We start from the raw sequence: 221,811 nt of genomic DNA, 5'->3' as shown, positions 1-221,811 counted from the left end.
CCAGTGCCAAGAAACGCCTGCTCGGCGTCAACCCGCAGACCATCGAACGCTACGGCCTGACCAGCGAAGCAGTGGCCTGGGAGATGGCCCTGGGCGCCCTGAAAGACAGCGATGCAACGGTCGCCATTGCCTGCACCGGTGTCGCCGGGCCAGAGCCGCAGGATGCCATCGCGCCTGGGACCCTGTGTTTCGCCTGGGCATTCACCGGTGAACCGCTGGCCGTGTTCACGCGTACCCAGCGCTTTTTCGGCGAGCGGGCAGATGTCATGCGCCAGGGCGCGCTGTATGGCTTGTCGCACCTGGCCCATTACCACCAGCGCTGGTTGCGCGGCGAACGCGCCTGAGGGCTACACGCATGAGCGACGACGAGCTGCGTTCAAGGCATCACCCGGTCGAGGAAGACATGCGCATGCAGCAGCGTGTGTGGCGCTTCGAACGGGTGGGCTGGTACATGCTTGTAGTGATCGTGCTGCTGGCCCTGGCCGGGCTGTTTGGCAACGGCCCGCTCAGTGACGCCCAGGTGGCCAGTGATGATGGCCGCGTGCGGGTCGACTATCAGCGGCTCAGCCGCAGCGGCACCACCGACAACCTGCGCATCACCGTGCGTGGTACACCGGGTGAACCGGTACAAGTGGTGCTCGGCGGCAGCCTGCTGCGCGAAGCCAGCATCGAAACGATGCAGCCGCAGCCGCAACTGTCGCGTTCCCATGGCCAGTCGCTGCTGTTGCAGCTCGGCACCAGCCACGACGGCATGGCCACCCTGTACCTGACCTTGCGCAGCGAACATGTCGGCAGGCTCGAAGGTGTGGTCAGGGCCGGGCAGGACAGCACCGTGCAGTTCGCCACCTTCCTCTACCCCTAGGAGTTCGACGACATGGACTCGATCCTGCGCGCCACAGCCATGTACATCGCCCTGATGCTGCTGTTTCGCGTGGCCGGCAGGCGCTCGCTGGCCGACCTGACCACCTTCGACTTCGTCTTGCTGCTGATTATCGGCGAGGCCACCCAACAGGCATTGCTGGGCGAGGATTTCTCCTTCATCAACGCCATGCTGGTGATTGCCACGCTGATCGTGCTGGATGTCGGCCTGTCACTGGCCAAGCTCAATTCCAGGCGCCTGGCACGCTTGCTCGACGGCCACGCCACGCTGGTAGTGGAACAGGGACGCTTCCTCCATCAGCGCATGCGCCGGGCACGCCTGACCGAAGACGACATCCTCGAATCGGCCCGCGACAGCCAAGGCCTCGAACGCGTCGAGCAGATCAAGTTCGCCATCGTCGAACGCAACGGCAAGATCTCGATCATCCCCCAGGAGTGAGCACCGCGTGCGGTTGCAGCACATACTCCAGCAGGCTGGCGGCACAGGCGCTGATCCCCTCCAGCAGCACCATCTCGAAACCGTGGGTGTTCTCGGTGGGGATGGCGATGCAGCCGGCACGGGCATCGGTCCCGGTGCTGAGCACTGCGCTGGCGTCCGAGGCGAAATCCACCAGCAGCGCTGGCTGCGGCGTGTACCCTGCCCTGCGCGTGGCCGCCATCAGGGCCCGCACCACGCTGCGGCTGTAATAGCCCTTCTGGTCGCCGGTATTGATGATCGGGTCGGCTGACAGGCGGGTGCCGTATTCATCCAGCACCGGCCCCACCTCCACCGCAATCGTCGTGTCGCCTGGCAGCCTGGCGGCAGCGTACATGGCACCGGCGTTGGACTCTTCTTCATGGCTGGTCAGCACGAACCAGACATCCTGGCGCAGTTCGCTGCGCCGCTGTTGCAGCAGGTGCGCGCAATGAATCACCGCCGCCAGCGGTGCGCGGTCATCGAGAAAATGCGCGGCAATGCAGTCCTCGACCTGGTACGGCTGGCGCCAATGCTGGCTCAGTACCACCCGCGTGCCCGGACGCACACCGGCCTGCTCGAGTGCCTGTGGGGTCATGCGGGTAACGACATACACATCCTTCCACTGCACGGCGCCGGACAACACATCCCGCCCGCTGCCGGACTGCCCGCTGTTGTGCATCGAACCATAGGACAGCACACCCCGGAGCAGCTGATGGTCAGCCATGATGTCGACCGGGCACACGCCAAAACTGATCGGCTGCGCGCCACCAAGCGCCAGCACCTCGAGGTTGCCATCCGGGCGGACTTTCTTGACGATCATGGCAATTTCATCAAGATGGGCCATCACCCGTATCGCCGCAGCAGGGTCGGCAGGGGCCACTGCGCGAATGACGCCGATCAGGTTGCCGGCACTATCGCCGTGCACCTCCTCGCAGCAAGCGGCCAGTGCCCGCTGCGCTACAATCCGGACCTCATCTTCCTGGCCACCGGGGCCACGCGCCAGCAACAAGCTATTGAGTAACGGCAGAATCTCCACGAACCTTCCCCTTGATCAAGGGCCGCTGGTGCGGCCCTGATTTCCCACTTTTGACAGCCGGCAAAGCGCTTCACGCTTCCCCGGAAGACCCACTCGAGAACTTCTTCACGTCTATGGGCGGCGCGACGAACTCAGGCCCCTGGCCCGACGCGCGCCAGCGCACATTGGCCAGCCCGTAACGCTCGGCCATCGGCCGGCTGACCTTCTTGATCTTGTGCTGGCCAAACCTGGGGATGATCCCCACGCCGGCATCGCAACTTGCCCAGTGCCAGGCTTCGGCATTGTCCATGCGTTCCTGGCGGATGATGAACGTGCGAAATTCCCCATGAAGCTCGTACTCGATCACAAACAACTGCGGTCCTGCCATTGGACTCTCCTCCATCGATTCAGGCTAATTGAGCCCGCGCCCGGCAAAAAGATTCATTTATTCTGACTTGCTGGTCATCACCCGCCCGTGCCGCGGCCGACCGGTGCGTTTATCAACCGCTTTGAACCTTGCGCCCAGCGCTTCACTCCATCGAAGGCAACCGTGATTTTTCCGAGCCCGAAGAGGTGATTCATGAACGCAATCGATCTGTTGGTCCAGGACCATGAGTTGGTGAAGAAGCTGCTGGAGGAGCTGTCCTCCACTACCGAGCGTGCAGTGAAAAAACGCACCGAGCTGCTCGAACGCATCAAGCAGGAGGTGACCATCCACACTGCCCTCGAAGAGGAAATCCTCTACCCGGCGATCAAGCAGGCCGGTGGCAAGGAAGAGGCGAAGATGTACTACGAGGCCAAGGAAGAGCATCGTGCCGTCGATTCCCTGGTGCTGCCGGACCTGCTGCAGACCGACACCGGCACCCTTGAGTTCGCCGGCCGGGTCAAGGTCATGAAGGAGCTGCTGGAGCACCATATCGAGGAAGAGGAAAGCGAGCTGTTCCCGACTGCCCGCAAGCTGCTGGGTAACCAGGCGCTGGAAGAGATGGGCCAGGCCATGCAAGCCCAGAAGAAACTGCTCAAGGGCGAGCTGAACGCCGCCTGACAACCGCCTGCGCGCCCCGCCGGGCGCGCAGGCGCGCCGTGGAAGCGTGTGATGGAAGATTGGATCGACTTGTTGCAATGGCCCGCCATGGCCCTGACGGTGCTGGCCGCCTGGTGCATTGGCTCGCGCCGCCCTGGCCGGCGCAAGCTGGGTTTCTGCTGTTTCATTGCCAGCAACCTGCTGTGGGCGATCTGGGGTTGGCAGGCCCAGGCCTGGGCCCTGATCATCCTGCAGGTTTGCCTGTGCGCGATGAACCTGCGGGGGTGGAAAAAGAACACCGCAATGGAAGCGGGCTGAGCGCCTGGCTATCAGCTCTGCCTCGCTCAGCGCAGATAACGCTGCAGCCTCAAGGCATCCCCCAGTGCAGCGCCGGAGGCGGTGTTGTCGAAGATGCACCAGCTCGGCACGCCAGCGGCGCGGCTGCGCTGCAACTGCTCGGCCAGGCGTTTTAGGTAGTCGTCGGCATAGGCGCTGTGATAGATGCGTGGTTCGCCATGCAGGCGCCAGTAGACCAGGCCCGGCCAGCCGGCTGGCTGGGCGTCGCTGGCGAAGCGTGCAGGGCTGGCGGCGACCTGGGCGATGTGCAGATCGACCAGCATCGACTGTGCGCCTTGCCAGCTGGCGTGCCTGGGTTCCAGCGCCACCGGCCCGGCATAGCGGGCGCGCAAATCGGCAAAGAATTGCCAGGCAGTTTCGCGGGTGTAGTCCAGCGAAGGGGGCAATTGCACCAGCAGGCAGCCGAGCTGCTCGCCCAGCTGGCCGCACTGGGCGAGGAACGCTTCCAACGCTGGCACGGCCCCGCGCAGCCGCTGTTCGTGGGTGATGCGCTTCGGCAGCTTCACGGCAAAACGAAAATCCGCCGAAACGGACGCAGCCCAGCGGGCATAGGTACCAGGCCGATGCGGCCGGTAGAACGAGCTGTTGATCTCGACTGCGTTCAAGCCCGTGGCGTAGCGCTGCAGGTGGCTGCCAGGGGCTGGAAACTCATCAGCATACTGGCGAGGCAGGCTCCAACCTGCGCAACCCAGATGAATCATCGCGTCGACTCCCTGAATCGTCCCCCCGTGACGGGGTCCTTCAATGGAACACTCCAGCGGGTACGACGTTCCATTGGCGACATCCAGTTGAACAGCTTGCGCGCCAGGGCGACCTAAGCCAGGTAACCAACCTGCAAGGAGCCACGCCATGATCGACCCCAACCACCCCGATCCGTATGTCGACGAGGTACCGCACAACCCCGGCGAACCTGTACCCAAGCCGGAGCCGGAACAACAGGCGCCCGACTGGCCGGAGGGCCAGGTGCCACCCGAGGAACAGTCCGACGGTTGAGCCTCAGCCACCGAGCGACTCGGCGCTGAACGCCCGGCGCTCGGCCGCTACCCGCCGGGCGCGCCCTACACCCCACACCAGCGCCCGGCTCATGGTTTCGCCGGGGCGCCGGGCATAGGCGCGTTCGTATAGCGCCGTGCCATCGGCCAGATATACGCCAATGAACAGCTGGGTTGCCCCGGTACGTGACAGGCGCGTCTGTACCTCCAGGCGGGTGTCGTCGTCGAGGGTTTCCTCGTGGACCTGATGGTGCAGGATCGGATCGCACCAGCTGCGGTACGTCTCGCCTCTCTTCTTCATGGGGCAGCCCTCGTGGTTGGTGTCTTCCATAGATCGTCGGGTTCCGCTGCCCAGTGCAAAAACAATCCGAACCATCAGACAGCCGGCCAAGCTGGACCAACGTCGCACACCGCCAACCACCGCTCGTCGCCTATGCGCAGATTCCATACAACCTTCCCCCGCCTGCCCTTCTTCTAACTCAACAAGCCTGAACATTCGGTAACACAATACGGGACAAACACATGGCAAAGGCATATACGGAAGCCGCCAGGCTGCTCGGCCTGCTGGTGCTCGGGGGCATCGCGCTGCAGTTGTCGGGTTGCGACATGGTGCTGTTCAACCCCAAGGGCCAGGTCGGCCTGGAGCAGCGCAACCTGATCATCCTCGCCACGCTGCTGATGCTGATCGTGGTCCTCCCGGTGATGGTCATGGCATTGGTGTTCTCGGTGCATTACCGGGCCTCCAACGTCAAAGCGCGGTATACACCGGAGTGGAGCCACTCGCGCGCTATCGAGCTGGTGGTCTGGGGCGTGCCGCTGCTCATCATCATCGTCCTCGGTATCGTTACCTGGCGCTCCACCCACGCGCTGGACCCCTACCGCCCGCTGCAGTCCGACGCCCGCCCGATCAAGGTGCAGGTGATCGCCACCGACTGGAAGTGGCTGTTCGTCTATCCCGAACTGGGCATTGCCTCGGTCAACGAACTGGCCATGCCGGTGGACACGCCGGTGGACTTCCGAGTGACCTCGGACGGGGCCATCACCTCGTTCTTCATCCCCGCCCTGGGCGGGCAGATCTACGCCATGGCCGGCATGCAGACGCAGCTGCACCTGATCGCCAACCATGCCGGCAGCTATACCGGCATCGCCGCCAACTACAACGGTCCCGGTTTTTCCGACATGCACTTCAAGGCCCTCGCCCTCGACCCGGCCGGCTTCGACGCCTGGGTGGCCAAGGTGCGTGGTTCGCAGCGCCGCCTCGACCAGGCCAGCTACACGCAGTTGGCCAAGCCCAGTGTCGCCCACCCGGTGGAGCACTACGCCACGGTCGACACGCAATTGTTCCAGTCGCTGATCGACAAGTACCAGGGCGTCAAGCGCTCGCGCGAGGTCGAGCGACGCCTGAGCGACCCACAAGGTGATGCGCCACAACCCGGCAAGGAGTAACGCACATGTTCGGAAAACTGACCTGGGATGCCATCCCTCTCGGCGAGCCCATCATCATGTACACCCTGGCGGTGGTCGGGCTGATCGGCATCGGCGGCGTGGGGGCGATCAGCTACAAGCGCAAGTGGACGTACCTGTGGCGGGAATGGTTTACCTCGGTGGACCACAAGCGCATCGGCGTGATGTACATCGTGGTCGCCCTGGTGATGCTGCTGCGCGGTTTCGCCGACGCGCTGATGATGCGCACCCAGCAGGCCATGGCCGCCGACGGTTCGCCGGGCTACCTGCCGCCGGAGCACTACGACCAGATCTTCACCGCCCACGGGGTGATCATGATCTTCTTCATGGCCATGCCGTTCGTGGTCGGCCTGATGAACATCGTGGTGCCGTTGCAGATCGGTGCGCGCGACGTGGCCTATCCGTTCCTCAACGCGGTCAGCTTCTGGCTGTTCGTTGCCGGTGCCCTGCTGGTCAACATTTCCCTCGGTGTCGGCGAGTTCGCCCGCACCGGCTGGGTCGCCTACCCGCCATTGTCCGGCATCGGCTACAGCCCGGGCGTCGGCGTGGACTACTACATCTGGTCGCTACAGATATCCGGCATCGGCACCTTGCTCACGGGCCTGAATTTCTTCGTCACCATCCTCAAGATGCGCACCACCGGCATGACCCTGTTCCGCATGCCGGTGTTCACCTGGACCGTGCTGTGCACCTCGATCCTGATCCTGGCGGCCTTCCCCATCCTCACCGCGACGCTGTTCATGCTCAGCCTGGACCGCTACCTGGGCATGCACTTCTTCACCAACGAGCTGGGCGGCAACCCGATGATGTACATCAACCTCATCTGGGCCTGGGGCCACCCGGAGGTGTACATCCTGATCCTGCCGGCCTTCGGCATCTTCTCCGAAGTGGCATCGACCTTCTCGCGCAAGCGCCTGTTCGGCTACTACTCGCTGGTGTGGGCGACCATCGTCATCACCGTGCTGTCGTTCATCGTCTGGGTGCACCACTTCTTCACCATGGGCGCCGGGCCCAACGTCAACGCGTTCTTCGGCATCATGACCATGATCATTGCCGTGCCGACCGGGGTGAAGATCTTCACCTGGCTGTTCACCATGTACCGTGGGCGGGTGCGCTTCGAGACACCGATGCTGTGGACCGTGGGCTTCATCGTCACCTTCAGCATCGGTGGCATGACCGGGGTACTGCTGGCGGTACCAGGTGCGGACTTCCTGCTGCACAACAGCCTGTTCCTGATCGCGCACTTCCATAACGTGATCATTGGCGGTGCGGTGTTCGGCTACCTGTGCGGCCTCACCTACTGGTTCCCCAAGGCCTTCGGCTTCAAGCTCTACGACCCGCTGGGCCGCGCGGCGTTCTGGTGCTGGCTGGTCGGCTTCTACTGCGCCTTCATGCCGTCCTACTTCCTTGGCTTCATGGGCATGACCCGGCGCCTGAACCACTTCGACGTGCCGGAATGGCGGCCGTTGCTGCTCCTGGAGATGCTCGGCGTGCTGATCATCCTGTGCGGCGTGGCCTGCCAGGTCATGCAACTGGTGGTGAGTATCCGCAAGCGCCACGAAAACCGCGACCACACCGGCGACCCGTGGGACGGCCGGACCCTGGAATGGGCCACCGCCTCGCCGCCGCCGTTCTACAACTTTGCCGAGCAACCCGTGGTACATGGCATCGATGCCTATTGGGGGATGAAGGAGAAAGGCGTGAAAACCCTGGTGGAGGCGGACTTCCGCAAGATCCACATGCCTTGCAACACCAGCCTCGGCGTGGTGCTTGGGGCACTCTCGACGGTGATGGGCTTTGCCCTGGTCTGGCACATCTGGTGGCTGGTGATCGCCAGCCTGCTGGCCACGGTGGCGACGCTGGTGGTGCGCAGCTATGACCAGCACACCGAATACTACGTGTCGGCCGAGGAAGTCGAGCGCGTGGAAACCGAACGGCGGCAACTGCTGGCGGAGGCCTGAACCATGTCCCATATCGTGCTGAACGAAACTGCCCACCAGCAGGAGCAAGGCTACGAGGATGCCGGTTCCCTGAGCCTGTTCGGCTTCTGGATCTACCTGATGACCGACTGCATCCTGTTCGCCACGCTGTTCGCCACCTATGCCGTGCTGGGCCAGGCGGTGGCCGGCGGGCCGAGCGCGGCGGACATCTTCGAGCTGCCGTATGTACTGGTCGAAACCTTCCTGCTGCTGTTCAGCAGCATCAGCTACGGCTACGCCATGCTGGCCAACCACCGCAAGGACAAACGCCGGGTGCTGCAGTGGCTGGGGGTGACCTTCCTGCTCGGCCTGGGCTTCATCGCCATGGAGCTCAACGAATTCCACCACCTGATTGCCGAAGGTGCCGGCCCGCAGCGCAGCGCGTTCCTCACCGGCTTCTTCACCCTGGTCGGCACCCATGGCCTGCATGTGCTGGTCGGCCTGGTGTGGATGGCCTTGCTGATGATCCAGGTGCAGCAGCGCGGCCTGTGCTGCGTCAATTCCACACGCCTGAGCTGCCTGAGCCTGTTCTGGCACTTCCTCGACATCGTGTGGGTGTGCGTGTTTACCGTCGTCTACCTGTTCGGGGTGATCTGATGTCCAGTGAAAGCCAGGTCCACAGCAGTGCCGGTGCCAGCCAGAGCAGCCACCAATCCTACAACGTGGGTTTCCTGCTGGCCGCCATCCTCACCCTCGTGCCCTTCGGGCTGGCCATGTACCCGAGCCTGCCACGCCACCTGACGTTCCTGCTGGTGCTGGTCTGCGCGGTGGTGCAGATCCTCGTGCACATGCTGTTCTTCCTGCACCTGACCACCGCACGGGAGCAGCGCTGGAGCCTGGTGGCGCTGGTGTTCACGGTGGTGATCATCGTGCTGCTGGTGGGGCTGTCGTTGTGGATCATGTACTACGTGCACGCCAACATGCTGGGTCTGTAGGCCCGGCCCCTGTCACCCGACCCTGACGGAAGGAGGCAAGCCCTCATGAGTGACCGCATCATCGCACTGTTCGCCGAAACCACGCTGTTCGGCATATCCATCCTCAACCTGTTGCTGGCATTGGCCGTTGCCATCCTCACCTTCCTGGTCGCGCGGGCGGCCATCAGCTTCGTGCTGCGCCGGGTCCGGCGCTGGTCCGAACATGACGGCGTACTCAGCCAGGTGCTGGCCAAGGTGCTCGCGGGCACCAGCAATTTCCTCTTGCTGCTCGCCTCGTTGCTGGTCGGCCTGAGCATGCTCGACCTGCCCGAGCGTTGGCTGACACGGGTCGGCAGCCTGTGGTTCGTGGTCGCGGCGTTGCAGATCGGGTTGTGGGCCAACCGTGCCATTGGCCTGGGCCTGAGCCGCTACTTCGCACGCCATGGCAACAGTGGCTTGAACCAGGGCAGCGCGCTGGCCACCCTGTCGGCCTGGGGCGCGCGGGTATTGCTGTGGTCCGTGGTGCTGCTGGCGATGCTGTCCAACCTCGGCGTCAATATCACCGCCTTCGTCGCCAGCCTGGGCGTGGGTGGCATCGCCGTCGCGCTGGCGGTGCAGAACATCCTCGGCGACCTGTTCGCCTCGTTGTCGATCGCCGTGGACAAGCCCTTCGAAGTGGGCGACTTCATCGTCATCGGCCCGCTGGCCGGAACGGTGGAACACGTCGGGCTGAAAACCACGCGCATCCGCAGCCTGGGTGGCGAACAGATCGTGATGGCCAACGCCAGCATGATCAGCAGCACCATCCAGAACTACAAACGCCTGCAGGAGCGGCGCATCGTGTTCGAGTTCGGCCTGTCGTACGACACGCCCACCGAGGCGGTGAAGAAGGCGCCGGCGATCGTCGAAGAAGCGATCAAGGCGCAGGACCAGGTGCGCTTCGATCGCGCCCACCTGCGTGGCTTCGGCAAGGAGGCGCTGGAGTTCGAATGCGTGTACATCGTCAAGGACCCGGGCTACAACCTGTACATGGACATTCAGCAGGCCATCAACTTCCGTCTGCTCGAGCGCTTCTCGAACATCGGCGCCAAGTTTGCCGTACCGGTGCGCGCGATCAAGGTCACTGCCCTGCCAGAGGAAACCCGCGCTCAGGAGCAAGGCCGCGGGAGCCTGGGTATCCGCGGAGCATGAAGGGGCGTCCTGCCCCGTTCATGCCGCGTGAGGTTCAGGGCTGCTGATAATGGCCCGGCGAGGTGCCGGGCTGATGATCGTGTTCCAGGCGCTGCACCTGCACATCGGTGAAAGACGTTGCCTCGGTACGGTGAAGGCCCTGCAGGTAGTCGCGTGCAACCTCTCTGCTCAGGTCCTCTTCGTCGCTGCGCAACTCACAGGTGCCCGGTTGATTGTCGAGAATGTAGCTGATCAGGTACAGGTACTTGGCCATCGAATAAGCTCCCACTTGGCTGGATGTAAACGGACGACGCACTGGGTTGATCCAGCTATGGGTGATTCCGTTCAACAGCGATGACGGCTGGCCGCAGAACATTCATTGCGGTGCAGGAAGGCACCGGCTGTGCCGGTGATCGCGGCTGAAGCCGCTCCTACAGGTACGGCGTCAGCCCGAAGCCGGCGCGGCTCACACACGTAGGAGCGGATTTATCCGCGAAGCAGGCGACGCGCTGGCTGGCACCGGCTGTGCCGGTGTTCGCGGCTGAAGCCGCTCCTACCGGTACCGCGCAAGCCCGAATCCGGCGCGGTTCACCATGTAGGAGCGGATTTATCCGCGATGCAGGCGCCGCGGTAAATGCCACCGGCCATGCCCGCTGCCACGTGGATTGCCCAGGCCTTTAGCTCCACAGCTCCTGCTGCCATCCGTCGAGTGGTTCGACCGTTCCAGCCCTTGCGGGCCTCACAACAGTACCTATCACTGGAACGGAGAGGTACTTGAAATGGCAACGGTACAAGACAACCTGCTGGACTGGCTGCGCGACGCCCATGCCATGGAGCAACAGGCCGAAAGCATGCTCAAGGGCCAGGCCGAACGCCTCGAGCACTACCCGCAGCTCAAGGGCCGTATCGTGCAGCACATCGAAGAAACCCAGGGCCAGCAACGCCTGCTGCTGGAATGCATCGAGCGGCTGGGTGGCAGCACATCCACCCTCAAGGACCTGGCCGGCAAACTCATGGCGTTCGGCCAGGCTGTCGGCGGCATGGTCATGAGTGATGAAGTGGTCAAGGGCGCGATGTCTGGCTACGTGTTCGAGAACATGGAGATCGCCTCGTACACGGTACTGATCGAAGCGGCCGAGGCGGCTGGCGACAGCGCCACGGCCGAGGCGTGCAGGTCAATCCTGAAAGAAGAGGAAGCCATGGCCCAGTGGCTGAAGGAGCACCTGCCAGAAATCACCCGGGCGTTCCTGGCTCGCTCCGCTGACCCGGATGCCGAAGCCAAACGCTAGGAAGGGCCCGCAGCGGATCGCATGATCCGTTGCGGGGTTTCACTACAGCGGCTCGTCGCCGTTGACTTTGCCCAGCTCTGCCCCGGTCAGGGGCTGCAACTCGGGGTTGGACAGGGTTCTGGCCTTCATCGCTTCGGCCGCAGCCGCCGACTGCTCGTCGAGCTGCACTGTCGCCATGCCGTCGCCACCGTCTACCGCCGGTTCGGGCTGGTCGACATAGATCCAATCCTGGCCCTCGTTCCATGAGCCACGCATCTCGCCGCCGTGGGACATGTTGAAATAGGTGCGGTTGACTTCCAGGTCGCCCGGCAGCTTGCCTTGCGGGAAGTTCGGCTGGATCGAGTGCAAGGCTTTTTCGAACGACAGCTGGTGAGCGATTTCACGGCTCATCAGGAACCCCAGCGCATCCTTGATACCCGGGTCGTCGGTGACGTTGATCAAGCGTTCATAGACGATCTTCGCCCTGGCCTCTGCGGCAATATTGGAACGCAGGTCCGCCGTCGGCTCGCCGATGGTGTCGATGTAGGCTGCGGTCCAGGGTATGCCACCGGAGTTCACCAGCGCTGCACCACCGCCATACAACAGGCTGGTGATATGCGAATCGTTGCCGGCCCCGGTCAACGACCGGTACAACTCGCCTTCGGCTTCCACCCCTTCGGCCAGGCGCCCCTTGGCACCCTTGTTCAGCATCACCACGATCGAGCCGATGATCTCCAGGTGGCTCAGCTCTTCGGTGGCAATGTCGAACAGCATGTCCTTGCGCCCCGGGTCATCCTCGGTCACCGCCTGGGTGAAGTAGCGCATCGCTGCAGCCAGTTCGCCCTGCGGGCCGCCGAACTGTTCCAGCAGCAGGTTCGCCAGCCCCGGGTTGGGCTGCGCGACGCGAACCGTATACTGCAGTCGCTTGTTGTGCATGAACATTGGCAAATCCTCATCAGCGTGCCGAGGCGGCCTGGCCGCCTCGGTCGGTTCAACGGTGATCAGCGGTTGTCATCGCTGTTGCGGCCGCCGCCGTGGCTGTGCTGGCCGCCTTTACGGCCGGCCTCGGAGGCCTTCTCGCGGTCGTTGGCAAAGTTGCCACCGGAAGCCTGCCCACCCTTCTGGCCTGCCTCGGAGGCGCGTTCAGGATCGTTCTTGAAGTTGCCACCGGACATCTGCCCGCCTTTATGGCCGGCCTCCGCAGCACGTTCAGGATCGTTCTTGAAATTGCCGCCCGACATCTGCCCGCCCTTGTGCCCGGCTTCAGCGGCGCGTTCAGGATCGTTCTTGAAGTTGCCGCCCGATGCCTGACCGCCCTTGTGGCCGGCCTCCGATGCCTTCTCGCGATCGTTGGCGAAGTTGCCGGGGTTGGTGTTGGCGCTGCCGCCCTGGTTGCTGCGTTTGTCGTCGTTGCTAGCCATGATCATTCACCTCATGTGGTTAACACAGGTTGGTCTGTGTTCACTAATGACCGAAGGCAAACGCTGCGGGCTGAAAGTGATTTCGCTATCGCTGACGAAATGCTTTAAGCACTTGGGCACAAGATATTCGGGCTAACAAACCCCCGACGCGGTATTGCTTGGGGTTTGCATCCGCGGCGCCAATTGCTGGCAAGCGGCCTTGTGTTGCACAAGGCCGCCCAAGGTTTCAAGCCTGGCCGATGCGGCAGACCGCTTCGATGGCTTCGACCAGCTCGTCGTACTGCACCGGCTTGGTCAGCCGACGATCGAACAGCGCCGCCTCGTCTGCCCGCTTGGCCTGGTTGGTGCCGTAACCGCTCAGCGCGATCGTCGGGGTGAGACGGTGCTGTTTTTTCTCGCGCAAGGCGCTGACGAACTCATGCCCGTCCATTTCCGGCATGCCGATATCCGTCAGGATCACATCGAAACGTTTCTCGGCGGCCTCCTGCAGCGCCTGGCGTGGGTCGAGGTAGCTGCTGACCAGTGCGTCTTCCATTTCCAGCAGCATGCGCATCACGTCGACCACTTCCGGCGAATCATCCACCAGCAGCACTCGCAACCCTTTCAACCGGCCATCACCATCCTCGGAGGGGTCGGCTGGTGGTAACTCGGGCTGAGCCTGGTTCGACAGCGGCAACTCGACGCTGAAGGTCGAGCCATGCCCCAACCCGGCCGACCGGGCGACCACGGTACCGCCGTGGGCTTCGACCAACTGCCTGACCAAGGCCAGGCCGATACCCAGGCCATCGCGGCGGTGGCTGGCATGTTTGGCCTGTTTGAACAGGTCGAAGATGCTGGACAGGTCGGCAGCCGACAACCCCGGCCCATTGTCGCTCACGTCCAGCCGCGCGCAGTTTTCCGTGCGGCTCAGCATCACCCGCACGCGGGCTCTCTCGCCACTGAACTTCAGGGCATTGTTGAGCAGGTTCCACACCACCTGCTCGATCCGCGTCGGGTCACCATCGACCACCAGCGAGGTGCCCGGTTGGGGCAGCTCGAGGGTGATACGTGCCGACGGGTACTCCTCCGCAGCGATGGCATGGATCGACTTGACCAGGCCGACCAGGTCCAGCAACTGCTTCTTCAGTTTCAACTTGCCGGTGCGCAGGCGGGCCGTGTCGAGCAGGTCGTCGATGATGCGCGCCTGGCTGGTCACCGCGTCGTTGATGGTAGCGATGGCCTTGCTCGCCTGGACCGTGTTGCGTACCGCCGGTAGCCGACGAAGAATCTCGGCGTTGAGCTGAATCAGGTTGAGCGGATGCTTCAGTTCATGCGACATCACCGCAAAGAACTCGTCCTTGAGCATGCTGTCGCTCTGCGTCTCGGCCAGCTGTTTGCTTTGCTCGTCCTGCAGGCGCTTGTGCCCGGTGAGGTCGCGGGCAATCTTGACGAAGCCTGCGGTCTCGCCGCGCAACCGGGCTGTTTCGCCACTGCAATAGAAGCGGCTGCCGTCCTGGCGCACGTGCCAACGCTCGTCCTCCGCCCGGCCATGCTCCTGCGCGCGGCGCAATTCTGCTTCGGGCACGTCGGCGGCCTGGTCCTCGGCAGTGAACAGCACACTGAAGTGGCTGCCGACAATCTCCTCGGGGGTGTAGCCGAAAATATACTCGGCGCCCCGGTTCCAGTCGCAGACAAGGCCGTTGCCATCGAGGATGATGATGGCGAAATCCTGCGTACTTTCCGCCACCAGGCGCATGCGTTCCTGGCCCAGGCGCAGGTCTTCTTCCGCTTCACGGCGCTTGGTGATGTCGATGAAGGTCAGCACCGTGCCGTCGATATGGTCTTCGCTGGAGCGGTAAGGCAGCAGCCGGGCAATGTACCAGCGCTGGTCGCTGCTGCTGACCTCGCGCTCCATCATGGTCAGCGACTCGTAGACGGCAGTGGCATCATCGGCCAGTTGCGGGTAGTCGAGCCGGTGCGTGATGTCCAGCAGCGAACGGCCAGTGTCCACCGGCAGCATGCTGAAAATATCCTTGGCCCGGGGGGTGAACCAACGGATGTGCATGTTGCGGTCGACGAACACCGTGGCGATATCGGTGGAGGCGATCAGGTTGGCCAGGTAATCGTTGATCTTGTCGGTTTCCTCGACCTTGCTCTTGAGTTCGTAGTTGACCGTCAGCAGCTCTTCGTTGATCGACTGCAATTCTTCCTTGCTGGTTTCCAGCTCTTCGGTGGCGGAACGCAGCTCTTCGTTGATTGCCTGCATCTCTTCGTTCGAAGCCTTCAGCTCTTCGCTGGAAACCTCCGACTGCTCGATGGTTTCCTGCAGGTGCAACTTGGTGCGCTGCAGCTCGCTTTCGAGGCTGGCCATCACTTTGTTCTCGGTCAGCTGGTCGAACTCCAGCATCTGCTCGCCGATACTCACCGGCGCCGCATTGAAGACAATGGTGCAGACTTCCTGAGCGGTTACATCGTCCTTGTAGGGCCGTGCGGCGATGTCGAGCCAGTAGTCGGCATCGCCCTCACTGAAGCGTACCTTGCGCGACAGGGTAGCCTTGCCGCTCTGCTGCGCCTGGAACAGCGTGGTGCGCAACTCGAGCCGCAACTCGGGCATGATCAGCACCATCACGTTGCGCGCGACTTCGCCAGTCACGTAGCGCAGGAAACGCCCTGCCCCTTCGTTCATGTGCAGGATGTCGCCATTGCTGTCGACAATCATGCTGGGCGGCATCTGCTGGGCCATGGCCCGGTTATGGATGTCGGCGTAGGAAAACTTGCGCTGCACCTGTACCAGCGGCGCGGGCATTGCCAGGCTGGACAGGGTGAACCCGCCCCTGGGCATGGTCGGGGCGCGGCGGTTCACGCTGGCGCCGACCTTGGCGCGGAAGATGCGGTTACGCTTGTCTACCGGGGTGAACAGTTCAGGGCAGGCATCGGCGGATTCCGACGAACCCATGAACAGATAGCCACCAGGCCGCAGCGCAAAGTGGAACATCTGCAGCATCTCCTTCTGGATATCGCGGTCCAGGTAGATGAGCAGGTTGCGGCAGACAATCAGGTCGATCTGCGAGAATGGCGGGTCGGACAGCAGGCTGTGCTTGGCGAACAAGACCTTTTCACGAACTTCCTTGCGCACCCGGTAATGCTCGTTTTCCTTGACGAAATACTGCCGCAGGCGCATCGGCGGCACGTCGGTGACGATGGCTTCCGAATACAGCCCGGCGCGGCCAACGGCAATCGCGCGCTCATCGATGTCGGTGGCAAACACCTGCAGCTTCAGCGGGTGGGATTCGAGCTTCTGGTGTTCCGCGCTCAGGATCGCCAGGCTGTAGGCCTCTTCGCCGGTCGAGCAGCCAGCGGACCAGATGCGCACCTCTTCACGGTTGTCATCCTCGTCCCTGGCGCTGAGCAGCGAACCCAGCACATGGCGTTCGAGGGCTTCGAAGGCCTCGCGGTCGCGGAAGAAGTTGGTAACTCCGATCAGCATGTCGCCAAGCAGCTTCTTGGCTTCATCCGGGGTTTCTTCCAGGTAACGCAGGTAGCTGGGTAGATCCGGCTGGGTCGTCACTTGCAGCCTGCGCTCGATGCGGCGCAACACGGTTGCACGCTTGTAATGCTTGAAATCGTGCCCGGTGCGGTTACGCAAGGTGCGCAGGATGTCCTGAATGACCCGCTCGGCGTCCTCGCGTGCATGTTCCTCGGTCTGTGCAGACACCTTCAGGTCATGCGGAGCGGGCAATTTGATGGTTTGCGTGTTACGCCACAACTCCAGCAGTTTGTGCGGTATTTCTGCCACCGGCAATACCGCATCGACCATACCGGTGGCGATTGCCGCCAGCGGCATGCCGTCGAACTCGGCATCGTCCGGGCTCTGCACGATGGTGATGCCGCCCTGCTCCTTGATCCGCGACAGGCCCACCGCACCGTCACTGCCGGTGCCGGAAAGCACCAGGCAGAAACTGTATTCCTTGTGCACGTCCGCCAGGTCGCGGAAGAACAGGTCGATGGCAATATGCTTGCCCAATGGCCGGGTCGACGGCACCACTTTCAGGTAGCCATCATTCATTGCCAATTGACTGGCGGGCGATATCACGTAGACATGATTCGGCTCGATGCGCGAGGTGCCCGTTACCTGAATGACCGGCATGGCAGTGGAGGCCTGCAGGATCTTGTCCGCCACGCTTTCGTGGTCTGGCGACAGATGCAGGACGATGACGAACGACATGTCGCTGTTTGCCGGCATGTGTTCGAAAAATACTTTCAGGGCGGCAAGCCCGCCAGCAGAGGCACCGATACCTACTACCGGGAAATTGAGATGACTTGGCACAATCCCGTCCCGCTCAGGCTTGGAGCTGGGAGAAGGTTTGATCGTCCTTTTCATTGTTTGCACTCGTATTCGATGAAACCCTGGCGAGACAGTGTGTTCTCGTGAGACTGGCGCAGGAGAGTAAAGCGTCAATGATAACAAGTATTGATCTGCCGGGCGGTCATAGGTGGCGGATTCGCACATTCGCGATATATGGCAGATAGAACGGGGCTAGTTGCGCTTTAAGTTCTACAGAAATTCAATTTTGTAAGTTAATAGGCGCTTGCGCCGTCCTTGCGCACCGGCAAGGAGGCCACGGCAGCGGCCGCGCCAGGGTCCGCAGGCGCCCTCGCTAGCGCAGGGGCGTGCAAGCTGGAGCAGCTATGTTTGCCGGCGCCGCGTGCCCAGTTCGATCCAGGTTGGCGCATGGTCGCTGGCCTTGGCTTCGTTACGCACCCAGGCATCGACGCCTGCCCGCTTCAGGTAGGGCGCCATGTCAGGGTTGAGCAACAAATGGTCGATACGAAGGCCGGCGTTGCGTGCCCAGTGGTTGCGGAAATAATCCCAGAATGTATAGATACGTTCGTCGGGGTAGAGATGGCGGATCGCATCGACCCAGCCCTGCCCAAGCAACCGGGCGAAGCACGCCCGAGACTCGGGTTGCAGCAAGGCATCCTTCAACCAGGAGCGCGGGTTGTAGATATCCATGTCGGTGGGTACCACATTGAAATCACCCGCCATCACCGTCGGGTGGCCGCTGCCGTACAAACCCTGCGCGTGCTGGATCAGGCATTCGAACCAACGCAGTTTGTAGTCGAATTTCGGCCCCGGTTGCGGGTTGCCGTTCGGCAGGTAGAGGCATGCCACCAGCACGCCATGCACTGCCGCTTCCAGATAGCGGCTTTGCGTATCGTCCTCCATGCCTGGCAGGCCACGACGCACCTCCAGCGGTTCGCTGCCCCGCGCCAGGATGGCCACGCCGTTCCACGACGGCTGGCCCTGGTAGACACAACCATAACCCGCCGCTTCGAGTGCCTGGCGGGGAAATTGCTGATCCGCCGCCTTGAGTTCCTGCAGGCAGGCGATGTCCGGCTGCTCCCGTTCCAGCCAGGCCAGCAAGGCCGGCAGGCGGCTGCGAATGCCATTGATGTTGAACGTGGCGATCTTCAGCGCTTTCATGCGTCAGGGTCGCTGACATGGGCCTGCACGGCGTCTTCCAGGGCATGCACATGGGCATCGTCGGCCAGTGCCTTGAGGGCCAGCCAGTCGTCCCAGTCAATGGTGCCGTCGTCGCGCAGGGCTTCAGCGGTGCGCACCAGCTCGTGGTGGTAGGCGTCCGGTGACTCGCGCCGGTAACTGATGTCGTCGTACTGGGCATACCAGGCCGCAAGCTCGGGGATGCTGCGTTCAATGCTCATCAAGAAGCCCTCACTGTACCCTTTGCATGTAAGAGCGCCGTGGTCGTGCGACGTTCAACTTCAACGCGGCAGACCGTGCGTCCCGGGCCTGCGGAAAAAAACAACTTCCCGACCGTTGCCAGGGTCCCAAGCTACAGGCGCACCTGGAGACGAGATCATGAAATTCGCCCAATTCTGCCAATGGTTGTCCAACCACGCCGGACGACCTCAGACCTTCCTCATCGCCTTGCTGCTCATCGTGATATGGGGCCTCACCGGGCCGTGGTTCCATTACAACGATACCTGGCAGCTGATCATCAACACCTCCACCACCATTATCACCTTCCTGATGGTGTTCCTGATCCAGAACACCCAGAACCGCGACAACGACATCATTCACGTCAAGCTGGACGAGCTGATCCGTGCGACCAAGCATACCGAGATGTCGGTCCTCGACCTGGAAGACATGGACAGCAAGAAGCTGCAGGCGCTACGCAAGGAATACCGCGCCCTGGCTGAAGGCGGGCAAACCGCAGGCGGCCCCCCCGGCGCAGAGCAGCAGGAACAGCCGGAGCAACGAATGGACGACCAGCAACCCTAGGCTGCGGGCGACACAGGTGAAACTTTCCCGAGCTGTGCCAAGTCCAGACCCCTATCGATGACAGCCCAGGAGAACAGCATGACTGGCACGGTAGGCGACTTTCTGGTGGAACGCTTGTACCAATGGGGCGTAAGGCGCATCTTCGGTTACCCAGGCGATGGCATCAATGGCGTGTTCGGCGCACTGGCCAGGGCCAATGGCAAGATCCAGTTCATCCAGGCTCGGCACGAGGAGATGGCCGCATTCATGGCCAGCGCGCATGCCAAGTTCACCGGCGAGCTGGGCGTGTGCATGGCCACCTCCGGCCCCGGCGCTTCGCACCTGCTGACCGGCCTGTACGACGCGCGCATGGACCACCAGCCGGTGCTGGCCATCGTTGGCCAGCAGGCGCGTGCGGCACTGGGCGGGCACTACCAGCAGGAGCTGGACCTGTTGTCGATGTTCAAGGACGTGGCCGGTGCCTTCGTCCAGCAGGCCTCGACGCCCGGGCAAGTACGCCATCTGCTCGACCGCGCGGTACGTACCGCCGTCGGCGAACGCCGGGTCACCGCCATCATCCTGCCCAACGACCTGCAGGACCTGCCCTATCACGAACCGCCCAAGGCACACGGCACTGTGCATTCCGGCATCGGCTACAGCAGGCCCAGGGTGCTGCCCTTCGAGGCAGACCTGCAGCGCGCGGCCGAGGTGCTCAATGCCGGGCGCAAGGTGGCGATGCTGGTCGGCGCCGGGGCCCTGCAGGCAAGCGAGCAGGTCATGGCGGTAGCCGAGAAGCTCGGTGCAGGGGTGGCCAAGGCGCTGCTGGGCAAGGCCGTGCTACCCGACGAGCTGCCGTGGGTCACCGGCGCCATCGGCCTGCTCGGCACCGAACCCAGCTACCAGCTGATGAACGAATGCGACACCCTGCTGATGATCGGTTCCGGCTTCCCCTATTCCGAATTCCTGCCGCGGGAAGGCCAGGCCCGCGGCGTACAGATCGACCTGCAGCCGGACATGCTCAGCTTGCGCTACCCGATGGAGGTGAACCTGGTTGGCGATGCCGGTGAAACCCTGGCTGCGTTGTTGCCGCTGCTTGAGCACAAACGCGAACGGGGCTGGCGCGACAGGATCGAAAGCTGGCGTGCGCAGTGGGACAAGACCCTGGCCAAACGCGCCCAGGCCACAGCCGAGCCGCTCAACCCGCAGCGCGTGGTGTACGAGCTCTCCCCGCGCCTGCCGGACCAGGCCATTGTCACCAGTGATTCCGGTTCCTGTGCCAACTGGTTCGCCCGCGACCTGCAGATTCGCCGGGGCATGCAATGTTCGCTGTCCGGTGGCCTGGCCAGCATGGGCGCTGCCGTGCCCTACGCTATCGCTGCCAAGCTCGCCCACCCGCAGCGCTGCGTGGTGGGGCTGGTCGGTGACGGCGCGATGCAGATGAACAACCTGGCCGAGCTGATTACCGTGGCGAAGTACTGGCAGCAATGGCAGAACCCGCAGTGGATCTGCGCGGTATTCAACAACGAAGACCTCAACCAGGTTACCTGGGAACAACGGGTCATGGAGGGCGACCCGAAGTTCGAGGCCTCACAGTCGATACCTGATGTGCCCTATCACCTGTTCGCCCTGTCCATTGGCCTGCTGGGCATCTATGTGGATCGCGAGGAGGACATCATCCCCGCCTGGGAGCGGGCGTTGGCGGCTGACCGGCCGGTGTTGATCGAGTTCAAGACCGACCCGAACGTGCCACCGCTACCGCCGCACATCAAGCTGGAGCAGGCGAAGAAATTCGCCAGCAGCTTGCTCAAGGGCGACCCTGACCAGGCTGGCGTCATCCTGCAGACGGCCAGGCAAGTCCTCAGTTCGGTATTGCCTGGCAAGAAATGAGCAACCGGGTAGCTGCACGTGATCCCGCTCCTACAAGTAAAGCGCCGGCTTCGCGTTGACGCTGCACCGGTAGGAGCGGCTTCAGCCGCGATCACCGGCACAGCCGGTGCCAGCCACCGCGCCGCCTGCATCGCGGATAAATCCGCTCCTACATGCACTACGCCGGCTCCGCGTTGACGCTGCACCGGTAGGAGCGGCTTCAGCCGCGATCACCGGCACAGCCGGTGCCAGCCAACCGCTTCGCTAGTGAATGACCAGCAATGCCTAGCCCAGCAGCTGGCTCAATACTGCACGCAGTTTTCCCGGCTTGACCGGTTTGTTCAGCAGCGGCGCACCGAGCTTGTGCAACGAGCGTCGGCACTGATCGCTGCGGTCAGCGGTGATGATCACCGCCGGAATGGCGCTGCCGAAATGCTCGCGCAAGTGCCTGACCACCTCGCAGCCAACCACACCGTGGTCCAGGTGAAAATCTGCCAGGATCAATTCCGGTGCCTGCCCTTGCAAGGCCAGCAATGCTCCGGCCTGGTCGGTTGCCGTCACCACTTCGCAGCCCCACTGCCCAAGCAATGCGCCCATGCTCTCGAGAATGCTCACCTCATTGTCCACGACCAGCAGCCGCCGGCCCGGCAATGGGTTGCCGGTGCCAGGCTGCGGTACGGCCGGGTGGACCGGCAGCGGTACCGCTTGGCCAAGCGGTACTTCGATGCTGAACACCGAGCCACGCCCCGGCCACGAACGCACCTCGACCCGATAACCAAGGATCTTGGCGATCCGCTCGACGATGGCCAGCCCCAGGCCCACGCCCTTGCGATCGGCGGCACGGCCCACGTCCAGCTGGTTGAATTCAAGGAAGATCGCCTGCAGCCGATCCTGGGCGATACCCCGCCCGGTGTCCCACACCTCCAGGCGCAAATGCCTGCCACGGCGCCTGGCCCCCAGCAGGATCCGGCCTTCATCGGTATAGCGGCAAGCATTGCTGAGAAAATTGCGCAGGATGCGCGTCATCAACCGCAGGTCGGTGCTGATGGCATAGTCGCCAATGCGGGCACGCAGTTTCAGGCCTGCCGCGTCAGCCACCGTGCGAAACTCCGACACCAGCGGCCCGAACAGTTCGTCGAGACGATACGACGCCACGTCCGGCTTGACCGCTGCCTGGTCAAGCCGGGAGATGTCCAACAGGTCGGTCAGCAGGTCCTCAGCGCCCTCCAGGGCTTGATGGGTGCGTTCCACCAGCACTTTTTCCGCTTCCGGCAACGGCCGTTCGCGCAAGGTCGAAATCAGCAGCCGGGCAGCATTCAGCGGCTGCAGCAGGTCATGGCTGGCAGCGGCGAGGTATTTGTCCTTGCTGCGGTTGGCGGTTTCCGCAGCGTCGCGGGCATCGCGCAGGGCGCGGGCGATCTGTTTGCGCTCGGCGATCTGCTGTTGCAGGTTACGGTTGGCCTCCAACAGTTCGTCGGTGCGCGCAGCCACTCGTTGCTCAAGCTCGTCGTTGAGTTGCTGCAAGCGCTGCTGGGCCAACTTGCGTTCGGTGATGTCGGCGACAAACCCTTCCACCAGGCCCTCATGGCCAGGCTTGAGCAGCAGGTTCATCAGCACATCGATATGGCTGCCATCCTTGCGGCGCAAGCGGGTTTCATAACCGTGCAGGCTGCGTTCACGGGCCAGGGTCGCGGTGATGGCGTGCAGCTCGTCGGCCTCGACGAACAGGTCGCTGGCAAAATCGGTCAGGCACTGCAGCAACGCTTGCGGGTTGTCGTAACCGAGCATGCGCGCCAACGCCGGGTTGGCCGCGCGCATGCCGTCCTGCAGGCTGGCCTGGAAAATCCCGTGCACGGCATTCTCGAACAACCACTTGTAGCGGTTGCGTTCGGCCTCCAGCTCGTCCAGGCGGGCCGCCAGCTCCGGGTAATGGCTCTTGCGTGCCGAGTGGTCGCCCAGCCCCAGCAGCCCGGCCAGGGCCCGCTGCTGGTCGTCAGAGGGCCTCGCCATAAACCACCTCGACATCACGCTGGCTTGACGCACGCGGGTTGGTCAGGATGCACGGGTCATCCATGGCATGTTGCGACAGGAACGGGATATCGGCCGTGCGCACCCCATGCAGGCCCAAGGTCTCATGGAAGCCGATCGCGCGTTTCAGGGCGATCAGGTGTTCCACCAGGCGCGCGCAGATCTGCCGATGGTTGAGGCCGCGGCAGTCGATGCCCAGCACTTCGGCAATCACCTTGAAACGCTCCGGCGCCGAGCTGTAGTTGAACGCCACCACATGCTCTACCAGCACCGCGTTGCACAAGCCATGCGGCAGGTCGAGGAACCCGCCCAGGCTGTGCGACATGGCGTGGACCGCGCCGAGGATGGCATTGGAAAACGCCAGCCCCGCCTGCATGCTGCCCAGCATGATCTTCTCGCGCAGGGCAATATCGCCAGGGTTGGCGATCATCTGCACCAGGTTGCCGTTGATCAGGCGCATGGCTTCCAGCGCATGGGGGTCGGTCAGTGGGCCGTGGCCGGTGGAAACAAACGCTTCGATGGCATGCACCAACGCGTCGATGCCGGTGCAGGCCGACAGGAACGGGTCCATGCTCAGGGTGGTTTGCGGGTCGATCAGCGACACGTCCGGGACCACCGCCTTGCTGACGATGGAGAACTTCATGCGCTCCTGCTGGTTGGAAATGATCACGAACTGCGACACGTCGGCCGAGGTTCCAGCCGTGGTCGGGATCAGGATCAGCGGCGGGCTGGGCACGCGGATCATGTCCACGCCTTCGAACTCGAGGATGCTGCGCCCGTGGGCGACCACGATGCCGATGGCCTTGCCGCAGTCCATCGGGCTGCCGCCACCGACCGCGACAATCACGTCACAGTGGTTCTGCCGATAGATCTCGGCGCCGAGCATCACTTCCTCGACCCGTGGGTTGGGTGATACGCCGCTGTACAGGCAGTAGTCGATGCCCTGCGCCTGCAGGCTGGCCTCGACGTCGGCGACCCAACCGGCGGCGATCACACCCGGGTCGCTGACCACCAGGACCTTGCGCGCGCCGAAGGTCTTGGCGTAATTGGCCACGTTATGCCGGCAACCGGCACCGAAAATGATTTCAGGCGAAACGAACTTGCGAAGCGGGCTGAAACTCTGGCTCATCGGAAAGCCTGTTCTTATTGTTCTGGAAGGTAACCGCCAGCGTAAAGCATCCCGTGGCGAAAGCAACCAGACCAAAGCCTGGCCACGGCTCATTCGACCCAGCACTTGGCGCGGGCCACCTCCAGGAACGCCAGCACATCCTCGTCGAGCCCGGTCACCCCGGGGAAACGCTGCGCCAGCCGGGCGATGACTGCCGCCACGCTACGCTGGCCGTCCAGCAGTTCGAGCACCCAGCCGGCACTGGCGTTGAGCTCGATGACGCCCCCCGCATGCAGCAACAGCGGGCACGCCAGCTGCGGCTCCCAGCGCAGGCGGAAGCCGCGGGCCAGGGCCAGGGTCTGCTCGGGATCGATCAATTCCATAGGGGCTTGGTACACAAGGTCCGGCCATCGCGACGATGGCCGGCCAGGCATCAACGATTGGCGAAGTACATCGTTACTTCGAAACCAATGCGCAGGTCGGTGTAGGCGGGTTTAGTCCACATGGGGCGGTCCTCTTGTTATGCCGGGCGATTCCGGTAGAGGCATTAATGCATGCGCGGCGCCAGGGCCGAATGCTACTTTGGAACGAGCTTGCGAGGTGCGTTGGTAGGAGGATCGGTTGCGCGATAGTTGTAGGAGCGGCCTTGTGTCGCGAAAGGGGCTGCAAAGCAGCCCCAGGAATACAGCATGAACGCGCAAATCGCCGGGGCTGCTGCGCAGCCCTTTCGCGACACAAGGCCGCTCCTGCAGTCGACCGCGTCAACCGACCCGATGTTAGAAGAAGCCCAGCGGATTGATGTCGTAGCTCACCAGCAGGTTCTTGGTCTGCTGGTAGTGGTCGAGCATCATCTTGTGGGTTTCACGGCCCACACCAGACTTCTTGTAGCCACCGAACGCGGCATGCGCCGGGTACAAGTGGTAGCAGTTGGTCCATACCCGCCCCGCCTTGATCCCACGGCCCATGCGGTAGGCACGGTTGATGTCGCGGGTCCACAGGCCTGCACCCAGGCCGAATTCGCTGTCGTTGGCGATCGCCAGGGCCTCGGCCTCATCCTTGAAGGTGGTCACGCCCACCACCGGGCCGAAGATCTCCTCCTGGAACACGCGCATCTTGTTGTGGCCCTTGAGCAGGGTCGGCTGGATGTAGTAACCGCTGGCCAGGTCGCCGGTGAGCCGCTCGGCAGCACCACCGGTGAGCAGCTGGGCACCCTCCTCGCGGGCAATCTCCAGGTAGGAAAGGATCTTGTCGTACTGCTGCTCCGAAGCCTGGGCACCGACCATGGTGGTGGTGTCCAGCGGGTTGCCGCGGGTGATCTTGGCGATCTTCTTCATCACTTCGGCCATGAACGGCTCGTAGATCGATTCCTGGATCAACGCCCGCGACGGGCAGGTACACACTTCGCCCTGGTTGAAGAACGCCAGCACCAGGCCTTCGGCCGCCTTCTCGATGAACGCCGGCTCGGCCTGCATGATGTCTGCGAAGAAAATGTTCGGCGACTTGCCGCCCAGCTCGACGGTAGAGGGAATGATGTTCTCGGCGGCACATTTCATGATGTGCGAGCCCACCGGGGTGGAACCGGTGAAGGCGATCTTGGCGATGCGCTTGCTGGTGGCCAGGGCCTCGCCGGCTTCCCGGCCGAAGCCCTGGACGATGTTCAGCACGCCGGCAGGCAGCAGGTCGGCGATCAGCTCGGCGAACACGGTGATCGACAGCGGCGTCTGCTCCGCCGGCTTGAGCACTACGCAGTTGCCGGCGGCCAGGGCCGGGGCGAGTTTCCAGGCAGCCATCAGCAGCGGGAAGTTCCACGGGATGATCTGCCCGACCACGCCCAGCGGCTCATGCATGTGGTAGGCCACGGTGCCTTCGTTGATTTCCGCAGCACCGCCCTCCTGGGCGCGGATGCAACCGGCGAAATAGCGGAAGTGGTCGGCCGCCAGCGGCACGTCGGCATTGAGGGTTTCGCGTACCGCCTTGCCGTTGTCCCAGGTTTCGGTAACGGCCAGCACTTCCAGATGCTGTTCGATACGGTCGGCAATCTTCAGCAGCACCAGGGCCCGCTCCTGCACCGAGGTCTTGCCCCAGGCGTCGGCAGCGGCATGGGCGGCGTCCAGCGCGCGCTCGATGTCCTCGGCGCCAGAGCGCGGGAACTCGGCAATCGGCTGGCCATTGACCGGCGAGCTGTTGGTGAAGTACTGGCCACCCAGAGGCGGCACGAACTCACCATTGATGAAGTTGCCGTAGCGTGGCTTGAAGGACACGATGGCGCCAGGGGTTCCGGGTTGTGCGTAGATCATGCTGAGCCTCTGTGGTCGATGCCTGTCCGGCGACAGGCGATGAACCGATGGTAAAAAGCCCCGCCTGCCGGGCGAATGCATCGTTGGCAGCGGGGCTCTCGTCATTTGGTAGTAGGGCCGCTTGCCGCCGGTTGGCTGGCGGCAAGCGGCAAGTCATGGCGTCAGCGCTTGGCGCTGGCGGTTTGCAGCTGCTTGGGCAACTTGAAGGTCCAGAGCATGCCGCCCTGGTTGAAGTCCTTGACCCGCTTGGCCACTTCGCCGCCCCACAGCGGCACCGCGCCGCCCCAGCCGGAAACCACCGAAACGTACTGCTCGCCGTCCATCTCCCAGGTGATCGGCGAACCGAGCACGCCGGAACCGGTCTGGAACTCCCAGACCTTGTCACCGGTCTTGGCGTTGAACGCCTGCAGGAAGCCTTCCGGCGTGCCGGTGAACACCAGGTTGCCCTTGGTGGTCAGTACCCCGCCCCACAGCGGTGCGTAGTTCTTGTGGCGCCATACTTCCTTGCCGCTGACCGGGTCGATGGCACGCAGCACGCCGATGTAGTCTTCGTTGAGCGGCTTGATGGTGAAGCCGGCACCGAGGAACGCCGCGCCCTTCTTGTAGGCGATGCCTTCGTTCCAGATATCCATGCCCCACTCGTTGGACGGCACATAGAACAGCCCGGTGTCCTTGTTGTAGGCCATCGGCATCCAGTTCTTGGCGCCGAGGAAGGCCGGGGCGACGAACACCGAGCTACCCTTGGCTTCGCTGCCCGGTGCCCCTGGACGGCTGGCCTCGTTGTAGATCGGCCGGCCATCCTTGTCCAGGCCGCTGGCCCAGGTGATCTTGTCGACGAACGGGAAGCCGCGGATGAACTTGCCGTTGGTGCGGTCCAGGACGTAGAAGAAGCCGTTGCGGTCGGCAGTGGCGGCCGCCTTGATCTCCTTGCCGCCGGCCTTGTAGTTGAACGAGATCAGCTCGTTGACGCCGTCGAAGTCCCAGCCGTCATGCGGCGTGCTCTGGAAGTGCCACTTGATGGTGCCATCGTCCGGGTTCAGGGCCAGGCGCGACGAGGAGTACAGGTTGTCGCCCGGGCGCAGGTGCGAGTTCCACGGCGCCGGGTTGCCGGTACCGAACAGGATCAGGTTGGTTTCCGGGTCGTAGTAGCCGCCCAGCCAAGGTGCTGCACCGCCGGTCTTCCACAGGTCGCCAGGCCAGGTCTTGCCTGCCTCACCGCCGGAAATGCCGTTCTCGATCGCCTTGCCGTCCTTGTAGACGTAGCCCATGTGCCCTTCCACGGTCGGGCGCATCCACAGCAGTTCGCCGTTTTCCGGGTTGTAGGCCTGGATCTTGCCCACCACGCCGAACTCGCCACCGGCAACCCCGGTGATCAGCTTGCCGTTGACGATCATGGGCGCCGCGCTGATCGAGTAGCCTTCCTTGTGGTCGGCCACTTTCTTGCTCCACACCACCTTGCCGGTGTCCTTGTTCAGGGCTACCAGCTTGGCATCCAGGGTGCCGAAGAACACCAGGTCACCGTACAGCGCCACGCCCCGGTTGATCACGTCGCAGCACGGGCGGATGTCATCGGGCAGGCGCGCATCGTATTGCCACAGTTTCTTGCCGGTGCGGGCGTCCACGGCGAACACCCGCGAGTAGGAACCGGTCAGGTACATCACCCCGTCCTTGACCAGCGGCTGGGCCTGCTGGCCACGCTGTTTCTCACCGCCGAAGGAGAACGCCCAGACCGGCCGCAGGTCCTTGACGTTGTTGCTGTTGAGCAGGTCCAGCGGGCTGTAGCGCTGGCCCTGCACACCCAGGCCGTTGGTGACGATCTGCTGCGGGTTCTTCGGGTCCTGGAGGATTTCTTCATTGCTGACAGCAGCGTGGGCCGCGCTGGCAAGCAGCATGGCGCTGAGCACCAGGCTCACGGCGAACACGGGACGACGTGGGGATCGGGTCATGACGGCTACCTTTGGTTTTTTTGTTGTGCCCGGGAAATTTTCCCGGTGTGCCGAGAATTCTTGGTCGCTGCCTGCTTGCCAACAATTGCCCGCAGTGCGGAGTTTTCTAGTTCCTTGGTATGGGCCTGGCCGCCACGGCCTGCGCCTTTGTAGGAGCGGCCTTGCGTCGCGATGGGCGGCGCAGCGGCCCCGGCGATTCTGCCAGAAGCACACATCCTGGGGCCGCTGCGCAGCCCATCGCGACGCAAGGCCGCTCCTACAAGGGCGCGTCAGTCCCTGGCGTCGATGCGCCGCAACTGTTGGCGCTCGTAGCGCGGATACAGGTGGCTGACACTGCGGATCAACTCGTAACGGGTCAGGCTGATACCGGCAAAGCGCTGCGGGATCGGGCTGCGGATCATCTCGGCCATGTCATCGCCACGCGCCGCGCCGGCACGCATCAGGCCATCCAGCCAGCCCAGGTAGTCACGCATCTGGGCAAACGGCCGGGCATCGCTGGCCACCGGGCCATGGCCAGGTACCAACTGTTTCCAGGGCAGCGCCTGCAGGGTATCCAGGTCTTTCAGCCAGACCTCCAGGCCCGGGCTGTTGGGCGTGGTCAGCGCCCGTTGGTAGAACACCAGGTCGCCGGCAAACAGCACGCCGGTCGTTTCATCCAGAATCGCCAGGTCGGCACCGGTATGCCCGCCTAGCGCCAGCAGCCGCAGGCGGTGCCCGCCCACTTCATGCATACCTGCCTCCAGCACCCGGGTTGGCAGCACCACCTCGGTGCCGCGCATCCAGTCGCCGACCAGGCGATACATGTTTTCGGCCATCGCCTCGCCCTGCTGGCGCAGCAGCTCGGCGGTGCCGGCCAGCGCGCCGATCGGCACATCGGCAAAGGCCTGGTTGCCCAGCACATGGTCGGGGTGATGGTGGGTCAACAACACTTCGACCACCGGTTTGTCGGTGGTGGCGGCAATCGCCTGGCGCAGCGCTTCGCCGTAGCGCTTGGACGGCCCGCTGTCGATCACCACCACCCCGCTGTCAGTGACAATGAATGCGCTGTTGACGATGTTGCCGCCGTTGTCCTTGGCGAAATTGGCGGTGCTGCCCTCCAGCAGCCAGGTGCCCTCGGCGATCTGCCGAGGTTCGAGGCGGTAGGCCAGGTCAGCCTGGGCTGGCAGGCCCAGACACAGCAGCAGAAGCAGGATCCAACGCATGACGGGCGCCTCGGGTCGGTAAGTGAAGCCAGGCGACGCGCTCAAGGCAGCGCGGCCTCGAACTGGTTGCCGCTGTTGTCCTGCAACAGCAGCCGGGTCGGCCCGGGACCGAGGATATCGAAGCCCAGGTTGGGGTTTTCGCTGACTGCCGGATACAGCACGAGGCTGGCCAGGCGCTGGCCGTCCGCGCTTTGCAGCTCGGCATGGTTGAGGAAGAATTCCGGAATGCCGCTGACCAGGCCATTGTCCATCGGGTGGGCCACCTGCAGGCGCAAGCGGCTGCTGTCGCCGCGCGGGTAGCGCCCGCCCAGCACTTCGCCCAGGTGCTCCTCCCAACCGGGCTGGGTGCGGACCACACTGGGCGCGGTACAACCGCCGCCAGCGGCATCGATCAGGGTCGAGCCGACGTGCCACAGGCCGTCGCGCGTCAGCACCGCGGCGCGCAGCGGCGTGGCCTGTTCGATACGGATGCGGATCGACAACCAGGGCAGTACGCGCTCGCCGGGCTCGAAGTCGACAATCCGCGGCAGCGGGTTGAGCTCGGCCCAGGCCAGGATCCGTACCACCTCGCCGCTGAATGCCCGCGCGTCGATCTCCAGCGGCACCTGGCGTGCGTCCTCGGCAAAGGGTGGTGCCAGCAGCTTGACCCGGTCATCGAAGACGAACGCTGCCTGGCCCAGCAACTGCTTGTGGTAGAAGTCCCACATCACCGACGGCACCGGGTCCGATGCGGCATGCGGTTCGCCGGCCTGGGCTGCCCAAGGCAGCCAGCAGGCCAGCAACAAGGTCGCTCGCCAGTTCATAACCAACTCCTGTTGATCAACACAACACCTACTGGCTGCGACAAGGCCCCTGTGGGAGCCTAGCCAATGCGAACCCGCAAGTTACTGATACATCTCCGGCACCTCGTAGCGCAGGCCGTAACTGGCATAGATCGCTTGCATCCGCCCATCACGGATCAGCGCCTCGAGCGCCTCCTCCACCGCATAGGCCAGCTGGCGGTTGCTCTCGTGCACTGCCATGCCGATGTCCCAGGCCTGCTTGCCAAGGTTCGGGTAGGCGTTTTCCGCCAGGGCCAGTTGCGGGTCGACGGCCTGGTGCAATTGCCAGTCGACCTCGCCGCGCATGGCCATCACCGCGTCCACCTGGCCAGCCTGCATGGCGCCGAAGGCCTGCTGCACGTTGGGGTAATGGTGCGTCCTGGCACTGAGCATGCCGTTGAACACCGAGGTCAGGTAGAACGACGGCACGCTGTCCACCTCGACCCCGATGGGGTGCTGCTGGAACACCGCGACACTGGCCACCGAGGCCAGGCGGCGGCGATCGTAGGCCACCTGCCAGCGCTCCTGCTGATAGGGGCCGAACATCACCACCTGGGCGTTTTCCAGTTCGCCGATGTCGTTGCGTCGCTGCGCGTAGGCGTTGTCGTAAGGCACCCGCATCATCAGGTCGGCCAGCTGCTGGTTGCGCAGCGGGCTGCCGCGCCAGATGTAATCGCGCAGGTCGTCGTCAAGCTTTTCCCCGGGCGGCGCCCAGATCAGCTGCAGGCGTACCCCCAGCGCGCTGGCCAGGGCCTGCGCCAGCTCCACGTCGACCCCGCGCGGCTGGCCGTGGTCCGTGAAGCTGTAGGGAGCAAAATCCTGGTACACCGCCACCTTCAGTTCGCCGGCGGCGATGATCGCGTCGTAGTTGCGTACCTGCGCCTGGGCTGCCGCGCAGCACAGCAGCAGGCCAGTCAACAGCACCGCCAACAGGCGCATGGCCGTCACTCCTCGACGTGCACGCTGTCCAGGTAGGTGCGTACCGCCCACAGGGCTTCCTGGCTCAGGTAGTCGGCCATCTTCGGCATGTATACCCGGCCGTCGCGAACCGCGCCGTGGCGTACCCGCTCGACGAACCACTCGTCACCCGCCTCACCGGCATCGAGCATGCGCAGGTCCGGGGCGATACCGCCAGACTTGGCTTCCAGGCCATGGCAGGCGGCGCAGTTCTGGTTGTAGGCCGAGGCGCCAATTTCCACCGCCTTGTCGTGCTCGGGGGACTCGCGATACGGGTTGACCGCTGCCCAGCCGTCGCCGTCGACGGCCACACCGGCATCCTTGATCGGGGTCAGGCCCTTGGTTTCCACAGCCTGGGGCACCACATTGCCATGGGCCCAGACGGTACCGGTCAGTACAGCGCCGGCCAGCAGGCCTGCAGCAAGCAAGACGTTTCGTTGTGTTGTCATTGTTATGCCCTCACCTTTGCACGCATGGCCTCAACCACAGAGGCCGTGCCGCCATCTTAGGAACAGCCCGTACAGCGCCGTATCCTGCTTTGGTGGCCGGGCCTTAATCCCTTGGTAGTAGGGCCTGTGGCGAAGGGCCAAAAGAGGGGCCTTACGGGAACTTTTCCCGGCCAGCGCGGGAAGTTTTCCGTATCCCGCGACAACCGCCCCAGCTCACCCTGTGCAGGCCAAAACTCCACAGGGAACTGCAACCATGACAACAACAACGCTACCTGCCCTTTCCCCGTTGTGCCTGAGCCTGCGGGCCGTGCTGCTGGCCGGCAGCCTGGCCCTGGGCACGGTGGCCACGGCGGCGCCTGCCAGCAACAACGTCACCTGGGAAGACATCGCCAACGATCACCTGACCACCCAGGACGTGCTGCAATACGGCATGGGCACCAACGCCCAGCGCTGGAGCCCGCTGGCCCAGGTCAATGACCAGAACGTGTTCAAGCTGACCCCGGCGTGGTCGTTCTCCTTCGGCGACGAGAAGCAACGCGGCCAGGAGTCCCAGGCCATCGTCAGCGACGGCGTGGTCTACGTCACCGGGTCCTATTCGCGGGTATTCGCCCTCGATGCCCGCACCGGCAAGCGCCTGTGGACCTACAACCACCGCCTGCCGGAGAACATCCGCCCGTGCTGCGACGTGGTCAACCGCGGCGCGGCGATCTACGGCGACAAGATCTACTTCGGCACCCTCGATGCACGCGTGATCGCCCTCGACAAGCGCACCGGCAAAGTGGTTTGGAACAAGAAGTTCGGCGACCACAGCGCCGGCTACACCATGACCGGCGCCCCGGTGCTGATCAAGGACAAGACCAGCGGCAAGGTGTTGCTGATCCACGGCAGCTCGGGTGACGAGTTCGGCGTGGTTGGCCAGCTATTCGCGCGCGACCCGGATACCGGCGAGGAAGTGTGGATGCGGCCATTCGTCGAAGGCCATATGGGCCGCCTGAACGGCAAGGACAGCACCCCCACCGGCAACGTCAAGGCACCGTCCTGGCCGGATGACCCGACTAGCGAAACCGGCAAGGTCGAAGCCTGGAGCCACGGCGGCGGCGCCCCTTGGCAAAGCGCCAGTTTCGACCCCGAGAGCAACACCATCATCGTCGGTGCCGGCAACCCGGGCCCATGGAATACCTGGGCACGCACCGCGAAGGACGGCAACCCGCATGACTACGACAGCCTGTATACCTCCGGCCAGGTCGGCGTCGACCCGAGCACCGGTGAGGTGAAATGGTTCTACCAGCACACCCCCAACGATGCCTGGGACTTTTCCGGCAACAACGAGCTGGTGCTGTTCGACTACAAGAACAAGGACGGCAAGCTGGTCAAGGCCACCGGCCATGCCGACCGCAACGGCTTCTTCTATGTGGTCGACCGCAGCAACGGCAAGCTGCAGAACGCCTTCCCCTTCGTCGACAACATCACCTGGGCCAGCCATATCGACCTGAACACCGGGCGCCCGGTGGAAAACCCCGGCCAGCGCCCGCCCAAGCCGCTGCCGGGCGAAAGCAAAGGCAAGCCGGTGGAAGTCTCGCCGCCGTTCCTCGGTGGCAAGAACTGGAACCCCATGGCCTACAGCCAGGATACCGGCCTGTTCTATATCCCCGGCAACCAATGGAAAGAGGAATACTGGACCGAGGAAGTGAACTACAAGAAAGGCTCTGCCTACCTGGGCATGGGCTTCCGCATCAAGCGCATGTATGACGACCACGTCGGCACGTTGCGCGCGATGGACCCGAGCACCGGCAAGCTGGTGTGGGAGCACAAGGAACCGCTGCCACTGTGGGCCGGCGTGCTGGCGACCAAGGGCAACCTGGTGTTCACCGGTACCGGTGACGGCTTCTTCAAGGCGTTCGACGCCAAGACCGGCAAGGAGCTGTGGAAGTTCCAGACCGGCAGCGGCATCGTCTCGCCGCCAATCACCTGGGAACAGGACGGCGAGCAGTACATCGGCGTGACCGTGGGCTACGGCGGCGCGGTACCGCTGTGGGGTGGCGACATGGCCGAGCTGACCAAGCCGGTGGCCCAGGGCGGCTCGTTCTGGGTGTTCAAGATCCCCAGCTGGGACAACAAGACTGCACAACGCTGACCCACGGCGGGGAGCGGGCCTGCGCCCCTCCCCGTACTGTCACCTTCCTGCCGGGACCTTTGCCATGAACTACCTGCCATTGGCGTTGCTGTTGGTACTTTCCCCTACCCTGGCCATGAACGCCGACGACGCTGAAAGCGATACCCCCTTGACCATCAACGGCTGCCGGATCGCCGAAGCCAGCCAGTGCCCGGGGGCTGACCTGCGTGGCGCCAACCTGGCCAACCAGGACTTGCGCAAGATGAACCTGGCCGGCGCCGACCTGCGCGGTGCCGACCTGCGTCACGCCCGGCTGGACCTGGCCAACCTGGAACAGGCCCGCCTGCAGGGCGCCAACCTGACCCGCGCCAGCCTGCAGCAAAGCAACCTGCGCCTGGCCGACCTGAGCGACAGCAAGCTGGTGGCGATCCAGGGCTGGGGCTTGTTCGCCCAAGGGGCGCAGTTCGCCAAGGCCGACCTTGGCGCGGCCTACCTGGAATTCGCCAGGTTGTCCGGGGCGAAGATGCACCAGGCCAACCTGCGGGCCGCGGACCTGGAGATGGCCTGGTTGAGCAAGGCTGATTTGCAAGGGGCGAACCTGGGCGATGCCAACCTGCAGGAGGCCAAGTTCGGCCAGAGCAACCTGGAGGGCGCCGACTTGCGTGGGGCGCGGCAGCATTACGGGAATTTCCAGGATGCCAACATGCAGGGGTGCAAGGGTTGCCCAGAGACCTGGGACAAATGAGCGATGGGTCCGGCGTGACAGGTTCAGCGCCTGCGAGACCGAGCGCCGCCCGCGCGGCGCATCGCGGATAAATCCGCTCCTACATTTGTTTCGGGCCAGTAACGCCTGTGACAGGCGCGCGCGGCCGCCTGGTTCATACGACGCGATATCACCGCATGCACCAACCCCCCTGTAGGAGCGGATTTATCCGCGCCGCGCCGCGCGGGCGGCGCTCGGCCTCACAGGCGCTGCATCTACCAGGCCGAACCTCACCCCGCCACCCGCACCACCCCCAAGTCGATCCCCAAATGCACCAGTTCAGCATGCGAGCTGACCTGCAGCTTGCTCTTGAGCAAGGTCAGGTGGTTGGACACGGTCTTGGCACTGATGCACAGCTGCTCGGCGATCACCCGCACCGGTGTACCCTTGGCCAGCATCACGAAGATCTCCAGCTCACGCTGGGTCATGCACTGCAAGCGTGGGTCACAGGCCCCCTGGGGCGAGGTGCAGGCCAGCTGGGTGGCCAAGGGTTGCTCGATATAGGCCTGCCCGGCCAACACCCGCTGCACCGCCTCGATCAGCACCTCGGGCGCCGAGTTCTTGGTCAGGTAACCCGAGGCCCCGGCGTCCAGCGCCTGGCGCACCAGCGGCAGTTCATCGTGCATGCTGAAGAACAGCACGCGCAGTTGCGGCAAGCGCTGGCGCAGGCGTCGGGTGGTTTCCAGGCCGCTGATACCGGGCAGGCCGAAGTCCATGATCACCAGGTTGGGCACCTGCTCCTGCACCCGCGCCAGCGCCTCCTCGCCGCTGGCCGCTTCGCGCACCTGCACCGTCGGCAGCACCGCCCGCAGCAGGCTGGCATAGCCCTGGCGGACCACGGCGTGGTCATCGACCAATACGATATTCATGGCACCTCCATGGCAATGTCCAGGGCCAGCGCCCAGCCGGCACCGGGGCGGCTGAGGATGCGCAATTCGCCACCGAGGCTGCGGGCGCGCTCGGCCATCGAGTGCAGGCCGACCCCCGGGCGCAGCGGCTGTGGCGCCCCGCAACCGTTATCGCGAACCAGCAGGCGCAAGCCCTTGGCGCTGCGTTGCAGGCGCACCCGCACCTGGCTGGCCGCGGCGTGTCGGGCGACGTTGGTCAACGCCTCCTGCAACAGGCGATACAGGTGCGTGCGGCTCGCCCCAGGCAACGCTGGCAGGCGCGCGCCGACCCGCAGGCGGCAATCGATGCCCTGGCTGGCCTGCCATTGGCTCACCAGCAGGGCAAACGCCTCAGCCAGCGGCATGTGCTGCAGCGCCAGCGGATACAAGTCATGCACCAACGCGCGAAAGCCCTGCTGCAGGCGCTGGCAATCGAGCTCCAGGGTGCGGGTGGTCTGCGCCACCGCTGCCGGCTGGTCGGCCACCATGCGCAGCAGGCACAGCTGGGCACGGATACCTGCCAGGTATTGCCCGAGGTCGTCGTGCAGGGTTTGCGCCAGCTGGGTGCGTTCGCGCTCCTGCACGGCCAATAGCGCCTGGGTCAGCTGGGCATTGTCGGTGCGGGCCTGTTCCAGCGATGCAGCCATGTGGTTGAAATGCCTGGCCAGCTGGCGTGCCTCCGGCAGGCCGGCTTCGCGCAGGCGCGCGCTCAACTGCCCACCGGAGACCTGGCGCAGGGCCTGCAGCAGCTCGTCCAGCAAACCCATGCCGCGGCGCACGGCCCAGCGGATGGTCAGCAAGCTCAGCAACAGCGCCAGGCCGCACAGGCCCACCAACTGTTGCAGCGAGTCGCGGACTTCGTCGATTTCATCCCGCGCATCCACGGCAATCGCTACCCGGCGACCATCACTCAGCTGCAGCAACCGGGTAGCGTGGTGGCGCTCGCCAAGCAGGTGGCGGCCAAGCCAGGCATCCACGCCGCGCTCCTGCGACAGCGGCAGCGCTTCATCCGCCGCCAGCCAGTGCACCCGCACATGGCGCAGGCTCTGGGTCAAACGTGGCTGCAGATGGGCCGGGTCGCGCTCGGCGGTATCGCCGAGGTACGCCACCACCGCTTCGGCCGATTGCAACTCGCGCTCGACATCGGCCACCGCCTGGTGCAACAGCACCCCGGCACAGGCCAGCATTACCAGCAGGAAAAACACCGTGACGCAAAGGTTGATCCGCCACAGGGCCGACAGGTCAAGCAGGCGCATGCGCGGTTTTCCTCAGTGTGGCGAGATTGCGGCCCATCGTAAGACCGGGGCCAGCGTGGCGAATTACTACCTTGGTACCGGCCGGGCGCTACTTTCTGCATATTTCCCCGTCGTGGTGGGCTTCCTATGCTGGCGCCATCTGCCGTGGAGTCGCTTTATGCGCCAGCCTGCCCACCTTGCCCTGACCTGCCTGCTGGCCCTCGCCGCCACCCTGTCTACAGCCCTGGCGCCCGCTGCCCGGGGCCAGGCTGCCGAGCCCTTGCAGGTACGCATCGGCTACCTGGGCTATCGCCCCGACCCTGGCCCGCTGCTGTCCAATGTCATCCCCGAGCCCGGCGATGGCGGGCTGCAAGGCGCCAGGCTGGCGATTGTCGACAGCAACAGCAGCGGCCGCTTCCTGCAGCAGCAATTCCACTTGAGCGAGGCCAGCGTCGACAGCCCCGAAGCCCTGCTGCAGGCCGCCAAGGCCCAGCATGAACAAGGCCTGCGGCTGTTCGTGGTCAATGCCCCGGCTGCCAGCCTGCGGGCCTTGTCTGCCGCATTGCCTGACAGCCTGCTGTTCAACGCCGGCAGCCCGGACGACAGCCTGCGCAGCAGCCAGTGCCTGGGCAATGTGCTGCACAGCCTGCCCGGCCGCGCCATGCTGGCCGATGCCCTGGCGCAATTCCTGGTGCTGCGCAAATGGCAGCGGGCCTTGCTGATCGTCGGCCAGACCGATGACGACCGCGCCTATGCCGCCGCCCTGCGGCGTGCCGCGAAGCGCTTCGGCCTGCAGCTGGTGGCGGAAAAACCCTGGACCTTCGACAACGACCAGCGCCGCAGCGCCCAGGCCGACATGCCGCTGTTCACGCAAACGGCCGAGTACGATGTGGTGCTGGTGGCCGACGAACGCGGCGATTTCGGCGAATACCTGCCCTACCAGACCTGGTACCCACGCCCGGTTGCCGGGACCCAGGGCCTGACCCCCACCGGTTGGCACAAGACCGTGGAAACCTTCGGCGCGGCGCAGTTGCAAAAGCGCTTCGAGGCCCAGGCCGGGCGCTGGATGAACGACCGCGACTTCGCCGCCTGGATGGCCGTGCGCAGTGTCGCCAGCGCCGTCAGCAAACTGCGCCAGGCCGAGCCGCACACCGTGCAGCAGCTGCTGCTCAGCGAGCAGTTGCCGCTGGACGGTTTCAAGGGCCGCAAGCTCAGCTATCGCCCATGGAACGGCGAGCTGCGCCAGCCGATCCCGCTGGTGCAGCCACGGGCGCTGGTCAGCACTTCGCCGCAGGAAGGTTTCCTGCACCCATTCAACGAAATGGACAGCCTGGGCTACGACAAGCCCGAGGTCAGCTGTAGCTACCCCTGAGCCGATAACCACAACAAAAAAGGATGTCGCCATGCCTCGCCGCCTGTTCCACCGGGCCCTGCTTTACCCCAGCCTGCTGTCGGGTGCCCTGGCGCTTGCCAGCGGCCAGGCCATGGCCGCCACCGCCTGGGTGTCCAACGAGAAGGACAACAGCCTCAGCCTGATCGACCTGCAAACCCTGGAAGTCACCGAGACCCTGCCGGTAGGCCAGCGCCCGCGCGGCCTGCTGCTGTCCCACGACCACAAGCTGCTGTACATCTGCGCCAGCGATTCGGACCGGGTGCAGGTGATGGACGTGGCCACCCGCAAGATCATCAAGGAGCTGCCCTCCGGCAAGGACCCCGAGCAGTTCGCCCTGCACCCCAACGACCGCTGGCTGTACGTGTCCAACGAGGACGATGCGCTGGTAACCGTGATCGACACCCAGACCGACAAGGTGCTCGGGCAGATCGATGTCGGTATCGAGCCTGAAGGCATGGCCGTGAGCCCGGATGGCAAGTGGGCGGTCAACACCAGCGAAACCACCAACATGCTGCACTGGATCGACACCAGCACCCAGACCCTGGCCGAAAGCACCCCGGTCGACCAGCGGCCACGCTTTGTCGAGTTCAGCCAGGACGGCACGCGGCTGTGGGCCTCGGCAGAAATCGGCGGCACCGTGACCATTCTCGACGTGGCCACGCGCCAGGTGCTGAAGACCCTGAATTTCCAGATCAAGGGCGTGCACCCGGACAAGGTCCAGCCGGTGGGGATCAAGCTCAGCGCCGATGGCAAGTACGCCTTCGTCGCCCTGGGCCCCGCCAACCATGTGGCGGTGGTCGATGCCAAGACCTTCGAGGTGCTCGACTACCTGCTGGTGGGGCGACGGGTATGGCAACTGGCGTTCACCCCGGACCAGAGCCAGTTATTGGCCACCAACGGCGTCAGCGGTGACGTGTCGGTGATCGATGCGAAAAACCTCAAGGTGCTCAAGTCGGTGAAGGTCGGCCGCTACCCCTGGGGCGTGGTGGTGACGCCATGAATACGCTGGAAGTCAGTGACGTGAGCTTTGCCTACGGCCAGCGCCAGGCACTCAGGCAGGTCGCGTTCAGCCTGGCGCCCGGGCGCTTCGCCGCGCTGCTGGGCCCGAACGGTGCCGGCAAGTCGACCTTGATCGCCCTGCTCACGCGGCTTTACGACCTGCAGCAGGGCGACATCCGCGTGTGCGGCTGTTCCCTGCGCAATGCCGCACGCCCGGCCTTGCGCCAGTTGGGCGTGGTGTTCCAGCAAAGCACCCTGGACCTGGACCTGAGTGTCGAACAGAACCTGCGCTACCACGCCGCGCTGCATGGCCTGTCGCGGCGCCAGGGCAACCTGCGGGTGGAGGCCGAACTGGCCCGCCAGGGCCTCGATGAGCGCCGCCGCGAGCCAGTCCGGGCATTGAACATCGGCCATCGACGCCGAGTCGAGATTGCCCGTGCGCTGCTGCATGAGCCGCGCCTGCTGTTGCTCGACGAAGCCAGCGTCGGCCTCGACCCGGCCAGCCGCCTGGCGCTCAACCAGCACCTGCGGCTGCTGTGCCGCGAACAACGCCTCAGCGTGTTGTGGACCACCCACCTGCTGGACGAAGTGCAACCCAGCGATGACCTGCTGATCCTGCATCAGGGGCGCCTGGTGGCCAGCGGCACGGCCGCCGCGCTGAGCCAGGCGCACGGCGGCGACCTCGACCACGCCTTCGCCCGCCTGACCAGCGCGCCTTCAGGAGTGAAAGCCCAATGAACGCCTACTGGCAATGCTTCAACGGCATTCTGCTGCGCGAATGCCTGCGCTTTGTCTTGCAGCGCACACGCTTTCTCAGCGCCCTGGTGCGCCCGCTGTTGTGGCTGCTGGTGTTCGCCGCCGGGTTTCGCGCGGCCCTGGGCATTGCGATCATCGAACCCTACGACACCTATATCCCCTACGAGGTGTACATCATCCCCGGCCTGGCCTGCATGATCCTGTTGTTCAACGGCATGCAGGGCTCGCTGTCGATGGTCTATGACCGCGAGATGGGCAGCATGCGCGTGCTGCTGACCAGCCCGTTGCCACGGCCGTTCCTGCTTGGCAGCAAGCTGTTGGCCACCTCGTTGATTTCCTTGCTGCAGGTGTACGCCTTCCTGGCCATTGCCTGGCTGTACGGCGTGCAACCACCGGCCGCTGGCCTGCTGCTGGCGTTACCGGCGCTGTTGTTGGTGGCACTGATGCTCAGCGCCCTGGGGCTGTTGCTGTCGAACGCGATCCGCCAGCTGGAGAACTTTGCTGGGGTGATGAATTTCGTGATTTTCCCGCTGTTCTTCCTGTCTTCGGCGCTGTACCCGCTGTGGAAGATGCAGGAGGCCAGCCAGTGGTTGTACTGGCTATGTGCAGTCAACCCGTTCACCCATGCGGTGGAACTGGTGCGCTTTGCGCTGTACGAGCGACTGAACCTGCTGGCACTGGCGGTGTGCCTGGGCTTGACCGCGCTGTTCAGCCTGCTGGCGATCCTCACCTTCAACCCCCAGCACGCGGCCCTGCGCAAGCCTCGCTGATCTACCCCGCATGGGAACGCGCTTTTGTAGGAGCGGCCTTGTGTCGCGATCGGGCTGCAGCGCAGCCCCGGCGGTATCTGCGGCGCAGCTGCAATCGTGGGGCTGCGCTGCAGCCCGATCGCGACACGAGGCCGCTCCTACAGGGGTGCATCCATCCGAAAATCGGCGCAACCCTCAACGCGCCAGGCCATCTACTACTTTAGTACTGCCTTTGCTATCTGATCGTCGCATTCACAATGCACCGCCGCTGGCATGTAATGGGCCTATAACAAAAAGGATAACCCCCATGCCACGTGCCCTGCCCCGGCTGCCGCGCCCCTTGCTGGTGGCCTTTTCGCTGAGTTTGTCGCTGGGCATCGCCCAGGCCGGCACGGAACCGTTGTTTTCCGCCGACGGTTATCGCACCAGCATCTACCGCAGCCCGACCCCGCAGCAGGTCGACGGCGCCCAGGTGATCGACACCGCCACGCTGCAAGGGCTGCTGAAGCAGACCCCTGCCCCGGTCCTGATCGACGTCTATCGGCGCCAATGGCTGCAAGGCCGCTTCATCGAAGACCAACCGCACAGCAACATCCCCGGCAGCCGCTGGCTGGCCAACACCGGCGACGGCGAGCTGAGCGCGGCCTGGCAAGGCTACTTCGCCCGCCACCTGCAAGACGCCACCGCCGGGCGCAGGCAGCAACCGCTGGTGTTCTACTGCCGCTCGGATTGCTGGCTGAGCTGGAACGCGGTAAAACGCGCGAAGGCCTTGGGCTATAACAACCTGTACTGGTATCGCGACGGCCTGGACGCTTGGCAGCAGGCCAATCTGCCACTCGCCCCCGCGCAACCGGAACCCTTCCCCTGAATTCGCTTGGCGAATGCGTGCCCCGCTCCATCCCATAAAAACGAGGTGAAAAGGCCATGTACAAAATTCTGATTGCCGACGATCACCCGCTGTTTCGCGAAGCTATCCACAATGTCATCAGCGACGGGTTCCAGGGCAGCGAAGTCATGGAAACTGCCGACCTGGACAGTGCCCTGGCGCTGACCCGCGAGCACGATGACCTCGACCTGATCCTGCTCGACCTGAACATGCCTGGCATGCACGGCCTCAACGGCCTGATCACCCTGCGCAACGAGGCCCCCACCACACCGGTGGTGATCGTCTCGGCCGAGCAGGAAAAGCAGATCGTGCTGCAGGCCATCACCTACGGTGCGGTGGGGTTCATCACCAAGTCGTCGCCACGCTCGCAGATGATCGACGCCATCGAGCAGATCCTCAACGGCAATGTCTACCTGCCGCCGGATATCATCCGCGCCCAGAAAAGCAGCACCAGCCGGCGCCTGAACGATACCCCGAGCTTCCCGCCGGAAATGCTCCAGGCGCTGACCCGCAAGCAACTGCTGGTGCTCGAACGCATGACCAAGGGCGAGTCGAACAAACAGATCGCCTACACCCTGGACATCGCCGAAACCACGGTCAAGGCCCACGTTTCGGCGATCCTGCGCAAACTCAACGTGCACAACCGGGTGCAGGCCATCCTCAGCGCCGGCGATATCGACTTCGGCGATTACCTGCGCCGCTGAGCGGGGCTATGCGCGCGGCGCTGGCTGGCTGCTGGCAAGCAGGTGGCTCATCGCCGTTTTCAGCTTCATTGGCCGCACCGGCTTGTGCATCAGGGTGTGGCCGAGCTCGCGGATCTGTTGCTTGAGCTCGTTGCTGTAGTTGGCGGTGATCATCAACGCCGGTAGCGGCTGGGTGCGGCGGGCGTTGATCCGCGCCACCGCATCGACACCATTGCAGTCGTTGTCCAGGTGGTAGTCGGCAATCAGCAGGTCGGCTTCGGCGTGGTAGTTGTCCACCTGGCGCGCCAGGTCCTCTTCCGACAAGGCGGTGACCACGCGGCAGCCCCAGCCCTCCAGCAGCGTGCGCATGCCGGCGCAAATCGCGGCATCGTTATCCAGCACCCACACCCGCGCGCCGCGCAGGCGTTCCAGCATCGGTTCGCTGATCGCCAGGCTTGGCTGGGCCTTGGGCGCAGTGCTGCTCAGTGGTACCTCCACGGCAAACACCGAGCCTTTGCCCAGCCAGGAACGCACCCGGATGCGGTGGCCGAGGATCCCGGCGATCTTCTCCACGATCGCCAGGCCCAGGCCCAGGCCGCGGTCCTGTTGCGGGCGCTGCACATCGCCGCGCCGAAACTCCTGGAACATTTCCTCCAGGTGCTCCTCGGCAATGCCGATGCCGCTGTCCCACACCTCGATGCGCAGGCCGCCGCGCAGGCGCCGGCAGCCCAGCACCACACGCCCACGCGGGGTATAGCGAATGGCGTTGCTGAGCAGGTTGCGCAGGATCCGCGCCAGCAGCTGGATATCACTGCGCACCACGGCCGAACAGCCGACGAAATGCAGCTCCAGCCCTTCGCTGCGGGCCACCTGGGCATACTCGGCGGCAAGGTTGTCCATCAGTTCGCCAAGGGCGAAGGGTGCGACGTCGGCCTTGATCACCCCGGCATCGAGCTTGGAAATATCCACCAGGGTGCCTAGCAGGTTCTCCACATCCTCCAGCGAATTGCTGACGTTGCGTACCAGCTGGGTGCTGTCTTGCGGTTCGCGGCTTTCGAGCAGCGCACTGGTGAACAGCCGCGCCGCGTTCAACGGTTGCAGCAGGTCATGGCTGACCGCCGCGAGGAACTTGGTCTTCGACAGGTTGGCCTGTTCGGCCTCGCGCTTGGCCTCGCGCAGGCGCGCTTCGGCGCGGCTGCGCTCCTCGATCTCGCGCAACAGTTGCTCATTGAGGCTGGTCAGCTCTGCCGTGCGTTCGCGTACCCGTTGTTCGAGGTGCTGGTAGGCCTGGTGCAGCGCCTGCGCTGTATTGCGCCGCTCGGTGATGTCACGGATCAGCACGAAGATGCCGGCGACCTCGCCATTGGCCAGGCGGTTCGGGACATAGGAACGCAGCATGTAGCGCTCCTGCCCGCTGCTGTTGGTTTCAGCGAATTCGAAGGTGACGCTCTCGCCGGCCAGCGCACGTGCCACGTAGGCTTCCAGGCGCTGGTAATGCTGTTCGCTGTGGGCCTCGCGCAGGCGCTGGCCGAGCATCACGCCAGGGGGCCAGCAGTACCATTCTTCGTAGACCTTGTTGGTGAATTCGTAGACCAGGTCGGCGTTGAGGTAGGCGATCAACGCCGGGACATTGTCGGTAATCAGGCGGATCTGGTGCTGGTGGGCAGTCTCGGCCCGCTGCCGGGCTTCGCTGAGCAGGCGGTTGACGGCCTTGAGCTCGGCCATTGCCTGGTTCAGGGCATCGGTGCGTTCGCGCACCTGCTCGGCCAGCACCACCGAGTGCTGAAACGCCGCGTAAGGGTCGTTGCCACGCGTCACACCGGACTCGACGCGCTCGATCAGGGCGCCGTTGATACGCTGCAGCTTATGGTTTTCATGTCGCAGCCGGGTGATTTCCAGCTGCAGGTCAGCGATTGACGGGAGGCCGGTTGCGGGCAATGGCGACGCCGGTGAAGGTCTGGTTGATGTGCATGCCATTGAACTGTTCTCCGTAGGTGTTGAAGCCGATCACCCGCTGCTCGCGCAGGAACGCGCCGATCGGCTCCAGGCCGTGTTGGCCTTCCAGTTCCAGCCGCCGCAGAAAGCAATCGCAACCGATGGTCAGCAACAGTGGGCCGAGATGCTGCTGCAAGCCGTCGAACAGCTGCTGCAGGTTGGGCAACAACGGCCCGGGGGTCATGGCGGTGAGCACGATGCCGTTCTCCACCGCACAGTAGAAGCTCAGGCTCTGGTCCGGGTGCACTTGCTGGATCGCCCGCACGTAATACTGGTCATGGATACGCACGGCCAGCGGGTGGGCGGCGAATACCTGGTGGTCGAGGTCGGCCACCGGCACGCCGATGTGCCGGGCGTACTCCTCGGCGGCCGGCTCGGCATTCAGTTCGAAGACCCGGCGCAAGGCACTGTCGGCACCGGTGACCACCAGCTTTTCCTGGCGTGGCAGGATGTGGTGGGTGGTGAACACCTCGAAGTCGAGCCAGGTATTGACCAGCACCACCACCGCCGCGCCGTTATGGAACGCGCCGCCGAAGTACACGTGGGTGCGGGTCAGGTAATTGTCGTCGCCGGCCGAACCGCCAAAATGCGGAATATCCCCGAGGGCGGCGCTGAGCGCCGCCAGCACCATCTCCTCGCGGCTGGACAGGCCGTCGAGCAGGGTCAGGGCAAAGCTGTGGCCCTTGATCGGCGCCAAGGTGTTGCTGCGGCAGGTGCCGACCAGGCGCTCGACCATTTGCTGGGCATCGATCAGGCTGAAGTGCTCCATCTCGTCGATCAGCTCGGTGGCGATGGAGAAATGCCGATGATCGAAGCCCACCGCCGTGATGCAGTTACGGCCGTAGCCCAGCGGGGTGATCTCGCCGGCGCTGGTGCAACCGACCAGGCGGATGCCGCCAAAGCCCTGCTCCAGGGCTTCGCCCAGGACCTGCAGGTCGTATTCGGCGGAGCAGAAGAACAGCACGAAGCCCAGGTGCGGGTGCAGCAGCTGCGCCGCCAGCTCCTCGGCCGCCAGCCGGGCGTCGGTAGCCTGGGACATGGCGCTGACCACACCGTCGTTGTGAGCCTGCTGCATCCTGGTCTCCGGCGCGGGTTGGCTGAGCAAAGAGTGTACGAAGGCGATCATTGGCGACGAATGCTACTTGGGTAGCGGGTGGGCAGTTCCATGGATGTAAAACGCCCCGTCAGTCGGGGCCGCCTTGCCGCCCATCGCCGGCAAGCCGGCTCCCGCACCGACTGCATCGGCCGCAAGTCCTGTGCAGTAGCTGCGAGCTGGCTTGCCGCGATGGGCTGCGCAGCAGCCCCCGGCCACGGTGCGATGCGCACACCGCAGCTGGAGACTGGGCCATTACCAGGTCAACACCGCCCCCACTGCGAAGGTATCGGTGTCTTCGTCCTGCGCACTGGTTTCATGCCCATCGATGGAAAACTGGTTGTATTCGGCAACCAGCTTGAGGTTGTCATTGATGTCGTGGAACAGCGCGATGCCACGGGTTTCATAATCCGCACCACTGTCGACCGCGCCGTTGCCATCGTCCTTGGTCTTGCCATAGGACAGCGCCACGCGGTTCTTGCCGAACTTGTACGAGCCCTGCAGCAGGTAGCCGTCACTGTCGACATTGCGCAGGGTCGGTTCGCCAGCGTTGTTGGTGAAGAACGGGTTGATGCCCTTGGCCTGGAACCCCGAACCGGTCAGCGACAGCCCGCCCATCTTCGCCTGCACGCCATAGCCGACACCTTTGGAGGTGACCGACTGCACCGCCGGGTCGGTGTTGTCGGAGGTCTGGTAGCTGCCGTTGAGCCAGCTGTAGATCTGCGCCCCGCCCAGGTCGAACTGGTAGGTGATCTCGCTTTCGGTGCGCGGGTTTTCCTGGTAGGCCTTGCCGGTCGGGCTGCTGTCGTTGGTGTCCACCGGGTCCATGATGCCGACTGCCACTCGCAGGCCGTCCATCACCGGGGTGCGGTAGGTGATCTGCGAGGTGGGGAACGGGTATGGGTAGCCGCTGCCGATGTTGCCGAACGATACCCCGCCGCCGTCCACCAGGCCCAGGGTATCGCTGACCTGGCCATAACCGGCCAGCAGTTCGTCGAGCAGGATGTTGGAGCGGGCGAACAGGCCGAAATCCTTGCCGATCAGCACCTCGCCCCATTCCGGGTTGGCCACGGTGCCGTAGAACTGGCGCACGTCGATGGCGGTGTCGGTGCCGTTGGTTTCGCTGTCGTTGATGGTCACCCAGAACGAGGCGCGCGCGCCGAGCTTGAGGTCATCCACCTGCTTGCCCATGTTGAAGCCCAGGTAGTTGGGCAGGAAGCCCATCTTCACCCGCGACTGGCGGCGGTCGTACTGCTCACCCTCGCGATCGACATCGCTGTTGACGTAGAAGGCGTTGATATAGCCGTCGGTGGAAAACGTCGTCTGGTCCTTGTCGTACAGCATGATCTCGGCCTCGGCGACACTGCTCAGGCAAAGGCTCGACAGGCTGACGGTGACAGCCGCCAGCAAACGGGGGGACAGATTCTTATTGTTGTACATGGCGCGCTCCGAAACGGGGACGGGATGTCGGAGGCGATTATCAGAAGCGGGCAAAGGGCCAGAAACGCTGCTTTGGAGCGGGCTGGCGGGTGCTTTGGGCCGGCGTGTGGGGTGCGACCATTCGGGCCCGCTACCGGGTTGGGCCGGGAGGCGAGACTTAGGGTTTAGGCATTAATGGCAGGCAGGTACCACTACAAAAAGCCCGCCTTCGACCTGACGCCGTACCTGTAGGCGGCTTCAGCCGCGATCACCGGCACCGCCGGTGCCAACCACCGCGTCGCCTGCTTCGCGGATAAATCCGCTCCTACGCACTGAGGGTGCGCAGTTCACACACGGCTTCGACCTGACGCCGTACCTGTAGGAGCGGCTTCAGCCGCGATCACCGACACGGCCGGTGCCAACCACCGCGTCGCCCACCTCACAATCCGAGCGCAATCGCGTCGTTTCGCGAAGCCAGCGCTTGCGGGCGCAGCCGCACCGGCATCTCATAGCGGTGCGGTTGCTGCCAGGCCAGCTGGGCCTGTACATCGACAGCCGCGTCCTTGACCTTCTGCGCCCACTGTTCATCCTGCGGGCACACCACCAGCACACGGAAACCGTGGTCGACACCTTCCAGCCGCACCCCCTCGGAATCATCCACATGCAGATCGATGTCGAAAGCCGACGGCAGCTTCGAAGGTGCATGGCCCAGCCCGTTCCTGGCCAGGGCATGCTGGTGGCGGTCACTGTTGACCACGCCGTCGACGCGGATGCCGTAGAGCATCAGCCAACGGCGAATGTACGACGGTGTGCGCCCCGACGAGGTGTAGATCCAGATGCTGCAGCCCTGGCGGCGCAGGTCGCGGATCAGCGCGCGCGTGCCACTGCGCAGGGGTTCGCCCAACCAGCGGTGGACAAAGGCCGGCAGCTTGCTGTGTTCGGCGGCGGCGTGGTCAGCCTGGCAGGCGAGCGTGTCGTCGATGTCGAACGAAATGCGCACCTTTGGCCGGTTGAATCGGCGCTCGACGGCCTGCCAGCCACGCTGCAGCAGTGAAGACCCGTGCATCAGTGGCACCTCTCGCAGGCAGGCACAGGCATGCCGCCCAGGAAGAACTGGCCCGGTTCAGGCGCCTTCGCTTCGAGGAAGGCGGCGTATTTCTTCTTGATCTTGGGTAGTTCGTACAAGGCCTTGACACCGTGTTTGGCGGAATTGCGGATGACCGAGGATGGGTTGAAGTAGCCCTCGGCGTTGTCCAGCGACAGCACGAAGGGCGGCAGCCCGGCGCGCATCAGCAGGTAGCTGACGATCAGCGACCCGGTGCGGTTGTTGCCTTCGATGAACAGCTGCGGCTTGCTGAGGATGCGCACGTAGACACCGGCGGCCCGCTTCCAGATCGAGTCACTGCGGTATGCCCAGTACCAGTTGTACAAATCCTTGATGCCGCCTTCGACGTTGTTGAAGAAGCGCGCCTCGGTCGCGGCAAGATGCGCGGCGAACTCCAGGCGGCGGGCCGGATCGCTGCCGCACAGCACGGTGGCATTGATCTCCAGCATCAGGTTCAACTGCTGCAGGTCGAAAAGGTCGATGCCACGTGCGACATAGTCATCAATCAGGGCATAGCCCTCGACCACATTCAGCAGCACCTCGTCGGTGAACGGGTCGCGCGGTTCGGTGAATCGCTCGCTGAGTTCGGCAAAACGGGCCTGCACCTCACGCAGTGCGCGCTCTACCGCTGACAGATCAAGACGACGCTTCGCTGGCATTGGAAACCCCGGGTAACACTTCAACGGAAGACGACGCGACCAGGGCTCAACTGAACTTGCCGCTGATGTAGTCGGCGGTCAGTTGCTCGCGCGGGTTCTGGAAGATCTGCGTGGTCGGGCCCATTTCAACCAGGTAGCCGGTGCGGGTGCCCTGGGAAATGTCCACCGAAAAGAACGCGGTTTCATCAGCCACACGGATCGCCTGCTGCATGTTGTGGGTGACCAGCGCGATGGTGTAGTCCTTCTTTAGTTCCACCATCAGTTCTTCCACCCGGCGGGTGGCGATGGGGTCGAGCGCCGAACACGGCTCGTCCAGCAGCAGCACTTCCGGCTCGGTGGCGATGGCGCGGGCGATGCACAGGCGCTGCTGCTGGCCGCCGGACAGCGACAGGCCGCTGACCTTGAGCTTGTCCTTGACTTCGTCCCACAACGCAGCGCCCTGCAGGGCATGCTTGACGCGGTCGCCGATGTCGCCCTTGTAGCGGTTCAGGCGCAGGCCGAAGGCGACGTTGTCGAAGATGCTCATCGAGAACGGGTTGGGCTGCTGGAACACCATGCCGATGTAACGGCGCACCACGACCGGGTCGACCCCCTTGCCATAGACATCCTGGCCGAGGAAGTGCACGTGGCCTTCGAAGCGGAAGCCCTTGACCAGGTCGTTCATGCGGTTGAGGCTGCGCAGCACGGTACTCTTGCCGCAGCCGGACGGGCCGATGAAGCCGGTGATCTGGTTCTTGCGGATCGGTACGTGGCTGTCGCGCACGGCCATGAAATTGCCGTAGAAGATCTTGTCCAGCTTGCAATCCATGACGATGGGGGCTTCGCTGACCACGGGAGCGGCTTTTTGCGCAGTGGATACGTTCAAGGTCGAATGCTCCCTTTCTCAGTACTTGGGCTTGCCGAAAACTCGGCTCAGAATGTTGATTACCAGCACGATCATCACCAGTACCAGCGAGGCCGCCCAGGCGAGCTCGAGCTGGTTGTCGAATGGCATGCCGGAGAAGTTGTAGATCAGCACGGCCAGCGAGGCTGTCGGGTTCATCACGGCCAGGTCGCCGTCATGCAGGATCCAGTAGTTGCTGAACAACGCGGTGAACAACAGCGGCGCCGTTTCGCCAGCGGCACGCGCCACGGCCAGCATGACGCCGGTGAGAATGGCCGGCAGGCCGGTGGGCAGGACGATTTTCCAGATCACCTGGGCCCGGGTGCAGCCCATGCCATAGGCGGCATCCTTCATGATCTTGGGCACCATCTTCATCGACTCTTCCGCAGTCAGCACGACGATGGGCAGCATCAGTACCGCCAGGGCCACGCCGCCTGCCGGCGCCGAGTAGGTGCCGGTGGTCATCACCACCAGGGCGTAGGCGAACACCCCGGCCAGGATCGATGGCAGGCCGGTGAGCATCCTGGCGGCGAAGCGCGCAGCATTGGCCAGCTTGCTGTCCGGGCCGAGTTCAGCCAGGAACACCGCGGCCAGAATACCGACCGGCACGGCGATGGCCGCAGCAATACCGACCATGACGAAGGTGCCGACCATGGCGTTGCCGAAGCCCCCGCCCATCTCGAAGCCGGTGGGCGGCAGCTCGGTGAACACCTCCAGGTTGAGGCGTGCACCACCGCGGGTGATCAGCATGTACAGCACCGAAACCAGCGGCACACTGGCCACCAGCGCCGCGCACCAGGCCAGCGTGGTCAGCACCAGGCTGCGCAGGGAACGGCCTTCCAGCTTGCGCTGCAGGCTGGGCAGAGCCTTGGTCGGGGAAGTCAGGTCGGTCATCATTTGTTACCCCGCTGCGCGTAGAGCATGATCATCGAGCCGAGTACGTTCACCAGCAGGGTGATGAACATCAGTACCAGCGCGGCGTACATCAGTACCTCGACCTCGTTCGGGCCGGCCTCCGGGAAGTTCAGGGCCAGCAGCGCGGCCAGGGTGTTGGCCGGGGCGAACAAGGACACGGAAATGGTATTGGCATTGCCCACCAGCATCGCCAGGGCCATGGTTTCGCCCAGCGCCCGGCCGAGGCCGAGCACCAGCGAACCGAAGATGCCGGTGGCCGCGGACGGCACCATGACCTTGAGGATCGCCTCCCAGTGGGTGGCGCCCAGGCCGTAGGCCGCCTGCTTGGTTTTCATCGGCACGCTGGTCAGCGCATCCTGCGAAACGGCGGCGATGGTCGGCAGAATCATGATGGCCAGCACCAGCGCGGCAGGCAGGAGCCCGGGCCCGCTCAGGGACGTGCCAAAAAACGGAATCCAGCCCAGTTCGCTGTTCAGCCAGGCGGTCAGCGGGCGGATGGCCGGGATCACCACGTAGATGCCCCACAGGCCGTAGACGACGCTGGGGATGGCAGCGAGCAACTCGACAATGGTGCGAAAGACTGCCGCCAGCTTGGCCGGCAGGAAGTCCTGGGTGAGGAAAATGGCCATGCTGATGCCGAAGAAACCGGCGATCAACAGGGCGATCAGGGCGCTGTACAGCGTGCCCCAGATTGCCGGCAGAATGCCGTACTTGCCTTGGTTGACGTCCCAGACGCTGCCGAACAACACATCGAAACCGTGCTTCTCGATACCTGGCAGGGCCTTGCGGCCCACTTCGTAGACCAGCGCGAAGACCAGCGCCAGGACCAGTACCACACCGATGCGTGCCAGCGCACGGAAGGTGCGATCCACCAGGAAGTCTTTCGCAGACGGCGGCTGGCATGCGGAGTGGGGGTTATCCGGGATGGCGAAAGGTGAGTTCATGGGCAAGTTCCGGGACAGGGGGCAAACACCCCCGGCATGGCCACAGGACCGCACCGGGAGCGCCCGAGGGCATTACTGGATGTTGGCGGATGCTTTGCGAACCTGGTCGACCACCGATTGCGGCAGCGGGATGTAGCCCATCGAATCGGCAATCTTCTGCCCTTCGGTCAGGCTGTACTCGACCATGTCGCGCATGGCCTTGGCCTTGGCCGGGTTGCCGTTGTCCTTGCGGAAGATCATCCAGGTGTACGAGGTGATCGGGTAGGACTTGGCACCGTCCGGGTCAGGCAGCCAGGCCACCAGGTTTTCCGGCATGTTCACCGCAGCCAGCGCCTCGGCACCGCTTTCGGCGTTCGGTACCACGTATTGGCCGGCCTTGTTCTGCAGCTGGGCGAAGTCGACCTTGGCCAGCTTGGCGAAGCCGTATTCGATGTAGCCGATGGCACCTGGGGTCTGGCGCACGGTGGCGGTTACCCCGTCGTTCTTCGGCGACTTGATGAACTTGTCGCTGGCAGGCCAGTTGACGGTGTTGCCCTCGCCCAGCGCTTGCTTGAAGTCAGCGTTGATCGCCGACAGGTGCTTGGTGAAGACCGCCGTGGTACCGCTGGAGTCGGCACGCACGACCACGGTAATCGGGGTGGCTGGCAGCTTCAGGTCGGGGTTGGCCGCGACGATCTGCGGGTCGTTCCACTGGGTGATCTTGCCGAGGAAGATGTTCGAGTAGACGTCGCGCGGCAGCTTCAGCCCTTTCGGGTTGCCCGGCAGGTTGTACGCCAGGACGATTTCACCGGCGGTCATTGGCAGCAACTGCACACCCTCGCCGACCTTGGCGATCTCTTCAGCCTTCATGGCCGAGTCGCTGGCGGCAAAATCGACAGTCTTGTTCAGAAAATCCTGAACACCCGCCCCGCTCCCCTTGGACTGGTAATCAACGGTGACGCCGTCGGTTTCCTTGCTGAAGGCCTTGAACCAGGTCAGGTAGATCGGTGCAGGGAAGCTGGCGCCAGACCCGGTCAGGCGTACGTTCTCTGCAGCGAAGGCGGCCGAAGTGGCGCAGACAGAAACGGCAACGGCAAGTGCAGCAGACTTCATCAGGCGTATCATCGAAAAGCGCTCCGTGTGATGGCCGGCACACTTTGCAGCAGCAATGTTACAGCTTTGTGACCGATGAATGGCATGCCGCGGGATAGAGCCGCCCGGCCGCGCCATCACGGCGCACCCCGGCTCTCGGAGGCGACGACGCATGCAAAAGCGTCTGGCCCAACGTTAACGGCCTGACATGTCGATTGCATGACCATGCGAATGGCCCTGGCGCCCGTCCGTCGCCAGCGCGGCACCCGTGCACCGGTTACCGGCCGAACAGTGGGTAACCCACTGGAAAAGGAGATTCACCATGCAACCGACAACACTTCGATCGCTGCTGCTCGCCCTGTGCCTGGGCACCGGCGCGCCCCTGGCGCTGGCCGCCACCGACATCATCGACCAGCCCGCCCCGGGCAGCCAGCCCCACGATAATGGCCACATGAACGGCCAAGGGGGAGCGAGCGGCTCGGGCACCCCGGCGGACGGCATGGGTACGGGCACGGGCGGCACGGATGACAATGGCACCGACAGCACCGGCGGCGATGGCACCACCGAGGGTTCGGGTAGCGGTAGCGGCACGGGTACCGGTTCCGGCAGTGGCAGCGGGGCCGGAAGCGGCAGCAGCGGTTCGGGCGGCGCGGGTGGCAGTGGCGCAGGTTCGGGAAGCTGAGGCACTGGGTACCTGGCGTGACGACACCTTCCGACGCTGGCTCGGCGCAGGTGCGCCTGCATAGCACCGACATCCCCGCCCGCCTCGACCGGCTGCCCTGGACGCGTTTTCATACGCTGCTGGTGCTGGCGCTGGGTATCACCTGGCTGCTCGATGGCCTTGAAGTCACCTTGGCTGGTTCGCTGTCAGGGGCCCTCAAGGACAGCCCGGCCCTGGCCATGAGCACCACCGACATCGGCCTGGCCGGCGCAGCCTACGTCGCCGGCGCAGTGTCTGGCGCGTTGTTGTTCGGTTGGTTGACCGACCGCCTGGGGCGACGCAGGCTGTTCTTCATCACCTTGTGCCTGTACATCGGCGCCACGGCGGCCACGGCATTTTCCTGGAACCTGTGGAGCTTCCTGGTGTTCCGTTTCCTCACGGGTGCCGGGATCGGCGGCGAGTACACCGCGATCAACTCGACCATCCAGGAATTTACCCCGGCGCGTTACCGCGGCTGGGTCGACCTGACCATCAACGGCACCTTCTGGATCGGCGCGGCGTTGGGCGCGGTGGGTGCGGTGGTGCTGCTCGACCCGGCCGTGGCAGGTGGCGAGCTGGGCTGGCGCCTGTGCTTTGGCATTGGCGCAGGGCTCGGCCTGGTCATCCTGCTGATGCGCCTGTGGATACCGGAAAGCCCGCGCTGGCTGATGATTCACAACCAGCCGGAGGCAGCCGAACGCATCGTTGCCGGCATCGAACGCCATTACCGGCAACGCGGCATTGCCCTACCGCCGTTGCAGGGGCCTGCACTGCGCTTGCGCGGGCGTGACCATACGCCGCTGCGCGAAGTCTTCCACAGCCTGTTCATCCTGCATCGGCGCCGGGCGCTGGTAGGCCTGACCTTGCTCACCGCCCAGGCCTTCTTCTATAACGCGATCTTCTTCACCTACGCGTTGGTGCTCACCGACTTCTATGGCGTGCCGTCGGCACAGGTGGGCTGGTACGTGTTGCCCTTCGCCCTGGGCAACTTCTGCGGGCCATTGCTGCTCGGCCGGCTGTTCGACCTGGTAGGCCGACGCATCATGATCAGCGTGACCTATCTGGTGTCCGGCCTGCTGTTGGCGGCCAGCGGTTACCTGTTCCAGCAACAGCTGCTCGATGTGCTGCAGCAGACCCTTGCCTGGATGGTGATTTTCTTCTTCGCCTCGGCTGCGGCCAGCTCAGCCTACCTGACGGTGGCAGAAACCTTCCCGTTGGAGATCCGTGCACTGGCCATTGCCGTGTTCTATGCCTTTGGCACAGGCCTCGGCGGCCTCATCGGGCCCACCCTGTTCGGCGCGTTGATCGCATCGGGTGAGCGCCTGAACGTGCTGTATGGCTACCTGCTCGGCGCGGCGCTGATGGTCATCGCCGCGCTCACCCAGGCGGTGTGGGGCGTGGCAGCCGAGCGCCGTCCGCTCGAGCACGTGGCCAGGCCGCTGTCGCAGGTCAGCGACACCTGACCCAAGCCGGCCGGGCCAGGGCACCGCTCGTCCATTGCCCGGCACTCTGCGCTTGCACAGGGTTCAACCGTGCAAGCCCACAGCAGGAGTGAAGACCATGCCACGCGGCGACAAGGACAAATACACCGACAAGCAGAAGCGCAAGGCCGAACATATAGAGGAAAGCTACGAACACAAAGGCGTGCCCAAGGATGAAGCCGAAGCCCGTGCCTGGGCCACGGTCAACAAACAATCCGGAGGTGGCGAGAAGAAAGACGGCTCCGGCAGCAAGACCTCTTCTGCCGAGAAGAAAACCGCGCGCGCGGATTCGGCCAAACGCGCCGCCAAGTCACGTCAGGGCCATTCGCGCAGCTCGGGCGCCTCACTGCAAACCCAGACCAAGCAAAGCCTGATGAAGGAAGCGCGCAGCAAAGACATCAAGGGGCGCTCCAGCATGACCAAGGCCCAGTTGGTGGAAGCGCTGCGCAAGCACGCTTGAGGCACATCGAGACAAGGGGCGGCGGCCACCGTGCCGCCGGGGTCAACACTTGGCGCGCCCCGGTGGCAGCGGGGATTGCCAGCAGCATCCAGCGCGGTTCAGCCCATGGCCCCCAGGCCATTGCCGGCGATAGGCGTGGCATCGGCATCCGGACACCGGTTGCGGCATTCACATTCGAATTCAGCCTGTGCGCGAGTCGGCAGGTTCAGGCTCAGGCGAACCTTGTCTTGCGTGTCGTAGAGGTCGTAACCCTCCCCCAGGGCGGCAGGAAAGCCAAGCCGGCGAGGATAGGTCTCTTTCTTGAGTGGCACAGCGGGAACCACAACGAAGCGCGTCTGCATGATCATCCCCTTTCGGCAACACCTTAGTATTAGTATGGCTATGTGAAAGCATCAAGCTGGCTCATGCAAAAAATTGCCAGGCGCAGTGCTGAAGCCCTGTGCCGTACTCCTTTGATGTAAATCAAGCCGCCCAGCGGGGTTCGCGCGACGATGACTGCACGCACGGCTTTGGACAAGGAGCCCCACATGAGCCCGCTGAAACACATACTGGTAGCCACCGACCTGTCGCCCTCTGCCCGCAACGCGGCAGAGCGCGCGGCATACCTGAGCAAGGCGCACCAGGCGCCACTGGACCTGCTGTACGTTGCCAACCCGGCTCCCTTCGAGCGCCTGAAGCAGCTGGCTGCACCGGATGACGGCCTGTTGAAGCGCGTGCTGGATACCGCTGGCGAGAAAATTCGCGCATTGGCCGCGATGCTGTTCCAGCGCTACGACATTGGCGCCGGTGTGGAAGTCGCCAGTGGCTCGGTCACCGCCGAGATCACCCGCGTGGTGCAGGACAAACGCAGCGACCTGCTGGTATGCGGAGCGAAGGGCCAAAGCCTGGCACGCCGCCTGCTGCTGGGCTCGACGGTACAGAAAATGCTCGACCGCATGCCCTGCCCCGTGCTGGTGGTCAAGCAGGCACCGCGCGATACCTATCGCACCTTGCTGGTGCCGGTGGATTTTTCCTCGGCGTCGCTGCGCAGCCTCGAACTGGCCAGAACCATTGCGCCGCAGGCCGAGATCGTTCTGCTGCATGTGTACCAGGCCCCCTTCGAAAGCAGCATGCGCTTCACCAGCATCGATCACGACACCCTCAAGCACTATCGCAATGTCATCCGCCAGGATGCCCAGCAGCAACTCGCGGCCTTGAGCGCACTCGCCGGGCTGGCCGAAGCCCGGCAGATCGTGCTGCACGGGGACCCGGCGTGGCGCATTGCCGAACAGGAACAGGCGCTGGAATGCGACCTGATCGTGGTTGGTAAACAGGGGCAAGGCGCACTGGAAGAACTGTTGATCGGCAGCGTCACCCAGCAGGTGCTGAACGAGTCCCAATGTGATGTACTGGTCGCGCCGTAACCTGCCGTGAGGTGGAGGACAGCCGTCCTCCATTTCGGCGGGCGGTAGCCTGCCGCTTTATACCCCAGGCCAACAACGGGTGCTGCGCGCAAGGCGTTGCATCGATCGCATTGATGATTACTATCGAGCGACGCGCCTGTTGGCCTGGCAAAACCGCCCCGTACAATCGCTTTCAGATTCTTCCCCGCTCCTAGCGCCTGCTTCAGGCGACATCTCCCTTCCGGAATCCAAGACCATGGAAAATTCCAGCCAGGCTCCTCGTGGCCTGCCCGAACATGCGCAACAAAGTGTCAAACAACAGTGGCTGGCGATTCTCTCGGTCGCAGTCGGCGCCTTCGCGCTGGTGACCAGCGAGTTTCTGCCGGTGGGTGTACTCAACGACGTGGCCAGCGACCTCGGCATCAGTGCCGGCCACGCCGGCCTGATGGTGACCCTGCCCGGCATCATGGCCGCCCTTGCCGCGCCGTTGCTGTCGGTGGGCATTGGCGCCCTGGACCGTCGCTACCTGCTGATCGGCCTGACACTGATCATGATTATCGCCAACGCCGTGGTGGCCTATGCCAGCGACTTCAGCCTGCTGCTGTTCGGGCGCGTGCTGCTGGGCATCAGTATCGGTGGCTTCTGGGCGACCGCCATCGCCCTCAGCGGGCGCCTGGCCCCCAAGGGCGTGGGCGTTGCCCAGGCCACCTCGATCATCATGGTCGGGGTGACCCTGGCCACCGTGCTGGGCGTGCCGGTAGGCACCTGGCTGAGTGGCCTGATGGGCTGGCGCATGACCTTCCTGATCACCGCGCTGCTGGGTGTCCCGGTGCTGCTGGCGCAGGTACTGTTGCTGCCCCGGCTCAACCCGGACAAGGCCATCCGTATCAGCGACCTGCCGGCCCTGTTCATCAACCCACTGGCGCGCGTCGGCCTGATCGCCGTCCTGCTGATCGGCCTGGCGCACTTTGCCGCGTACACCTATGTGGCGCCGTTCTTCAAGCAAAGCTCCGGCTTCGATGGGCCGACCATTGGCTCGTTGCTGTTGCTGTATGGCGTGGCCGGGGTAATCGGCAATCTGTTTGCCGGTTTTGCGGCCAACCGCAGCGTGCGCCATACCCTGCTGCTGGTCGCGGTGATGATCGGCACCAGCACCGCGCTGTTCCCGCACTTCGCCACCGGCCTCAGCGGTGCCGCGATGCTGATCGGGCTGTGGGGCTTCGCCTTCGGTGCGTTCCCGGCCTGCGCCAGCATCTGGATGTTCGTGGTCGCACCGAAGGATGTCGAACGTGGCATGCCGCTGTTCGTTGCCATGTTCCAGGTGATCATTGCGCTGGGCTCGTTCTTCGGCGGGCGCATCGTCGACCAGCTGGGCAGCGCGGTGCTGTTGAGCCTGGCCACGGCGCTGGTCGGCTGTGGCTTCGCCACGGTGCTGGTGCTGGGGCGTAATGTCAGCAACAGCCTGGCGGCGCAACCCGGCTGAGGGCCATCAGCGATAGCCGTGTGCCAGGTTCCACTGCTCGAACGCCTGCGCCATCCGTTGCCGGGTCGACAGGTCGGCGGGTATCAAATGTTCGATTCGCAGTGACTCCACGGTAATGTCCAGTGGCATGCCGAAGGTGGTGAAGGTAGAGACGAAACTCAACTCACCATTTGCCGTGCACACACGCGTCAGCAGCATCGGGCTGGTAACCGTTGCCTGCATGGCATTACCCGGGGGCGGAAGGCTGCTCAGGCGCTTGGCAAGGGCCGGATTGCAGGCCGACTCCCGGGCCGCACGGTGCCAGGCAGCGGCACGGACCTCCTGCGCATTTGCCAAGCGGTCACCCAGCCCCCCGGGGCTGAGCAGCGTCTCCAGCAAGTTGAGGCCTGCCGCCGAATCCTGCGGTATGCCGGCCATGGCCAACAGCAGGCCGGTGCTGACATTGGCAGCTGTGATGTCCCAGTTGTTGTCGAGGACGATGGCAGGCACCGGATTGTTCGCCTGCAGGATCTGCTCGATGGCCGCGTGAACTACATCCAGGGCGGGCGATTCGAGCGGCGTTGCGGCGTAGCGAGGGGCATAGCCAGCAGCGAGAAACACTTCGTTGCAGTACTCCAGCGATGCCCCCAGGGCCGAAAGCACGGCGTGCAAGGTACCGGGGCTCGCTCTGGCGCGGCCAGTTTCGACACAGCTGAGGTGGCGTTGGGAAACGCCGGCCATGAGCGCAAGGTCCAGCTGACTGAGCCCCGCCTGACGGCGCAGGTTGCGCACATGCTGACCCGCCGTCGTAGTTGGGGTGACGGTCTTCTGGTAGTACCGCAAGCGATCCATGCCTTACCTCCGATTAATCCTTGTGTCCTGTGTCATGACCTCACAGGTCATTGAGCGTAAAGCACCCTGTCCGTACTGTGCCAGCAAACCCTACCGAGGACAGGACCATGGCAGTTCGCCTGTTTGCGCTGGCTTCTTTGCCGCTTTTTTCGCTGTTTCCCTATCCCACCATTGACCGGAGGCGCCAGGGATGACCAGTGCATTGACGGTCTATGCATCATGCGTGGTGGTGCTGTTCCTGAAGATGTTTGCGGTGTCCTGCTACCAGGGCTTGTTCCGGTTGCGTCACAAGGCATTCACCAATGCAGAGGATGCCGCTGTGTTCAAGCGGGCAGCTCAGGGCCAGGAGCTGGCGCAAGTCATCCGAGGCAGCCGGGCATGGGCGAACGACCTGGAAAACATTCCGGCGTTCTTCGCGCTCGGTGGGCTGGCCATTGCCCTGAATGCCCCTGCACCCGTGACGGCCAGTCTGAGCATTGTGTTTACCGTCGCCAGAGTACTGCACACCCTGGCCTACCTGAAGGGCATCCAGCCTTGGCGAACGGTCTGCTACGGTGTCGGCATCTTCTGTTTGCTGGGGCTCTGCGCATCGCTCATGAAGACCCTGCTATCGCCGTGATCGAGCCGGCCAGGTGTCAACTGTCCAACGGCCTCAGCGATCAGCCATGGCGAAATGCTGCTGCAGGAAGCCACTGACCAGTGAGGCAATCTGCAACTGGATCTGCGTCCGCGTGCGGGCGCTATTACCATCTTGGCAAATAACGCCGTCCCCAGCCGCGTCCTCTTCAAGCAACGCCACCGCACCTGGTTTGCACGGCGACAGGAAGCTGAAGTGGCTGGTGTCCGCGATCTCGACATAACGGCTGGTCGCCGCAGGCAGGCGCTTGGCCAGGTCGGCAGACTCCAACTGCGCCGGGAGGTCTGCCGAAGGCGCACCCGCCGCAATCACCAGCGCCGGCACCGGCAGTGCCGCCAGGCTTTCATCGCTCAGGCCCCGTGACAGGCCAAGATCCAGGGTAACGATGGCGGTGACACGGTCGTCGCGCAGATCGCCGCCCAGGCGTGCCTGCGATACCGGGTCGCGGTCGGGATTGATCTGTTTGTAAACGCTGCAACTGGACAACTGCGGATGGGTGACGCAGTCCTGGGCGAAGCGCGTGGCATCGAACCGGGCGCCGGCGATTTCCAGCGCCGTCCAGCCCCCCAGGGAATGGCCGACCACCGCGACCTGCCCTTTCGCCACCCGTCCAACCTGGCCCGCCCGGGCCATCACCGCATCAATGGCCCGGCGCAGGTCGATGGGGCGCTGCCACAACTGTGCCGCGGCCGCAGGGCCGCGATCGCGGGTGGTGGTGCCGGGGTGGTTGACCGCCGCCACGATGAAGCCTTGGTGGGCCAGTGCACTGGCCAGCCACGACTGGTTGCCCCAGTTTCCGCGAAAGCCGTGGGAAAGCACCACCAGCGGGTATGTGCCTGCAGCTGGAGGTGCGTCGTGCACGGCGAGGTCACCGACGAACACTGCGGTATCAGCGACCAGCCGGGGTGCGGCAGTGGTCGTACTCGGGTACCAGATGACCAGCTCCAGCGGGCGGGCATTGTGCTCGTCCGATAATGTCGAGGCATGGAAGCCGATGGTCTTGTAGCCAGCGAATGCCGGTAGCTGCAGGCTAATGAAGAGCAGCAGGCCGAGGACTGTTTTCATTGTTTTTGTCTTCCTTGACGGGGTTCAGTGTCGAGAGGATGCGAACCGTGCGCAGGCACCATACCAGCCATGCTGGCGGCACACCCATACATTTGCGCAGCGGGGTTGCGATGAGCGCATTCAGCCGATCTGTGACAGACACTCTTGATCCAGCCAATACCGCCCAATCTTGCACACCGGGCCCTGCATGAGGACGTTGTAGGCATCATCGAGCTCGATGGTGATTTGCCCCCCCGGCATGTGCACGGTCACCTGACCATCAACGAACCCAAGCCGATGTGAGACTGCCGCAGCGGCACAACTGCTGGTGCCCGAAGACAGGGTGTAGCCCACGCCACGCTCCCAGATCTGCACCGTCAGGTTTCGGCGATCCACAACGTTGACGAATTGGACGTTGGTTCTGTCTGGAAAAAGTGCCAAGTGCTCAATGATTGGCCCGAATCGGCGTGCGAGTGTCTCGGTGGGTTGCTCGACGAACACTACGCAATGGGGGTTGCCCATCGATACGGGGTTCAGTTGCAATTGCATGCCATCGACGTCCACTGCGTGGCGTTCGGTCTCGGGGAATGCCGCCATGCCCATGGCGATGGAAATGCGTCTTCCGTGGTCGAGTACCTGGCAATGAACCTTGCCGCCTTTGGTTGCCAGTTCGAACGCTTCGTCTGTAACGATGCCCTGGTCCCAAAGGTAGCGACACAGGATTCGCAGGCCGTTGCCGCTCTTCTCCGCCTCGGAGCCATCGGTGTTGAAAATACGCACCGAGAGCATTTTGCCTGGCGCGATGACAGGCACCAGGATGCCGTCACTGCCCAGTCCTTTATGCCGATCGCATATCACCGAGATAGCCGGGGTCGAGAAATCGAATGGGGTATCGTCGTGGTAGACGAGATAGTCGTTGCCAGCTGCGTGATATTTTACGAACTGCATGAGTTGGGGCACCAGGACGATTCGGGGCGGGAAATGATGAAGTGTGGCTGAAACATAGCACACGACCGTTGCGCCGTTAGCGGGCCCTGGGTGGGGGCGTCACGTTGGCCAGAGCAAACGTTATGAGTACCGGCAAGCGCGGGAGGGAGCGCACCGTGCGAGGCTGCGAATTTGCATCTGGATACCCGGTTGTTCAAAATTAGTGTCTGTTACGAAAGGATGCGTTGAATGAAATTTGAAGGAATATTTCAGTACATGGGCAACCACGGGATCGTGTTCAGCGTCTCGCAGATCACCCTTACCGACAGTGAACGCGGCCGCTTGCGCGAGCTGCATTTCGGCGAAGCAAAGCGCGCCCATTTTCAAGTCAATAGCAAAGTCGTAGAAATATACGACAAGATGCAGGCAAAAAACCTGCCCTGCGTGATGATGGTCGGCATTTCCCAACCGCTGACCCGTCAACAAGCAGACACTCTCAATACCCAGCGCACCAGCATTGCCAACCTGGCTCTGTCCGCCTTCGGTGGGGCTGCCCGTACCGTGGGCAATCTGGCCGGGCCACTAGCAGGGCTCGCCGCCGGCACTGCTGTAGGGATGGGGTGCGCTCTTACGTTAATGACGTTTTACCCACTTACCATGCTGGCGACGTTATCGTGAGTATTCAGGCGCAGGTGAATGGTGGGATTGGCCCGCAGCGTACTGCTGAGTCACTGATCATCAGGGCTTGATAGGAGGTGCACATGTCCGAACCTATCCAGGTAGTCATCTTCGTTGCGCTGGCTTTTCTATTTGAACGAGTCCTTAAACCATACCGGCTGCGTAAGTGGCTAGGCGTTGCAATGATCATTGCTGGGCTGATTGGTAGCGTTGCGCTGAGCCGGACCCATTTGCAGGGCTTTGACCTGGGGTTGATGTCTGCCCTTGCTGTGCTGGTCGGCATCGGGTTGTTTCTGACTAGACGACGATTTGAGTAGACGCTTGTAACCCATGCTGAACGGCAACTCTGGGTTGAAAGCTGCCGAGTCGTGGGTGACCGTTTTCTGTCCATGGCTGCCGGTCAGTCTCGGCGGAAAACGGACAATATCGGCTTGTCGCAGCAGACCGGATCTACCTAAATGCAGCCAGTATCCACACTTCCTGATTGAAGGAATGGCTGGAGCAGCTGAATCGATGTGCTGCATCGTGGAACTATTGCAGCTTGCTGGCGGCATTGATGGCCTTGACCAAGCCGGCCGGGGTGTAGGCGAATTCAGTCTTGTTGCCCAACGAGTCGACGGTCTCGACCAGGTTGCCGCGCTCGTCGTAGGCGAAGCGATCCCCTGGCACGTGTGCAGGCTTGCTACCGATCAGCGCGCGAGCCTGTTGATGTGGAAGTCACACCCTTGCGCCTGCCCCCAGAACGTAACGGCGGCAATCCCCACCACCAACACCGCCCCCCCATAGGTAGTTGACAACATCAGTATCGACAGGCGCTTGTTCTCAAATCTGAAAACCCGCCGGTACATGCACACCCGGCATATTGGCAAACGGTGCATCCCACAAGCCCAACGGGTCCGCCCGCATAGCAGGTGTGCTGCTGGCATAACTGTAAACGTTCATCCCACCCTGCATCCCAATCGGGTCCCTGGACACATAGCGCCCCATCTTCGGCTCGTAATAACGATAACGGTTGTAGTGCAGCGCCGTTCCGGGTCCTGATACTGCCCCTGGAAGCGAATCGGATTGCTCACCCCCTGCAATCTGGCTTGTTCCGTACGCTCCTCGCGCACCTCCCCCCACGCCGTGTACTGCGCACTCCAGACCACGTCCCCCTGCTCATCGGTGAGTTCCTGGGGCGTGCCCAGATGGTCACAGCGGTACCAGGCAATGGCGTCGAAGGCCCGTGGTATTTATTCGGTTTACCACAGGGGCGCGCGGGCGAATTCAACAGTCCAAGAGCACCTGTAGTACACCGAAATTTTACAGGGTTGACCATCTACCGCTCAGCTTGAAGACACACCCCTCAGAGAGCCCCCAGTAATAAAGCCCAAATGACAAAAGCAAAATCAACGTACTCCCAAACACACCAATAAACACTACCCAAAATAGCATTTTATGCTCACGTGCAAATGCGCGCCGATACACTTCAAGCAACCCACCCACCGTATTAAAATCAATTTTTTCCCTTTTCGCGTAAACGGCCATATACATAATGGCCAGAAAAAGCATAAGCATACAAAGCGCAAACAACAGCTTCCTTGCAATGTCAATTGCATCACACATACACAGACCTCAATAAGCCACATTCAAACTGGGATTTAAGGGTGCTTTTATTTCAGGACCAATACCTGGCCCAATACCGATATAGATATCAGGATAAGTTGAAGTTTGGGTAGCCTCGATATTCAGAAGCCCTAACCCCACCGCTCCCCCTAGTGCGACCGGTAACGGCTTTGCGTTAGGGTCTGCGATCTTCAAGCCACAGCTTGCAGAAGCACGTGCGGCAATCGTGGACGTCTGGAAACTACCGGTAGCTCCCACTCCACTACGCGAGTTGACAGCGACGCTACCGGACAAGCCAATACCTGACGCTCCTGTCAGGCCCGCCTTGCATTCAAAAGTCGCCACCGACACAGGTGTGTGGAGGCGCCATCGCTTTGGAAATTTCCTCCGGAGACTCGCCTTTCTGCATCATCCAGGCCCCCAAAGGAGCACGCTGCGCGGCCCCAGGCATGTCCATCCCAAAGAGCCTAGTGGATCCGCTCGCATAGCCGATATGTTACCTCACATAACTGTAAAACGTTCATCCCCCCTGCATCACAATCGGGTCCCTAGACACATAGCGTCACATCTTCAATTCGTAATAGCGATAGCGGTTGTAGTGCCTTGTGGCGACTATTTCCCATTCTGCGTTGGCAAGTTCGTATCGCTTGGACATGCCAGAACCCCTCGATTGAAAGACAAGAATTCCAAGGAAAGTCAGCCCCCCAGAGGCTACGGCGAGATTTCAAAGATTTTTCATGGAGACCTAAAAAACGCAACCCCTACTCCCACCCCAGTAATACAACGCTATAGAAGCCAACCACAGAATCATATTCCCACCCATCACCAACAGAAACACTAGAGAGAAGCGTCTACTTTCAAACTGAAATATCCTCCTATAAATATCCATCATCCCAAAGAAAGAATTAAAATCTACACCTTTGCGCCTTGCATACTCAGCAGAAGAAAACACAAGCAACGCCCCACTAAACATGAACAAATAAAATGAAAACTCTCTGAAATAATATATATATTCACACATTAACAACTTACTCACTGGAAATTTATGGATGGATTTATCGGAGACTTCACCTCATACCCAACCCCCGGCCCTACACCCATATAAATATCTGGCCATGAAGATGTCTGGGTCACCTCTACGTTAAAGATACCAACACCAAAAGCAAACCCTAATGCAGCAGGTAACGGCTTCGCGTCTTCAGCAGAGAATTTCAAACCGCAACTCGCGCTCACACGGTTCGCAATAGTCGATGTCTGGAAACTACCCCACTTCGACACACCGCTTTTCTCATTCACAGCCACGCTTCCTGACAATCCAGCTCCAGCAGCAATGACAATTGACGCCTTACATTCACCCGTTGCTATCGGCCTGGGCGGCGGCGGCGCCATCGCTCGAGCAACTGCATCCGGCGACTCACCATTATTCATCATGTGATTACCCAACGAAGCACGCTCCTGCACGCCCGGCATGTTGGCAAACGGTGCATCCCACAAGCCCAATGGATCCGCTCGCATAGCAGGTGTGTTCCTCACATAACTGTAAACGTTCATCCCACCCTGCATCCCAATCGGGTCCCTGGACACATAGCGTCCCATCTTCGGTTCGTAATAGCGATAGCGGTTGTAGTGCAGCGCCGTCTCCGGATCCTGATACTGCCCCTGGAAGCGAATCGGGTTGCTCACCCCCTGCAATCTGGCTCGCTCCGTACGGTCTTCGCGTATTTCCCCCCACGCGGTGTACTGCGCACTCCAGACCACGTCCCCCTGCTCATCGGTGAGCTCTTGGGGCGTACCCAGATGGTCACAGTGGTACCAGGCAATGGCGTCGAAGGCCTGCGGTTTGACCTCGGTGTGCCACAACGGGTCTTGGTCAAAGTCGTACTCGCGCCCAGACCAGTCCGGTTGTTTGAACAGGCGAACCGGGCGGTTGTGCAGGGCTTGGGCGACCGGCACGAAGCTGCCGGGCTCGTACAGGTAGTGCACGGTGCGGCCGGTATCGCCCTCATCCAGCGGCGGCGAGCTTTCCCAGGCCAAGGTTTCGCCGTCCCAGCCATATAGGGTGAAGCCGCAGTGCAATTCACGCTGGCGCCTGGCCCGCTCCAGCTGGTTCCAGCCGGTGCCGGCTTCGGGCTTGTCCCTGTAATGGGCGAGCGAATGTTTGTGCAGGCGACGGCCCAGGGCATCATAGCTGTATTCGACCTTGAGCCTATCGTCGTTGTAACGCACCAGCCGGTTGAACAGGTCCCAGGTGAAGTGCGCTTGCGCAGCGTCTTGCAGGCGATGGCTCAGGTTGCCGCGCTCGTCGTAGCGGTAATGGCTGCCGGCATACGATCGCAGCAGGTTGTCCATCACCTTGTTGCGCCGGGCGTCCTCTTCCAGGGGACGGTTGAGCTGCTGGGTTTCATCCAGCAGGTTGCCCGCAGGGTCGAAGGCAAAGGTTTCAGCGCCCAGGCGGCTGTTGGCCTGAAGCAAGCGGCCCAGGGGGTCGTATTGATACGCCAGTTGGCCACGGCGGCTGTCGTGGATATCGGTCAACTGCCCCACCGGGTCGTACCCATATTGGCGCTTGAGCAGGGCGGTCTTGCCGTCATGGCTGCCGAGCCATTGCTCTTCGGGGCGCCCCGTCTTGCCCCAGCGCTGCATCTGCATGAGCTTGTTGCCTTGGTGGCGCACGACTTCGCGGTGCAGGTCGTCGCGCTCGTAGGCGAGCATTTCGTGCTGATCGAGGGTCATGCCCAGCAGGTGGCCGCTGCCGTAGGTCAGCCAGCTGACCTTGTGCCCGTCGGGACGGATGGTGACGGTGCGTCGGTTCAGCGCATCGTACTCGTGGCGCCATACCGCCACCATCGGGTCGCCGGTCATCAGGTAGTGCTGATGCTCGCGGGTCAGGTTGCCGGCGTCATCGTAGAACCACTGCAGCTTGCTGACGGCATTGAGCGCCTGGATCAGCTTGCCGTTGCCATCGTAGGCGAAGGTTTCGCTTTGCTGCTGATCGCCCTGGCTTGCGCAGCGCTCGACCAGGCGCCCCATGGCATCGAAGCGCAGGCCGATGCGGCGCTGGCCAACCTGGCTGCTCGCCAGCCGACCGCTGCTCGGGTCGTACTGGTAGCGAGTGGTCAGGCCATCGAAGCCAGTCTCTTCCAGGCGGCGCCCGGCTAAGTCGTAAACGAAGCTGGCACGGCTCTCGTTCTGGTTCTCCAGGCTGACCAATCGACCGAGCTTGTCCCAGCGGTAGCGCAGCCTGTGCTCCAGCGCATCGACACGCTCGGCGAGCATCCCGGCACGGGTATAGCTCCAGGTGGTACAACGGTCCAGCGCATCGACATGGGCCAGCAACCGGCCTTCGGCATCGCGTTCGAAACGCTCCTCGGTCAGGTCCGCATGGGTTACCTTGCTCAACTGCCCCGCCTTGTAGGCGTACTGGATGCTCTCCCCCAGCGCATTGCTGGCCTGCACCAGCCGCCCCAGTTCGTCGTACTCCCATTTACTGGTCTTGCCGGAGCAGTCGGTGTACTCGAGCAGTTGCCCGGCGTCGTTGTACGCCAACTTCTTCTCGTTGCCGTTGGCGTCCTTGATCGCCTTCAACAATCCCGTCGAGGTATAGGCAAACTCGGTCTTGTTACCCAGTGGGTCGACCGTTTCGACCAGGTTGCCGGCGTCGTCGTAGTCGCGTAGCCATAGGCCGCCTTCGGCATCGCTGATCTTGATCAGCTGGTCCTTGTCGTCGTAGGCGTAGTGCACCACGCTATGGTCGGCGCGGATGTGCTGCAGGCGGTTGCTGCGCTCATCGTAGATGTAGCGGTCCTGGCTGCCGTCGGCGTGCAGGTGGCGGATCACGTTCTTGCGCGCGTCGCGGAACAGCCACTCGGAGCGCTCGTCGGCGTGCTGGATGCGGTAGGTGTAGCCTTCGGCGTCGTAGTAGTGGCGGGTCTGGGCGCCGTGGGCATCGGTCACGGTGGTCAGGCGGATATGTTCGTCCCACTTCAGGCGGGTTTCGAAACTGCCGTCGTCGGCCCATTCGCGGATCGCCCGGGCGTGCGGGCTGCTGCCGTCCCATTCCAGGTTGAGGCCGCGCTCGGTGCGGTCGGTGTAGCGGGTGATCAGGTGGTGCTGGTACTGGTAGCGCCAGGCGGCGCCGTGCTCGTCCTGGGCGGCGATCAGGTCGCCCTGGTCATCGTAGTGGTAGGCACACAGCTGGCGCAAAGGCTTGCCGTCGACCACCTGCCACAGACCCTGGAGATGGCCGTGCTCATCGAGCAGCGTGCCCAGTTGCAGGTGGACTTTGCTCGGGTCGTTGTCGGCGTAGGTGTTGATGTCCGACAGCACCGGGCGGCCGTTGTGGCTGTGCTCGTAGTGCAGCATCGCGCCGACGCCGTTGCGCATGCGGATGTGCACCAGGTGGAAACGATCGCCGACGCGCTCGTAGGTCTCGTGGCGCTCCTGCCCGCGGGACAGGATGAGCTGGGTGTCGGTGGTGCGGGTCAGGCCATGGTACTCGACCGCGTCGTAATGGGTTTTGCCGACCTTGGGCAGCGGGTAGGCGTGGCTGCGGCCGTCGATATCGTGCAGCAGCAAGCCATCGTCCTGCACATCGATGCAGGTGGTGAACGCGGTGATCCAGCGGGCGCCGAGGCTGCCGCTGTCGAGGGCGGCCAGGCGCGAGTGGTAGGTGCGGGTCCAGGTGATCGGGAACGGCCCGGGCAGGCTGAAATCGGTATGCTGCAGGGTCTCGCTGCCCAGGGCGAAGTTGATGCTGTTGCAGGTGTTGGCCGGGGCGCCGTTCTTGCACGGGTTGGCGGCCTGGGAGGCGGGCATCTGCTCCTTTTGGGTTTCCAGTTTGCCTTCGGCCAACTGGTGGCGAGCCTTGCTGGTGCCGCCCGCCTTGACGTTGGCTACCACCTGTTGCGGGTTGCGTTGGCGCCACTGCTTGACGCTGCTGGCCAGGGTCAGGCGCAGGGCCTCGATGGAACAGGGGCTGCCGGCATCGCCCAGCTTGAGGATCTCGCCGCGCACCAGCGGGGCCAGCACGCGCAGGCGGGCGCTGTGGGCCAGCAGTTCGGTCTTGCCAGCGGTGCTGAGCGCGAGGCTGACGTCGGCGCTGGTCATGCCTTTGCCGGCGCTCTTGTAGGCGTTGAAGGCAGCGGTCAAGTAGTTGCCAATGCTGGCTTGCGGGTCATGCAGCAGCAGGCTGCCCCCGCCACCGGCCACCACGCTGGCGGCGGCCGGACCGGCGGCCAGGGCGGCCAGGCCGCCGGCGATGTCGAGGATCAGTTGCTCGCCGAGGGTGGCGGCCTCGGCCAGTGCGGCCTTGAGATTGCCCGCGGCCTGGCCGACGAAGTCGTCGATGCTGCCGACGATATCGGCGTTGAGGTGGCCGACCATCAGCTCGATCAGTGCATCGCCCAGCACCTGCTTGCCCTCCTGGCGCACGATGAACAACATCGGGCGCAGGGCCATGCGGGCCGCCGCGGCGCTGGCGGGCGAGGTGACCAGGCCGATCAGGTTGATGCCGTAGGTGGCGCAATCGATCGGGTCGGGCACCTTGTTGCGGGTGAGGATGGCGATATCGCCCAAGGCATCCACCAGGGCGATGATGTTGCCCGCCACAGCCACATTGCCGGCCACGCCCTTGAGGCGTTCGAGGGTGACGAAGCTGGCGCTGGTATTGCGCAGCCAGGTATCGAACACCACCGCGCCACGGCCGACGTCCTCGATCTGCACCTCGGCCAGTGGGGTGATCGCAACCTGAGGGGCACGGGCGTATTCGTTTGTTGCGGCATTCTGTGCAGTCATGAGATCAGCTCGCCTGGCATCAGGTCAGTCAGGGTATTCAGGCTCGGCGCCTTGAAGTCGGGGAGTTTGGGCAGGGTCGGCAGCTTGGGCAGGCTGGCCATGGCGCCCTGGACGGCGGCGCCTGCCTTGCCGGCGGCGCCCAGTGCACCAGAAGCGGCCGGCAGCGCCGAGCTGACGGCAGAGGCCAGTTGCGGCAGTCCGGCCACGCCGCCCTTGAGCGCGGCTTGCACCTGCTGCGCGCTTTGCAGGGTATTCTGCCCGGTCTTTAGCAGGCCCATGCCGGTCTTCGCCGCGCTCATGCCACTACCGGCCAGTTGCCTGGCCTTGTCCAGCATGCCTCCGCTGCCGTCGGGGGCGAGCTTGGCGTACATCGACTCGAGCAGCGACGGCGTGCCCGCTTCGGTCGCCGCCAGCTTCGGCCAAGGCAGGCCCTTGACGAAGCTGCCGAGGCTCCAGGTGTCCACGGTGTCGAGGCCGAATTTCGCCGTGGCCGGCCCCGGCGCCGCGCCGGACACGGCATTGAAGCCCTGCCCGTCCAGCGTGCCCTTGAGCAGCGTGCCCAGGGCGTCGGTGACTTCGTAGTCGCCGGCCTGGATGCCCTTGCTGTTGGCGTACAGGTTGAACAGTTCCAGCGCGCCCTTGCCGGGCTTGGGCGGTTCGGGGAAGGCGCCGGCCTTGCTCGCCGCGCCGATATGGGCGAACTGCGCGGCGTGGGCGGTGTAGTTGGCGCTGGTGACGTGGGTGATGCCGCCGGCGTTGTAGGTGGTGGCACTGCCGCCGCCCTGCACCACCAGTTCGGTCTTGGCCTTGAGGATGATGCGGTCGGCGTTGGCGGTGATGTCGAGCTTGGCCAGCAGGTTGATGCTGTCCTTCAGCGCACGGAAGTCGATGTCGCCTGCAGCCGCCACCAGACGGAAACCGAGGCTCTGCACGAACAGGCGCATGCCCTGGCTGGCGCTGGCCAACAGGCGCTTGCCGATCGACAGGCTGGTGTGCCCGGTACTGCTCAGCGCCAGGTGGCTGCCGCTGGCGAGGTGGTTCGGGCCGGGGGTGGTCAGGGCGATGCCGGCCGGGCTGGACACCACAAGGTGCGGCTGGGTGAATTCGGCGAACTCGTTCTTGGTCAGGTCGCCTGGGCCACTGCCGAGGATACCTTGGTGCTGGGCGTGCAGGTCCTTGGCCACGGCGTCCTGGTCGCCGGGCTCCTGGGCCTGCATCTGCTTGGCCAGCTGCGCCAGGCTGTCCTGCTGCTCGCTGGCGGTGGCCAGGCGTTCGGCGGTTTCGGGCAAGTCCTTGTGGTGCCTGGCTTCGTTCGGGCGCGGTTCGGTGGTGAGCAGCAGACCGCCGGCGGCGCGCACGGCGCCGTGGCGATCGGTGCGCAGCTCGAAGCCTTCACCCCGTGGCGCGCCGCCGCTCGGCCGTGGGTGGGTCAGGTAGCCGAGGTTCAGGGCACTGGCGCCGTGGTCGCTGCGCAGGGCGATGCTGATCTCGCTGGTGGTGTCGTCGATGCGCAGTTCGTTGTTGCGGCTGCCCTTGTATTCCTTGCTCTTGATGGTGGCCAGGGTCTTCAGCTCGGGCAGCTTGTAGTGCGGCATGTTCACGCCGTGGTACAGGCAGCCGGTCACCAGCGGCTGGTCGGGGTCGCCTTCGAGGAAGCTGACCAGCACTTCCATGCCCACCCGCGGCAGTTGCAGGCCGGCGATGCCCTGCCCGGCCCAGCTCGACGCCACGCGCATCCACACGCTGGATTTGTCATCGGCCTGGCCTTCGCGGTCCCAGAAGAACTGCACCTTGATCCGGCCATATTCGTCGCAGTAGATCTCTTCGCCTTCGGGGCCGCTGACCACCGCGCGCTGCTCGCCCAGCACCTTGGGCTTGGGGTGGTTCAGCGGCGGGCGATAGGGTTGCTCCCAGGGCGTGACCACGAAGACGTTGCGGTAGCCCTGCTGGAACCCGTCGAAACGCGGGTCGACGTCGCTGGTGATGGCTTCTTCCAGCACCTGCGGCTGGCGGCCCTGGTGGCGCACCTCGGTGAGCAGCCACAGGTCGTTCCACTGGGCGTTGGGGTGGCTGGCCAGGGTCAGGAAGTGCCCGCTGGCCAGCAGCGGCTGGTCGCTCTGGCCCTCGGCCTGGCGGTAGTCGCTGCGGTGGCGCTCCAGGGCGCGGGTAGCCAGGTGCTTGCCGCGCGAGCGGTCGAGGAAGCGACCGGGATAGTCGTAGTCTTCCAGGGCCGGCTCGGCGTGGCTGTCGGCGGCGCCTTCGAGCTGGATCAGCGGCTTCTTGAAGTCGTAGTCACGGCGGGTGACGCTGCTGGTGCGGGTTTCCACGCGCAGGCCGAAGCGCTTGATCATCGGCGTGTCGGCGACCAGCCCGGAGTCGTGCTGGAACTGTACGGGGGCCAGTTTCGGGAACACCGTCTGGTCGTCGCCGAACACCAGCTGGTGGCCTTCGGCGCTGTGGCGGAAGTGGTAGTGGATGCCCTCTTCTTCACACAACCGCTGGATGAATTGCAGGTTGGACTCGTCGTACTGCACGCAGTACTCGCGGTCCGGGTAAACGGCGCCCAGCTGGAACTGGTAGGCGTTGGCGAGGATGCCATGCTCTTCCAGCACCTGGGCGATGATCTTCGGCACGTTCATGTGCTGGAACATGCGCTGGTTGATACGGTGGGCCAGGTAGGCCAGCTGCGGGCGCAGGGTCACCTGGTAGCGGGTCAGGCGCTTGCCCGCCTCGCCTTGCGCGGCGCGGTAGATCAGCCCATGCAGGCCGCGTCCGGCGTCGCCCAACTGAAGGAACGCGGGCTTGTGCAGCAGGCTCTCCAGGTCCAGCGAGGGACGTTCGCTGACCAGCTCCAGGTCGATGGCGTAGGGCTGGCTGATGGCTTCCTTGCCGTCGAAGGCGAGGACCTGGAAATCGTGCTCCAGGCCGTCGATGTGCAGGCTGAAATGGGTCTGGTTTGCGGCGGCAAACATCCTTGTCCCTCTTTCCTGGGGAGTGAAACGACCTCGAGGTAGCGCGCCGCGCGGGCGGCGCTCGATCTCATGGGCGATGCAACGCTGGCGTCGATCACCCAGAGACCCCGAGCCTTAGCCGGCGACCGGTGCGCGCCAGTCGTCAGAACCGGAAGTACCGGACACTTCGTGGGTCCAGGTGATCTTGCGGTAGGTGAAATACACGTCTTCCAGGTGGGTGAAGTGGGCGTTGGCCGGGTCCTGGCAGTTGTGCATGTAGTCCTTGATGTCGACGATGATCGCGTCTTCCAGGACGGTGGTGTAGTAGTGCTCCTGGGTGCCCTGGGCCGAGGTGCGGTACCACTTGATCTCGACCTTGGTCATGCGCTCGCCCGAGGTCAGGGCGGCCAGCAGCAGCGGCGAAGCCTTGTCGAAGACCTTGGTGATCTTCACCGGCTTGTGCACGCGCTGACCCGTCGGCTGGCCGGACTGTGGATCACGCGGGATGATCACTTCGTGTTCGAAGCCCTGGACCATGACCTGGTCTTCGTGACCTTCCTGGTAGGTGTTGCCTACCGAGTCGGCGGTGAACGCGCCAGCGGTGATCAGGCCTTGTTTTTCGCCGGTGACGGCCATGTAGGCGGGAGTTGCCATGAGTGATGCTCTCCATGCTTGAGAAAGTCGCCCGGTGGCAGGAAATTGCCAGGCGGGGGACATCTCCTTATACAAGCCCCGTGCCAGGTATTTTTTATCCATATAAATCAATAGATTAAAAACATAACACACTCATTTGGATAGATTTTCAGCGACCTGCTATCCAAAAGTTGCGCAACTTTTTGCGCAGTGCTGGCAAAAAGTTGCGCAGTTGGCTGTACATGGCGGCTACTAAGGCCTGCGAGGAACTATCCACATACTTACCCACATTCAACTGCGCAACTTCTTGCGCAGTTGACTTATGAGTCAAACGGATGGCGGTGGCCAAGCCCCAGGCTGGTCGCAGTGAATCTGCGAACTCCTCACCGACGCATCCCAGCAAAGTTTTCCAGGATCTAAACCAACAAAACCAAGGCACATTCTCGATTGGCGTCTCTAGAGCAGGTAAGCAGTGCTGAGAGGGCTCTCCAGCATCTCACTTCGGACAGTGAGCTTGATTGCCCAATCAGGATGCTTGGCACATGCAGAATCGTCTCTCCCGACTGAAGTAATCGGCTCGTACGGTGAGCAAATGTGAAGTAGCTAGTTAGGGTGGTAATCCGTCTCGCGCCCAGCATCACGCCCCCCCTGCCACTAAAGGAGCCCAGCACGGCGTCACACGTCGATACCCGCCGGTCGCCATGCCCTCTGGCTCTGCACTTGACAGCGCGCGGCAATTTAATTGCAATAGCCGCCGTTTCAAGGACGATGCAAGGAACCTGTCATGGCCAAGACGCCATACTCACCCCGGGGCGACTTGCTCCGCGCCCTGGTTTTCCTTCCCCTGGGCCTGTGCCTGCTCTATCTCACACTTTGGCTGGTTGACGACCGGCTGGGCTTTCTGGCTCAGGCGCAACGCGCCCAAGGCACTGTCAGCGCGCTGAACGCGGGCGGCAGCCATCCCCAAATCGACTTCACCGACGCCACCGGCAAGGTAACCAGCTACCCCGAAAGCGGTTTGATCTTCGGCTACGCGGTAGGCGACCAGGTGGGCGTGCTGTACCGCCCGGAAGCGCCCGCCGCCAGCGCAATCATCGATGACCGGGGTGCGCTATGGGGGGCGAGCCTGCTGGCCGGCCTGTTCGCTCTCGTTTTCACCTCTGGAGGCGGCTACCACTTGGCCGCGTGGATTCGCCGACGCCGAACGGCGCGGCCTGTATAAGGATGTTCAGATGCACATTCCTCTACCCGTCAGCGTCAGCGACTGGCGCTACAAGACCGCCAGCGGAGGCGGCTTGACCGTTGTCTTCGCCGCTGCTGCTGGCGGCGCGCTGACACTGACTGACCCGCAGGGGGTCGACCAACAGTTTCGCTACGGGTCGCTGGGTGTCGGTGTCGGCCTTGGCGCGCGCTTGCCGCGCTTTGGCAAGGTCAATTTGCATGTGCGTGGCAAGAGCGTCGGAGCGGCGGGCGCCAGCGAGGACTTCCCCGCCGTCGGCCGGGTGCTGGTGGCCGACTCGATCGCTGCCCGTGGCCTGGTTCGCGAGGACTTCGAAGGCCCTTGTGTGTTCATTGAAGGCGGGGTCGGACTGGTGGGTGGCGCCAGCGGCTCGGCAATGCTGTTCGGCCTGGACGCCAAGCTGTTGGCGATGACGGCTGCTACGCTGACGCCGATTGGCAATCTGCTTTTGCCGCACGACAGTGCCGTGCGCCTGCTGCGCTCGGCCAAGGGCGTGATCATGTCTGCCGGACTCAACGTCGGGCTACAGGCGGGTGCTGGTGCGACGATTTCCCTCGGCGGGCTGTTCTAGGCGATTGCCGACGGACACCTGTCCAAGCCAGCTCCCACAGGTAAAGCGGTCACTGTAGGAGCGGATTTATCCGCGAAGCAGGCGACACGGTGGATGGCACCGGCTTTGCCGGTGATCGCGGCTGAAGCCGCTCCTACAGGTACGCGTCAAGGGCATGCCTGTTCCCTCAGGGATCGTCCAAGCCTTTTCCCTCGGCGGGCTGTTCTAGGCGATTGCCGACGGACACCTGTCCAAGCCAGCTCCCACAGGTACGGCGGTCATTGTAGGAGCGGATTTATCCGCGAAGCAGGCGACACGGTGGATGGCACCGGCTTTGCCGGTGATCGCGGCTGAAGCCGCGCCTACAGGCACGCGTCAAGGGCATGCCTGTTCCCTCAGGGATCGTCCAAACCTTCCGATGTTTGACAACGCAGTTGCTCCTACAGCAATTTCCCCGCGTCCAGGATTGCGCTGTAGCTGTGGAAACCGCGCTTGCCGGCAATGGGCCGCGAAGCGGCCCCGGCATTGCTCGAATCAACCCGCCAGCGCCAGCGTCCTGGGCACCCCGCCACGCGGCAAGTCTTCCAGGCCAACCACGCCTTTGGCCAAGTAGCGACTGCGCCACTTGAACACCACCGGCGCGGTGACGTTCATGCGCAAGCTGACCTCCTTCGGCGTCATGCCGCTGTCCAGCAGCAGCAGGATCGAGGCCCGAGTGACGCTCCGATAAGGCATCAACCCTGAGCGAGCGATCTTCTGCAGTTGCGCTCGGTCTTCGTCCGACAAAAGAAATTCGAGTGCCTTCCTGGCCATGCAGCCTCCTGGTTCACATCCATAACTAGCCATGCAAAATGTTTCCTGGCAGTAAACTCAACAGCGTGCGGGCCGCCCACAGCAGGTACTGCCCGAGCAGCCCGGTAAACAACAAGCCAGCCACCAGCACCTGCAGGTACGGTTGCAGGCTTTCATGGCGCAACCGCCAGCGTTGCGCGCACAACGCCTGGATGCAGGTAGCCCCATCCAACGGACGTACCGGCAGCAGGTTGACCACGACCAGGAGCACGTTGAGCGAGGCGCTGGTGTCGAGAAACGCCAGCCAGGCGCCTGGCCCGGCAAGCGGGCGTAGCGCCAGGCAGGCCGAGGCCAGCAGCAGGTTGGCCAGCGGCCCGGCCAACGCGGTGCATAGCAGGCCCAGGCGGCTGCTGGCCAATGGCGAGCCAAACGGTACCGCCCTGCCCCAGCCAACCAATGCACCCGGCAGGTGCGCCAGCGTACTCAGGGTAAATGCCGCGCAGGGCACCAGTGCCGTACCCAGCCACGAGCAATGCCGCAGCGGATTGATCGATAGCCGTCCGTTGTCCCGCGCCAGGTGGTCACCGAACAACGTCGCCACCAGCGCATGGGCCGCTTCGTGCGCAGTCACCGCCAGCACCAGCGCCGGCCACAGCATGGCCAGGCTTTCGATCACCCCGGCCATGCTCACTCCGCCTGCCGCGACAGCGCAGCAGCCGACGGCTCGCTGACGCCCTGCCCGATCAGTGGCTCGATAGCCTTCAGGATGGGGCCGACGGCATGGCCGAAGTTGACCACGTACTGCTCACGCAAGTGGCGGATGTTGCGCGGGTAGCGGCTGTCCTCGAGCACCTGTGGCAGGTAATCGGTCAGGCGCGGAATCTGCTCCTCGCTCAGGCGCAGGCCGATGTCATCGAGCACGGTCAGTTCCCACGGATCGTACGGCAGGTCGCTGGCCTCGGTGCCTTCACGCACCGGCTCGATACCGACGGTGATCACCGGGCGTTCGAACAGGAAGGCGTAGTCGAAGATCACCCCCGAAATGTCCGAGACCATCACGTCGCTACGCGCCATGGCGCTGAACGGTGTCGAGGAGAAGTCCCATTGCAGCCGCGGGCCATTGGGGAACAACGCCTGCAACCCCTGGATCAGCTCGGGCTCGGACACCATGCTCTGCGGATGCGGGCGGATGATCAGGTTGATGTCCTGGGCGGTCAGCGCGCTCAGCAACTTGCTGCCGTGCAGACGCAGCAGGCCGTTGCGCCCCCAGGTCGGCGCCAACAGCACGGTCCGGCCGGGGCTGACCAGTTCGGGGGTCTGGTTGCGCAACTGCTCGAGCAGATCGTCGTAGTACAGGCAGCCACCCATGATCAGGTCCTTGGCCGGTAACCCACGCAATTGCTCCAGGTAGCGCAGCGTGCGCTCCTGGTGCGGGCCGTTGATCACCACCGAGTCGAAGTAGTCGAACGAGTAAGGCCGGTTGAACGCCTTGTCGGTCGGTGCGTGGACCAGATGCATGTAGTGGCGCACCCGTTTCGAGCGCTTGAACTGCATGACGTCCAGCCCCGGGGTGGTGGAGATGCACAGGTCGGCGCGCAAGCGCGCCAGCAATGCCCAGGCCTTGTGCCCGCTGCCGATATAGCAGCCGGTTACCTCGCTCCACGCCTGCAGCCCAGGGTCTTCGCTGTCGGAACTCAGGTACAAGGTCCTGATCCTGGCCTTGGCCAGGGCTGCCAGCAGCGGCCGGAAGGTGCCGTAGTACTGCCGGCCTTCGGAATAGATGACCACCGGCCAGGCTTCCTGCACGCTACGCTCGGCGGTGGCGGCAACCCCCTTGCCGCCACCGCCGAAGCGGTAGTAAAGGCCCTTGACCGAATAGAACGCGGTGGTGACCACGCCGGCTATGAGCGAGAACAGCAGGCTGCCGGTGCCCGGGTCGAGGTACAGGCCGATATAGGGAACAGTGACCGCATGGTCCAGCAACCCGGTCATTGCACCTTGCTCCAGTTACCCGGCACCGAGACGTCGTCCTTGACCTGATAGGTACTGAGGATCTTGTAGGAGTCGGCGTTCTGCCCCTGGGGCTGCCACGGGGTCTCATACAGCTGAACCGGCTCGGTGAGCGGCTGGTTGCTGATGTGCTTGCCGGTGGCACGGTCCACGCAGCCGCCGATCACTTCGCAAACGATACCGGGCACGCTGGCATTGGAGATGAATTCGCGGCTCTCCCGTGGCGCCCCGGTGGCCGCGAACGGCTTGATCATCAGCAGGTTCTGGAACTGCGAGTACAACTCCTGCCGCTCGGCATCCGCCATGTCCTTGAGCAATGGGTTGCGCGATGGCCAGCCATGGTCGGACACCAGCACGAACATGGTGTTGTCGTAGATGCCCTGCTGCTTGAACCAGTCCAGGTAACGGGTCACGCCATTCATCGCGCAGTAGAAGGTGTCATAGATTTCCACCGTGTCCTGGCTGTGCAACTGCTCCAGTTCCTGGGCCGAGGTGCCCAACTGCTTGTTCGGCACGCAGCTTTCGTCGAGCTTGAGCACTGCACGGGTGATGTTGTTGGCCATGAAGGTGAAGGTCGGCCCCGGTGCGTTGGTGTCCGAAAGGCCCGGCAGCGCCAGCAGCGAGAAATAGTTCTCGAGGAACTTGTCCTCGCGCTTCCACCAGGACAGCGAGGCGCCCTGCCAGTCGCCGCCGTCGTACACCTGCCCCTTGAGGCTGTTGGGCGCCGCCTTGTACAGCGAAATCGCCAGGTACTGCTTGAGCACGCCCCAAAGGTATTCGGTGTGCTTGGTCGACATGTGCGCGTTGGTCTGCTGACGGCCGACCGTGTCGATGACGTGGATGCAGTCACCGGCGCCGCGGGCAACGAACTTGTTGCAGTCGCCACGGCGGGCGAAGCCGTACCAGAACGGATCGACGTAACGCACCCCGTAGCCCTTGGCGGCGAAGTTGTCCGGATAGAGCATGTAGGCCTGGTCGACCTTCTCTTCCAGGCTGTTTCCCGGGTGTTTGTTGATGTTGGCGGCGGTGTAGTCGAAACCACCGAACACCGCCGGCAGGGCATTGAAGGTACGGTTGCCGGTGGACACCACGTTGGAGTACCAGGTGAAACCGCTCAGGCGCTCTGCCGCCGCCGCGTCATGCGCCAGCAGACGAGGAATGTAACCGGCCATGGAACCGTCGATCATCAGCACGACGATGTTCTTCTCGGTCTTGGAGTACGAGATGGTCTGCTTGCCATCGTTGGCCGGCAGTGGAATCGCCGCGATCTTCGACGCCAGGGTCACACCGCTGAACAGTGCGTAGGCACCGCAGATCAGCACGAACAGGGTCAGCGCCTTGCCGACCTGCTCGGCAAACCGGCGCACCAGCAGCCAGGCGGCCCACAGCGCCGCGCCGGCCACTGCCACGTCGAGCAGCAGCCGCTGGCTGGAAAACGCCATGGCACGGGGCTCGGAGAACCTGAAGTTGTCGATCATCCCGGCGTCCAGCGGCAACAGGAAGCTGTAGACGCCGGCCACGATCAACAGCCACAGGCCGAGCACGCACAGCAGCTCGAGCAGCGCGCGCGGGGCGAACTTGCCGAGCAGCGCCAACAACGCCAGATAGGCGCTCAGGATCACCGCATGGGTGGTCGCGTACAGGCGCAGGTAGCCTTCGAGGCCGGTGGCGTCGTCCTCGAAGCTGGTCAGCGCCAGCGGCACTGCCAGTACCAGCAACAGGTACAGGGCGAGGTATGACAGCACGAACAATTTGAGCGGTTTGTCCGCCTTGGCCGCCGCGCTGGCCGGCAGGGCAAGCGCGGGGCTGGTCGAATTAGGCATTGGAAGTCCTTCGAAGGGTCGAGCTGGAACGGGCCACTCGATACACCAGGTTCTTGATCAGAGAAAAAAGGTTGTTGCAGGTCCAGTACAGGACCAGCCCGGCGGGCGACGGATACAGCAGCACGAAGAACAGCATCGCCACGATCCAGGTCTGCAGACGTTCCTGGGAAGACAGGTCACGGCTGTAGACATGGGCCGCCATCAGGTTGATTACGGTCATGACGATGGGCAGCAGGTTGACCCCGCCAAGCAGGCCATCGGCTGCGCCGAGGTTGGCGATACCCATGAAGTGCTCGTACTGCAGCGGCGGGTAGTCACTGAGCAGGCCATAGGCTGCGATGAACACCGGCACCTGGATCAGCAGCGGTACCAGACCGCGCAAGGCGAACACCGGGTGGTAGTGGTGCAGGCGGTACAGGGCGGCAATCATCATGTGCCGCTCCTGGCCCGTGAAGCAGCGCTTGAACTCCTCCAGCTTGGCCTGCATCGCCGCCCGTGCCGCACGTTCGCGGCCCTGCACCTTCTCGGCGAAGTGGTAGGCCGGCAGCAGCACCAGGTTGAACACCAGGCTCAGCATCAGGATCGCCAGGCCGAAGTCGTGGGTGCGCTGATAGCTGGTCTCCAGCACCCACTGGAAACAGTGGGCGATCGGCAGGATCAGCCAGTCATGCAGAACAGCGAACATGCATCACCTCAGGCGTGGGCCAGCGCCGCGGCGCTGAACAGATCGTTGGCGATATCCAGGTCTTCGGCGGTGTCGACTTCGAACCACTTCTCCTGGCCGACCAGCAGCGCGTCGATGCGGTAACCACTGTCGATCAGGCTGTCCATGGCGTACTCCAGAGGCGCCTTGACGCCCTTTTCGGCTACCGTCTGGCGGATGTGGCGCTGCAGCAGCCCAGCCCCGGCGTAGGTCATCGCGGTGATGTTCACGGTCTTGTACGAGGCCTGCAGGGGGAACCCGGCATCGCGCACGGACTCATGCTTCCAGGCACTCACCCGGCCACCCTCGACCAGCGCGAAAGTACCGCTCAGCTCGCTCGACCACGGCGCCAGCACGGTGGCGAAGGCTTCCTCGCCGAGCCCTTGCAGCGAAGCCAGGGCACGGGTGACCAGCGCATCCTCCACCACCACATCGCCCTCGAACACCACCACATCGTGGCCCTCCGGCACCGCCTCGAGGCACAGGCTCAACGAGTGCACCGAACCTGAACGGGCATAGATCGGGTTGGTCACGAAGGTGCTGTTGAGCTGTGGGTGGTTGCTGCGGATGTAGCTCTCGAGCACATCGCTGAGGTAGCCGACACCGACGATGACGTTGCTGACCTGGTGCGCCTGCAACTGCTCCAGCAGACGGCTGATGATGGTCTTGCCGGCCACCTCGACCAGGCACTTGTTCTTCGCCAGGGTCTGGTCTTCCAGGCGCGAGCCAAGGCCAGCCGCCAGGATGATCACCGAAACAGGGGTATCCTTACTCATTTGCCGATGCTCCTCAATTGAACCGGGCGAAGAATTCACGTAGACGTTGCATACCCGTGGCCACATCAGCGTCGCTCACGGCGTAGGAAATACGGATACCGCTCGGGTCGCCGAAGCCGGCGCCAGACACCACGGCCACCTTGGCCTCGGCGAGGATCAGCTCGACCAGTTCGTCGGTGCTGCGCACCTGTTTGTCGCCATAACTCCGGCCGATGAACCACTGGATATCGGCGAACACATAGAACGCCCCCATCGCCGGCGCTACACGCAGGTGCTCGATACCGGCCAGGGCCTCGTGGAGGACCTGCAGGCGCGCGTCAAGAATCGCATTGGCGGTGGCGATGAAGTCTGCCGAGTCGTCGAGTGCACGGGACACCGCCACCTGTGCCACCACGTTGGGGTTCGAGGTGGTGTGGCCCTGGAGGTTTTCCATGGCCTTGATCACCTGCTCCGGTGCACTGACGTAGCCCAGCCGCCAGCCGGTCAGCGCCATGCTCTTGGAGAACGAATTGACGATGACCGTGCGCTCCTTCAGCTCGGGCATCAGCGTGACGATGCTGTGATGCTCGCCGCCGTTGCGGATCAGCCGTGAATAGCATTCGTCGAAGATGATCCACAGGTCGTGCCGGATGGCCAGTTCACCGATACGTCGCAGGGCTTCGCTGTCGTAGACCGCGCCAGTCGGATTGTTCGGCGTATTGATCAGAATCGCCCGGGTCTGCGGGGTGATGGCGGCAGCGACACGCTCGGCAGTCAGCTGGTAGCCCTCCGGCCGAGTGTCGACCAGCACCGGCTTGCCACCCGCCAGTTCGATCTGGGTCGGGAAGGTTACCCAGTAAGGGATCGGAATGATCACCTCGTCGCCCGGGTTGATCAGCACCATCGCCGCATTGTAGAGCGCCTGCTTGGCGCCTGCGGTCATCCCGACCTCGTTCCAGGCGTAGGCCACGCCCAGTTGCTCGCTGACATGCGCGGCCAGCTGTTGGCGGATCTTCTTCTCGCCGAGGGCGGGCGTGTAGGTGTTGCATTTACCCTTGATCGCCTCGATGGCCGCCTGTTTGAGGCTGTCGAGGGTGTCGAAGTCGAGTTCGCCAGCGGCAAAGTTGATCACCGACTCGCCGCGTTCCTTGAGTTCGTTGGCGATGCCGCGCATGCGCGAAGTGCTCGGCGCAACGACCAGGTCATTGCGCAAGGCCAGAGTTGGGCTGGTCATTATTTGGTACCCGGAATGAGTTCGAGGATTTCCTTGATCGACAGGCAGCGAGGCTCTACTTCGAGCGTACGCCCGGACAACAGAATATTGTCGGCCACCTGTTTCATTGCCATATAGGCGGAGCGCAACATATGGTTGGCATAAATGACGATATTGAACCCTTCTGCCTCGAGCGCCTCGAACGGAATACTCGAATAACTGGTCGGCACACACACCAGCGGTACAGTTGGATGACGCTTGCGGAACGTCCGGGCAAAGGCGAAGATTTCGTCAGGCGTTTCCTGGCGGCTATGAATCATTATCCCATCGGCACCCGCCGCGACATAGGCATCGGCCCGGGTCAGTGCATCGTCAAGACCGGCATCGAGGATAAGGCTTTCTATGCGCGCAATGATCATGAAGTCACTGGAAATTTGCGCACGCTTGCCCATGCGAATCTTGTTGCAGAAGTCTTCGATAGTTTCCTGTTGCTGGAAGACTTCATTACCAAACAACGAGTTCTTCTTCAGGCCAGTCTTGTCTTCGATGATGACCGCCGACACCCCGAGGCGCTCGAGCGAACGGACATCAAACGCAAAGTGCTCGGGCTTGCCACCGGTGTCGCCATCCATGATCAGCGGCTTGCTTGTAACTTCGAAGATATCATTGACATTGGCCAGCCGGTCCTTGATCGCCAGCACTTCGATATCCGGCTTGCCACGCGCGGTAGAGTCGGTCAACGAGCTGGACCAGAAACCGTCATAGACCCGCAGTTGGCCGTCGACCGTTTGCGAGGCATGTTCGGCAAGAATCGCGGATATCGGGTTATGGGCCTCGAGAAAACGCAGGCAACGCTTATCGCTCAGTAAGTTCCTAAGTGAGGCTGCGCGGCGATCTGCAGAAATAAACTTGAAGGCTGCTTGAGTGCTCATTATTTTCCCCCGGCAAAAGTTGGCCATTACACCGAACATGAACATTCGGTGCCCCTATGTATTGACCTCTATTGTTATCGTGCAGCAGACGACACCCCCGACAAGTCGGGAAGTCCTGTTCGTCAACTGCGATGTCCACCAGGCACAGCTGGCGGCCACCTTAAAAAAGCATAGCCACAGGGCAAAAGCAACAAATTATTACAGCCTTATTAACAAGCGATGAATCAGCGGAAACAAACTATGCGCCATCCCACGCACGATTCGTTTACTTATTATTGTGCAGGCGAAGATACCGATTCCATCGGCCAGGCCCAATGTTCATTAGGTTTTCCCGTTATTGTTCAGGCCCGCACGCCTCGAATATGAATTAACGCACTTCCCCTCCGGCAACTTGTTGGTCCGCCGCTGGCGGCTGGACCATTGGCAGGCGCACGGCGGGCCGCTGGGCGCAGGCCAAGGCACTGATCGCCAAGGCCAGCGCAGCCAACGCGTACACCCACACCGGCGCCATCAAGGGCAGCACCACCGCCGCCAACATGGGCCCGATGCCGGCCCCGATATCGCGCCACACCGCATTCGCCGCCAACGCCCGGACACGCTGCTGACCGGGATTACGCTCGGCGACTACTGGCCCCACCAGTGGCAATTGCAACGCACGCAGCACCAACACCAGGCCCCCCCCCGCGACCAGCCAGTGGCAACCGAATGCCACCAGCGCTGCGGCGGTGAGTAGCGCTAACCCGACCAGCATGCGCGTCGCTCCCCAGCGCTGCGCGAGCAGGCCGCCCAGCGGGCTGAGCAGCAGCTCCGACAGGTAGCGAACCGCCAGCAACCCGCCTGCGACCAGCACCGCGTCCGCCCCCAGCAACTGCTGCGCCAACAGCGAGAGGCCGATGATGAACAGGCCATCCAGGGTCAATCCCTCGGTGAATGACCACATCGCCACGCTGTCCGGCCGCCGGAAGCGGCGCTGCGCCTCAGGCAATGGATGCGCCGCAGCGGGCAGTCCCCTGGCCAGCCATGCCCCAAGCAGCGAACTGGCCACCATCGCCAGGAAGATCAGCCGGGGGCCGTGCTCCAGGCTCAGCAGTGCCCCCAGCGGCAACGCCAGCATCGGGCCAACGGCAACCAGCGCGCGCGATCGCCCGCTGCGCCGCGCGGCGCCCGCAGCCTGTGCAGTCGCCATGACCTGGGTCGACAGGTTCAGCGCAGCATAGGCCAGCCCCCAGAGCAGACGTAGCAGCAGCAACGCCCAGAACCCGGAGAGCGTCGCATAGCCCAATGCACACAGGGCGGCGCAGCCGGCCGCCAGCATCGAACTGGGGCGATCCCCCCAGCGGGCATAGCCTTTCATCACGTAGTGGTAGCCGAAGATTCGCACCAGCCGGTTGGCCGCCAGCAAGATCCCGGCTTCACCCAAGGTAATGCCGAACGCCTGGTACTGCATCGGCAGCAACAGGTAGAGCAGGACGTCGCCGGGCAGGCACAAGCTCAGGATCAACGCTGCGCGCAGCGAAGCCCGATCAGCTGAGCAGATGGTGGTGGTACCCATGGACGACGACCAGAAGACAAGTAGAGCGGCGTTCAGAGTGGCGCGAAGCAGCGCCGCTGACAAACGCTTTAATTGTGCGTCTGATGTCAGTAAATTAGACACATGATCAGCGACCTCCCCCCCTTGAACGCGGTCCGGGCCTTTGCCTCTGCCGCGCGCCATCAAAGCTTCAGCCGTGCTGCCGAAGAGCTGCATGTCACCCACAGCGCCGTCAGCCGCCATATCCGCCTGCTTGAAGAGCACCTGGGCGTACTGCTGTTCGAACGGCGGAATCGGCAGTCGGTACTTACCCCGACCGGCCAGGCCTACTACCAGCAGATCAGCCTGGGCCTGGCGCAAATCGCCAACGCCACCCAGGCCCTGACCGGCAGTAGCGCAGCGCGCAAGGTGATCATCAATGTGCGCCCGTCCTTTGCCGTGCGCTGGCTGATCCCACGGTTGCCCGATTTCATGGCGCAGTTTCCGGAGATCAAACCGGAGGTGGTGACCAGCACCCTGGCCCCGGATCCGTCGCGTGAAGCCTTCGATGTGGTGGTGCGCCGTGGCAGCTCGGGCTGGGCGGCCGAGCTGGAACCGAACGTGCTGCTCGAGGATGACCTGCTGCTGGTGGCGGCCCCTTCCCTGCTGCAGGCGATACCGGTTCAGGCGCCAGCGGATGTGCTGCGCCATACCCTGCTCTCGGGCAGGACACGCAGTGGTGATTGGCAGGCCTGGTGCAAGCTGGCCGGAGTCAGCCAGGCAAGGCAGCAGCCGGCACTGCAGTTCGATCACATGCACCTGGTGCTGCAAGCGGCCGTCGACGGCCTTGGCGTGGCACTGTGCCCGGCCTCGCTGCTGGGCAAGGACCTGGCTACCGGCCGCCTGTACAACCCCCTGCCCCATCTACGCCTGCCTTTGACTCGCTATTACTATGGCGTGTCGCAGGATGCGGTGGCCGAAACCCAGGTGTTCATCGACTGGATGTTCTCCCGGTTCCAACACGACAGCGGTGCCCTCGCCTGATTTACCAACGGTCTGGCGCCGGGAGTCGACAGCGGATCAGGAAAGTGATTGTAGCAAAATAAAAGAGTCACGCTCGGCGTGACTCTTTTATTTCAGCGGACTGCGTGTTTAAAGTGATTGCAGAGAAATACTGGCATTGGTCGAGTCCTGCGGACTGTCAGCGTCCATCCAGACCCACTGAGTACCGTCACCTTGCAAGTTGTTACTGATACTTTGAATCTGCGTTGCCACAATATTGACCGCACCGGGTTGCGAAGCGGTAGGCCCGATATTGGTGACTTGCCCTGCCAGCAAGCCGTTGGACGTTTCATTCACAACAAACACTGTCGCAGCAGCTTCGCGGAACTGGCACGAGATAAACTGGGTGATCTTGCTGACGATGGTCAGGTTCATCCATTTTGACGGCGGCACCGCATAATAGCGACTGTATTTGTTGAACGGATATTGCTCGCCGTTGGCCTGCAAGGGGTTATTGTTAAGGCCGCTGGTGTTGGTCGGCATGCTGGTACTGCCCAACCACAGTTCGACCTGGGCCATGCCACTGTTGCTGGGTAAGGAGACCGAAATGGTCTGGGTGTCGGTACCCGAAACGAAGCCCATCGAGGCCAACCCTGCGTTAGCCGTGGTGCCTGGCACGGTAATGAGTGCCGGAGGCTGGCTATTGCTCCATACCACATTGACGGTGGCATTGTTGTCGTTCCCCGCCGAGTTATAGAGGAAAATCCCGTATATCTGACCCGGGCGTAACGTGGTGCAGGTGGCGGTATCCCCTGGATTCAAAGTGATGCGTTGGCCACCATTCCAGTTGATTTGTGATGCGGCGATAGCGAAGCTTTCCATTTGGATAGTCCTTTAATAGATCCGTCATGATTGGCGCGCGTACATCCTTAATATCCGTTGCGCGATTACGAGCTTAGCCACTTGGTAAAAAAAGGCTATGGCGCGATTAGAATCATTGGCGATTAGTGAAAAATGGCTAAAAGCCATTTATCTTTACCAATTAAACGCCAGCTCTTTCCATGCAAATGGATAGTGCAACAATGCCGGTAATGACAAATGGATGCCTGCTACTTTTCGGATGCTACTAACTGTTCCCAGCGCTTCAGTTGTGCGACCAATGGCACGCCGTCGCGTTTCCCACCATTGGGAATACGCCAGTTGTGAGTGCGACCTTGTTGCGAAGGGGCTGCGCAGCAGCCCCGGCAGTTTTCAGACAGACGCAGAAACGCGCCCCCCTGCCTAGTTCGTGGGCAACAGGATGACGAAGTTCTTTTTCATGTCTTCCAGCACGGTCCATTTGCCCTTGGCGCCCGGTTCGATAATGAACGTGTCGCCAGCGGCCAGCGCGATGGGCTCGCAACCCTCAAGCTCGATGACGCAGCGTCCACTCAGGACATGGCAGAACTCCCACACTTTGTAGTCGATGCGCCACGCGCCGGTGCTGGCTTGCCACTCTCCGGAAATGCGCCCTTGCTGTTCATCGTGATAGTACTTGGAGGTCAGCGTATGAGGGCTGCCTTCCACTATCTCTTCAAAAAAGGGCAGGTCGCGCAGCGGTTGGATATCCAGTTCGCGGAACACGGTCAGTTTCTGGGTCATGGCGTTTTCTCGAGCACGTTGTGGGTAGGGCGATACATCAAATAGGCTTCACCGGTTACGCCCAGCATCGGGTGCGGAACGATCTGGCAGGTTTTAACAATGTGAAAACCGTGACGTTCGTAGAACCGGCGTGCACCGTGGTTTTCTGCATAATCGATCAGGCATAGCCCATCCAGGCCAGCGTCCTCGGCGCGCTGCTGGGCGTGGCGAAGAAACTCGGCGCCCAGCCCCTGGCTGCGCCAGGCCTCATCCAGGGCCAGGCTGGATATGTACAAGGTGTCAGGTATTTCCATGTCGGCATAAGGCGCCAGGACCGGGTCTGTCTCGACAGGCCTGTCAAGGGTCTCGCGCAAGGCATAGCTATGCATCATGCCGATCACGCGTCCATCGAAAGTGGCCATCAGGCAGTTCTTGTAAGAAAAGTCGCCCTGTTCCCTGGCATAGCGAGATGCACCGACACTCAGCAATGCTTCTCCAGGTGCGGCAAGCTTGCTCCATATGTAATCGGCCATGCCTTCCGATGTCAGTTGAAAGAAGCGCGCAATATCGTGCGCGTCCGAGGCTTGAGCGGGTCTGAAGTCGATAGGCACGTACGGTGCTCCCACGGGATCGGGTGATTGGTTTTCAAGGATTACGCCTTTGACAGGGGGGCAGCGTAGGCGGGTTGAACGGCTGCCATCATGCTCGGGGCGAACACCGTCAGCACGGCGTGCGACGTTGCCCAAGCTCAAGGGTACGTGGCCGTCCAATGGCTCAGGGCTGGTGAATCGATCGTGCAGTTGCCGGCGGTGAGCGGCGCAGCGGCGCAGCTGCCCCACTATCCAGAAGTCTGCAAGGGGTCGAAGCAGTCATTCACCCTACCGCTCTTGCCCCCTGAAACACTTCGCCGCTGGCCGCGTCAGATCCAGACGTCATTCAGGGCCGTTCGCTCCCCTCCTTCATGACCGGTATTCAACACACCGCGCGGTTCGATCATCATCAGTTTCGCTTCCGCCAGCGCCGCTGTCCTGTGCTTGACGCCACGCGGCACCACGTACAGTTCACCGGCATTCACATGAACGCAGCCCTGCGGGAGATCGATGCGCAAGACGCCTTCGAGTACCAGGAACGCCTCATCGGTTTCCGGGTGCGAGTGCCAGATGAATTCACCTTCGATGCGCACCACCTTGAATTGGTAGTCGTTCATTTCCGCGACCACCCGTGGGCTCCATTGTTGTTCGATCAACCCAGCCTTGTAAGCCAGGTTGACAGGTTGTGACAGGCGTTGTTGATGGGCTTCGGACATGACAGATCCTCTCTGGTTGGAACGCTCAGGCTAGCGAACGCAAAGCAGGCTGCTCTTGTACGATCCTGCAACTCAGCGGGCAGGCCGCAAGCGCTCCAGCCAACGCAGCGGCGGTACGCCGTAGGTGCGGGTGAAGTGCCGGGTCATGTGGCTCTGATCGTGAAAACCAGCAGCGAGGGCGGCGTCGACCAAGGTAAAGCCGTCGAGGATCAGCCTGCGAAAACAGTCCAGGCGTCGTAGCGTGACAAAACGGTAGGGGCTGGTGCCGTAAAGGGCACGAAAATCCCGTGACAAACTCCACCGCTCACGCCCGCTGGCCTGTTCGAGCATCTCCAGCGTGATGCCTAGGTGAAGGTGCTCCATGATGAACCCCCTGGCACGCTCGGCCGCGCGGTAGTCCAGGCGTTTGCGGCCGCGTGGCTTGCCGCCGACCGCACGCAGCGCCATTGCCAGGTCGTACAGGGCGTCCTGCGCTTGCAGTGTTTCCAGAGAATGATCCAAGCCCTGCACAAAGGCCTCGCTGGCGTTGTACAGGCGCGGGTCACAGGACAATCCGCCAGCGATGAAAGGCAACGGCTCGCCGCCCAGCACGTTCTGGATCAACGCCGGGTCGATGTAGGCCATACGGTAGCGAAAGCCCATTTCGGTGCCCGCCATGCCGTCATGCACTTCGTCAGGGTGCAACACCAGCGTGTTGCCAGGCACACCGTGGCGCAGCGCCCCTTTGTAGTGAAAGCTCTGCACACCGGCCAGGGTACGGCCGATCGAGTAGGTATCGTGACGATGCGGGTCGTAGCCATGGCCGCCGAACCACGCTTCGATGCGCTCCACGCCGCCTGGCATGGTGCTGCGGATGACCCAATCGGAGGGGGCCGACCTCTCTGCCTGTGCTTTCATCAATACTCCTGCCGCGACGCCGCCATCCAGTGGCTGCGCGCCATCCTATTTCAGAAAGCGGCAGGCACCCAGGCCATTTTTTTTGCCCAATGGTCGCCCTCGGCGCCGACAAGCACCAACTCGGGTCAAAACCTGCCGCCAGGCGCAGAACGCGCCTTTTTGATGCATGCCCGCCGGCAGCCCCGCACATAGCCCGGTCCCAGGCGTGCGCTGCGCAACTGTAACCAGCACAGAAAATCGCCCTGATTCAAAGGGTTGCCGCTTATTCACCAGCGCCACCGCGCTGTGCCGGGCTTTCGGCACCTTCATTGCAAAGGCTTGTTGCAGGCAAGACGCACTTGCTCGAACGAACCAGAGGCTCACCACAGACACAGGACCCACCTACCCCCGCAAGGCTGCACCGAGAAATTTGTAAATGACCGCAATGAAGCTGCCGGCAACGGTGGCAAGGAGTGGGTATGTCCCGGGCATTTTTCAATGAAATGTACGAAACGAACGGCAGTTGCCGCCCGCATTACCAGGAGTTCGCCCGCTGGTTGGCCAACACCCCGCAGGAGTTGCTGGAGCAACGTCGACGCGAAGCCGACCTGCTGTTCCACCGCGCCGGTATCACCTTCACCTTGTACGGTGACGAACAGGACACCGAGCGCCTGATCCCCTTCGACATCATCCCGCGCAGCATTCGCGCCAGCGAATGGCGCATGGTCGAGCGCGGCTGTATCCAGCGCGTGCAGGCCCTGAACCTGTTCCTGGAGGATATCTACCACGACCAGCGCATCCTCAAGGCCGGTATCATCCCGCCAGAGCAAGTGCTGGCCAACGAGGGCTACCAGATCGCCATGCAGGGCCTGGGGCTGCACCGTGGCCTGTATGCCCATATCGCCGGCGTCGACCTGGTCCGCGATGGCGATGGCAGCTACTTCGTGCTGGAAGACAACCTGCGCACCCCCAGCGGGGTCAGCTACATGCTCGAAGACCGCAAGATGATGATGCGGCTGTTCCCCGAGCTGTTCGCCGCCCAGCGTATCGCCCCGATCGACCACTACCCCAACCTGCTGCTGGACACGCTCAAGAGCGCCAGCCCCTTGGACAACCCGACCGCCGTGCTGCTGACCCCCGGCCGCTTCAACAGCGCCTATTTCGAACATGCCTTCCTGGCGCGGGAAATGGGCATCGAGCTGGTCGAGGGCGCCGACCTGTTCATCCGCGACGAGCATGTCTACATGCGTACCACCGCCGGCCCGCAGCAGGTCGACGTAATCTACCGTCGCCTGGACGACGATTACCTCGACCCACTGTCGTTCAACCCTGACTCGATGCTGGGCGTGCCGGGGCTGATCTCGGTGTATCGCGCCGGCAACGTGGTGCTGGCCAACGCGGTCGGCACCGGGGTGGCAGACGACAAGTCGATCTACCCCTACGTCGCCGACATGATCCGCTTCTACCTGAGCGAAGAGCCGATACTGAACAACGTTCCCACCTGGCAGTGCCGCCGGCCGGCCGACCTGTCGCATGTGCTGGCCCACCTGCCCGAACTGGTGGTCAAGGAAACCCAGGGCTCCGGTGGCTACGGCATGCTGGTCGGGCCGGCGTCGACCAGCGCCCAGATCGAGGCGTTCCGTGCCCGCATCAAGGCCCGCCCGCACGCTTATATCGCCCAGCCCACGCTGTGCCTGTCCACCTGCCCGACCTTCGTCGACAGCGGCATCGCGCCGCGCCATATCGACCTGCGCCCGTTCGTGCTGTCTGGCAGTGAAACCCGTCTGGTGCCAGGCGGCCTGACCCGCGTGGCGTTGCAGGAAGGCTCGCTGGTGGTCAACTCGTCGCAGGGCGGCGGGACCAAGGACACTTGGGTGGTGGAGGACTGAACCATGCTTTCGAGAACCGCTTCCGACCTGTACTGGATGTCCCGCTACCTGGAGCGCGCGGAAAACCTGGCGCGCATGCTCGAGGTCAGTTATTCGCTATCACTGATGCCCCAGGCCGGGCGCAGTGATGGCCATGCCGAGCTGGCCATGTCGCTGCTGGCGTCGGGTACGCTGGACGACTACCGCCGCCGCCACGGCGAGCTCGACAGCGAGCGCATGCTGCACTTCTTCGCCCTCGACGCGACCAACCCCAGCAGCATCTATTGCTGCCTGCAGGCGGCCAGGACCAACGCCCACGCGGTACGTGGCCGGATCACCGCCGACATGTGGGAGAATATCAACGCGACCTGGATCGAGATGCGCAACATTGCCGGCAATGGCCTTGGCCGTTATGGCATCAGCCAGTTCTGCGACTGGGTCAAGGAACGCTCGCACCTGTTCCGCGGGGCAACCTCAGGCACCATCATGCGCAACGATGCCTACAGCTTCATCCGCCTGGGCACCTTCCTGGAGCGGGCCGACAACACCCTGCGCCTGCTCGATGCCCGCTACGAAATGTTTGGCGAGGCCTCCGAAGAGGTCAGCGACGACTCGGCCCGCGGCTATTACCAGTGGAGCGCCTTGCTGCGCGCACTGACCTCCTACGAAGCCTTCAACGAGTTGTACCGGGCCGCGCCCAGCGCCCGGCCGGTGTCCGAACTGCTGTTGCTGCGGGTGGACGTGCCCCGCTCGCTGCACGCCTGCATCGAGGAACTGGACCAGATCCTTGCCAGCCTGCCCGGCAGCAACCGCCGCGCCGCCCAGCGCATGGCCGCCGAACTGAATGCACGCCTGCGCTACACCGCTATCGACGAAATCCTCGAAGCGGGCTTGCACCCGTGGCTGAGCGACTTCATCGGGCGCATCAACCAACTGGGCCAGGCGGTCCACCACTCCTATCTGGAGGTCGTATGAAACTGTCCATTCGCCACGACACCACCTACAGCTATGCCAGCGACGTGTGCAACAGCATTCAGTTCCTGCGCCTGACGCCGCGCAGCAGCGAGCGCCAGCGCATCGACGCCTGGCAGTTGGACCTGCCCTGCGAAGTCAAAGGCCAGATCGACCCGTATGGCAACATCCTGCACGTATTGACCCTGGACAAACCCCACGGCCACCTGGCCCTGACCGCCAGCGGCCAGGTGGAGATCGACCCGGAACGCGAGCAGGAGGCCGGCGAGCAGTCGCCATTGCCGTTCTTGCGCGGCAGCCACCTGACCCAGGCCGATGATGCGCTCAAGGCCTTCGCCAACCGCCACTGCGGCGAGCACCGCGACCGCGCGGCGCTGATCGGGTTGATGCAAGGGCTGGCCGAGCACATGCCCTACAGCCCGGGCGCGACGTCGGTGGGTACCACCGCCATCGAAGCGTTCAGCGGCGCTGCCGGGGTCTGCCAGGACCACACCCACGCCTTCCTCGCCTGCGCACGCAGCCTGGGGATACCGGCACGCTACGTCTCCGGTTACCTGTGCACCGAGGACGAGCAGCACCTGGCCAGCCACGCCTGGGCCGAAGCCTGGGTCGACGGCGCCTGGTACAGCTTCGACATCACCAACCGCCTGACCCGGCCAGAGCGTCACCTGAAGCTGGCCGTGGGCCTGGACTACCTCGATGCCTGCCCGGTCAGGGGCGTGCGCCGTGGCGGCGGTGCCGAATCGCTGCAGGCCCGCGTTCACGTGCATCGCCAGTGACAGGCGCTGCCCCATCATGGAAACCACAAGGGAAACAGCATGACCTACTGTGTCGCCATGCACCTGGCGGACGGGCTCGTCTTTATCAGCGATTCACGTACCAATGCAGGCATCGACCAGATCGCCAGCTTTGCCAAGCTGTTCGTGTTCGGTGTGCCGGGCGAACGCCTGATCGTCCTGCAGACCGCCGGCAACCTGGCAACCTCGCAGTCGGTGGTGAACCTGCTGCGGCAGCGCACCCGCGGGCCAGGCACTCACCTGCTGAACGTGGCCACGCTGTACGATGCAACGGTACTGGTAGCCGACACCCTGCGCGAAGTGGTCAGCCGCGATCGCAGCAAGTTGTCGGCCGGCATCGACCTGAGCAGTTCGTTCATCGTCGGTGGCCAGATTGCCGGCGATCCGATGGCCATCTACAACGTCTACGCACAGGGCAATTTCTTCCAGGCCACGGCGGACACGCCGTTCCTGCAACTGGGCGAAAGCAAGTACGGCCGGCCGATTCTGGACCGCAACCTGAGCTACCACACGCCGCTCGATGAAGCCTTGCGCTGCGGCCTGATCTCGTTCGACTCGACCATTCGCAGCAACCTTTCGGTGGGCATGCCGCTGGACCTGCTGGTGTATCACAAGGACAGCCTGGAAGCGCCGGAACGGCAACGGATTACCAGCGACGATGCCTATTACCAGCAGATCCGCAGGCAGTGGAGCGACGGCTTGAAACGGCTGTTGGCCGAGCTGCCCGCGCCGCCCTATGGCTGAATCGATACGGTGCTGATTCCCAGGCTGGCGCTGTATCTCTGTAGGAGCGGATTTATCCGCGAAGCAGGCGACGCGATGAATGGCACCGGCTGTGCCGGTGATCGCGGATAAATCCGCTCCTACAGGTACGGGGTCAACCGTAGGAGCGGATTTATCCGCGAAGCAGGCGACGCGATGAATGGCACCGGCTGTGCCGGTGATCGCGGATAAATCCGCTCCTACAGGTACGGGGTCAACTGTAGGAGCGGATTTATCCGCGAAGCGGGCGACGCGGTGGATAGCACTGGCCTTCCGGTGATCGCGGCATGCCCGCTCAGGGCCTATGCCAAGGGAATGGTCAGGCGATCGATCACCGCCCGGGTTTCCGGGCGTACCCCGCGCCACCAGGCAAAAGCCTCCGCTGCCTGTTCCACCAGCATGCCGACACCGTCGGCCAGGCGCGCCACACCTTGCCCCTGGGCCATGCGCAGGAACGGCGTCAGGCCTTTGCCATACGCCAGCTCGTACGCCAACCGTGTCTCACCCAGCACATCGTCCGGTAGCGGTGGCAGCTCACCAGTGAGGCTCGCGGAAGTGGCGTTTACCACGATGTCGAACGCCTGCCCCTGCAGCTCCTCGTAGCGGCTTATGCGCAGGCGCGGGTGATCCAGTTCGTTGCGCAAGGTCAGTGCCTTGGCCATGTCGCGATTGGCCAGCACCAGCTCGCGCGGCCCGGCCTGCAGGAACGGCAGCAACGCCCCGCGCACCGCGCCACCGGCGCCGAGCAGCAGCACCCGGCGATTGGCCAACGGCTCACCCAGGTTTTCTTCGATATCGCGCAACAAGCCGATGCCATCGAAGTTCTCGGCGTAGATCCGGCCACCTTCGAACTTCAGTGCATTGGCCGCCCGCGCCAGCTGTGCGCGCTCGCTGCGCTGGTCGGCCAGCTCGAACGCACGCAGCTTGAACGGCGCAGTGATATTCATGCCCAAGCCGCCCTCACTGCGGAACTGCAGCACCTGAGCCTCGAAACCCGCAAGCTCGCCCTCGATGGCGCCGTACGCCAGGGACTGGCTGGTGGCCTCGGCAAACAGACCATGGATCAAAGGCGACTTGGTGTGGTTGATCGGCCGGCCGATCACTGCATAGCGGTCGTTCATGGTGCATCTCCGTGGGTGAACAGCACACCGTCTGCCTGCATGGCGGTGATTTCTTCAGGGCTGAAGCCTAGCCCGGCGGCTACTTGGGCATTGTGCTGGCCCAAGTCCGGGGCCACCTGGCGGATCGTGGTATCGCAGTCGGAAAAGCGGAATGGCAGGTTCGGCAGGCGCAAGGTGCCGTAGCGCGGGTGCTGCTGCTCGAGCAGCATGCCACGCGCCTGGATCTGCGGGTCGGCCACCACCTCGTCGATGCGCTGCACCTTGGCGCTGGGGATGTCGACCGCATCGAGCAGCTGCAGGATATCCGCGACGCGACGTGCACCGACCCAGTCACGGACCACGGCGAGGATCGCCTGGCGGTGGCTGTTGCGTCCGTTCAGGCTGTGGTAACGGCTATCGCTGCCGAACCCGGGCGGGCCACCGTTGGCTTCGAGCATCGCGGCAAAACGCTTCCAGGCATCGTCGACCTGGGCGGCGATTACCAGGTCGCCATCGGCGGCGCGAAACACGCCGTACAGAGTGGAGGTCGGCATGTCATGGCCAGTCTGTTCGGGCAGCACGCTGCCGTCGGACAACGTGTAGCACTGCACCGCGTATTCATGCATCGACACCAGCGTGTCGTACAGGGCCATGTCGATGTGCTGGCCACGGCCACTGTTGACCCGGCCCAGCAGCGCCGCATTGATCGCCGCCACGGCATGAATGCCGGTGTACATGTCGCCCAGGGAAATGCGCAGCAACGGCGGCGCTTCGCCCGGCACGCCGACCATCTGCATGATCCCGCTCTTGGCCTCGGCGATCAGGCCGAAGCCGGCGCGGTGGGCATCCGGCCCGGTGTGGCCGTAGGCGGAGATCGAGCAGTACACCAGGCGCGGGTTGCGCGCCGCCAGCTCGGCATAGCCCAGGCCGAGTTTGTCCAGCGCACCAGGGCGGTAGTTTTCGATGAACACATCGGCCGAGTCGGTCAGGCGCTGCATGAACGCCTTGCCGCGTGGGTCCTTCATGTTCACGCTGACGCCCTGCTTGCCCATGTTCAGTTGCAGGAAGTAACCGCTCTGCTGATCGTCCAGGGTGAACGCGTGCTGGCGGCCGGCATCGCCGCTGCCAGGCCGCTCGACCTTGATCACCTCGGCCCCCAGCGCGGCCAGGCAGCGGCCCACGTAGGGCCCGGCGAGGAAGTGGCTGTAGTCGATGACGCGGATACCCGCCAATGGCAGTGCCTGGCTCATGCCTGCGCCCTCCGCGGCACCATCAGCCGGTGCTCGCCCCGTTGCACGACTTCGCCGTGCTGGTTGATCAGTTCCGATGGCAAGACCACGATGCCCCAGCCCGGGCGGCTGTTGCTCGGGCGCATCGCCCCCACGCGCATGCGCACGTGCAGCACATCGTCGACCTTGATCGGCAGCACGAAGTCCCAGGTCCAGCCCAGCGACATGCCCGGCACGAAGCGGTACTCGCACTGGGTCTTCAGGCCGTCGGCGATCGACAAGCCAAACAGGCCATGGGCAACCAGGCAGCCGAAGTGGCTTGCGTTGGCATACGCCTCGTCGACATGTACCGGGGTGTGGTCACCGGTGAGGTCGGCGTAGGCCAGGATGCGTTCGCGGGTCACGGTGTAGCTGGGGCTGATGCATTCATCGCCTTCGCGGGCATCGTCCCAGTATTTTTCCACCACGCTCATGCCTGCACCTCCGCGCGCGGGTCGATGGCCAGCGCCTGGGCAACGCACTGCGCCGGCCGTGCCTGGATGAATTCGACGGCCAGGCCGTCGGGCAGGCGCAGCCAGTTGCGGCCCTGGGGCATTTCACTGACACCGAAACCTTGGGCGGCCGCCAACACAGGCTCGAGGTCCTCGCACATGATGCCCAGGTGCGCCAGGCGCCCTTCCGGGCCGGCGAAGTCCGGCTGGTGGATGAACTGCAGGCCGCCGAGGGTCCAGTATTGCGCAGGCTGCTCGACATCGCCCTGGACCTCGCGCATGGTCATGCCGCACACCTCGCTGAAAAAGCGGATGTGCCAGTGGATGTCGCGCACCCAGAACGCAACGTGTTCAAGGTAGGCTTTCGGCTGGCTCATGAATGACTCCCCTTGTGCTGATCGGCCATGGCGCGCTCGATACCCTTGATACAGGCCACCAGGGTCGCGTTGACCGGCGTAGCCACGCCGTGGCGCTGGCCCCAGCGCACGACGGAGCCGTTGATGAAATCGATTTCGCTGACCGAGCCCTTTTCCAGGCTCTGCAGCATCGAAGTGCGAAAGCTCGCCGGCAGGCCTTCGGCGGCCAGCCGCCACGCGGCGTCCGGGTCGGCAAGGCTCAGGCGGATACCGGCGCGTTCGGCGACGGCGATGGCTTCGGCCACCGCGGCCTTGGCGGTGCTTTCCAGCAGCGGCTCGCTGTACAACTGGCCATAGCTGAGCCGGGTAATGCCGCTGAGCGCGCCAGTGGCGACGTTGACCAGCAGCTTGTCCCACATGGTGCCGAGAATGTTGTCGCTGACCGTGGTGGCGAGCCCGGCGCCGTTGAATACTTCGGCGATGGCCTGCACCCGTGGGGTGCGCCTGCCATCAAGCTCACCAATGAACGTCTGCTTGCCGGCCACTCCGGCACGGATCGCGCCCGGCCCCAGCAGCACGCCGCCGACGTAGGTCTTGCCTGCCAATACCCGCTGCGGGCCTACGGCCTCGGCCAGCAGGTCTTCGTGGCCGAGACCGTTCTGCAGCGACAGCACCAGCGTCTGCGGCCCGATCAGCGCGGCTGCCCCTGCGATCGCCTCGCGGGTGTGGAACGACTTGACCAACACCACCACCAGGTCGGCCACACCGACATCTTCGGCGGCGCAGGCCGCATTCACCTGTACCTGGCGCACGCCGCGCTCGTCCTGCACCTGCAGCCCGTGCCGCTGCATGGCCTCGACATGTGCGCGGCCACGGTTCAACAACCAGGTTTCATGCCCCGCCTCGCTCAAGGCTGCACCGATGGCGCAACCCAGCGCGCCGGCGCCCAGAATGCAGATTTTCACGTCGCAGACCTCCTGTGGTTTGCGACTACCTTATGCAGCGGGCCTTATTTGCGCTATACAATGCCTCCAATACATATATTGAGTTTTACAATAATGAGCGCACTCGACACCCTGCCCGATCCCAAGCTGCTGCAGCTGTTCGATGTGCTGTACCAGTGCCGCAGCGTGACCCGCACGGCAGAACAACTGGGCCAGAGTCAACCGACCGTGAGTATCTGGCTGGGCCGCTTGCGCGAAGAACTGAACGACCCGCTGTTCGTGCGTACCCCAGGCGGCATGGCCCCTACCTCGCGAGCTGACCAGTTGATCGGGCCCTGCCGCGAAGTGCTGGAATCGCTGCGGCGCCTGACCACCTGGGCACCGCAATTCGATCCGGCCACGGCGCAGCGGCGCTTTCGCCTGTGCGTCAGCGATGCCAGCCACATCACCTTGCTGCCCAGTATCCTCAACCACCTGCGCAGCCATGCGCCAGGCATTCGCCTGGAGGCGGCACGCATCGATGGCAATACCGAAAGCGCCCTGGAATCGGGCGAAGCGGACCTGGCCATCGGCTTCGTACCGTGGCTCGGCGCGGGCATGTACCAGCAAGTGTTGTTCGAACAGGACTGGGTCTGCCTGAGCAACCCGCACCACCCGCGCCTGGGCCAAGGCATCAGCGTGGCCCAGTACCAGGCCGAAGGGCATGTGCAGGTCAGTGCCGGGACCGGGCAGAAGTTGCTCGAGGCCGGCCTGGCGCGGGCCGGCATCGAACGCAGGATCATGCTGGAGCTGCCGGGCTTTCTCGGCCTGGGCATGATTGTCGGGTCGACCGACCTGGTGGCCACGCTGCCACGGCACATCGGCCAGACGCTGGCCACCATGCATGGTTTGCAGGTACACGATTGCCCGTTTGCGGTAGAAGGTTTCACCGTCAAGCAGCATTGGCACGCACGGTACCAGCAGGACAGCGGTAATCGCTGGATGAGGGAGGTGATCCGGGCGTTGTTCCAGAACGCAGGCAGTCAGCAGCGCTGACCCTGCTTCCGTCCGTGGAGGCAGGGCATGATGGATCAGGCAGCAGGCTTGAGCACCACCTTGGTCCAGCCATCATCCCGCGCATCGAAATGCTTGTAGGCATCGGGGCCTTCGGCAAGCGTCAGGCGATGGGAGATGATCTGCGAAGGCTTGGCACGCCCATGATGGATGAGCGCTGCAAGGCGCCGGTTATAGGCCTTGACGTTCGCCTGGCCGGTGCGGATGTGCTGGCCCTTGAACCAGAACGCGCCGAAATCGAAGGCCATCTTGCCCTGTTTTGCCAGGTCGTTCTTCGCCCCCGGGTCTTCTGGCACGAACACCCCCACTACGCCTATGCCACCGGTAGCCTTGGTCGAGGCAACCAGGTTGTTCATGGTCAGGTAATTCACTTCATGGCCATGCCTGTTGCAGCACTGATAGCCCACGCATTCGCAGCCCCGGTCGGTGCCTTTGCCGTGGGTCAGGTTCATGATTTGTTCCACGGCCTTGTGCTCGACGGCGTTGATCGGTGTTGCCCCAAGCCGCGCGGCAAGCTGCAGCCGATCTGGCTGGTTGTCTACCACGAACACCTGCGAGGCGCCCTTGATGATTGCCGAGTAGGCCGCCATCAGCCCCACTGGGCCGGCGCCATAGATCGCAATACTTTCGCCCGGCTGCAGACCGGCCAGCTCCGTTGCGTGCCAGCCAGTGGGGAAGATATCCGCGAGCATGACGTAGTCGTCTTCGCGCTCCTGGGCGTCCTCCGGCAGCACCAGGCAGTTGAAATCAGCGTAAGGCACACGTAACAACTCTGCCTGGCCACCTTGATAGGGGCCCATGTCGGCAAAGCCGTAGGCAGCGCCGGCGGCCCCCGGGTTGGCCGTGAGGCAGAATCCGGTCAGGCCTTTTTCGCAGTTCTCGCAGAACCCACAGCCGATATTGAACGGCAGGCAGACACGGTCACCGACCTTGACCCGGTCGACCCCGGCGCCCACCTCGATCACTTCGCCAAGGTTCTCATGGCCGAACACACGCCCGGCTTCGAACGAGGTACGGCCCTCATACATGTGCAGGTCGGAGCCGCAGATATTGCTGGTGGTGATGCGCACCAGCACGTCAGTGGGCTTTTCGATTCTTGCGTCCGGCACATCCTTGACGGCGACGTCACGCGGGCCGTTATAGACGATAGCTTTCATACTGAACTCCCGAATGTCAAGGGCACGAAAGGCGCCCTACCTTGTTGGGGTAGTGGCTTTGCCCTCGGTGTTCAGCCTGTGTGTGACCAGCCGGATCAGTGGCGCTAATCACCAGCGCGCCGGCGGTGGGTCAGCCAGTGAACAAATACTTGCCGTTGACTTTCCTGGGCCCGACGAAGGCGAAATCCGGGAAGATCTTGCCCCGGACGTACCAGACAAAAGCCAGCAGAGCGATACTGATGGCCATCACGCCAGTGGTGGTTGCCGGGTCGGATGCAAACCCTGCAAGCGATTTCGGAAGCTGCGCCAGTGCAAGGAGAATATACGCGTTATAGGCGCCGGCCCGGTGGTTGTAGAAGCCCCATACCAGAAGCAAGGGGATCAAGAGACTGGATACAGCCACGACCCACTTGGCTGTTGACCCGATTTGGCCCCCCCCTTCCAGCCCTGCAATAAGGCCAAGCAACGCCTGGACGAGCATTATCGTGATAAGAATATTGACTTTACGATCGTGTTCGTCGCAACGCACTGGATCCGCATACGAAGCGATGAAGTAGGCTAATTGGCTGTCTTTTACGCCCTGGCCAGAAAGCTGTGCGAACACTTGCGACTTTGCCGTGCCAGCATCGAGTAACTTGCGAACGCTTTTCTGAATCTCCTTCTTGCTCATCGCTACAGGTGAAAGGTGTTTTTCAGGCGTTCGCCTGACCGGTTTACTGCGACGCCACCGCAGTACAGCGACAGCGCCGACAGCGGCGAGCGCCCCCATGATAATGCAGAAGTAAAAGACCCCATCCAGCGAGAAGGTCCCTGGCTTGACGCTGTCCGGCTTTGCAGGGTCGACAAGAATGCCGATTACCTTGCCTTGCCTGAACGTCGCAATTGACCTTTCGACCGACTCCAGGCTAGTCCCGCAGGGGGAACTCGATACTTCGAGCGGGGACGTGTGCTGCTGCCCGTTCAACTCGAAGGTCACGTTGACCGAAGGGCAATAAGTCATACCCTTGTTGCGCAACTCTTCGGCGATGGAGACAGTAGCAACAGTCGCATTCAACTTCCACCAGGTCTTGACCTGTTCCCCTTTCTTGTGAGCATCAAGCGCGGCAAGCAGGCAGATAAAGGCAAAGAAAAACAGCACAACGAACAGGACCGCCCTCAGCAACAAGATCTTCATAAGACTCCTTGGCCACCGGGAGATGGAGTTCTATCGGCAAAGGCAGTTCGGCAGCAAGTTGCGCCGGCGGGCGATGTGCAGCTGTACTGAGGTTAGTTCATCGAAACTTTATTGCCATGCAACTTCCGGCCTCTGCACGCCTGCCGATCAGCCCGTCTTTACGCTTCCTTTTTTGGCTGGAGCGTGGCCGCAAAGGGATCCTGGGCGGGTGATGTTCAGGGATTGGATCCATGCGTATTCTGTCGGGTCAGCGGAACTCGAAACCGAACCCAATGTCGTATTGGCTACCAAGCACCCCTGCGCCTTCTGGAGGCGAACAAACATGAGAAAAACCCTGGTAGCCCTCTTTACTTGTGCCTTTGCGTTCGGCGCAACTGCCTTGTTGCCAGCCGATGTTTCACCGATTGCCTCGGCGTATGCCAAAGGCGGTGGCGGTGGCGGTGGCGGTGGCGGTGGCGGTGGCCACGGTGGTGGCGGCGGTCATGGCGGCGGGGCCGGCCATGGCGGCGGGCTGGGTGGTGGTCAGGGCGCTGGCAAAGGTAGCCACACGGGCAATGGCATGGGCCTCAGCGATGATCACGCCGGCAAGGCCACGCGCGACCATGGCTTGAGCGGCAACCACTACGGCAGCTCGCGCAACAGCGACAACGGCCACGGCACTACCACCTCCGGTGTTGCCCAATCCAAGGACACCCGCGGCCTGGCGAAATCGACGGCGATCTCCGCCACTACCCCGGGTGACCACAACACCAAAGGGCTGAGCGGCGCAACCCGAAACTCTTCGAAGAACGATCGCTGAACCGTAGCAGCGACTTCGTCGGGCACGGCTGAAAGCCTGCACGCTTCAGCAGCAACCAGCTGCTGAAGCGTGCAGATGAATCTCAAGCCGTGAGCCGCCCGACCAACGCCATCCTCTCCTCCCCCCGACAACATTTCGCTCGCTGCACGGCTCGCACAACCGCCAGGGCCGGGTCGAGACCACTACTGATGCCCAATACACTTGCTCTGTCGGCCTTGCTGTTATTATTAAGCGCCATCACCGCACCCGCTGCACTGGCCGGCGAGCGCTCCGCACCGGCACGTAGCAACAATGCCTCGACCGTGCTGATCGAAACGGCTTCGCAGCAGTATGCCGAAGGCCTGCTGGACCAGGCGGCAGCCACCCTGGAGCGCGCGCTGCAGATCCAGCCGAACAACCCGGCAACCTTGCACTACCTGGGCGTGCTGCGCCTTCAGCAAGGGCAATTCGAACAGGCCGAAACCTTGGCGCTGCGCTCCAACCTGCGGGTCGGCGCCAACCACGCGTTACGCAGTCGCAACCAGCAATTGATAGAGGCCGCACACAACGCCCGGCGCTCAGGCATGCTGCCGACAGCGGCGCACTGACGGCGACCTAGACACTCCGCGTCAGGCCACCATCGACCCTGATGTTCTGCCCGGTGATATAGGCAGCCCCGGCGCTGGCCAGGAAGGCAATGGTGGCGGCAATCTCCTCGCTGGAGCCATAGCGCTTGAGCGGTACGCTGTCACGGCGCTGCTCGGTGGCCGGCAGGCTGTCGATCCAGCCAGGCAGAACGTTGTTGATACGCACGTTGTCGGCCGCGTAGGTGTCGGCGAAGATCTTGCTGAACGCGGCCAGGCCGGAACGGAACACCGCCGAGGTGGGGAACATCTCGTTGGGTTCGAAGGCCCAGGCGGTGGAGATGTTGATGATGCTGCCACCCTTCTGCCGTTGCATGATCGGCGTCACCAGGCGGGCCGGGCGGATGACATTGAGCAGGTAGGTGTCCATGCCCTTGTGCCAGTCTTCGTCGCTGATCTGCAGGATCGGCGCGCGAGGGCCGTGGCCGGCACTGTTGACCAGCACGTCGACGCGCCCCCACTGCCCGACCACGGCATCGACCAGGCGCTGCAGGTCGGCAACCGACTGGTTGCTACCGGTGACGCCGATACCGCCCAGTTCCCTGGCCAGCGCCTCGCCCTTGCCCGAGGACGACAGGATACCGACCTTGAAACCGTCGGCGGCCAGGCGGCGTGCCGCTGCGGCGCCCATGCCGCTGCCACCGGCGGTGATGATGGCCACTTTTGCTTCTGACATGTTGCCTCCTTCGCTAATCCAGCACTGTGTTTGCAAGTGCATTCACACTAGCAGCCACGCTGGCAGCGAGGGAGGCAGCCCGGCTTCGCCTAGACGATAGATTTCCTATCGCCTGCCTGAGCCTGCAACCACGCCCTGACAAGCTGCAGGGTCGCCGGCGCCTGCCGCTTGCGCGGCCATACCAGGTAAAACGCCTTGTCCAGCCGCAATTGCTGGGGGAACACCTGCACCAGGCGCCCGGCAGCCAGGTCGTCGCTGACGAAGGCCTGGCTGGCCAGGGCGATGCCCTGCCCGCCAATCGCGGCTTCGATGGCCAGTGAAGTCTGGTTGAAGCGCACGGTGCGGGCGCTGGCCGGCGAATGGCCTGGGAACACTGCTGCGTAGAACTGCGGCCAGAAGTTGTGCGCATCGTGCAATGCCACATAACGCTGCAAGGCGGCGAAATCGCCGGGCCGCCCCATTTCGGCCAGCAACCCGGGGCTGGCCACCGCGACGACTGTGGGGGCCATCAGCAATTCAGCGTTCAGCCCCGGCGCAAATGGCGGCTGGCCATAACGCACGGCCAGGTCCACACCGTCGGTATGAAAGTGGGAAAGCCGGTCGGTCGCCAGTACCCGCAGGTCAATCTCGGGGTGGCGCTCGGCAAAGTGCCCGAGCCTGGGGATCAGCCATTTCGAGGCAAAGGTTGGCGTCACGCTGACGGTGAGCTGGGACGGCGCCGGGCGCAACAGCCGCGTGGCTTCGTCGATCATCGCCAGGGCGCTGCGCACGCTGGTGCTGTAGGCGTGCCCGGCATCGGTCAGGCCAAGGCCGCGCGGCAGGCGCTCGAACAGGCGCACCTGCAGGCTGGCCTCCAGCCCGCGCACCTGCTGGGCGACAGCCGCCTGGGTCACGCCAAGCTCTTCGGCCGCCAGGCGGAAGTTCAAGTGGCGCGCCACCACTTCGAACACGCGTAGCGCATTGAGCGAAGGCAACCCGGGGTAACCTGCAGGCATGGCGATGGTTTTTCTATTGGCTGAACATGGCGCGAGGCTAACCCTGTCGGCCAAGGAAGTCGATGCCTGGCGCCCGTGCAGCGCCGGTTCCAATTGTGGCAACGGCGTCCTGCTGGGCAAACTGGAGAACTGCACGTGCAGACAAGGATGATGCCATGCAGATACGCCCACTGACCCACGATGATCTGCCCCACGCCAGTGCCCTGTGCCTGGATGCTTTCACCCAGGCCGTCGCGCCCACGCTGCCAGCGCAGGGTGTGGCAACGTTTGCCAGGGTGGCAGCGGCCGACGCGTTTGCCGAACGCATGCAAGGCGACAACCTGATACTGGTCGGGGTGGTGGATGGCGCCATGGTGGGCCTGGTCGAACTCAAGCAAGGCTGCCATATCGCCATGCTGTTCATCGCCCCCCGCTGGCAACGCCAGGGCATCGGCGCGCGCCTGATGAACGCAGCGCTGGAACACGCCAGGGCCGAGGTCGTGACCGTCAGGGCATCACTGCCTTCGGTACCTGCCTACCAACACTACGGTTTCACCCTGGCAGGCGCGGTGAATGCGTTTGCCGGGATGGTCTATCAACCCATGGAGAAGCGCTTGCCCGGCTGGCGTGAGCAATGAAACGCGCACCCAGGTTGTATGCCGAACGCCCTGCGCACATCCCTACAAGGCACAACCCCCGGCAACATGCTTCACTACAGCGCCAACCCCCCTGTTCCGGAACCCGAGCCCCATGAACCGCAACGACCTGCGCCGCGTCGACATGAACCTGCTGGTGTTGTTCGAAGCCCTGATGATCGAACGCAACCTGACCCGCGTCGGCGAAAAGCTGTTCATTACCCAGCCCACCGTCAGTGCCGCGCTCGCGCGCCTGCGCGAGCTGTTCGACGACCCGCTGCTGATCCGCAATGGCCGGGCCATGGAGCCCACGCCAAGGGCCATGCAGATCTTCGCCGAGCTGGGGCCGGCCATGGACGTGATTTCCGCTGCCATCAGCCGCGCCCGGGAGTTCGACCCGGCCAGCAGTTGCAACGTGTTCCGCCTGGGGTTGTCGGACGATGCCGAATTCGGGCTGTTCCCGGCCCTGCTCCAGGCCCTGCGCGAAGAAGCCCCGAACCTCAGCGTGGTGGTGCGGCGGGCCAACTTCCTGCTGATGCCGGGGCTGCTGGCCAGCGGCGAGATTTCGGTCGGGGTGAGCTACACCACCGACCTGCCGGCCACCGCCAAACGCCGCAAGCTGCGCGACATCGGCGTGCGGGTATTGCGCGCCGACGACCGCCCGGGCCCGCTGACCCTCGACGAATACTGCGCACGACCGCATGTGATGGTGTCATTCTCGGGCGACATGAGCGGCAACATCGACCTCGACCTGGCGCGCATCGGCCGCTGCCGCAAGGTGGTGCTGGCGGTGCCGCAGTTCGGCAGCCTGCGCGCCTTGCTGCGCAATACCGAACTGATCGCCACGGTGCCGGACTATGCCGCCTGTGCCTTGGCCGACGATGGCAGCCTGCGCGCCGACCCGGCGCCGTTCGACATCACCGAGGCCGAGCTGTCGATGGTCTGGAGCGGTGCCCAGGACAACGACCCGGCCGAGCGCTGGTTGCGCGAGCGCATCCTGCAGTTCATGGCGGCGCGGTAAACCATCGACCTCATCGATAGCCACCATGAATGCCATCGAGTTCCGCTGCGCCTGGCTCGGGCGGAAGATAGCGGCATTCACCGATGGATGAGGCCTCCCATGAAAACCGGCATGATCGCTGCCCTGCTCGCCTTGCTGGCCGCCGTTGGCGGCTGTGCCAGCCCAGCCAGCACCGACACCCAACCCTATGGGCACTTCTACGCCGCCACCGCCCTTTCCGGCGTCGCCCTGGCCCCTGGCCAGCGGGTGGCGGTGCTGCTGGGGCGGGACGCCGAGGCCACCCTGGAATACCTCGGCAGCCATCAAGCCCAGGCCACCACGCCGGCCCGGGGCCAGCGCATTCCGGTTCCGGTAGCGACCCTGAACAGCGAGAGCCAGGCGTACGACTGGCTGGCACGCTCGCTGGCGCAGCAGTTCGCCGAAGTGACTTTCTATGACGACCTGGACACGCTGCTGGGCGACCACCCGGATGTCATCGTGCTGCTCGATACCGAAAGCCGCCTGGCCAGTGCCGAGATCGAAAGCCGGGTGGTGGCGCGCTTCTTCGACGACCAGCTGACCTACATCGGCCGCGCCGAAGGGCGGTCGCACAAGCGCCTGGGCGATGTGGCGCGGGTGGCCGAGGACGAACGCGCGGTGCAGGCCGATGCCTTGCGCGACTTTGACGATTCGCTGCAGGTGCTGTTGAAGCGACGGGTCTGACGGCGCAATCGCGGGGTTGCTACTTGCCCCGCTGCATCCACGCCGCCCCCAGCCCACTCAGGCAGATCACCGCAATGCCGACCAGGCTCAGGGTATCCGGCACCTGGCTGTAGACCACCAGGCCCAGCAACCCGGCAAACACGATCTGGCAATAGCTGAACGGCGCCAGCAAGGCCGGCGCGGCATGGCGAAAGGCCTGGGTCAGCAGCAGGTGCGCGGTCATGCCGAAGCCGCCCAGCGCCAGCATCAGCAATGCGTGGTCCCAGCGCGGCATCTCCCAGAAGAACGGCACCAGCGCGCTCATGGCCAAGGTGTTGCACAACCCCGCATAGAAATTGCTGGTGGTCGGGCTGTCATGTGCCGCCAGGATGCGCGTCAGCAACTGATAGAAGCAGAAGCCCAGCGCCGAACCGAACGGGTACAGGATAGCCGGGGTGAACATCGCCCCCCCTGGGTGCACCACCACCAGCACGCCAATGAAGCCCATCACCACCGCGGCCCACTGCCCCACCGTGACCCGTTCCTTGAGCAGCGGCGCCGACAACGCAGTGACCAGCACCGGGGCGAGGAAGTTGACCGCAGTCGCCTCGGCCAGCGGCAGGTACTGCAGGCCGCTGGTAAACAGCAGGCTGGTACTCAGCAGGCTCAACGCACGCAAGGTCTGCAGCAGTGGGCGGCGGGTGCGCAGCACGTTGAGCCCTGCCTTGGGCAGGAAAATGCCGGCCATCAGCAGGGTATGCACCACATACCGCGCCCACACCACCATGATGATCGGGTACAGGCCACCAAGGAACTTGGACAGGGCATCGTGACTGGCGAACAGGAACGTCGCCATCACCACCAGGGCGATGCCGCGCAGCGGTTGGTTGATTCCGGACAGCGGTGTGCTGGAACTCATGGCTCTCTCGATGACGGCGCGGCTGGATGCCACGCCCAGGGAAGGCCGCGCAGGCAGGGCCCGGCGGATGCAACAGCGCGAATTCTAGAAGAGATACCGCAGCATAAGGAAGTTCCCGCGCCGCTTGCCCAGGCCGATTGCAGATTGTGTTCGCTGATCGACCACTTTTCGCCACTGACGCATGGTCCGTGCCGTACTGATCGCCGACCATCGCTGGCGATCCCCTCGTTCCGTACAAGGAATTTACATGCAAAGGCTCACCACCGGTAACGGCCTGGACCTGCCTGCGATCGGCCTGGGCACCTGGCCGATGACCGGCAGCGCGTGCACCCACGCTGTGCGCCAGGCGCTTGAACTTGGCTATCGGCACATCGACACGGCCACCGCCTACGACAACGAAGCTGCCGTCGGCCAGGCCCTGCGCGACAGCGACGTACCACGCGAGCAGATCCACCTGACCACCAAGGTGTGGTGGGATCGCCTGGCGCCCAAGGCCATGCGCCAGTCACTGGAAGACAGCCTGCGTGCCCTGGGCACCGAGCAGGTCGACCTGTTTCACATCCATTGGCCTGGCAAGGACTGCGACCTGGCCCGCAGTATCGAGACCCTGGTGGCGCTGCGTGACGAGGGCAAGGCGCGCAGCATCGGCGTGGCCAACTTCCCGCTGGGGCTGCTGCGCCAGGTGTTGGAAACCCTGGGTGCGCCGCTGTCGGCGATCCAGGTCGAGTACCACGTGCTGCTCGGCCAGCCAGCGCTGCTGGACTATGCCCGCCGCCACGACCTGCTGCTCACCGCCTACACCCCGCTGGCCCGCGGCCAGGCAGCGGCACAGCCGGTAATCCAGGCGATCGCCGGCAAGCATGGCGTGCTACCCAGCCAGGTGGCGCTGAAATGGTTGCTGGATCAGGACGGTGTAGCGGTGATCCCCAAGGCGAGCAGCCGCGCTAACCAGCTGGCCAACCTGGCAGCTCTGAACGTGCAGCTGGATGACCAGGACCGCTTGGCGATTGCCGGCCTGCCAAAGGACCAACGATTGGTCAGCCCGGCGTTTGCGCCGGACTGGAACAGCTGAGCGAGTACCTGCACCTGGCCGCTACGGCTAATGTCGGGCGCCGCTCACCAGGAAACTGAGCAGGTCCGGCTCGTCCTCCAGGGTGATCGCCTGCGCCGGACGCGACAGCCCGGCCAGCACGGCGTTGCAGAAGGCCACCGCCGGCGCGTCCTGGGCGTAACAGCGCAACAGCCAATCGCCCTCGCCGCCCAGAAACTGCAACGCCACCGCCCGGCCGATGCCCTGCCGGCGGTATTTCTTCAGGATGAACAGGTCAGCCAGCTCGAACGCCTGGATAGCGGCCAGTTCGCTGCGCTCCACCAGCACGAAGCCGGCAATGAAGCCGTCTGCCAGCACCAGGTAGGCGCCCCAGCCATCGGCTTGCCAGTAGCGTTGCAGGTGTTCGTCATGGATGTAGAAGCGGCCATCCACCTCGACGTCTTCCTGCTCCCAGTCGGAAGACTCGTAGGCGTAGAACTGGTAGAGGTTGCGGATCAACAGGGCCTGGTCAGCGGTGGTGGCCAGCAGTTCGATGGGCAGCATGGTGCGGGGCTCGGGTAAAGGACGGATGCCAGTTTACTCGCCTCGGGCAATAAAAAGCCCGGGCCCTCCCCGCACGGAAAGGCCCAGGCAAAAAACCCCTGCAGGCGCGCTGCAGGGCTCAGTTGCTTTGCAATGCCCGCGGGCGATGGCTGCGCGCCTCGGCTGCCGGGGCCTTGGCCGCCTGCAGGTGGAAGTCGAAGGCCAGCTCGGCAAAGCGCTCGCCCTGCACACCGCGGTCGCGGGCTTGCGCAGCATCCTCGACAAAGCGCAGCTCGCCGACCAACCCGTCGCGGGTGGCATAGGCAAAGTCATCCCACAGGTACTGGTCACCGGCAAAGTTGATCTGCGTGGTCAAATGGCGGTGCCCGGGCGCCGAGATGAAGAAATGCACATGCGCCGGGCGCTGGCCATGGCGGCCGAGCAGGTCCAGGCATTCCTGGGTCGGCCCCTGCGGGTCGCAGCCATACCCCGAGGGCACGATGGAACGTGCGCGGTAGCGGCCCTCGGCGTCGGTGATGATGCGCCGGCGCAGGTTGTAGTCGGACTGGCTGGAGTCGAAGTAGGAATACGTGCCCTGGGTGTTGGCGTGCCACAGGTCAACGGTGGCACCGGCCAGCGGCGCGCCGTCGGCACCGAATACCTGGCCCTGGAGGAACATCACCACGCCCGGGTCAGTGCCATCGTCCATACGCGCTTCACCCTGCGCCAGCGGCGCGCCCGCCACATACAGCGGGCCCTCGATGGTACGCGGGGTGCCGCCGGTCAGGCCGGCCTCGGCGTCCTTGGCGTCCTGCAGCAGGTCGAGGAAGTGTTCGAGGCCCAGGCCTGCCGCCAGCAGCCCGGCTTCATTGCGCCCGCCCAGGCGGTTGAGGTAGTCCACGGCATGCCAGAACTCGTCCTCGGTGATGTCCAGGTCCTCGATCAGCCGGGCGCTGTCCTGCAGCACGCGCAGGATGATCTGCTTGACGCGCGGATTGCCTGCGGCATGGTCCAGGCCGGCCACTTCGCTGAAGAACGCTTGAACATCGGCAGTGTGGGAAATCTTTGTGGTCATCGTGCTTTCCTCATCTTGTTCTTGTCAGGCACACAGGTGCGAATCAGCGGTCGTCGCTGCGGATCGACGAGGGATGCCGGCACAAGCCGTCGACCTCGATGTCCATGAAGGGGAACAGTGGCAGTTGCATCAGGGTATCGTGTAGCGCTTCGACACTGGCTACATCGAACACGCTGTAGTTGGCATAGTGCCCGGCAATGCGCCACAGGTGGCGCCAGGTACCTTCGCGCTGCAGGCGCTGGGCCAGTTCCTTTTCGTCGGCCTTGAGCTGGGCAGCCTTGGCTGGGTCCATGTCGACCGGCAGTTTCACGGTCATCTTCACGTGGAACAGCATGGGGAGGTCTCCTTGCGTATGACTGGATCGTTTGGTTGGCAGAGCCCTTGGTCGCAGCGGGTTTACCCGCGAGCACGGGCGAAGCGCGCCAGGCGCTGTTCGTCCAGGCTCAGGCCCAAGCCTGGGGTGCGAGGGATGTGCAACTGAAAGTCGCGGTACTGCAGCGGCTCGTTGACGATCTCTTCGGTGAGCAGCAGCGGCCCGAACAGTTCGGTACCCCAGGTCAGCTGGCGCAGGGTAAGGAAGGCATGGGCCGAAGCCAGGGTGCCGATCGAGCCTTCGAGCATGGTCCCGCCGTACAGGGCGATACCGGCGGCCTCGGCGATTTGCGCGGTGCGCAGCACGGCGCGCGGGCCGCCGTTCTTGGCGATTTTCAGGGCGAAGATGCTGGCCGCGCCGTCGGCGGCCAGGCTGAAGGCGTCTTCGACGCTTTCGATCGATTCGTCGGCCATGATCGGCGCCGGGCTACGCTGGTTCAGGCGCACCTGGCCGCTGCGGTTGCTACGTGAAATCGGTTGCTCGATCAGGTCGATGCCGTTGTCACCGAGCACCTGGCAGGCACGGATGGCCTGGGACTCGTCCCAGTACTGGTTGACATCGACCCGCACGCTGGCGCTGTCGCCCAGTTCGCGCTTGATCGCCAGCACATGCTTGAGGTCCTGCGCCACCGGGTTGGCGCCGATCTTCAACTTGAACACCCGGTGCCGGCGGATTTCCAGCATGTGCCGGGCTTCGGCGATGTCGCGGGCGGTATCGCCACTGGCCAGGGTCCAGGCCACTTCCAGGCTGTCGCGCACGCGGCCGCCGAGCAGTTCGCTGACCGGCAGGCCCAGGCGCTTGCCCTGGGCATCGAGCAAGGCGCTCTCGATACCCGACTTGGCAAACGTGTTGCCCTTGGCCAGCTTGTCCAGCTTGAGCATGGCGGCATTGATGTTGTCTGCCGGCAGGCCGACCAGCGCCGGGGCCAGGTGCGCATCGACGTTGGCCTTGATGCCTTCGGGGCTTTCGTAGCCGTAGGCCAGGCCACCGATGGTAGTGGCCTCGCCAATGCCCTCGACGCCATCGCTGCAGCGCAGCCGCAATACCACCAGGGTCTGCTGCTGCATGGTGTGCATCGCCAGCTTGTGCGGGCGAATGGTCGGCAGGTCGACGATAATGGCTTCTATACGTTCAATCAGCGCGCTTGTCATTGTTGCCAGATCCCGTTATATCGGGCTGCCAGCCGCAGGCCCGAATGGTGCATTTACTTGATGGTGCAAGGATTGCGCGAGACCCTGATGGCCGTCCAATATCGAATGAATCTCCCACCATACCCTGGAGGTCTGATGGAGCTGCGCCACCTGCGTTACTTCAAGGTTCTCGCCGAGACCCTGAATTTCACCCGTGCCGCCGAACTGCTGCACATTGCCCAGCCACCGCTGAGCCGGCAGATCAGCCAGCTCGAGGACGAACTGGGCACATTGCTGGTGGCGCGCGAACGCCCGCTGCGGCTGACCGAGGCCGGCCGCTTCTTCTACGAACAGAGCTGCACCGTGCTGCACCAGTTGCAGACCATCAGCGACAACACCCGCCGCATCGGCCTGGGCCAGCGCCAATGGCTGGGTATCGGTTTCGCCCCCTCGACCCTGTATACCGTGTTGCCGGAGCTGATCCGCGAACTGCGCAAGGACAGCGAACTGGAGCTGGGCCTGAACGAAATGACCACGCTGCAGCAGGTGGACGCGCTGAAAAGCGGGCGCATCGATATTGCCTTCGGGCGCATTCGCATCGATGACCCGGCGATCCAGCAGCAGGTGCTGTGCGAAGACCCGCTGGTGGCCGTGCTGCCCAAGGGCCACCCGCTGGCGGGCGTGCCGCTGAGCCTTGCCGAACTGGCGGGCGAGGCGTTCATCCTCTACCCGGCCAACCCCCGGCCCAGCTATGCCGACCATGTGCTGGCGCTATTCGCCCAGCACGGCATGAGCATCCGCGTCAGCCAGTGGGCCAACGAGCTGCAAACCGCCATTGGCCTGGTGGCCGTTGGCGTGGGCGTGACCTTGGTGCCGGCCTCGGTGCAACAACAGCACCGCACCGATATCGAATACGTCGCCCTGCTCGACAGCGGCGCCGTCAGCCCGATCATCCTCAGCCGGCGCAAGGGCGACGTGAGCCCGATCGTGCAGCGCTGCCTGGCATTGATTGCCCAGCAAACCAGCTAGGGCATGAATGTATGAGCGGATTTATCCGCGATGCCGGCGACGTGGTGGATGGCACCGGCTGTGCCGGTGATCGCGGCTGAAGCCGCTCCTACAGGTACGGCGTCAACCCGAAGCCAGCGCGGTTCACACCTGTAGGAGCGGATTTATCCGCGATGCTGGCGACGTGGTGGATGGCACCGGTGTGCCGGTGATCGCGGCTGAAGCCGCTCCTACAACCGGCGCAGTACCTGTGGCAGCGGGCATACCGACGAAGAACGCAAGGCAGCCCGATCGGCCAACTGGCATCAGGCGCGCAGCTGGTACCAGGTGGTCTTGAGCTGCGAATACTTGTCGAACGAATGCAGCGACAGGTCGCGGCCAAACCCGGACTGCTTGCCACCGCCGAACGGCACCGCCACGTCCAGCGCATCGACCGTGTTCACCGACACCGTACCGGCCTTCAGCGCCCGCGCCACGCGGTGCACCTGGTTGAAATCATCGCTCCACAGCGACGCCGCCAGGCCGTAAATGCTGTCATTGGCCAGGCGCACGGCCTGTTCCTCGGTGTCGAACACGCTGACCGCCAGCACCGGCCCGAACACCTCCTCCCGTGCCAGGCTCATGTGGCCCTCGACACCGGCGAAAATAGTCGGCTCGATGTAATTGTCCGAACCGTCGATCGTCAGGCGCCGGCCACCACACACCCGCCGTGCACCCTCCTGCCCTGCCCGGGCGATGGCCGCCTCGATCCGGCCAGTCTGCTGCGCATCGACAATCGCACCGGCCCGGCTCGCCGGGTCCAGCGGATTACCCGGCAGCCACTGGCGGGCCTTGGCCTGCAGGCGTTCGATGAATGCGTCATGGATGGAACGCTGCACATACAGCCGCGAGTTGGCCGAGCACACCTCGCCCTGGTTGAAGAAGATACCGAACGCGGCCTTTTCCGCAGCCAGGTCCAGGTCCTGGCAGGTTTCAAACACCAGGTTGGGGCTCTTGCCACCGCACTCCAGCCATACCTGCTTGAGGTTGGACTGCGCCGAATACTGCATGAAGTACTTGCCCACCTGGGTGGAGCCGGTGAACACCAGGCAATCCACGTCCGGGTGCAGGCCCAGCGCCCGCCCGGCCTGCTCGCCCAGGCCCGGCAGCACGTTCAGCACGCCTTCCGGCACCCCGGCCTGCAATGCCAGCTCACCCAGGCGCAGGGCCGAGAACGGTGATTGCTCGGCGGGCTTGAGCACCACGCTGTTACCGGCGGCCAGCGCCGGGGCGAGTTTCCACGCGGCCATGTCGAGCGGGAAGTTCCACGGCACTACCGCGGCGACAACGCCCAACGCCTCACGGGTAATGGTCGCCAGCGCATTGGGTGCGGTGGGTGCCACCTGGTCGTAGAGCTTGTCCAGTGCCTCGCCATACCAGGCGAACACCTGTGCCGAGCCCGGCACGTCGATGTGGTAGGCGTCCATGACCGGCTTGCCCATGTTCAGCGAGTCCAGCAGGGCCAGTTCTTCACGCTGGGCCATGATCAGCTCGGCCAGGCGCAGCAAGACCTTCTTGCGCTCGACCGGAGCCATGCGCGGCCACGGGCCGTGTTCGAAGGCGCGGCGGGCGCTGGCGACGGCCAGGTCCACTTCGGCCTGGCCGCAGGCGGCGACCTGTGCCAGCACGGCGTTGCTGGCCGGGTTGATGGCGGCGAAGGTGGCGCCGTCCTGCGCGTTGACGGGCTTGCCGTCGATCAGTGCCCGGGCCGGGAGATGCAGGCCCGAGGCGCGTTGTTGCCAGAATTCGAGGGTGTACATTTGTACTCCTGGTAACGGTTGTAGCAGCGTTTTCACAAGGGCTAGGCAATTTCTGTGGGAGCGGGCGTGCCCGCGAATCAGGCGCTGCGGTGAATGGCACCGGCTTCGCCGGTGTGCGCGGGCTCGCCCGCTCCCACAGGGAAATGTGCTGCCCTTACCAGCGGTTCAGAACTTGCCGACCAGGCGCGCCGTGCGGTCCACGGCGATGCGGGTCTTTTCCACCAGCTCATCCAGCTCGCTGTGGTTGGCGACCAGGGCCGGGGCCATGATCATCCGGCCCAGGGTCGAGCGAATGATCACCCCCTCCTCGAAACCGAAGGTGCGGCATTGCCAGGCCAGGTCGTTCTCGTTGGCAAAGCGCTTTCGCGTCGGCTTGTGCTCGGCAAACTGCAGCGCCGCCACCAGGCCGGCGCCCTGCACCTGGCCGATCAACGGGTGGTCGGCGAACACTTCGCGCAGGATGCGCTGCAGGTACGGCCCGGTGTCGTCCCGGACCTGGCGCACGATGCCTTCGTCACGCAGCGCTTTCAGGTTGGCGATCGCCACCGCCGCCGCCACCGGGTGGCCGGAATAGGTCAGGCCGTGGGCAAACACACCGCCCCGCTCCACCAGCGCCTCGGCAATGCGCTTGCCCAGCACCAGGCCACCCATGGGCACGTAGCCACTGGTCAGGCCCTTGGCAATCGACAGGGTGTCGGGCTGGAAGCCGAAATATTCATGGGCAAACCATTCTCCGGTGCGGCCAAAGCCGCCGATCACTTCATCAGCGCACAGCAGCACATCGTACTGGCGACAGATACGCTGGATCTCGGGCCAGTAGCTTTCCGGCGGGAAAATCATGCCGCCGGCGCCCTGGAACGGTTCGGCAATGAAACCGGCAACGTTCTCGGCACCCAGTTCGAGGATCTTTTCTTCCAGCTGCAGGGCACAGCGGCGGCCGAACTCGGCCGGGCTCAGGTCGCCGCCCTCGGCGTACCAGTACGGTTCGTCGATGTGCGCCACATCCGGGATCAGCCCGCCCATTTCGTGCATGAACTTCATGCCGCCCAACGCCGTGGCGGCCAGCGTCGAGCCGTGGTAGCCGTTCCAGCGGCCGATCATGATCTTCTTGGCCGGCTGGCCGACCACCTGCCAGTAGCGGCGCACGGTGCGGATCAGCACTTCGTTGGCCTCGGAGCCGGAGTTGGTGTAGATCGCGTGGCTGTAATGCGCCGGCAGCAGGCTGAACAACAGTTCGGACAGTTCGATCACCGCCGGGTGGGTGGTGTGGAAGAACATGTTGTAGTAGGCCAGCTGGTCCATCTGCGCGGCAGCGGCGGCGGTCAGGTCGCGGCGGCCATAGCCGAGCTGGGTGCACCACAGGCCGGACATGCCGTCGAGGTAGCGCTTGCCCTCGCTGTCCCACAGGTGCAGGCGCTCACCGCCGACGATCACCCGCGGCCCTTCGGCGTTCAGCGCCTTCTGGTCGAGGAAGGCATGGATGTGGTGCGCGGCATCGGAAGCCTGGTAGTCGCGGGTCTGGCGTTGCGGGGCGAAAGGCGCATTCATTGTTGGTTTTCCTTTGCGGTGGGGGTGCAGGGCTGCCGGCGCTCAGCGCAGCTTGCCCATGTAGCTTTCCAGCGGGTCCTTGCCCAGCACGCCCTGGGCATTGGCCAGGGCGTCGATGAACAGGGAAAACAGCTCGGACTGGGTACCGATGTCGAGCTTGGCGTAGACGTTCTTGCGGTGCGACTTGATGGTGTCTTCCGACACGCCCAGGCGCTCGGCCAGCGATCGGGTGGAGTGGCCACGCAGGATCAGCTGGGCAATACGGCACTCACGCTCGGTGAGCAATGAACTGCCAAAATTGTTCAGGGCCGCATGGATACGCTGCTCGAGGATGTTCTCGAAGCGCCCGGCACGGCTGTCGAGCCCGGCGAAGTGCCTGCCGAGCACCGCCAGCACCCAAGGCGTGATGCAGCCGAACAGCGCGCGGCTGTGCCCATCGAGCTTGTCGGTGAACGCCAGCGACACGGCCAGGCTGTGCCCGGGCAGCAGCTGCAGGATGTAGTTCAGTTCATCCTGCAGGTGCGAATGGCGGTAGAACGACTGGTAGTACTCGCTCACCTCGAAATGGTCCGGCGCCACTTCGAACAGGCCATAGCAGCCAGACTCGACCTGCTCCACGCAAGCACCGTAGAACGGGTCGAGCAGGTAGAAGCCCGACAGGTAGCGGCTGACATTGCCTTCGGGCTGCCAGGGCGCGTTGTCGTCCTGCTCGAACAGTGCGCTGGGCATGCCGTGGTGCGGGTAGAGATACACCGTGGTCGCCTGGATCGGATGGATCACGCCCAGTGCGGCGAACAGGCTGGCAGCAAAGCCCGGGCGGCCGATGGCCTCGGTGACCTTGGCCTGGTGCTCGAACCACTGTTGTGTAAGCAATCGATGGGTCACGGTAGGCCTGCCATATCGAGTAGGGCACCGCCACAGTGCGGTGCGTTGTTGGCCAGATACTCCCACGGCGCCGCCGGCATCGGAATCACCCTTTGGGGTGAGCGCCTGCGCGCCTCGTCCGGCTCACCCCAAAGGGTGATTCCGGGTACCTGCGGGGTGTGGGAGCATCAATCCGCCCCACGCTGCGAGCCCCGCGCTCGACCTCCTTGCACAACGCCCACCGGCAGCGAGCCGCCTCGCCTGCTGCGGTGTCCTGCATCCCTTTCCAGGAGCTAGCAATGCATACAACAACAAGTACAGCCCATTCCCCCGCCGCGCATGCCCCATCCCCGGCCCCCACCGGGCGCTTCCGCACATCCATGGGCATGACCGCCCTGATCCTGTTCGGCCTGGCCTACATGGTGCCGCTGGCCGTGTTCACCACCTACGGGCTGGTGACCCAGATGACCAAGGGACACCTGCCCACCGCCTACCTGCTCACCCTCGCCGCCATGCTGCTGACTGCCTACAGCTATGGGCGCATGGTCCAGGCCCACCCCTATTCCGGGTCGGTGTATACCTACACGCGCAAGGCGTTCGGCAGCCACATCGGCTTCATCACCGGCTGGACACTGCTGCTCGACTACATCTTCCTGCCATTGCTCAGCTACCTGCTGATCGGCATCTACATGGCGGAATATTTCCCGGCCATTCCCGCCTGGGTGTGGGTGCTGGGCTCGATTGCCCTGGTGACCTTCCTCAACCTGATCGGCATCGAATCCATCACCCGGGTCAACTGGCTCCTGGTCGTGCTGCAGCTGGTGTTCATCGTGGTGTTCGTCGCCCTGTCGATACGCAACCTCGGTAGCCAGGGCGAACCGCTATCGTTGCTGGCGCCCTTCCATCACGACGGCTTCAGCGTGCCCCTGATCATGACCGGCGCCGCCGTGCTGTGCTTGTCGTTCCTGGGCTTCGATGCGGTGTCGACCATGGCCGAGGAAACCAGCAACCCGACCTACCGCATCCCCATGGCGATCCTCGCGGTGTCGCTGATCGGCGGCCTGCTGTTCCTGGTGGTGTCGTATTGCGCGCAGATGGTGTTTCCCGACTGGGGCAACTTCGCCGACCCCGACTCGGCTTCGGTGGACGTGATGCGGCGGGTGGGCGGTGAACTGCTGGTGACCGCCTTCACCGCCACCTATGTGGCCGGCTGCTTCGCCTCGGCCATGGTGTCCCAGGCCAGCGTGTCGCGGGTGCTGTTCGCCATGGGCCGCGACGGCGCACTGCCGCGGGCATTCGGCCAATTGCTGACGAAAAAGCGCGTCCCGGCCGCGGCCATCGTGCTGGTCAGCCTGCTGTCGCTGGTCGCCCTGGTGATCACCCTCGACACCGTGGCCAACATGATCAGCTTTGGCGCGTTGTTCGCCTTCTCCGCGGTGAACCTGGCAGTGGTCAAGCACTACCTGGTCGACCAGCGCCTGCGCGGGGCCCGCAACTACCTGCTGTATGGCGTGGTACCTGGCCTGGGCTTTCTCAGCACGTTGTGGCTGTGGAGCAGCCTGACCCACCTGTCATTCACCATCGGCCTGTGCTGGATGGGCGTAGGCCTGATGGTACTGCTCGGGCTCACCCGGGCGTTCCGGGTGAAGCTGCCGGAGCTGCAGATGGCCGAGTGACGACACGCTTGCACGGTGCCTGTGGGGGCGGGTTCACCCGCCGACACCGGCACCACCGGTGTCAGGCGGGGGCCGCCTGCTTCGCTGAACCCGCTTGCAAACAGGTCGCGCAGGGCTCGGGCAGCGAGGTGTATACAATTTCCCAAGACTCTGCTTACATGTTGCGGCGCCTACGACAGCGACAATCGTCGCTGGGTATTGCGCAGGCACATGCTATGCCCAAGACACTATTGGTAAAAAACGCCACCCTGCTGGTCACCATGGACGGCGAACGCCGCGAGATCAGCAACGGCGGCCTGTTCATCGAAGACAACCTGATCCGCCAGGTCGGCGCCAGCGACACCCTGCCCCAGCACGCCGACGTGGTGCTGGACATGGCCGGCAAGGTGGTCATCCCTGGCCTGGTCAACACCCACCACCACATGTACCAGAGCCTCACACGCGTGGTGCCGGCGGCCCAGGACGGCGAACTGTTCAACTGGCTGACCAACCTGTACCCGATCTGGGCGCGCCTGACCCCCGAGATGATCGCGGTGTCGACCCAGACCGCCATGGCGGAACTGATCCTGTCCGGCTGCACCACCTCCAGCGACCACCTGTACATCTACCCCAACGGCTGCAAGCTCGACGACAGCATCCACGCCGCCGACGAGATCGGCATGCGCTTCCACGCCGCCCGCGGCAGCATGAGCGTGGGCCGCAGCCAGGGCGGCCTGCCGCCTGACGCCGTGGTGGAGAAGGAGGCCGACATCCTCAAGGAGTCCCAGCGCCTGATCGAGGACTACCACGATGCCAGCCACGGCGCGATGCGCCGCATCGTGGTGGCGCCGTGCTCGCCGTTCTCGGTCAGCCGCGACCTGATGCGCGAAGCGGCGGTGCTGGCGCGCCAGTACGGCGTGTCGTTGCACACGCACCTGGCCGAAAACCTCAACGACATTGCCTACAGCCGCGAGAAGTTCGGCATGACCCCGGCCGAATACGCCGAGGACCTCGGCTGGGTCGGCCACGATGTGTGGCATGCCCATTGTGTGCAACTGGACCAGCACGGCATCGAACTGTTCGCCCGCACCGGTACCGGTGTGGCCCACTGCCCATGCTCGAACATGCGCCTGGCCTCGGGCATCGCCCCGGTACGCAAGATGCGCGACCATGGCGTGCCGGTAGGCCTGGGGGTGGACGGTTCGGCGTCCAACGACGGCGCCAGCATGATCGGCGAAGTGCGCCAGGCCTTGCTGCTGCAACGGGTCGGTTTCGGCCCCGACGCGATGACCGCGCGCGAAGCGCTGGAAATCGCCACCCTCGGCGGTGCCAAGGTGCTGAACCGCAACGACATCGGCGCCCTCGCCCCCGGCATGGTCGCCGACTTCGTCGCCTTCGACCTGGGCCACGTGGCTTATGCCGGTGGCCATCACGACCCGCTGGCGGCGCTGGTGTTCTGCACCCCGACCCAGGTGCATACCAGCGTGATCAATGGTCGCGTGGTGGTGCAGGACGGCCAATTGCTCACCGTCGACCTGCCACGGGTCCTCGAGCGCCATAACCAGTTGGCCCAGCAACTGGTCAGCGGCGGATAACAAGGCTGGCCTGGTGTCGCGACGGGCTGCCAGGCAGCCCTGTCGTGGCCCTGGCCGCACCCACTGCGGCGGCTCAGAGGGCCATGACCATCTCATGCCAGGCCATGCCACCGTGCTCCGACGGCGATGGCTGCACGTACTGGTAACCCATCTTCTGGTACAGCGGCACATGCTGCTGCTTGCACATCAGGTGGATGGTCTGCTTGCCCGCGGCCTTCATGCGCCTGACGAACTCGTCCATCAGGCGCCTGGCGTAGCCTTGGCCCTGGTGCGCCGGGTCGACCACCACCGACATGATCACCACATTCGGCGCTTGCGGGTCGTGCCCGACCAGCTCCTTGAAGGCTTCATCGGCCATCTCCACCTGGTGGGCGCAGCCGCTGTTGATGAAACCGACGATCTCTCCCGCCTGCTCCAGCACCAGGAATCCTTGCGGGTACTGCGCGATACGGGTACGGATCTTCTCCAGTGTGGCCGCTTCATCCCCTTCATAGGCGCCGATCTCGATGGCGTAGCAACGCTCGGCGTCTGCGGCGGTTGGGGTGCGGAACTGCGGAGTGCTCATGGCGGGTTTCCTTGACGGTGATTGGCAAAGCGGCCGTCATGGTAAATGACTGGCCAGCTGGACAGGCAGCTTTCTCAAACCCGTTGCGTGGCGCTTGCTGAGAGCCAAGGGGACAAGCATCATGGCGCATTGCCCACTCGCTATGGATACGCCGATGGCCTCAGTGCCGCTATCGCTCGCCGAACCCGGCCGCTGCAAACGCTTGAAGGCTGCCAGCAGCCAGGCCCACGACGATGTCGACCAACGGGTGATGGCCGCCAGGCCTTTCGAGAGCCGCGAACGCTACGCTCGCTTCCTGCAGGTACAGCATCGCTTTCATGGCAGCCTGCTGGCGTTATACCGCGATGAACAACTCAATCTGCTGTTGCCTGGGCTGGCGCAGCTGTCGCGCGCTGCCGCGGTCGAGCACGACCTGGGCGCGTTGGGCCTGGCAGTGCCTGCACCCCCCGCGCAGGTGTGTGCCAGCCCGGCCCAGGCCCTGGGCTGGCTGTACTGCAGCGAGGGGTCGAACCTTGGCGCTGCGTTTCTGCTCAGGCAGGCCCAGCGCCTGGGGCTGGACGCCGGCCTGGGCGCCTGCCACCTGGCGCCGCCTCCACAGGGCCGGGCGCTGCCCTGGCGCCAGTTCGTCGCCAGGCTGGACGGCTTATCGCTGGATGCGCAGCAAGAAGCCGAAGTGGTCGCTGGCGTGATTGCCGCGTTCGGCAGCTATCAGGCGCATCTGCGAGCGGAGTTTGCCTGATGCGACAGCCGTAAGCGGGTTGTTTCAAAAGTTGTACAAGTTGTTGCCACAGCGAACTTTTTCCCGTTTGCCGGTCTATGTGGGAGGCACAGAAAGGTAGCGGGACGCGAGACAGAATCGCCAACCACCTGCTGGCCAGATGGCTCAATTGTTCTCAGAGGTTGGCTTCGCTCATGAAAATACATGTCGCAAGGTTGATGCTGCTCGGCCTGTTCTCGTTGGCGGCGATGGGCACGGCATCGGCAACCCCCATGAAACCGTCCGTAGCGGCTGCCCCGGCGGTGCAATCACCCCTGCAGCCTGCCGGCAACCCCTGGGCGAAGTTGGCCAGCGTGGCCGATGAGCAGCCCGCCACGCTGCTCGCCCATGGTGACGACCGCTGGCATGACCACAGAAGCGACTGGCGCCGCGAACAGTGGCGCCGCGAGCAGGCCCGACGTGACTGGGAGCGCCGGCGCGACTGGGAATATCGCCGCGACTGGGAACGCCGGCGTGACTGGGAGCGCCGCCATGAGCGGGCCATGCACCAGCGCTACCATGACGATTATCGTTACTACCGCCGTTGATACGTGGCAACTGGCGCGGCCTTGACGGCTGCGCTGGTTGGTCAGCTGGCGGTATCCGCCGCCGCCTCGGCTTCCATCTTCAGGCGGTCCGCCTTGCAAATGTACTTTGGCTTGCGCGGCGCCAGTTTCGCGCTGGCCTTCTTGGCATGCGCCTGCAGTAGCTGCTTGATCTTCTTGCGACGGTTCATTCTCGTTCGACCTGTCAGTGCGGTTTGGCTGGATGCATCATACCTTGCCTGGGCCAACACCTCGTTGACGTTATTTTCACACCCGGCAGATTAGCGTCACGCCCTTTCCGGCGCCGCACAGATCCGCTGGCCGCCAAGGTACGACGAGGCAAACGTGTCACACACTCCATCCCCTTCTTCGCCCAAGCGCGTGGACTGGGCCGGCCTGGGCTGGCTCCTGCTGTTCTTCTGGTACTTCTCGGGCGTGACCCAGGCGCTGCTGCTGTTCAGCGGCACCACAGGTTTCGCCGGTTTCCGCGACGCCCTGTTCCTCAGCAGCCTGTGGCTGGCCCCGGTGCTGCTGCTGCCGCGCTTCACCCGCGCCACGGCCGCGGTCATCGGCCTGGTTCTGTGGGCCGCGTCGCTGGTAGGTTTGAGCTACTTCGGCATCTATCGCCAGGAGTTCTCGCAAAGCGTGATCTTCGTGATGTTCGAGTCCAACACCGCCGAGGCCGGTGAGTACTTCAGCCAGTACTTCAGCGCCTGGCTTGGCCTGGCACTGCTGCTGTACACGCTGGTCGCCGTATTGCTGTGGAAGCGCGTGCGCCCGGTACGCCTGCCGCTGCGCAGCCGCCTGCCAGTGGTCGCCCTGTTGCTGCTGGCCAACCTGGTGTATCCGTTCTACAAACAGATGGTCACCCAGCAACGCAGCTTTGCCGACGCGGCAGAAAAGGTCCAGCAGCGCATGGAGCCGGCCGTGCCCTGGCAACTGCTGGTCGGCTACCGCCAGTACCGCCAGCAACTGGACAACATGCAGCAGTTACTGGCCCAGAACGCCGCGCTGCCGCCCCTGCAAAACCTGCAGGACAGCAGCGGTGCAGCGCCACGCACACTGGTGCTGGTGCTGGGTGAATCGACCACCCGCGAGCACATGCACCTGTACGGCTACAACCGTGACACCACGCCCAACCTCGATGCGCTGGCTGCCAGTGACGAGGGCCTGACGGTTTTCCGCAACGTGGTGTCGCCACGCCCGTACACCATCGAAGTGATGCAGCAGATCCTCACCTTCGGCGATGAGCAGAACCCGGACCGCTTCCTCACCGATCCGTCGCTGATCAACCTGTTGAAGCAGGCCGGCTACAAGACCTTCTGGATCACCAACCAGCAGACCATGACCAAGCGCAATACCATGCTGACCACCTTCTCGCAGCAGACGGACGCGCCGGTCTACCTGAACAACCAGCGTAACCAGAATGCCAGCCAGTACGATGACGTGGTGCTGGCACCGTTCGAGAAGGCCCTGCAAGACCCGGCGCCGAACAAGTTCATCATCGTGCACCTGCTGGGTACGCACATGGACTATCGCTACCGCTACCCGGATGACTACGCGCACTTCACCGACCGCCAGGGCGCGCCCGGCGTGCTGACGCCCGAGCAGGTGGAAACCTACAATTTCTACGACAATGCGGTGCGCTACAACGACTACGTGGTCTCGAGCCTGATCAAGCGTTATTCGGCCACCACCCCCAATGGCTTCCTGCTGTACCTGTCCGACCATGGCGAGGACGTGTACAGCTCCGGCAACCACGACCGCCTGGGGCGTAATGAAGGCGCGCCGACCCGGCCGATGTATACCATCCCGTTCCTGCTGTGGACCTCGCCAAGCTGGCGTGCCGAGCACCCGCGCGACTTGCAGGCGATGGCCGACCGCCCTTACAGCAGCTCGCACCTGATTCACACCCTGTCCGACCTCGCCGGGTTGAGCTACGACCGCTACGAGCCGGCGAAGAGCCTGGTGAGCCCGCAGTTCGTGGTGGCACCGCGCTGGATTGGCGACCCGTACCGCAAGGATGGCCTGCGCGAGTTCGACCGCCTGCCGCAGGACAAGGCCGAGCGGGTGCAGCAGACGGTCAGCAACAGCCAAGCACAGAACGGTGCAGGCCCGGACTGACGCTGGGTAATTGCGCCCTTTCGCGACACAAGGCCACGCCTGTACCGGCTAACGCAGCCCCTGTAGGAGCGGATTTATCCGCGAAGCAGACGACGCGGTGAATGGCACCGGCTGTGCCGGTGTTCGCGGGTGAAGCTGCTCCTGTAGGAGCGGATTTATCCGCGAAGCAGACGGCACGTTAGATGGCACCGGCTGTGCCGGTGTTCGCGGGCATGCCCGCTCCCACAAAATCGGGCAAGCCGCTAGATCTTGAGCAAGAAAGAAGCCTGCACAAGCTCAACCTCGCTTCAGTCAGGCCGGCTGGCTACAACGCCCCTGGCGGGCGCTGCTTCGCACGGCCTCGGCCAGCTTGCGCAGGTTGGCCTGGTGGGCATTGACCAGGCTGGCGATGCTGTTGTCCGCTGGCGTTTGCAGCGAGGTGCGGCAGGTCAGTTCGTCCCGCCCCGGCTGGCTCAGACGCCACAGGGCTTCCAGCGAGGCGTAGCGCCCTGGCACCATGTCGAAGCGCTGCACGTCCACCCGCAGCAGCGCCTTGCTGCCCCCCACCGGTCCACCCAGCTGGTCTTGCAGGGCGCTGCGCAATTCATCCACCAAGTTGGCCCCCCACCACTCCGTCTCGAGGATGGCCAGGCCGCTCTGCCCTTGCCGTACCACCAATTGCGGGCGGTCCACCTGCGGCGGCACTGCCACCCTGGCCACCTGGATGCGTTGGCCGCCGTCACGCAGCGGCTCGCTGGGCACCAAGGTGTGATAGTTGTTTGGCGTGCTGCAGCCCCACAGCAGTGCCAGCAGCCCGGCCCCACATACATTGCGCAGTCGTTGCATCGGCGTTCTCCTCAGGGTTCCAGGCCTGCGGCCCCGGCCGCCTTCGGCCGACCACGAATCAGCGATTCGGGGTGGCGGCCCAGGTAATCGGCAAGGTCACGCAGCGAACGCGACATGCGTTCCAGTTCGTCCAGGGTCTCCCCCATCCGCTCGCGCTGCGGCGAGTCTTCGGCAATCGCCGAGTTGGCCGTGCGCAGGGTCTTGTGCATCTCGTCCAGCGCCACTTGCACCTCCGGCAATGTCTGGCCATTGAACTGCTTGAGGCTGGCACGCAGCTCACGCAGGCTGCCATCGAGGTTGCTGGCGATGCTCTCCAAGGGCAGTTTGCTGATGCGCTCGACCACCCGTTGCAGCTGTTCCTGCAACTGTTCCAGGCTGCCGGGCAGCGTGGGAATGGTGATCGGGTCGGCCGTCCTGTCGAACGCGACCTTGGGCGCGTCCGGGTAGAAGTCCAGGGAAATGAACATCTGCCCGGTGATCAGGTTGCCACTGCGGGCCTGGGCCCGCAGCCCATGCTCGACGAAGGTGCCAATCAGGCGCCGGGCGCCGTCCAGGTCACCCTCGCTGTGCTTGAACGCAGCGAGCATCTTGCGGTGCACCGGCCCCAGCCGCTGCGGGTAGATCACCGCATCGACCACTACCGGAAACGCCTGCCGGGCAGCATCGTAGTCAAGCTTGATCGAGGTGACCCGGCCGAACTCCACGCCCTTGAACTCCACCGGCGCCCCTACCGACAGGCCACGCATGGCCTGGTCGAAGCGCAACTGCAGGTATTGCGCCTGGCCACTAGGCGGCGCCAAAGCGGTATCACGGTCGGCAAACAACTGGAAGCGCGCCTGGTCGGCAGCGGGTTCGGCTTGCGGGGCGAAGTCGGGCGAGCCAAAGGCCAGCCCGCCCACCAGGATGGACGACAGTGACTCGGTATCGACCTTGAGGCCGTTGGCACCGATCTGCATGTCGACCCCACTGGCATTCCAGAAACGCGTATCGGCGGTGACGAAGCTGTCGTAGGGAGCCTGAACGAACACGCCGATCTCCACGCCCTTGCCATCGCCCTGCAGGGCAAACGACACCACCTCGCCCACCGGGATCTTGCGGTAGTAGATCGATGAGCCAACATCCAGCGAGCCGAGGTCGCTGGCGGTGAGCACAAAGCGCTTGCCTTTTTCGTCATAGGTGATCGGTGGTGGCAGTTCCAGGCCGACAAACGACTTCTCCGGCACGTTCGACTCGCCGGCATCCGCGCCGATGAAACTACCGGAAAACAGCGTGTCCACCCCGGAAACGCCGCCGACCCCGATGCGTGGTCGCACCACCCAGAAGCGCGCCCCCTGGGTGGCGAAGGCGCGGGCATCATTGGACAGCTGCACCTTGGCGACCACGCTCTTCTTGTCGTCGGCCAACTCTACCGTGGTGACTTCACCAATCACCACGCTGCGGTACTTGACCTGGGTCTTGTGTGCCACCAGCCCCTCCCCGGTGTGGAAGGCAATGGCAATCACCGGCCCCTGTTGCATCCAGTTCCGCACCACCAGCGAGGCGCCGATCAGGATCGCCACGATCGGCACGATCCATACCAGCGACACGTTCCAGCGCCGGGTGCGTACCTCGACCTGCCCGGCGCCATCGTGGTTGTCAGTCTGCTGCCCCATCAATGCGGCCTCCCCTCGTTGGTATGGCGATCCCAGATCAGGCGTGGATCGAAGCTCATCGCAGACAACATGGTCAGCACCACCACCATGCCGAAGAACAGGATGCCCACCCGCGGCTCGATGGTGCCCAAGCCACGCAGCTGCACCAACGCCGCCACCAGTGCTACCACCATCACATCGAGCATCGACCAGTAGCCGATCAGCTCGACGAAGCGGTACAGCTGCGAGCGTTGCCGGCAGGCCCAGGTAGAACCGCGCTGGGCGGTGTAGAGCAACAGGCCGAGCGAGAAGAACTTGATGGCCGGCACACCGACGCTGGCAATGAAGATGATCAGGGCGATGTCCCAGGCCCCGGCCTCCCAGAACTCCAGTACCCCACCGCCAATGGTGCTTTCGCTGCCGCTGCCGAGCATCTCGGTATGCATCACGGGCAGCAGGTTGGCGGGGATATAGAAAATCAGCGCGGCCAGCAGAAAGGCCCAGCCGCGGCTGATGGCATTGGTCTTGCGCCGGTGAATGGGCGCACCGCAGCGGCTGCAGGTGTGGGCGCCACTGCCCAGCGGGCAGGCCTGGCCACAGCCATGGCACAGGCACAAGCCCAGGTCATCGGCGCTGGCCGGGGTGTTCATGGCTGGTCCCAGAGGTCGCGGATGTCCTTGCCGGCGACATGAATGATCAGCATGCTCAGCGCAGCCAGGGCCAACAGGCCGATGCCGGGGATCACTTCGAGCAAGCCGGCCAGCTTGATCACCGCCACCAGCGCCCCCAGCAGGCAGACCTCCAGCATGCTCCAGGGCCGCAGGCCTTCCAGGCTGCGCATGCACACGGCAAAACCCGGCGCACGCTGGCCAGCCAGGGCAAAACCCAGCAGCCAGCACAACAGCCCGATCTGCAGCACCGGTGCGACGATGATGGACAAGGCCATGACCAGGGCGATGAAGGTGATGCTGCCGTGGCTGAGGATCTGCACCGAGTCCCACAATGTCGCCGAATGGGTCAGCCCCTGCATGCCGATGGTCATCACCGGGTAGAAATTGGCGAACACCAGCAGGATGCCGCCCGTCACGCTCAGTGCCAGCCGTTGCTGCACGGTCAGCGAGGTGTACCGGTACAGCACGCCGCCACAGCGCTGGCACAGGGCGCGCTGATGCTTGAGCAGCGGCGCGCGGTGATAAACCGTGTCGCAGTATTCGCAGATGATCAGGTGCTGAGTCTGGCTCATGGTGCTTCCACGGGTAGCGGGATTCAGGCCGGGATGTGCAGGCGAACAATATTTGATATCCGGTTTAGCCCATCTGGGCAAAACTGCCATCCGCTCGGCCACGGCGAACTATTCTGAGAGTCGGGATCCCGCCCGCTGGAGGTGTAGCATGCGTAGGTCGACGTGGAGTTACCTGTTGGTACTGCTGTGCGTGGCCCCGGCCGCCCTGGCGCAGTCGGTGGTACCGCTCAAGGGCCAGAGCAGCCAGCAGATGCAGCTGGATATCAACGACTGCAATACCGTGGCGACCAATGCCGCGAACAGCGCCGCGACGTCCAACGATCCGCATGTCGGTGGCCGCGTGCGGGGTGCCGCCGCTGGTGCGGTTGCCGGTGCGGCGGGCGCGCAAGTGCGCGGTAACCAGCACGACGCGCTGTATGACCGGGCCAGTGACGATGCCAAGCAGGCGTACCGGCAGAACCGTGCCGGCGAGGTGGCCGCCGCCGGTGCCGCCGTCGGTGGCATGCGCCAGCGCCAGGAGCGCCGCCAGGACCGCCGTGGCCAGGACGAAGCGCAGGCACAGGCCCATGCCAGTGCCTACGCCGGTTGCCTGCAGGGGCGCGGCTATCAGGTCAACCCCTGAGCAGCCGGCACGCCCTGCCCCGGCAATAGGCGGCATGGCGCACCCGGGTCAGAATGTCGCCAGTTGTTCCCGGCAGAATTCGACGAACAACTGAGCCGGCTTGGTCAGTTGCACCCGTTTCAACCATGCCGCCGCCAGCCCGGACAACGCGACCGGCTCGGCAATATCCACCATCGCCAGGCGCTGGCCGTCGTAGGTGTACGGCGAATGCGGGCGCGTCACCAGCAAGGAAAAGCCGAAGCCCTGCCCAACCATGCCGCGCACCATCTCGATCGATGGCGAGCTGAAGACGATGTTCGGCGTCAGGCCCATTTCGTTGAACAGGCTGACAAAGTAGGTGCGGCTCGGGGCCACGTCCAGCAGGATCATCGGCTCGGGGCACAGGTCGCGCAGCGACACCTGGGCCTGGCCGGCAAAGCGGTGCTGCTCGGGCAGCAACACATAGGGCTTCTGCGCTGGCATCAGCGGTTCGGCTTCGATGGTGCCGTCCAGGTCGTGATCGTAGAGAAATGCCAGGTCGAAGGTGCCGGCAGTCAGGCCCTGGATCAGGTCCTGCTGTTCGCCATCGCGCAAGCGGATGTCCACCCCCGGGTAGCGTTGGCGAAAGCCGGCAATCAGCCGCGGCAGGTACAGCGGGGCCACGGTTTCGAAACAGCCGATGTCAATCTGCCCGGCCACGGTGTCGTTATCGGCCAGGGCGTTCTGCTCGAACTCGTGGGCCATCTGCAGCAGCGACTTGGTCTTGGCGTAAAAGCGTTTGCCACTGGGCGTCAGCGACACGCCCTGGGCGTGGTGGCGGATGAACAGCTGCACGCCGAAGCTCTCCTCCAGGCTCTTGATCGCCGTGGAGATGGACGGCTGGGCGATGTACAGCTGGCGCGAAGCCTCGGCGACACTGCCGGCCTCCACGGTGGTGACGAAGTACTTGAGTTGTCGCAGGGTATAGGCAGCCACGGGCACCTCGCTGGCGCCGCTCCGGGCGCTGGAATCATGCTTGCCACTTTACCCTCGGCAGCCGCCACGTGGGGGCCGGGAGGTGAAGGATTTACCTATGGCTTGAACAGGTTTTTGGTAAGGGCGCCACTGGTCAATTACCCTCAACCGTCTTTACTGGTATTCATCGGCCCCAAGCATACGGTGTGTGTCTATGAAGATCGTGGTCACCAGCATTCTTGTCGACGACCAGGCCAAGGCCTTGGCCTTCTATCACTACGTACTCGGTTTCGAACCCAAGCATGACACCCCCATGGGCCGGCACCGCTGGCTGACCCTCACCTCCCCCAACGACCCCAACGGCGTCGAACTGCTGCTGGAACCCGACGCGCACCCGGCTGCCAAGGCCTACAAGGCGGCGCTCAAGCAGGACGGTATCCCTGCCACCTCGTTCGGCGTGCGCGACATCCAGGCCGAGTACACCCGGCTGTGTGCAGCGGGTGTGCAGTTCACCCAGCCACCCACCGCCGTGGGGCCGGTGACCGTGGCGGTGTTCGATGACACCTGTGGCAACCTGATCCAGATTGCCCAGAAGCACTAGCGGCTAGCCAGGCGCTACCGGCAGCCGCAGGGTCGCACGCAGCCCGTGCGGCAGCTGGTTGCGCAACTGCACGCTGCCGCCCAGACGCGTCATGATGGTACTGACGATCGACAGCCCCAGGCCGGCGCCATTGGCCGAGCCCTTGCTGTAGAAACGCTCGAACACGCGCTGTTGGTCGGCCACGGCGATGCCTGGCCCTTCGTCGTCGACGCTGACCAATAGCGCCTGCCCTTCACGTTGCAGGGTCACGGTGATGCGCCCGCCCGGCGGGGAATGATCCACGGCATTGGTCACCAGGTTCTGCAAGGCGATGCCCAGCGCACCGGCGTCGGTATGCAGCTGGTAGTCGCCAGCCGCGATATCCAGCGACGGCTCGAGCCCACGTTCCAGTATCCACGGGGTCAGGTCGGCCAGGGTCTCGGCCACCAGCGCCTGCAGGTCGACCTGCGGCCAGTCACGCCGACCGGGTCGCGGCTCCAGGCGGGCCAGGGTCAACAGCTGGTTGACCACCCGGGCAAGGCGGTCGACACCGCCCATGAGGAAGCCCAGCGCCTTGTCCCGCTCGGCACTGCTGGCTGCATTGAGGGCGTTCTGCGCATGCAGGCGCAGGACCGCCAACGGCGTGCGCATTTCGTGGGCGGCATCGGCAATAAAGCGATGCTCGCGGCTCAGCAGGTCGCCGATCTGCCCGAGCAGGCGGTTGATTGCGGCCTGCATCGGTTCCAGTTCCTTGGGCAGTGGCACCAGTTGCAGCGGTTCGAGTGAGTCGGCGTGGCGGGCGCGGATGACCCTGGCCATGTTCTGCAGCGGCCGCAGCCCCCAGCCGATAGCCGCCCACACCAGCACGGCCAGGGCCAGGCTGCCGAACAGGAATGGCAGCAGCGTATGCCGCACGATGCGCTCGACCAGGTCGATACGCACGTCGCTGCGTTCGCCCACCCAGATCACCCAGCGCTTTTCCGGGACCGGCAGGACGAAGCTGCGCCAGCGTTGCGTACCCGCTACCACATCGGCGAACCCTGGCGCCCGGGGCGGTTGCTGCAGCTGCGGGGCACTGGGCGTATGTACCAGCAAGGTGCCGTCGTCGGCCCATACCTGGAAGGCCAGCTTGCTCTCGTAGGGATGCCCGACCCGGTGCCGCCCGGCCTTGCTCAACGCCTCGTCGAAGGCGCGGTACAACTCGCCACGGCTCTGCTCCTGCACCGGCAGGCTCATGATGCCCTGCAGCAGCCGGGCATTCTGCGCCAGATGGGCGTCGTACACCTCGGCGATTTCGTGGCGGCTGTCGTGGTAGTTGTACAACGCCAGCAGGCCGCTGCCGAGCAGCAACAGCAGCATCACCCGCCACAGGGTGCGTTGGCGCAGCGAGGTCATGCCTTGCCTTCCACCAGGTAACCGATGCCGCGCACGGTACGGATCAGCCCGTTGAAGAGCTTCTTGCGCAAATGGTAGATGTTCACTTCCAGGGTGTTGCTCTCGGGCTCTTCATCCCAGCCATACAGCAACTGGGTAAGGCGCTCGCGGGTGAATACCTTGCCCGGCTGCGCCAGCAGCTCGTGCAACAGCAGGTATTCCTTGGGCGTGAGGACCACCTGCTGGCCCTGGTAGTGCACCTGTTGGGTGGCCGGGTCCAGGCACACCCCGGCGTGCTCGATGAGTAACCGCGCGCGGCCGCTGCTACGGCGCAGCAAGGCCCGCAGGCGGGCCTTGAGTTCGTTGAGGTCGAAGGGCTTTACCAGGTAGTCATCGGCGCCGGCGTCCAACCCGGCGATACGGTCGTCGGTGGCGTCACGCGCAGTCAACACCAGCACCGGCAGGCTGTTGCCGGCGGCGCGCAGGCGCCGCAACAGCTCGATGCCATCCAGGCGTGGCAAACCCAGGTCGAGGATGGCCAGGTCGAACGCCTCGTGACACAGCGCGTGCAAGGCGCTGGCGCCATCCTGCAGCCAGTCGAGGGTATAGCCCTCGCGGCGCAGGCCGTCACAGATCCCCTCCCCCAATGCAACGTCATCTTCCACCAGCAGCAGGCGCATGCTCAATCCTGTTTGTCCTTGATCGCTTTGAGTAAAGCATCGATTTCACCGCGCCGGCCCTGGTCAGCCAGTTCCCGGCCTGGCCGGGGCGGTGCCTGCAGGGCCTTCTGCAGGGCCGCGCGGGCTTCATCATAGCGCTTGAGCCGGTACAGGTGGTCAGCCCAGAAGTAATTGCTGTCGATGCCGTCGGGGTTGATCGCCAGTGCCTGGCGCAGCAGGCCCTCGGCCTTGGCCTGGTCGCCGAAGCTCAGCGGCCAGCCCGGCACCTGGTCATACAGCGCGCCCAGGCTGGTGTAGGCCGAACCCTGCAACGCCTTGGGGTCCGCGGCCAGGGCCTGTTCCAGGCTGGCGCGGGCGGCCTTGACCTTGCCCAGGGCCCCCAGCCCGCCTGTGGCACCCGCCCAGCTGCTGTTGACGATGCCATCCCAGATCAGTGGCTCGGCCGCGCCCGGGTGCTGCCGCACCAGCGCTGCCGACTGTACCGCCAGGGCCTCGAACGCCCCGGCACGCTGGGCTTCGGGCAATTCATAGCGAATCACCGCCCAGCGCTGCTGAATGGCAGCGAGCTGCTGGGTACCATTCTGGTCAAGGGCCCAGGTGAATGGGGCGATGGCCAGCAGGCTGGCCAGTAACAGACGTTTCATTTGCTCGACTCCTTGTTGTGCCAGGTGCTGTAGCGGCGAATCAGCGGCAGTTGCTTGCGCAGGGCGCGGTCGACCACGCCCGGCAACATGCCGTTGAGGCGCACGAAGAGTTTTTCCGGCCAGCCCAGATACAGTTCGCTGCGCTCGGCCTGCACCGCGTCGAGCACCGCGCGGGCAACGTCCTGCGGGTCGTCGACGCCGACCTTCAAGGCCTGGTTGAGCGCCTGCGCGGCACTGCTGTTCATCGCCGTGCGGGTGGTGCGCGGTGCCGCATACAGCACGTTGACCGAGGTGTCGGCCAGCTCGCGGCGCAGCGCCTCGGAGAAACCGCGCAAGGCGAACTTGCTGGCGCAGTAGGTGGCATAGCCGGGGTAACCGATCGAGCCATAGATCGACCCCACGTTCACCACCAGCGCACTGGGCTGCTCGCGCAGCAGCGGCAGGAACAGGCGGGTCAGCTGGATGGCGGCCTTGACGTTGAGATCGAACAGCTCGTCCAGGGCGGCTTCGTCCAGCTGTTCGAGCAAGGCGAAGCGGTTGACTCCGGCAGCGTTGATCAGCAGGTTGCAGTAGCCCAGCGCCCGGGCCGCTTCCAGCACATCGCGACGGCCTTCGGCACTGCGCAGATCGGCTTGCTGCCAGTACAACTGCTGCGGGTAGCGTGCCATCAGCTCGGCCAGCTTGCCCTTCTGCCGGCTGACCGCCAGCACCCGCGCACCGGCGCTGCACAACTGGTCTGCCAGTTCCAGGCCGATACCACCGCTGGCACCGGTGAGCACCGCCACGCAATCAGGCAGGCGCATGCTGGGCCTCCTGCTGCGCGGCATGCGGCAGCCCTTCGAACATGGCGGTGTACAGGCGATACACCACTTTGGCGGCGTGGATCACTGCCTGATGATCCTCAGGGTCCTCCAGGCGGTTCATCAGGCCACGGTAGGTGGTCATATGGTCCTGGTCCAGCGCGCCGTGGGAGCTGAGGTAGCTGAACGCCCGGTCCGGCAAGCCAAGGCTTCCCTGCAGGGTCCCGGCGGCCTGGGTCGCGAGGGCAATGCTGGTGCCTTCGAGGACGTTGACCATGCCGAACAGCCCGACCGGGTTGCCACGGGCGATCTGATCGTAGAGAAACGCCACCATCAGCTCGATCGGCAATGCCGGACGGCTACTCGCCACCTGCAGCGGGTCGCCACCACAGGCGGCGATGTCATCGAGAATCCAGCGCTCATGGCCGTACTCCTCCTCGATGTACTCGCACACTGCGCCGCGCAGCCACTCCAACCGCGTCGGCAAACGCGCTCCGCAGGCCATCATCAGCGGCACGGTATGCCGCACATGGTGGTAGGCCTGGGTCAGAAACGCCACATAGGCCTCGAGGCTGGCCTTGCCGGCCAGCGCGTCGCGGATGACCGGGACATTGAACAATGCCGTACGCTCGTCGGCGGTTTGCTGTTGCAGCCTATCGAAAAAAAGCATGGCAAAACCTCGTGGGTCATTGAAGGTCGGTTAACAAGCTGTGGTAACACCGCAGGATCTGTTCGCGGCGTGGCCGGCCGTTGGCGGTCAGGGTTTGCCCGGCGGCGCTCAGCGGTTCGGGCAGGCGCCGCCAGGCATGCACCCGGGCGTAGTCCGGCAGCCCGGCGTTGGCCTGGCGCACGGCTTGCTCGAGCGTGTGGTCATTGGCGTGCGGGTCCAGCGGCCAGAGCAGCGCCAGGTTGTGCGCCAAGCCTTCGCCGTAGACGAAGGCCTGGGCGATCACCCCGCCCTGGGTCAGCTCGGCCTCGACCCACTCGGGGTTGACGTTGCGCCCGAAGCTGGTGCTGTACTGGTGCTTCTTGCGCCCGGCCAGGTAGAGGAAACCGTCGTTGTCGAAGTGCCCGAGGTCACCGGTCGACAACCAGGGTGCGTTGAACGCTGGCTCACCCAGGTAACCGAGCAACGCCGAGCCGGCCACCTGCACCTCGCCATCCTCGGCAATGCGTACCTGCACATGCGGCAGCGGCCGGCCGACACTGCCCGGGCGCCTGGCGCCGGGGCGGTTGAGGCACACTACCGAGGCACATTCGGACAAGCCGTAGCCTTCGAATACCGGTAGCCCGACCGCCTCGGCACGGGCCAGCAGGCTCGGCGCCACCCGTGCCCCGCCTACCGCCACGAAGCGCAACGGGCCTACCCGCAGCAGGCCACGCTCGATGGCCGTGACCAGGCCGAGCAGCAGTTGTGGCACCATGATCAGGCTCTCGGCGCCGCTCAAGGCAATGGCACCCAGCAGTTGCTTGAAGTCGACCTGGCTGGCGCCACGCAAACCCAGCTGCGCCTGCGGGTACAGGACAATGCTCGCCCCGGCCAGCAGGGCCGCATACAGGCCGAGGTTTTCCAGCAGTACCGCCAGCGGCAACACCGCCAGGTACCTGGTCGGCGCTGTCGGTCGGCTGGCGGCCTCGAGTTCGCGCGCAACCCGCAGCATGGCCTCGGCACTCAGGCAGACCCCCTTGGGTGCCCCGGTACTGCCGGAGGTGTAGGTAATCTTTGCAGTGCCCGCTGGCAAGTCCACGCCCGCGCTCGGCGGGCGGCTCCAGAAGCGCTCGCCGGCACTGAAGCCGCAGGCCTGCAGATCGTCTGCGAAAGCCTCGTCGGCCAGCGCCAGCACCGCGCCACTCTGCGCCAGGCAATGGCGGCGCTGGGCACTGCTGAAGAACGCCGGCAGGATGACGATGGGGCGCGCCGCGAACAGCGCAGCCAAGTCCCAGAGCAGCGCTTGTGGCCCGTTTTCCAGGGCCAGGACGAAAGTGCCCGGCGGCTGCGCGCTCAGCCAGGCCTGGCGTTGTTCGACCTCATTCAGCAACTGGCCATAGGTGAAGCGCTCGGCAGCCCCCAGCAGCGCCGGTTGCGCCCCCCGGTGGCGGGCATGCAGTTGCAGCACTTCCTTGAACAGCTGGCATTCATGCGGCATGGCCAGCCTCCGGCACGCTGCTGGGCAACCCCAGTCGTTCGTACACACCGCCGCGGGCCAGGGCTGCATGACCATAGCCGATGCTGCCGACGAACACTTGCGGGTGCTGCGCGTAGTAACTGCCCCAGCTGTCGGCGTCGCCATTCAGCCGACCGGGATCGGCCATGGCCAATGCCGTAGGCACCAGGCCCAGGCGATGAAAGCTGTTGACCAGGGTCGCGGCGCCGGTAAAGGCCACCCATTGCAGGCCGCGGGTGGCCAGCAACCAGGTCACGGCGATGATCATGATCCGCGCGCTGCCGGCGCTGAGCGCCGCCAGGTTCCCCACTTCGACCAACTGCGCACGGCTCACCGGGTTGGCCGCCAGCCGGGTCACGGCGACCTCCAGCGGCTCATCCAGGTAACGCTCGATAAAGGTCGGGCCGGTGCTGGCCAGGCGGATACCCACGGCGGCCATCAAGCGCCCGTGGCTGTCGTGCAGGCCGAGCAGTTCGGGCAGGTAATGCTGCACATCGGCATGGTGGGCGCAGGCAAAGCGGGCGTGAATGAACTGCTCCAGCTCGTCGCGCCCTGGCTCACCCGGAAGATTCAGGCTCAAATGGGCGAGCCGGTCGCCGTGGCTACCGATCGCCAGCGGAAACAGGCTGGGGCTGTCTGCCTGGGTCATAGCTGTCCCCTTCAAGTAGGTGTCGAGGGGGAGTATCGGCGGCGAATCTGAAGCCAATCTGAAGTGCTACATTTGCCAGGGTCCGCAAGCGCACCCACAAGGAACAATAGAAAGATGCGCCACGAATTCAGCGAAGTGCTCAACGACCTGGTCGACTATTTTCTGCTTGGCGATATCCAACTGCTCGAGCGCTTCAAGCTGCAACATGACCTGCCCGACGACCTGGCCCACGCGTTCACCCACGGTGACAGCGGCGACCAGGCGGTACGCGAAGGCATCGTGCTGCCGCTGGCAGGGGTCGACAACCTGCCCTACCGCATTCTGTTCACCCTGGGCCACCACACCCCGGCCTTGCGTGAACCCGGCAGCCGCCTCAAGCACCGCCGCAACGGCTATGTGCTGCGGGTCGAACACGGTGTACTGATGCTGTACACCTGGCGCATCCTGCAACACTTCACCGCGAAGACACTCGGCGACCTGCTGGCACGTTACCAGGTGCCGGGGCGCCCGATCATCGAACTGGACAATGGCTGGTATGACGTGGAGGTGCTGGCGGGCGCGCTGGTACGTGACGGGCTCTATGAGCCGGCGTTCGAGTTCGTGCTGAAGAAGCGCTGGAGCCGGGGCGAGGCTGCCGGGGTGGATACCGGGTATGCCTTTGGGTTGCGTGGCTATTTCGACTGATGGGTTGGCTATGCCGGCCTCTTCGCGGGCTTGCCCGCTCCCACAGGTAACTCACTGCCCTCAGGCACAGTGGTATCCCTGTGGGAGCGGGCAAGCCCGCGAAGAGGCCGCTACGGGTAGCCTCAACCTTCAGGCGTGATGGATATCCCGGTCCTTGGTCTCCGGCAGGAACAGGATGCCCAGCACCGCCGTCATCAACGCGATCACGATCGGGTACCACAAGCCATAGTAGATATCACCGGTCGCCGCCACCATGGCAAACGCCACGGTGGGCAGGAAACCGCCGAACCAGCCGTTGCCGATGTGGTAAGGCAGGGACATCGAGGTGTAGCGGATACGCGCCGGGAACAGCTCTACCAGCCAGGCGGCGATCGGCCCGTAGACCATGGTCACGTAGATCACCAGCAGGGTCAGCAGCAACAGCACCATCGGGTAATGGATCTTCGCCGGGTCGGCCTTCTCCGGGTAGCCCGCTTCCTTCAATGCGCCGCTCAGGGTGGCGGTAAAGGCCTCGCTCTGCGCCTTGAAGTCGGCCGCTGCCAGGCGGCTGCCGTCAAAGCTTGGCAGTACCCGTTGACCGATGCGGATCTGCGCCACGCTGCCAGGCTCGGCCGCTTCGTTGGTATAGGGGATGGCCCGCTTGGCCAGCAGGCTCTTGGCAATATCGCACGAGCTGGTGAATCTGGCCTTGCCCACCGGGTCGAACTGGAACGCGCACTGCCCAGGGTCGGCCACCACTACCACCGGGTTCTGCTCCTGAGCGACAAACACGTCCGGGTTGCCGTACTGGGTCAGGGCCTTGAAGATCGGGAAGTAGGTCAGCGCGGCGATGATGCACCCGGCCATGATGATCTTCTTGCGGCCAATGCGGTCGGACAGGCTGCCGAAGAAGATGAAGAATGGCGTGCCGATCAGCAGCGAGCCGGCAATCAGCAGGTTGGCGGTCTGTGGCTCGATCTTGAGCATCTGCAACAGGAAGAACAACGCATAGAATTGCCCGGTGTACCACACCACCGCCTGGCCGGCAGTGCCGCCCAGCAGCGCCATGATCACGACCCGCAGGTTGTCCCAGCGGGCGAACGACTCGGTCAGCGGGGCCTTGGACGCCTTGCCCTCGGCCTTCATCTTCATGAACACCGGCGACTCGTTGAGCTGCATGCGGATGTACACCGAAATGGCCAACAGCAGGATCGACAGCAGGAACGGCACGCGCCAGCCCCAGGCCTCGAACGCCTCGGTGCCCATGGCGGTACGGCAAGCCATGATCACCAGCAGCGACAGGAACAGCCCCAGGGTGGCAGTGGTCTGGATCCAGGCGGTGAAGAAGCCGCGTCGGCCCTTGGGTGCGTGCTCGGCCACATAGGTGGCCGCGCCGCCGTACTCGCCGCCAAGCGCCAGCCCCTGCAGCAGGCGCAGGGTGATCAGGATGATCGGTGCCGCGACGCCGATGGTCGCGTAGCCGGGTAGCAGGCCGACCACCGCCGTGGACAGGCCCATGATCACGATGGTGATGAGGAAGGTGTACTTGCGCCCGATCAGGTCGCCCAGGCGGCCGAACACGATGGCGCCGAACGGGCGCACGGCAAAGCCCGCGGCAAAGGCCAACAGGGCAAAGATGAACGAGGTGGTTTCATTGACCCCGGCGAAGAAATGCTTGGCAATGATCGCCGCCAGTGAGCCGTACAGGTAGAAGTCGTACCATTCGAACACCGTGCCCAGGGACGAGGCGAAGATGACCTTGCGCTCCTCCCGCGTGATGCCGCGTTGGGGCGCACTACTGCCCGTGCTGTCGAGAACCGCCATGGGGTGCCTCCGTCTTGTCGTTATGCAGGCCGGGAGCACCTCATCCGCTGTTTCACCGTCGCACCCAGGCCCTGGGGGCTTGCTTTGGTTATGCGAAGCACGACGAGGCAGGCCGCCTCGGATCGCAGCAAGGTTACTGAAGCATAATAGGCTTTGACGGGATATCCACTGTGGGCCACTGCTACAGCACGGGCCCTTTCAGCTCTACCTGGTTGCCATCCGGGTCGTAGCAGTACAACGACGGTCCTTCGCCTTCGGCGCCGTAGCGTTTTTCCGCCGGCGCCACCTGCACCCCCGCGGCTTGCAGGTACGCCCTCAGTGCCGGTTCGTCGAACGGCTCGATGCGCAGGCAGAAATGGTGCAGGTTGCGCCCCTCGGCCCCCGGTGCCGCACCGCCAGGCTGGCCCAGCGGGCCGTCGAGGGTGACCAGGTCGATCATCGCCGTGCCGGTGGCCAGGTGGACCATGCCCAGGTCTTCGCGCACGCGGCTGACCGTGCAGCCGAGCAGCTCGGTGTAGAAGGCAATGCTACGCGGCAGGTCGCTGACCCGCAGTACCAGATGGTCGATGTGCTTGATGGCGAATGGGCGCATGCCGGGCTCCTTGTGGCGGTCGGTTTCCAGGGGGTAACCCCCACCACAATAGCCCACGGGCGCATGCCACCACCATATCCCGCTATTCGTTCACCAGGCGTTGCAGTACGCCGCCTTCATGGCGGGCCAGGATACGCAGCAGCTGGTCGACCAGGGCCCGGTCCGGTGCATCCAGGTGGAAGTGGTGCCCGCCCGGGTGCCACGACACCTTCGCCTGGCTGGGCAAGGCCGCCTGGCGCCGGCTGAAGGCCTCACCGGTGAATGCCCCCTGACGGCCGAACAGCAGGTACAACGGGCAGCGGATCTGGCTGAGCAGCTCGCAGGCTTCGCGCTCGGTCAGCGGCATGGGTTCGGGCAGCACCAGGCGCGGGTCGTGGCGCCAGCAATAACCATCGCCCAACTGCAGCAGGTCGCGCAGCGCCAGCAGCCGCGCCGCCGCTTCCGACAGTTCGGTGTCCAGGCGTTCGCGACGTTGCTCCAGCGCGGTGTCCAAATCTTCGAAACGGCACAGGTCGGGCTCGGCGAAGCCCTGCAGCTGGCTACGCTGGACCATCCGCTTGAGCCGGTAGGCGCGGGCCAGGTGCTCGACGCGGTCATCCTCGGCCACCGTGAACGGTGCGCCCATGCCGTCGAGGAAGGTCATGCTGGCGATGCCGCTGGTCATGGCTGCCAGCAGCGATGCCACGCCGGTGCCCATGCCATGGGCCAGCACATGAAACTGCCCAAGGCCCAGGCTTTCGGTCACCGCCAGCATGTCCTCGGCGTGCTCCCACAGGTAATAACCACTGTCGTGGCGGCGATGATCGGAGCGGCCGTGGCCGACCAGGTCGGGGGCCACCACGAAGCAACCATCGAGCATCGGTGCCAGGCGCTCGAACGAGGCGGCGTTGTCCAGCCAGCCATGCAGGGCCAGCACCGGGATGCCGTCTTCAGGCCCCCAGCAACGTACGGCAATTTCAATGCCGTTGAGGTCCAGCAGGTGATCCTTGGGTGTCGATGAAGAACGCATGGGTACGCTTCCTGACTTGAAGCCTGGCACGACCACACCAGGCCGAATACGCCGCTGGCCCCTTCGAGTCCTGTCGCCAGCGGCAACCCTTGCGTCGGGCCACGCAGGGCTCCGACGTGTCACCTTGGCGCATCGTCATGCCCACCACTGGCCCGTCACCGACCGTGACTTAACCGTCACCGACTCACTGCCCGCGCAGGTCCTCGAAGTACGCCTGCCTGCCGTCCACCTGGCTGGATGCCCGCGGCAGCGCTGCGGCTTCACCGTTGGCCGCTTCGACATGCCAGTAACAATGCTGCACCGCACGGGTCACCGCCACGTAAGCCAGGCGCTGGACCTCTTCCTGCTGCGCGGTATCGAACGGTTGCGCATCGCCGGGCTTGCCCAGCCCGGCCTGGCGGTACACCTGGTTCTTGTAGGGCGAACTGGTCAGGTACTGGCAGTCGCCCAGCATGAACACCGCGTCGGCCTGCAAGCCCTTGGCGCTGTGATAGGTCAGCTGGCGTAGCCGCCGCTGCTCGCTCGGCAGCGCCGCTTCGGCCTGCAGTACGCTGTGCAGGTGCTCGTTCATCAGCGCCCTGTCGCTGCCCTTGCGGTACAACATCATGACCGTCTCGCCACGCTGGTAGTGCTCGATCAAGGTTTGCCCCAAGGCGGCCTCGTCACGGTCGAACACCTTGACCGGCGAGCCCGGCAACTGCGCCGCCGGGCCACTGGCCCTGGCTTTCTTGCCGGCGATCGCCGGGGTGCCCTTGACCAGGTGCTCGGCCGCATCGATCACCTGTTGCTGGCAGCGGTAGTTGTCGACCAGCATCACCCGTGTGTTGGCTGGCGACGGGAACGCCTTGGTGAATTCCATGAAGTATTTGGGCGAGCTGCCGCGCCATCCGTAGATCGACTGCCAGTCGTCGCCCACGCACAGCAGCGATGAATGCCGGGCATTGCGCCCAGTGTGCATGGCCGGGCCGCGCCGGCGGATCTCGGCAAGGCTGGCGCGCAGCCAGCTGACGATCTGTGGCGATACGTCCTGGAACTCGTCGATCATCAGGTGCGCCAGCGGGCGCAGCAATGGGTCGGGCAGCAGCCGCAGGCTTTCCGGGTTGTTCTCGCCGAACAGGGCGAACATGCGGTTGTAGCTCATGACCGGTGGCGACTGGTCCAGCAGGTGCGCCTCGAGGGCCTTCCAGTACAGGGCCAGGGCCTCGAAGAACAAGGCGTCGCTGTCGCCTGGCGGGAAGCTCATCGCCGCCACGGCAGGGTTGACCTCCAGGCCGAGGTTTTCGATGAAGTTGGCGGCGCCGACAAAGGCGTCCAGCAGCGGCGCCGGGGCCAGCTCACCCTTGACCTTGTATTCGAAGCCGGGGCCGGCCACCGCATCACCGGCCAGCGAAGCGGCCAGGCGTCGGGCCATGGCATAGTTGTCGAGCCAGATCAGCGGCTTGTCGCAGAATGCCTGCAACAGGGTACGTTTGACCGCCCACTCGGCGCGCACCGCCAGCTTGGCGCCGGGGCGCTGGTACTGGGCGCTTTCTGCCGGGTCGAAGCCCAGCACGACCAGTGGCCCGTCGGCGCCCAGGCGACCATGTACATGGAAGCGGCTGCCGCGGATCTCGACCGTCTCGCGACAGGGTTCGATACCTTTGATCGGCCAGGCGCCGGCGGCGAACCACAGGTCCTCGATCACGTCACACAGTTCTTCGTCACGCTGGGCGGCCAGCTGGGTCACCTGCGCGCGTTTCTGCACTTCGGGGTTGTTGGGGTCCAGCGGCTTCAGTTGCAGGGCTTCGCTGCGCAACAGGCCAACCAGTTCGGCGAAACGCGCGCTGGTCCCCAACAAGACGCTGTAGCACTGGTTCAGTTGCTGGCGCTGGGCGTCGTTCAGGCGCAGGTCGAACGGGTTGCTCTCGGCATCGGCTTCACGCCCGGCGGGCATCTCGTTGCCCAGCGTTTCGAACGCTCGTACCTGGGCAAAGCCCGGCAGGCTGCGCACCAGCGGCAGGATGCGCGAATGGAAGGTGCGCACCAGCTCGCGGGCTTGTGCCGCCTGCAAGTCGCTCTGCCACAGGGCGAACACCTGCATCAGGCGCTTGATGAAGTCCTTGCGCGACTCGCGGGTGAAGGTGACCACGGTCATCGCACCCAGCTCGTAGCCCAGGTAATGGCGCAACAACAGGATGCGCAAGACCAGCGAGGTCGACTTGCCTGCCCCGGCCCCGGCAACCACGCAGGTGGAGGGCGTATCGCTGAAGATCAGCTTCCACTGCGCGGCACTGGGCTGGGCCTCGACAGGCAGGCGCTGGGCGACATCGGCCTTGAAGCGTTTCTTCAGCTCGGCAGTCAATGGCAGGCGCCAGTCATCGAACAGGTTGTCGTCCTGCCCCGGTACGGCGCCAACGTCGGGGCGGGTATCGCGGATCACCAGCACCTGGCGCCCGGCCTCGTAGCCCTCCACCCGGCCGCGCTCGAAGCCCTCCCGCATGCCCTCGGCATGGCCACTGCGCTGGCCGCTGACATGGCCGAGGAACCACGAGTCACGGTGCTGGGCCCGCAGGCGGGTCAGGCCGCGCCCCAGCAGGCGCGCCGCCAGGCGGCGAAACCAGGGTAACTGGGCAGGTGGGGTAAGGTCGGCTGGGGCCTGGGTTTGCTCGTGGGCCACGGTCACTCCGGTGAAAAGCAAAATCAGCGAGCATGTTCGCCGCATCGGCGAAAAATCGCCAGCGAATGCTTGCAGATCAGTGGATTAGGCGATGAATCGAATAGAATGCTGCACATTTAATAATCTATTTTATTGATTGTTTTAAGTCGATATTTACGCTTATTTTCGATCTTTATTTGGCGCATCATGGCCCCATTCCACTGATTCAAGGAGCACGACCATGCTGCAACTGCGACCCTTCGAAAGCCTCGGCCACGCCAACCACGGCTGGCTGGATGCCCACCATCATTTTTCCTTCGCCGAGTACTACGACCCGGCGCGCATGCACTGGGGCAACCTGCGGGTATGGAACGACGACCTGATCGCTGCCGGCAGCGGCTTCCCACCGCACCCGCACCGCGACATGGAGATCATCACCTATGTGCGTGAAGGCGCGATCAGCCACCAGGACAGCCTGGGTAACAAGGGCCGTACCGAAGCCGGTGACGTGCAGGTGATGAGCGCCGGTACCGGCATCGTGCACAGCGAGTACAACCTGGAAGACGTCGATACGCGCATCTTCCAGATCTGGATAGTGCCGGAGCGCACCGGTGAAGCACCGCAGTGGGGCACCCGGCCGTTCCCCAAAGGTGAACGCGGCGAAGGCTTCGTGACCCTGGCCAGCGGCCGTGCAGGTGACGAGGACAGCCTGCAGATCCGTACCGATGCCCGCCTGGTGGCTGCCACCCTGCGCGCCGGTGAAACCGCCGAGTACCGCTTCGATGCCGCACGCCGGGGCTACCTGGTGCCGGCCAAGGGGCTGGTGGAGGTCAATGGGCTGCGCGCCAAGGCGCGCGATGGTGTGGCGATCGAGCAGGAGGAGGTGTTGCGGGTGACTGCCATCGAGGACAGCGAGATCGTACTGGTCGACGTGGCCTGAAGCGCCCACCGCTGACCGGTTGACGCGACCGCTCCTCGGCCTGAGGAGCGGTTTGGGCCGGGACCATCGGCACAGCCGGCGACATCCATCGTTTCGCCTGCTTCGCGGAGAAATCCGCTCCTACACACGGCTTCGACTTGACGCTGCGCTGGTAGGAGCGGCTTCAGCCGGTGCCATCCACCGCGTCGCCTGCATCGCGGATAAATCCGCTCCTACACGGTCTTCGACTTGACGCTGCGCTGGTAGGAGCGGCTTCAGCCGCGATCACCGGCACAGCCGGTGCCACCCACCGCGTCGCCTGCATCGCGGATAAATCCGCTCCTACACGGGCTTCGACTTGACGCTGCGCTGGTAGGAGCGGCTTCAGCCGCGATCACCGGCACAGCCGGTGCCATCCACCGCGTCGCCTGCATCGCGGATAAATCCGCTCCTACACGGGCTTCGACTTGACGCTGCGCTGGTAGGAGCGGCTTCAGCCGCGATCACCGGCACAGCCGGTGCCACCCACCGCGTCGCCTGCATCGCGGATAAATCCGCTCCTACACGTGCGTTGTCCCCCGCGCAGACCCGCGACGACCCTGTACTAGCCTGGCTCGGCCAGTTCTCCGAGCACCTCGACGGAGGTGGTGACCTGGCGGAAGTGATGCTTCCATAGGTCGATGCCCAGCTTGCCCGATCGATCCAGCGAGGAGCCGACTGTCATGTCGGTGACTAAGGTGGGCATCAACCCGGCATCGAACAGGGCAAAGCCAGCCGCCAGTACACAGGTCTCGGTCTGTAGCCCACACACCAGCACCCGCTCCACGCCCAGCTCACGGATGTACGCGATAGCCTCGGTGCTCTGCCCATAGCCATGCTTGACAAAAACTCGGTCGGCCTCGACCAGGTTTTCGTCCTCGGCAGCCGGATGCCAGCCAAGCTGGCGCTCGAAAGGCGTGACCTGTTCGTCGTGCAGTTCGACCGAGGCAATGGTGGGAATGTTTGCTGATAACCGGCGCAGGCCATCGACCAGCCACTCTGGCGGGCTGAAGGTGGACTGGACATCGACGATGAGCAAAACCTGGCGCATGGGCGGCTTCCGGCACTGGCAAAAGGCGCGGAGTATAACGCGTCTTCCCCCCGATAGCGCCCCACGCCTCTGCTGAAGCGGCCTTGTCGTTCTGCTGCCCCCCAAGCAGCAGAACGAACTCAAATGTTCGTCAAAGCACAACATCTTCTCGATTCAGGCGTTACGGGTAAACCGTATTGATGCCCTCAGGCGGTATCTATAATCGCCCAGCTCTTCAACCAGCTCCGCTACGCAGATGACCCGCAAGGTTCCATTCGGCGCAAAAAACCTCTTGGCCGTCCAGCGCATTCAGGGCGACCTCGTCATGGTTGGTCCTCAAGCTGTCATGCACCTTCACCGATTCGCTCCCTAATTTTGGTTCTGCGGCCAAACGCCTAACGCGGTGATATTGTCCGAGGCCGGTTATATTCTTTGAGACAGACGTATTAAGTTACAATTATTGTTTTTTAAACAACACCCACGTCGCACTCTGCGAATTTTCAAGACCCACATATCGAATACGACCAGCCTGCTATTTATCAAAGAAGCACCCTAATCAAGAAACCGAATTTTCCTACCTTCGACTCAGTCGTTTAGCGCACCCACCAACCCTATTTCGATATAGCTCGAAGTAACTTATCAGAAACATCCCACAAACAGTCTCATATATAAACAGCGCACAACTCTAAACCGTAAGGCACAGCCAGCGAAACAGTTGACGCTTGTCAATTTACGTTCTAGAACTCCACTACTCCGCATTTCGCGGAGAAAAAAGGAGAATCAAATGAACGATGAATTTGGAGTTACCTTAATGAGTCTGCAGCTTTCTAAAGAATGCGAGTCAGAGGCAGAGTTTTTTGGCGGGTCTGGTAGTGCAGGAGGTTGTGGTGGTAGTGGAGGCTGCGGAGGTGGGCGGAGGGTGCAACGGAGGCAGTGGCGGTTGCAATTAAACAAAATGGTGCCATTCCCATGAATAGTCATACCATCTCCTTAGCATCACAACTCAATGGAATTTTAAAAATATCCCGGATATTAATTAAAGAACATCTTAGAGAACCTTCCGCCCTTCTGTGGACAGGCCTCGCCCCTTGCCTGATGTTCATGATCGTGACATCCAGCTACCGGCCAGGCAGCATGGATTACCAGACGGATGCCGCCTGGTTCTACGCATACATTTCCGCAAACGTGGCGTTTTTCGGCTTCAGTTTCTACCTGATCGGGCGTCGCGAAAGTGGCTTCATTCGCTCGTTCATCTACCAACGAAAGGCCATCCTCCTGTTCCTTGCCTCGCACACTACCAGCTACACGATAATCAGCATCCTTTACTGCAGCTTGTTCTATGCCGTGACCAAACCACTCTACGGCCACTACTCGCTGACTGAGTTTGCTGTGTTGCTTGCCGGCTTCTACACGGGTTACCTGGCCTTTTCCTGCATCGGTCTCGCCATCGCCGCACTGCCGCTGAAGTTCAGCACCGCCGGCACTTTGTTTTCCGTGGTCTCTTTCCTGATGCTGGTTTCCGGTTATGCCGCGGCGGCCCACGACCCATTCGCCTACTCGTGGGTCAACAGCGTCAATCCGCTATTCCTGACCACACAGATCGTCAACGGCACTTACTCCTTGTCAGGCAGTTTCATCGCCGCCTGGGCCGCGTTGTCCGCAGGCTTGCTGTTGACGGCCAGGTACTTCCGGATCCAACCCATCTGGAGTCGATACTCATGAACATCCTGACCCTTGACCGTATTGGTTTCTCCTACACTACCGAACCGTTTCTAGAAGACATATCTCTGCATTTGGCCAAAGGCGAGACAGTCGGAATACTAGGCTGCAATGGGGCCGGCAAGACCACGTTGTTCGACCTTATCTGCGCATTGAGAGCGCCTCGCAGCGGGAACATCGTCAATGCCTCGCACCGCCAGGTATATCTGACCCAGGTGCTGACGCCTCCTCCAGCATTGCGGATGGCAGACGCCGGCGCCCTGGTTACCCTGCTGAACGCGGCCTGCGCGCCCAGTCATGCGGATATCCTTTCGCGGCTGTGCACCTGGTCCCCTGCCCTCGGCCAGCGGTATGCCGAGATATCCCGGAAAAAGGCCTCCACCTGCAGCTATGGCGAGATTCGCAGCTATTTCACCCTGACGCTTTTACTGATGGACAGCGACCTGATCATTCTCGATGAACCTACTGCCGGCGTGGATCCGGAATTCCGGCATTACATATGGCTTGGCATCAGCAGCGCCTGCAAGGATGGCGCAAGTGTGCTGGTCTCATCGCACTACACGCAGGAAGTCGTCGACTGCTGCGATCGGTTCTACATGCTGGCGCGCGGCCAACTCGATGCGTTCGCAAGCGGCGAACAATTTCTGGCAGCACACCAGGCGACCACACTCGACGAGGCCTTTATCAATGCCTCGATGCAGGGTTGACGTCTGCGCAGCAGGTGTGAAGGCATGGCACCGGCGTGTCCGTGAAGGATCCGCAACGGTGCCATCGCTGTGTGCTGTCAATATTTCGTCCGAAACGCTTGCAAGCTGCTGAGAATGCGTTGCAAGCAGATGTTTTCCCGACACTTATAAAAGGTTCAAAGTACCGCTAGAGCAAATCGATATTATCGGTCGTTTCGCTGCAACCTACGCTCCAACATATGAAAGTAACGCGGCGCGTTGGCCCATTCGCCCTTCAAGCGCCCCGCCTGCGAGCCGACCAGAAGCCACGAATACCGCTGTACGGGGCGCCGCAACGGCAACCCCCGTTTTGTGAGAAAGGGGGCCACTGATGCACAAGCCGCCACGCACCCGTTCCGAACTGGCCGAAGTGTTGTTCAGCCTGCGCCGCAGCTTTCTCGCCCTGGGTGCCTTCAGCGGCGTGATCAACGCCATGATGTTGACGCCAGCCATTTACATGCTGCAGGTGTACGACCGTGCGCTGGTCAGCCGCAACCTCACCACCCTGGGCATGCTCACCTTGCTGGTCATCGGCCTGTACTTGATGATGTCGGCACTGGAGACGATTCGCACCCGGGTACTGATCCGGGTCGGCAACTACCTGGACATGGACCTCAACCGGCGCATCTTCAGCGCCGCCTTCGAGCGCAACCTGAGCCGTGCCGGCGGCAACCCGGCCCAGGCCCTGCATGACCTGGCACAGGTGCGGCAGTTCGTTACCGGTAGCGGCCTGTTCGCCTTCTTCGATGCCCCCTGGACACCGATCTACCTGCTGGTCAGCTACCTGATCCATCCGCTGCTGGGGCTGGTCACGCTGATCGGCTCGCTGATCCTGGTGGCCCTGGCCTACCTCACCGAAAAAGCCACGCAAAAACCCTTGGCCGAAGCCAACCAGGCCGCCCTGTCGTCAGCCAGCTATGCCAACAACAACCTGCGCAATGCCGAAGTGATCGAGGCCATGGGCATGCTGCCGGCGATCGGCAAGCGCTGGTACCAAGGCCACCTGCGCATCCTGCAGATGCAGACGCTGGCGTCCGACCGTGCCGCGCTGATCAGCAGCACCGGGCGTTTCGTGCGCATTACCTTGCAGTCGGTCATCCTCGGTACCGGCGCCCTGCTGGCGATCGAAGGCAAGATCACCCCGGGCATGATGATCGCCTGCTCGATCCTGGCCGGCCGCGCCCTGGCCCCGGTAGAACAGGTGATTGCCTCGTGGAAGCAGTTGCTGGGTTGCCGTTCGGCCTGGGGCCGGTTGAACGAGCTGCTGCAGGACTACCCGCAGCGGCCAGCGGGCATGCCGCTGCAACGCCCACTGGGCATGCTGGCCGTGGAAAACGTGATCGCCAGCGCGCCCGGCAGCAACACGCCCATCGTGCGCGGGGTGAGCTTCAGCCTGACTCCCGGCGAAAGCCTGGGGATCATCGGCCCGTCGGCTTCGGGCAAGTCCACCCTCGCCCGCCTGCTGGTCGGCGTATGGCCGGCCCAGGTCGGCAAGGTGCGCCTGGATGGCGCGGACATCTTCAACTGGAACAAGGCCGAACTGGGGCCCTGGCTTGGCTATCTGCCACAGGACGTCGAGCTGCTCGAGGGCACCATCGCCGAGAACATTGCCCGCTTTGCCGAAGTGGACAGCGAAGCGGTGATCCGTGCGGCCCGCAGCAGTGGCGTGCACGACATGATCCTGCGCTTCCCGCAGGGCTATGACACCCGCCTGGCAGCCGATGGCTCGCCGCTGTCCGGTGGCCAGAAACAACGCATTGCCTTGGCCCGTGCGCTCTACGGCGAGCCCAACCTGGTGGTGCTTGACGAGCCCAACGCCAACCTCGACGACGTTGGCGAAAAGGCCCTGGTCGATGCGCTGGCCGAACTCAAGGCACGCGGGGCAACCGTGATCCTCATTTCCCACCGGCCCAACGTGCTGTGCGCGGTCGACCAGGTGTTGATGCTGCGCGACGGCGTCGTGCAAATGCTCGGCAGCCGCGACGAAGTGTTCACGGCGCTGCGCAAGGCCAGCGTGATCCCGGCGGCGAGCACGGCGCCGCTGGCTTCGGTGAAAGCACGGGAGTGACCGCTCATGCCGATGACCCACCACACCGAGTTGATTCCCGCCGAAACCCAGCACCTGATCGACCTGGACGCCGGCCGACCGGCACGCTGGGGCCTGTGGCTGGTCATCGCCGGCTTTGGCGGCTTCCTGCTGTGGTCGGGCCTGGCGCCGCTGGACGCCGGGGTGGTCGCCACCGGTACGGTCAAGGTCACCAGCAACCGCAAGGCGGTGCAGCACCTGACTGGCGGCACGGTCGAGGCGATCCTGGTGAGCGAAGGCGATGTGGTGAAGAAAGACCAGGAGGTGGTACGCCTCGACGCGTTGCGCGCAGTCGCCGAACAGGGCGCGGTCAGTGCCCAGTACATCGTCGGCAAGACCGTGGAAAACCGCCTGGAAGCCGAGCGCGACGGCCGTGACAGCGTTACCTTCGACCCCGCCCTGCTCAAGCGCTACGCTAACGACCCGCGCCTGCTGGCGGCCATGGACCTGCAACAACGCTTGCTGGAAACCCGCCGCGCCGGCCTGGCCGGCGAGCTGAGCATCCTCAAGGAAAACCTGGCCGCCACGGCGGTGCAGCTCAAGGGCCTGCAGCAGGTGTATGGGGCCCGCGCCTCGCAGATCGGCTTCCTCAACCAGGAACTGCAGGGCACCCGCGTGCTGGCGGCCGAAGGTTATGTGCCGCGCAACCGCCTGCTGGAGCTGGAACGCAACAACGCCGACCTGTCCGCCGGCCAGGCCGAGAACCTCAACAACATCGCCCGGGCCCGCAGCCAGGCCACCGAGATCAAGCTGCGTATCCTCCAGCGCCAGCACGACTACCTGAAGGAAGTGGAGTCGCAACTGACCGACACCGCCAAGGAGAACACCACCCTGGCCGACCGCCTGCGCGCGCTGGACTATGAGGTGACCCACACGGTGATCCGCTCGCCGATCGACGGCATGGTCCAGGCCCTGAGCATCGCCACGGTCGGCGGCATCATCCAGCCTGGGGCGAAGATCATGGAGGTGGTACCGCTCGACCAACCGTTGCAGGTCGACGCGATGATCCCGGTGCAAGCCATCGACAAGATGGTCCCTGGCCTGGACGTGGACATCGCCTTCCCGGCCTTCAACCACGCACGCACGCCGAATATCCCAGGCCGGGTCAAGACGGTTTCCGCCGACCGCCTGATCGACGAGGAAAGCAAGCAGCCGTTCTACCTGGCCCAGGTGGAAGTGACCCAGGCCGGCATGGCCCTGCTCGGCAGCAACCACATCCGCCCCGGCATGCCGGCTACCGTCACCATCAAGACCGGTGAGCGCAACCTGCTCAGCTACCTGCTCAAACCGATGCTCGAACGCGTGGATGCTGCATTCAAGGAGCAATGACATGAACCGCCCGTGCCTGATGCTGTGCCTGTTGGGGGTGGCCATGCAGGCCAGTGCCATGGACCTCAAGCAAGCCTGGGACCTGTTGCAGTACCAGGGCCCGATCTACCAGGCCGCCGTGCACGAAAAACAAGCCGGCAGCGAGAACCGCGCCATCGGCCAGGCCGGGTTGCTGCCGCAGGTCAACGCCGTGGGCTATTTCAACAAGATCAACGGCAGCCAGAGCCAGTATGGCCTGGACCGGGACCTGGACTACGACTCCAAGGGCGCCAGCGTGCGTTTGCGCCAGCCATTGTTCAACAAGCAGAAGATGGCCGAGTACCGCCAGGGCCAGCAACGTGCCGAGTACAGCGTGGCGGTGTTCGATGCCAAGAGCCAGGAAGCCGCAGTGAGCTTGGCCGAAGCCTACTTCGACGTGCTGCTGGCCAGCGAAACCATCACCCTGGCCAAGGCCAAGCTGAATGCCTTCGAAGAGCAACTGGCGTCGGCCAAGCGGCGCATGGAACTGGGCGACGGTACTGTCACCGATATCGACGAGTCGGTTGCCCGCCGCGACCTGGCCGAAGCCGACCTGATCGAAGCCCAGGACAACCTGGTCAATGCCCGCCGCAAGCTGGAAGAGTTCATCGGTGAAACCCCGGCGTCGCTGACCACCTTGCAGGCCGGCTTCAGCACCCCGCCGCTGCTGCCCGACAACCTGCAGGAGTGGCTGGTCAAGGCGCAGGCCGACAGCCCCCTGATTCACGCCCGCCGGCACAACTATGAGCTGGCCGAAGAAGAAGTGAAACGCGCCCGCGCCGGGCATTGGCCGACCCTGGACTTCGTCGCTGGCTATACCGCCAGCAGCAGCCAGTCGATTTCCGAACTGAACCAGCGCAACCATTACAGCTCGGTCGGGCTGGAGCTGAACATTCCGCTGTACAGCGGCGGCGGTACCAGCGCCCTCACCCGCCAGGCCGGCGCCAACAGCTCCAAGGCCCTGGATGAGCTGGACGCCGCCCGCCAGCAGGTAATTTCGGAAACCACCCGCGAGTTCAATGGCGTGCAGAGTGGCGCCTTGCGGGTCCAGGCACTGGAAAAGGCCGTGGCCTCCAACGAGCGCTCGCTGCTCTCGACCCGCAAGGGCTTCAAGGAAGGCGGCACCAGCACCAACTCGGACGTGCTCAATGCCGAGGAGCTGCTGTATGACGCCCGCCACGACCTGTTCGAAGCGAAGTTGAACTACCTGTTGTCGCGGCTGCGCCTCGCCTCGTCGATCGGTAGCCTGGGCGACGACGACATCCAGCAGATCAACGACTACCTCGGGCCAGAACTGGTGGTCAGCAATTGAGTGTCGCGCGCTACGCCCGCGGCAACCGCGCTTGCCGCAGGTTGCCGGATTCAGGCTATGATCGGTCACCCTGCCGCGGACGTCCTGACCCATGCCCGTAGACCTGCAAACATTGTACCCCAGGCTGATCCACCTGATGCTGGACACGGTATTCGTGGTCGATCGCGACAACCAGATCGTCTTCGTCAGCGATGCCTGCGAGGCGTTGCTGGGCTACCAGGCCAGCGAACTGATCGGCACGCTGATCACCGACTACATGCACCCTGACGACCTGGCGATGACCCGCGCCTCGATCGTGCGGGTGATGAGCGGCCACCCTCACTACGACTTCCGTAACCGCTATATCCGCAAGGATGGCGGCGTGGTGCACATTCTGTGGGCGGCGTGCTGGTCCGACGAGGCGGATGCGCGCATCGGCGTGGCGCGGGATGTGACTGCCCTGCATCTGGCCGAAGAGGAACTGCGCTTTCTGGCCCACCATGACCCGCTGACCCGGCTGGCCAACCGCACCCGGTTCAATGCACAGCTGGACACCGCCCTTGCCGCAGCCCGCCGCCAGGATCGGCCACTGGCCCTGCTGTTTCTCGATATCAATGATTTCAAGCAGATCAACGACAACCACGGGCACAGCATGGGCGACCGGGTGCTGTGCGCCCTGGCCCGGCGCCTGGAAAGCTGCGTGGGCGCTGGCGACACGGTAGCGCGGATGGGCGGTGACGAGTTCACCGTGCTGCTGCCCGATTGCCCCTCGCCAGAGCTCATTGCCGAGCGCGTGACGCAGATCCTGGCGACCATGGCTGAGCCGCTCGGCGCCGAATTCGCCGGTATCGCCACCCCCACCTGCAGCATCGGCGTGGCCTGCTTCCCGGAGGACGGCAACGACGCCGACACCCTCCTGCGCCATGCCGACGGGCACATGTACCAGATCAAACGTCAGCGCGCGGCGGCCGGTTGAGCGCGAGGAGACCGCCCATGCACAACCCGGAAGAGGCCCTGCTCGCCAGCTGGCAGCACAATGCCCAAGCGTGGATCGCAGCCGTGCGCAGCGGCGCCATCGCAAGCCGCCGCCAGGTCACTGACCAGGCCATCCTGCTGGCCATCCTCGGCCGTCAACCGCAACGCGTGCTGGACCTCGGCTGTGGTGAAGGCTGGTTGCTGCGGGCGTTGGGCGAGCGTGGCATCGAGGCGGTAGGCGTCGACGGTGACCCGGCACTGGTGCAAGCTGCACGCGCAGCCGGTAGCGCACAGGTGCACCTGGCCCGTTTTGCACAGCTGGCCAATGGGCAAGCGCAGGTAGGCCAGGACTACGACCTGATCTGCGCCAACTTCGCCCTGTTGCAGCAGGACATCATTCCACTGCTGGCGGCCCTGCGCGACTTGCTGGTGCCGAGTGGTGCGCTGGTGGTCCAGACCCTGCACCCGTGGAGTGTGGCCGATGGGCAATACCAGGACGGTTGGCGGGAGGAATCGTTTACCGGCCTGGACGGGGATTGGCAGGTGATGCCCTGGTACTTCCGCACCCTCGCCAGTTGGCTCAATGCGCTGGACCTGGCGGGGTTGCGGCTGGCCAGCCTGCAGGAGCCGCAGCACCCGCAGAGCGCGGTGCCGCAGTCATTGTTGCTGGTAGCTGAACGCCCCTGAGCTAAACATGGGGCCTTGTAGGAGCGGCCTTGTGTCGCGATGGGCCGCGAAGCGGCCCCAAGATTTCCGCACGCAGCATGAATTTTTGGGGCCGCTTTGCCGCCCATCGCGACGCAAGGCCGCTGCTGCACGGACAGCGTTCAGAGCACCGGCTTGCGCGCTGCGCCACTCCGTGCCTTGGCCATGGCCGCCAGGCGTACCGCCACGTTGGCCGCACCGTAACCGGCATAGCCGCCCTTGCGCTGGATGATCTCGAAGAAGAAGCGCTCCTCGAACGGTTCGGTGTACACGTGGAACAACTCGCCGCCCTGCGCATCACGGTCGTACAGCACGTTGTAGTACGCCAGTTCGCTGAGGAATTCGTCATCGAAATCGAAGCGCGCCGCCAGGTCGTCGTAGTAGTTCAGCGGAATTTCCAGCAGCGGCACCCCAGCCAGCTTGGCACGCGCCACTTCACGGAAGATGTCGTCACAGTCGAAGGCAATGTGGTGCACGCCTGAACCCCGGTAGCTGGACAGCGCATGGGCAATCGCGGTATTGCGGTTTTCCGAGATATTCAGGGGCAGACGCAGGGTACCGCACTGGCTGCGCAGGGCGCGGCTCTTGACCAGGCCGTAGGGGTCGGGCAACACCACTTCATCGTCGGCGGCGAAGTCGAACAGGGTCTTGTAGAACAGCACCCAGCTGTCCAGCGATTCAGCCGGCAGCGCCAGCGCCATGTGGTCGATGCGGCGCAGGCCACCGGTGGCGGTGGCGTTCCGGTCCAGGCTGAAGTCGGTGTCATACAGGGTCTGCCCGGCCGTGCCCTGCTCCACCAGGTACAGCAGGCTGCCATCCGGTGCACGTACCGCCGGCACCTCGCACTCGTTGGGGCCGACCAGGCCACGGAACGGTTGGCCGCGGAAGGCAGTGGCGCGCTTCAGTGCCGCTTGCTGGTCCTTGACCCGCAGCGCAGTGGCGCACAGCGACGGGCCGTGGGCCTCGAAGAAGTTGTGGCCAAAGGAATAGGGTTCGGCGTTCAGGACGATATTGATGTCGCCCTGGCGCAGCAATTGCACCTCTTTGCTGCGGTGCTTGCCGGCTTCGGCAAAGCCCAGGCGCTTCAGCCAGCTGCCCAGGCGCGCGCCAACGGCTTCGTCCACCGCGAATTCGAGGAATTCGACACCGTCATAGCTGCTGGCCGCCGGTGGGGTGAACAGCACACCGGGTTCGATCGGCGTGCCCTCCTGCTCCAGGCGCAGGCGAGTCTGCTCTTCAAGGTACAGCAACGAGCGCAGGCCGTCGGCGGCATTCTGCCGCGGCGGTGCGGCACGGAAGCCGTCGTTGAATATTTCCAGCGACAGCGGGCCACGGTAGCCGGTGGCAAGGATCGGCGCCAGGAACCCAGCCATGTCCATCTCGCCCTGCCCCGGGAAACAGCGGAAGTGGCGGCTCCACTCCAGCACGTCCATGGCCAGGATCGGCGCGTCGGCCATCTGCACGAAGAAAATCTTGTCACCGGGAATTTCGCGGATCGCCTGCGGGTCGCCTTTCAGTGACAGCGTGTGGAAACTGTCGAGGATCACCCCGAGCGCCGGGTGGTCGGCCTGGCGCACCAGGTTCCAGACTTGCTGGTAGGTATTGACGTGGCGGCCCCAGGCCAGGGCTTCGTAGCCAATGCGCAGGCCGCGTTTGCCGGCATGCTCGGCCAGCAGGCGCAGGTCGTCGACCAGCAGTTGCTCTTCGCCCAGGGCATCGGCCTGGACGTTGCTGCACACCAGCACCAGGTCGGTGCCCAGTTCCTGCATCAGGTCGAACTTGCGCTCGGCGCGGTCGAGGTTTTTCTGCAGGCGCTCACGGCGGCAGCCTTCAAAGTCGCGAAAAGGCTGGAACAGGGTGATGGCAAGCCCTGCATCGGCACACATCTGGCGTACCTGGCGCGGGCTGCCGGCGTAATAGAGCAGGTCGTTCTCGAAGATCTCGACGCCGTCAAACCCGGCGGCGGCGATGGCTTCGAGCTTTTCCGGCAGGGTACCGCTCAAGGACACAGTGGCGATCGAACGCTGCATGGCGGGAGTTCCTTGTTGTTAGAGGCTGACGGTGCCAGGGGCAGGAAAACACCGGTCACCGTTTCTGGCACGATCGATTATTCGCAGGTAAAGTCGACGCTTCAATATCTTTGTACGGAATGGTTAGTTTTGCGTTCGATTACCGCACAAAACCCGTTTTGACGAATTGCTAGACCGCTGGCCCGTGGTCAACATGAACCACAACGCAGGCCCACCGACCGCTGCCCCCTGCCCTTGCGAAAGCGATGGCCGACCCTGCGCAAACAACAATAACAACGGAGACAACGATGGCTCACTCCAGCTCGCAAGCCAAGAAAGCGACCGCCAGTGGATGGATAGGCTCGGCACTCGAGTACTACGACTTTTTCATCTACGCCCAGGCCGCGGCGCTGATTTTCCCGCAGATATTCTTCCCCAACACCGACCCGAAGATGGCCATCATCGCCTCGCTGGCCACCTACGGCGTGGGCTACCTGGCGCGCCCGGTCGGCGCCTTCGTGCTGGGCCACTGGGGTGACACCCGCGGGCGCAAGAATGTCCTGCTGCTGTGCATGTTCCTGATGGGCCTGTCGACCATGGCCGTGGGCCTGCTGCCTACCTACCACGACATCGGTTACCTCGCCCCCGCCTTGCTGGTGGTACTGCGCCTGATCCAGGGCTTTGCCGTGGCCGGCGAAATTTCCGGCGCCAGCTCCATGATCATGGAGCATGCGCCGTTCGGCCGCAGGGGCTACTTCGCCAGCTTCACCCTGCAAGGGGTGCAGGCCGGCCAGGTGCTGGCGGCAGCGGTATTCCTGCCATTGGCCTACTTCATGCCGAGCGAAGCCTTCAGCGACTGGGGCTGGCGCATTCCGTTCCTGATGAGCGCCTTCGTACTGGTGGCCGGCTTCATCATCCGCAAGGAAGTGCACGAAACCCCGGCGTTCGTGAAGGAAGAGAAGCAGGACAAAGTCGCCAAGTCACCGATCCGCGAGGCCTTCCGCCACAGCTGGAAGCACATGGTGCTGGTGATGTTCATGGCCCTGATGAACGTGATCCCGGTGGTGGCCACCATCTTCGGTGCCGCCTACGCGGTACAACCGGCCTATGGCATCGGCTTCGACAAGAGCGTGTACTTGTGGATCCCGGTGGTTGGCAACATCGTCGCGGTGCTGGTGATTCCGTTCGTCGGCAACCTCTCCGACAAGATCGGCCGGCGCCCGACCATGATCGCGGGCTGCCTGGGCTCGGGCCTGCTGGCGTTCGTCTACCTGTATGCGATCAGCATCCACAACGTACCGCTGGCGTTCGCCACCTCGATCGTCATGTGGGGCATGGTCTACCAGGGTTACAACGCGGTGTTCCCAAGCTTCTACCCGGAGCTGTTCCAGACCCGCTACCGCGTGTCGGCCATGGCCATCGCCCAGAACATCGGCACCATGCTGACCGCCATGCTGCCGGCGCTGTTCGCCCTGGTCGCCCCGCCCGGCTCGGACAACATCCCGCTGGTGATCGGTGGCCTGGCGTTCTTCATTACCTGCATGTGCGCCCTGGCGGCCTACATTGCCCCGGAAACCCATCGCCTGGCGATGGAAGACCTGGGTAATCCGAGGCCAAGCCGATGGAAAAAGAAGCGTATGAAGCCAGCCGCAAAGGCAGTTTGCAGGCAGTGAGCCACTGATGGATGGCCGGGGCCGCAACGCGGCCCCGGTAGTCTCAACCCTTGACCACCTCCTGTAACCGCTGCCACAACCGCTCGACATCCCCCCGCTCGGTCGGCAGCGCCCCGATCGACACCCGCACCATCCACCGCCCATCCAGCGTCGCCGGCGTCACGTAAGCCTCCCCCGACGCATTCAGCCGCTCGGCCCAACCCTTGGTATGTGCATCCAGCGCGTCCCCTTCCAGCCCCACCGGCCGGTGGCGAATGCACAAGGTCTGCAACGGCACTGGCGCCAGCACTTCCCAATCCGCCGCCGCATCGACCTGCGCGGCCAACCACTGGGCATTGTCCAGGTCACGCCGCAAGCGCGCCTGCAACGCATCAACACCCTCGCTACGCAACATGAACCACAGCTTCAACGCGCGGAACCGCCGGCCCAGCGGGATGCCCCAGTCACGCAGGTTCTTCACCTCGCCGTCCACCGCCGACTGCAGGTAGCTGGGGTTGGTGCTCATCACCCGGATCAGGTGCTGCGGGTCGCGCACGTAGTAGATCGAGCAATCGAAAGCAACGCCCAACCACTTGTGCGCATTGACCACCACCGAGTCCGCCAGCTCGATGCCATCCCACATCCAGCGGCACTCCGGCAGGATCATCGCCGAGCCGGCCATGGCCGAATCCACATGTAGCCACAGGCCATGGGCCTGGGCGATGTCGCCGATCGGGCGCAGCGGGTCGAGCGCCGTGGTGGCCGTGGTGCCAGTGGTGGCGACCACGGCGCAGGGCTGATGGCCGGCGGCCAAGTCCTGCTCGATCGCGGCCTGCAACGCCTCTGGGCGCAGGGCATAGTGTTCGTCGGTCAGGATCAGGCGGATGTTGTCGCGGCCGAAACCGGCCAGCAGCGCCGCCTTGTCCACCGAGCTGTGGGCATGGGCGCTGACGTAGACGATCAACGGCTTGCCCTGGGCTTGCAGGCCACCGCGCACCAGGGCGTAGTCGCTGGCGCGTTCACGGGCACAGATCAGCGCCACCAGGGTGCTGGTCGACGCGGTGTCCTGGATTACCCCGCTCCACTGGTCGGACAGGCCGAGCAGCTGGCGCAGCCAATCGAGGGTGGTTTCCTCCAGCTCGCTCAGCGCCGGGCTGGATTGCCACGACAGGCCGAGTACGCCGAGGCCGGTGCTGAGGAAGTCGCCCAGCACCGATGACAGGGTGCCGTTGGAGGGGAAGTAGCCGTAGAAATCCGGGTGTTGCCAGTGGGACAGGCCGGGCATGACCAACTGGTTGACGTCGTCGATGATCGCGGCGAAGGGCTCGCCTTGCCGGGGGGCGCTGCCGGGCAAGGCCGCCTTGAGGTAGCCGGGCTCGACCTGGGCCATGACCGGGCGTTCGCCGACGCTCTGGCGGTAGTCGGCGATCAGGTCGATCAGCTGGTGGCCGTATTGGCGGAATTGTTCGGGGGTCACGTGGGGCTCCTGTGGTTTATCTACTGCCTGTACCGGCCCTGTCGCCGGCCTGCCGGCGAAGGGCCGGTACAGGCAACACGATGCCCCCAAGTCTAGGCACCTATTGCACAGCGAATAACCCCGCCTTGCGCATACCTGCTATGGCAAACCCGCATGTCCGCCCTGCACACCGAACTGCGACTGGCGCCACAACTCGAACACCCGGTTGCGCAACCAGCGGTGCTCGGCCGAAGCCTGCAGGCGCTGGTGCCACACCACCCAGTAACGCTGGCTGTGGTCGATGAAGCCCAGCGGCCGCCAGGCCAGCTGATGCAGGCGGCACAATTGGCGGGCGATGTGCTCGGGCACGGTGGCCAGCGCCTGGCTGTTGGCGATCACCTGCACGGTGGCGGAGAAGAACGGCACTTCCAGGCTGACCCGCCGCTGCAGCCCCTGGGCACGCAGGTGGCGGTCGATGAAGCTGTCCTTGTCGCCGCCGCCGGAAATCCGCACATGCTTGTGCGCCAGGTAGTCGGCCTGGCTGAGCGCACCGTGGGTGGCCAGCGGGTGGTCGTGGCGCATCAGGCACACCGCGCGGTCTTCACCCAGCAGGCGGCCGTGCAGGTTGGGCGGCGACTCGTCGAACAAGGTGGTGGCCAGGTCGATCTCGCCACTGGCCAGCAAGGCGTACTGGCCGGCCTGCCAGGTGCGATACTCCAGCGATACCCCCGGTGCTTCGCGCTCCAGCGCCGCCACCAGCAGCGGCAGCATGTGCTCGGCCACGTAGTCCGAAGCGGCCAGGCAGAAACGCCGCTCGCAACGTGCCGGGTCGAACACTGCGGGTTGGCGCAGTGCATGCAGCTCTTCGAGTACCTGGCGCAGGGGTTCGACCAGCGCTTCGGCGTGTTCGCTGAGCACATAACCCCGGCCCTGGCGCACCAGTAGCGGGTCGTCGAAGGCTTCGCGCAGGTGGGCCAGCTGGCGGCTCAGGGCGGACTGGCTGACGCCCAGGCGCTCGGCGGCGTGGCTGAGGTTCTTCAGCTGCAGCAGGTGGTCGAGGGTACGCAGGTGGGCGAGGCTGAGGGAGGCGAAGGTGGGGTTCATCGGGCTCGGCTCCAGACCGCGGGCGAGGGCTTTGCCCTCGTTTCGCGACACAAGGCCGCTGCTGCAGGGATCAGCGCCATTCAGTGATGCGCCAAACCCTGTAGGAGCGGCCTTGCGTCGCGATGGGCCGCAAAGCGGCCCCGATTACACGGATCAGTCAGTCAGGCCGACGTACACGTTCTGCACATCATCGTTCTCGTCGATCGCCTCGAGGAACGCTTCCACCTCGGCCAGCGCCTCGGCACTCAGGCTGGCGGCACTCACCGGGTTCTTCGGGGTGTAGCCGATCTTCGCCGAGGTCACGGTGAAGCCATGTTCCGGCAGGGCCTTCTGCACGGCATCCAGGTCGGTGGTGTCGGTAATGAACAGGGTCGAACCCTCTTCGTCACCTTCTTCGAAGTCCTGGGCACCGGCTTCGATGGCGGCCATCTCTGGGTCGGCGTCGCCGTTGGCGGTGGCTTCGATCAGGCCAACGTGGTTGAAATCCCAGGCTACCGAGCCGCTGGCGCCCAGCTGGCCTTTGCGGAACAGCACGCGGATCTGCGCGACGGTGCGGTTGACGTTGTCGGTCAGGCACTCGACGATCAGCGGCACCTGGTGCGGGGCGAAGCCTTCGTAGCTGACCGCCGAGTACTGCACGGCATCGCCGTCCAGGCCCGCGCCCTTGCGGATGGCGCGTTCCAGGGTTTCGCGGGTCATCGAGGCCTTCTTGGCCTGCTCGATGGCCAGGCGCAGGCGCGGGTTCATGTCAGGGTCGGCGCCGGACTTGGCGGCGATCTGGATCTCTTTGGACAGCTTGCCCATGATCTTGCCTTTGGCGTTGGCCGCGGCTTCTTTATGTTTGGCTTTCCACTGTGCGCCCATGTCGACTCTCTTGTTTCAGCGGCCGGTTCAGGAAGCGACCGGCCAAAAGTGGGTGCAGTTTATACGCCCTCAGGCATGCGATCGACAAGAAATCTCGTCAGCCTTTATCGGCCTTGCCCGCTGCCGCGGCAAAGCGTGCCAGGCGTACGTCCAGCCGACGCGGGCGCAAACCGTGGTCTTCGGCGCGCTCCTTGCGGCGGATGGCATTGCGCACCAGCAACGAGCCGAGGTAGCGAATCGGCTCGGGCGGGAACCACCCCAGCGGCCCCTTGACCAGCGGCGAGCGGGTCCATGGGTTGTCCAGGCCCAGGGCCAGCGACGAGAGGATCTGCCCGCCCATGTGGCACGGGCCGACCCCACTGCCCGAATAGCCAAAGCCGTAGAACACGTTGCCCTGCCCGTCCAGCCGGCCAAAGAACGGCAAACCGGTTACCGAGCGGTCCGACGGCCCGTTCCAGCTGGCCGCCAGCGGCACCTCGGCCAGCGCCGGGAAAAACCCGCCCAGGCTTTCGCGCAGCAGTGGCCGGTATGGCGACGGCTGGTCGAACACCGGCAACATGCGCCCGCCGTAGGCAAAGGTATTGCCGCCCTTGCCGAGCATCAGCCGGCCATCGGAGGTGTTGTGGTAGTAATGCACGAAGATGCGCGAGTCGAGCACGCTGATACCGCTGTCCAGGCCGACCTGGCGCAGCAAGTCGGGGCACGGTTCGGTGATGACCATGTCGCTGGAAACAATCGCCACGCTGCGCTCGAACTGCGGGAAGGCCCGCGCCATCCAGGCATTCAGGCCGAGCACCACGCGGTCGGCGCGCAGCGTGCCATGGGTGGTGCGCACTTGCACCGGGGCGCCATGCTCCAGGCCGGTCATGGCCGTGCCTTCATGAATGCGCACGCCGCGCTGCAAGGCCACCCGGCGCAGGCCGCGCACCAGCTTGCCTGGCTGCACCGTGGCGGCGGCCGGCGAGAACCAGCCCTCCAGGTGCCGCGCCGAGCCTGCCAGGCGCTGCACCTGGTCCAGCGGCAGGCGGCGGAACGAATTGATGCCCTGGCGCTGCAGCGCGGCGATCACCGCGTCAGTAGCACCCACCTGGGCCGCGTTGGTGGCGGTGTACAACGTGCCGTCCAGGCGGTAGTCACAGTCGATGCCGTTGGCTGCGCAGAACGCACCGATTTCACCGATGCTGCGCTCCGACTCGCGCACCAGGCGCACCGCCTCGGCCACGCCGAACAGGCGTTCCAGGGTGAAGTACTTGGCCGACCAGGACAACGCGCAACCACCGTTGCGCCCACTGGCGCCGGCACCGCAGATATCGGCCTCGATCAGCACGATGTCCAGGGCCGGCTGCGCCTCCTTGAGCATCAGTGCAGTCCACAGCCCGGTGTAGCCGCCACCGACGATGCACACATCGCAACGGGCATCGCCAGGCAATGGCGGGCACACCGCTTCCTGCGCCGAATCCAGGGCCTGTTGCAGCCAGAAGGGTCTCATTCGCTCGCTTTCCTTTCAGGTACGCAATGGCTTGATTGCCATGCTGGTGTTTGGTGCCAGGTCGGCGCTCTGCGCAGCGCTGGCCGGGCGGCTGTTCCAGTGCGGCAGCAGTACCAGTGCCGAGAACAGCGCACAGCCGGCGAACACGATGAACACCGTGACGCCGTCGAAGTAGCCCGGTAGCAGCCCGCCCAGCACCGCCCCCACCGAACCACAACCATTGACGAAGCCTGCTGCGGTGGCGCCGGCCTTGGCGGTGCCGAAGTCGATTGCCGCAGCGCCACTGATCATCGAGTCCGGCCCGTACAGGGTCAGGCCCATGATGAACAGCAGGGCCACCACCAGCACCACGCTGCCGGTGTGCATGGCCGCCATGAACGCCGCCAGGGCCACGGTCAGCAGCACCAGGCTGATCACGCAGGCCGGCATGCGCCGGGCACTGAACAGTTTGTCCGAAGCCAGGCCGATCAGGATCGGCCCGAGCAGCCCGGCCAGCTCGAAGGCCGTGGGGATGATCGCCGCGCCCACCTTGCCCACCGAGGGCATCTGCTCGAAGACGATCACCGGCCCCCACAGCAGGATGGCGTAGCGCGCCGGTTTCAACAGGAAGTAGGCCAGCCCCAGGGTCAGCACCGTACGGTTGCGCAGGATTTCCTTCAGCGGTGCCCACAGGCTGCACAGGTTGCCGCCCGGGGCCATGCTCTGCGGTTCCGGTTCGACCGCCGGCAGGCCGACGTCTTCAGGCTTGTTGCGCTGCAGGAAGAAGAACAGCAGCGCCACCAGCGCCACCACGGCGGCACTGGAAAAGAACGCCGCGTGCCAGGTGCCGACCAGGGTGTAGGCCCACCAACCGGCGAACGGCGAGGCCACCAGGCCGCCGAAGGCATAGCAGGAGCTCCACAAGCCCAGCACCCGTCCGCGCTGCACGGCGGGGAAGAAACTGCCGATATTCTTGCACAACCCGGCCCAGCCGGTGGATTGCGCCAGGCCTTGCACCAGCATGCAGGTGGCAAAGATCGGGAAGGTGGCGTAACTGCCCATCACCACGGCGGCGCCTGCAGAAATCAGCAGGCCGCCGAGTACCACCACGCGCGGGCCGAAGCGGTCGGCAAGCATGCCCCAGGTGAACTGGCCCACGGCATAGGCGGCCAGGTAGATCGCGTCGAGGTTGGCCATGGCGGCCTTGTCGAGCATGAAATTCGGGTCTTCGGCGATGCCCAGCTTGGCCACCGAGAAGGCCTTGCGGGTGAAGTAGAAGGCGGCGTAGGCCAGCCAGGTGATGGCGAAGATCTGGATGCGCCAGCGTTTCAACGTGGCTAGGGATTGGTTCATTTAAGTCTGACCTCTTGCTCAAGTGTGCCGGCAGAATGTGAAGAAACGCCTGTCTTGTTGTTGTGTTGCGCACAGCGATGACGAGGGCTGTCATCGGGTCAGATGGCACCGTGTGGGGGCCATGGCCCTGGCGGCACTTGTGGTGCCAGCGTCGGGCTGAAAGCTATGGAAACAGCTGCTGACTGATAAATAAAATCGATTTATCGTATTTCACACATAAGCCAGACTTGTTACTGAGGTATTCATGTCGGTCTCCCACGCCCAACTCAAGGCCTTCCATGCCGTGGCCGTGCACGGCAGCTTTACCCGCGCGGCAGCCAAGTTGTTTCTTACCCAGCCGGCAGTATCGGACCAGGTACGCAAGCTGGAGGAGCGCTTTGGCGTACTGCTGTTCCACCGCAACAAGCGCTCGGTGCAGCTCACCGACCTCGGTGAGCGCTTGCTGGGCATCAGCCAGCGCCTGTTCGCCTGCGAGGCCGAAGCCCATGAACTGCTGCACGACTCACGCGCCCTGCACACCGGCAGCCTGGTGCTGGCGGTGGATGCGCCGGTGCACGTGCTGCCGCAGATCGCCCGCTTCTGCCAGCGCTACCCGGGCATCCAGGTGAAGATCGAGACCGGCAACACCGACGAATCGCTGGCCCGGCTGTTCAGTTACCAGGCCGACCTGGCCTTGCTGGGCCGGGATGTCGACGACGAGCGCCTGCATTGCCTGCCGCTGCGCCGTGACCCGATGGTGGCGTTCGTCTCGCACCAGCACCCGTGGGCCAGCCGTGGCTCGATCAGGCTGGCGGACCTGGACGATATGCCGCTGGTACTGCGCGAACCCGGCTCGGTGACGCGACAGACGCTGGAAGAGGAGATGCAGCGAGCCGGCTTGCGGATTCGCCCGGCGATCCAGGTGGAGGGTCGGGAAGCCGCCCGTGAAGCGGTGGTGGTGGGGATCGGTGTGGGGGTGGTGTCGGCAGCGGAGTTTGGCGCGGATGCGCGGGTATGCGCGCTGCCGATCGTCGATTGCCAGCGGCACCTGACCGAGACCTTGGTGTGCCTGAGCGAGCAACGCACGCGGCGGGTGGTGGCGACCTTCCTGCAGATGGTCGAGGAAGCGCTGTAAGCCTGTACTGGCCTCTTCGCGGTAAACCGGCAAAGAGGCCACAACAGGCAACCCGACTATGCTGGGATAACCCCCTCCTCCGGCACTCACCCCATGCTCTTGCGCCTCGCCGCCGACACCTTGGTGCTGCTGCACCTGGCCTTCATCCTGCTGGTGCTGTTCGGCGGCCTGCTGGTGCTGCGCTGGCGCCCAGCCCTGCTGCTGCACCTGCCAGCCCTGGCCTGGGGCCTGGCGGTGGAATACCTGCACCTGGGCTGCCCGTTGACCACCTGGGAAAACCAGCTGCGCAATGCCGCCGGTGACGCAGGTTATCCGGGCGGCTTCATCGAGCATTACCTCTGGCCGCTGATCTATCCCGCCGGCCTGACGCCAACCGTCCAGCTGGTGCTGGGCAGTGTCGCGCTGCTGCTCAACCTCGCCGTCTACGCCTACGTGGCCTGGCGCTGGCGCCGCGCTAGCGGGTAGCCACCACGAACAGGCGCGGAAACGGCAACAGCACCTTGCCGTCACTGGCCGGCGGGTAGTCACGCTGCATGGCCTGCAGGTACATCTGCAGGAAGTCGGCCTGCTCCTGTTCATCGAGCTTGGCCAGATAAGGCCTGAGCGCCGAGCCCTTGAACCATTCCACCACCGCTTCGGCGCCGCCCATCAACGGGTGATGATAGGTGGTGCGCCACACATCCACGCGCGCGCACAAAGGGCTGAGCAGGTCGTAGTAGAACGCCGCGTTATGCCGCGGCGGCAGCTGGAAATCGGCAAATTTGGCTGCCCAGGGGCCTTGGCTGGCGATCTCGCGCAATTGCCGGTGGGCCGGTTCGTCCAGGTTGTCCGGGGTCTGCACCGCCAGGCTGGCGCCTTCGCTCAGTTGGCGCACCAGGTGCGGGTACAGTGAGGCATGGTCCGGGAGCCATTGCAGCGAGGCATTGGCCAGGATCAAGTCCTGGGGTTCGGCGGCGGACCAGCCGGCGATGTCGGCAACCAGCGTGCGCACCCTGGGGATGCACAGCCGCTTGCGTTCGCGGGCCTTGTCGATCATGTCCGGGTCGCTGTCCAGCGCGGTCACCTGGGCGTCCGGGTAACGTTGCAGCAGCACCTCGGTGGAATTGCCAGGGCCGCAGCCCAGGTCGGTAGCGTGGCGCACCGGGCGTGGCGGCACGGCACCGAGCAGGTCGCGCACGGCGCGGGTGCGCTCGTCTTCGAACAGCGAATACTGGTTGGCAGACCAGGCCATGAGCAACTCCTTCTGGCGAGTAATGGGGGCAGCATATTGCGATCTGCGGGCGAGCGGAACTGGCTGGCGCGCATCCAGGTCATTCCTTGCATGCGCATGAAGACTTATCTGGCCCTTGCCATCCTGGCCCTGATCGCCACCGCCGCCCTGCTCGGCTCGCCCTGGATGAACCAGCGTTTTCACATGCCAGCGGAAAAACACCCTGCCCAACAACGCGAAACGGCCGGGTCCCCAAGGGAGCCGGCCGTTTCGCGCAACGAATGACGTTTAGTGCTGTTTGCCAGAACGAATCTGGTGCACCACGCCCATCGCCACCACGATCGCCGCAGCGATACCGGTGGAGATGACCAGGATCTGGTAGTCAGGCATGAAGGCCATGGTCACCAGGGCGGCGACGATGAAGGCGATCACCAGGTAGGTCAGCCATGGGAACAGCCACATCTTCAGGCGTACTTCCTTGCCTTCGGCGATCAGCTTGCGGCGCATGCGCAGTTGCGAGAAGGCAATCACCAGGTACACCAGCAGGGCGATCATGCCGGTGGTGTTCATCAGGGTTTCCAGTACGTCCTTCGGGCGCAGGGTCTCGCTGAAGTTGATCAGCGCGCAGACGATGGCCACCGCGCACGAACCCATGATCGCGTACACCGGTACACCGGTACCAGCGCGGGTGATCTTGAACAGCGATGGTGCGTCGCCACGCTGGGCCAGGGAGAACAGCATGCGCGAAGCGGTGTAGTGGCCCGAGATCAGGCAACTGCTCACCGAGGTCAGCACGACGAAGTTCATCAGCAGCTCGGCATACGGCACGCCCAGCAGTTCCAGGGTGCGGCGATAGGCGCCATAACCGGAAACGCCCAGCTGCGGGTCGTTCCACGGTACCAGGCAGACGATCAGGAAGATCGAGCCGACGTAGAACAGGCACACCCGCCAGACCACCGAGTTGGTCGCCTTGACGATCTGCGTGGCCGGGTCCTTGGCTTCGGCAGCGGCGATGGTGACGATTTCTGCGCCGAGGAAGGCGAACATCACCCCGAGCAAGGCACCAATCACGGTGGTGATGCCATTGGGCATGAAGCCTTCGGCAGTGAGGTGGCTGATGCCGCGCACTTCACCGAACTGCCAGATGTTCAGCACCGCCGCGGTACACACGATCAGGAAGCAGACGATCGCGATCACCTTGATCAGGGCGAACCAGAACTCGAATTCACCGTAGTGCTTGACGTTGAAAAAGTTGACGGTGATCAGCAACAGGGTCGTGGCCAGCACGAATACGTTGACGCTGACGTCGGGGAAGAAACCGTGCAGGATCTTGCCCGCCACATAGGCTTCCCAGGCCATGAGGATGACCCAGTACCACCAGTACAGCCAGCCGATGGTGAAACCGGCCCAACGGCCAATGGCGCGGTCGGCGTAGGTGGAGAACGAACCGGTGTCCGGCGAGGACGTCGCCATTTCACCCAGCATGCGCATGATCAGTACCACCAGGATGCCGCCTGCCAGGTAGGCCAGGACAGCGGCTGGGCCGGCGCTGTGGATCACGCTGCCGGAGCCGACGAACAAGGCGCCGCCGATAACCCCGGCGATCGACATCATCGTCAGGTGGCGCGACTTGAGCGAGGCACTGAGTTTGCTCTCGTGCCCGCTTTTCGCGGTGGTGGTTGTAGATGTTGCGTCCATCAGTTGTGTACCCCGTGCTTCTTTTTATCCAAGGAAAACTGTGAAACCCCGATGGCTGGCGGTTTCACCTGTACATCAGTGCTAATGCGGGCAGGATGGTGTGCGACGAACACACGCAGGCCTTCCATGGCGGCCTGCTGACGCGCCCCAGGGCTGACGCCTGGGGCGAACTGAACATGCTTTATGTGGCGATATCTGACACCTAATGTAAAAATGTCCGGCGCAGAGAACCATGCACAGTGGCATGAAACTCGCACTGCACTGTACAGGCCGCCAATGCAGTACACCGCGCAAGCGCCTGGCGTTTCACACCCTGAAGGTCCCGAATGCTGCAATTACATCCAGACTCCTCCACGCCGCTGGTCAACCAGATCATCGACGGGCTGCGCGAGTTGATCGACAACCAGACCCTCAAGCCAGGCGCCAAGGTCCCGTCCATTCGCGCCTTTGCCGCGACCTACTCGGTCAGCACCTTCACCGTGGTCGAAGCCTACGACCGCCTGGTCGCCCAGGGCCTGCTGGTGAGCCGGGGCAATGCCGGGTTTTTCGTCAACCGCGCGGCGGGCGAGCTGCTGGACCCGCACAACGCCGAGGCCGACACCAGTCGACCAACGTTCAACTCCGAGTGGTACCTGCAGCAGATCTTCGAAATCCGCCAGTTGCCGTACAAGCCGGGGTGCGGCTGGCTGCCCAACGACTGGATGTACGAAGACGGCCTGCGCCGCGGCTTGCGCCAGGTGGCCGGCAGCCCGCTGGAGCTGTCGGGCTATGGCGACCCCATGGGCCTGCTGGAACTGCGCGCATTGACCGCGCAGAACCTGCAGCAGGAACTGTCGATCGTCGCCAACCCGGCGCAACTGATGCTCACCCACGGCGCCAGCCAGGCCCTGGACCTGGCAGCGCGCACGCTGGTGCGCCCGGGCGATGTGGTGCTGGTGGACGACCCTGGCTACCCCAACCTGATGAGCATCCTGCGCACCCAGGGTGCGACCCTGGTCGGCGTGCCCCGCACCCCGGCCGGCTACGACCTGAACCAACTGGAGCAGCTGCTCACCCACCACCGCCCGACGGCCTTCTTCACCCAGCCACACCTGCACAGCCCGACCTGCTCACGCACCCCGCTGCCGCAGCTGCACCGCCTGCTGCAACTGGCCAGCCAGCATGGCTTCCGCCTGGTGGAAAACAACCTGTACGCCGACATGATCGCCGAACCGCAGCCGTGCCTGGCCAGCCTCGATCACCTGCAGCAGGTGGTGTACGTGGGCAGCTACTCGAAGAGCATTTCGCCGAATGTGCGGGTCGGCTACCTGCTGGCCAACCCCGAACTGATGCAGAAGCTGCTGCACCTGAAGATGCGCTCGGGCCTGACCACCTCGCAGGTGATGGAGCGCGTGGTGTACGCCGCGATCATCGACGGCCGCTGGCGCAAGCACCTCAAGCGCCTGCGCCAGCGCCTGGCCGAGGCGCACCAGGAAGTTGGCCGGCATCTGCACCGGTTGGGCTTCGAGTTGTTCATCGAATCGGATGAGGGCATGTACATCTGGACCCGGCACCCGGCGATTCCGGACAGTGCGGCGTTGCTGGATGACGCGCTGGAGAAAGGCATCATGCTCGGGCCTGGGCAGCTGTTCATGGTCGATGCCAAGGCCACCGGGTGGATGCGCTTCAACGTGGCGTTCAGTACCGATCCTGCGATGTGGGAGTTGTTGGAGAAGGTGTTGGTGAAGCACGTGCGGCGGGGTGGGATGTAGGGAGCCTGGGAGACACTGGACACAATAGTGGCCAATTAGTAGCATCCAGCCCAACTGGATATTACGGACAACCTCAGGTCATGGATCGCACCACCGGCGTCATTCACCGCCCGATACATCATCCCATCCGCCCTTCGATTACCTGGGAACAGGCCTGGAAAGGCCCCGATGAAGGCTTGATCCGCTGTTGGGAAATTGGCCGTGAGCGGGCTGTGCACCAGCCAGAAATTGCCCGGTGCTGTATCGATGGCGCGCTGCCGGTGCTTGGCTGGAAAGGCGGGCATGATCGGGTGCTGAAAAAGCCGATGAAATATGGCTCTTTCAAATACCTGGCGCAATGGCAGGGCCTCCGTGGCGAAGACCTGTACATCGATACGCGAACCGAGCTGACCCTCACCTGTCGTCATACCGGAATGCTGACCACCTTTACACCGGATCAGGAAAAATACGCCAACGCGTTGCTCTTGGTGGATTAGCCGGACGCGCAAGTCAACCGCCGCTTGGCGCGCGCATGCAAGGCCCCCAGGTGGTGATCCACGACCGCCTGACGCGCCAAACTTGGATCCCATCCTCTGAAAAGGTATGCTGGCGATAGCCAAACGCCACCACCCAGGCAAGCTGCAAACCTGCTTTCAAGGACGAACCTTTTGCCCAGCCACCCTACCCGCCACACCATCGCCCGCCAGTGGCAACTGCTCAAGCTGCTACCCGGCCGCCACCCGGGGATGAGCTCCACCCAGTTGCAGGCCGCCTTGAAAACCGTTGGCTATAGCACCAGCAAACGCACCGTCGAGCGGGACCTGGTCGAGCTTGCGGCACTGTTCCCGCTGCGCTGCAACAGCAAAGGCATGCCGTACGGCTGGTATTGGCAACCCGGCCTGAGCCTGGGCGAAGCACAGCAACTGCAACCTGACGTGCTGGCGCCCCCGGAACAGATCGAATTGCATGCCTGGGTCGACGACGGGCTGGCCCGGCGCCTGCAAGCACAACCACTGGCCACGGACATGCAATTGACCGCGCTCGCGGACGGCGGCGCTACGCTGGTGGCCACGGTCGACGACAACCGCGTGCTGATGGGCTGGCTGTTGTCCCAGGCGGGCTCGATCCGCGTACAGGCGCCGCAGGCTCTGCGCCAGGCCATGCTCGAACAGTTGCGGCAAAGCCTGGTGCTGCACGACGGCGGTTGCTAACGGCGAGCAACCGCCATCAGCCCACCACCAGGCCTAGAGAGGCTACGCCTGGCGCAGGTTTCGACGCGCCAGGCAGGCATACCCCAAGCCCAGCACACTGAACGCCAATACGCCCAGCAGCGCCATCAGTTCGCGGCTGTAGCGCGCCACCCAGGCCGGGAAACCGATGACTTCGCGGTAAACTTGCACGTCAGCCTCGCCGTCGGCATGGCTGATGCTGATCCCGCCCTGGCGGATCTGCGTGTAGTCCGCATCGAAATACACCCATACCTTGCACGCGCCAGCAGGCTCTATGGCCGGGATTTCCACCTGGGCAGTAGCGGCCTCGACGATGGTGTCGTTGCCAGCCGCGTCGCGTACCTGCACCAGGCCCTTGGCTGGCAGACGAATTTTCACCTGGCGCACCGGCGCGTCACCGCTGTTGCGCAGCTCGATCAACAAGCCGGTACGGTGGTCGACCAGCCCGGCCTCGAACGGTTTGGCGAACAGCTGGGTATAGGGTGCCTGGGCCATCTCGACCAGCCGCTCGACCTGGTCGTGGCTCAGCCCGCCTTCGCTGATGGTATTGATACGGCCCTGCAATTGCTCGTACTTGAGCTGCTCGCTGGCCTTGCTGATGCGCTCGCTGAACTGGCTGGGATAAGTGAGGTAGGCGTAGGTCAGCGAGGCCTCCAGGCGCGGGCTGCCGCGGAGCAACCCATAAGCGGCCAACAGGACCATCAGGCCGATCAGCACGGCCACGAGGAGTTTCCCCACCTTGTCCCAGCTCAATGCGTACTTCCTTCTGTGGTGATACCAACGATGCAAACCGGCCAAGGGTGCCAAGTTCGCGCCCCTCAGGCAAGCCTGACCCGGTTGCCTGCGCCTGCCGCTTGACCAGGCCACGGCAGTGGCGGACGATCAACCTCCCCCACACAAGGACGAATAGCATGTTGCGGATATTGGGCAGAGCCTCGTCGATCAATGTACGAAAAGTCCTGTGGGCGTGCGCCGAGTTCGAGGTGGCGTACGAGCGCGAAGACTGGGGCACCGGCTTCCAGCCCACGGACAGCGCCGAGTTCCTCGCGCTGAACCCCAACGCCATGGTCCCGGTGATTCAGGATGGCGGCTTCACCCTGTGGGAATCGAACAGCATCATCCGCTACCTGGCCACCCGCTACGGTGCTACGGCGTTCTACCCCAGCGAGGCGCAGGCCCGAGCCAGGATCGACCAGTGGATCGACTGGCAGGCCTCGGACCTCAACCGCGCCTGGAGCTACCCATTCATGTCGCTGGTCAGGCACTCGCCGGCCCATCAGGACCCGCAAGCCCTCGCCGCCGGCTGCGCGGACTGGGCGCGCTACATGCGCATCCTCGACAGCCAGCTGGCCAGTACCGGTGCCTATGTGGCGGGCAGCCAGTTCACCCTGGCCGACATCCCCATCGGCCTGTCGGTCAACCGCTGGTTCGAAACGCCATTGGAGCACCCGCAGCTGCCAGCCGTGCGCGATTACTACGAGCGCCTGAGCGAGCGCCCGGCCTATCACCTGCATGGCCGCAACGGTACGCCATGACAATCACCGGTTGATGCCCGCGAAGGGCCGCAAAGCGGCCCCCGACGCCTTACGCGGCTGCCTGCCCCGCCAACGCCTGCACCCGCCCACGCCAGGCAAACATCAGCACCATCAACAACCCGAGCGCTGCCGTCGCAGCCCCCGCCAGGGCAATCGCCGGATAGCCCAGCCCGGCGTTGATGACCGCCCCACCCAGCGCCGCGCCAATCGCATTGCCCAGGTTGAACGCACCGATGTTCACCGCCGAGGCCAGGTTGGGCGCATCCTTGGCCGCTTCCATCACACGCATCTGCAGCGGCGGCACCAGGGCGAAGCTGGCAGCGCCCCAGACCAGGATCGCCAATGCCGTCGGCAGCGACCAGCCCAGCACCAGCGGAAACACCAGCAGTACCGCAATCAGGGTGGCCAGTGACACGATCAAGGTGCGATCGACCGAACGGTCCGCCGCCTTGCCGCCCCACACGTTGCCCAAGGTCAGGCCAACGCCGAACAGCACCAGCATGGCTGTCACGAACGTGGTAGACGCGGCCGCCTCGCGCTGCAGGATCGGCGCGATGTAGGTGAACACCGTGAACATCGCACTGGAGCCCACCACGGTCAGCAGCAACGCCGCCAGCACCGGCCGGCGCCCGAGCACGCGCAGCTCGGCCATGGCCCCGTCACCTTTGGGCGAGGGCACATTGGGCAGTGCGTACCAGAGGCTGGCCATGGCAACCAGGCCGAGCCCGGCGATGCCCCAGAATGCCGTGCGCCAGCCAAGCAGTTCACCGAACCAGGTGGCCAGCGGCACGCCACCGATGGTGGCCAGGGTCAGGCCCATGAACATCGCCGCCACCGCACCGGCACGCTTGTCGGGCGGCACCACGCTGGCCGCGACGATCGAGCCGATGCCAAAGAAGGCGCCGTGGTTGAGCGAGGTGACCACGCGGGCGACCAGCAGGCTGGCGTAGTCGTCGGCCAGGGCTGACAGCAGGTTGCCGAGGGTGAAGATGGCCATCAGCCCGATCAACAGGTAGCGCCGCGGGACTTTCACCGTGGCCAGGGTCATCAGCGGTGCGCCGATCAGCACCCCCACGGCATAGGCACTGACCAGCAACCCCGCGGCCGGGATCGAGACGCCAAGGTCGGTGGCGATACTGGGCAACATGCCCATGGGGGCGAACTCGGTGACACCAATGCCAAAGGCACCGATGGCGAGTGCGACAAGCGGGGGATTGATACGCATGGCAAACTCCTTATCTGTGCTGCAAATGCTACGATCCACCAGCAGGCCGCACTAGACTGCATTTTTGCGAACCACCTTTGCTGATGAGGCACAAATGGATTTCAGCGGACGATCCGGAGAGATGGAAATATTCGCCAAGGTGGCGCAAGCGGGCAGCCTGTCCGCCGCAGCGCGGGCGCTGGGCCTGACGCCTTCGGCGGTGAGCCGCATCCTGGCCCGTACCGAACAGCGCCTGGGCACCCGCCTGCTGCTGCGCACCACCCGGGCGATCACCCTCACCCCTGAAGGCGAGGCGTACCTGCGCGGCGCACGGCGGGTGCTGGCCGACCTGGACGAAGTGGAACAAGCCATTACCGACCAGGGCGTGCCACGCGGGCGCTTGCGGGTCAGCGCAGCGCTGGGCCATGGCCGGCTGACCGTGGTGCCGCTGCTGGCGGCGTTCAGCGCGCGCTACCCGCAGGTGCTGGTCGACCTTACCCTCAGCGACGAAATAGCCGACATCACCGGCGGCCAAGCCGACGTGGCGCTACGCTTCGGCCCGCTGCCGGACAGCTCGTTGAGCGCCCGTGCCATCGGCGAAACCGGCCAGGTCATCGTCGCCTCCCCTGACTACCTGCAACGCTGTGGCACGCCCCTGGTGCCGGAGGACCTGGCCCGGCACAACTGCCTGCGTTTCAACTTCCGCCGCGCCGCGCCGGACTGGCCGTTCCAGCGTGACGGCCAGGTCTTTGCGCTGAAGGTCAGCGGCAACCTCGAATGCAGCAGTGGCGAAGCCCTGGCGCAATTGGCCACGCTCGGCGCCGGGATTGCCCGCATCGGTACCTTCACCGTCGCCGACGACCTCGCCAGCGGGCGCCTGGTACCGTTGCTGGAAGCCTACAATCCGGGTGACCGCGAGCCGATCCATGCCGTATTCGTCGGTGGCCCGGCAATGCCGGCGCGGGTGCGGGTGTTCGTCGACTTTCTGGTCGAACAGCTTCACAACGCTGGGCCTGCCGACATCGCCAGGCTTGGCTAGCAGCCTCGCGCGCACCTCGCAAAAGGATCCTTGGCGGGTGAATCCGCGCCCACAGGGTACACTTGCCTTCAGCACAGGCTCAGGAGTCGCTTCATGCCCTACCCCATCGAACAGAAGCTGGTCATCGGCGTGGCTTCGAGTGCGCTGTTCGACCTCAGCGTCTCGGACGACATCTACCAGGCCCAGGGCGTCGAGGCCTACCGCCAGCACCAGCAGCAGAACCTGGACGAACCCTTGCCCAAGGGCGTGGCGTTCCCGTTCATCCGGCGCTTCCTCAGCATCAACCAGGCGTTCCCCGAGCAGTTGCCGGTGGAAGTGGTGCTGCTGTCGCGCAATTCGCCGGAAACCGGCCTGCGGGTGTTTCGCTCGATCGACCACTACCAGTTGGACATCACCCGCGCGGCGTTCATGTCTGGCCGCTCACCTTACGAATACATTCCGGCGTTCAATGCCTCACTGTTTCTCAGCGCCAACGAGGAAGACGTGCAGAAGGCGATCGACGCCAACTACCCAGCCGGGCGGGTGCTGCCGACGCGCATCTACGATGACGAGATCGACACCGAGTTACGGGTGGCCTTCGACTTCGACGGGGTGATCGCCGACGATGAAGCGGAGAGCGTGTACAAGCGCGACAACAGCCTGGACGACTTCCAGAAGCATGAGCGCCTGCACATGGCCACCCCGCACGCGCCGGGGCCGCTGGCCGACCTGTACCGCAAGCTTTCGCTGATACGCATGCTGGAAGACCGGAAACTGGCCGAAGACCCAAGCTACAAACGGATCTTGCGCATTGCCATCGTCACGGCACGCAACGCACCTTCGCATGAGCGGGTGGTGACCACCTTGAAGAATTGGGGCGTATCGCCGGATGAATGTTTCTTCCTCGGCGGAATGGAGAAACCCCGGGTGTTGTCGATCCTCAAGCCGCATGTGTTCTTCGATGACCAGCGCAGCCACCTGCAGTCGTCGGCAGGCAATCTGCCGATGGTGCATGTGCCGTTCGGCGTGGCGAACAAGGTACTTTCCGCGCCGGTCGCGCCGCCGGAAAGTGTTGCATGAAGCTCATCCCCGGGCTGACGGGCCAGGCCAATGTACTGCTGTGCGGCGCCAGCCAAGGCATCGGCCTGGCCCTGTGCACGGCGTTGCTGGCGCGCGACGATGTGCGCCAGGTCTGGGCCGTGTCGCGTCAGGCCAGCAGCAATGATGCGCTGCTGGCCCTGGCCAGGCAGCACGCTGGGCGAGTGGCGCTGGTGGATTGCGATGCCCGCGACGAGCAGGCGCTTGCGGCCCTGGCACACCAGGTGGGCCACGGCTGCGATCACCTGCACCTGGTGATCAGTACCCTGGGCATTCTCCATCAGGAAGGCAGCAAGGCAGAAAAGTCACTGGCGCAACTGGACCTGGCCAGCCTGCAGGCCAGCTTCGCCACCAACGCGTTCGCGCCGGTGCTGTTGCTCAAGCACCTGCTGCCGCTGCTGCGCCGGCAGCCCGCCACGTTCGCGGCACTGTCGGCCCGGGTCGGCTCGATCAGCGACAACCGGCTGGGTGGCTGGTACAGCTACCGCGCCAGCAAGGCGGCATTGAACCAGTTGCTGCACACGGCCAGCATCGAGCTGAAACGCCTGAACCCCGCCGCTACCGTACTGGCCGTGCATCCGGGCACCACCGATACCCGGCTGTCGCGGCCGTTTCAAGGCAACGTGCCGGCGGGCAAACTGTTTACCCCGGCGTTTGCCGCACAGTGCCTGATCGAGCTGGTGGGGCGGCTTGAGCCAGCCGAGAGTGGCAGCTTCTGGGGCTGGGATGGCCAGCGCATCGAGTGGTGAGCGAAGGCTGGCGCTGGCGCAACCGCAAGCGCCAGTGAACCTTTGCGGCAAGCGGGGCTCAGTTGTGCAAAGCGCGCTCGCCTCACCGACAAAGGATTGCCATGGGACATGCCCCCTCCACTGCCCTGCCCCTGGCGCGCGTCGAGCGTGAACTGAGCCTGCGCGCGGTACTCACCGGCATCGCGCTGGGCATCCTGCTCACGCCCTCGAATGTGTACGCCGGCCTCAGGATCGGCTGGTCATTCAACATGTCGATCATCGCCTTGCTGGTCGGCTTCGCCGTGTGGCAGAGCCTGCCAGGGCGCGGCAAGGGCCGGCCGGCGTGGACGCTGCACGAAAGCAACATCAACCAGACCGTGGCCTCGGCCGCCGCGTCCATCGTTTCCGGCGGGCTGGTGGCGCCAATCCCTGCCTATACCCTGCTCACCGGTCACCAGTTGGACCCGCTGCCGATGATGGCCTGGGTGTTCTCGGTAAGTTTCCTCGGCATCTGGATCGCCTGGTACCTGCGCCCCACCTTGCTCGCTGACCATGGCCTGAAATTCCCGGAGGGCATGGCGACGTTGGAGACCCTGCAACAGATCTACCAGCAAGGCCACGAAGCCATGCTGCGGATCAAGGTACTCTGCAGTGCCGCGATGCTGTCGGGGCTGGTGAAGTGGATCGACGGCTTCGTCTGGGCGATACCGCGCTGGGCCCCCACGCCAGTGCTCGAGCGCCTGACCTTCACCCTCGACCCTTCGCTGATGCTGGTCGGTTTCGGTGGCATCATCGGCATCCGCGTGGGCTTGACGTTGCTGCTCGGTGCCGCACTGGCCTGGGGCGGGCTGGCACCGTGGCTGATCGAGCATGCGCTGGTGGTGCTGGCGCCGAACGCCAGCGGCCCGCAGTTCGCGGCGCTGGTGGAATGGCTGCTGTGGCCGGGGGTCAGCCTGATGGTGTGCGCGACCCTGACATCGCTGGCGGTTCGCCTGTTGCAAATGCCCCGGCAAAGGCCCGCCGACCGGCTGGCCCGGGCATCGCGCACGCAAACGGGGTTTTCCCTGACGCCGGCTGCCGGGCTGCTGTTGTCCATTGTCCTGGTGGTAGCGCTACAAGCGTTGCTGTTTGGCATCGACTGGTGGATGGCGTTGCTGAGCATCCCCCTGGCAGTGTGCCTTGCCGTGGTCGCCGCGCGCGTGGTGGGTGCCACTGGCATTGCGCCGATCGGTGCCATCGGCAAGCTGTCGCAGCTCGGCTTCGGCCTGGTCGCCCCGGGCCAGGTGGCGATCAACCTGATGAGCGCGAACACGGCCGGTGGCGCGGCCGGGCAATCCACCGACCTGATGAACGATTTCAAGGTTGGCCAGGCGATCGGTGCGACGCCGCATCGGCAGCTCATTGCACAATGCATCGGCATCTTTATCGGCAGCGTGGTGGCCGTGTTGGTGTATCGGATGCTGATTCCCGACCCGCAGGCGCAACTGCTCAGCGAGCAATGGCCTGCACCCGCCGTGGCAACCTGGAAGGCCGTGGCCCAGACCTTGACGCAGGGGCTGGGAGCGCTGTCGCCGGCGCTGCGTTGGGCGATCGTCGCGGGTAGCGCGGCAGGCGTGCTGCTGGGTGCCCTCGACAGCCTGCTGCCGCATCGGGCAGCGCGCTGGCTGCCGAGTACCGCCGCGCTGGGGCTGGCGTTCATACTGCCGGCGTCGATCAGCATGATGATGGGGCTCGGCGCGCTGCTCACCTGGCTGGTCGGTTGCCGGTGGCCGAGCGTTACCGAGCGGTTTGCGATCACCGCCGCAGCCGGGCTGATTGCCGGGGAAAGCATCACCGGGGTAGGCGCATCGTTCTGGGAGATGGTACGGGCGCTGTAGCGGTTGGCAGCGCGCGGCCACTGCGCTGCCGTGCCCTTCTGGCGTTGCGTCGGAACTTTGCCTGCCCGTTTGCGGCCTTCTCTGCAGGAGGTACTGCAGATGACCAGCAAGGAACGACACTCGACCCTCATTTGCTTGCAAGCCGGCAAGGTCCTGCTGGTGCGCAAGGCGACCGGTGAATGGTCATTGCCTGGGGGCAAGATCGACCCCGGGGAAACCCAGCTCGACGCAGCGCGGCGGGAATTGCACGAAGAAACGAGCCTGGAAATGCTCGATGCGCAGTTCCTCGGCCACCACGTATTCGAGGCCGAAGAACACTGGCTTTATCGAATGACGGTGTCGCCCGGGATGACGCCGCATCCCTCGCACGAGATCGTGGAATGCCGCTGGTTCAGCGGCGATGAACTGAACCAGGCGTCAGTAAAGCCGAAGGACCTCGAATTGCTCAGGCGCGAGGGCTGCGTCGGTAGCAGAGCGTGAGGGCACTCAGGACCTGATGTCTACCAGTGCCTTCTCGAAAAGGGACTTTTGCCAGACTGCAGGCTTCACGGAAACGCGACAACACCAATACCTTGGCAAAGCACAATAGTACCGATGCCGGTTGTAATGCCGCCCGGTCTCATGATCGTGGTACTGACCCTGGAAGCGGATCGGGTTGTTCAGCCCACTCCGAGCGGGCCTCCTTAACTCACCCCACGCCTTGTACTGTGCCGTCCACGCCATCTCACCGTTATGGTCGGTCAGCTCCATCGGCGTACCGAGGTGGTCACACTGATACCAGAGAATCGCATCGAATGCCTGCGGCTTAACCTCCGTGTGCCACAGCGGGTCCTGATCGAAATCGTATTCCCGGTCGCTCCAGTCCGGCTGGCGCAGCAGGCGGATCGGGTTGTTTCGTTGCGCCTGGACCACCGGCACGAAGCTGCCCGGCTCGTACAGGTAATGCACAGTGCGCCCGGTCTCGCCCTCACCCTGCGGCGGTGAGTTTTCCCAAGCCAGGTTATCGCCATCCCAGCCATACAAGGTGTAACCACAACCCAGTTCGCGCTGGCGCTTGGCCCGCTGCATCTGGTTCCAACCACTGCCCGCCCGCGGGTCATCCTGATGGTGCGCGGTGGAGTGCTTGTGCAGACGGCGGCCCAGAGCGTCGTAGCTGTACACCACGCTGAGCTTGTCATCGTCGAAGCGCACCAAACAGTCGAACAGGTCCCAGCTGAGGCGCGCCTTTTCGCCGTGGTGCAGGCGATGGATCAGGTTGCCGCTTTCGTCGTACTGGTAGTGGGTCCCGGCATATTCACGCAGCAGGTTGTCCATCAGCTTGTAGCGCCGCGGGTCGCTTTCCAGCGGGCGATTTAGCTCCTGGGCCTTGTCGTCCAGCAGGTTGTCGGCCGGGTCGAAGGCAAAGGTCTCGACACCCAGGCGACTGGTGGCTTGCAGCAAGCGGCCAACCGGGCCGAACCGATAAGCCAAGTGACCAAGACGGGTGTCGTACCTAGCTGCGCGCCACTCTCAATCATTACACTTTTCTTATCTCAGCTAATCCTTTTTCTAGCAAACTGAGATTGGTAGGATCATTAATAATTTTTTTTGACCTAGCCCATCTATGCACTGCACTCTTAGGTCCTTCGACAAGCTTATTTCCTTCTTCGGTAAGCTCACTTTTCATTATGACGCGCTTCACTACATGCCCATTTCCGTCAGTAACTCGACACTTTATAAGCTCATTACTCTCAAGGAAGACAAATAGGTTTTCCATTGCAATTTTAATACTCTCCTGCCAATCCGGAGCACTTTCATACGAAGCCACTAATACATCAATATCCCAAACCGGATAATCATTAATCATTACAGCCTCCTTTCTACTTTAGACAACCCAGCAACCGGCACCAGTTCCCCAGCTGACCTATCCTTAATGAACGTACCGCCAGCTGCGAGAATTCGAATTTCCTTCTGTTGTTGTTCTAATTTAGACGCAGTCAAACTTGTCACTTCGTAAGTCGTCGCCTGCCCATCTTCAATAACAGCCGTGTCAACCCTACGCCGCTCACCGGTTTCTGGATCCATAACAGATTTTCCACTAGCATCCCGCAGATAACACTCACTTTGTATCGTAGCATTCGGATGTTTGGTCCTGATTTCCGTATTGAATTCTTGATGACGGCGATCTCCATCAATCGCATTCTTGAGCCGCTTCAGCCCCCACGAGTCAATCCACTCGATCGGGTTCGGCACATACTGATAGAGGTTGAAGCCGCCCAGATAGCTGATAGGATCTTGACTGACAAACCGCCCAGCCCTCGGATCATAGTACCGATAGCGGTTGTAATGCAGCCCGGTCTCGTGATCGTGGTACTGCCCCTGGAACCGTATCGGGTTGCTCAGGCCGACTTGCTTAGCCCACTCCGAGCAGGCTTCCTTGACCTCACCCCACGCCTTGTACTGTGCCGTCCACGCCATCTCACCGTTATGGTCGGTCAGCTCCATCGGCGTACCGAGGTGGTCACACTGGTACCAGAGAATCGCATCGAATGCCTGCGGCTTGACCTCGGTGTGCCACAGCGGGTCCTGATCGAAATCGTATGCCCGATCGCTCCAGTCCGGCTGGCGCAGCAGGCGGATCGGGCTGTTTCGTTGTGCCTGGACCACCGGCACAAAGCTGCCCGGCTCATACAGGTAATGCACAGTGCGCCCGGTCTCTCCCTCACCCTGCGGCGGTGAGCTTTCCCAGGCAAGATTGTCCCCATCCCAGCCATACAAGGTGTAACCACAACCCAGTTCGCGCTGGCGCTTGGCCCGCTGCATCTGGTTCCAGCCGCTGCCCGCTCGCGGGTCATCTTGGTGGAGCGCGGTGGAGTGTTTGTGCAGACGGCGGCCCAAAGCGTCGTAGCTGTACACCACGCTGAGCTTGTCATCGTCGAAGCGCACCAAACGGTCGAACAGGTCCCAGCTGAGGCGCGCCTTTTCGCCGTTGTGCGGGCGATGGATCAGGTTGCCGCGTTCGTCATACTGGTAGTGGGTCCCGGCGTATTCACGCAGCAGGTTGTTGCGCCGCGGGTCGCTTTCCAGCGGGCGATTCAGCTCCTGGGCCTTGTCGTCCAGCAGGTTACCGGCCGGGTCGAAGGCAAAGGTCTCGACACCCAGGCGACTGGTGGCTTGCAGCAGGCGGCCAACCGGATCGTATTGATAAGCCAGGTGACCACGACGGGTGTCGTGGATGTCGGTCAGCTGGCCCACGGCATCGTACTGGTACTGGCGCTTGAGCAACGTGAACTTGCCGTCGTGGCTACCCAGCAACTGCTCTTGCAGGCGGCCAGCCGGGTCCCAGCTCTGGGCCTGCATCAGCTGGTTGCCCTGATGCCGGACCACTTCGCGGTGCAGGTCATCACGCTCGTAGGCCAGCAGTTCATGCTGGTCGAGGGTCATGCCCAGCACGTGACCGCTGCCGTAGGTGAGCACGCTGACCTTGTGGCCATCGGGGCGAACGGTCGCGATACGGTTGTTGAGGGCGTCGTACTCGTGTTGCCACACCGCAACCATCGGCACCTCGGTGCCGAGGTAATACTGGTGCTCGCGGGTCAGGTTGCCGGCCTGGTCATGGAACCACTGCAGTTTGCTGGCCGCGTTGATCGCCTGGATCAGGTTGCCGTTGCCATCGTAGGCAAAGGTCTCTTCCTGACGCTGGTCTCCCTGGCTGGCAACCCGTGAAACCAGGCGCCCCACCGGGTCGAAGGCAATGTCGATGCTGGCTACTTAAGTTGGCTATGCGTAAGGTGATTGACCTATAACTTCTCAAGCAATGAATGTGTGTATTGGCTAGCGTGCTGCTTATTTTTTTGAAAACCCCCTGATTAAATTATCGACTTTTTTTGCCAATAAAACCACGGAATCACCTGCTTCTTTATTACCCACCTGCATATTCTCAGGAAGTTTGCTGTTATCATAGGCTTCATCTCGCCCAAAGTAACCTGCCAAACAAGCATTCACTCTAAAAACAATATGATGCATGCGCCAGCAGGTGGCCCACTCCAGAGCATTGGTTCCTTGAGAAAATCCTTGATCGGCCAGTTGCTTCTTGACCATATTTCCACCAACCCACAAGTCAGAATAGTACTCAAGAACTATATCACTATACCCCGATGAACAAGGATCATAATGGAAGTCTTCAAACAACACCTTCCAGCGAGGTATTTCTGAAAAACGCATCGAGCACAGTATTGGTCTGAAGAGCCTGTCCCTCATTTCGACTTCCGAAAGAGACTTCGGCGGCGAGGTGTAGAATTTTGAAAACACCTCAATCAAAAAACCTGCGTTTGATTCAATATGTTCAATAAATCGAGCAAGCACGAATCCAAACTGCTTATCACGACTCAATGCCGGTATATAAAAGACACTTCCAGGCTTCACGTCCGACTTTAGCTGCTTCATGTCATCCCACCTTAAAGCTCACAAGTAGAGCTAGCCTTGAGCTTATTGTATTCGGCCACATGAGAGAGGCCACGCTCGTCCGTCCTTGACTTATTGATCGGCTCAATCACATTACCCGGAAACCCGGTCTTAGTCTCGCACACTTCTCGATAATATTGCTCCGCTCCCTTAGCCTGCGTATAAGTTAAATCTTTGGCTATCGGCACTAACCTCGCTTCTCCAAGCCTTCCTGTATTCGCGTGCTGTGCCTCTCGTATACTTTCTGCTTGCATCGTGTGTCCCACATAATACGGCTTAGCCGCATTAGGCTCGTAAAGTCCGTAGACGGTATAACTAGGTTGATTTAATGGTGTGGGTGCCAGCCCCAATGCGTCAACCCAATGCAACGGATTCAGGGTATAGGCATATAGGTTCAACCCGCCAAAGTAGCTGATCGGGTCTTGGTTAGCGAACCGTCCAACCTTCGGATCATAGTACCGATACCGGTTGTAATGCAGCCCGGTCTCATGATCATGGTACTGCCCCTGGAACCGTATCGGGTTGCTCAGGCCGACTTGCTTGGCCCACTCCGAGCAGGCTTCCTTGATCTCACCCCACGCCTTGTACTGTGCCGTCCACGCCACTTCGCCATTGTGGTCGGTGAGCTCCATCGGCGTACCCAGGTGGTCGCACTGGTACCAGAGAATCGCATCGAATGCCTGCGGCTTGACCTCGGTGTGCCACAGCGGGTCCTGATCGAAATCGTATTCCCGATCGCTCCAGTCCGGCTGGCGCAGCAGGCGGATCGGGCTGTTTCGTTGTGCCTGGACCACCGGCACAAAGCTGCCCGGCTCATACAGGTAATGCACAGTGCGCCCGGTCTCGCCCTCACCCTGCGGCGGTGAGCTTTCCCAGGCAAGATTGTCCCCATCCCAGCCATACAAGGTGTAACCACAACCCAGTTCGCGCTGGCGCTTGGCCCGCTGCATCTGGTTCCAGCCGCTGCCCGCTCGCGGATCATCCTGGTGGTGCGCGGTGGAGTGCTTGTGCAGACGACGGCCCAGAGCGTCGTAGCTGTACACCACGCTGAGCTTGTCATCATCGAAGCGCATCAAACGGTCGAACAGGTCCCAGCTGAGGCGCGCTTTTTCTCCGTTGTGCAGGCGATGGATCAGGTTGCCGCGTTCGTCGTACTGGTAGTGGGTCCCGGCGTATTCACGCAGCAGGTTGTCCATCAGCTTGTTGCGCCGCGGGTCGCTTTCCAGCGGGCGATTCAGCGCCTGGGCCTTGTAGTCCAGCAGGTTGCCGGCCGGGTCGAAGGCAAAGGTTTCGACACCGAGACGGCTGGTGGCTTGCAGCAGGCGGCCGACCGGGTCGTACTGATAAGACAGGTGACCACGGCGGGTGTCTTGGATATCGGTCAGCTGGCCCACGGCATCGTATTGATACTGGCGCTTGAGCAAGGTGGCCTTGCCGTCATGGCTACCCAACAACTGCTCCTGCAGACGCCCCACTGGATCCCACGCCTGGGTCTGCATAAGCTGGTTGCCCTGATGGCGGACCACTTCACGGTGCAGGTCATCACGCTCATAGGCCAGCAGTTCATGCTGGTCGAGGGTCATGCCCAGCACGTGACCGCTGCCGTAGGTGAGCACGCTGACCTTGTGGCCATCGGGGCGAACGGTCGCGATACGGTTGTTGAGGGCGTCGTACTCGTGTTGCCACACCGCAACCATCGGCACCTCGGTGCCGAGGTAATACTGGTGCTCGCGGGTCAGGTTGCCGGCCTCGTCATGGAACCATTGCAGCTTGCTGGCCGCGTTGATCGCCTGGATCAGGTTGCCGTTGCCATCGTAGGCAAAGGTCTCTTCCTGACGTTGATCTCCTTGGCTGGCAACCCGTGAAACCAGGCGCCCCACCGGGTCGAAGGTGATGTCGATGCGGCGCTGGCCGACCTGGGTACTTGCCAACCGGCCCGTATCAGCATCGTACTGGTAACGCGTCACCAACCCGTCGAAGCCTTGCTCCTGCAGCAACCGCCCGACCGGGTCGTAGAGGAAGTCGGCCTTGCTCTCGTTCTCGTTCTCCAGGCCGATCAGGCGGCCGAGTTTGTCCCAGCGATAACGCAGCGTGTGTTCATTGGCATCCACCCGCTCGGCAAGCAGGCCCGCGCTGTTGTAGGCCCAGGTGGTGCAGCGGTCCAGCGCATCGGCATGGGCCAGCAGGCGGCCTTCGGCATCGCGCTCGAAGCGCTCTTCGGTGGCGTCCGGGTGAATGACTTTTGCCAGCTGGCCGGCCTTGTATTGGTAGACCGTCTTGTTGCCCGCCGCATCGGTGAACTGCACCAGCTGGCCGAAGTCGTCGTATTCCCATTGACTGGTCTTGCCCGAACAGTCGGTGTATGCGACCAGTTGATCCGCTGCGTTGTAGGCCAGCTTCTTCTCGTTGCCGTTGGCATCCTTGATCGCCTTGACCAGCCCGGAAGGCGTGTAGGCGAACTCGGTCTTGTTGCCCAGCGGGTCGGTGGTCTCGACCAGGTTGCCTTTCTTGTCGTAGTCACGCAGCCACAGGCCGCCCTCGGCGTCGCGGATCTTGATCAGGTGACGACGGTCATCGTAGGCAAAGTGGGTCTGGGTATGGTCCGCACGGATATGGCGAATGACACTGCCCTGCTCGTCGTAGTCATAGCGGTCTTCGCTGCCATCCGGGTGAACGTGGCGCAGCAATTTCTTGCGCTCATCGCGGAACAGCCATTCCGAACGCTCGTCCGGATAACGGATGCGGTACAGGTAGCCAAGGATGTCGTAGTAGTACCAGGTCTCCTGGCCGTGGGCGTCGGTGACGTAGGTCAGGCGGATGTTCTCATCCCACTCCAGCTTGGTGTCGAAGCTGCCGTCGTCGGCCCACTCACGGATGGCCTTGGCATCAAACGCGCTACCATCCCACTCCAGGTTCATGCCGCGGTCCGTGCGGTCGGTGTAACGGGTGACCAGGTGATTCTGGTACTGGTAGTGCCAGGCAGCGCCGTCCTCATCCTGGGCGGCGATGAGGTCGCCCTGATTGTCATAGTGGTAGGCGCACAGCTGACGCAGCGGTTGGCCGTCACGCATTTCCCACAGGCCGGTGATATGGCCGCGGTCATCGATCAAGGTGCCGAGGTGGCGGTGGATCTGGCTCGGCTCATCCTGATAGGTGATGACGTCTGAAAGCACCGGCCGCCCCTCGTGGCGGTGCTCATAATGCAACATACAACCGGCGCCATTGTTGAGCGTGATCCTCTGCAAGTAATAGCGATCACCGACACGCAGGTAGTGCTCCTTGCGGTCGAAGCCTCGGCAGATCACCAGCTCGTTTTCGCGGCTGCGGATCAGCAGCAGGTCCTCGATGGCGTTGAACAGTGACTGCTCCACTTTGGGCAGTTCGAAGGCATGGCTACGACCGTCGAAGTCGTGGAACAGGATGCCCTTGTCGACGACATCGATGCGCGTAGTGAACTCAGTGATCCAGCGCGCCCCAAGGTTGCCCTGGTCGTATTCGGCCAGGCGCGAGTGATAGATGCGCTGCCATTCGATCGGGAATGGGCCTGGCAGGCAGAAATCCGTGTGGATGATGAACTCCGAGCCCAGGGCAAAACTGATGCTGCGCGGAGTGAATGCCATCGTTTCTTCCGGACAGCCTCTTTTCACCGGGCTGGAGGCGCCTTGGGCCTTCGCCTGGGAGCTGCTGACCGCCAACTCACCCTTGCCCTTCTCCCGCTGCACCTGCGTCACGGTCCCCGGCTTGCTCACCCCCGGCTGCCCGTTCCTGTTGCGCTTGCGAAAGCCCTTCACCGCCCCGCTCAGCACATTCAGCATCCAGCCGATGCTCATCTGCGTGCCCGGGTCCGCCAGCTTGTTCAACTGCCGCGCCATCTCCGGCCCCAGCGCGCGCAGTTGCCCGGTGTTGGCCAGCACCTTGGTCTTGATCTGGTCCGGCAGCAGTTTGCTCGTGGCGCTGTTGGCCAGCCCCTTGCCGGCGGCCTTGTAGGCGTTGTGCACGGCACCGAAGATGTTGCTGAACGCCGCCTTCGGGTCGTTGAGCAGCTTGTCGGCGGCGGCGGACACCTGTTTGCCCGCCTTCGACAGGTCACCCTTGGCGTCCAGCTGGCCCAGGGCGACCTTCTCCAGCCCGGTGGCGATCTCGCTGGTCATCTTTATGCCCAACGCGCCGGCGTCGGCCAGGATGCCGGCGATCTTCGGCTGCGCCTTGGCCACGAAGTCGTCGATGGTGCCGGCGATGGTCGCGTTGAGGTGGCCGATCAGTACCTGGATCAGCGAATCGCCCAGCAGCATCTTGGCGCTGTTGCGCAGCTCCTGGCGCACCAGGAACAGGGTCGGGCGCAGGCTCATGCGCGCCGCGGCCATGGTCGGCGGTGCCGGCAGCACGCCGATCAGGTTGATGCCCAGGCTGACCCAGTCGAGCAGCTGGCGGTTCTTGCTCTTGACCAGCGTCACCACGTCGCCCAGGGCATCGACCAGGGCCATGATGTTGCCCACCACCGGCAACGCGCCGGCTACGGTCTTGATCCGTTCGAGGGTGACGTAGCCGCCGCTGACCGACTGCAGCCAGGCATCGAAGGCGGCGGCGCCACGGCCGACGTCCTTGGCGTCGATGGTGTTGAGCGGGGCGACGGCGACCTGGGGTTCGCGTTGTTTGGCGTCGGTCATGCCAGCACCGCACTGTTCGGCAGACCGTAGCAGGCGTTGCCGGACTGGAACGCAGTAAGTTGCAGCAGCAGGTGCTTCAGGTGCAGCGACCGGCGTTCACTGGCCAGCCTGCGACCAGCGGCATGGACGAGGCCCTGGACATCATGCTCCAGGCGGCTGAGGTGCAAGCTGAAAGGGGTCTGGTTCGCGCGGACAAACATCCCTGTCCTCCTTTAATAAGAAACTGTGCCTGTAATACGCGCTCTTCCTGGCGCGTGTAGATGCGGCTTCCGACTATTTATTAATCAACCACCGAATACCTATCGGAAACCAATTTGGTTTGTTTTATTGGGGTAACCGAACTTCACCTGCGGTAAATCGCTTATCTAATTGAGCCCATCAATAATTTAGGCATCGAATACCCTACGCGAGCATAGCGGCATAGACCCAGGCGTCTTGCATAACTCCAGAATGTACCGATCAAACCCTCCAAAGACAACTCCCTGAGCTTCAGCGACCTCTGCGCAATGTTCAATGTGGGAATTAACTTACAGCCAAAGAGAATCACTAAACATGAAACCCACCTCCACAGTTAAATTCGGAACGAAGATTTCACAAAACATTTCGACACTTGCATTCTTGCCTGCTGGGCGCTAACACTAGCCTCATCACGCAATGGAGGAATCCCATGTCTCGCCTCGCAGAGTTCCGTGCACTCGAATACTTGCTCGCTGCCAAGAAAACCGATCTGTCCTTCATAAAGGTCGACCCTCATTTAAAACGAGAATTCGAGTTCGAAGGTAAACTCCACGACTTGCTCGCCGAGTACCAATTCGACCTGTCGGATATATTGGCGATCAGTGGAATCGAATACGAAGACACCCGACACTCATGGTCGCCCCCTCCGCCACGCCACCGCTTCAAGGCACGACAAAGCAAGTACTACAGAAACCCGTACACCGGTGAGATGATCGAAGCGAAGAGCACGTTGAATAAAACGCTGCAACTGTGGATTCAACAATACGGCCGCGAGGTGGTGAAACGCTGGACAACTGTGTGGTACTGACACGCTGGCGCAACGCCTACTCTGTCAGGAAAACAAATGCCCCTGCCCATACCATTCCGGCCTGGCTGGCGAGTAACGAGTGGCCCCCGTGTCCTTCGATATGATCCGACCCGCCGTCTCGCCCACAGGCCACCGCAACCGTTCGATAACCGAACACTAGCCTCTCCCTTGAATTGACGCTGCCGCCTTCACTGCCCACCATGCACCGGCCTTGCATGTCCCCTGCCTGGGACCCGGCGATCTACCCGTAACACCGCAGCTGAATACAATTTCAAGAACGAGCAGTTTATGAACCACTCCAGGACCACCCCCGCCGCCCCTCGGACGCACCAGGGTTCGATCGGCGACAAGCTTCGCGGCGCCTTCGCCGTCGGCAAGACCCGTTGGGGCATGCTTGCCCTGGTGTTCTTCGCTACCACCCTGAATTACATCGACCGTGCCGCGCTGGGCATCATGCAGCCAATCCTGGCCAAGGAGATGAGCTGGACGGCGATGGACTACGCCAATATCAACTTCTGGTTCCAGGTCGGCTACGCCATCGGTTTCCTGCTGCAGGGCAGGTTGATCGACAAGGTTGGGGTAAAGCGCGCGTTCTTCTTCGCCGTGCTGCTATGGAGCCTGGCCACCGGCGCCCATGGCCTGGCCACGTCGGCCGCCGGTTTCATGGTCTGCCGCTTCATCCTCGGCCTGACCGAGGCGGCCAACTACCCGGCCTGCGTGAAGACCGTGCGCCTGTGGTTCCCGGCGGGGGAACGCGCCATTGCCACCGGCCTGTTCAATGCCGGTACCAACGTCGGCGCCATGGTCACACCCGCCCTGCTGCCGCTGATCCTGGCGGTGTGGGGATGGCAGGCCGCGTTCATCGCCATGGGTAGCCTGGGCCTGGTGTGGGTGCTGCTGTGGCTGCTGAAATACTACAATCCCGAAGACCATCCGCACGTGCGCCAGAGCGAGGTGGAATACATCCAGCAGGGCGATGCCGCCGAGCCGAGCCGCGTACCGTTCAGCCGCATCCTGCGCCTGCGTGGCACCTGGGCCTTCGCCGTGGCCTATGCGATTACCGCGCCGGTGTTCTGGTTCTACCTGTACTGGTTGCCACCGTTCCTCAACCAGCAATACAGCCTGGGTATCAACGTGACCCAGATGGGAATCCCGCTGATCATCATCTGGCTGACGGCGGACTTCGGCAGCATCGGCGGCGGCATCCTGTCGTCCTGGCTGATCGGGCGCGGCATGCGCGCCACCACGGCGCGACTGGTGTCGATGCTGATCTTCGCCTGCACCATGCTCAGCGTCACCTTCGCCGCCAATGCCAGTGGCCTGTGGGTCGCGGTGGCCGCCATCTCGCTGGCGGTGGGCGCGCACCAGGCGTGGACGGCGAATATCTGGAGCCTGGTGATGGACTACACACCCAAGCACCTGGTGAGTACGGTGTTCGGCTTCGGCAGCATGTGTGCGGCGATCGGCGGCATGTTCATGACCCAGATCGTCGGCAGCGTACTGACCGCCACACACAACAACTATGCCGTGTTGTTCACCCTGATCCCGGCCATGTACTTCCTGGCGCTGCTGTGGATGTACTTCATGGCACCGCGCAAGGTCGAGCACGCCTAGGTGCGCTGCCACTTACCTCTACGGGGCCCCTTGCGGGCTCTTTTTTTGGTCAGGCCGCAATGGGGCGATGCCTGCTGCCTGCACCGGCCCCGTCGTCGGCAAGCCGGCTCCTACCACGTAGGAGCTGGCTTGCCAGCGAACAAGTGCAGTACCCGCGCTGCTTCGGTCAGACCTTGGCCAGCACCGCCATGGCCTTCTCCAGTGCCATGCGCGCACGCTGCTCGCCACTGATGCCCTGCGCCAGCAGCTGCCGCGTGGGGATTTCCAGGCTCAGCGCTACGTTCGGCGGCAAGCCGCGCAGCAGGCCGACCAGGTCGGCATCGCCTTCGCCGGGGAAACGCCGCTCATTGCGTGCCTGGCGCAGGATTTCGTCCATGTCGGCCGGCACCGGGCCAGCAACGTCGCACAACTGGGCGTAGCGCATGCGCTGCGGCGCCAGCTGCGCCAGGTCCTGCAACGAACAGCTGGAGCGGTTGAAGTGGAACGCATCCACCAGCACGCAGCCGTTGCCGCGATCGGCATTGGCTACCACCCGCATGGCCTGGCGCAAGTCACGTACGTCGGTCCAGGGCATGAACTCCAGATGCGGATAGATACCGTAGCCCGCCGCCAGGTCGCACAGCGCGGCAAAACGCTCGGTCAAGCGCGCCTCGTCCGGATCGTTGCCCGCCACCAGCAGCTCTGTACCGCCCAGTTCTGCACCCACTGCCAGAATCGGCTCGAAACTGGCCACACAGGTATCTGCCTTCAGGCGCAGGATTTCCAGGTCGAGCACCTTGATACCGGTGTCGCGCAGACGCGCCTGGGTCTTGCGACGCAAGTCGCCATCGGCCACCAGCGGAAAATGCTGTTCCTGTTCGGTGGCAGGCACCAGGCGCAGGCCAACGTGGCTGTAACCGGCGCGGGCTGCCGCTTCAACCATGTCCGGTGGGGACAGCTCCAGCACGGTCAGCGCTGCCAGGGAAAACACTCGATCAGTCATCAGTCGTTACCTGTAAACATGAAGGGCGCATTCAGGCCACCTGCTCGGGCGCACAGGCCCGACCGCTTTCCGCTGCCTTGCGGATCGCTTCGATCAAGGCCAGGGTGCGCCCGCCATCGGCCGCATCGATCAGCGGCGCCTGTTCGCCACGAGCAACCCGCACGAAGTGCTGCAGCTGCAGGGTCAAGGCCTCGCCGGCAGGGATGCTTTCCACACTTTGCAACAGCGGCGAATGCCACCCAGCGCCCGCCTCGGCGTAGTGCCAGCGCTTGAGTTGGGGAATGCTCAACGCGCCCAGGGTGCCGGCCAGCAGGTAGCAAGGCTGGCCGTCCTGACGCGGGTACACCGGGCTTTCGCCAGAGTCCAGCTCCCAGCTCCAGGGCGCGGCCACCGCGTCGGAACCGGTCAGGCTACCCAACGCGCCATTGGCGAACTGCAACAGCACCGCTGCGCTGTCTTCGTTGGCATAACCGCGCACATCGCTGCGGGTGAAAGCCTGAACCTGCTCCACCTCGCCACACAGGTGGCGCAACAGGTCAAGGTCATGGATCAGGTTGGTCAGCAGGAAACCTGCGCCCGGCTCGCGGCGCCATGGGGTTTCGAAGTAGCTGTCGGGCTTTTGCAATTGCCACAGCGCGGTAACGTTGATCAAGCGGCCCAGCTTGCCGTCGGTAATCACCTGGCGGGCCTGGCTGATCAGCGGGTTATGCCGACGGTGATGGCCGACCAGTACCGGCACATTGCGCCGACGCGAAGCCTCGACCAACGCGCGGACTTCATCCAGATGCACGCCCACCGGCTTTTCCACCAGCACGGGGATGCCGGCCTCGATGCAGTCCAGCGCGGTGGCGACGTGCAGGTTGTTCGGGTTGGCGACGATCACGGCCTCGGGCCGCACGCTATCCAGCATGCGCCGGTGGTCGGCAAAACAGGGCACGCCGCATTCGGCAGCAAAGGCCTCGGCCTGAGGGCCTGGGTCGGCCACGGCACACAGGTGCGCTTGTGGCACGTTGAGCAGATGCCGGTAATGCTGGCGGCCCATGCTGCCAGCGCCGATCAAGGCGATACGAAGGGGTGCGTTCAACAGCCTGTCCTCTTGTGATTGTTGTGCTGAAGATTCCGGAACCAGGTTCCATAATCCGCCCTGAACAATCTAGAACCAAGTTCTGCATTTCAGAAGCACTGGCAGAACAGACTGTGCGGTTATCGCCCGCAAATGCGCCTCAGGCGAACAGTTCGCTGGCCCGGCTGGCTGCCGACAACTCCTCCGTCGCCGCCAACAACAGCGGCGCCAACTCTGCCAGGCGGCCTTGCGCCAGGCGCGCGCTGGGCCCGGCAATGCTCAATACGCCGATCACTTCGTCGCTTTGCGGGCGCCGCACTACCGCAGCCATGGCCGAGGTACCGACGGCGGAGGTTTCCTCGACCCAGGCATAACCGCGTTCACGGGCCCGGTGCAGGTAGGCCAGCAGCTCATCGGTTGAGCGTGGCGCCTTCGGGCCGAACCGGGCCGGGTCGGCAATGCCCTGGCGCAGCACCATCTGCAGCGCCTGTTCATCATCCAGGCTGGCCAGCCAGGCATGCCCGGAGGCCGTGTAGAACAGCGGCGCATCGCGGCCCATGTCGGGGTCGTAGCGCAGCCCCGAGCGGGCGCCCTGGGACTTGGCAATCCAGGTCTGGCGGGCGCCGTCGATCACGCCAAGGCGCACCAGTTCGCCGCTGTCCTGGGCCAGGCGGTCAAGAATCGGCTGGATGATGTCGGCACCGCTGCTGGCCAGGTAACGGAAGCCCAATGCCACCAGTTTGGCCGACAGCTGGTAGCGGCTGTTGTCACGGTTCTGCCGTACGTAGCCCAGCCGTGCCAACTCGGCGAGCATGCGGTGGGCAGCGCTCTTGGGGATGTCCATGCGCTCGGCCAGGGTTTGCAACGGCAACCCCTGCGGTTCACCGGCAAGGTGCTCGACAAGACTGAAGGCGCGTTCGATCTGACTACCAGCCATGACTCAGGTCCCTGAAATTTTTGCGAATTCTAGAAGATGATTCCACAGCCTCGATAGCCGCCGCAGCATGACCGAGCGGAATTGTCCGTTTATCGCCCATTAGTTGCCCGAGAAGGCCATCATGCCCTTGCCGGTCGGCAGGTTGCGCAAGAAGAATGTGGAACCTAGTTCCAATAAAAACACAGGACGCTTGCAATGCCTTCCGCTCTCATAGAAACCGAATGCGATGTACTGGTCATTGGCTCCGGCGCCGCCGGACTGGCTGCTGCGGTGACGGCTGCCTGGCATGGGCAGAAGGTGCTCGTGGTGGAAAAGGAACCGGTGTTCGGCGGTGCCACCGCCTGGTCCGGTGGCTGGGCCTGGGTGCCGCGCAACCCGCTGGCACGCCGGGCCGGCATCGAGGAAAGCATCGAGCAACCGCGTACCTACCTGCGTCACGAACTGGGGGCGTATTACAGCGCCGAGCTGATAGACGCTTTTCTCGAGGCCTGCCCGCACATGGTGGCGTTCTTTGAACGGCACACGGCGTTGCAGTTTGCCGACGGCAACGGCATACCGGACATGCACGGCGACACGCCAGGTGCGGCCGAGGGTGGGCACCAGGTGATTGCCGCGCCCTATGACGCTCGCGAAGTGGGCGCACTGCTGCCGCGCCTGCGCAAGACCCTGCGCGAAACCTCGTTCATGGGCATGCCGATCATGGCCGGTGCCGACCTGGCCGCGTTCCTCAATCTGACCCGCTCGCCCAAGGCCTTGTTGCACGTATGCAAGCGTTTTGGCCGCCACCTGTACCACCTGGCCCGGTATGGCCGGGCGATGCACCTGGTCAACGGCGTGGCCTTGGTGGCGCGCCTGGCGAAGTCGGCACAGGACCTGGGTGTGCAACTACACGCGTCGGCACCGGCCAGGCGCCTGCTGGTCGAGAATGACCGAGTATGCGGGGCAGTGATCGCCACACCGCAGGGTGAACGATCGGTGCGTGCCAAAGCCGTGGTGCTGGCGGCAGGCGGCTTCCCCAACGATACGGCGCGGCGCCAGCAACTGTTCCCGCGCGATGCCAGCGGCCACGACAACCTGGCCCTGCCGCCCAAGGGTTGCTCGGGCGACGGCCTGCGCCTGGGCGAGTCGGCCGGCGGCGTGGTTGCGACCGACCTGAAGTCGCCAGTGGCCTGGGCGCCGGTTTCGCAAGTAGCGCACCGCGACGGTAGCGTCGGCCACTTCCCGCACATCATCGAGCGTGGCAAGCCGGGCATCATCGGCGTGCTGGCCAACGGCAAGCGGTTCGTCAACGAAGCGCATGGCTATTACGATTACGTGGCGGCCATGGTTGCGGCCGTACCGGCGCAGGACGAGGTGTGTTCGTGGCTGATCTGCGACCACCGCTTCCTGCGCCGCTATGGCCTGGGCTACGCCCGCCCGGCGCCGTTGCCGGTATGGCCGCACGTGCGCAGCGGCTACCTCAGGCGCGGCGCCACGCTCGACGCGTTGGCCGAGGCCTGCGGCATCGACCCGGTCGGGTTGTGCGCCACGGTCAGCGAGTTCAACAGCCACGCGCGTAACGGCCAGGACCCCGCCTTCGGCCGTGGTTCCACAGCATTCAACCGCAAGCAGGGCGACCCGCAGCATGAAGGGCCCAACCCCTGCGTGGCACCGATCGAGCATGCGCCGTTCTATGCCGTGAAGGTACAACCCGGCTGCTTTGGCACCTTCGCCGGGCTGCGCACCGACGGCAATGCCCGCGTGCTGGATGCGGCCGGGCAGCCAATCGCCGGGCTGTACGCGGCGGGTACCGACATGGCCAGTGTGTTTGGTGGCTGGTACCCGTCCGGTGGCATCAACCTGGGCCCGGCGCTGACCTTCGGCTATGTGGCCGGGCGCCATATTGCCGGAGCACGCGCCTATGAGTGCGACTGATCAGCTTGCTCGCGAGGGGTAAATCTGATTACTTCGCCCAGCCGGCTCCGCTCCCATTGTTCAGGAACTCCACGATGATTCACGGCAAGACGCTGCAAGCATGGTGCAACTCCCACCCCCTGATCGAGGACCTGGTCGCCCTGCGCGAAACCCGCTGGTTCAACCCGCACATCGCCCCCGCCGCAGAGGCCCTGGCCGATGTCGGCCTGAGCGCCGCCGATGTGCGTGCGGCCAGCGCCCGGCTGGCCCGCTTTGCCCCGTACCTGGCCAGCGCGTTCGCGGATACCAGCGCCTCTGGCGGCATCATCGAATCGCCATTGCGCCGATTGCCCAAGTTGCACGCCACCTTGCTGCAGGCGGCCGGCCTGCCCGCCAGCGGCTCCCTGTGGCTCAAGGCCGACAGCGAACTGCCGATCTCCGGCTCGATCAAGGCCCGCGGGGGTATCCATGAAGTGCTCAAGCACGCCGAGGACCTGGCCCTGGCGGCCGGCCTGATCAACCTCGACAGCGACTACCGGGTACTGGCCAGCGCCCCGGCACGGCAGTTTTTCAGCCAGCACAAGGTTGCGGTCGGTTCGACCGGTAACCTCGGCCTGTCGATCGGCATCATCAGTGCCAGGCTGGGTTTCCAGGCCACTGTCCACATGTCGGCCGATGCCCGGCAGTGGAAGAAGGACAAACTGCGCAGCCATGGCGTGAACGTGGTCGAGTATGCCAGCGACTACAGCGTGGCGGTGGCGCAAGGGCGCCAGCAGGCGGCGGCGGACCCAACCTGCTACTTCGTCGACGACGAGAATTCACCGCACCTGTTCCTCGGCTACGCCGTGGCCGCCGAGCGGCTTGCCAGGCAGTTCGACACGGCCGGCATCCAGGTGGATGCCGAGCACCCGTTGTTCGTCTACCTGCCCTGCGGCGTTGGCGGTGGGCCGGGTGGCGTGGCGTTTGGCCTGAAGCTGATCTGGGGCGACCATGTGCACTGCCTGTTCGCCGAACCCACCCACTCGCCGTGCATGTTCCTGGGGGTTTACAGCGGGCTGCATGACGCCACCAGCGTGCAGGATTTCGGTATCGACAACGTCACCGCCGCCGACGGCCTGGCGGTAGGCCGTCCTTCCGGCTTCGTTGGCAAGGCCATGCAGCGCCTGCTCGACGGCTATTACACGGTCAGCGACGAAACCCTGTACCGGTTGTTGGTACTGGCTCATGACCTGGAACAGGCACGGCTGGAACCTTCGGCGCTGGCCGGCATGCCGGGGCTGCTGAAGGTGCTCGACTCGCCCGAATACCTGGCACGCATGGGCTTGTCGAGCGAGCGTATGGCCAGGGCTACGCACCTGGTGTGGGGGACCGGCGGCAGCATGGTGCCGGAGGCGGAATTCGCCGCTTATCTGAGCAAAGGCCGCTCAGGCACCTAGCGCCCGAGCCCTGGGCCGGCAGCGCCAGGGCTTGCTGGAACGGCTCTGTCAGTCGACCAGAATCTTCGGGTTGGAGTTGCCCCATACGGTGTACAGGTCGGCCAGCAGCGCGCCGTTGATTTCCTCGATCTCGGCCTGAGTGATTTCGCCCCCGGCCTGCTTGCCGAACAACACCACTTCGTTGCCACCCTTCACATCGGGGAAGTCGGTGACATCGACCATCAACGTGTTCATCGACACCTTGCCCACCACCGGCACACGGTGGCCGTTGATCAGCACATGGCCCTTGTTGGTGAACACCCGGCGATAGCCATCGGAGTAGCCGACGGTGATGTTGGCCAGGCGCGAATCACGGGTCAGGGTGAAGGTGCGGTCGTAGCCTACAGTGTTGCCAGCCGGGTAGCTGTGCACCGCTGCCACGTGCGACTTGAACTGCATGACCCGCTGGTACTCGGTGTGCGTCGGCACGGTATCGCCGAACAGCGCGCCACCGGTGCGCACCATGTCCAGGCGCGCTTCCGGCACTTCCAGCGTGGCGAAGGAGTTGGCCGCGTGCAGGGTGAGCTTGCTGCGATCCAGCTTGGCATGCTTGATCAGCCAGTCGGTCTGCTCGTTGAAGGCGGCCAGGCCTTTGCGCACATCGTCCTTGTCTTCCACGGCGAAGTGGGTCATCAGCGCGACCAGCCTGAGGTGCTTCTGGTCGGTGATCTGCAGTGCTTCGCCACGGCCGGACCAGGTGGTCATTTCTACCCCGTTGCGGCTCATGCCGCTGGAATTGAGCGCCAGGTGGATGCGCAAGGTCTTGCCGTGACGCTCGGCCAGGGCATCGAGCTGGCGGGCGAACTCGGCGCTGCCGACCAGTTCTTCCATGTCGTACTGCAGGGCGTCTTCCACTTCACCGAGGCTGGCCAGGCGCACCCGCACCAGCTGCCCGGTGAAGCCACTGGCACGGACCACACGGGCTTCCTCGTTGCTGGCCACCGCCACGCAGGGCACGCCCTGGGCAATGATCGAGGGCATCACCAGGCCGATGCCGTGGCCATAGGCGTCGGCCTTGAGCACGGCGCACAGCTTGGACTTGCCACCCAGCTCGGCCTGCAAGGTACGAATGTTGTGCTGCAGCGCGCTGGCACTGATTTCGACCCAGGCGTTGCTGTTCTGCACAGCCAGGGCGGTGGTGCCGTTGTCCATCGACAGCGGCGGTGCGGCGTACAGCGGGGTTTGGCCAGTGATCAGCAGAGCGAGGGAGGCAGCCAGGAGGGTACGGCGAAATGGCATGGTGATTTCTCTATTCTTTTTTTTTGGTGATGTATGCGGCCGGAAAGACCCAAGGGTATTGGTGCTCGGCACGCCGTCAGCGAGGGTGCCACAGCCATTGAGGATATGGCCAGCTGTGTCGCGCCCAGCCAACACCGGCTAGGCTCTATACGAAACAAAATGTCGCAACACCGCATGGAACAGGCCAGTGAGACCATGGCGGTTTGGCTGGCTAGAAGAGAAGCGCCGCATCGTGACACGCTTCAACAAGCTCGCGGACAACTATGCCGCCATGGTTTCACTGGCCTGTTCCATGCGGTGTTGCGACATTTTTTTTCGTACAGAACCTAGTACCCGGTCATTTCAAGATAACCGCGCCCACCCGCACTCCCGGTCAACCGCACCGGCCCTTCCCAGTACGGGAAGCGGGTGTCCATCCACGCCTGCGGCTCCAGCGCCTCGGCCTGCACATCCACGCCCTGCCCCGGCACCCGCACCCGCCAGCGCGTAGGTACCCGCTTGCCATTTTTCTGCCGCGTCCAGGCCTGCGCCTGCAACTGGACCTGCGCCCCCGCCAGCGCCACCACCTCACCCTGCGCGCCAACCCAGGTCCCGGCGCGATACGCCTCGCCCTGGGCCTGGCGCACCTGGAACAGCATCAGCTTGGCGCCGTTGTCCAGGTGCAGCGAAAACCAGTCCCAGCCGGTCTGCCCGGGGGCCAATGGCTGGCTGCTCCACTCCCGGTCCAGCCAGGCCCGGCCTGTGACAGCAATACACTGACCACCACGCTGTACGTACCCACGCACGTGGTAGAACGGCTGGCTGTAATAATACGAAGCCTGCCCCTTGCCGGACTTCTCGCTGTAGCCCTGCTCGCCGTGCAACACCAAAGGCCCGTCGCTGTGCAGTTGCAGGTCATAGCGGAAGCCTTCGGTAGCGGCCAGCATCTGCAGGTTGTCGATGCCAGCGCTGCCCTGCAGCGACCAGTCATTGATCCACGCCCGGAACGGCTGGGCCTGAACGCCGGCCTGGCCGATGCCGCCGCGCGCCAGGGTCTCAGCCGACTGGTGGCCGCCCGGGCCGGTCAACGCCGCGTGCCCCAGCCACAGGTTCGGGCTGTTCCAGCCGGCAGTTTCCGGGCCGGGGCGCAGGGCCGAGCGGAACAGTGTCCACTGCACGCCCCAGTCCCGCTGGCGGGCATCCTGCAGGTTGGCGGTGACGTACCACCATTCGATGCGAAAGCCATCATGCGCCCCATGGTCGCGTGGAAAGGCCAGGTGCTGGCCACGAGTCACCTGGCTGAACGCCGCCGCCTGCTGGCCGAGCCCGGCATAGCTCTGCTCCGTTGGCTGCTCGCAGCCACCCAGCAAGCCACTTAGCAAGCCACACAGCAGTACGCGCAGGCTACGCCTCATCGGTGAACGGCCTCAACAGTTCGCGCGGCTGGCGACGCGCCAGCTGCCACAGGGGCCAGGCGCTGGCCAGCAGGCTGGTCAGCAAGGCCAACAGGGCCAAGTGCAGCAGTTGTGCGGGGAACACGTAAAGCGGCAGGCGCCAGCCGAATGCCTGCACGTTCAGCACCGCGACCAGGCACCAGGCCAACAGGATACCCAGCGGAATCGCCAGCAGCACGGTGAGGCTGCTCAGCAGCAATGTCTGCCCAAGGCTCAACCAGGCCAGCTGCGCACGCCGCACCCCCAACGCCCACAATGGCGCCAACTGGCCCAGGCGGGTCTGGCCCAGGGTCAGCAGGTTGATGAACAGTGCCACACCGGCCACGCCAAGGGTCAGGCTGTTGAGTGCCGCAGTGGCGGCAAAGGTGCGGTTGAACACTTCGGTCGACCAGCGTTTCAGGCGAGCCTGCTCGACCACCCGGCTGTCGTCGAGGGCAAAGCGCTGCTGCAATGCGGCGATGAGCGATGGCGCCTGGTCTGCAGCTATATCGACGCTCACGCCAGTGAGGGAAGCCTGCACCCAGTGCTGGCGTAACCAGCCGGCATCGACCAGGACATGCCCCTTGGGGTTGCCGTAATCGGCATATATCCCCACGACAGTCAGCGCCGACGAGGTGTCTGCCGGCAACCTCAAGCGGTCACCCAGGTGCAGTTCCAGGCGCCTGGCCAACTGTTCACTGAGCATCACGGCCTGCCCGCGGGCCAATTGCTCCCAGGCACGTGGCTGTTGTTCCAGCAATGGCCAGCGTGCTCGATAGGCCGGATCGTCGAGGATGCCCTGAACCTGCACCGGCCAACCTTGCAACTGCGTTTCCACGCGCCAGACAGGCAGTACCGTGCTGACCCCCGGTTGCAGCCCGAGCCACTGGCTGATCTGCAGGCCCTGGACGGTATCCCGTGGGGTAATGTACAGCGCGGCCGACAGGCGCTGGTCAAGCCAGCCGACAAAGGTCTTGCGAAAACCTTCGGTCATGCTACCGACACCGACGCTGGCAGCCAGCGCCAGCAACAGGGCCATCAGCGCCAGCGCCAAGGCGGGCAGTTGCTGACGACTGTCGGCGACGAACCATTGCGCCAGCGGCCGCCGGCAGCTGCGCGCCAACCAGGCCAACGCCCTGTCGAGCAAGGCGGGCAGCCACAGCGCCGCCGCCAGCAGCAGCGCTGCCAGCATGCCGAACGCGCTGGGCAGGCTGTTACCCAGCACGCCGCAGCCCAGGGCCAGCACCAGCAGCAGGCCCGCCAGCAAAGCCTGCCGCCGCAACCACGGCCCTTGCGCCAGGCGCCAGGCCTGGGGTTGTGCCAGCGCCAGCAAGGGTAGCCGGGCGGCCCGCAGTACACTGCTCAGCCCAGCCAGCAACGCCCCCAGCACGCTCACCAGCACACCCGCCAACCACCACCACGCCGGCAGGCTCAGCGTGCCGGCCACCTGGGCGCCATACAGGCCGCGCAGGCTGGCGGCCACATCGGGCAGCAAGCATGCGGCCAAGGCATACCCACTGGCCACCCCGGCGACGCCACCCAGCACGGCGAACAGGCCCAGTTCCAGCACCAACGCCCACAACAAAGTGTTCAGCTGGAGACCACAGGCACGCAGGTTGCGTATCAGCCCGCGCCGCTGCTCCAGCGCCAGGCCGATCGCGGCATGGGCGATGAACAGGCCGACGACGAATGCCAGCAGGCCGAGGGCCGTGAGGTTCAGGTGGAAACTGTCGGTCAGCCGCTGCAGGCCAGCGTCATCCTGCCGCGCCTGCCATTCAAGATCAGCGGCGAATGCTGCCGGCAGCGGCCCTGGCGCAGTGGCCAGCAGCAGGCGCGACAACTGCCCAGGCGCGTGCAGTAATGCCTGCGCATGGCCGATATCCACCACCATCACCCCGGGGGCCAGCGCAGGTTGCAGCACCACCGGTGGCAACAGCTGCCCTTCGCTGTCGCGTGCCACCGCCCCGGGCTCCACGTTCAACTGCCGCAATGTATCTGGCCCCACCCAGGCTTGCCCAGGCGCGCCGATGAACCCCTGCAGGTCGAAGGCCGGCAGCTGCACCCCGGCAACGCTGCTGGCCGGCGGCAGGCTCAATGGCTCGATGCCGATCAGCCGCACACTGCGTGGCGGCTCGCCCGGCAAACGCAGGCGGCCTTCCAGCACCGGGGAAACCGCCCAGCCCAGCCTGCGCAGCTGCACGTACAGCGCCTGGTCGAAGCGCTCGCCATTGCGCGCCACCAATTGCGCCTGCAGCGGCGCGGTCAAAACCGCACTGGCCCGGGCATAGTCGCTGCGCGCCTGGCTGTTCAGCGCCTGCACACCGGTCCACAGGGCCGTGGCCAGCCACAGGCCGGTGAAAATACTGAAGCATTGCACCCGGTGGCGCCGCCAATGGCTGAGCAGCGCCCACAGGGCCAGTGGCAGCAGTCTCATCCGCCCTGCTCGGCCCGCACGCGGCCGGCCTGCAAGTAGCAGCGTTGCTGCAAGCGTGCCGCCAGGCGCGGGCTGTGGGTCACCATCAGCACACCACTGCCGGCCTCGGCGACCAGTTGCAACAGCAGGCTCAGCACCTCGTCGCTGCTGGCTTCATCGAGGCTGCCGGTGGGCTCGTCGGCGAGCAGCCAGGCCGGGCGCCCGGCCAGCGCGCGACCGATGGCAACCCGCTGTTGCTGGCCGCCGGAGAGCTGTTCCGGGTAGCGCTCCAGCAGGCTCGCCAGGCCCAGGCGTTGCACCAGGTAGGCGACCCATTGCGGGTCATGCCGCGCAGCCAACCGGGCCTGGAAGGCAAGGTTGGCCGCCACGTCCAGGCTGCTGATCAGGTTGTACTGCTGGAACACCAGGCCAACCGCCTGCCGCCGCCAGCGCGCCAGCGCCGCCTCGGAGCGGCCATCGAGCGGGGCGCCATCGATCAGGATACGGCCACTGTCGGCGCGGTCGAGGCCGGCCAGCAGGTGCAGCAAGGTGCTCTTGCCACTGCCCGACTCGCCCATCAGCGCCAGGCTGCTGCCACGGGCCAGGCGCAAGTCTACGCCCTGCAATACCGGCAGCAGACCTTGTGGGGTGGAGAACGATTTGTGCAATTGTTCGATGACCAGCATCGATAGGCCCTGTTGGGTTCGGGTGTCCTTTTAGGCATAGCAGGTTCAGGGCAATGCGCGTGCATCGTTGCAGGGCGAGGTTGCAGCTTGGTAGCGCCGTGATGAACAAATCTTCATGTTGCCGGCGGCCCGCGTGATTACGGGCGTGGCAGCCGCCAGAGCTTTTGCGCCGGCAGGCTTTTGCCTTGAGAGGGCCTGGTAGCTTGCGTAGCATCACCGCCCCCGCTGCCACAGAGCTCGCGCCCACAGGTCAGCTTGCACGGCGTCCGCCGTCATCCAGCCCCACCACCCGCAGACAGAACCGCCGATGCCGCAACCCATCCCCCTCAAGGACCACGAAAAGGAAAAGCACCTGGTCAACCGCCGGCTCCTGGCCTGCGCCGCCCTGGTCTTCAGCCTGTGTGCCGTGCTGGTGGGCCGGCTCTATGTGCTGCAGGTGGTGCAGCATGAACAGCAGAGCGCCGTGTCGGAAAACAACCGCGTGCACGTGCTGCCCATTGCTCCCGAGCGCGGGCTGATCTACGACCGCAACGGTGTGGTGCTGGCCGACAACAAGCCCAGCTTCGACCTGACCATGACCCGCGAACGGGCCGGCGGCGACACGGCCAAGGTGCTCGACACCCTGGCGCAGGTGCTGGGCCTGGGCGAAGACGAGCGCAAGCAGTTCGACAAGGACCTGCGTCGGGGCCGCAAGCCGTTCGAGCCAGTCACCCTGATGGTCGGCCTGAGCGAAGAGCAGATCGCCCTGGTGGCGGTGAACCAGTTCCGCCTGCCGGGCCTGGAAGTGGAGCCGCAGTTCATCCGCGAGTACCCGCTGGCCGAGCATTTCGCCCATTCGGTGGGCTACGTGGGGCGGATCAACGAAAAAGAGGCCAAGGCCCTCGACAACACCGAGTACCGCGGCACCCAGTCGATCGGCAAGACCGGTATCGAACACTTCTACGAAAGCCAGCTGCACGGCCACGTGGGTTATGAAGAAGTCGAGACCAACGCCCAAGGCCGTGTGATGCGGGTGCTCAACCACAAGGACCCGACCCCCGGCCAGGACATTGTCCTGACCCTGGACGCGCACCTGCAACTGGCGGCGGAAAAAGCCCTGGGCGACCGCCGTGGCTCGGTGGTGGTACTCGACCCGGCCAACGGCGATGTGCTGGCCATGGTCAGCAACCCCAGCTTCGACCCCAACCTGTTCGTCAAAGGCATCAGCTTCAAGCAGTACGCCGCGCTGCGCGACTCGATCGACCGGCCGCTGTTCAACCGCGTGCTGCGCGGCCTGTATGCACCGGGCTCGACGGTCAAGCCGGAGGTGGCCATTGCCGGCCTGGACAGCGGCGTGATCACCCCGGGCAGCCGGGTCTTCGACCCGGGCTACTACGAACTGCCCAACTATGACCACAAGTATCGCAACTGGAACCGCAGCGGCGATGGCTGGGTAGACATGTACACCGCGATCATGCGCTCCAACGACACCTACTTCTACGACCTGGCACACAAGCTGGGCATCGACCGCCTGCACGACTACCTGGCCGAGTTCGGCCTGGGCCAGAAGGTATCGCTGGACATGTTCGAGGAAGCCGCCGGGCTGATGCCGTCGCCCGAATGGAAGCGGGCCACGCGGCGCCAGGCCTGGTTCCCCGGCGAGACGCTGATCCTCGGCATCGGCCAGGGCTACATGCAGGTCACCCCGCTGCAGCTGGCCCAGGCCACCAGCCTGCTGGCGAGCAAGGGCGTGTGGCACCGCCCGCACCTGGCGATGACCGTGGGCGGCGCTGCACCGCTCGACCCGCACCCGATGCCCGACATCGTGCTGCATGACAGGCATGCCTGGGACCAGGTCAGCCAGGGCATGCAGATGGTCATGCACGACCCGCGCGGGATCGCCCGTGCCGCAGCGGCTGGCGCGCAGTACCGGATTGCCGGCAAGAGCGGCACCGCGCAGGTGGTGGCGATCAGGCAGGGCGAGCGCTACAACCGCGACAAGACCCAGGAACGGCACCGCGACAACGCCCTGTTCGTCGGTTTTGCGCCTGCTGACCACCCAAGCGTGGTGGTGGCGGTGATGATCGAGAACGGGGAAGCCGGCGGACGGGTAGCGGGCCCGGTGGTGCGGGAGGTAATGGATGCCTATCTGCTGGACGAACAGGGCCATCTGAAGCCTGAATATGCCGGTGGCGCAGGCGCGCATACTGCGCCACACAGCTAGGCGTGAAAACGGCGTGTCACCTTGGCAGCGGTACGCCTCAGGCGGCTTCGCGCGGCATCAGCTCGTACGGGTGTTTCCACCGCGGTAATGCCTGGATCCGAGCCTTCCAGGCCTCGATATGGGTGAAATCCGCCAACCGGATGCCGGTGTCCTCCGGCATGTACACATACCCCGCCAGCGACAGGTCGGCGATGGTCAGGCGCCCACCTACCATGAAAGGGGTCTTGGCCAGGTGTGCGTCGACGATGCGATAGGCCGCCAGGGCACGCTCACGGAGGAACCGGGTCACCTCGGTTTCGCCGGTGTTCTTCAGGCAAAACAGGAAGCGCAGCGCCGCGTAGTAGCTGGTGAACTTGTGGTTGTCGAACAGCATCCAGCGCCAGATTTCGCGTTTTTCGTCTTCGTCGCGCGGGCCGAACTGTCCGGTCTGCGCAGCGAGATACTCGAGGATCAGCGCAGACTGGGTGAGGGTCTTGCCGGCGTGTTCCAGGACCGGCACCTCGCCCTGTTCGTTCACTTCCTCGCGCCAGGCCTGCTCGCGGGTCTGGCCATGAAAGAAGTCGACGAACACCGGTTGCCAGGCCTGGCCGGTGAGTTCGAGCATCAGGGCAGCCTTGTAGGCGTTACCGGATTCGGCGAAGCAATGCAGTTTGTAGTCGGGCATGAGAGGACCTTCAGATTCCGTTGAATGATCGCGCAGGCCCGTGGTGGGCAAGCCCGAGCAAATCACGCCGGGCGCGCCACAGTCAATGCACGCGTGCAGCCGCTGAACGCCCCTGCCGTGGAACACCCATGGAACTCCGGCCATGTTCACGCGCTCTTAAACACTGAGTGGTTTATTTCCCTGTGCTGCACGTTACTGGAGAACATGCCATGCGCCACCTACTCCTCGCCCCTGCCTTGCTGCTCCTGCTGCCTGCCGGCGCTGCCCTGGCTGACGTCGATGCGGGCGACGTCGCCACCTCGGCCGGTGTTTCCGCTTCGCTCTATTCGACCTTCAAGGACGACAAACGGATCATCCCGGCGCGTGACGAGCTTTCCGCTTATGTCGCCAGCGGCGGTGCAATCCGTGGCGCCTATGTGGAGGCGGCGCTGGAACAGGCGCGCAAGGACCACCCTGGCCTGCAGGCCAGTGACGAAGAACTGGCCCGGGCCATCCTGTCGCAGGACGATAGCGTAGCCAATCATTGACCAGGCCAGCCTGCAGCTGACCCGCTCCCACAAGGCCGCTGCGGCCCCTGTGGGAGCGGGTGCCCCCTCGAAAGGGCCGGCGCAGGCAAACTTTACCCCCAGCCATCCATGCGCATGGTCGCCCGCACCAGGCGCTGCTCCTCCTGCTCGATTTCGCGCAAGCTGTCGCGTATCCCGTTGATGTGTTCGCGCGCCGCGCGCTGCGCCTGCTCGGGCAATTGCTCCATCACGGCGTGGTACAACCGTGCATGCTGGCGATCGATCTGGCGCTTTTGCGCGGGGCGGCAATACAGGTTGTTGACCGACGCGAAGACGGTGCTCAAGGTCAGGTCACTGAGCGATTGCAAGGTGTGCACCAGCACCGGGTTGTGCGAGGCCTCGCTGATCGCACGGTGGAAGGCATGGTCGCGGCGGGCATGTTCACGGGCATCGAGTGGCTCCTGGGCGGCATGGGCGGCCAACATCTCTTCATAGCGCCGGCGGATCAGCAAACGGTCGATATCGGTGGCACGCAAGGCAGCCAGGCGCGCCGATTCAGCCTCCAGCAGTGCGCGCACCTCCAGCAGGTCGAACAGCGTGCGCGGCTGCGAGCTGAACAGGTGCATCAACGGCGTGCCGCCTGCCTGGCCGGTCAGGTCGGCGACGAACGAACCGCGGCCCTGCTCGGTGTCGATGATGCCGCGCCCGCGCAGGATGCGCAGGCCCTCCCGCAGCGCCGAGCGCGAGCAGCCCAGTTTTTCCACCAGGCGCCGCTCCGACGGCAGCGCCTGGCCGACCTTGAGCACGCCCTCGACGATCAATCGTTCGACCCGTTCGGCCACCTGGTCGGCGACCTTGGCCTTGCCTTCAGTACCCACTGTGCACCCTCCTGCTGGTAGGACCACTTCGCCTAACCGGCTCAATCTAGCCGAGCAAACCCGTCAATAGCCAGCACCGGCTACATAAACTGGTAGGACCAGTTCGCCAGCCACTCGACCGCGGCCGCCATGACGCGCAGGCTGGACAGGGTGAGCGATGTGCCAATAACGACAAAAACCGTTGCCGAGTGAACCCATGAACATCCTGTACGACGAACGCGTCGATGGCGTACTGCCCGTCGTGGACCAGGCCGCCCTGCTGCAGGCGCTGCGTGAAGCCCTGCCGGACCTCGAAGTGCTGCACCGCGAGGAAGACCTCAAACCCTACGAATGCGATGGCCTTTCGGCCTACCGCACGGTGCCGCTGCTGGTGGTGCTGCCCGAGCGCCTGGAGCAGGTGCAGACATTGCTCAGGCTCTGCCACCAGCGCGGCGTGCCGGTGGTTGCGCGCGGCGCCGGTACCGGCCTGTCGGGCGGCGCCTTGCCGCTGGCCAAGGGCATCCTGCTGGTGATGGCGCGCTTCAATCGCATCCTCGAAGTCAACCCGCAGGGCCGCTTCGCCCGGGTGCAGCCCGGCGTGCGCAACCTGGCCATCTCCCAGGCTGCCGCCCCGCACGGCCTGTACTATGCGCCAGACCCGTCCTCGCAAATCGCCTGTTCCATCGGTGGCAACGTGGCCGAAAACGCCGGTGGCGTGCACTGCCTGAAATACGGCCTGACCGTGCACAACCTGCTCAAGGTCGAAATCCTGACCGTCGAAGGTGAGCGCCTGACCCTGGGCAGCGATGCCCTGGACAGCCCCGGCTTCGACCTGCTGGCGCTGTTCACCGGTTCCGAAGGCATGCTCGGCATCGTCACCGAAGTCACCGTCAAGCTGTTGCCAAAGCCCCAGGTGGCACGGGTGCTGCTGGCCAGTTTCGACAGTGTCGAGGCCGCTGGCCGGGCGGTAGCCGAGATCATCGCCGCCGGGATCATCCCCGGCGGCCTGGAAATGATGGACAACCTGGCGATCCGTGCCGCCGAGGACTTCATCCACGCCGGCTACCCGGTGGACGCGGCGGCCATTCTGCTGTGCGAGCTGGATGGCGTCGAAGCCGACGTGCACGACGACTGCGAAAGGGTCGCCGGCGTACTGGCCGAGGCCGGGGCGCGCGAGGTGCGGCTGGCCAGCGACGAGGCCGAACGCGTGCGCTTCTGGGCCGGGCGCAAGAACGCCTTCCCGGCAGTGGGGCGCATCTCCCCGGACTATTACTGCATGGACGGCACCATCCCACGCCGCGAGCTGCCACGGGTGCTCAAGGGCATCAGTGACCTGTCCCACGAGTATGGCCTGCGCGTAGCCAATGTCTTTCATGCCGGCGACGGCAACATGCATCCGCTGATCCTGTTCGATGCCAACCTGCCCGGCGAACTGGAGCGCGCCGAGGCCATCGGCGGCAAGATCCTCGAGCTGTGCGTGGCCGTCGGCGGCAGCATCACCGGCGAGCATGGTGTCGGGCGCGAGAAGATCAACCAGATGTGCGCACAGTTCAACGCTGAGGAAATCACCCTGTTCCATGCGGTCAAGGCCGCCTTCGACCCACAGGGCCTGCTCAACCCGGGCAAGAACATCCCCACCCTGCACCGCTGCGCCGAGTTCGGCGCGATGCATGTGCACCACGGGCAGCTGCCCTTCCCCGAGCTGGAGCGCTTCTGATGAGCATCGACCGTGATATGAGCCAGGCCCTGCTGGAGCAGGTCAGCCAGGCATTGAACCAGGCCACGGCGCTGCGTATCCAGGGCGGCAACAGCAAGGCCATGCTCGGCAACCCGGTTGCCGGCGAGGTGCTGGACACCCGCAGCCACCGCGGCATCGTCAGCTACGACCCGACCGAGCTGGTGCTCACCGCCCGGGCCGGTACGCCGCTGCGGGAAATCGAGGCGGTGCTGCACGAAGCCGGCCAGATGCTGCCCTGCGAACCGCCGCACCTGGGCGCCGAGGCCACCCTTGGTGGCATGGTCGCGGCCGGGCTGTCGGGGCCACGGCGGCCGTGGGCCGGGTCGGTGCGCGATTACCTGCTGGGAACACGGGTAATCACCGGCCACGGCAAGTTGCTGCGCTTTGGCGGCGAAGTGATGAAGAACGTCGCCGGTTACGACGTATCACGGCTGATGGCGGGCAGCTTCGGTTGCCTGGGGCTGCTGACCGAGGTATCGCTGAAAGTGCTGCCGCGTCCGCGCCAGTGCCTGAGCCTGCGCCTGCCAATGAGCCGCCACGAGGCCCTGCCGGAGCTTGCCGAGTGGGGCCAGCAGCCGCTGCCGATCAGCGCTGCCTGCCATGACGGCGATGCGCTGTACCTGCGCCTGGAAGGCGGTGAAGGCTCGGTGCAGTCAGCCCGCCAGCGCCTGGGCGGCGAACCGCTCGACAGCCGCTTCTGGAGCAACCTGCGCGAACAGCGCCTGGCGTTCTTTGCCGACCCTGCACCGCTATGGCGCCTGTCCGTGCCGCTGGCCACCGGTGAGCTGGAGCTGCCCGGCCGACAACTGCTTGATTGGGGGGGTGCCCAGCGCTGGCTGAAATCCACCGCAGCAGCAGAGGACATCCGCGAGCAGGTTGCCAAGGTGGGTGGCCATGCCACCTGTTACGCCCCCGGCACGGCCAGCAGCCCACCGCTAACCCCTGCGCTGATGCGCTACCACCGCGCCCTCAAGCAGCAACTCGACCCCCAGGGCATATTCAACCCTGGCCGCCTGTACCCGGACCTGTGAGCCCAGACCATGCAAACCAACCTCAGCGAAAGCGCCCGGCGCCTGGCCCGCGCCGACGAAGCCGAAAGCATCCTGCGCTCCTGCGTGCATTGTGGTTTCTGCACCGCCACCTGCCCCACCTACCAGTTGCTGGGTGATGAACTGGACGGCCCACGCGGGCGCATCTACCTGATCAAGCAAGTGCTCGAAGGCGAACCGGTGAGCGCCAGTACCCAGACACACCTGGACCGCTGCCTGAGCTGCCGCAACTGCGAAACCACCTGCCCGTCCGGGGTGAAGTACCACGACTTGCTGGACATCGGCCGCGCCGTGGTCGAACAGCAGGTACCGCGCCCCCTCGGCCAACGCCTGCTGCGCCAGGGCCTGCGCGCGGTGCTACCGCACCCGGCGCTGTTCAAGGCCCTGACCCGCAGCGGCCAGGCGCTGCGCCCGCTGCTGCCGGCCACGCTCAGGCACAAGCTGCCGGCACGGGTCGCCGCCCCCGGCGTGCGTCCGCCAGCCCGCCATGCGCGCCGGGTGCTGCTGCTGGAAGGCTGCGTGCAACCGGCCCTGTCGCCTAACACCAATGCCGCCGCCGCACGCCTGCTGGACCGCCTGGGGATCAGCGTGGAGCCGATCCGCCAAGCCGGTTGCTGTGGCGCGGTGGACTACCACCTCAATGCCCAGGAACAAGGCCTGCAGCGGGCGCGGCGCAATATCGACGCCTGGTGGCCAGCCATCGAGGCCGGTGCCGAGGCCATCGTGCAGACCGCCAGCGGCTGTGGCGCGTTCGTGCGTGATTACGGCCACCTGCTGGAGAAGGACCCGCGTTACGCCGCCAAGGCCGCACGCGTCAGCGCGCTGTCGCGTGACCTGGTGGAGGTGCTGCGCGACGAGCCGGTCGAGCAGTTGGGCCTGTGCGCCGAGCAGCGCCTGGCCTTCCATTGCCCGTGCACCCTGCAACACGCACTGAAGCTGGGCGGCGCTGTGGAAGCCTTGCTCACACGCCTGGGCTTCACCCTGACCGCGGTCGCCGACAGCCACTTGTGCTGCGGCTCGGCCGGCACCTACTCGCTGACCCAGCCTGAGCTGTCGCGGCAATTGCGCGACAACCGCCTCAACGCCCTGGAAAGCGGCAAACCGCAAGTCATTGCCACCGCCAACATCGGCTGCCAGGCCCACCTCGACGGGGCCGGGCGCACGCCGGTGCGGCACTGGATCGAAATTGTCGAAGCAGCCTTGAACCCGGAGAACCACCATGCATAGCAAGTCTGTAATCGGCCAGGCCGAAGTCGCCCGTGTACTCAGCGCCGCCCGCCAGCAAGCCCTGGCGCAACAGTGGAGCGTGACCATTGCCGTGGTCGATGACGGCGGCCACCCGCTGGCCCTGGAACGCCTGGACGGCTGCGCCCCGGCCAGCGCCTACATCGCCACGGAAAAAGCGCGCAGCGCTGCGCTTGGGCGCAGAGAGACACGCGATTACGAGGAAATGGTCAATGCAGGCCGTACGGCATTCGTCACCGCGCCGCTGCTGACCAGCCTCGAAGGGGGCGTGCCGCTGCAGGTGGATGGCCAGGTGGTGGGCGCCATTGGCGTATCCGGGGTCAAGCCCGGGCAGGATGCCCAGGTGGCCATGGCCGGGGCCGCCGCCCTCTGAATCCTCTGCAGCCACTTTCCCAAGACAGACTATCGAGCGAACAGACCATGCCAAACCCTCCACTGCACATCGCCCCCACCCTGCAGCGTTTCATCGAAGACGAAGTACTGCCTGGCACCGGCATCGAGGCCCGCGCCTTCTGGCAAGGCTTCAGCACCCTGGTTCACGACCTCGCCCCGCAAAACCGCGCCCTGCTCGCCGAACGCGAACGCCTGCAGGCCGAACTGGACAACTGGCACCGCCAGCACCCCGGCCCGATCAGTGACATGGCCGCCTACCAGCAGTTCCTGCAAGGCATCGGCTACCTGGTGGACGCGCCTGCCAACGTGCGCGTCAGTACCCGCAACGTCGACCGCGAGATTGCCGTGCAGGCCGGCCCGCAGCTGGTGGTACCGCTGAGCAACGCCCGCTATGCGCTGAACGCCGCCAACGCCCGCTGGGGCTCGCTGTACGATGCGCTGTATGGCACCGATGCCATCGCCGCAACCGAGGGTGCCGAAGGTGGCCACGGCTACAACCCGGTGCGCGGCGCCAAGGTGATTGCCTTTGGCCGGCAGTTCCTCGACGCCAGCGCGCCGCTGCAAGGTGCATCACATGACGATGCCAGGGCCTACACGGTCGACCATGGCCGGCTGCAGGTGACCCTGGCCGATGGCCGTCAGGTCGGCCTTGAGCATCCTGGGCAACTGCGCGGCTACCAAGGCGAGCCGCATACGCCGACAGCGATCCTGTTGCAGCACCACCAACTGCACTTCGAAATCCAGATCGACCCCAACCACGCGATCGGCCAGCAGGACCTGGCCGGGGTCAAGGACATTCTCCTGGAGGCGGCGCTCACCACCATCATCGATTGCGAAGACTCGGTAGCCGCAGTGGATGCCGACGACAAGGTCAACGTCTACCGCAACTGGCTCGGCCTGATGAAGGGCGACCTCAGCGAGCAGGTCAGCAAAGGCGGCAAGACCTTTGTCCGCAGCCTGGCGGCAGACCGCAACTACCAAGGCGCGGACGGCCAGCCCTTGACCCTGCCGGGCCGCTCGCTGCTGTTCATCCGCAACGTGGGCCACCTGATGACCAACCCGGCCATTCTCGACCGTGACGGCCAGGAGATTCCGGAGGGCATCCTCGATGCCGTGGTCACCAGCCTGATCGGCCTGCACGACCTCAAGCGCCGTGGCAACTCCCGCGAGGGCAGCCTGTACATCGTCAAGCCGAAGATGCACGGGCCGGCCGAAGTGGCTTTTGCCGACCAACTGTTCAGCCGCGTCGAAGCGCTGCTGGGTTTGCCTGCGCACACGTTGAAGATGGGCATCATGGACGAGGAGCGGCGTACCAGCGTCAACCTCAAGGCCTGCATCGCCAACGCCGCGTCACGGGTGGTGTTCATCAACACCGGCTTCCTCGACCGCACCGGCGACGAGATGCACACGGCCATGGAAGCCGGGCCCATGCTGCGCAAGGGCGACATGAAGGGCAGCGCCTGGATCCAGGCCTACGAGCGCAGCAACGTGCTGGTCGGGCTGGCCTGCGGCCTGCGTGGCAAGGCGCAGATCGGCAAGGGCATGTGGGCCATGCCCGACCTGATGGCGGCCATGCTCGAACAGAAAGTCGCCCAGCCCAGGGCTGGCGCCAACACCGCCTGGGTGCCCTCGCCCACTGCCGCGACGCTGCATGCGCTGCATTATCACCAGGTGGACGTGGCAGCGGTGCAGCAGGCGCTGGAACAGGTTGACCTGGATAGCCAGCGCGCGGCGTTGCTGCATGACCTGCTCAGTGTTCCGGTCAGCCCCGACCGCCCCTGGAGCGCAGCCGAGATCCAGGCCGAACTCGACAACAACTGCCAGGGCATCCTCGGCTACGTGGTGCGCTGGGTCGAGCAAGGGGTTGGCTGTTCCAAGGTGCCGGATATCCACGACGTGGGCCTGATGGAAGACCGTGCCACCCTGCGGATTTCGGCGCAGCACATTGCCAACTGGCTGCACCATGGGGTGGTCGATGCCGAGCAGGTCGAGGCGACCCTGCAGCGCATGGCCGCGGTGGTCGACCAGCAGAATGCCGCGGACCCGGCGTACCGCCCGATGGCGGCCGATTTCGCCGCTTCACACGCTTTCCGCGCGGCACGGGCGCTGGTGTTCGAAGGCCGGCAGCAGCCCAGCGGCTACACCGAACCCTTGTTGCACGGCTGGCGGTTGCGCTTCAAACAGGAGGTCCAGCGCTAGCGGTGCCAGGCATCCAGAGGGAATCGGCCTGGGGTTGCCCCAGGCTGCTTCCCTACTGCTCCTGGCCAGCCAGGGTGGCGTCTGTCACGCGCAGTAATTTCCTACGCGGCGCTCGGAAGCGTCTTACTTGTTGCCCCTGGCCGAGGAAAACATGATCGGCACTGGATGACGCAAGGTCGCGATCCAGAGGAGGCTCCGCATGCACCTGTACGCCCGCTCCACCGCCGAATTGCGCAGCACCCTGCGCGAACTGCTGGCCCACGACATCAACAACCCGGATGACGACCCGCACCTGTCGGGGGTGATGTTCTTCTGCGCCACGGATGAACGCTCCCGGCAACTGATCGAACGAATCGAGTTGCTGGCCAGCGAAGTGTTCTTCGACGCGCACGGGCGAGCCATTGCCCAGCACATGAAGGCGGCGGCAGTGGACGGTGTATGCATCAAGCGCAACCGCAAGGCGCCGGCCGACGAAACGGTGATACGCATAGGGTTGGCGGACAAAGGCTACATCACGGTGAGCACCGCCCGCTTCTGACCACACGTCTATCTCTTGCCCTTGCAGGAGCAGCCTTTCGCGACACAAGGCCGCTCCTGCAGCTCGCCTTCCGCTATCCTGAGCGCTTCCCCCGCTCCGGACCCGCCCATGGAACTGCACATTCGCCTGCAAGGCCGCAAAGGCCTGGCCGACCAGCTCTACCAGCAATTGCGTGCCGGCATCGACAGCGGCCACCTGGCTGCCGGCACCCAACTGCCGCCAAGCCGCCTGCTGGCCGAGCAACTCGGCGTGTCACGCAAGACCGTGGCCGAAGCCTACTCGCGCCTGACCTATGACAATCTGTTGAGCGGCGTGGTTGGCCGTGGCACCTTCATCAGCCCACGTCAGCCGCTGCGCAGCAGTGAATCATCCGCCATCCCTCTCGCCGGTGCCGCCTCGCTCGAACGCTGGCAGCAGCGCGCCACCGTGCTTGGCCGACGTCAGCTGCAATCACCCTCACGCTATGACTTCATCGGCGGGGCTTCGACCAAGGCGCAATTCCCCTTCGACCAATGGCGCAGTTGCCTCAACTACGCCCTGCGCCGCAGCCAGCGCCATCCCGAGCGGCACTTCCCGGCCCAGGGCCTGCCCGAGCTGCGCGAGGCCATCGCCCACCACATCGCCTACGCCCGAGGCGTGCACTGCAGCGCCGCCGACCTGCTGGTATGCAACGGTGCCCAGCAGGCGCTCGACCTGATCACCCGGGTGCTGGTCGAGCCAGGTTGCCAGGTGGCCATGGAGGACCCTGGCTACCCACCCGCACGGCAACTGTTCATGGCCTTGGGCGCGCGCCTGCAGTCAGTACCGGTGGATGACCAAGGCCTGTGCGTGGAACAGATCGCCGACGGCACCCGGCTGATCTATGTAACGCCTTCGCACCAGTTCCCACTGGGCATGCCGATGAGCGAGCCACGTCGGCACGCCCTGCTGGCGCGGGCCGCCGAGCTGGGCGCGTTGATCATCGAAGACGATTACGACTGCGAGTTCCGCTACCACGGGCCGGCGGCAGATGCACTGCAGCGCCTCGACCGCCATGGCCTGGTGGCCTATGTGGGGACGTTTTCCAAGACCCTGCTGCCGGAACTGCGGCTGGGTTATGCGGTGCTTCCGCCGGCGGTGCTGCAAGCCGCCTGCGTGGCCAAGCACCTCAGTGACTGGCACAGCCCGACCCTGCTGCAATGGGCGCTGGCGCGGTTCTTGGCCGAAGGCCACCTGAACAAGCACATCCGCCGCTGCCACGATATCTACAGCGCCCGTCGCGAACGCATCCTGGCGCGCCTGGGCGGCGACCTGGCCCCCTGGTTCAGCGCCATCCCCGCCAGCGCCGGCTTCCACCTCAGCGCCCTGGCCCGGCCTGGGGTGGATGTCGAGTTGCTGACCAACCTGGCACGCAAGGTGGAGGTCGGCCTGTACTCGCTGGCGCCGTTCTTCAGCGAGACAACGGTGCGTCCCGGGCTGCTGCTGGGCTTCGGCGCCATCGAACTGCTGGATATCGACCCGGCGCTGGACCGGGTGCGCGACACCCTGCAGCGCCTCAGTTGACCGGCGCGGCCTTGCCGGCAGCCAGCGGGCGGGCGATGGCCGCGGCATAGCCGCGCGGGTTGAAGCAGGCGGTCACCAGCAGCATCGCCAGCACGGTCACGCTCAGCAGCGTCCACGACGCCTGGAAGCCACCGCTCACATCCCGCAACCAACCGGTGATGTACGGCACGATAGCGGTGATGATGAAACCGATTCCCTGCACGAAGGCCGCCAGGCTGCCCGCCTCGGCCGGGGTCTGCAGATGTTCGAGGGTCAAGGTCAGGCTCTGGCTGAAACAGGCGCCCAGGCCAAAGCCGATCAAGGCCACCCACAGCCCCGCAGCCAGCGTCGGCACCAGCAGCAGGCCGAGGAAACCCACCAGCTGGATCGCCAGCGCCAGCCACAGGCCGGGGCGGCGATCTGCCCAGCGCCGCAACAGCAGCGGCAGGCCCAGTGCCCCAGCCACCTGGAACAGGGTCATCAGGCCCACCAGGTCTGCACCGCCCTGGGCGCTGCCGCCGTGCTCGATGTGATAGGCCGGCAACCAGGCGACCATGCTGGTATAGCCGCCGTTGATCAGGCCGAAGTACAGCGCCAGCAACCAGGCCCGGCGCGTACCGAACCAGTGCCCGCCCGCAGTACCGGCCTGCGTCGGGAGGGGCTGGCGCGGCCGCAGCATGGCCCAGGCCAGCAACGCCAGCAGCGCCGGCGCTGCCCACAGGCCCAGGCCGACCTGCCAGCGGCCGAAGTAGCCACTGACATGCGGCCCGAGCACGGCGGCCAGGCCGCCACCGCTCATCAGCGCCGCCGAATACAGGCCCATCGCCGCTGCCAGGCGGCCGGGGAACCAGCGGTTGACCAACCCTGGCATCATGCCCTGCACCAGCGCTACCCCCAGGCCGGCCAGCAGTGCACTGGCGATCAGCGCCCAGGCACTGTGCAGTTGCAGGCGCCACAGGCAGGCCAGGGCGATCGCCGCCAGCCCGGCGAGCATGCCGCCATGCTCGCTGACCCCGCGCCGCAACCATGGTTGCAGCAGCGGCACCAGGCCCATGCACAGCACCGGCACTGCCGTCAGCAAGGCGGCCTGCTGATAGCCCAGGCCGATGCTGGCGCGCATGGCTTCGAGCAACGGGCCGATACTGGTCAGGATCGGCCTCAGGTTGACTGCCAGCAAGATCACCAGCAACAGGTTCAACGCCGTCCTCATTGCGCGTTGGCCTGCTGCCATTCCAGGTACAGGCCGGCTTCGCCGCTGGGCTTCAGCGCACGCAGCGGCAGGCTCTGCTGTTGCGGCGGGCGGGCCATCTGCGCGTAGACCGCCGCGGTGGACAAGCCGAAGGGTTCGCCCTCGGTGTTGTCGTAGGCAAACCAGGCGCGCTCGATGCCACACAGGTGCATGGCCGCCAGGCACATCGGGCACGGATGGCCGCTGGCGTAGATTTCGGCACCCGCCAGGCGCGCCTGGCCCAACGCATGGCTGGCTTTGCGGATGGCCTGGATCTCGGCGTGGGCGGTAGGGTCCTGGGTGCTGTGGATCTCGTTGACCGCGCGCGCCAGCACCTGGCCCTGGTACACCAGCACGGCGCCGAAGGGCCGGCCACCGGCGCGGATGTTGGCCCGGGCCAGGTCGAGGGCTTCACGCATGAATTGTTCTGCGGACATGAATAATTTCTCCTGTAACGACACCCGGTCATTATCCCGGCCCGCACGCTGGGGCAGAAATGAAGAGATTGGATGCCTGTCAGTGGCCAGCCGAATGGCCGATTGGCCTCCCGCTTATGTGCGTGATTGGCTATCGGGGCGGCGCAGGGCCGACGCTACAGTAGCGCCATCCCCCACACACCCTTGGAGATAGCCATGCACAACCGTATCGAATGGGCCAAGCACGCCCCTGAGGCCTACCAGGCGATGGTCGGCCTGGAACAGGCCCTGGCCAGGAGTGGCCTGGAGAATTCGCTGCTGGAACTGGTGCGCCTGCGGGCTTCGCAAATCAACGGCTGCGCCTACTGCGTCAACCTGCACGCCAACGATGCGCGCAAGGCCGGTGAGACCGAAGCCCGCCTGCAGACCTTGTGCGTCTGGCAGGAAACCGCCTACTTCACCCCACGCGAACGCGCTGCGCTGGCCTGGGTCGAAAGCCTGACCCGGCTGCCCGAGCACGGTGCGCCGCAGGCACATTATGAAGCCTTGCAGGAGCACTTCGAGCCGGCCGAGGTGGCCAACCTGACCTTGGCGATTGCCACCATCAATGCCTGGAACCGCTTTGGCGTCGGCTTTGCCATGGTGCCGGCCTGATCATTCGAGCCGCTGCCAGTGCCGGCCTCGTCGCGGGTGAAGCCGCTCCCACAGGGAGTTCATGGCATTCGAAAGTTGCGCCGTACCTGTGGGAGCCAGCTTGCCGGCGATTGGCCGGTGCAGGTAAATGCTATCGCCCGGCCAACCGCGCCCGGTAGCTGCCAGGGCTCTGCCCGGTCCACTTCTTGAACGCCCGGTGAAACGCACTGGGTTCCTGGAAGCCCGCCTGCTCGGCGATCTCGGCAATGCTCAACACCCCTTCGCGCAAGCGCTCGAAGGCCATTGCCCGGCGCACTTCGTCCTTGATCTGCTGGTAGGAGCGGCCTTCCCGCTCCAGCTGGCGGCGAAACGTGCTGGCACTGACCCCCTGCTGCTGCGCCAGTGCCGCCAGCGTCGGCCATTGCCCATAGCGCCGCGCCCGCAGGTGCCGGTACACCTCGGCCACCAGCCCGTTCTGGTTGCGGAAGCGAATCACCAGCCCCTGTGGCGCGCTGCGCAGGAAGGTTTTCAGGGCGGCCAGGTCCTGCACCACCGGCAGGCGCAGGTAGCCGCTGTCGAACTCCACTTCGGTACGCCCGCTACCCAGGCGCAGGTCCGGCCCCCACAACAACAGGTCGTCCTCTTGCGCCGGGCGCGACACCGCCAGCTCGGTGCGGTCGATGGCGATCCGCCGCCCGGCCAGCCAGCACAGCATGCCGATCATCAGTACCAGGTAGGTTTCCTCGGCATACACCCGGGTCAGCGGGTCGGCAATGGTCGAGTGCACGCTGATCACGGCCCGCCCGCCACGCACCGTCAGGCTGCCGCGCAAGTCACGCAGGAACAGGCCGAAACCGGCCATGCACTGGCGCAAGGCTTTTTCCAGGTTGGGCTCGAGGATCAGGCCCCGGCAGATCAGCGCGAAGCTACCCTGCGGCATGCCATGGCTGTCGAGGCGGAAGAACTCGTCATCCAGGCGTTGGATCAGCGCCAGCCACAGCTGGGCGAAGGCCTTGGCCGGCACGCGGGCCTGGGGCTGCGCGAGCAGTTGCGGGTCGATGCCCACCGCGCGCAGTTGCGCATCGCGTTCTTCGGGGCAGTCGCGCAGGGCGTGGAGCATGGCATTGAGGAAGTACACGGCGACCGAATCGCTATCGCGCATGGCGGTTTTCGCTGTCTATGCTGAGTGGCAAAAAGTGCCAGGTTGTTTGAACAGTTCCGGCATAGGCTGCAACAGAGCCTTTGCCTAGACTCGGTCCTACTCCGGGATCGCCGGCCATTCTCGCAGAGCCTGGCCCGGTCCCGCCATGCCTTCGCAATCGGAGCCCCTATGAGCAGCGCAGAAATCTACGTCGTCAGTGCCGTCCGTTCAGCCATCGGTGGCTTTGGCGGTTCCCTCAAGGACCTGCCGCTGGCTGATCTGGCCAGCGCCATCACCCGTGCCGCCATCGAGCGCTCGGGGCTTGCCGCCGAGCAGGTCGGCCACCTGGTGATGGGCACGGTGATCCCCACCGAGCCACGCGATGCCTACCTGGCCCGGGTCGCGGCGATGAACGCCGGCATCCCCAAGGAAACCCCCGCCTTCAACGTCAACCGCCTGTGCGGCTCCGGCTTGCAGGCGATCGTCTCGGCGGCCCAGTGCCTGCTGCTCGGCGACACCGAGGTGGCCGTGGCGGCCGGCGCCGAATCCATGAGCCGTGGCCCGTACCTGCTGCCACAGGCACGCTGGGGTGCGCGCATGGGTGACCTGCAAGGTATCGACTACACCGTCGGCGTGCTGCAGGACCCGTTCGAGCACTTCCACATGGGGATCACTGCCGAGAACGTCTCGGCCAAACACGGCATTACCCGCGAGATGCAGGACGAACTGGCCCTGACCAGCCAGCGCCGCGCCGCCCGCGCCATCGCCGAAGGCCGTTTCGCCAGCCAGATCGTTCCGCTGGAGCTGAAAACCCGCAAGGGCAGCGTGCAGTTCAGTGTCGATGAACATGTGCGTGGCGAAGTGACCGCCGAGCAGCTGGCCGGGATGAAGCCGGTCTTCAAGAAAGACGGTACCGTCACCGCCGGCAACGCCAGCGGCATCAACGATGGCGCTGGCGGCCTGGTGCTGGCCACGGGTGACGCGGTGCGCCGCCTGGGCCTGAAGCCGCTGGCACGCCTGGTCGGCTACGCCCATGCCGGCGTCGAGCCGGAGCTGATGGGCCTGGGCCCGATCCCGGCCACCCGCAAGGTACTGGAAAAGACCGGCCTGAAGGTGCAGGACCTGGACGTGATCGAGTCCAACGAAGCGTTTGCCGCCCAGGCCTGCGCCGTGGCCCGCGAACTGGGCTTCGACCCGGAAAAGGTCAACCCCAACGGCTCGGGCATCTCGCTTGGCCACCCGGTGGGCGCCACCGGCGCGATCATTGCCACCAAGGCCATCCATGAACTGCAGCGCATCCAGGGCCGCTACGCCCTGGCCACCATGTGCATCGGCGGTGGCCAAGGCATCGCTGTGGTCTTCGAGCGCGTCTGAGGGAGGCTGACCGATGAACATTGAACAAATCGCCGTGATTGGCGCCGGCACCATGGGCAACGGCATTGCCCAGGTGTGTGCAGTCGCCGGCTACCAGGTGTTGCTGGTGGATGTTTCCGACGCGGCGCTGGAGCGCGGCGTGGCCACCTTGAGCAAGAACCTCGAGCGCCAGGTCAGCAAGGGCAGCCTCGATGCGGACAAGGCTGCGGCGGCGAAAACGCGGATCCGCACCAGCACCGACTACAGCCAGCTCAACGGTGCGCAACTGGTGATCGAGGCGGCCAGCGAAAACCTGCAACTCAAGCAGCGTATCCTGCAGCAGGTTGCGGCCAACGTCGCCGCCGAGTGCATCATCGCCACCAACACCTCATCGCTGTCGGTCACCCAGCTGGCTGCCAGCATCGAGCACCCCGAGCGTTTCATCGGCGTGCATTTCTTCAACCCGGTGCCGATGATGGCACTGGTCGAGATCATCCGCGGCCTGCAGACCAGCGACAGCACCTATGCCCAGGCACTGGTGGTGACCGAAAAGGTCGGCAAGACGCCGATCACCGCCGGCAACCGCCCGGGCTTCGTGGTCAACCGCATTCTGGTGCCGATGATCAACGAAGCGATCTTCGTGCGTCAGGAAGGCCTGGCCAGTGCCGAGGACATCGACACCAGCATGCGCCTGGGCTGCAACCAGCCGATCGGCCCGCTGGCGCTGGCCGACCTGATCGGCCTGGACACGCTGCTGGCGATCATGGAGGCCTTCCATGAAGGCTTCAACGATAGCAAGTACCGCCCTGCCCCGCTGCTCAAGGAAATGGTCGCGGCCGGTTGGCTGGGGCGCAAGAGCGGCCGCGGTTTCTTCACCTACTGAGGAGCGAACGCCATGCCCCCGGTCAATGCCGCGATGCGCTGTGCCAATTTCGAGGAGCGACGTGAGCGGGCCATGGCGCTGTTTGCCGAAAAGGGCTTTGGCCAGGTCAGCATGCGCGAGCTGGCGGCCCATGTAGGCCTGACGGCCGGCTCGCTGTACCACCACTTCCCCAGCAAGCAGGACCTGTTGTACGACCTGATCGAAGAGTTGTACGAGGAGTTGCAGGCCACCCTGGACCAGGGCCGCCGGGCCATGGCCCGTGGCGCGTCGGCGTTGAGCTGCCTGATTGCAGCACACTGGCAGTTGCATGCCGAGCGGCCGATGCAGTTTCGCCTGGCGGAGCGCGACTTGTGTTGCCTGAGCGACGACCAGCAGGCACGCCTGGCCTTGTTGCGCAAGCGCTATGAGGCGGGGTTGCTGCGCTTGATCGCACCGCAGGCGAAGCTGCAGGGGGAAGCGCTGGTGGCTACCGCGCATGTGCTGGCGACACTGCTGAACCAGTTGCCGGGGCTGTTGAAGGCGTTGCCCGAGGAACAAGGGCTGGGCTTGATGGAAAGCATGCTGGTGGGTGGCCTGGAGCGGACACTGCGCTAGCCTGTTACGGCCCTTTCGCGGGTAAACCCGCTCCCACAGGAACTGTGCAAGTCTCAAGGTTTGCACAGTTCCTGTGGGAGCGGGTTTACCCGCGAAAGGGCCAGTGCAGGCTAGCGCAGAAGCGACTGGATCTGCTCGTGCAGGGTATCCAGGTCGAACGGCTTGGCCAGGATCGGCGCCTTGCGCGTGATCGGGCTGCCGGATTCAAGAATCTCGGCCGGGTAGCCGCTGATGAAAATCACCTTCAGGTCCGGCCGCAACTTGACCGCCGGCTCGGCAATTTCCACGCCGGATATCCCGCCGGGCAGGCGGTAGTCCGTCACCATCAGGTCCAGGTGCGGTTTGCTGGCCAGAATCGCGAATGCCTGCTCGCCATCCTCGGCCACCAGTACGTGGTAGCCCTCGCCTGCCAGGTAATCCCGCAGGATCATGCGAATCGCCGGCTCATCCTCGACGACCAGCACCACATCTTGTGCATCTTCACTCATGTCAACGCCTTGAAATGCTTGCAACAGCCATCAGACCC

Annotated in this window: 207 protein-coding genes and 6 pseudogenes (1 of these 213 cut by a window edge); 92 read left to right on the top strand and 121 right to left on the bottom strand. The window is 64.1% G+C overall.

Annotation, left to right across the window (positions count from 1 at the left end):
- The 3 genes in view from HG549_RS11310 to HG549_RS11300 are tightly spaced (at most 12 nt apart) and all read left to right on the top strand, a layout consistent with a single transcriptional unit that may run on beyond the window.
- Positions 1-344, top strand: the 3' portion of a protein-coding gene (locus tag HG549_RS11310; RefSeq protein WP_170029578.1) for a CinA family protein. 160 nt of this gene lie to the left of the window's left edge; the window shows 344 of its 504 coding nt (coding positions 161-504); its start codon lies beyond the left edge, outside the window; its stop codon occupies positions 342-344.
- An 11-nt stretch (positions 345-355) separates the two neighbouring features.
- A complete protein-coding gene (locus HG549_RS11305; RefSeq protein ID WP_170029577.1) occupies positions 356-862 on the top strand; it encodes a hypothetical protein in 507 nt (168 codons plus the stop codon).
- A gap of 12 nt (positions 863-874) precedes the next feature.
- Positions 875-1,318: a DUF421 domain-containing protein gene (locus tag HG549_RS11300; RefSeq protein WP_170029576.1), complete on the top strand. Its 444-nt coding sequence runs from the start codon at positions 875-877 to the stop codon at positions 1,316-1,318.
- On the opposite strand, the gene HG549_RS11295 is transcribed toward HG549_RS11300, so the two are convergent.
- Positions 1,302-2,372: a M28 family peptidase gene (locus HG549_RS11295; protein WP_170029575.1), complete on the bottom strand. Its 1,071-nt coding sequence runs from the start codon at positions 2,370-2,372 to the stop codon at positions 1,302-1,304. The genes HG549_RS11300 and HG549_RS11295 overlap by 17 nt on opposite strands.
- A gap of 70 nt (positions 2,373-2,442) precedes the next feature.
- Entirely contained in the window at positions 2,443-2,739 is a 297-nt protein-coding gene (locus HG549_RS11290; RefSeq protein WP_170029574.1) for a DUF6555 family protein, read from the bottom strand.
- Positions 2,740-2,931: 192 nt separating this feature from the next.
- On the opposite strand from HG549_RS11290, the gene HG549_RS11285 reads away from it, so the two are divergent.
- Together HG549_RS11285 and HG549_RS11280 are read left to right on the top strand one after the other, a co-directional pair.
- Positions 2,932-3,396, top strand: coding sequence for a hemerythrin domain-containing protein (locus tag HG549_RS11285; RefSeq protein ID WP_170029573.1), 465 nt, complete (start codon positions 2,932-2,934; stop codon positions 3,394-3,396).
- 51 nt (positions 3,397-3,447) lie between these two features.
- Positions 3,448-3,693, top strand: a complete 246-nt coding sequence (locus HG549_RS11280) for a hypothetical protein (protein WP_170029572.1) — start codon at positions 3,448-3,450, stop codon at positions 3,691-3,693.
- A gap of 26 nt (positions 3,694-3,719) precedes the next feature.
- On the opposite strand, the gene HG549_RS11275 is transcribed toward HG549_RS11280, so the two are convergent.
- Positions 3,720-4,433 carry a DUF72 domain-containing protein gene (locus HG549_RS11275; RefSeq protein ID WP_170029571.1) on the bottom strand — a complete coding sequence of 238 codons (714 nt, stop codon included), beginning with the start codon at positions 4,431-4,433 and terminating at the stop codon, positions 3,720-3,722.
- Positions 4,434-4,581: 148 nt separating this feature from the next.
- On the opposite strand from HG549_RS11275, the gene HG549_RS11270 reads away from it, so the two are divergent.
- On the top strand, positions 4,582-4,725 hold the full coding sequence (locus HG549_RS11270; protein ID WP_170029570.1) for a hypothetical protein: 144 nt from the start codon (positions 4,582-4,584) through the stop codon (positions 4,723-4,725).
- A 3-nt stretch (positions 4,726-4,728) separates the two neighbouring features.
- Here HG549_RS11270 and HG549_RS11265 read toward each other — a convergent pair whose 3' ends face one another.
- Positions 4,729-5,025 (bottom strand): hypothetical protein, encoded by a 297-nt coding sequence (locus tag HG549_RS11265; protein WP_170029569.1) that lies wholly within the window; start codon positions 5,023-5,025, stop codon positions 4,729-4,731.
- A 305-nt stretch (positions 5,026-5,330) separates the two neighbouring features.
- Between HG549_RS11265 and cyoA the strand changes: the two genes are divergently transcribed.
- The 5 genes from cyoA to HG549_RS11240 are packed head-to-tail and all read left to right on the top strand — an operon-like array spanning position 5,331 to position 10,272.
- Positions 5,331-6,170, top strand: coding sequence for a ubiquinol oxidase subunit II (gene cyoA, locus HG549_RS11260; RefSeq protein WP_372241573.1), 840 nt, complete (start codon positions 5,331-5,333; stop codon positions 6,168-6,170).
- 5 nt (positions 6,171-6,175) lie between these two features.
- A complete protein-coding gene (cyoB, locus tag HG549_RS11255) occupies positions 6,176-8,149 on the top strand; it encodes a cytochrome o ubiquinol oxidase subunit I (protein ID WP_170029567.1) in 1,974 nt (657 codons plus the stop codon).
- A 3-nt stretch (positions 8,150-8,152) separates the two neighbouring features.
- Entirely contained in the window at positions 8,153-8,764 is a 612-nt protein-coding gene (gene cyoC / locus HG549_RS11250; protein WP_170029566.1) for a cytochrome o ubiquinol oxidase subunit III, read from the top strand.
- Positions 8,764-9,102, top strand: coding sequence for a cytochrome o ubiquinol oxidase subunit IV (gene cyoD, locus HG549_RS11245; protein ID WP_170029565.1), 339 nt, complete (start codon positions 8,764-8,766; stop codon positions 9,100-9,102). The genes cyoC and cyoD overlap by 1 nt, the downstream gene beginning before the upstream one ends.
- A 45-nt stretch (positions 9,103-9,147) precedes the next feature.
- Complete coding sequence (locus tag HG549_RS11240; RefSeq protein ID WP_170029564.1) at positions 9,148-10,272, top strand: mechanosensitive ion channel family protein; 1,125 nt, start codon at positions 9,148-9,150, stop codon at positions 10,270-10,272.
- A gap of 34 nt (positions 10,273-10,306) precedes the next feature.
- On the opposite strand, the gene HG549_RS11235 is transcribed toward HG549_RS11240, so the two are convergent.
- Positions 10,307-10,525, bottom strand: a complete 219-nt coding sequence (locus HG549_RS11235; protein WP_170029563.1) for a hypothetical protein — start codon at positions 10,523-10,525, stop codon at positions 10,307-10,309.
- Between the two features lie 505 nt (positions 10,526-11,030).
- On the opposite strand from HG549_RS11235, the gene HG549_RS11230 reads away from it, so the two are divergent.
- On the top strand, positions 11,031-11,540 hold the full coding sequence (locus HG549_RS11230) for a ferritin-like domain-containing protein (protein WP_170029562.1): 510 nt from the start codon (positions 11,031-11,033) through the stop codon (positions 11,538-11,540).
- A gap of 42 nt (positions 11,541-11,582) precedes the next feature.
- Here the strand turns inward: HG549_RS11230 and HG549_RS11225 are convergent, their stop codons facing one another.
- The 5 genes from HG549_RS11225 to HG549_RS11205 form a co-directional block, all read right to left on the bottom strand.
- Entirely contained in the window at positions 11,583-12,461 is an 879-nt protein-coding gene (locus HG549_RS11225) for a manganese catalase family protein (RefSeq protein ID WP_170029561.1), read from the bottom strand.
- 59 nt (positions 12,462-12,520) lie between these two features.
- The gene (locus HG549_RS11220) at positions 12,521-12,940 is read right to left on the bottom strand and encodes a general stress protein (RefSeq protein ID WP_170029560.1); all 420 of its coding nucleotides are present in this window, start codon (positions 12,938-12,940) and stop codon (positions 12,521-12,523) included.
- Positions 12,941-13,166: 226 nt separating this feature from the next.
- On the bottom strand, positions 13,167-17,300 hold the full coding sequence (locus tag HG549_RS11215) for a CheR family methyltransferase (protein WP_170029559.1): 4,134 nt from the start codon (positions 17,298-17,300) through the stop codon (positions 13,167-13,169).
- Between the two features lie 306 nt (positions 17,301-17,606).
- Positions 17,607-18,404, bottom strand: coding sequence for an exodeoxyribonuclease III (gene xth, locus HG549_RS11210; RefSeq protein WP_170029558.1), 798 nt, complete (start codon positions 18,402-18,404; stop codon positions 17,607-17,609).
- Positions 18,401-18,643 carry a hypothetical protein gene (locus HG549_RS11205; RefSeq protein ID WP_170029557.1) on the bottom strand — a complete coding sequence of 81 codons (243 nt, stop codon included), beginning with the start codon at positions 18,641-18,643 and terminating at the stop codon, positions 18,401-18,403. Before HG549_RS11205 ends, xth begins: the two co-directional genes overlap by 4 nt.
- Positions 18,644-18,800: 157 nt before the next feature.
- On the opposite strand from HG549_RS11205, the gene HG549_RS11200 reads away from it, so the two are divergent.
- Both HG549_RS11200 and HG549_RS11195 read left to right on the top strand, forming a co-directional pair.
- Positions 18,801-19,223, top strand: coding sequence for a low affinity iron permease family protein (locus tag HG549_RS11200; protein ID WP_170029556.1), 423 nt, complete (start codon positions 18,801-18,803; stop codon positions 19,221-19,223).
- Positions 19,224-19,301: 78 nt separating this feature from the next.
- A complete protein-coding gene (locus HG549_RS11195; RefSeq protein ID WP_170029555.1) occupies positions 19,302-21,089 on the top strand; it encodes a thiamine pyrophosphate-requiring protein in 1,788 nt (595 codons plus the stop codon).
- A gap of 264 nt (positions 21,090-21,353) precedes the next feature.
- On the opposite strand, the gene HG549_RS11190 is transcribed toward HG549_RS11195, so the two are convergent.
- From HG549_RS11190 to pedF, 10 genes are all read right to left on the bottom strand, one after another.
- Positions 21,354-23,078, bottom strand: a complete 1,725-nt coding sequence (locus HG549_RS11190) for a NahK/ErcS family hybrid sensor histidine kinase/response regulator (RefSeq protein WP_170029554.1) — start codon at positions 23,076-23,078, stop codon at positions 21,354-21,356.
- Positions 23,062-24,225, bottom strand: coding sequence for an alcohol dehydrogenase-like regulatory protein ErcA (gene ercA / locus HG549_RS11185; protein ID WP_170029553.1), 1,164 nt, complete (start codon positions 24,223-24,225; stop codon positions 23,062-23,064). The genes HG549_RS11190 and ercA overlap by 17 nt, the downstream gene beginning before the upstream one ends.
- Positions 24,226-24,314: 89 nt before the next feature.
- Positions 24,315-24,587 carry a pyrroloquinoline quinone biosynthesis peptide chaperone PqqD gene (pqqD, locus tag HG549_RS11180; protein WP_170029552.1) on the bottom strand — a complete coding sequence of 91 codons (273 nt, stop codon included), beginning with the start codon at positions 24,585-24,587 and terminating at the stop codon, positions 24,315-24,317.
- Positions 24,588-24,637: 50 nt separating this feature from the next.
- Positions 24,638-24,709: a pyrroloquinoline quinone precursor peptide PqqA gene (gene pqqA, locus HG549_RS11175; RefSeq protein ID WP_003243383.1), complete on the bottom strand. Its 72-nt coding sequence runs from the start codon at positions 24,707-24,709 to the stop codon at positions 24,638-24,640.
- A 271-nt stretch (positions 24,710-24,980) separates the two neighbouring features.
- Positions 24,981-26,501, bottom strand: a complete 1,521-nt coding sequence (locus HG549_RS11170) for an aldehyde dehydrogenase family protein (RefSeq protein ID WP_170029551.1) — start codon at positions 26,499-26,501, stop codon at positions 24,981-24,983.
- A 161-nt stretch (positions 26,502-26,662) separates the two neighbouring features.
- The gene (gene pedH, locus HG549_RS11165; protein ID WP_170029550.1) at positions 26,663-28,447 is read right to left on the bottom strand and encodes a PQQ-dependent alcohol dehydrogenase PedH; all 1,785 of its coding nucleotides are present in this window, start codon (positions 28,445-28,447) and stop codon (positions 26,663-26,665) included.
- A 269-nt stretch (positions 28,448-28,716) separates the two neighbouring features.
- Complete coding sequence (locus tag HG549_RS11160; RefSeq protein WP_170029549.1) at positions 28,717-29,649, bottom strand: quinoprotein relay system zinc metallohydrolase 1; 933 nt, start codon at positions 29,647-29,649, stop codon at positions 28,717-28,719.
- 41 nt (positions 29,650-29,690) lie between these two features.
- Positions 29,691-30,452, bottom strand: a complete 762-nt coding sequence (locus tag HG549_RS11155; RefSeq protein ID WP_170029548.1) for a quinoprotein dehydrogenase-associated SoxYZ-like carrier — start codon at positions 30,450-30,452, stop codon at positions 29,691-29,693.
- Positions 30,453-30,533: 81 nt separating this feature from the next.
- Positions 30,534-31,409, bottom strand: a complete 876-nt coding sequence (locus tag HG549_RS11150) for an ABC transporter substrate-binding protein (RefSeq protein ID WP_170029547.1) — start codon at positions 31,407-31,409, stop codon at positions 30,534-30,536.
- A 5-nt stretch (positions 31,410-31,414) separates the two neighbouring features.
- A complete protein-coding gene (gene pedF, locus HG549_RS11145; protein ID WP_170029546.1) occupies positions 31,415-31,876 on the bottom strand; it encodes a cytochrome c-550 PedF in 462 nt (153 codons plus the stop codon).
- A gap of 253 nt (positions 31,877-32,129) precedes the next feature.
- Here pedF and exaA point away from each other — a divergent pair, with 253 nt between their 5' ends.
- Complete coding sequence (gene exaA, locus HG549_RS11140; protein ID WP_170029545.1) at positions 32,130-34,010, top strand: quinoprotein ethanol dehydrogenase; 1,881 nt, start codon at positions 32,130-32,132, stop codon at positions 34,008-34,010.
- A gap of 64 nt (positions 34,011-34,074) precedes the next feature.
- Positions 34,075-34,734 (top strand): pentapeptide repeat-containing protein, encoded by a 660-nt coding sequence (locus HG549_RS11135; protein WP_170029544.1) that lies wholly within the window; start codon positions 34,075-34,077, stop codon positions 34,732-34,734.
- A 248-nt stretch (positions 34,735-34,982) separates the two neighbouring features.
- On the opposite strand, the gene HG549_RS11130 is transcribed toward HG549_RS11135, so the two are convergent.
- Together HG549_RS11130 and HG549_RS11125 are read right to left on the bottom strand one after the other, a co-directional pair.
- Positions 34,983-35,621: a response regulator transcription factor gene (locus HG549_RS11130; RefSeq protein WP_170029543.1), complete on the bottom strand. Its 639-nt coding sequence runs from the start codon at positions 35,619-35,621 to the stop codon at positions 34,983-34,985.
- Entirely contained in the window at positions 35,618-36,895 is a 1,278-nt protein-coding gene (locus tag HG549_RS11125; protein WP_170029542.1) for a histidine kinase, read from the bottom strand. Before HG549_RS11125 ends, HG549_RS11130 begins: the two co-directional genes overlap by 4 nt.
- Positions 36,896-37,052: 157 nt before the next feature.
- On the opposite strand from HG549_RS11125, the gene HG549_RS11120 reads away from it, so the two are divergent.
- The 6 genes from HG549_RS11120 to HG549_RS11095 all read left to right on the top strand — a co-directional run bounded on the left by HG549_RS11120 (position 37,053) and on the right by HG549_RS11095 (position 42,361).
- Positions 37,053-38,246, top strand: a complete 1,194-nt coding sequence (locus HG549_RS11120; protein ID WP_170029541.1) for an ABC transporter substrate-binding protein — start codon at positions 37,053-37,055, stop codon at positions 38,244-38,246.
- Positions 38,247-38,277: 31 nt separating this feature from the next.
- Positions 38,278-39,267, top strand: a complete 990-nt coding sequence (locus tag HG549_RS11115; protein ID WP_170029540.1) for a YVTN family beta-propeller repeat protein — start codon at positions 38,278-38,280, stop codon at positions 39,265-39,267.
- The gene (locus HG549_RS11110) at positions 39,264-40,004 is read left to right on the top strand and encodes an ABC transporter ATP-binding protein (protein ID WP_170029539.1); all 741 of its coding nucleotides are present in this window, start codon (positions 39,264-39,266) and stop codon (positions 40,002-40,004) included. The genes HG549_RS11115 and HG549_RS11110 overlap by 4 nt, the downstream gene beginning before the upstream one ends.
- On the top strand, positions 40,001-40,792 hold the full coding sequence (locus HG549_RS11105) for an ABC transporter permease (RefSeq protein WP_170029538.1): 792 nt from the start codon (positions 40,001-40,003) through the stop codon (positions 40,790-40,792). The genes HG549_RS11110 and HG549_RS11105 overlap by 4 nt, the downstream gene beginning before the upstream one ends.
- A gap of 286 nt (positions 40,793-41,078) precedes the next feature.
- On the top strand, positions 41,079-41,639 hold the full coding sequence (locus HG549_RS11100) for a PQQ-dependent catabolism-associated CXXCW motif protein (RefSeq protein ID WP_170029537.1): 561 nt from the start codon (positions 41,079-41,081) through the stop codon (positions 41,637-41,639).
- 56 nt (positions 41,640-41,695) lie between these two features.
- Positions 41,696-42,361 carry a response regulator transcription factor gene (locus HG549_RS11095; RefSeq protein ID WP_170029536.1) on the top strand — a complete coding sequence of 222 codons (666 nt, stop codon included), beginning with the start codon at positions 41,696-41,698 and terminating at the stop codon, positions 42,359-42,361.
- A 6-nt stretch (positions 42,362-42,367) separates the two neighbouring features.
- Here HG549_RS11095 and HG549_RS11090 read toward each other — a convergent pair whose 3' ends face one another.
- From HG549_RS11090 to pstS, 9 genes are all read right to left on the bottom strand, one after another.
- On the bottom strand, positions 42,368-44,317 hold the full coding sequence (locus tag HG549_RS11090) for a NahK/ErcS family hybrid sensor histidine kinase/response regulator (RefSeq protein ID WP_372241553.1): 1,950 nt from the start codon (positions 44,315-44,317) through the stop codon (positions 42,368-42,370).
- Entirely contained in the window at positions 44,247-45,410 is a 1,164-nt protein-coding gene (nosP, locus tag HG549_RS11085; protein ID WP_170029534.1) for a nitric oxide-sensing protein NosP, read from the bottom strand. The genes HG549_RS11090 and nosP overlap by 71 nt, the downstream gene beginning before the upstream one ends.
- 273 nt (positions 45,411-45,683) lie before the next feature.
- Positions 45,684-46,868, bottom strand: coding sequence for a porin (locus HG549_RS11080; protein WP_170029533.1), 1,185 nt, complete (start codon positions 46,866-46,868; stop codon positions 45,684-45,686).
- A 418-nt stretch (positions 46,869-47,286) separates the two neighbouring features.
- The gene (locus HG549_RS11075; RefSeq protein WP_170029532.1) at positions 47,287-47,913 is read right to left on the bottom strand and encodes a hypothetical protein; all 627 of its coding nucleotides are present in this window, start codon (positions 47,911-47,913) and stop codon (positions 47,287-47,289) included.
- Positions 47,913-48,611, bottom strand: a complete 699-nt coding sequence (locus HG549_RS11070) for a hypothetical protein (RefSeq protein ID WP_170029531.1) — start codon at positions 48,609-48,611, stop codon at positions 47,913-47,915. The genes HG549_RS11075 and HG549_RS11070 overlap by 1 nt, the downstream gene beginning before the upstream one ends.
- 46 nt (positions 48,612-48,657) lie before the next feature.
- Complete coding sequence (gene pstB, locus HG549_RS11065) at positions 48,658-49,419, bottom strand: phosphate ABC transporter ATP-binding protein PstB (RefSeq protein WP_217858976.1); 762 nt, start codon at positions 49,417-49,419, stop codon at positions 48,658-48,660.
- A gap of 75 nt (positions 49,420-49,494) precedes the next feature.
- Positions 49,495-50,388, bottom strand: a complete 894-nt coding sequence (pstA, locus tag HG549_RS11060; RefSeq protein WP_170029529.1) for a phosphate ABC transporter permease PstA — start codon at positions 50,386-50,388, stop codon at positions 49,495-49,497.
- Complete coding sequence (pstC, locus tag HG549_RS11055) at positions 50,388-51,353, bottom strand: phosphate ABC transporter permease subunit PstC (RefSeq protein ID WP_170029528.1); 966 nt, start codon at positions 51,351-51,353, stop codon at positions 50,388-50,390. The genes pstA and pstC overlap by 1 nt, the downstream gene beginning before the upstream one ends.
- Before the next feature lie 72 nt (positions 51,354-51,425).
- Positions 51,426-52,457, bottom strand: a complete 1,032-nt coding sequence (gene pstS, locus HG549_RS11050; RefSeq protein WP_170029527.1) for a phosphate ABC transporter substrate-binding protein PstS — start codon at positions 52,455-52,457, stop codon at positions 51,426-51,428.
- 289 nt (positions 52,458-52,746) lie between these two features.
- On the opposite strand from pstS, the gene HG549_RS11045 reads away from it, so the two are divergent.
- The 3 genes from HG549_RS11045 (at position 52,747) to HG549_RS11035 (ending at position 55,065) form a co-directional block, all read left to right on the top strand.
- Positions 52,747-53,106 (top strand): hypothetical protein, encoded by a 360-nt coding sequence (locus HG549_RS11045; protein ID WP_170029526.1) that lies wholly within the window; start codon positions 52,747-52,749, stop codon positions 53,104-53,106.
- A 17-nt stretch (positions 53,107-53,123) separates the two neighbouring features.
- Positions 53,124-54,587, top strand: a complete 1,464-nt coding sequence (locus HG549_RS11040; RefSeq protein ID WP_170029525.1) for an MFS transporter — start codon at positions 53,124-53,126, stop codon at positions 54,585-54,587.
- A 97-nt stretch (positions 54,588-54,684) separates the two neighbouring features.
- Complete coding sequence (locus HG549_RS11035) at positions 54,685-55,065, top strand: termination factor Rho (protein WP_170029524.1); 381 nt, start codon at positions 54,685-54,687, stop codon at positions 55,063-55,065.
- A gap of 98 nt (positions 55,066-55,163) precedes the next feature.
- On the opposite strand, the gene HG549_RS11030 is transcribed toward HG549_RS11035, so the two are convergent.
- Positions 55,164-55,412, bottom strand: a complete 249-nt coding sequence (locus HG549_RS11030; protein ID WP_170029523.1) for a hypothetical protein — start codon at positions 55,410-55,412, stop codon at positions 55,164-55,166.
- A 180-nt stretch (positions 55,413-55,592) separates the two neighbouring features.
- Between HG549_RS11030 and HG549_RS11025 the strand changes: the two genes are divergently transcribed.
- Both HG549_RS11025 and HG549_RS11020 read left to right on the top strand, forming a co-directional pair.
- A complete protein-coding gene (locus HG549_RS11025; RefSeq protein WP_170029522.1) occupies positions 55,593-56,468 on the top strand; it encodes a universal stress protein in 876 nt (291 codons plus the stop codon).
- 235 nt (positions 56,469-56,703) lie between these two features.
- Positions 56,704-57,930, top strand: a complete 1,227-nt coding sequence (locus HG549_RS11020; RefSeq protein WP_170029521.1) for an MFS transporter — start codon at positions 56,704-56,706, stop codon at positions 57,928-57,930.
- 6 nt (positions 57,931-57,936) lie between these two features.
- Here the strand turns inward: HG549_RS11020 and HG549_RS11015 are convergent, their stop codons facing one another.
- The gene (locus tag HG549_RS11015; protein WP_170029520.1) at positions 57,937-58,761 is read right to left on the bottom strand and encodes a helix-turn-helix domain-containing protein; all 825 of its coding nucleotides are present in this window, start codon (positions 58,759-58,761) and stop codon (positions 57,937-57,939) included.
- Positions 58,762-58,951: 190 nt separating this feature from the next.
- On the opposite strand from HG549_RS11015, the gene HG549_RS11010 reads away from it, so the two are divergent.
- A complete protein-coding gene (locus HG549_RS11010) occupies positions 58,952-59,380 on the top strand; it encodes an MAPEG family protein (protein WP_170029519.1) in 429 nt (142 codons plus the stop codon).
- 33 nt (positions 59,381-59,413) lie between these two features.
- On the opposite strand, the gene HG549_RS11005 is transcribed toward HG549_RS11010, so the two are convergent.
- The gene (locus HG549_RS11005; RefSeq protein ID WP_170029518.1) at positions 59,414-60,463 is read right to left on the bottom strand and encodes an alpha/beta fold hydrolase; all 1,050 of its coding nucleotides are present in this window, start codon (positions 60,461-60,463) and stop codon (positions 59,414-59,416) included.
- Between the two features lie 120 nt (positions 60,464-60,583).
- Positions 60,584-61,390: a diaminopimelate epimerase gene (gene dapF, locus HG549_RS11000; protein ID WP_170029517.1), complete on the bottom strand. Its 807-nt coding sequence runs from the start codon at positions 61,388-61,390 to the stop codon at positions 60,584-60,586.
- 228 nt (positions 61,391-61,618) lie between these two features.
- Here dapF and HG549_RS10995 point away from each other — a divergent pair.
- Both HG549_RS10995 and HG549_RS10990 read left to right on the top strand, forming a co-directional pair.
- Positions 61,619-62,118, top strand: a pseudogene (locus HG549_RS10995) (hypothetical protein).
- A gap of 12 nt (positions 62,119-62,130) precedes the next feature.
- Positions 62,131-62,364 (top strand): hypothetical protein, encoded by a 234-nt coding sequence (locus HG549_RS10990; RefSeq protein ID WP_170029516.1) that lies wholly within the window; start codon positions 62,131-62,133, stop codon positions 62,362-62,364.
- Between the two features lie 229 nt (positions 62,365-62,593).
- Here HG549_RS10990 and HG549_RS10985 read toward each other — a convergent pair.
- From HG549_RS10985 to HG549_RS10955, 7 genes and pseudogenes are all read right to left on the bottom strand, one after another.
- Positions 62,594-62,695 (bottom strand): annotated as a pseudogene (locus HG549_RS10985) (RHS repeat domain-containing protein); the annotation flags it as partial.
- A 174-nt stretch (positions 62,696-62,869) separates the two neighbouring features.
- Positions 62,870-63,070, bottom strand: a complete 201-nt coding sequence (locus HG549_RS26280; protein ID WP_372241572.1) for an RHS repeat-associated core domain-containing protein — start codon at positions 63,068-63,070, stop codon at positions 62,870-62,872.
- The gene (locus tag HG549_RS26275; protein ID WP_372241571.1) at positions 62,986-63,234 is read right to left on the bottom strand and encodes an RHS domain-containing protein; all 249 of its coding nucleotides are present in this window, start codon (positions 63,232-63,234) and stop codon (positions 62,986-62,988) included. Before HG549_RS26275 ends, HG549_RS26280 begins: the two co-directional genes overlap by 85 nt.
- A gap of 115 nt (positions 63,235-63,349) precedes the next feature.
- Positions 63,350-63,652, bottom strand: a complete 303-nt coding sequence (locus tag HG549_RS10970) for a hypothetical protein (RefSeq protein ID WP_170029514.1) — start codon at positions 63,650-63,652, stop codon at positions 63,350-63,352.
- Between the two features lie 1,032 nt (positions 63,653-64,684).
- On the bottom strand, positions 64,685-69,445 hold the full coding sequence (locus HG549_RS10965) for an RHS repeat-associated core domain-containing protein (RefSeq protein WP_256666107.1): 4,761 nt from the start codon (positions 69,443-69,445) through the stop codon (positions 64,685-64,687).
- Positions 69,442-72,417 (bottom strand): type VI secretion system tip protein VgrG, encoded by a 2,976-nt coding sequence (locus HG549_RS10960; protein WP_170029513.1) that lies wholly within the window; start codon positions 72,415-72,417, stop codon positions 69,442-69,444. The genes HG549_RS10965 and HG549_RS10960 overlap by 4 nt, the downstream gene beginning before the upstream one ends.
- A 114-nt stretch (positions 72,418-72,531) precedes the next feature.
- Entirely contained in the window at positions 72,532-73,050 is a 519-nt protein-coding gene (locus HG549_RS10955) for an Hcp family type VI secretion system effector (RefSeq protein WP_011531920.1), read from the bottom strand.
- A gap of 763 nt (positions 73,051-73,813) precedes the next feature.
- On the opposite strand from HG549_RS10955, the gene HG549_RS10950 reads away from it, so the two are divergent.
- Together HG549_RS10950 and HG549_RS10945 are read left to right on the top strand one after the other, a co-directional pair.
- Complete coding sequence (locus tag HG549_RS10950) at positions 73,814-74,251, top strand: DUF3592 domain-containing protein (RefSeq protein WP_170029512.1); 438 nt, start codon at positions 73,814-73,816, stop codon at positions 74,249-74,251.
- 10 nt (positions 74,252-74,261) lie between these two features.
- Complete coding sequence (locus tag HG549_RS10945) at positions 74,262-74,840, top strand: hypothetical protein (protein ID WP_170029511.1); 579 nt, start codon at positions 74,262-74,264, stop codon at positions 74,838-74,840.
- 513 nt (positions 74,841-75,353) lie between these two features.
- Here the strand turns inward: HG549_RS10945 and HG549_RS26270 are convergent.
- The 9 genes from HG549_RS26270 to HG549_RS10900 form a co-directional block, all read right to left on the bottom strand.
- Entirely contained in the window at positions 75,354-75,632 is a 279-nt protein-coding gene (locus HG549_RS26270) for a helix-turn-helix domain-containing protein (protein WP_170029510.1), read from the bottom strand.
- A gap of 25 nt (positions 75,633-75,657) precedes the next feature.
- Complete coding sequence (locus tag HG549_RS10935) at positions 75,658-76,296, bottom strand: site-2 protease family protein (protein ID WP_170029509.1); 639 nt, start codon at positions 76,294-76,296, stop codon at positions 75,658-75,660.
- A 2-nt stretch (positions 76,297-76,298) separates the two neighbouring features.
- Complete coding sequence (locus HG549_RS10930; protein ID WP_170029508.1) at positions 76,299-77,603, bottom strand: CDP-glycerol glycerophosphotransferase family protein; 1,305 nt, start codon at positions 77,601-77,603, stop codon at positions 76,299-76,301.
- Positions 77,600-79,444, bottom strand: coding sequence for a sulfatase-like hydrolase/transferase (locus HG549_RS10925; protein WP_170029507.1), 1,845 nt, complete (start codon positions 79,442-79,444; stop codon positions 77,600-77,602). Before HG549_RS10925 ends, HG549_RS10930 begins: the two co-directional genes overlap by 4 nt.
- A complete protein-coding gene (locus HG549_RS10920) occupies positions 79,437-80,129 on the bottom strand; it encodes a membrane protein insertase YidC (protein ID WP_170029506.1) in 693 nt (230 codons plus the stop codon). The genes HG549_RS10925 and HG549_RS10920 overlap by 8 nt, the downstream gene beginning before the upstream one ends.
- An 8-nt stretch (positions 80,130-80,137) precedes the next feature.
- Positions 80,138-80,923, bottom strand: coding sequence for an NTP transferase domain-containing protein (locus HG549_RS10915; protein WP_170029505.1), 786 nt, complete (start codon positions 80,921-80,923; stop codon positions 80,138-80,140).
- Positions 80,924-80,936: 13 nt separating this feature from the next.
- Positions 80,937-82,136, bottom strand: a complete 1,200-nt coding sequence (locus HG549_RS10910; protein WP_218576026.1) for a pyridoxal phosphate-dependent aminotransferase — start codon at positions 82,134-82,136, stop codon at positions 80,937-80,939.
- The gene (gene aepX, locus HG549_RS10905) at positions 82,136-83,092 is read right to left on the bottom strand and encodes a phosphoenolpyruvate mutase (protein WP_256666106.1); all 957 of its coding nucleotides are present in this window, start codon (positions 83,090-83,092) and stop codon (positions 82,136-82,138) included. The genes HG549_RS10910 and aepX overlap by 1 nt, the downstream gene beginning before the upstream one ends.
- Before the next feature lie 322 nt (positions 83,093-83,414).
- Positions 83,415-84,599 (bottom strand): MFS transporter, encoded by a 1,185-nt coding sequence (locus HG549_RS10900; protein WP_170029504.1) that lies wholly within the window; start codon positions 84,597-84,599, stop codon positions 83,415-83,417.
- Positions 84,600-84,701: 102 nt separating this feature from the next.
- Between HG549_RS10900 and gcvA the strand changes: the two genes are divergently transcribed.
- Complete coding sequence (gene gcvA / locus HG549_RS10895; RefSeq protein ID WP_170029503.1) at positions 84,702-85,601, top strand: transcriptional regulator GcvA; 900 nt, start codon at positions 84,702-84,704, stop codon at positions 85,599-85,601.
- 108 nt (positions 85,602-85,709) lie between these two features.
- Here the strand turns inward: gcvA and HG549_RS10890 are convergent, their stop codons facing one another.
- From HG549_RS10890 to HG549_RS10870, 5 genes are all read right to left on the bottom strand, one after another.
- A complete protein-coding gene (locus HG549_RS10890; RefSeq protein WP_170029502.1) occupies positions 85,710-86,441 on the bottom strand; it encodes a hypothetical protein in 732 nt (243 codons plus the stop codon).
- A gap of 399 nt (positions 86,442-86,840) precedes the next feature.
- Positions 86,841-87,200, bottom strand: a complete 360-nt coding sequence (locus HG549_RS10885; protein ID WP_170029501.1) for a cupin domain-containing protein — start codon at positions 87,198-87,200, stop codon at positions 86,841-86,843.
- Entirely contained in the window at positions 87,197-87,790 is a 594-nt protein-coding gene (locus HG549_RS10880) for a GNAT family N-acetyltransferase (RefSeq protein WP_170029500.1), read from the bottom strand. The genes HG549_RS10885 and HG549_RS10880 overlap by 4 nt, the downstream gene beginning before the upstream one ends.
- A gap of 308 nt (positions 87,791-88,098) precedes the next feature.
- Positions 88,099-88,485: a cupin domain-containing protein gene (locus HG549_RS10875; RefSeq protein ID WP_170029499.1), complete on the bottom strand. Its 387-nt coding sequence runs from the start codon at positions 88,483-88,485 to the stop codon at positions 88,099-88,101.
- Positions 88,486-88,557: 72 nt separating this feature from the next.
- Complete coding sequence (locus HG549_RS10870; RefSeq protein ID WP_170029498.1) at positions 88,558-89,382, bottom strand: AraC family transcriptional regulator; 825 nt, start codon at positions 89,380-89,382, stop codon at positions 88,558-88,560.
- A 458-nt stretch (positions 89,383-89,840) separates the two neighbouring features.
- Between HG549_RS10870 and HG549_RS10865 the strand changes: the two genes are divergently transcribed.
- From HG549_RS10865 to HG549_RS10850, 4 genes are read left to right on the top strand one after another with little or no spacing between them, the layout of a single operon-like run.
- Positions 89,841-91,250 carry a circularly permuted type 2 ATP-grasp protein gene (locus HG549_RS10865; RefSeq protein WP_170029497.1) on the top strand — a complete coding sequence of 470 codons (1,410 nt, stop codon included), beginning with the start codon at positions 89,841-89,843 and terminating at the stop codon, positions 91,248-91,250.
- 3 nt (positions 91,251-91,253) lie between these two features.
- On the top strand, positions 91,254-92,204 hold the full coding sequence (locus HG549_RS10860; RefSeq protein ID WP_170029496.1) for an alpha-E domain-containing protein: 951 nt from the start codon (positions 91,254-91,256) through the stop codon (positions 92,202-92,204).
- On the top strand, positions 92,201-92,980 hold the full coding sequence (locus HG549_RS10855) for a transglutaminase family protein (protein ID WP_170029495.1): 780 nt from the start codon (positions 92,201-92,203) through the stop codon (positions 92,978-92,980). The genes HG549_RS10860 and HG549_RS10855 overlap by 4 nt, the downstream gene beginning before the upstream one ends.
- Before the next feature lie 39 nt (positions 92,981-93,019).
- A complete protein-coding gene (locus tag HG549_RS10850) occupies positions 93,020-93,742 on the top strand; it encodes a proteasome-type protease (protein ID WP_170029494.1) in 723 nt (240 codons plus the stop codon).
- A gap of 320 nt (positions 93,743-94,062) precedes the next feature.
- Here the strand turns inward: HG549_RS10850 and aroE are convergent, their stop codons facing one another.
- From aroE to HG549_RS10825, 5 genes are read right to left on the bottom strand one after another with little or no spacing between them, the layout of a single operon-like run.
- A complete protein-coding gene (aroE, locus tag HG549_RS10845) occupies positions 94,063-94,881 on the bottom strand; it encodes a shikimate dehydrogenase (protein WP_170029493.1) in 819 nt (272 codons plus the stop codon).
- The gene (locus HG549_RS10840; protein WP_170029492.1) at positions 94,878-96,110 is read right to left on the bottom strand and encodes a CaiB/BaiF CoA-transferase family protein; all 1,233 of its coding nucleotides are present in this window, start codon (positions 96,108-96,110) and stop codon (positions 94,878-94,880) included. Before HG549_RS10840 ends, aroE begins: the two co-directional genes overlap by 4 nt.
- The gene (locus HG549_RS10835) at positions 96,107-96,562 is read right to left on the bottom strand and encodes a MaoC family dehydratase (protein ID WP_170029491.1); all 456 of its coding nucleotides are present in this window, start codon (positions 96,560-96,562) and stop codon (positions 96,107-96,109) included. The genes HG549_RS10840 and HG549_RS10835 overlap by 4 nt, the downstream gene beginning before the upstream one ends.
- Entirely contained in the window at positions 96,559-96,957 is a 399-nt protein-coding gene (locus HG549_RS10830; RefSeq protein ID WP_170029490.1) for a VOC family protein, read from the bottom strand. Before HG549_RS10830 ends, HG549_RS10835 begins: the two co-directional genes overlap by 4 nt.
- Positions 96,954-97,901 (bottom strand): ketopantoate reductase family protein, encoded by a 948-nt coding sequence (locus tag HG549_RS10825; RefSeq protein WP_170029489.1) that lies wholly within the window; start codon positions 97,899-97,901, stop codon positions 96,954-96,956. The genes HG549_RS10830 and HG549_RS10825 overlap by 4 nt, the downstream gene beginning before the upstream one ends.
- Positions 97,902-97,994: 93 nt before the next feature.
- On the opposite strand from HG549_RS10825, the gene HG549_RS10820 reads away from it, so the two are divergent.
- On the top strand, positions 97,995-98,915 hold the full coding sequence (locus HG549_RS10820; protein WP_170029488.1) for a LysR family transcriptional regulator: 921 nt from the start codon (positions 97,995-97,997) through the stop codon (positions 98,913-98,915).
- Positions 98,916-98,950: 35 nt separating this feature from the next.
- Here the strand turns inward: HG549_RS10820 and HG549_RS10815 are convergent, their stop codons facing one another.
- Both HG549_RS10815 and HG549_RS10810 read right to left on the bottom strand, forming a co-directional pair.
- Positions 98,951-100,090, bottom strand: a complete 1,140-nt coding sequence (locus HG549_RS10815; RefSeq protein WP_170029487.1) for a glutathione-independent formaldehyde dehydrogenase — start codon at positions 100,088-100,090, stop codon at positions 98,951-98,953.
- Between the two features lie 130 nt (positions 100,091-100,220).
- On the bottom strand, positions 100,221-101,264 hold the full coding sequence (locus HG549_RS10810) for a DUF3592 domain-containing protein (RefSeq protein WP_170029486.1): 1,044 nt from the start codon (positions 101,262-101,264) through the stop codon (positions 100,221-100,223).
- A gap of 322 nt (positions 101,265-101,586) precedes the next feature.
- On the opposite strand from HG549_RS10810, the gene HG549_RS25890 reads away from it, so the two are divergent.
- Together HG549_RS25890 and HG549_RS10800 are read left to right on the top strand one after the other, a co-directional pair.
- On the top strand, positions 101,587-102,063 hold the full coding sequence (locus HG549_RS25890) for a hypothetical protein (protein WP_178118819.1): 477 nt from the start codon (positions 101,587-101,589) through the stop codon (positions 102,061-102,063).
- A 188-nt stretch (positions 102,064-102,251) separates the two neighbouring features.
- Positions 102,252-102,650 (top strand): tetratricopeptide repeat protein, encoded by a 399-nt coding sequence (locus HG549_RS10800; protein ID WP_170029485.1) that lies wholly within the window; start codon positions 102,252-102,254, stop codon positions 102,648-102,650.
- Between the two features lie 7 nt (positions 102,651-102,657).
- Here the strand turns inward: HG549_RS10800 and HG549_RS10795 are convergent, their stop codons facing one another.
- Together HG549_RS10795 and HG549_RS10790 are read right to left on the bottom strand one after the other, a co-directional pair.
- Positions 102,658-103,362, bottom strand: a complete 705-nt coding sequence (locus HG549_RS10795; protein ID WP_170029484.1) for an SDR family oxidoreductase — start codon at positions 103,360-103,362, stop codon at positions 102,658-102,660.
- A gap of 89 nt (positions 103,363-103,451) precedes the next feature.
- On the bottom strand, positions 103,452-104,357 hold the full coding sequence (locus HG549_RS10790) for a LysR substrate-binding domain-containing protein (RefSeq protein ID WP_170029483.1): 906 nt from the start codon (positions 104,355-104,357) through the stop codon (positions 103,452-103,454).
- 155 nt (positions 104,358-104,512) lie between these two features.
- On the opposite strand from HG549_RS10790, the gene HG549_RS10785 reads away from it, so the two are divergent.
- The 3 genes from HG549_RS10785 to HG549_RS10775 all read left to right on the top strand — a co-directional run bounded on the left by HG549_RS10785 (position 104,513) and on the right by HG549_RS10775 (position 106,694).
- On the top strand, positions 104,513-104,974 hold the full coding sequence (locus HG549_RS10785; protein ID WP_170029482.1) for a GNAT family N-acetyltransferase: 462 nt from the start codon (positions 104,513-104,515) through the stop codon (positions 104,972-104,974).
- Between the two features lie 112 nt (positions 104,975-105,086).
- Entirely contained in the window at positions 105,087-105,992 is a 906-nt protein-coding gene (locus tag HG549_RS10780) for a LysR family transcriptional regulator (protein WP_170029481.1), read from the top strand.
- Positions 105,993-106,091: 99 nt separating this feature from the next.
- The gene (locus HG549_RS10775) at positions 106,092-106,694 is read left to right on the top strand and encodes a hypothetical protein (RefSeq protein ID WP_170029480.1); all 603 of its coding nucleotides are present in this window, start codon (positions 106,092-106,094) and stop codon (positions 106,692-106,694) included.
- Positions 106,695-106,713: 19 nt separating this feature from the next.
- Here HG549_RS10775 and HG549_RS10770 read toward each other — a convergent pair whose 3' ends face one another.
- Positions 106,714-107,592, bottom strand: coding sequence for a DMT family transporter (locus HG549_RS10770; protein ID WP_170029479.1), 879 nt, complete (start codon positions 107,590-107,592; stop codon positions 106,714-106,716).
- Positions 107,593-107,839: 247 nt separating this feature from the next.
- On the opposite strand from HG549_RS10770, the gene HG549_RS10765 reads away from it, so the two are divergent.
- On the top strand, positions 107,840-108,664 hold the full coding sequence (locus tag HG549_RS10765; protein ID WP_170029478.1) for an aldo/keto reductase: 825 nt from the start codon (positions 107,840-107,842) through the stop codon (positions 108,662-108,664).
- Between the two features lie 27 nt (positions 108,665-108,691).
- On the opposite strand, the gene HG549_RS10760 is transcribed toward HG549_RS10765, so the two are convergent.
- The 4 genes from HG549_RS10760 to HG549_RS10745 form a co-directional block, all read right to left on the bottom strand.
- Complete coding sequence (locus HG549_RS10760; RefSeq protein ID WP_170029477.1) at positions 108,692-109,186, bottom strand: GNAT family N-acetyltransferase; 495 nt, start codon at positions 109,184-109,186, stop codon at positions 108,692-108,694.
- A gap of 118 nt (positions 109,187-109,304) precedes the next feature.
- Positions 109,305-110,240, bottom strand: coding sequence for a catechol 1,2-dioxygenase (catA, locus tag HG549_RS10755; protein ID WP_170029476.1), 936 nt, complete (start codon positions 110,238-110,240; stop codon positions 109,305-109,307).
- A gap of 43 nt (positions 110,241-110,283) precedes the next feature.
- The gene (gene catC / locus HG549_RS10750) at positions 110,284-110,574 is read right to left on the bottom strand and encodes a muconolactone Delta-isomerase (protein ID WP_170029475.1); all 291 of its coding nucleotides are present in this window, start codon (positions 110,572-110,574) and stop codon (positions 110,284-110,286) included.
- Positions 110,575-110,636: 62 nt separating this feature from the next.
- Complete coding sequence (locus tag HG549_RS10745) at positions 110,637-111,764, bottom strand: muconate cycloisomerase family protein (RefSeq protein ID WP_170029474.1); 1,128 nt, start codon at positions 111,762-111,764, stop codon at positions 110,637-110,639.
- 135 nt (positions 111,765-111,899) lie between these two features.
- Between HG549_RS10745 and HG549_RS10740 the strand changes: the two genes are divergently transcribed.
- The gene (locus HG549_RS10740; RefSeq protein ID WP_170029473.1) at positions 111,900-112,772 is read left to right on the top strand and encodes a LysR family transcriptional regulator; all 873 of its coding nucleotides are present in this window, start codon (positions 111,900-111,902) and stop codon (positions 112,770-112,772) included.
- A gap of 284 nt (positions 112,773-113,056) precedes the next feature.
- Here the strand turns inward: HG549_RS10740 and HG549_RS10735 are convergent, their stop codons facing one another.
- The 3 genes from HG549_RS10735 to HG549_RS10725 form a co-directional block, all read right to left on the bottom strand.
- A complete protein-coding gene (locus HG549_RS10735; RefSeq protein WP_170029472.1) occupies positions 113,057-114,550 on the bottom strand; it encodes an aldehyde dehydrogenase in 1,494 nt (497 codons plus the stop codon).
- A gap of 165 nt (positions 114,551-114,715) precedes the next feature.
- Entirely contained in the window at positions 114,716-116,098 is a 1,383-nt protein-coding gene (locus HG549_RS10730) for an aspartate aminotransferase family protein (RefSeq protein ID WP_170029471.1), read from the bottom strand.
- 42 nt (positions 116,099-116,140) lie between these two features.
- Positions 116,141-116,983, bottom strand: coding sequence for a helix-turn-helix transcriptional regulator (locus HG549_RS10725; RefSeq protein WP_170029470.1), 843 nt, complete (start codon positions 116,981-116,983; stop codon positions 116,141-116,143).
- A 278-nt stretch (positions 116,984-117,261) separates the two neighbouring features.
- Here HG549_RS10725 and HG549_RS10720 point away from each other — a divergent pair, with 278 nt between their 5' ends.
- Both HG549_RS10720 and HG549_RS10715 read left to right on the top strand, forming a co-directional pair.
- Complete coding sequence (locus tag HG549_RS10720) at positions 117,262-118,638, top strand: APC family permease (RefSeq protein WP_170029469.1); 1,377 nt, start codon at positions 117,262-117,264, stop codon at positions 118,636-118,638.
- Positions 118,639-118,853: 215 nt separating this feature from the next.
- The gene (locus HG549_RS10715; protein ID WP_170029468.1) at positions 118,854-120,212 is read left to right on the top strand and encodes an 8-oxoguanine deaminase; all 1,359 of its coding nucleotides are present in this window, start codon (positions 118,854-118,856) and stop codon (positions 120,210-120,212) included.
- 73 nt (positions 120,213-120,285) lie between these two features.
- On the opposite strand, the gene HG549_RS10710 is transcribed toward HG549_RS10715, so the two are convergent.
- Positions 120,286-120,777, bottom strand: coding sequence for a GNAT family N-acetyltransferase (locus HG549_RS10710; protein ID WP_170029467.1), 492 nt, complete (start codon positions 120,775-120,777; stop codon positions 120,286-120,288).
- 154 nt (positions 120,778-120,931) lie between these two features.
- Between HG549_RS10710 and HG549_RS10705 the strand changes: the two genes are divergently transcribed.
- On the top strand, positions 120,932-121,516 hold the full coding sequence (locus HG549_RS10705; RefSeq protein WP_170029466.1) for a biliverdin-producing heme oxygenase: 585 nt from the start codon (positions 120,932-120,934) through the stop codon (positions 121,514-121,516).
- A 197-nt stretch (positions 121,517-121,713) separates the two neighbouring features.
- The gene (locus HG549_RS10700) at positions 121,714-122,082 is read left to right on the top strand and encodes a hypothetical protein (protein ID WP_170034138.1); all 369 of its coding nucleotides are present in this window, start codon (positions 121,714-121,716) and stop codon (positions 122,080-122,082) included.
- 41 nt (positions 122,083-122,123) lie between these two features.
- Here HG549_RS10700 and HG549_RS10695 read toward each other — a convergent pair whose 3' ends face one another.
- Entirely contained in the window at positions 122,124-122,270 is a 147-nt protein-coding gene (locus tag HG549_RS10695) for a DUF2986 domain-containing protein (RefSeq protein WP_170029465.1), read from the bottom strand.
- Between the two features lie 154 nt (positions 122,271-122,424).
- Between HG549_RS10695 and HG549_RS10690 the strand changes: the two genes are divergently transcribed.
- Positions 122,425-124,203: a phosphoethanolamine transferase CptA gene (locus HG549_RS10690; protein ID WP_170029464.1), complete on the top strand. Its 1,779-nt coding sequence runs from the start codon at positions 122,425-122,427 to the stop codon at positions 124,201-124,203.
- Positions 124,204-124,494: 291 nt separating this feature from the next.
- Here HG549_RS10690 and HG549_RS10685 read toward each other — a convergent pair whose 3' ends face one another.
- From HG549_RS10685 to HG549_RS10670, 4 genes are read right to left on the bottom strand one after another with little or no spacing between them, the layout of a single operon-like run.
- Positions 124,495-125,028, bottom strand: a complete 534-nt coding sequence (locus HG549_RS10685; RefSeq protein WP_170029463.1) for a membrane integrity-associated transporter subunit PqiC — start codon at positions 125,026-125,028, stop codon at positions 124,495-124,497.
- 11 nt (positions 125,029-125,039) lie between these two features.
- Positions 125,040-126,680 carry an intermembrane transport protein PqiB gene (locus tag HG549_RS10680; protein ID WP_170029462.1) on the bottom strand — a complete coding sequence of 547 codons (1,641 nt, stop codon included), beginning with the start codon at positions 126,678-126,680 and terminating at the stop codon, positions 125,040-125,042.
- The gene (locus HG549_RS10675) at positions 126,680-127,309 is read right to left on the bottom strand and encodes a paraquat-inducible protein A (RefSeq protein ID WP_170029461.1); all 630 of its coding nucleotides are present in this window, start codon (positions 127,307-127,309) and stop codon (positions 126,680-126,682) included. Before HG549_RS10675 ends, HG549_RS10680 begins: the two co-directional genes overlap by 1 nt.
- The gene (locus HG549_RS10670; RefSeq protein ID WP_170029460.1) at positions 127,306-127,902 is read right to left on the bottom strand and encodes a paraquat-inducible protein A; all 597 of its coding nucleotides are present in this window, start codon (positions 127,900-127,902) and stop codon (positions 127,306-127,308) included. Before HG549_RS10670 ends, HG549_RS10675 begins: the two co-directional genes overlap by 4 nt.
- Positions 127,903-128,050: 148 nt before the next feature.
- Between HG549_RS10670 and HG549_RS10665 the strand changes: the two genes are divergently transcribed.
- A complete protein-coding gene (locus HG549_RS10665; RefSeq protein WP_170029459.1) occupies positions 128,051-128,524 on the top strand; it encodes a YMGG-like glycine zipper-containing protein in 474 nt (157 codons plus the stop codon).
- Between the two features lie 48 nt (positions 128,525-128,572).
- Here the strand turns inward: HG549_RS10665 and HG549_RS10660 are convergent, their stop codons facing one another.
- Complete coding sequence (locus HG549_RS10660; protein WP_170029458.1) at positions 128,573-129,478, bottom strand: LysR family transcriptional regulator; 906 nt, start codon at positions 129,476-129,478, stop codon at positions 128,573-128,575.
- 193 nt (positions 129,479-129,671) lie between these two features.
- On the opposite strand from HG549_RS10660, the gene HG549_RS10655 reads away from it, so the two are divergent.
- On the top strand, positions 129,672-130,058 hold the full coding sequence (locus HG549_RS10655) for a VOC family protein (protein WP_170029457.1): 387 nt from the start codon (positions 129,672-129,674) through the stop codon (positions 130,056-130,058).
- A 3-nt stretch (positions 130,059-130,061) separates the two neighbouring features.
- Here the strand turns inward: HG549_RS10655 and HG549_RS10650 are convergent, their stop codons facing one another.
- The 7 genes from HG549_RS10650 to HG549_RS10620 are packed head-to-tail and all read right to left on the bottom strand — an operon-like array spanning position 130,062 to position 136,349.
- Entirely contained in the window at positions 130,062-131,432 is a 1,371-nt protein-coding gene (locus HG549_RS10650; protein ID WP_170029456.1) for an ATP-binding protein, read from the bottom strand.
- Positions 131,429-132,091, bottom strand: coding sequence for a response regulator (locus tag HG549_RS10645; protein ID WP_170029455.1), 663 nt, complete (start codon positions 132,089-132,091; stop codon positions 131,429-131,431). Before HG549_RS10645 ends, HG549_RS10650 begins: the two co-directional genes overlap by 4 nt.
- A 2-nt stretch (positions 132,092-132,093) precedes the next feature.
- On the bottom strand, positions 132,094-132,735 hold the full coding sequence (locus tag HG549_RS10640) for a tetratricopeptide repeat protein (protein ID WP_170029454.1): 642 nt from the start codon (positions 132,733-132,735) through the stop codon (positions 132,094-132,096).
- Positions 132,732-133,538 carry an SDR family oxidoreductase gene (locus tag HG549_RS10635; RefSeq protein ID WP_170029453.1) on the bottom strand — a complete coding sequence of 269 codons (807 nt, stop codon included), beginning with the start codon at positions 133,536-133,538 and terminating at the stop codon, positions 132,732-132,734. The genes HG549_RS10640 and HG549_RS10635 overlap by 4 nt, the downstream gene beginning before the upstream one ends.
- Complete coding sequence (locus HG549_RS10630; protein ID WP_170029452.1) at positions 133,525-134,205, bottom strand: TenA family transcriptional regulator; 681 nt, start codon at positions 134,203-134,205, stop codon at positions 133,525-133,527. Before HG549_RS10630 ends, HG549_RS10635 begins: the two co-directional genes overlap by 14 nt.
- A gap of 16 nt (positions 134,206-134,221) precedes the next feature.
- On the bottom strand, positions 134,222-135,682 hold the full coding sequence (locus HG549_RS10625) for an AMP-binding protein (protein WP_170029451.1): 1,461 nt from the start codon (positions 135,680-135,682) through the stop codon (positions 134,222-134,224).
- A complete protein-coding gene (locus tag HG549_RS10620; protein ID WP_170029450.1) occupies positions 135,672-136,349 on the bottom strand; it encodes a thermostable hemolysin in 678 nt (225 codons plus the stop codon). The genes HG549_RS10625 and HG549_RS10620 overlap by 11 nt, the downstream gene beginning before the upstream one ends.
- Positions 136,350-136,463: 114 nt before the next feature.
- Here HG549_RS10620 and HG549_RS10615 point away from each other — a divergent pair, with 114 nt between their 5' ends.
- The gene (locus tag HG549_RS10615; RefSeq protein ID WP_170029449.1) at positions 136,464-137,033 is read left to right on the top strand and encodes a hypothetical protein; all 570 of its coding nucleotides are present in this window, start codon (positions 136,464-136,466) and stop codon (positions 137,031-137,033) included.
- 129 nt (positions 137,034-137,162) lie between these two features.
- Here HG549_RS10615 and HG549_RS10610 read toward each other — a convergent pair whose 3' ends face one another.
- The 4 genes from HG549_RS10610 to HG549_RS10595 form a co-directional block, all read right to left on the bottom strand.
- Positions 137,163-138,836 (bottom strand): MFS transporter, encoded by a 1,674-nt coding sequence (locus HG549_RS10610; RefSeq protein ID WP_170029448.1) that lies wholly within the window; start codon positions 138,834-138,836, stop codon positions 137,163-137,165.
- Between the two features lie 181 nt (positions 138,837-139,017).
- A complete protein-coding gene (locus tag HG549_RS10605) occupies positions 139,018-139,428 on the bottom strand; it encodes a VOC family protein (protein WP_170029447.1) in 411 nt (136 codons plus the stop codon).
- An 82-nt stretch (positions 139,429-139,510) separates the two neighbouring features.
- Positions 139,511-140,437 carry an alpha/beta fold hydrolase gene (locus HG549_RS10600; protein ID WP_170029446.1) on the bottom strand — a complete coding sequence of 309 codons (927 nt, stop codon included), beginning with the start codon at positions 140,435-140,437 and terminating at the stop codon, positions 139,511-139,513.
- Positions 140,438-140,621: 184 nt separating this feature from the next.
- Positions 140,622-143,138: a UvrD-helicase domain-containing protein gene (locus tag HG549_RS10595; RefSeq protein ID WP_170029445.1), complete on the bottom strand. Its 2,517-nt coding sequence runs from the start codon at positions 143,136-143,138 to the stop codon at positions 140,622-140,624.
- 175 nt (positions 143,139-143,313) lie between these two features.
- Between HG549_RS10595 and HG549_RS10590 the strand changes: the two genes are divergently transcribed.
- Positions 143,314-144,012, top strand: a complete 699-nt coding sequence (locus tag HG549_RS10590) for a pirin family protein (RefSeq protein ID WP_063913719.1) — start codon at positions 143,314-143,316, stop codon at positions 144,010-144,012.
- 583 nt (positions 144,013-144,595) lie between these two features.
- Here HG549_RS10590 and HG549_RS10585 read toward each other — a convergent pair.
- Positions 144,596-145,081, bottom strand: coding sequence for an isochorismatase family cysteine hydrolase (locus tag HG549_RS10585; protein WP_170029444.1), 486 nt, complete (start codon positions 145,079-145,081; stop codon positions 144,596-144,598).
- A gap of 948 nt (positions 145,082-146,029) precedes the next feature.
- Between HG549_RS10585 and HG549_RS10580 the strand changes: the two genes are divergently transcribed.
- The 7 genes from HG549_RS10580 to HG549_RS10550 all read left to right on the top strand — a co-directional run bounded on the left by HG549_RS10580 (position 146,030) and on the right by HG549_RS10550 (position 153,890).
- On the top strand, positions 146,030-146,782 hold the full coding sequence (locus HG549_RS10580; protein WP_170029443.1) for an ABC transporter permease: 753 nt from the start codon (positions 146,030-146,032) through the stop codon (positions 146,780-146,782).
- Complete coding sequence (locus tag HG549_RS10575; protein WP_170029442.1) at positions 146,779-147,486, top strand: ATP-binding cassette domain-containing protein; 708 nt, start codon at positions 146,779-146,781, stop codon at positions 147,484-147,486. The genes HG549_RS10580 and HG549_RS10575 overlap by 4 nt, the downstream gene beginning before the upstream one ends.
- Positions 147,487-147,835: 349 nt before the next feature.
- On the top strand, positions 147,836-149,572 hold the full coding sequence (locus tag HG549_RS10570; protein WP_170029441.1) for a type I secretion system permease/ATPase: 1,737 nt from the start codon (positions 147,836-147,838) through the stop codon (positions 149,570-149,572).
- A gap of 6 nt (positions 149,573-149,578) precedes the next feature.
- A complete protein-coding gene (locus HG549_RS10565; RefSeq protein WP_170029440.1) occupies positions 149,579-150,919 on the top strand; it encodes an HlyD family type I secretion periplasmic adaptor subunit in 1,341 nt (446 codons plus the stop codon).
- A gap of 1 nt (position 150,920) precedes the next feature.
- On the top strand, positions 150,921-152,249 hold the full coding sequence (locus HG549_RS10560) for a TolC family outer membrane protein (RefSeq protein ID WP_170029439.1): 1,329 nt from the start codon (positions 150,921-150,923) through the stop codon (positions 152,247-152,249).
- A 91-nt stretch (positions 152,250-152,340) separates the two neighbouring features.
- Positions 152,341-153,204: a sensor domain-containing diguanylate cyclase gene (locus HG549_RS10555; RefSeq protein WP_170029438.1), complete on the top strand. Its 864-nt coding sequence runs from the start codon at positions 152,341-152,343 to the stop codon at positions 153,202-153,204.
- A gap of 17 nt (positions 153,205-153,221) precedes the next feature.
- Positions 153,222-153,890 (top strand): bifunctional 2-polyprenyl-6-hydroxyphenol methylase/3-demethylubiquinol 3-O-methyltransferase UbiG, encoded by a 669-nt coding sequence (locus HG549_RS10550; protein ID WP_170029437.1) that lies wholly within the window; start codon positions 153,222-153,224, stop codon positions 153,888-153,890.
- A 140-nt stretch (positions 153,891-154,030) separates the two neighbouring features.
- On the opposite strand, the gene quiC is transcribed toward HG549_RS10550, so the two are convergent.
- Positions 154,031-155,938: a 3-dehydroshikimate dehydratase QuiC gene (gene quiC / locus HG549_RS10545; RefSeq protein ID WP_170029436.1), complete on the bottom strand. Its 1,908-nt coding sequence runs from the start codon at positions 155,936-155,938 to the stop codon at positions 154,031-154,033.
- A gap of 287 nt (positions 155,939-156,225) precedes the next feature.
- Between quiC and HG549_RS10540 the strand changes: the two are divergent.
- Positions 156,226-157,598, top strand: a pseudogene (locus HG549_RS10540) (MFS transporter).
- Positions 157,599-157,633: 35 nt separating this feature from the next.
- Here the strand turns inward: HG549_RS10540 and HG549_RS10535 are convergent.
- The 5 genes from HG549_RS10535 to HG549_RS10515 all read right to left on the bottom strand — a co-directional run bounded on the left by HG549_RS10535 (position 157,634) and on the right by HG549_RS10515 (position 163,814).
- Entirely contained in the window at positions 157,634-159,046 is a 1,413-nt protein-coding gene (locus HG549_RS10535) for a DOPA decarboxylase (RefSeq protein WP_170029435.1), read from the bottom strand.
- Between the two features lie 138 nt (positions 159,047-159,184).
- Entirely contained in the window at positions 159,185-160,129 is a 945-nt protein-coding gene (locus HG549_RS10530) for a LysR family transcriptional regulator (protein ID WP_170029434.1), read from the bottom strand.
- Between the two features lie 153 nt (positions 160,130-160,282).
- Positions 160,283-160,993, bottom strand: a complete 711-nt coding sequence (locus HG549_RS10525) for a YebC/PmpR family DNA-binding transcriptional regulator (protein ID WP_170029433.1) — start codon at positions 160,991-160,993, stop codon at positions 160,283-160,285.
- A gap of 97 nt (positions 160,994-161,090) precedes the next feature.
- Positions 161,091-162,482, bottom strand: coding sequence for an FAD-dependent oxidoreductase (locus tag HG549_RS10520; RefSeq protein WP_170029432.1), 1,392 nt, complete (start codon positions 162,480-162,482; stop codon positions 161,091-161,093).
- Between the two features lie 15 nt (positions 162,483-162,497).
- On the bottom strand, positions 162,498-163,814 hold the full coding sequence (locus HG549_RS10515) for an MFS transporter (RefSeq protein ID WP_170029431.1): 1,317 nt from the start codon (positions 163,812-163,814) through the stop codon (positions 162,498-162,500).
- Positions 163,815-164,058: 244 nt separating this feature from the next.
- On the opposite strand from HG549_RS10515, the gene HG549_RS10510 reads away from it, so the two are divergent.
- Together HG549_RS10510 and HG549_RS10505 are read left to right on the top strand one after the other, a co-directional pair.
- The gene (locus HG549_RS10510; RefSeq protein ID WP_170029430.1) at positions 164,059-164,928 is read left to right on the top strand and encodes a LysR substrate-binding domain-containing protein; all 870 of its coding nucleotides are present in this window, start codon (positions 164,059-164,061) and stop codon (positions 164,926-164,928) included.
- Positions 164,929-165,021: 93 nt separating this feature from the next.
- Positions 165,022-165,393 (top strand): DUF2784 domain-containing protein, encoded by a 372-nt coding sequence (locus HG549_RS10505; RefSeq protein WP_170029429.1) that lies wholly within the window; start codon positions 165,022-165,024, stop codon positions 165,391-165,393.
- Here HG549_RS10505 and tam read toward each other — a convergent pair.
- The gene (gene tam, locus HG549_RS10500; RefSeq protein ID WP_170029428.1) at positions 165,383-166,159 is read right to left on the bottom strand and encodes a trans-aconitate 2-methyltransferase; all 777 of its coding nucleotides are present in this window, start codon (positions 166,157-166,159) and stop codon (positions 165,383-165,385) included. The two genes, HG549_RS10505 and tam, sit on opposite strands and share 11 nt — an antisense overlap.
- Before the next feature lie 90 nt (positions 166,160-166,249).
- Here tam and HG549_RS10495 point away from each other — a divergent pair, with 90 nt between their 5' ends.
- Complete coding sequence (locus HG549_RS10495; RefSeq protein WP_170029427.1) at positions 166,250-166,423, top strand: hypothetical protein; 174 nt, start codon at positions 166,250-166,252, stop codon at positions 166,421-166,423.
- A 3-nt stretch (positions 166,424-166,426) separates the two neighbouring features.
- On the opposite strand, the gene HG549_RS10490 is transcribed toward HG549_RS10495, so the two are convergent.
- Entirely contained in the window at positions 166,427-167,836 is a 1,410-nt protein-coding gene (locus HG549_RS10490; protein WP_170029426.1) for an amino acid permease, read from the bottom strand.
- A gap of 326 nt (positions 167,837-168,162) precedes the next feature.
- Between HG549_RS10490 and HG549_RS10485 the strand changes: the two genes are divergently transcribed.
- From HG549_RS10485 to HG549_RS10475, 3 genes are all read left to right on the top strand, one after another.
- Positions 168,163-169,587 carry a PLP-dependent aminotransferase family protein gene (locus HG549_RS10485; protein ID WP_170029425.1) on the top strand — a complete coding sequence of 475 codons (1,425 nt, stop codon included), beginning with the start codon at positions 168,163-168,165 and terminating at the stop codon, positions 169,585-169,587.
- An 80-nt stretch (positions 169,588-169,667) separates the two neighbouring features.
- Entirely contained in the window at positions 169,668-170,063 is a 396-nt protein-coding gene (locus HG549_RS10480) for a hypothetical protein (RefSeq protein WP_170029424.1), read from the top strand.
- A gap of 171 nt (positions 170,064-170,234) precedes the next feature.
- The gene (locus HG549_RS10475) at positions 170,235-170,777 is read left to right on the top strand and encodes a WYL domain-containing protein (protein ID WP_170029423.1); all 543 of its coding nucleotides are present in this window, start codon (positions 170,235-170,237) and stop codon (positions 170,775-170,777) included.
- Positions 170,778-170,819: 42 nt separating this feature from the next.
- Here HG549_RS10475 and HG549_RS10470 read toward each other — a convergent pair whose 3' ends face one another.
- On the bottom strand, positions 170,820-171,548 hold the full coding sequence (locus HG549_RS10470) for a hypothetical protein (RefSeq protein ID WP_170029422.1): 729 nt from the start codon (positions 171,546-171,548) through the stop codon (positions 170,820-170,822).
- A 158-nt stretch (positions 171,549-171,706) separates the two neighbouring features.
- Here HG549_RS10470 and HG549_RS10465 point away from each other — a divergent pair, with 158 nt between their 5' ends.
- Positions 171,707-172,330, top strand: coding sequence for a glutathione S-transferase family protein (locus tag HG549_RS10465; RefSeq protein ID WP_170029421.1), 624 nt, complete (start codon positions 171,707-171,709; stop codon positions 172,328-172,330).
- 49 nt (positions 172,331-172,379) lie between these two features.
- Here HG549_RS10465 and HG549_RS10460 read toward each other — a convergent pair whose 3' ends face one another.
- The gene (locus HG549_RS10460; RefSeq protein ID WP_170029420.1) at positions 172,380-173,555 is read right to left on the bottom strand and encodes an MFS transporter; all 1,176 of its coding nucleotides are present in this window, start codon (positions 173,553-173,555) and stop codon (positions 172,380-172,382) included.
- A gap of 94 nt (positions 173,556-173,649) precedes the next feature.
- Between HG549_RS10460 and HG549_RS10455 the strand changes: the two genes are divergently transcribed.
- The 5 genes from HG549_RS10455 (at position 173,650) to HG549_RS10435 (ending at position 178,735) form a co-directional block, all read left to right on the top strand.
- Positions 173,650-174,573 (top strand): LysR family transcriptional regulator, encoded by a 924-nt coding sequence (locus HG549_RS10455; RefSeq protein WP_170029419.1) that lies wholly within the window; start codon positions 173,650-173,652, stop codon positions 174,571-174,573.
- Positions 174,574-174,666: 93 nt separating this feature from the next.
- On the top strand, positions 174,667-175,632 hold the full coding sequence (locus HG549_RS10450) for a 5'-nucleotidase (RefSeq protein WP_170029418.1): 966 nt from the start codon (positions 174,667-174,669) through the stop codon (positions 175,630-175,632).
- Entirely contained in the window at positions 175,629-176,399 is a 771-nt protein-coding gene (locus HG549_RS10445; RefSeq protein ID WP_170029417.1) for an SDR family NAD(P)-dependent oxidoreductase, read from the top strand. The genes HG549_RS10450 and HG549_RS10445 overlap by 4 nt, the downstream gene beginning before the upstream one ends.
- Before the next feature lie 101 nt (positions 176,400-176,500).
- Entirely contained in the window at positions 176,501-178,255 is a 1,755-nt protein-coding gene (locus tag HG549_RS10440; protein WP_170029416.1) for an OPT family oligopeptide transporter, read from the top strand.
- A 99-nt stretch (positions 178,256-178,354) separates the two neighbouring features.
- Entirely contained in the window at positions 178,355-178,735 is a 381-nt protein-coding gene (locus HG549_RS10435; RefSeq protein WP_170029415.1) for an NUDIX domain-containing protein, read from the top strand.
- A 105-nt stretch (positions 178,736-178,840) separates the two neighbouring features.
- Here the strand turns inward: HG549_RS10435 and HG549_RS10430 are convergent.
- The 6 genes and pseudogenes from HG549_RS10430 to HG549_RS10405 all read right to left on the bottom strand — a co-directional run.
- A pseudogene (locus HG549_RS10430) lies at positions 178,841-179,746 on the bottom strand (RHS domain-containing protein); the annotation flags it as partial.
- 25 nt (positions 179,747-179,771) lie between these two features.
- Entirely contained in the window at positions 179,772-180,101 is a 330-nt protein-coding gene (locus tag HG549_RS10425) for a hypothetical protein (protein ID WP_170029414.1), read from the bottom strand.
- Positions 180,102-180,442: 341 nt separating this feature from the next.
- Positions 180,443-181,996 (bottom strand): annotated as a pseudogene (locus tag HG549_RS10420) (RHS repeat-associated core domain-containing protein); the annotation flags it as partial.
- An 84-nt stretch (positions 181,997-182,080) separates the two neighbouring features.
- Entirely contained in the window at positions 182,081-182,680 is a 600-nt protein-coding gene (locus tag HG549_RS10415) for a hypothetical protein (RefSeq protein WP_170029413.1), read from the bottom strand.
- A gap of 11 nt (positions 182,681-182,691) precedes the next feature.
- Positions 182,692-187,365, bottom strand: coding sequence for an RHS repeat-associated core domain-containing protein (locus tag HG549_RS10410; RefSeq protein ID WP_170029412.1), 4,674 nt, complete (start codon positions 187,363-187,365; stop codon positions 182,692-182,694).
- Complete coding sequence (locus HG549_RS10405; RefSeq protein ID WP_170029411.1) at positions 187,362-187,565, bottom strand: hypothetical protein; 204 nt, start codon at positions 187,563-187,565, stop codon at positions 187,362-187,364. The genes HG549_RS10410 and HG549_RS10405 overlap by 4 nt, the downstream gene beginning before the upstream one ends.
- Positions 187,566-188,032: 467 nt before the next feature.
- Between HG549_RS10405 and HG549_RS10400 the strand changes: the two genes are divergently transcribed.
- Complete coding sequence (locus HG549_RS10400) at positions 188,033-188,410, top strand: histone-like nucleoid-structuring protein, MvaT/MvaU family (RefSeq protein ID WP_170029410.1); 378 nt, start codon at positions 188,033-188,035, stop codon at positions 188,408-188,410.
- A gap of 288 nt (positions 188,411-188,698) precedes the next feature.
- Positions 188,699-190,024, top strand: a complete 1,326-nt coding sequence (locus HG549_RS10395; protein ID WP_170029409.1) for an MFS transporter — start codon at positions 188,699-188,701, stop codon at positions 190,022-190,024.
- 166 nt (positions 190,025-190,190) lie between these two features.
- Here the strand turns inward: HG549_RS10395 and HG549_RS10390 are convergent, their stop codons facing one another.
- From HG549_RS10390 to HG549_RS10380, 3 genes are all read right to left on the bottom strand, one after another.
- Positions 190,191-191,006 carry a sugar phosphate isomerase/epimerase gene (locus HG549_RS10390; RefSeq protein WP_170029408.1) on the bottom strand — a complete coding sequence of 272 codons (816 nt, stop codon included), beginning with the start codon at positions 191,004-191,006 and terminating at the stop codon, positions 190,191-190,193.
- Positions 191,007-191,037: 31 nt separating this feature from the next.
- On the bottom strand, positions 191,038-192,090 hold the full coding sequence (locus HG549_RS10385) for a Gfo/Idh/MocA family protein (protein ID WP_170029407.1): 1,053 nt from the start codon (positions 192,088-192,090) through the stop codon (positions 191,038-191,040).
- A gap of 139 nt (positions 192,091-192,229) precedes the next feature.
- Positions 192,230-193,006, bottom strand: a complete 777-nt coding sequence (locus HG549_RS10380; protein ID WP_170029406.1) for an IclR family transcriptional regulator — start codon at positions 193,004-193,006, stop codon at positions 192,230-192,232.
- Positions 193,007-193,201: 195 nt separating this feature from the next.
- Between HG549_RS10380 and HG549_RS10375 the strand changes: the two genes are divergently transcribed.
- Together HG549_RS10375 and HG549_RS10370 are read left to right on the top strand one after the other, a co-directional pair.
- A complete protein-coding gene (locus HG549_RS10375; RefSeq protein WP_170029405.1) occupies positions 193,202-194,920 on the top strand; it encodes an FAD-dependent oxidoreductase in 1,719 nt (572 codons plus the stop codon).
- Between the two features lie 74 nt (positions 194,921-194,994).
- Positions 194,995-196,335, top strand: coding sequence for a D-serine ammonia-lyase (locus HG549_RS10370; protein ID WP_170029404.1), 1,341 nt, complete (start codon positions 194,995-194,997; stop codon positions 196,333-196,335).
- A gap of 48 nt (positions 196,336-196,383) precedes the next feature.
- On the opposite strand, the gene alr is transcribed toward HG549_RS10370, so the two are convergent.
- Complete coding sequence (gene alr / locus HG549_RS10365; RefSeq protein ID WP_170029403.1) at positions 196,384-197,613, bottom strand: alanine racemase; 1,230 nt, start codon at positions 197,611-197,613, stop codon at positions 196,384-196,386.
- A gap of 202 nt (positions 197,614-197,815) precedes the next feature.
- Between alr and HG549_RS25945 the strand changes: the two are divergent.
- Positions 197,816-197,943, top strand: a pseudogene (locus HG549_RS25945) (IS5/IS1182 family transposase); the annotation flags it as partial.
- Here the strand turns inward: HG549_RS25945 and HG549_RS10360 are convergent.
- From HG549_RS10360 to HG549_RS10350, 3 genes are read right to left on the bottom strand one after another with little or no spacing between them, the layout of a single operon-like run.
- Positions 197,940-199,007: a lipocalin-like domain-containing protein gene (locus HG549_RS10360; protein ID WP_170029402.1), complete on the bottom strand. Its 1,068-nt coding sequence runs from the start codon at positions 199,005-199,007 to the stop codon at positions 197,940-197,942. The pseudogene HG549_RS25945 and the gene HG549_RS10360 overlap by 4 nt on opposite strands.
- Entirely contained in the window at positions 198,997-201,459 is a 2,463-nt protein-coding gene (locus tag HG549_RS10355) for an FtsX-like permease family protein (protein WP_170029401.1), read from the bottom strand. The genes HG549_RS10360 and HG549_RS10355 overlap by 11 nt, the downstream gene beginning before the upstream one ends.
- A complete protein-coding gene (locus tag HG549_RS10350; RefSeq protein ID WP_170029400.1) occupies positions 201,456-202,124 on the bottom strand; it encodes an ABC transporter ATP-binding protein in 669 nt (222 codons plus the stop codon). The genes HG549_RS10355 and HG549_RS10350 overlap by 4 nt, the downstream gene beginning before the upstream one ends.
- Before the next feature lie 307 nt (positions 202,125-202,431).
- Here HG549_RS10350 and mrdA point away from each other — a divergent pair, with 307 nt between their 5' ends.
- Positions 202,432-204,327, top strand: a complete 1,896-nt coding sequence (gene mrdA / locus HG549_RS10345; RefSeq protein WP_170029399.1) for a penicillin-binding protein 2 — start codon at positions 202,432-202,434, stop codon at positions 204,325-204,327.
- A 37-nt stretch (positions 204,328-204,364) separates the two neighbouring features.
- On the opposite strand, the gene HG549_RS10340 is transcribed toward mrdA, so the two are convergent.
- Complete coding sequence (locus HG549_RS10340; RefSeq protein ID WP_170029398.1) at positions 204,365-204,991, bottom strand: glutathione S-transferase family protein; 627 nt, start codon at positions 204,989-204,991, stop codon at positions 204,365-204,367.
- Between the two features lie 209 nt (positions 204,992-205,200).
- Here HG549_RS10340 and HG549_RS10335 point away from each other — a divergent pair, with 209 nt between their 5' ends.
- Positions 205,201-205,518: a DUF2388 domain-containing protein gene (locus tag HG549_RS10335; protein WP_170029397.1), complete on the top strand. Its 318-nt coding sequence runs from the start codon at positions 205,201-205,203 to the stop codon at positions 205,516-205,518.
- 92 nt (positions 205,519-205,610) lie between these two features.
- Here the strand turns inward: HG549_RS10335 and glcC are convergent, their stop codons facing one another.
- The gene (gene glcC / locus HG549_RS10330; protein WP_170029396.1) at positions 205,611-206,375 is read right to left on the bottom strand and encodes a transcriptional regulator GlcC; all 765 of its coding nucleotides are present in this window, start codon (positions 206,373-206,375) and stop codon (positions 205,611-205,613) included.
- A gap of 196 nt (positions 206,376-206,571) precedes the next feature.
- Between glcC and glcD the strand changes: the two genes are divergently transcribed.
- From glcD to HG549_RS10295, 7 genes are all read left to right on the top strand, one after another.
- Positions 206,572-208,071, top strand: a complete 1,500-nt coding sequence (glcD, locus tag HG549_RS10325; protein ID WP_170029395.1) for a glycolate oxidase subunit GlcD — start codon at positions 206,572-206,574, stop codon at positions 208,069-208,071.
- Positions 208,071-209,123, top strand: coding sequence for a glycolate oxidase subunit GlcE (gene glcE, locus HG549_RS10320; protein ID WP_170029394.1), 1,053 nt, complete (start codon positions 208,071-208,073; stop codon positions 209,121-209,123). The genes glcD and glcE overlap by 1 nt, the downstream gene beginning before the upstream one ends.
- A 9-nt stretch (positions 209,124-209,132) precedes the next feature.
- A complete protein-coding gene (gene glcF / locus HG549_RS10315) occupies positions 209,133-210,368 on the top strand; it encodes a glycolate oxidase subunit GlcF (RefSeq protein WP_170029393.1) in 1,236 nt (411 codons plus the stop codon).
- Complete coding sequence (locus tag HG549_RS10310) at positions 210,361-210,759, top strand: heme-binding protein (RefSeq protein WP_170029392.1); 399 nt, start codon at positions 210,361-210,363, stop codon at positions 210,757-210,759. The genes glcF and HG549_RS10310 overlap by 8 nt, the downstream gene beginning before the upstream one ends.
- 47 nt (positions 210,760-210,806) lie before the next feature.
- Positions 210,807-212,978 (top strand): malate synthase G, encoded by a 2,172-nt coding sequence (locus tag HG549_RS10305; RefSeq protein WP_170029391.1) that lies wholly within the window; start codon positions 210,807-210,809, stop codon positions 212,976-212,978.
- Positions 212,979-213,177: 199 nt separating this feature from the next.
- Complete coding sequence (locus tag HG549_RS10300; protein WP_170029390.1) at positions 213,178-213,516, top strand: hypothetical protein; 339 nt, start codon at positions 213,178-213,180, stop codon at positions 213,514-213,516.
- A gap of 108 nt (positions 213,517-213,624) precedes the next feature.
- Positions 213,625-215,058 carry a PLP-dependent aminotransferase family protein gene (locus HG549_RS10295; RefSeq protein ID WP_170029389.1) on the top strand — a complete coding sequence of 478 codons (1,434 nt, stop codon included), beginning with the start codon at positions 213,625-213,627 and terminating at the stop codon, positions 215,056-215,058.
- On the opposite strand, the gene HG549_RS10290 is transcribed toward HG549_RS10295, so the two are convergent.
- Both HG549_RS10290 and HG549_RS10285 read right to left on the bottom strand, forming a co-directional pair.
- Complete coding sequence (locus HG549_RS10290) at positions 215,051-216,247, bottom strand: cyanate transporter (RefSeq protein ID WP_170029388.1); 1,197 nt, start codon at positions 216,245-216,247, stop codon at positions 215,051-215,053. The genes HG549_RS10295 and HG549_RS10290 overlap by 8 nt on opposite strands.
- Positions 216,244-216,702, bottom strand: coding sequence for a nucleoside deaminase (locus HG549_RS10285; protein WP_170029387.1), 459 nt, complete (start codon positions 216,700-216,702; stop codon positions 216,244-216,246). Before HG549_RS10285 ends, HG549_RS10290 begins: the two co-directional genes overlap by 4 nt.
- A gap of 195 nt (positions 216,703-216,897) precedes the next feature.
- Here HG549_RS10285 and HG549_RS10280 point away from each other — a divergent pair, with 195 nt between their 5' ends.
- Entirely contained in the window at positions 216,898-217,335 is a 438-nt protein-coding gene (locus tag HG549_RS10280) for a carboxymuconolactone decarboxylase family protein (protein ID WP_170029386.1), read from the top strand.
- Between the two features lie 130 nt (positions 217,336-217,465).
- Here HG549_RS10280 and HG549_RS10275 read toward each other — a convergent pair whose 3' ends face one another.
- Positions 217,466-218,476: an AraC family transcriptional regulator gene (locus tag HG549_RS10275; protein WP_170029385.1), complete on the bottom strand. Its 1,011-nt coding sequence runs from the start codon at positions 218,474-218,476 to the stop codon at positions 217,466-217,468.
- A gap of 168 nt (positions 218,477-218,644) precedes the next feature.
- Here HG549_RS10275 and HG549_RS10270 point away from each other — a divergent pair, with 168 nt between their 5' ends.
- Genes HG549_RS10270 through HG549_RS10260 form a run of 3 tightly spaced genes read left to right on the top strand, consistent with a single transcriptional unit; the run spans position 218,645 to position 221,285 of the window.
- Positions 218,645-219,829: an acetyl-CoA C-acyltransferase family protein gene (locus HG549_RS10270; RefSeq protein WP_170029384.1), complete on the top strand. Its 1,185-nt coding sequence runs from the start codon at positions 218,645-218,647 to the stop codon at positions 219,827-219,829.
- 13 nt (positions 219,830-219,842) lie between these two features.
- Positions 219,843-220,691, top strand: coding sequence for a 3-hydroxybutyryl-CoA dehydrogenase (locus HG549_RS10265; protein ID WP_170029383.1), 849 nt, complete (start codon positions 219,843-219,845; stop codon positions 220,689-220,691).
- 12 nt (positions 220,692-220,703) lie between these two features.
- Positions 220,704-221,285, top strand: coding sequence for a TetR/AcrR family transcriptional regulator (locus tag HG549_RS10260; protein WP_170029382.1), 582 nt, complete (start codon positions 220,704-220,706; stop codon positions 221,283-221,285).
- A 110-nt stretch (positions 221,286-221,395) separates the two neighbouring features.
- Here HG549_RS10260 and HG549_RS10255 read toward each other — a convergent pair whose 3' ends face one another.
- A complete protein-coding gene (locus HG549_RS10255) occupies positions 221,396-221,773 on the bottom strand; it encodes a response regulator (RefSeq protein WP_170029381.1) in 378 nt (125 codons plus the stop codon).
- Positions 221,774-221,811 lie beyond the last annotated feature (38 nt).

Origin of the sequence: Pseudomonas sp. SK (genome assembly GCF_012975065.1) — a bacterium.
GTDB lineage: Bacteria > Pseudomonadota > Gammaproteobacteria > Pseudomonadales > Pseudomonadaceae > Aquipseudomonas > Aquipseudomonas anuradhapurensis.
Note: the sequence above shows the minus strand (reverse complement) of the source record. Positions and strands in the feature narration are given on the sequence as shown.

What these genes read in the sequence shown, in the direction of transcription:
- HG549_RS10275 (WP_170029385.1), bottom strand. Translation starts at nt 218,476, where the DNA reads ATGCGCGATAGCGATTCGGTCGCCGTGTACTTCCTCAATGCCATGCTC.
- HG549_RS11155 (WP_170029548.1), bottom strand. Translation starts at nt 30,452, where the DNA reads ATGAACTGGCGAGCGACCTTGTTGCTGGCCTGCTGGCTGCCTTGGGCA.
- HG549_RS11150 (WP_170029547.1), bottom strand. Translation starts at nt 31,409, where the DNA reads ATGCGCCTGTTGGCGGTGCTGTTGACTGGCCTGCTGCTGTGCTGCGCG.
- HG549_RS11230 (WP_170029562.1), top strand. Translation starts at nt 11,031, where the DNA reads ATGGCAACGGTACAAGACAACCTGCTGGACTGGCTGCGCGACGCCCAT.
- HG549_RS10920 (WP_170029506.1), bottom strand. Translation starts at nt 80,129, where the DNA reads ATGTTCGCTGTTCTGCATGACTGGCTGATCCTGCCGATCGCCCACTGT.
- HG549_RS11010 (WP_170029519.1), top strand. Translation starts at nt 58,952, where the DNA reads ATGACCAGTGCATTGACGGTCTATGCATCATGCGTGGTGGTGCTGTTC.
- HG549_RS11225 (WP_170029561.1), bottom strand. Translation starts at nt 12,461, where the DNA reads ATGTTCATGCACAACAAGCGACTGCAGTATACGGTTCGCGTCGCGCAG.
- HG549_RS11075 (WP_170029532.1), bottom strand. Translation starts at nt 47,913, where the DNA reads ATGCACGGGTCTTCACTGCTGCAGCGTGGCTGGCAGGCCGTCGAGCGC.
- alr (WP_170029403.1), bottom strand. Translation starts at nt 197,613, where the DNA reads ATGCCATTTCGCCGTACCCTCCTGGCTGCCTCCCTCGCTCTGCTGATC.
- HG549_RS10480 (WP_170029424.1), top strand. Translation starts at nt 169,668, where the DNA reads ATGGATCGCACCACCGGCGTCATTCACCGCCCGATACATCATCCCATC.
- HG549_RS10640 (WP_170029454.1), bottom strand. Translation starts at nt 132,735, where the DNA reads ATGAAACGTCTGTTACTGGCCAGCCTGCTGGCCATCGCCCCATTCACC.
- HG549_RS10530 (WP_170029434.1), bottom strand. Translation starts at nt 160,129, where the DNA reads ATGAACCCCACCTTCGCCTCCCTCAGCCTCGCCCACCTGCGTACCCTC.
- HG549_RS11220 (WP_170029560.1), bottom strand. Translation starts at nt 12,940, where the DNA reads ATGGCTAGCAACGACGACAAACGCAGCAACCAGGGCGGCAGCGCCAAC.
- HG549_RS11235 (WP_170029563.1), bottom strand. Translation starts at nt 10,525, where the DNA reads ATGGCCAAGTACCTGTACCTGATCAGCTACATTCTCGACAATCAACCG.
- HG549_RS10255 (WP_170029381.1), bottom strand. Translation starts at nt 221,773, where the DNA reads ATGAGTGAAGATGCACAAGATGTGGTGCTGGTCGTCGAGGATGAGCCG.
- HG549_RS10655 (WP_170029457.1), top strand. Translation starts at nt 129,672, where the DNA reads ATGAAGATCGTGGTCACCAGCATTCTTGTCGACGACCAGGCCAAGGCC.
- cyoB (WP_170029567.1), top strand. Translation starts at nt 6,176, where the DNA reads ATGTTCGGAAAACTGACCTGGGATGCCATCCCTCTCGGCGAGCCCATC.
- HG549_RS10595 (WP_170029445.1), bottom strand. Translation starts at nt 143,138, where the DNA reads ATGCGGCGAACATGCTCGCTGATTTTGCTTTTCACCGGAGTGACCGTG.
- HG549_RS10585 (WP_170029444.1), bottom strand. Translation starts at nt 145,081, where the DNA reads ATGCGCCAGGTTTTGCTCATCGTCGATGTCCAGTCCACCTTCAGCCCG.
- HG549_RS10630 (WP_170029452.1), bottom strand. Translation starts at nt 134,205, where the DNA reads ATGCTTTTTTTCGATAGGCTGCAACAGCAAACCGCCGACGAGCGTACG.
- aroE (WP_170029493.1), bottom strand. Translation starts at nt 94,881, where the DNA reads ATGAACGACCGCTATGCAGTGATCGGCCGGCCGATCAACCACACCAAG.
- HG549_RS11005 (WP_170029518.1), bottom strand. Translation starts at nt 60,463, where the DNA reads ATGAAAACAGTCCTCGGCCTGCTGCTCTTCATTAGCCTGCAGCTACCG.
- HG549_RS10335 (WP_170029397.1), top strand. Translation starts at nt 205,201, where the DNA reads ATGCGCCACCTACTCCTCGCCCCTGCCTTGCTGCTCCTGCTGCCTGCC.
- pedH (WP_170029550.1), bottom strand. Translation starts at nt 28,447, where the DNA reads ATGACCCGATCCCCACGTCGTCCCGTGTTCGCCGTGAGCCTGGTGCTC.
- HG549_RS11100 (WP_170029537.1), top strand. Translation starts at nt 41,079, where the DNA reads ATGCCACGTGCCCTGCCCCGGCTGCCGCGCCCCTTGCTGGTGGCCTTT.
- HG549_RS10840 (WP_170029492.1), bottom strand. Translation starts at nt 96,110, where the DNA reads ATGAGCCAGGCACTGCCATTGGCGGGTATCCGCGTCATCGACTACAGC.
- HG549_RS11270 (WP_170029570.1), top strand. Translation starts at nt 4,582, where the DNA reads ATGATCGACCCCAACCACCCCGATCCGTATGTCGACGAGGTACCGCAC.
- HG549_RS10935 (WP_170029509.1), bottom strand. Translation starts at nt 76,296, where the DNA reads ATGGCCGGGGTGATCGAAAGCCTGGCCATGCTGTGGCCGGCGCTGGTG.
- HG549_RS10350 (WP_170029400.1), bottom strand. Translation starts at nt 202,124, where the DNA reads ATGCTGGTCATCGAACAATTGCACAAATCGTTCTCCACCCCACAAGGT.
- HG549_RS10715 (WP_170029468.1), top strand. Translation starts at nt 118,854, where the DNA reads ATGCCCAAGACACTATTGGTAAAAAACGCCACCCTGCTGGTCACCATG.
- HG549_RS10970 (WP_170029514.1), bottom strand. Translation starts at nt 63,652, where the DNA reads ATGTGTGATGCAATTGACATTGCAAGGAAGCTGTTGTTTGCGCTTTGT.
- HG549_RS10590 (WP_063913719.1), top strand. Translation starts at nt 143,314, where the DNA reads ATGCTGCAACTGCGACCCTTCGAAAGCCTCGGCCACGCCAACCACGGC.
- HG549_RS11015 (WP_170029520.1), bottom strand. Translation starts at nt 58,761, where the DNA reads ATGGATCGCTTGCGGTACTACCAGAAGACCGTCACCCCAACTACGACG.
- HG549_RS10735 (WP_170029472.1), bottom strand. Translation starts at nt 114,550, where the DNA reads ATGTACACCCTCGAATTCTGGCAACAACGCGCCTCGGGCCTGCATCTC.
- HG549_RS10605 (WP_170029447.1), bottom strand. Translation starts at nt 139,428, where the DNA reads ATGCGCCCATTCGCCATCAAGCACATCGACCATCTGGTACTGCGGGTC.
- HG549_RS10355 (WP_170029401.1), bottom strand. Translation starts at nt 201,459, where the DNA reads ATGAGACTGCTGCCACTGGCCCTGTGGGCGCTGCTCAGCCATTGGCGG.
- HG549_RS11125 (WP_170029542.1), bottom strand. Translation starts at nt 36,895, where the DNA reads ATGCGCCTGCTTGACCTGTCGGCCCTGTGGCGGATCAACCTTTGCGTC.
- HG549_RS11110 (WP_170029539.1), top strand. Translation starts at nt 39,264, where the DNA reads ATGAATACGCTGGAAGTCAGTGACGTGAGCTTTGCCTACGGCCAGCGC.
- cyoA (WP_372241573.1), top strand. Translation starts at nt 5,331, where the DNA reads ATGGTGCTGTTCAACCCCAAGGGCCAGGTCGGCCTGGAGCAGCGCAAC.
- HG549_RS11095 (WP_170029536.1), top strand. Translation starts at nt 41,696, where the DNA reads ATGTACAAAATTCTGATTGCCGACGATCACCCGCTGTTTCGCGAAGCT.
- pstS (WP_170029527.1), bottom strand. Translation starts at nt 52,457, where the DNA reads ATGATACGCCTGATGAAGTCTGCTGCACTTGCCGTTGCCGTTTCTGTC.
- HG549_RS10865 (WP_170029497.1), top strand. Translation starts at nt 89,841, where the DNA reads ATGTCCCGGGCATTTTTCAATGAAATGTACGAAACGAACGGCAGTTGC.
- HG549_RS11135 (WP_170029544.1), top strand. Translation starts at nt 34,075, where the DNA reads ATGAACTACCTGCCATTGGCGTTGCTGTTGGTACTTTCCCCTACCCTG.
- HG549_RS10680 (WP_170029462.1), bottom strand. Translation starts at nt 126,680, where the DNA reads ATGGGGCAGCAGACTGACAACCACGATGGCGCCGGGCAGGTCGAGGTA.
- HG549_RS10860 (WP_170029496.1), top strand. Translation starts at nt 91,254, where the DNA reads ATGCTTTCGAGAACCGCTTCCGACCTGTACTGGATGTCCCGCTACCTG.
- HG549_RS11200 (WP_170029556.1), top strand. Translation starts at nt 18,801, where the DNA reads ATGAAATTCGCCCAATTCTGCCAATGGTTGTCCAACCACGCCGGACGA.
- HG549_RS10785 (WP_170029482.1), top strand. Translation starts at nt 104,513, where the DNA reads ATGCAGATACGCCCACTGACCCACGATGATCTGCCCCACGCCAGTGCC.
- HG549_RS10485 (WP_170029425.1), top strand. Translation starts at nt 168,163, where the DNA reads ATGCTGCAATTACATCCAGACTCCTCCACGCCGCTGGTCAACCAGATC.
- HG549_RS10405 (WP_170029411.1), bottom strand. Translation starts at nt 187,565, where the DNA reads ATGTTTGTCCGCGCGAACCAGACCCCTTTCAGCTTGCACCTCAGCCGC.
- HG549_RS10695 (WP_170029465.1), bottom strand. Translation starts at nt 122,270, where the DNA reads ATGAACCGTCGCAAGAAGATCAAGCAGCTACTGCAGGCGCATGCCAAG.
- HG549_RS10820 (WP_170029488.1), top strand. Translation starts at nt 97,995, where the DNA reads ATGAGCGCACTCGACACCCTGCCCGATCCCAAGCTGCTGCAGCTGTTC.
- HG549_RS11205 (WP_170029557.1), bottom strand. Translation starts at nt 18,643, where the DNA reads ATGAGCATTGAACGCAGCATCCCCGAGCTTGCGGCCTGGTATGCCCAG.
- HG549_RS10810 (WP_170029486.1), bottom strand. Translation starts at nt 101,264, where the DNA reads ATGAAGATCTTGTTGCTGAGGGCGGTCCTGTTCGTTGTGCTGTTTTTC.
- HG549_RS10705 (WP_170029466.1), top strand. Translation starts at nt 120,932, where the DNA reads ATGGCCTCAGTGCCGCTATCGCTCGCCGAACCCGGCCGCTGCAAACGC.
- glcE (WP_170029394.1), top strand. Translation starts at nt 208,071, where the DNA reads ATGAGCATCGACCGTGATATGAGCCAGGCCCTGCTGGAGCAGGTCAGC.
- HG549_RS10370 (WP_170029404.1), top strand. Translation starts at nt 194,995, where the DNA reads ATGATTCACGGCAAGACGCTGCAAGCATGGTGCAACTCCCACCCCCTG.
- HG549_RS10285 (WP_170029387.1), bottom strand. Translation starts at nt 216,702, where the DNA reads ATGTCCGCAGAACAATTCATGCGTGAAGCCCTCGACCTGGCCCGGGCC.
- HG549_RS10435 (WP_170029415.1), top strand. Translation starts at nt 178,355, where the DNA reads ATGACCAGCAAGGAACGACACTCGACCCTCATTTGCTTGCAAGCCGGC.
- HG549_RS11190 (WP_170029554.1), bottom strand. Translation starts at nt 23,078, where the DNA reads ATGGCGAGGCCCTCTGACGACCAGCAGCGGGCCCTGGCCGGGCTGCTG.
- ercA (WP_170029553.1), bottom strand. Translation starts at nt 24,225, where the DNA reads ATGAGCCAGAGTTTCAGCCCGCTTCGCAAGTTCGTTTCGCCTGAAATC.
- HG549_RS10745 (WP_170029474.1), bottom strand. Translation starts at nt 111,764, where the DNA reads ATGACAAGCGCGCTGATTGAACGTATAGAAGCCATTATCGTCGACCTG.
- HG549_RS10685 (WP_170029463.1), bottom strand. Translation starts at nt 125,028, where the DNA reads ATGCAACGACTGCGCAATGTATGTGGGGCCGGGCTGCTGGCACTGCTG.
- HG549_RS26270 (WP_170029510.1), bottom strand. Translation starts at nt 75,632, where the DNA reads ATGGCCAGGAAGGCACTCGAATTTCTTTTGTCGGACGAAGACCGAGCG.
- HG549_RS10670 (WP_170029460.1), bottom strand. Translation starts at nt 127,902, where the DNA reads ATGAGCCAGACTCAGCACCTGATCATCTGCGAATACTGCGACACGGTT.
- HG549_RS10780 (WP_170029481.1), top strand. Translation starts at nt 105,087, where the DNA reads ATGAACCGCAACGACCTGCGCCGCGTCGACATGAACCTGCTGGTGTTG.
- HG549_RS10580 (WP_170029443.1), top strand. Translation starts at nt 146,030, where the DNA reads ATGAATAGTCATACCATCTCCTTAGCATCACAACTCAATGGAATTTTA.
- HG549_RS11290 (WP_170029574.1), bottom strand. Translation starts at nt 2,739, where the DNA reads ATGGCAGGACCGCAGTTGTTTGTGATCGAGTACGAGCTTCATGGGGAA.
- HG549_RS10560 (WP_170029439.1), top strand. Translation starts at nt 150,921, where the DNA reads ATGAACCGCCCGTGCCTGATGCTGTGCCTGTTGGGGGTGGCCATGCAG.
- HG549_RS10620 (WP_170029450.1), bottom strand. Translation starts at nt 136,349, where the DNA reads ATGACCCAGGCAGACAGCCCCAGCCTGTTTCCGCTGGCGATCGGTAGC.
- HG549_RS10515 (WP_170029431.1), bottom strand. Translation starts at nt 163,814, where the DNA reads ATGAACCAATCCCTAGCCACGTTGAAACGCTGGCGCATCCAGATCTTC.
- HG549_RS10340 (WP_170029398.1), bottom strand. Translation starts at nt 204,991, where the DNA reads ATGCCCGACTACAAACTGCATTGCTTCGCCGAATCCGGTAACGCCTAC.
- HG549_RS10645 (WP_170029455.1), bottom strand. Translation starts at nt 132,091, where the DNA reads ATGCGCCTGCTGCTGGTGGAAGATGACGTTGCATTGGGGGAGGGGATC.
- pedF (WP_170029546.1), bottom strand. Translation starts at nt 31,876, where the DNA reads ATGACAACACAACGAAACGTCTTGCTTGCTGCAGGCCTGCTGGCCGGC.
- HG549_RS10665 (WP_170029459.1), top strand. Translation starts at nt 128,051, where the DNA reads ATGCGTAGGTCGACGTGGAGTTACCTGTTGGTACTGCTGTGCGTGGCC.
- HG549_RS10945 (WP_170029511.1), top strand. Translation starts at nt 74,262, where the DNA reads ATGCACATTCCTCTACCCGTCAGCGTCAGCGACTGGCGCTACAAGACC.
- HG549_RS10720 (WP_170029469.1), top strand. Translation starts at nt 117,262, where the DNA reads ATGCATACAACAACAAGTACAGCCCATTCCCCCGCCGCGCATGCCCCA.
- HG549_RS11305 (WP_170029577.1), top strand. Translation starts at nt 356, where the DNA reads ATGAGCGACGACGAGCTGCGTTCAAGGCATCACCCGGTCGAGGAAGAC.
- HG549_RS10615 (WP_170029449.1), top strand. Translation starts at nt 136,464, where the DNA reads ATGCGCCACGAATTCAGCGAAGTGCTCAACGACCTGGTCGACTATTTT.
- HG549_RS10800 (WP_170029485.1), top strand. Translation starts at nt 102,252, where the DNA reads ATGCCCAATACACTTGCTCTGTCGGCCTTGCTGTTATTATTAAGCGCC.
- HG549_RS10290 (WP_170029388.1), bottom strand. Translation starts at nt 216,247, where the DNA reads ATGAGGACGGCGTTGAACCTGTTGCTGGTGATCTTGCTGGCAGTCAAC.
- cyoC (WP_170029566.1), top strand. Translation starts at nt 8,153, where the DNA reads ATGTCCCATATCGTGCTGAACGAAACTGCCCACCAGCAGGAGCAAGGC.
- HG549_RS10400 (WP_170029410.1), top strand. Translation starts at nt 188,033, where the DNA reads ATGTCTCGCCTCGCAGAGTTCCGTGCACTCGAATACTTGCTCGCTGCC.
- HG549_RS10965 (WP_256666107.1), bottom strand. Translation starts at nt 69,445, where the DNA reads ATGACTGCACAGAATGCCGCAACAAACGAATACGCCCGTGCCCCTCAG.
- dapF (WP_170029517.1), bottom strand. Translation starts at nt 61,390, where the DNA reads ATGCAGTTCGTAAAATATCACGCAGCTGGCAACGACTATCTCGTCTAC.
- HG549_RS10875 (WP_170029499.1), bottom strand. Translation starts at nt 88,485, where the DNA reads ATGTCCGAAGCCCATCAACAACGCCTGTCACAACCTGTCAACCTGGCT.
- HG549_RS10675 (WP_170029461.1), bottom strand. Translation starts at nt 127,309, where the DNA reads ATGAACACCCCGGCCAGCGCCGATGACCTGGGCTTGTGCCTGTGCCAT.
- HG549_RS11115 (WP_170029540.1), top strand. Translation starts at nt 38,278, where the DNA reads ATGCCTCGCCGCCTGTTCCACCGGGCCCTGCTTTACCCCAGCCTGCTG.
- HG549_RS10555 (WP_170029438.1), top strand. Translation starts at nt 152,341, where the DNA reads ATGCCCGTAGACCTGCAAACATTGTACCCCAGGCTGATCCACCTGATG.
- HG549_RS10710 (WP_170029467.1), bottom strand. Translation starts at nt 120,777, where the DNA reads ATGAGCACTCCGCAGTTCCGCACCCCAACCGCCGCAGACGCCGAGCGT.
- HG549_RS11240 (WP_170029564.1), top strand. Translation starts at nt 9,148, where the DNA reads ATGAGTGACCGCATCATCGCACTGTTCGCCGAAACCACGCTGTTCGGC.
- mrdA (WP_170029399.1), top strand. Translation starts at nt 202,432, where the DNA reads ATGCCGCAACCCATCCCCCTCAAGGACCACGAAAAGGAAAAGCACCTG.
- HG549_RS11030 (WP_170029523.1), bottom strand. Translation starts at nt 55,412, where the DNA reads ATGATCATGCAGACGCGCTTCGTTGTGGTTCCCGCTGTGCCACTCAAG.
- HG549_RS10910 (WP_218576026.1), bottom strand. Translation starts at nt 82,136, where the DNA reads ATGACCAGCCCAACTCTGGCCTTGCGCAATGACCTGGTCGTTGCGCCG.
- HG549_RS11020 (WP_170029521.1), top strand. Translation starts at nt 56,704, where the DNA reads ATGGAAAATTCCAGCCAGGCTCCTCGTGGCCTGCCCGAACATGCGCAA.
- HG549_RS10915 (WP_170029505.1), bottom strand. Translation starts at nt 80,923, where the DNA reads ATGAGTAAGGATACCCCTGTTTCGGTGATCATCCTGGCGGCTGGCCTT.
- HG549_RS10730 (WP_170029471.1), bottom strand. Translation starts at nt 116,098, where the DNA reads ATGAATGCGCCTTTCGCCCCGCAACGCCAGACCCGCGACTACCAGGCT.
- catC (WP_170029475.1), bottom strand. Translation starts at nt 110,574, where the DNA reads ATGCTGTTCCACGTGAAGATGACCGTGAAACTGCCGGTCGACATGGAC.
- HG549_RS10490 (WP_170029426.1), bottom strand. Translation starts at nt 167,836, where the DNA reads ATGGACGCAACATCTACAACCACCACCGCGAAAAGCGGGCACGAGAGC.
- HG549_RS10415 (WP_170029413.1), bottom strand. Translation starts at nt 182,680, where the DNA reads ATGAAGCAGCTAAAGTCGGACGTGAAGCCTGGAAGTGTCTTTTATATA.
- HG549_RS11045 (WP_170029526.1), top strand. Translation starts at nt 52,747, where the DNA reads ATGCAACCGACAACACTTCGATCGCTGCTGCTCGCCCTGTGCCTGGGC.
- HG549_RS10635 (WP_170029453.1), bottom strand. Translation starts at nt 133,538, where the DNA reads ATGCGCCTGCCTGATTGCGTGGCGGTGCTCACCGGTGCCAGCGGTGGT.
- HG549_RS10960 (WP_170029513.1), bottom strand. Translation starts at nt 72,417, where the DNA reads ATGTTTGCCGCCGCAAACCAGACCCATTTCAGCCTGCACATCGACGGC.
- HG549_RS11195 (WP_170029555.1), top strand. Translation starts at nt 19,302, where the DNA reads ATGACTGGCACGGTAGGCGACTTTCTGGTGGAACGCTTGTACCAATGG.
- HG549_RS10955 (WP_011531920.1), bottom strand. Translation starts at nt 73,050, where the DNA reads ATGGCAACTCCCGCCTACATGGCCGTCACCGGCGAAAAACAAGGCCTG.
- HG549_RS10360 (WP_170029402.1), bottom strand. Translation starts at nt 199,007, where the DNA reads ATGAGGCGTAGCCTGCGCGTACTGCTGTGTGGCTTGCTAAGTGGCTTG.
- HG549_RS10270 (WP_170029384.1), top strand. Translation starts at nt 218,645, where the DNA reads ATGAGCAGCGCAGAAATCTACGTCGTCAGTGCCGTCCGTTCAGCCATC.
- HG549_RS11035 (WP_170029524.1), top strand. Translation starts at nt 54,685, where the DNA reads ATGCCACGCGGCGACAAGGACAAATACACCGACAAGCAGAAGCGCAAG.
- HG549_RS11080 (WP_170029533.1), bottom strand. Translation starts at nt 46,868, where the DNA reads ATGTACAACAATAAGAATCTGTCCCCCCGTTTGCTGGCGGCTGTCACC.
- HG549_RS10600 (WP_170029446.1), bottom strand. Translation starts at nt 140,437, where the DNA reads ATGCGTTCTTCATCGACACCCAAGGATCACCTGCTGGACCTCAACGGC.
- HG549_RS10570 (WP_170029441.1), top strand. Translation starts at nt 147,836, where the DNA reads ATGCACAAGCCGCCACGCACCCGTTCCGAACTGGCCGAAGTGTTGTTC.
- HG549_RS10450 (WP_170029418.1), top strand. Translation starts at nt 174,667, where the DNA reads ATGCCCTACCCCATCGAACAGAAGCTGGTCATCGGCGTGGCTTCGAGT.
- HG549_RS11120 (WP_170029541.1), top strand. Translation starts at nt 37,053, where the DNA reads ATGCGCCAGCCTGCCCACCTTGCCCTGACCTGCCTGCTGGCCCTCGCC.
- HG549_RS10760 (WP_170029477.1), bottom strand. Translation starts at nt 109,186, where the DNA reads ATGCTGCCCATCGAACTGCTGGCCACCACCGCTGACCAGGCCCTGTTG.
- HG549_RS11300 (WP_170029576.1), top strand. Translation starts at nt 875, where the DNA reads ATGGACTCGATCCTGCGCGCCACAGCCATGTACATCGCCCTGATGCTG.
- exaA (WP_170029545.1), top strand. Translation starts at nt 32,130, where the DNA reads ATGACAACAACAACGCTACCTGCCCTTTCCCCGTTGTGCCTGAGCCTG.
- HG549_RS10265 (WP_170029383.1), top strand. Translation starts at nt 219,843, where the DNA reads ATGAACATTGAACAAATCGCCGTGATTGGCGCCGGCACCATGGGCAAC.
- HG549_RS10305 (WP_170029391.1), top strand. Translation starts at nt 210,807, where the DNA reads ATGCCAAACCCTCCACTGCACATCGCCCCCACCCTGCAGCGTTTCATC.
- HG549_RS10445 (WP_170029417.1), top strand. Translation starts at nt 175,629, where the DNA reads ATGAAGCTCATCCCCGGGCTGACGGGCCAGGCCAATGTACTGCTGTGC.
- tam (WP_170029428.1), bottom strand. Translation starts at nt 166,159, where the DNA reads ATGGCCTGGTCTGCCAACCAGTATTCGCTGTTCGAAGACGAGCGCACC.
- HG549_RS10260 (WP_170029382.1), top strand. Translation starts at nt 220,704, where the DNA reads ATGCCCCCGGTCAATGCCGCGATGCGCTGTGCCAATTTCGAGGAGCGA.
- HG549_RS10950 (WP_170029512.1), top strand. Translation starts at nt 73,814, where the DNA reads ATGGCCAAGACGCCATACTCACCCCGGGGCGACTTGCTCCGCGCCCTG.
- HG549_RS10520 (WP_170029432.1), bottom strand. Translation starts at nt 162,482, where the DNA reads ATGAGACCCTTCTGGCTGCAACAGGCCCTGGATTCGGCGCAGGAAGCG.
- HG549_RS10925 (WP_170029507.1), bottom strand. Translation starts at nt 79,444, where the DNA reads ATGCCTAATTCGACCAGCCCCGCGCTTGCCCTGCCGGCCAGCGCGGCG.
- HG549_RS10550 (WP_170029437.1), top strand. Translation starts at nt 153,222, where the DNA reads ATGCACAACCCGGAAGAGGCCCTGCTCGCCAGCTGGCAGCACAATGCC.
- HG549_RS11170 (WP_170029551.1), bottom strand. Translation starts at nt 26,501, where the DNA reads ATGATCTACGCACAACCCGGAACCCCTGGCGCCATCGTGTCCTTCAAG.
- HG549_RS11105 (WP_170029538.1), top strand. Translation starts at nt 40,001, where the DNA reads ATGAACGCCTACTGGCAATGCTTCAACGGCATTCTGCTGCGCGAATGC.
- HG549_RS10700 (WP_170034138.1), top strand. Translation starts at nt 121,714, where the DNA reads ATGCTGCTCGGCCTGTTCTCGTTGGCGGCGATGGGCACGGCATCGGCA.
- HG549_RS10455 (WP_170029419.1), top strand. Translation starts at nt 173,650, where the DNA reads ATGGATTTCAGCGGACGATCCGGAGAGATGGAAATATTCGCCAAGGTG.
- HG549_RS10790 (WP_170029483.1), bottom strand. Translation starts at nt 104,357, where the DNA reads ATGCCTGCAGGTTACCCCGGGTTGCCTTCGCTCAATGCGCTACGCGTG.
- HG549_RS11275 (WP_170029571.1), bottom strand. Translation starts at nt 4,433, where the DNA reads ATGATTCATCTGGGTTGCGCAGGTTGGAGCCTGCCTCGCCAGTATGCT.
- HG549_RS10855 (WP_170029495.1), top strand. Translation starts at nt 92,201, where the DNA reads ATGAAACTGTCCATTCGCCACGACACCACCTACAGCTATGCCAGCGAC.
- HG549_RS10425 (WP_170029414.1), bottom strand. Translation starts at nt 180,101, where the DNA reads ATGATTAATGATTATCCGGTTTGGGATATTGATGTATTAGTGGCTTCG.
- HG549_RS11215 (WP_170029559.1), bottom strand. Translation starts at nt 17,300, where the DNA reads ATGAAAAGGACGATCAAACCTTCTCCCAGCTCCAAGCCTGAGCGGGAC.
- HG549_RS11130 (WP_170029543.1), bottom strand. Translation starts at nt 35,621, where the DNA reads ATGAATATCGTATTGGTCGATGACCACGCCGTGGTCCGCCAGGGCTAT.
- HG549_RS11070 (WP_170029531.1), bottom strand. Translation starts at nt 48,611, where the DNA reads ATGCCAGCGAAGCGTCGTCTTGATCTGTCAGCGGTAGAGCGCGCACTG.
- HG549_RS11090 (WP_372241553.1), bottom strand. Translation starts at nt 44,317, where the DNA reads ATGGCATGCACATCAACCAGACCTTCACCGGCGTCGCCATTGCCCGCA.
- quiC (WP_170029436.1), bottom strand. Translation starts at nt 155,938, where the DNA reads ATGCAGCGTTCGATCGCCACTGTGTCCTTGAGCGGTACCCTGCCGGAA.
- HG549_RS10930 (WP_170029508.1), bottom strand. Translation starts at nt 77,603, where the DNA reads ATGACCGGGTTGCTGGACCATGCGGTCACTGTTCCCTATATCGGCCTG.
- HG549_RS10460 (WP_170029420.1), bottom strand. Translation starts at nt 173,555, where the DNA reads ATGCGTATCAATCCCCCGCTTGTCGCACTCGCCATCGGTGCCTTTGGC.
- HG549_RS10740 (WP_170029473.1), top strand. Translation starts at nt 111,900, where the DNA reads ATGGAGCTGCGCCACCTGCGTTACTTCAAGGTTCTCGCCGAGACCCTG.
- pstB (WP_217858976.1), bottom strand. Translation starts at nt 49,419, where the DNA reads ATGGATTGCAAGCTGGACAAGATCTTCTACGGCAATTTCATGGCCGTG.
- pstA (WP_170029529.1), bottom strand. Translation starts at nt 50,388, where the DNA reads ATGACCGACCTGACTTCCCCGACCAAGGCTCTGCCCAGCCTGCAGCGC.
- catA (WP_170029476.1), bottom strand. Translation starts at nt 110,240, where the DNA reads ATGACCACAAAGATTTCCCACACTGCCGATGTTCAAGCGTTCTTCAGC.
- HG549_RS10375 (WP_170029405.1), top strand. Translation starts at nt 193,202, where the DNA reads ATGCCTTCCGCTCTCATAGAAACCGAATGCGATGTACTGGTCATTGGC.
- pstC (WP_170029528.1), bottom strand. Translation starts at nt 51,353, where the DNA reads ATGAACTCACCTTTCGCCATCCCGGATAACCCCCACTCCGCATGCCAG.
- HG549_RS10990 (WP_170029516.1), top strand. Translation starts at nt 62,131, where the DNA reads ATGTCCGAACCTATCCAGGTAGTCATCTTCGTTGCGCTGGCTTTTCTA.
- HG549_RS10380 (WP_170029406.1), bottom strand. Translation starts at nt 193,006, where the DNA reads ATGGCTGGTAGTCAGATCGAACGCGCCTTCAGTCTTGTCGAGCACCTT.
- HG549_RS10510 (WP_170029430.1), top strand. Translation starts at nt 164,059, where the DNA reads ATGTCGGTCTCCCACGCCCAACTCAAGGCCTTCCATGCCGTGGCCGTG.
- HG549_RS11025 (WP_170029522.1), top strand. Translation starts at nt 55,593, where the DNA reads ATGAGCCCGCTGAAACACATACTGGTAGCCACCGACCTGTCGCCCTCT.
- aepX (WP_256666106.1), bottom strand. Translation starts at nt 83,092, where the DNA reads ATGTTCATGTTCGGTGTAATGGCCAACTTTTGCCGGGGGAAAATAATG.
- HG549_RS10885 (WP_170029501.1), bottom strand. Translation starts at nt 87,200, where the DNA reads ATGACCCAGAAACTGACCGTGTTCCGCGAACTGGATATCCAACCGCTG.
- HG549_RS11280 (WP_170029572.1), top strand. Translation starts at nt 3,448, where the DNA reads ATGGAAGATTGGATCGACTTGTTGCAATGGCCCGCCATGGCCCTGACG.
- HG549_RS10505 (WP_170029429.1), top strand. Translation starts at nt 165,022, where the DNA reads ATGCTCTTGCGCCTCGCCGCCGACACCTTGGTGCTGCTGCACCTGGCC.
- xth (WP_170029558.1), bottom strand. Translation starts at nt 18,404, where the DNA reads ATGAAAGCGCTGAAGATCGCCACGTTCAACATCAATGGCATTCGCAGC.
- HG549_RS10575 (WP_170029442.1), top strand. Translation starts at nt 146,779, where the DNA reads ATGAACATCCTGACCCTTGACCGTATTGGTTTCTCCTACACTACCGAA.
- HG549_RS10440 (WP_170029416.1), top strand. Translation starts at nt 176,501, where the DNA reads ATGGGACATGCCCCCTCCACTGCCCTGCCCCTGGCGCGCGTCGAGCGT.
- HG549_RS10610 (WP_170029448.1), bottom strand. Translation starts at nt 138,836, where the DNA reads ATGGCGGTTCTCGACAGCACGGGCAGTAGTGCGCCCCAACGCGGCATC.
- HG549_RS10900 (WP_170029504.1), bottom strand. Translation starts at nt 84,599, where the DNA reads ATGGGTACCACCACCATCTGCTCAGCTGATCGGGCTTCGCTGCGCGCA.
- HG549_RS10870 (WP_170029498.1), bottom strand. Translation starts at nt 89,382, where the DNA reads ATGAAAGCACAGGCAGAGAGGTCGGCCCCCTCCGATTGGGTCATCCGC.
- HG549_RS11285 (WP_170029573.1), top strand. Translation starts at nt 2,932, where the DNA reads ATGAACGCAATCGATCTGTTGGTCCAGGACCATGAGTTGGTGAAGAAG.
- HG549_RS10795 (WP_170029484.1), bottom strand. Translation starts at nt 103,362, where the DNA reads ATGTCAGAAGCAAAAGTGGCCATCATCACCGCCGGTGGCAGCGGCATG.
- HG549_RS10565 (WP_170029440.1), top strand. Translation starts at nt 149,579, where the DNA reads ATGCCGATGACCCACCACACCGAGTTGATTCCCGCCGAAACCCAGCAC.
- HG549_RS10525 (WP_170029433.1), bottom strand. Translation starts at nt 160,993, where the DNA reads ATGGGCGCACAGTGGAAAGCCAAACATAAAGAAGCCGCGGCCAACGCC.
- HG549_RS10390 (WP_170029408.1), bottom strand. Translation starts at nt 191,006, where the DNA reads ATGACTGATCGAGTGTTTTCCCTGGCAGCGCTGACCGTGCTGGAGCTG.
- HG549_RS10815 (WP_170029487.1), bottom strand. Translation starts at nt 100,090, where the DNA reads ATGAAAGCTATCGTCTATAACGGCCCGCGTGACGTCGCCGTCAAGGAT.
- HG549_RS11160 (WP_170029549.1), bottom strand. Translation starts at nt 29,649, where the DNA reads ATGCGTTGGATCCTGCTTCTGCTGCTGTGTCTGGGCCTGCCAGCCCAG.
- HG549_RS10300 (WP_170029390.1), top strand. Translation starts at nt 213,178, where the DNA reads ATGCACCTGTACGCCCGCTCCACCGCCGAATTGCGCAGCACCCTGCGC.
- HG549_RS10770 (WP_170029479.1), bottom strand. Translation starts at nt 107,592, where the DNA reads ATGAGTTCCAGCACACCGCTGTCCGGAATCAACCAACCGCTGCGCGGC.
- glcF (WP_170029393.1), top strand. Translation starts at nt 209,133, where the DNA reads ATGCAAACCAACCTCAGCGAAAGCGCCCGGCGCCTGGCCCGCGCCGAC.
- HG549_RS10465 (WP_170029421.1), top strand. Translation starts at nt 171,707, where the DNA reads ATGTTGCGGATATTGGGCAGAGCCTCGTCGATCAATGTACGAAAAGTC.
- HG549_RS10850 (WP_170029494.1), top strand. Translation starts at nt 93,020, where the DNA reads ATGACCTACTGTGTCGCCATGCACCTGGCGGACGGGCTCGTCTTTATC.
- nosP (WP_170029534.1), bottom strand. Translation starts at nt 45,410, where the DNA reads ATGCAGCAGGCTCACAACGACGGTGTGGTCAGCGCCATGTCCCAGGCT.
- cyoD (WP_170029565.1), top strand. Translation starts at nt 8,764, where the DNA reads ATGTCCAGTGAAAGCCAGGTCCACAGCAGTGCCGGTGCCAGCCAGAGC.
- HG549_RS10890 (WP_170029502.1), bottom strand. Translation starts at nt 86,441, where the DNA reads ATGGAAAGCTTCGCTATCGCCGCATCACAAATCAACTGGAATGGTGGC.
- pqqD (WP_170029552.1), bottom strand. Translation starts at nt 24,587, where the DNA reads ATGGAATTGATCGATCCCGAGCAGACCCTGGCCCTGGCCCGCGGCTTC.
- HG549_RS10410 (WP_170029412.1), bottom strand. Translation starts at nt 187,365, where the DNA reads ATGACCGACGCCAAACAACGCGAACCCCAGGTCGCCGTCGCCCCGCTC.
- glcD (WP_170029395.1), top strand. Translation starts at nt 206,572, where the DNA reads ATGAACATCCTGTACGACGAACGCGTCGATGGCGTACTGCCCGTCGTG.
- HG549_RS10495 (WP_170029427.1), top strand. Translation starts at nt 166,250, where the DNA reads ATGCGCATGAAGACTTATCTGGCCCTTGCCATCCTGGCCCTGATCGCC.
- HG549_RS10395 (WP_170029409.1), top strand. Translation starts at nt 188,699, where the DNA reads ATGAACCACTCCAGGACCACCCCCGCCGCCCCTCGGACGCACCAGGGT.
- HG549_RS10775 (WP_170029480.1), top strand. Translation starts at nt 106,092, where the DNA reads ATGAAAACCGGCATGATCGCTGCCCTGCTCGCCTTGCTGGCCGCCGTT.
- HG549_RS10765 (WP_170029478.1), top strand. Translation starts at nt 107,840, where the DNA reads ATGCAAAGGCTCACCACCGGTAACGGCCTGGACCTGCCTGCGATCGGC.
- gcvA (WP_170029503.1), top strand. Translation starts at nt 84,702, where the DNA reads ATGATCAGCGACCTCCCCCCCTTGAACGCGGTCCGGGCCTTTGCCTCT.
- HG549_RS10625 (WP_170029451.1), bottom strand. Translation starts at nt 135,682, where the DNA reads ATGCCGCATGAATGCCAGCTGTTCAAGGAAGTGCTGCAACTGCATGCC.
- HG549_RS10280 (WP_170029386.1), top strand. Translation starts at nt 216,898, where the DNA reads ATGCACAACCGTATCGAATGGGCCAAGCACGCCCCTGAGGCCTACCAG.
- HG549_RS10830 (WP_170029490.1), bottom strand. Translation starts at nt 96,957, where the DNA reads ATGAGCCAGCCGAAAGCCTACCTTGAACACGTTGCGTTCTGGGTGCGC.
- HG549_RS10835 (WP_170029491.1), bottom strand. Translation starts at nt 96,562, where the DNA reads ATGAGCGTGGTGGAAAAATACTGGGACGATGCCCGCGAAGGCGATGAA.
- HG549_RS10295 (WP_170029389.1), top strand. Translation starts at nt 213,625, where the DNA reads ATGGAACTGCACATTCGCCTGCAAGGCCGCAAAGGCCTGGCCGACCAG.
- HG549_RS25890 (WP_178118819.1), top strand. Translation starts at nt 101,587, where the DNA reads ATGAGAAAAACCCTGGTAGCCCTCTTTACTTGTGCCTTTGCGTTCGGC.
- HG549_RS10650 (WP_170029456.1), bottom strand. Translation starts at nt 131,432, where the DNA reads ATGACCTCGCTGCGCCAACGCACCCTGTGGCGGGTGATGCTGCTGTTG.
- HG549_RS10310 (WP_170029392.1), top strand. Translation starts at nt 210,361, where the DNA reads ATGCATAGCAAGTCTGTAATCGGCCAGGCCGAAGTCGCCCGTGTACTC.
- HG549_RS11265 (WP_170029569.1), bottom strand. Translation starts at nt 5,025, where the DNA reads ATGAAGAAGAGAGGCGAGACGTACCGCAGCTGGTGCGATCCGATCCTG.